At 73.7% G+C, this 165,168-nt stretch carries 139 protein-coding genes, 4 tRNA genes, 7 pseudogenes and 1 riboswitch; of the genes and pseudogenes, 78 read left to right on the top strand and 72 right to left on the bottom strand.

Translation table 11 applies throughout. The features are described from left to right. Positions 1 to 90 precede the first annotated feature (90 nt). Complete coding sequence (locus tag VM95_RS04685) at positions 91 to 1,173, bottom strand: inositol-3-phosphate synthase (protein ID WP_045692711.1); 1,083 nt, start codon at positions 1,171 to 1,173, stop codon at positions 91 to 93. A gap of 129 nt (positions 1,174 to 1,302) precedes the next feature. Continuing rightward, positions 1,303 to 1,989, bottom strand: a complete 687-nt coding sequence (locus VM95_RS04680; protein ID WP_045692710.1) for a PadR family transcriptional regulator — start codon at positions 1,987 to 1,989, stop codon at positions 1,303 to 1,305. A 355-nt stretch (positions 1,990 to 2,344) separates the two neighbouring features. Between VM95_RS04680 and VM95_RS04675 the strand changes: the two genes are divergently transcribed. Both VM95_RS04675 and VM95_RS04670 read left to right on the top strand, forming a co-directional pair. Further along, positions 2,345 to 4,951 carry a transglycosylase domain-containing protein gene (locus VM95_RS04675; protein WP_045692709.1) on the top strand — a complete coding sequence of 869 codons (2,607 nt, stop codon included), beginning with the start codon at positions 2,345 to 2,347 and terminating at the stop codon, positions 4,949 to 4,951. Between the two features lie 157 nt (positions 4,952 to 5,108). Then, a complete protein-coding gene (locus VM95_RS04670) occupies positions 5,109 to 6,692 on the top strand; it encodes a glycosyltransferase family 87 protein (RefSeq protein ID WP_045692708.1) in 1,584 nt (527 codons plus the stop codon). Between the two features lie 11 nt (positions 6,693 to 6,703). Here VM95_RS04670 and VM95_RS04665 read toward each other — a convergent pair whose 3' ends face one another. From VM95_RS04665 to VM95_RS04655, 3 genes are all read right to left on the bottom strand, one after another. Continuing rightward, a complete protein-coding gene (locus tag VM95_RS04665) occupies positions 6,704 to 7,738 on the bottom strand; it encodes an alanine racemase (protein WP_045692707.1) in 1,035 nt (344 codons plus the stop codon). 43 nt (positions 7,739 to 7,781) lie between these two features. Further along, positions 7,782 to 8,900 (bottom strand): lipid II:glycine glycyltransferase FemX, encoded by a 1,119-nt coding sequence (locus VM95_RS04660; protein WP_045692706.1) that lies wholly within the window; start codon positions 8,898 to 8,900, stop codon positions 7,782 to 7,784. Between the two features lie 201 nt (positions 8,901 to 9,101). Next, the gene (locus VM95_RS04655) at positions 9,102 to 9,401 is read right to left on the bottom strand and encodes a membrane protein (RefSeq protein WP_045692705.1); all 300 of its coding nucleotides are present in this window, start codon (positions 9,399 to 9,401) and stop codon (positions 9,102 to 9,104) included. 318 nt (positions 9,402 to 9,719) lie between these two features. Here VM95_RS04655 and rpsF point away from each other — a divergent pair, with 318 nt between their 5' ends. From rpsF to rplI, 4 genes are all read left to right on the top strand, one after another. Further along, on the top strand, positions 9,720 to 10,010 hold the full coding sequence (rpsF, locus tag VM95_RS04650; RefSeq protein WP_030278276.1) for a 30S ribosomal protein S6: 291 nt from the start codon (positions 9,720 to 9,722) through the stop codon (positions 10,008 to 10,010). Between the two features lie 97 nt (positions 10,011 to 10,107). Further along, positions 10,108 to 10,701 (top strand): single-stranded DNA-binding protein, encoded by a 594-nt coding sequence (locus VM95_RS04645; RefSeq protein WP_045692704.1) that lies wholly within the window; start codon positions 10,108 to 10,110, stop codon positions 10,699 to 10,701. Between the two features lie 77 nt (positions 10,702 to 10,778). Beyond that, the gene (gene rpsR, locus VM95_RS04640; protein WP_030059640.1) at positions 10,779 to 11,015 is read left to right on the top strand and encodes a 30S ribosomal protein S18; all 237 of its coding nucleotides are present in this window, start codon (positions 10,779 to 10,781) and stop codon (positions 11,013 to 11,015) included. Between the two features lie 17 nt (positions 11,016 to 11,032). Further along, the gene (gene rplI, locus VM95_RS04635; protein WP_045692703.1) at positions 11,033 to 11,479 is read left to right on the top strand and encodes a 50S ribosomal protein L9; all 447 of its coding nucleotides are present in this window, start codon (positions 11,033 to 11,035) and stop codon (positions 11,477 to 11,479) included. 97 nt (positions 11,480 to 11,576) lie between these two features. Here the strand turns inward: rplI and VM95_RS04630 are convergent, their stop codons facing one another. Beyond that, positions 11,577 to 12,935, bottom strand: a complete 1,359-nt coding sequence (locus VM95_RS04630; RefSeq protein ID WP_045692702.1) for an MATE family efflux transporter — start codon at positions 12,933 to 12,935, stop codon at positions 11,577 to 11,579. Between the two features lie 428 nt (positions 12,936 to 13,363). On the opposite strand from VM95_RS04630, the gene dnaB reads away from it, so the two are divergent. Then, on the top strand, positions 13,364 to 14,947 hold the full coding sequence (gene dnaB, locus VM95_RS04625) for a replicative DNA helicase (RefSeq protein WP_078859601.1): 1,584 nt from the start codon (positions 13,364 to 13,366) through the stop codon (positions 14,945 to 14,947). A gap of 21 nt (positions 14,948 to 14,968) precedes the next feature. On the opposite strand, the gene manA is transcribed toward dnaB, so the two are convergent. Further along, positions 14,969 to 16,159, bottom strand: a complete 1,191-nt coding sequence (gene manA, locus VM95_RS04620; RefSeq protein WP_045692701.1) for a mannose-6-phosphate isomerase, class I — start codon at positions 16,157 to 16,159, stop codon at positions 14,969 to 14,971. A 361-nt stretch (positions 16,160 to 16,520) separates the two neighbouring features. Between manA and VM95_RS04615 the strand changes: the two genes are divergently transcribed. The 11 genes and pseudogenes from VM95_RS04615 to VM95_RS04570 all read left to right on the top strand — a co-directional run bounded on the left by VM95_RS04615 (position 16,521) and on the right by VM95_RS04570 (position 27,903). After that, positions 16,521 to 17,288 carry a polyprenol monophosphomannose synthase gene (locus tag VM95_RS04615; protein ID WP_045692700.1) on the top strand — a complete coding sequence of 256 codons (768 nt, stop codon included), beginning with the start codon at positions 16,521 to 16,523 and terminating at the stop codon, positions 17,286 to 17,288. Positions 17,289 to 17,499: 211 nt separating this feature from the next. Then, a complete protein-coding gene (locus tag VM95_RS04610) occupies positions 17,500 to 18,477 on the top strand; it encodes an MBL fold metallo-hydrolase (RefSeq protein ID WP_052707139.1) in 978 nt (325 codons plus the stop codon). Positions 18,478 to 18,497: 20 nt separating this feature from the next. Then, positions 18,498 to 19,073 (top strand): annotated as a pseudogene (gene mobA, locus VM95_RS39595) (molybdenum cofactor guanylyltransferase); the annotation flags it as partial. Between the two features lie 156 nt (positions 19,074 to 19,229). Continuing rightward, a pseudogene (locus VM95_RS39590) lies at positions 19,230 to 19,481 on the top strand (DUF6457 domain-containing protein); the annotation flags it as partial. 20 nt (positions 19,482 to 19,501) lie between these two features. Further along, positions 19,502 to 20,686 (top strand): molybdopterin molybdotransferase MoeA, encoded by a 1,185-nt coding sequence (locus VM95_RS04600; RefSeq protein WP_045692745.1) that lies wholly within the window; start codon positions 19,502 to 19,504, stop codon positions 20,684 to 20,686. Between the two features lie 22 nt (positions 20,687 to 20,708). Next, complete coding sequence (locus VM95_RS04595; RefSeq protein ID WP_078859599.1) at positions 20,709 to 21,767, top strand: potassium channel family protein; 1,059 nt, start codon at positions 20,709 to 20,711, stop codon at positions 21,765 to 21,767. Positions 21,768 to 21,803: 36 nt separating this feature from the next. Further along, positions 21,804 to 22,784 (top strand): NAD(P)H-quinone oxidoreductase, encoded by a 981-nt coding sequence (locus VM95_RS04590; RefSeq protein ID WP_045692699.1) that lies wholly within the window; start codon positions 21,804 to 21,806, stop codon positions 22,782 to 22,784. A gap of 185 nt (positions 22,785 to 22,969) precedes the next feature. After that, a complete protein-coding gene (locus VM95_RS04585) occupies positions 22,970 to 23,695 on the top strand; it encodes a hypothetical protein (protein ID WP_045692698.1) in 726 nt (241 codons plus the stop codon). Between the two features lie 193 nt (positions 23,696 to 23,888). Beyond that, complete coding sequence (locus VM95_RS04580) at positions 23,889 to 24,500, top strand: bacterial proteasome activator family protein (protein WP_208615401.1); 612 nt, start codon at positions 23,889 to 23,891, stop codon at positions 24,498 to 24,500. A 234-nt stretch (positions 24,501 to 24,734) separates the two neighbouring features. Continuing rightward, complete coding sequence (locus VM95_RS04575) at positions 24,735 to 26,132, top strand: protein kinase domain-containing protein (protein WP_063773451.1); 1,398 nt, start codon at positions 24,735 to 24,737, stop codon at positions 26,130 to 26,132. 112 nt (positions 26,133 to 26,244) lie between these two features. After that, on the top strand, positions 26,245 to 27,903 hold the full coding sequence (locus tag VM95_RS04570; RefSeq protein WP_063773450.1) for a protein kinase domain-containing protein: 1,659 nt from the start codon (positions 26,245 to 26,247) through the stop codon (positions 27,901 to 27,903). A gap of 4 nt (positions 27,904 to 27,907) precedes the next feature. On the opposite strand, the gene VM95_RS04565 is transcribed toward VM95_RS04570, so the two are convergent. Further along, the gene (locus tag VM95_RS04565) at positions 27,908 to 28,966 is read right to left on the bottom strand and encodes a phosphotransferase (RefSeq protein WP_045692696.1); all 1,059 of its coding nucleotides are present in this window, start codon (positions 28,964 to 28,966) and stop codon (positions 27,908 to 27,910) included. 125 nt (positions 28,967 to 29,091) lie between these two features. Then, entirely contained in the window at positions 29,092 to 29,751 is a 660-nt protein-coding gene (locus VM95_RS04560; protein WP_045692695.1) for a response regulator, read from the bottom strand. A 427-nt stretch (positions 29,752 to 30,178) separates the two neighbouring features. Between VM95_RS04560 and pdhA the strand changes: the two genes are divergently transcribed. From pdhA to VM95_RS04545, 3 genes are read left to right on the top strand one after another with little or no spacing between them, the layout of a single operon-like run. Next, positions 30,179 to 31,333: a pyruvate dehydrogenase (acetyl-transferring) E1 component subunit alpha gene (gene pdhA / locus VM95_RS04555; protein ID WP_045692694.1), complete on the top strand. Its 1,155-nt coding sequence runs from the start codon at positions 30,179 to 30,181 to the stop codon at positions 31,331 to 31,333. Further along, positions 31,333 to 32,307 (top strand): alpha-ketoacid dehydrogenase subunit beta, encoded by a 975-nt coding sequence (locus VM95_RS04550; RefSeq protein ID WP_045692693.1) that lies wholly within the window; start codon positions 31,333 to 31,335, stop codon positions 32,305 to 32,307. Before pdhA ends, VM95_RS04550 begins: the two co-directional genes overlap by 1 nt. Positions 32,308 to 32,322: 15 nt before the next feature. After that, positions 32,323 to 33,771, top strand: a complete 1,449-nt coding sequence (locus VM95_RS04545; RefSeq protein ID WP_045692692.1) for a dihydrolipoamide acetyltransferase family protein — start codon at positions 32,323 to 32,325, stop codon at positions 33,769 to 33,771. An 81-nt stretch (positions 33,772 to 33,852) separates the two neighbouring features. Here VM95_RS04545 and VM95_RS04540 read toward each other — a convergent pair whose 3' ends face one another. After that, complete coding sequence (locus VM95_RS04540) at positions 33,853 to 34,761, bottom strand: hypothetical protein (RefSeq protein ID WP_045692691.1); 909 nt, start codon at positions 34,759 to 34,761, stop codon at positions 33,853 to 33,855. Between the two features lie 203 nt (positions 34,762 to 34,964). Here VM95_RS04540 and VM95_RS04535 point away from each other — a divergent pair, with 203 nt between their 5' ends. The 3 genes from VM95_RS04535 (at position 34,965) to VM95_RS04525 (ending at position 38,986) form a co-directional block, all read left to right on the top strand. Next, a complete protein-coding gene (locus tag VM95_RS04535; RefSeq protein ID WP_045692690.1) occupies positions 34,965 to 36,188 on the top strand; it encodes a benzoate/H(+) symporter BenE family transporter in 1,224 nt (407 codons plus the stop codon). 156 nt (positions 36,189 to 36,344) lie between these two features. Continuing rightward, on the top strand, positions 36,345 to 37,577 hold the full coding sequence (locus tag VM95_RS04530; protein ID WP_078859598.1) for a M64 family metallopeptidase: 1,233 nt from the start codon (positions 36,345 to 36,347) through the stop codon (positions 37,575 to 37,577). Positions 37,578 to 37,648: 71 nt separating this feature from the next. Continuing rightward, positions 37,649 to 38,986 carry an MFS transporter gene (locus VM95_RS04525; RefSeq protein WP_045692689.1) on the top strand — a complete coding sequence of 446 codons (1,338 nt, stop codon included), beginning with the start codon at positions 37,649 to 37,651 and terminating at the stop codon, positions 38,984 to 38,986. Positions 38,987 to 39,062: 76 nt separating this feature from the next. Here VM95_RS04525 and VM95_RS41225 read toward each other — a convergent pair whose 3' ends face one another. After that, entirely contained in the window at positions 39,063 to 39,896 is an 834-nt protein-coding gene (locus tag VM95_RS41225; RefSeq protein WP_045692688.1) for a BRO-N domain-containing protein, read from the bottom strand. Between the two features lie 156 nt (positions 39,897 to 40,052). Next, on the bottom strand, positions 40,053 to 40,874 hold the full coding sequence (locus VM95_RS04515; RefSeq protein ID WP_045692687.1) for a maleylpyruvate isomerase family mycothiol-dependent enzyme: 822 nt from the start codon (positions 40,872 to 40,874) through the stop codon (positions 40,053 to 40,055). 187 nt (positions 40,875 to 41,061) lie between these two features. Between VM95_RS04515 and VM95_RS04510 the strand changes: the two genes are divergently transcribed. The 3 genes from VM95_RS04510 (at position 41,062) to VM95_RS04500 (ending at position 43,871) form a co-directional block, all read left to right on the top strand. Then, a complete protein-coding gene (locus VM95_RS04510; RefSeq protein ID WP_045692686.1) occupies positions 41,062 to 41,859 on the top strand; it encodes a carbon-nitrogen family hydrolase in 798 nt (265 codons plus the stop codon). Between the two features lie 215 nt (positions 41,860 to 42,074). Continuing rightward, positions 42,075 to 43,109, top strand: a complete 1,035-nt coding sequence (locus VM95_RS45420; protein ID WP_063773449.1) for a GntR family transcriptional regulator — start codon at positions 42,075 to 42,077, stop codon at positions 43,107 to 43,109. 114 nt (positions 43,110 to 43,223) lie between these two features. Next, a complete protein-coding gene (locus tag VM95_RS04500; RefSeq protein ID WP_045692685.1) occupies positions 43,224 to 43,871 on the top strand; it encodes a hypothetical protein in 648 nt (215 codons plus the stop codon). 58 nt (positions 43,872 to 43,929) lie between these two features. Here the strand turns inward: VM95_RS04500 and VM95_RS04495 are convergent, their stop codons facing one another. Continuing rightward, a complete protein-coding gene (locus VM95_RS04495) occupies positions 43,930 to 44,715 on the bottom strand; it encodes an SLATT domain-containing protein (RefSeq protein ID WP_045692684.1) in 786 nt (261 codons plus the stop codon). 369 nt (positions 44,716 to 45,084) lie between these two features. Between VM95_RS04495 and purD the strand changes: the two genes are divergently transcribed. The 4 genes from purD to VM95_RS04475 all read left to right on the top strand — a co-directional run bounded on the left by purD (position 45,085) and on the right by VM95_RS04475 (position 51,516). Further along, positions 45,085 to 46,332, top strand: coding sequence for a phosphoribosylamine--glycine ligase (gene purD / locus VM95_RS04490; RefSeq protein WP_045692683.1), 1,248 nt, complete (start codon positions 45,085 to 45,087; stop codon positions 46,330 to 46,332). Positions 46,333 to 47,046: 714 nt separating this feature from the next. Further along, complete coding sequence (locus tag VM95_RS04485) at positions 47,047 to 48,609, top strand: M48 family metalloprotease (RefSeq protein WP_045692682.1); 1,563 nt, start codon at positions 47,047 to 47,049, stop codon at positions 48,607 to 48,609. Positions 48,610 to 48,989: 380 nt separating this feature from the next. Further along, positions 48,990 to 50,525: a N,N-dimethylformamidase beta subunit family domain-containing protein gene (locus VM95_RS04480; RefSeq protein ID WP_045692681.1), complete on the top strand. Its 1,536-nt coding sequence runs from the start codon at positions 48,990 to 48,992 to the stop codon at positions 50,523 to 50,525. Positions 50,526 to 50,616: 91 nt separating this feature from the next. Continuing rightward, the gene (locus VM95_RS04475; RefSeq protein ID WP_045692680.1) at positions 50,617 to 51,516 is read left to right on the top strand and encodes a phosphoribosylaminoimidazolesuccinocarboxamide synthase; all 900 of its coding nucleotides are present in this window, start codon (positions 50,617 to 50,619) and stop codon (positions 51,514 to 51,516) included. Between the two features lie 27 nt (positions 51,517 to 51,543). Here VM95_RS04475 and VM95_RS04470 read toward each other — a convergent pair whose 3' ends face one another. From VM95_RS04470 to VM95_RS04445, 7 genes and pseudogenes are all read right to left on the bottom strand, one after another. Next, on the bottom strand, positions 51,544 to 52,167 hold the full coding sequence (locus VM95_RS04470; RefSeq protein ID WP_045692679.1) for a response regulator transcription factor: 624 nt from the start codon (positions 52,165 to 52,167) through the stop codon (positions 51,544 to 51,546). 60 nt (positions 52,168 to 52,227) lie between these two features. Then, positions 52,228 to 53,496: a sensor histidine kinase gene (locus VM95_RS04465; RefSeq protein ID WP_107072850.1), complete on the bottom strand. Its 1,269-nt coding sequence runs from the start codon at positions 53,494 to 53,496 to the stop codon at positions 52,228 to 52,230. Positions 53,497 to 53,554: 58 nt separating this feature from the next. Then, positions 53,555 to 54,316, bottom strand: a pseudogene (locus tag VM95_RS44055) (ABC transporter permease); the annotation flags it as partial. A gap of 18 nt (positions 54,317 to 54,334) precedes the next feature. Continuing rightward, positions 54,335 to 55,330: pseudogene (locus VM95_RS44050) on the bottom strand (ABC transporter ATP-binding protein); the annotation flags it as partial. A gap of 197 nt (positions 55,331 to 55,527) precedes the next feature. Next, positions 55,528 to 55,600: transfer RNA gene (locus tag VM95_RS04455), tRNA-Gly, on the bottom strand. A gap of 39 nt (positions 55,601 to 55,639) precedes the next feature. Then, positions 55,640 to 55,712: transfer RNA gene (locus VM95_RS04450), tRNA-Gly, on the bottom strand. Between the two features lie 145 nt (positions 55,713 to 55,857). Next, entirely contained in the window at positions 55,858 to 56,175 is a 318-nt protein-coding gene (locus VM95_RS04445; RefSeq protein WP_045692677.1) for a histone-like nucleoid-structuring protein Lsr2, read from the bottom strand. Between the two features lie 468 nt (positions 56,176 to 56,643). Between VM95_RS04445 and purS the strand changes: the two genes are divergently transcribed. From purS to VM95_RS04425, 4 genes are all read left to right on the top strand, one after another. Continuing rightward, positions 56,644 to 56,898, top strand: a complete 255-nt coding sequence (gene purS / locus VM95_RS04440) for a phosphoribosylformylglycinamidine synthase subunit PurS (RefSeq protein WP_045692676.1) — start codon at positions 56,644 to 56,646, stop codon at positions 56,896 to 56,898. Continuing rightward, a complete protein-coding gene (gene purQ, locus VM95_RS04435) occupies positions 56,895 to 57,596 on the top strand; it encodes a phosphoribosylformylglycinamidine synthase subunit PurQ (protein ID WP_045692675.1) in 702 nt (233 codons plus the stop codon). The genes purS and purQ overlap by 4 nt, the downstream gene beginning before the upstream one ends. Next, a complete protein-coding gene (purL, locus tag VM95_RS04430; RefSeq protein WP_045692674.1) occupies positions 57,596 to 59,851 on the top strand; it encodes a phosphoribosylformylglycinamidine synthase subunit PurL in 2,256 nt (751 codons plus the stop codon). The genes purQ and purL overlap by 1 nt, the downstream gene beginning before the upstream one ends. 68 nt (positions 59,852 to 59,919) lie before the next feature. Then, the gene (locus tag VM95_RS04425; protein WP_045692673.1) at positions 59,920 to 60,741 is read left to right on the top strand and encodes a maleylpyruvate isomerase family mycothiol-dependent enzyme; all 822 of its coding nucleotides are present in this window, start codon (positions 59,920 to 59,922) and stop codon (positions 60,739 to 60,741) included. Between the two features lie 9 nt (positions 60,742 to 60,750). On the opposite strand, the gene VM95_RS45070 is transcribed toward VM95_RS04425, so the two are convergent. Continuing rightward, entirely contained in the window at positions 60,751 to 61,455 is a 705-nt protein-coding gene (locus VM95_RS45070) for a hypothetical protein (RefSeq protein WP_045692672.1), read from the bottom strand. A gap of 61 nt (positions 61,456 to 61,516) precedes the next feature. Beyond that, positions 61,517 to 62,473, bottom strand: a complete 957-nt coding sequence (locus VM95_RS04415; protein ID WP_244178626.1) for a DUF3152 domain-containing protein — start codon at positions 62,471 to 62,473, stop codon at positions 61,517 to 61,519. Between the two features lie 200 nt (positions 62,474 to 62,673). Between VM95_RS04415 and VM95_RS04410 the strand changes: the two genes are divergently transcribed. Then, positions 62,674 to 63,093 (top strand): DUF3151 domain-containing protein, encoded by a 420-nt coding sequence (locus VM95_RS04410; protein WP_045692671.1) that lies wholly within the window; start codon positions 62,674 to 62,676, stop codon positions 63,091 to 63,093. A gap of 64 nt (positions 63,094 to 63,157) precedes the next feature. Here the strand turns inward: VM95_RS04410 and fbaA are convergent, their stop codons facing one another. Then, a complete protein-coding gene (fbaA, locus tag VM95_RS04405; RefSeq protein ID WP_045692670.1) occupies positions 63,158 to 64,180 on the bottom strand; it encodes a class II fructose-bisphosphate aldolase in 1,023 nt (340 codons plus the stop codon). 309 nt (positions 64,181 to 64,489) lie between these two features. Between fbaA and VM95_RS04400 the strand changes: the two genes are divergently transcribed. Further along, entirely contained in the window at positions 64,490 to 65,209 is a 720-nt protein-coding gene (locus VM95_RS04400; RefSeq protein ID WP_045692669.1) for a DedA family protein, read from the top strand. 96 nt (positions 65,210 to 65,305) lie between these two features. Here the strand turns inward: VM95_RS04400 and pyrE are convergent, their stop codons facing one another. The 5 genes from pyrE to VM95_RS04375 all read right to left on the bottom strand — a co-directional run bounded on the left by pyrE (position 65,306) and on the right by VM95_RS04375 (position 71,027). Next, positions 65,306 to 65,842, bottom strand: coding sequence for an orotate phosphoribosyltransferase (pyrE, locus tag VM95_RS04395; protein ID WP_045692668.1), 537 nt, complete (start codon positions 65,840 to 65,842; stop codon positions 65,306 to 65,308). A 43-nt stretch (positions 65,843 to 65,885) separates the two neighbouring features. After that, entirely contained in the window at positions 65,886 to 66,953 is a 1,068-nt protein-coding gene (locus tag VM95_RS42275; RefSeq protein WP_157881992.1) for an SRPBCC family protein, read from the bottom strand. A gap of 102 nt (positions 66,954 to 67,055) precedes the next feature. Next, entirely contained in the window at positions 67,056 to 68,660 is a 1,605-nt protein-coding gene (locus VM95_RS04385) for a polyamine aminopropyltransferase (protein ID WP_107072849.1), read from the bottom strand. A gap of 193 nt (positions 68,661 to 68,853) precedes the next feature. Then, a complete protein-coding gene (locus VM95_RS04380) occupies positions 68,854 to 69,375 on the bottom strand; it encodes a DUF2617 family protein (RefSeq protein ID WP_045692667.1) in 522 nt (173 codons plus the stop codon). A gap of 491 nt (positions 69,376 to 69,866) precedes the next feature. After that, positions 69,867 to 71,027 (bottom strand): pyridoxal phosphate-dependent aminotransferase, encoded by a 1,161-nt coding sequence (locus VM95_RS04375; protein WP_045692666.1) that lies wholly within the window; start codon positions 71,025 to 71,027, stop codon positions 69,867 to 69,869. A 232-nt stretch (positions 71,028 to 71,259) separates the two neighbouring features. Between VM95_RS04375 and VM95_RS04370 the strand changes: the two genes are divergently transcribed. The 3 genes from VM95_RS04370 to VM95_RS04360 are packed head-to-tail and all read left to right on the top strand — an operon-like array spanning position 71,260 to position 74,850. After that, a complete protein-coding gene (locus VM95_RS04370) occupies positions 71,260 to 71,961 on the top strand; it encodes a hypothetical protein (protein ID WP_045692665.1) in 702 nt (233 codons plus the stop codon). Between the two features lie 4 nt (positions 71,962 to 71,965). Then, complete coding sequence (locus tag VM95_RS04365) at positions 71,966 to 72,994, top strand: 3-oxoacyl-ACP synthase III family protein (protein WP_045692664.1); 1,029 nt, start codon at positions 71,966 to 71,968, stop codon at positions 72,992 to 72,994. Between the two features lie 11 nt (positions 72,995 to 73,005). Next, positions 73,006 to 74,850 (top strand): thiamine pyrophosphate-binding protein, encoded by a 1,845-nt coding sequence (locus VM95_RS04360; RefSeq protein ID WP_045692663.1) that lies wholly within the window; start codon positions 73,006 to 73,008, stop codon positions 74,848 to 74,850. Positions 74,851 to 74,924: 74 nt separating this feature from the next. On the opposite strand, the gene VM95_RS04355 is transcribed toward VM95_RS04360, so the two are convergent. Together VM95_RS04355 and VM95_RS04350 are read right to left on the bottom strand one after the other, a co-directional pair. Next, entirely contained in the window at positions 74,925 to 75,947 is a 1,023-nt protein-coding gene (locus VM95_RS04355; RefSeq protein WP_045692662.1) for an AraC family transcriptional regulator, read from the bottom strand. Between the two features lie 208 nt (positions 75,948 to 76,155). Beyond that, positions 76,156 to 76,719, bottom strand: coding sequence for a type III secretion system chaperone family protein (locus VM95_RS04350; RefSeq protein ID WP_045692661.1), 564 nt, complete (start codon positions 76,717 to 76,719; stop codon positions 76,156 to 76,158). A gap of 448 nt (positions 76,720 to 77,167) precedes the next feature. Here VM95_RS04350 and VM95_RS04345 point away from each other — a divergent pair, with 448 nt between their 5' ends. Further along, complete coding sequence (locus VM95_RS04345) at positions 77,168 to 77,410, top strand: helix-turn-helix transcriptional regulator (protein ID WP_045692660.1); 243 nt, start codon at positions 77,168 to 77,170, stop codon at positions 77,408 to 77,410. Positions 77,411 to 77,509: 99 nt separating this feature from the next. Here the strand turns inward: VM95_RS04345 and clpB are convergent, their stop codons facing one another. Next, on the bottom strand, positions 77,510 to 80,116 hold the full coding sequence (clpB, locus tag VM95_RS04340) for an ATP-dependent chaperone ClpB (protein ID WP_045692659.1): 2,607 nt from the start codon (positions 80,114 to 80,116) through the stop codon (positions 77,510 to 77,512). 85 nt (positions 80,117 to 80,201) lie between these two features. After that, positions 80,202 to 81,122: a LysR family transcriptional regulator gene (locus VM95_RS04335; protein WP_045692658.1), complete on the bottom strand. Its 921-nt coding sequence runs from the start codon at positions 81,120 to 81,122 to the stop codon at positions 80,202 to 80,204. Between the two features lie 70 nt (positions 81,123 to 81,192). Here VM95_RS04335 and VM95_RS04330 point away from each other — a divergent pair, with 70 nt between their 5' ends. The 4 genes from VM95_RS04330 to VM95_RS04315 all read left to right on the top strand — a co-directional run bounded on the left by VM95_RS04330 (position 81,193) and on the right by VM95_RS04315 (position 86,070). Beyond that, entirely contained in the window at positions 81,193 to 82,302 is a 1,110-nt protein-coding gene (locus tag VM95_RS04330; protein ID WP_045692657.1) for a TDT family transporter, read from the top strand. A gap of 649 nt (positions 82,303 to 82,951) precedes the next feature. Continuing rightward, a complete protein-coding gene (locus tag VM95_RS04325; RefSeq protein WP_157881991.1) occupies positions 82,952 to 83,998 on the top strand; it encodes a helix-turn-helix transcriptional regulator in 1,047 nt (348 codons plus the stop codon). Between the two features lie 20 nt (positions 83,999 to 84,018). After that, complete coding sequence (locus tag VM95_RS04320) at positions 84,019 to 84,996, top strand: helix-turn-helix transcriptional regulator (protein ID WP_045692655.1); 978 nt, start codon at positions 84,019 to 84,021, stop codon at positions 84,994 to 84,996. A 114-nt stretch (positions 84,997 to 85,110) separates the two neighbouring features. Beyond that, a complete protein-coding gene (locus VM95_RS04315) occupies positions 85,111 to 86,070 on the top strand; it encodes a LuxR C-terminal-related transcriptional regulator (RefSeq protein WP_045692654.1) in 960 nt (319 codons plus the stop codon). A gap of 148 nt (positions 86,071 to 86,218) precedes the next feature. Here the strand turns inward: VM95_RS04315 and VM95_RS38520 are convergent, their stop codons facing one another. Continuing rightward, positions 86,219 to 86,827, bottom strand: coding sequence for a TIR domain-containing protein (locus tag VM95_RS38520; RefSeq protein WP_052706358.1), 609 nt, complete (start codon positions 86,825 to 86,827; stop codon positions 86,219 to 86,221). Between the two features lie 335 nt (positions 86,828 to 87,162). On the opposite strand from VM95_RS38520, the gene VM95_RS42270 reads away from it, so the two are divergent. After that, positions 87,163 to 87,318: a hypothetical protein gene (locus VM95_RS42270; RefSeq protein ID WP_157881990.1), complete on the top strand. Its 156-nt coding sequence runs from the start codon at positions 87,163 to 87,165 to the stop codon at positions 87,316 to 87,318. A 68-nt stretch (positions 87,319 to 87,386) separates the two neighbouring features. Here the strand turns inward: VM95_RS42270 and VM95_RS04305 are convergent, their stop codons facing one another. The 5 genes from VM95_RS04305 to dnaK form a co-directional block, all read right to left on the bottom strand. Beyond that, a complete protein-coding gene (locus VM95_RS04305; RefSeq protein WP_157881989.1) occupies positions 87,387 to 88,439 on the bottom strand; it encodes a helix-turn-helix domain-containing protein in 1,053 nt (350 codons plus the stop codon). 121 nt (positions 88,440 to 88,560) lie between these two features. Then, the gene (locus tag VM95_RS04300; protein ID WP_279616812.1) at positions 88,561 to 89,079 is read right to left on the bottom strand and encodes a heat shock protein transcriptional repressor HspR; all 519 of its coding nucleotides are present in this window, start codon (positions 89,077 to 89,079) and stop codon (positions 88,561 to 88,563) included. Between the two features lie 7 nt (positions 89,080 to 89,086). Continuing rightward, complete coding sequence (gene dnaJ, locus VM95_RS04295) at positions 89,087 to 90,244, bottom strand: molecular chaperone DnaJ (RefSeq protein WP_045692653.1); 1,158 nt, start codon at positions 90,242 to 90,244, stop codon at positions 89,087 to 89,089. A 146-nt stretch (positions 90,245 to 90,390) separates the two neighbouring features. After that, complete coding sequence (gene grpE, locus VM95_RS04290) at positions 90,391 to 91,011, bottom strand: nucleotide exchange factor GrpE (RefSeq protein ID WP_045692652.1); 621 nt, start codon at positions 91,009 to 91,011, stop codon at positions 90,391 to 90,393. After that, entirely contained in the window at positions 91,008 to 92,852 is a 1,845-nt protein-coding gene (gene dnaK / locus VM95_RS04285; RefSeq protein WP_045692651.1) for a molecular chaperone DnaK, read from the bottom strand. The genes grpE and dnaK overlap by 4 nt, the downstream gene beginning before the upstream one ends. A 300-nt stretch (positions 92,853 to 93,152) precedes the next feature. On the opposite strand from dnaK, the gene VM95_RS04280 reads away from it, so the two are divergent. The 4 genes and pseudogenes from VM95_RS04280 (at position 93,153) to VM95_RS04265 (ending at position 98,951) form a co-directional block, all read left to right on the top strand. Further along, on the top strand, positions 93,153 to 95,384 hold the full coding sequence (locus VM95_RS04280) for a (Fe-S)-binding protein (RefSeq protein WP_045692650.1): 2,232 nt from the start codon (positions 93,153 to 93,155) through the stop codon (positions 95,382 to 95,384). Between the two features lie 345 nt (positions 95,385 to 95,729). Beyond that, a pseudogene (manB, locus tag VM95_RS04275) lies at positions 95,730 to 96,794 on the top strand (mannose-1-phosphate guanylyltransferase); the annotation flags it as partial. Between the two features lie 188 nt (positions 96,795 to 96,982). After that, positions 96,983 to 97,948 carry a Yip1 family protein gene (locus VM95_RS04270; RefSeq protein WP_052707136.1) on the top strand — a complete coding sequence of 322 codons (966 nt, stop codon included), beginning with the start codon at positions 96,983 to 96,985 and terminating at the stop codon, positions 97,946 to 97,948. 112 nt (positions 97,949 to 98,060) lie between these two features. Further along, complete coding sequence (locus tag VM95_RS04265) at positions 98,061 to 98,951, top strand: alanyl-tRNA editing protein (protein WP_045692648.1); 891 nt, start codon at positions 98,061 to 98,063, stop codon at positions 98,949 to 98,951. Positions 98,952 to 99,018: 67 nt separating this feature from the next. Here VM95_RS04265 and dcd read toward each other — a convergent pair whose 3' ends face one another. Together dcd and VM95_RS04255 are read right to left on the bottom strand one after the other, a co-directional pair. Beyond that, entirely contained in the window at positions 99,019 to 99,594 is a 576-nt protein-coding gene (gene dcd / locus VM95_RS04260; protein ID WP_045692647.1) for a dCTP deaminase, read from the bottom strand. 71 nt (positions 99,595 to 99,665) lie between these two features. Further along, the gene (locus VM95_RS04255; RefSeq protein ID WP_078859593.1) at positions 99,666 to 99,887 is read right to left on the bottom strand and encodes a hypothetical protein; all 222 of its coding nucleotides are present in this window, start codon (positions 99,885 to 99,887) and stop codon (positions 99,666 to 99,668) included. A gap of 275 nt (positions 99,888 to 100,162) precedes the next feature. On the opposite strand from VM95_RS04255, the gene VM95_RS04250 reads away from it, so the two are divergent. Next, positions 100,163 to 100,236, top strand: a tRNA-Gly gene (locus tag VM95_RS04250). A 102-nt stretch (positions 100,237 to 100,338) separates the two neighbouring features. On the opposite strand, the gene VM95_RS04245 is transcribed toward VM95_RS04250, so the two are convergent. From VM95_RS04245 to VM95_RS04205, 9 genes are all read right to left on the bottom strand, one after another. Beyond that, the gene (locus VM95_RS04245) at positions 100,339 to 101,400 is read right to left on the bottom strand and encodes an acyltransferase family protein (RefSeq protein WP_045692645.1); all 1,062 of its coding nucleotides are present in this window, start codon (positions 101,398 to 101,400) and stop codon (positions 100,339 to 100,341) included. A gap of 386 nt (positions 101,401 to 101,786) precedes the next feature. After that, on the bottom strand, positions 101,787 to 102,461 hold the full coding sequence (locus VM95_RS04240) for an HAD family hydrolase (protein WP_045692644.1): 675 nt from the start codon (positions 102,459 to 102,461) through the stop codon (positions 101,787 to 101,789). Positions 102,462 to 102,476: 15 nt separating this feature from the next. After that, positions 102,477 to 102,995: a MaoC family dehydratase gene (locus VM95_RS04235; RefSeq protein ID WP_063773447.1), complete on the bottom strand. Its 519-nt coding sequence runs from the start codon at positions 102,993 to 102,995 to the stop codon at positions 102,477 to 102,479. 19 nt (positions 102,996 to 103,014) lie between these two features. Continuing rightward, positions 103,015 to 103,803, bottom strand: coding sequence for an SDR family NAD(P)-dependent oxidoreductase (locus tag VM95_RS04230; RefSeq protein ID WP_244178625.1), 789 nt, complete (start codon positions 103,801 to 103,803; stop codon positions 103,015 to 103,017). After that, positions 103,800 to 104,828 carry a ketoacyl-ACP synthase III family protein gene (locus VM95_RS04225; protein ID WP_045692730.1) on the bottom strand — a complete coding sequence of 343 codons (1,029 nt, stop codon included), beginning with the start codon at positions 104,826 to 104,828 and terminating at the stop codon, positions 103,800 to 103,802. The genes VM95_RS04230 and VM95_RS04225 overlap by 4 nt, the downstream gene beginning before the upstream one ends. Continuing rightward, the gene (locus VM95_RS04220; RefSeq protein ID WP_052706354.1) at positions 104,818 to 105,885 is read right to left on the bottom strand and encodes an AfsA-related hotdog domain-containing protein; all 1,068 of its coding nucleotides are present in this window, start codon (positions 105,883 to 105,885) and stop codon (positions 104,818 to 104,820) included. The genes VM95_RS04225 and VM95_RS04220 overlap by 11 nt, the downstream gene beginning before the upstream one ends. Positions 105,886 to 106,019: 134 nt before the next feature. Beyond that, the gene (dmpI, locus tag VM95_RS04215) at positions 106,020 to 106,271 is read right to left on the bottom strand and encodes a 4-oxalocrotonate tautomerase DmpI (RefSeq protein WP_279616811.1); all 252 of its coding nucleotides are present in this window, start codon (positions 106,269 to 106,271) and stop codon (positions 106,020 to 106,022) included. 272 nt (positions 106,272 to 106,543) lie between these two features. Further along, positions 106,544 to 107,005: a nuclear transport factor 2 family protein gene (locus VM95_RS04210; RefSeq protein ID WP_045692642.1), complete on the bottom strand. Its 462-nt coding sequence runs from the start codon at positions 107,003 to 107,005 to the stop codon at positions 106,544 to 106,546. A gap of 46 nt (positions 107,006 to 107,051) precedes the next feature. After that, positions 107,052 to 108,656, bottom strand: a complete 1,605-nt coding sequence (locus VM95_RS04205; protein ID WP_052707134.1) for an MFS transporter — start codon at positions 108,654 to 108,656, stop codon at positions 107,052 to 107,054. Positions 108,657 to 109,204: 548 nt separating this feature from the next. Between VM95_RS04205 and VM95_RS04200 the strand changes: the two genes are divergently transcribed. Beyond that, positions 109,205 to 110,755, top strand: a complete 1,551-nt coding sequence (locus VM95_RS04200) for an FAD-dependent monooxygenase (protein ID WP_045692641.1) — start codon at positions 109,205 to 109,207, stop codon at positions 110,753 to 110,755. Between the two features lie 63 nt (positions 110,756 to 110,818). Then, positions 110,819 to 111,205: a PPOX class F420-dependent oxidoreductase gene (locus VM95_RS04195; protein WP_045692640.1), complete on the top strand. Its 387-nt coding sequence runs from the start codon at positions 110,819 to 110,821 to the stop codon at positions 111,203 to 111,205. A gap of 89 nt (positions 111,206 to 111,294) precedes the next feature. Here VM95_RS04195 and VM95_RS38515 read toward each other — a convergent pair whose 3' ends face one another. From VM95_RS38515 to VM95_RS04155, 8 genes are all read right to left on the bottom strand, one after another. Further along, complete coding sequence (locus VM95_RS38515; protein ID WP_052707133.1) at positions 111,295 to 112,311, bottom strand: AfsA-related hotdog domain-containing protein; 1,017 nt, start codon at positions 112,309 to 112,311, stop codon at positions 111,295 to 111,297. Positions 112,312 to 112,343: 32 nt separating this feature from the next. Next, a complete protein-coding gene (locus VM95_RS04185) occupies positions 112,344 to 113,051 on the bottom strand; it encodes an HAD family hydrolase (RefSeq protein WP_045692639.1) in 708 nt (235 codons plus the stop codon). 127 nt (positions 113,052 to 113,178) lie between these two features. Further along, positions 113,179 to 114,150 carry a ketoacyl-ACP synthase III gene (locus VM95_RS04180; protein ID WP_244178624.1) on the bottom strand — a complete coding sequence of 324 codons (972 nt, stop codon included), beginning with the start codon at positions 114,148 to 114,150 and terminating at the stop codon, positions 113,179 to 113,181. A 61-nt stretch (positions 114,151 to 114,211) separates the two neighbouring features. Beyond that, positions 114,212 to 116,017, bottom strand: coding sequence for a CoA-transferase (locus VM95_RS04175; RefSeq protein ID WP_045692638.1), 1,806 nt, complete (start codon positions 116,015 to 116,017; stop codon positions 114,212 to 114,214). Continuing rightward, positions 116,014 to 117,258, bottom strand: coding sequence for a beta-ketoacyl-[acyl-carrier-protein] synthase family protein (locus VM95_RS04170; RefSeq protein WP_244178623.1), 1,245 nt, complete (start codon positions 117,256 to 117,258; stop codon positions 116,014 to 116,016). The genes VM95_RS04175 and VM95_RS04170 overlap by 4 nt, the downstream gene beginning before the upstream one ends. Positions 117,259 to 117,545: 287 nt before the next feature. Then, positions 117,546 to 118,766: an acyl-CoA dehydrogenase family protein gene (locus VM95_RS04165; RefSeq protein WP_045692636.1), complete on the bottom strand. Its 1,221-nt coding sequence runs from the start codon at positions 118,764 to 118,766 to the stop codon at positions 117,546 to 117,548. Between the two features lie 53 nt (positions 118,767 to 118,819). Beyond that, entirely contained in the window at positions 118,820 to 119,860 is a 1,041-nt protein-coding gene (locus tag VM95_RS04160) for a phosphotransferase family protein (RefSeq protein ID WP_045692635.1), read from the bottom strand. Then, positions 119,860 to 120,615 carry an SDR family oxidoreductase gene (locus tag VM95_RS04155; RefSeq protein WP_045692634.1) on the bottom strand — a complete coding sequence of 252 codons (756 nt, stop codon included), beginning with the start codon at positions 120,613 to 120,615 and terminating at the stop codon, positions 119,860 to 119,862. The genes VM95_RS04160 and VM95_RS04155 overlap by 1 nt, the downstream gene beginning before the upstream one ends. A gap of 504 nt (positions 120,616 to 121,119) precedes the next feature. Here VM95_RS04155 and VM95_RS04150 point away from each other — a divergent pair. Beyond that, a complete protein-coding gene (locus tag VM95_RS04150) occupies positions 121,120 to 122,241 on the top strand; it encodes an acyl-CoA dehydrogenase family protein (RefSeq protein ID WP_045692633.1) in 1,122 nt (373 codons plus the stop codon). An 81-nt stretch (positions 122,242 to 122,322) separates the two neighbouring features. Here VM95_RS04150 and VM95_RS04145 read toward each other — a convergent pair whose 3' ends face one another. From VM95_RS04145 to VM95_RS38510, 4 genes are all read right to left on the bottom strand, one after another. Next, positions 122,323 to 122,979, bottom strand: a complete 657-nt coding sequence (locus VM95_RS04145; protein WP_045692632.1) for a response regulator — start codon at positions 122,977 to 122,979, stop codon at positions 122,323 to 122,325. Then, positions 122,969 to 124,060 (bottom strand): sensor histidine kinase, encoded by a 1,092-nt coding sequence (locus tag VM95_RS04140; RefSeq protein ID WP_045692631.1) that lies wholly within the window; start codon positions 124,058 to 124,060, stop codon positions 122,969 to 122,971. Before VM95_RS04140 ends, VM95_RS04145 begins: the two co-directional genes overlap by 11 nt. Positions 124,061 to 124,412: 352 nt before the next feature. After that, positions 124,413 to 125,234, bottom strand: a complete 822-nt coding sequence (locus tag VM95_RS04135) for a UbiA family prenyltransferase (RefSeq protein WP_244178622.1) — start codon at positions 125,232 to 125,234, stop codon at positions 124,413 to 124,415. Positions 125,235 to 125,387: 153 nt separating this feature from the next. Then, complete coding sequence (locus VM95_RS38510; RefSeq protein ID WP_052707132.1) at positions 125,388 to 126,206, bottom strand: response regulator; 819 nt, start codon at positions 126,204 to 126,206, stop codon at positions 125,388 to 125,390. A 402-nt stretch (positions 126,207 to 126,608) separates the two neighbouring features. On the opposite strand from VM95_RS38510, the gene VM95_RS04125 reads away from it, so the two are divergent. The 3 genes from VM95_RS04125 (at position 126,609) to VM95_RS04115 (ending at position 129,499) form a co-directional block, all read left to right on the top strand. Further along, entirely contained in the window at positions 126,609 to 127,610 is a 1,002-nt protein-coding gene (locus VM95_RS04125) for a LysR family transcriptional regulator (protein WP_063773446.1), read from the top strand. A 65-nt stretch (positions 127,611 to 127,675) separates the two neighbouring features. Next, positions 127,676 to 128,032 (top strand): ArsR/SmtB family transcription factor, encoded by a 357-nt coding sequence (locus VM95_RS04120; protein WP_045692629.1) that lies wholly within the window; start codon positions 127,676 to 127,678, stop codon positions 128,030 to 128,032. Between the two features lie 117 nt (positions 128,033 to 128,149). Continuing rightward, entirely contained in the window at positions 128,150 to 129,499 is a 1,350-nt protein-coding gene (locus VM95_RS04115) for an MFS transporter (RefSeq protein ID WP_045692628.1), read from the top strand. A 57-nt stretch (positions 129,500 to 129,556) separates the two neighbouring features. Here the strand turns inward: VM95_RS04115 and VM95_RS04110 are convergent, their stop codons facing one another. Next, positions 129,557 to 130,678, bottom strand: coding sequence for a glycosyltransferase (locus VM95_RS04110; RefSeq protein ID WP_045692627.1), 1,122 nt, complete (start codon positions 130,676 to 130,678; stop codon positions 129,557 to 129,559). A gap of 425 nt (positions 130,679 to 131,103) precedes the next feature. On the opposite strand from VM95_RS04110, the gene VM95_RS41210 reads away from it, so the two are divergent. Continuing rightward, positions 131,104 to 131,589, top strand: coding sequence for a hypothetical protein (locus tag VM95_RS41210; RefSeq protein WP_157881988.1), 486 nt, complete (start codon positions 131,104 to 131,106; stop codon positions 131,587 to 131,589). Between the two features lie 494 nt (positions 131,590 to 132,083). Here the strand turns inward: VM95_RS41210 and VM95_RS39935 are convergent. Further along, positions 132,084 to 132,209 (bottom strand): annotated as a pseudogene (locus tag VM95_RS39935) (response regulator transcription factor); the annotation flags it as partial. Here VM95_RS39935 and VM95_RS39930 point away from each other — a divergent pair. The 7 genes and pseudogenes from VM95_RS39930 to VM95_RS04075 all read left to right on the top strand — a co-directional run. Then, positions 132,209 to 132,379, top strand: a pseudogene (locus tag VM95_RS39930) (heme-binding protein); the annotation flags it as partial. The pseudogenes VM95_RS39935 and VM95_RS39930 sit on opposite strands and share 1 nt — an antisense overlap. Before the next feature lie 181 nt (positions 132,380 to 132,560). Next, complete coding sequence (locus VM95_RS04100; protein WP_045692626.1) at positions 132,561 to 132,986, top strand: YunG family protein; 426 nt, start codon at positions 132,561 to 132,563, stop codon at positions 132,984 to 132,986. A gap of 51 nt (positions 132,987 to 133,037) precedes the next feature. After that, positions 133,038 to 134,009, top strand: a complete 972-nt coding sequence (locus tag VM95_RS04095) for an NAD(P)-dependent oxidoreductase (protein WP_279616813.1) — start codon at positions 133,038 to 133,040, stop codon at positions 134,007 to 134,009. 102 nt (positions 134,010 to 134,111) lie between these two features. Further along, the gene (locus VM95_RS04090) at positions 134,112 to 134,687 is read left to right on the top strand and encodes a flavodoxin family protein (RefSeq protein WP_045692624.1); all 576 of its coding nucleotides are present in this window, start codon (positions 134,112 to 134,114) and stop codon (positions 134,685 to 134,687) included. 342 nt (positions 134,688 to 135,029) lie between these two features. Then, positions 135,030 to 136,145, top strand: coding sequence for an LPXTG cell wall anchor domain-containing protein (locus tag VM95_RS04085; RefSeq protein ID WP_045692623.1), 1,116 nt, complete (start codon positions 135,030 to 135,032; stop codon positions 136,143 to 136,145). A gap of 159 nt (positions 136,146 to 136,304) precedes the next feature. Next, entirely contained in the window at positions 136,305 to 137,537 is a 1,233-nt protein-coding gene (locus VM95_RS04080; protein ID WP_425265281.1) for a hypothetical protein, read from the top strand. 80 nt (positions 137,538 to 137,617) lie between these two features. After that, positions 137,618 to 138,391 carry a MerR family transcriptional regulator gene (locus VM95_RS04075; RefSeq protein ID WP_045692622.1) on the top strand — a complete coding sequence of 258 codons (774 nt, stop codon included), beginning with the start codon at positions 137,618 to 137,620 and terminating at the stop codon, positions 138,389 to 138,391. Between the two features lie 7 nt (positions 138,392 to 138,398). Here VM95_RS04075 and VM95_RS04070 read toward each other — a convergent pair whose 3' ends face one another. Continuing rightward, a complete protein-coding gene (locus VM95_RS04070; RefSeq protein ID WP_425265282.1) occupies positions 138,399 to 139,376 on the bottom strand; it encodes a helix-turn-helix domain-containing protein in 978 nt (325 codons plus the stop codon). Positions 139,377 to 139,716: 340 nt separating this feature from the next. On the opposite strand from VM95_RS04070, the gene VM95_RS04065 reads away from it, so the two are divergent. Both VM95_RS04065 and VM95_RS41205 read left to right on the top strand, forming a co-directional pair. Continuing rightward, positions 139,717 to 140,448 carry an RNA polymerase sigma factor gene (locus VM95_RS04065; RefSeq protein ID WP_078859603.1) on the top strand — a complete coding sequence of 244 codons (732 nt, stop codon included), beginning with the start codon at positions 139,717 to 139,719 and terminating at the stop codon, positions 140,446 to 140,448. Beyond that, a complete protein-coding gene (locus VM95_RS41205) occupies positions 140,445 to 141,812 on the top strand; it encodes a hypothetical protein (protein ID WP_052707131.1) in 1,368 nt (455 codons plus the stop codon). Before VM95_RS04065 ends, VM95_RS41205 begins: the two co-directional genes overlap by 4 nt. A gap of 55 nt (positions 141,813 to 141,867) precedes the next feature. On the opposite strand, the gene VM95_RS04055 is transcribed toward VM95_RS41205, so the two are convergent. Both VM95_RS04055 and VM95_RS04050 read right to left on the bottom strand, forming a co-directional pair. Further along, positions 141,868 to 143,367: an aminopeptidase P family protein gene (locus tag VM95_RS04055; protein WP_045692621.1), complete on the bottom strand. Its 1,500-nt coding sequence runs from the start codon at positions 143,365 to 143,367 to the stop codon at positions 141,868 to 141,870. A gap of 147 nt (positions 143,368 to 143,514) precedes the next feature. Then, positions 143,515 to 144,948, bottom strand: coding sequence for a PP2C family protein-serine/threonine phosphatase (locus tag VM95_RS04050; RefSeq protein ID WP_078859589.1), 1,434 nt, complete (start codon positions 144,946 to 144,948; stop codon positions 143,515 to 143,517). A 651-nt stretch (positions 144,949 to 145,599) separates the two neighbouring features. On the opposite strand from VM95_RS04050, the gene VM95_RS04045 reads away from it, so the two are divergent. Continuing rightward, positions 145,600 to 146,235, top strand: a complete 636-nt coding sequence (locus VM95_RS04045; RefSeq protein WP_045692620.1) for a bifunctional DNA primase/polymerase — start codon at positions 145,600 to 145,602, stop codon at positions 146,233 to 146,235. A 232-nt stretch (positions 146,236 to 146,467) separates the two neighbouring features. Here the strand turns inward: VM95_RS04045 and VM95_RS04040 are convergent, their stop codons facing one another. The 4 genes from VM95_RS04040 to VM95_RS04025 all read right to left on the bottom strand — a co-directional run bounded on the left by VM95_RS04040 (position 146,468) and on the right by VM95_RS04025 (position 150,771). Then, a complete protein-coding gene (locus VM95_RS04040) occupies positions 146,468 to 147,451 on the bottom strand; it encodes a DUF5926 family protein (RefSeq protein WP_045692619.1) in 984 nt (327 codons plus the stop codon). A 129-nt stretch (positions 147,452 to 147,580) separates the two neighbouring features. Beyond that, positions 147,581 to 148,192, bottom strand: coding sequence for an ATP-binding protein (locus VM95_RS04035; protein ID WP_045692717.1), 612 nt, complete (start codon positions 148,190 to 148,192; stop codon positions 147,581 to 147,583). A 271-nt stretch (positions 148,193 to 148,463) separates the two neighbouring features. Then, complete coding sequence (locus tag VM95_RS04030) at positions 148,464 to 149,288, bottom strand: glycerophosphodiester phosphodiesterase family protein (RefSeq protein ID WP_244178620.1); 825 nt, start codon at positions 149,286 to 149,288, stop codon at positions 148,464 to 148,466. Positions 149,289 to 149,367: 79 nt separating this feature from the next. Further along, a complete protein-coding gene (locus VM95_RS04025; RefSeq protein WP_078859588.1) occupies positions 149,368 to 150,771 on the bottom strand; it encodes a purine-cytosine permease family protein in 1,404 nt (467 codons plus the stop codon). Next, positions 150,764 to 150,911, bottom strand: a riboswitch (TPP riboswitch). It overlaps the preceding gene by 8 nt. Positions 150,912 to 151,155: 244 nt before the next feature. Here VM95_RS04025 and VM95_RS04015 point away from each other — a divergent pair. The 7 genes from VM95_RS04015 to VM95_RS03985 all read left to right on the top strand — a co-directional run bounded on the left by VM95_RS04015 (position 151,156) and on the right by VM95_RS03985 (position 158,960). Next, entirely contained in the window at positions 151,156 to 153,123 is a 1,968-nt protein-coding gene (locus VM95_RS04015; RefSeq protein WP_341845987.1) for a S1C family serine protease, read from the top strand. Between the two features lie 77 nt (positions 153,124 to 153,200). Next, a tRNA-Ser gene (locus VM95_RS04010) sits at positions 153,201 to 153,288 on the top strand. A 131-nt stretch (positions 153,289 to 153,419) separates the two neighbouring features. Then, on the top strand, positions 153,420 to 154,247 hold the full coding sequence (locus tag VM95_RS04005; protein ID WP_045692617.1) for a MerR family transcriptional regulator: 828 nt from the start codon (positions 153,420 to 153,422) through the stop codon (positions 154,245 to 154,247). A 60-nt stretch (positions 154,248 to 154,307) separates the two neighbouring features. After that, on the top strand, positions 154,308 to 155,543 hold the full coding sequence (locus VM95_RS04000; RefSeq protein WP_045692616.1) for an MFS transporter: 1,236 nt from the start codon (positions 154,308 to 154,310) through the stop codon (positions 155,541 to 155,543). 120 nt (positions 155,544 to 155,663) lie between these two features. After that, entirely contained in the window at positions 155,664 to 157,028 is a 1,365-nt protein-coding gene (locus VM95_RS03995) for an FAD-binding oxidoreductase (RefSeq protein ID WP_045692615.1), read from the top strand. A gap of 443 nt (positions 157,029 to 157,471) precedes the next feature. Further along, positions 157,472 to 157,801, top strand: coding sequence for a hypothetical protein (locus tag VM95_RS41200; RefSeq protein WP_045692614.1), 330 nt, complete (start codon positions 157,472 to 157,474; stop codon positions 157,799 to 157,801). 394 nt (positions 157,802 to 158,195) lie between these two features. After that, a complete protein-coding gene (locus tag VM95_RS03985) occupies positions 158,196 to 158,960 on the top strand; it encodes a pyridoxine/pyridoxamine 5'-phosphate oxidase (protein WP_244178619.1) in 765 nt (254 codons plus the stop codon). 57 nt (positions 158,961 to 159,017) lie between these two features. Here VM95_RS03985 and VM95_RS03980 read toward each other — a convergent pair whose 3' ends face one another. Further along, complete coding sequence (locus VM95_RS03980; protein WP_208615399.1) at positions 159,018 to 160,082, bottom strand: EamA family transporter; 1,065 nt, start codon at positions 160,080 to 160,082, stop codon at positions 159,018 to 159,020. 152 nt (positions 160,083 to 160,234) lie between these two features. Between VM95_RS03980 and VM95_RS03975 the strand changes: the two genes are divergently transcribed. From VM95_RS03975 to VM95_RS03965, 3 genes are all read left to right on the top strand, one after another. Beyond that, positions 160,235 to 161,107, top strand: coding sequence for a DUF1906 domain-containing protein (locus VM95_RS03975; RefSeq protein WP_157881987.1), 873 nt, complete (start codon positions 160,235 to 160,237; stop codon positions 161,105 to 161,107). 66 nt (positions 161,108 to 161,173) lie between these two features. Next, positions 161,174 to 162,382: a hypothetical protein gene (locus tag VM95_RS03970; RefSeq protein ID WP_045692612.1), complete on the top strand. Its 1,209-nt coding sequence runs from the start codon at positions 161,174 to 161,176 to the stop codon at positions 162,380 to 162,382. A 129-nt stretch (positions 162,383 to 162,511) separates the two neighbouring features. Then, positions 162,512 to 164,173, top strand: a complete 1,662-nt coding sequence (locus VM95_RS03965; RefSeq protein WP_045692611.1) for a long-chain fatty acid--CoA ligase — start codon at positions 162,512 to 162,514, stop codon at positions 164,171 to 164,173. A 63-nt stretch (positions 164,174 to 164,236) separates the two neighbouring features. On the opposite strand, the gene VM95_RS03960 is transcribed toward VM95_RS03965, so the two are convergent. After that, a partial coding sequence (locus VM95_RS03960; protein ID WP_045692610.1) for a PleD family two-component system response regulator occupies positions 164,237 to 165,168 on the bottom strand: 932 nt, incomplete at its 5' end.

Below are 165,168 nucleotides of genomic sequence, written 5' to 3'. Positions count from 1 at the left end.
ACCTCGCTGCGCTCAGCGCTCAGCCCTCGACAGTCGCGAACCTCGCTGCGCTCAGCGCTCAGCCCTCGACAGTCGCGAACCTCGCTGCGCTCAGCGCTCGACCTCGCCGCGGATGAACTTCTCGACGTTCTCCTTGGCCTCGTCGTCGAAGTACTGCACCGGCGGGGACTTCATGAAGTACGAGGACGCCGACAGGATCGGGCCACCGATGCCGCGGTCCTTGGCGATCTTCGCGGCGCGCACGGCGTCGATGATGACACCGGCCGAGTTCGGGGAGTCCCAGACCTCGAGCTTGTACTCCAGGTTCAGCGGGACGTCGCCGAAGGCCTTGCCCTCCAGGCGGACGTAGGCCCACTTGCGGTCGTCCAGCCAGGCCACGTAGTCCGAGGGGCCGATGTGGACGTTCTTGGCGCCCAGCTCGCGGTCGCGGATCTGCGAGGTGACGGCCTGGGTCTTGGAGATCTTCTTGGACTCCAGGCGCTCGCGCTCGAGCATGTTCTTGAAGTCCATGTTGCCGCCGACGTTCAGCTGCATGGTGCGCTCGAGGATGACACCGCGGTCCTCGAACAGCTTGGCCATCACGCGGTGCGTGATGGTGGCGCCGACCTGGGACTTGATGTCGTCACCGACGATCGGCACGCCGGCCTCGGTGAACTTGTCCGCCCACTCCTTGGTGCCCGCGATGAACACCGGCAGGGCGTTCACGAAGGCGACCTTGGCGTCGATGGCGCACTGGGCGTAGAACTTGGCCGCGGCCTCGGAGCCGACGGGCAGGTAGCAGACCAGGACGTCGACCTGCTGGTCCTTGAGGACCTGGACGACGTCGACCGGGGCCTCGTCGGACTCCTCGATGGTCTCCAGGTAGTACTTGCCCAGGCCGTCGAGGGTGTGGCCGCGCTGGACGGTGACGCCGGTCGGCGGCACGTCGCAGATCTTGATGGTGTTGTTCTCGCTGTTGCCGATGGCGTCGGCCAGGTCGAAGCCGACCTTCTTGGCGTCGACGTCGAAGGCGGCGACGAACTCCACGTCACGGACGTGGTAGTCACCGAACTGGACGTGCATCAGCCCGGGGACCTTGCCGGCCGGGTCGGCGTCCTTGTAGTACTCGACACCCTGCACCAGCGACGCGGCGCAGTTGCCCACGCCCACGATGGCTACGCGAACCGAACCCATTCCGGTTGCTCCCTCTGATCTCATGAGGACCGCCGGATGTGACGGCACTCGTCCTGCTTCTTCGAATGACTGCTTGTACGGGCGCGCGGGGCGCCCTCTCCTGCCGCGCGGCACGGGGCTGGCGCGGCGTCAGCGCTCCTCGGCGGAGCGCCCCGGGCGGTCGTACGGTGACCCGGGCGGGCCCGGGGGCCCGTCCTCCTGGCCACGGCCGTCCGAAGTCTTGGGGGTCCCGCCGTTGGCGGGGCCGGGCCGACCGGTGCGGTTGGCCCGCTCGGTCTCGATCAGCTCGTTGAGCCAGCGGACCTCGCGCTCCACCGATTCCAGTCCGTGCCGCTGCAGCTCGACGGTGTAGTCGTCGAACCGCTCGCGGGCCCGGGCCAGCGAGTTGCGCATCCGCTCCAGGCGCTCCTCCAGCCGGCTGCGGCGGCCCTCCAGGACGCGCATCCGGACGGCCCGGTCGGTCTGGCCGAAGAACGCGAAGTGGACGCCGAAGTGCTCGTCCTCCCAGGCGTCCGGGCCGGAGTCGGCGAGCAGTTCCTCGAAGCGCTGCTTCCCCTCGGCGGAGAGCCGGTAGACGATCTTGGACCGCTTGCCGTTGAGCGCGGTGGCCGGGACGTACTCGACGTCCGGGTTGTCCTCGACCAGGAAGCCCTGGGCGACCAGGCTCTTCAGGCAGGGGTAGAGCGTTCCGTAGGAGAGCGCGCGGAACGTTCCGAGCAGGATGTTGAGCCGCTTGCGCAGTTCGTAGCCGTGCATCGGGGCGTCGTGGAGCAGGCCGAGAACGGCGAATTCCAACACTCCTGAGCGTCTGCCCACTGGTGTCGTCCTCCTCCCTCTCGACCCTGGTCCGGCCGGCCATCGGAAACAGTATGCCGTTTCGATGTATCGGCTCGATATATCGAGAACAGTAAGCCTGGCCCCCGGAACCGGCAAGGGGGGCACGCGTGAATGTGATCACAAGCCGACGCGCGGGTGGGCTTGGCAACGGGCGTGTAATGATCTGACGCCGTTTTGCGGGTATTGGCGGCTGATGCCCGATTAGTTGTATTTCCAGGCTGCGTACGCTGTCGCGTGTGCACGAGGACCACCTCCGGGATCGGGTCGGTTTGCGGGCATTCGGACGTGAACCTGCCTTCAGGCTGGAATCGCCTGGCGAGGAGTGGCTGGAAAGATGAGCGAACGGCGGCGCAGGACGCCCAACCCGGGCGGCGAGGGTCAGCAGCCCCCGGGGAACAGCGGAGGCCGCCGGGGCGGACCGGGCCGCGACGAGCTGCGCTCGGACGGCATCCGCCCGCGCCCGCCGGGGATGCGGGAGACCGCGCAGCAACCCCGGATGACCAGGGCCGAGATGCGCAAGGCCGCGCAGAAGGGCGGCAAGGGCGGCGGCGGCCGTCGCGGCGCCGCCGCGGCCGAGGCAGCCGCCGGTCCGGGCAAGAAGCGCTTCATCGACTACCCGCGGTTCGGCAAGACCGGCGTCCGGCGCTGGCTGCCGTCCTGGAAGCAGTGGCTCAGCGGGTTCGTGCTGGTCTTCGGGTGCTTCGTGGGCCTGGTCTTCTACCTGTACCAGACCACCCAGATCCCCGACATGAACGCGCTGGTCCAGCAGCAGAACACCATCTACTACTGGGCCGACGGCTCCGAGATGACCCGCAAGGGCGAGCAGAACCGGCAGATCGTCGAGCTCAAGGACATCAGCCCCAACCTGCAGAACGCCGTGATCGCCGCGGAGAACCAGAGCTTCAAGACCGACAGCGGCATCGACCCCAAGGGCATGCTCCGCGCCGTCTACAACATGGCGAAGGGCGGCGAGACCCAGGGCGCCTCGACGATCACCCAGCAGTACGTGAAGAACGCCTACCTGAGCCAGGAACAGACCCTGAGCCGCAAGGTGCGGGAGTTCTTCATCACGCTGAAGATCAACCAGAAGCTCGACAAGGACGAGATCCTCAAGGGCTACCTGAACACCAGCTGGTTCGGCCGCGGCGCGAACGGCGCCCAGGCCGCCGCCCAGGCGTACTACGGGATCGACGCCAAGGACGTCAGCGTGTGCCAGAGCGCGATGCTGGCCGGCCTGCTGAAGGGCGCCGGGCTGTTCGACCCGACCAACCCGAACAACAAGCAGCGGGCGACGGAGCGGTGGAGCTGGATCCTCGACCAGATGGTCAAGACCAAGGCCATCACCCCGGAGGAGCGGGCCAAGTGCACCGCCTTCCCGGACCCGATCCCGCCGAAGCCGAGCTCCAAGATGAACGGTGAGATCAGCTATCTGGTCGACACCGCCAACCGGTACGTGATGGCCACCGACAAGTCGATCACCCAGCAGGTGATCGACAAGGGCGGCCTGAAGATCTACACCACCTTCGAGAAGGACAAGGTCGACGAGCTGAAGAAGGCCGTCGACGACGTCAAGGCCGAGAACCTCGACCCGAAGAAGCGCCCCGACAACGACACCTTCGTCCAGTTCGGCTCCGCCAGCATCCGCCCCGGCGACGGCGCGATCGTCGCCATCTACGGCGGCGACGGCGTGGAGAACGGCCACTTCGACAACAACGCCGAGGCCACCGGCGTGCAGGTCGGCTCGACCTTCAAGCCCTTCGTGCTGGCCGCCGCGATGCAGACCGGCGTGCAGACCGCGAAGGACGACAGCGGCAAGCCGAAGCGGATCAACGCCGACAGCCGCTACCTCTCCGACGACATGGCGGTGATCCGCAAGGCGGACGGCTCGCCGGTGATCGGCGACGACGGCAAGCCGTACCGGCAGAAGAACGAGGACACCGGCAAGCGCGGCTACGTCTCGCTGCGGCAGGCCATGCAGTGGTCGTACAACGTGCCCTTCGTCCAGCTCGGGCAGGACGTCGGCGGCCAGAACGTGGCCGACATCGCGGTGCAGATGGGCGTCAAGAAGGAGAGCCTGGCCGACCCGAACACCGCGACCTTCCCGATCGGCACCTCCACCATCAGCCCGATCCGGATGGCCACCGCCTACGGCACCCTCGCGGCCAGCGGCAAGGAGGCCGAGCCCTACTCGGTCACCAAGGTCGAGGTGGACGGCCGGGAGAAGCCGGGCTTCGGCAAGAAGGACACCAAGGTGGCGCTGGAGCAGGCCGTCGCCGACAACGTCACCGACGTGCTGGTCAACGTGGCCGCGAAGGGTACCGGTACCAAGACCAACGGGCTGGGCCGCCCGGTGGCCGGCAAGACCGGTACCACCGACAAGAACAAGTCGGCCTGGTGGGTGGGCTACACCCCGCAGCTGGTGACCAGCGTCGCGATGTGGCGCGAGGACCCGAGCAAGCACCAGCGGGAGTCGCTCAACGGCACCGGCGGCAAGGAGTCCATCCACGGTGGTGACATCCCGACCGACGTCTTCACCCGGTACATGAAGGCCGCGCTCGCCAACGAGAAGAAGGTGGACTTCCCGACCCCGACGCCGGTCGGCAGCGAGGTGGACTCCTCGGGCGCGCCGTCCACGGCCACCGCGGCGCCGACCGCGACGGCCACCGACACGCCGTCCGCCCCGGCCCAGCCGCAGCCCAACCAGCCGCAGCAGCCGCAGCCGCCGCAGCCCACCCAGGGCGGGGGCTGCGTCCCCGGCGTGGACTGCCAGGGCCCGCAGCCGAGCAAGACGCACACCGCGAGCCCGCCGCCGACCGGTGGCGGCTGCATCCCGCTGGTCAACTGCCCGCCGGCACCGACCGACACCACCACACCGGGCGGTGGCGGGGGCGGTGGCGGCGGCAAGGGCACCGGCAAGCCGACACCCACCACGACTCCCTAGCGGTTCACCGGAACGTGTGACGGCGGTGGCGGTCCTCCTCGGAGGGCCGCCACCGCCGTTTCGGTACGCCGGCCGGGCCGGTCCGCCGCGATCCGGGCCTCGGACGGTTGCGGGGTCCTCCTCGTCCGCGCGCGGCCGGTGCGGCAGGATGTGCGGCATGACGTCGAGCGATCGTGACGAAACCGCCGGCCCGTACGGGCCCGGCGCCGCCGAAGGGCCCACCCCGGCAGCCGTCGCCACGGCCGCGCCGCCGGTCGAGACCGTGGTCGTCCCCGCCGACGAGGACCCGGTGGCGGCGGCCGGCAGCGAGGTGATCGGCGGCCCGCCCGGACGGCGGGCGCTGCTCGGCGTCTCCTGGTGGATCCCGGCCCGCTTCCTGGCGCTGGTGGTCATCGTGGTCTCGGTGCTCGGCATGGCGCAGAAGCTGCCCTGCTACGAGCAGGCCTGGTTCCAGCCGGGCTCGCCGCAGTACATCCACGCCTGCTACAGCGACGTCCCGCACCTGTTCTCCGGGCGCGGCTTCGCGGCCGGGCTGCACCCGTACGTGGTCCGCATCCCGGGCAGCTCGGGGGACCTGCAGTACCTTGAGTACCCGGTGCTGACCGGCCTGTTCATGCAGGTCGCGGCCTGGCTGACGCCCGGCGGCGGGGACCAGCAGAGCCAGGAGCAGTGGTTCTGGGCGATCAACGCCGGAATGCTGATGGCCTGCGCGGTGATCGCCGTGGTCGCGCTCTCCCGCACCCACCGCCGCCGGCCGTGGGACGCCCTGATGTTCGCCATGGCGCCCGTCCTGCTGCTCAACGGCACCGTCAACTGGGACCTGCTCGCCGTCGCGCTGGCCGCCGTGGGGATGGCCTGGTGGTCCGGCTCCCGGCCGGGCTGGGCCGGCGTCTTCATCGGCCTGGCCACCGCGGCCAAGCTCTACCCGCTGCTGCTGATCGGCCCGCTGCTGGTGCTCTGCTGGCGGGCCGGGAAGTGGCGCGAGTTCGGCACGATGCTGGGCGGCGCGGTGGGCGCCTGGCTGGTGGTCAACCTGCCGATCATGCTGGTCAACTGGCAGGGCTGGTCGACCTTCTACGTGTTCAGCAAGCACCGCGGCGAGGACTACGGCTCGATCTGGCTGCTGCTGATGCGCTGGCGCGGCGCCGCGCTGGACGGCCTCGACCTGTACATCGCGGTGCTGATGGTGCTGGGCTGCCTGGCCATAGCGTGGCTCGGCCTCGCGGCGCCCCGCCGGCCGCGCTTCGCGCAGCTGGCCTTCCTGGTGGTCGCGCTGTTCATCCTGACCAACAAGGTGTACTCGCCGCAGTACTCGCTCTGGCTGCTGCCGCTCGCGGTGCTGGCCCGGCCGCGCTGGCGGGACTTCCTGATCTGGCAGGCCTGCGAGGTGCTGTACACCCTGGGCATCTGGTCCCACCTGGGCTTCGTGACCGGGCCCAAGCAGCACGGGATCGGCGAGCCCTGGTACAACTTCGCGCTCGTGCTGCACGTGCTGGGCACGCTCTACCTGGTCGCCCTGGTGGTGCGCGACGCCCTGCGGCCGGAGCGCGACCCGGTCCGCTGGGACGGCAGCGACGACCCCTCCGGCGGGGTGCTCGACCACGCCCCGGACGTGTCCGTCCTCGGCACCGCCCGGTACCTGCGCGAGCAGCAGGACTACGTCGGCGCCGGATACGCGCCGGCCGGCCCCGAGCAGTGGCTGAACGAGCCCGAACTGCCGGAGCCGGCCGAGAAGCCGTAGCCGGTCGAGACCTAGCGGTCCACCACGCGGTCGAAGTGCGTGGTGGTGTGCCGGACCTGGAGGCCGAGCTCCTCGCCGATCGCGGGGGGCGCGGTCTCCCCGTCCAGGAACAGCAGCGAGACCTGCATGTGCGGCGGCTCGGCGAACCACAGCTGCTTGCCGGCCCAGTGGAACGGCGACTTGGTCTTGTTGACCGTCGCCAGGCCGGCCCGGGCGATGCCCTTGGCGCGCGAGGCCATGCTCTGCACGTACTTGGGCGCCTCCAGGCCGATGCCGTGCGCGGTGCCGCCGGCGACCACCAGGATGTGGCCGTCGGACGGCGCCGGGTGCTGGCGGTAGCCGTAGCGGTCGCCCTTCTTCACCGGGGTGACGTCCAGGACGGTGGCCCGGACCTCCAGCGCCGCGTGGTCGCCCAGCCAGAGCCGGGTGCCGATCCGGGCCCGGAAGACGGTGTCCGGGTAGCGCTGGGCCAGCTGCTCCATGCCGGCCGCGCCGAGGTGGCTGACGAACACGGTGTGCACCGGCACGCCGGCCGCCCGGGCGGTGTCCACCCAGTGGGCGACCTCCTCGACCGGGCTGGAGCCGTCCGGCCGGTCCATCGGCAGGTGCAGCGCCAGGCCCTCGAAGGAGACGCCGTCCAGCTCGGCGGCGACGGACTTCAGGTCGGCCGCGCTCACCCCGTGCCGGCGCATGGTGGTCATGCACTCCACCACCACCCGGGCGCCGTGCAGCGCCCGCAGCGCGTCCAGGCCCGCCACCGTCCGGATCACCCGGGCGTGCGGCAGCGGCAGCACCTCCTCGCCGACCCGGTACGGGGTGAGCACCAGCAGCTCGCCGCCGTAGTACTCGGCGGCGTCGGCCGCCTCGTAGGCGGTGCCGACGGCCAGCACACCGGTGCCGAGCAGCGTCGCCTCCTCGGCCAGCCGGTGGTTGCCCAGGCCGTAGCCGTTCCCCTTGGCGACCGGCACCAGGCCGGGGAACTCGGCGAGGACGGAGCGCTGGTGGGCGCGCCAGCGGTCGGTTTCGAGGTAGAGCGACAGCGTCATCGGGTCGGCCTCCTGAGCGGCGGACGGGCAGCGCGGACCGGGGTCAGCGGCGGGACATGTAGAGGTCGAGGGCCTTGTGCAGCAGCTTGTTGAGCGGGAAGTCCCACTCGCCGAGGTACTCGGCCGCCTGGCCGCCGGTGCCGACCTTGAACTGGATCAGGCCGAACAGGTGGTCGTTCTCGTCCAGGGTGTCGCTGATGCCGCGCAGGTCGTACACGCCGCCGCCGAGGGCGTAGGCGTCGCGCATCATCCGCCACTGGATCGCGTTGGAGGGCTTGACCTCGCGCTTGTGGTTGGCCGAGGCGCCGTAGGAGTACCAGACGTGCTCGCCGACCACCAGCATCGTGGTCGAGGCCAGCGGCTCGCCCTCGTGGTAGGCGATGTACAGGCGCATCCGGTTCGGGTCCTCGGAGTTGAGGGCCTTCCACATCCGCTGGAAGTAGGCCAGCGGGCGCGGGGTGAACTTGTCGCGCTCGGCGGTGACCAGGTAGAGCTGGTGGAAGATCGGCAGCTCGTCGTAGCCGCCCTGGACGACCTCGACGCCGCTCTTCTCGGCCTTCTTGATGTTGCGGCGCCAGAGCTGGTTGAAGCCCTTCTGGATGTCGTCCAGCGAGCGGTTGGCCAGCGGCACCTGGTACACGTAGCGCGGCTGGACGTCGCCGAAGCCGGCGCCGCCGTCCTCGCCCTGCAGCCAGCCGCCCTTGCGCAGCCGGTCGGCCACCTCGAAGGCGCGCGCCTCGTACCAGTCGGCCTCGACGTCGCGCAGGCGCTTGGCCTGCTTGGCGGCGATGGCCTCCTTGATGGTCGGCGCGTTCCAGCGGCGGATCACCACCGGCGGGCCCATCTTGACCGAGAACGCGCCCTGCGACTTGAGGTGCGCCAGCATCGGGGAGAGCCAGCGGTCGAGGTCGCGGTCGAACCAGTCGATGACCGGGCCCTCGGGCAGGTAGGCGAGGTAGCGCTTGAGCTTGGGCAGCTGGCGGTAGAGCACCAGGCCGGCGCCGACGAGCTGATTCTGGTCGTCGAACCAGCCGATCGACTCCGAACGCCACTCGGCCTTCACGTCACCCCAGGCCGGCACCTGCATGTGGCTGGCCGAGGCGCGGCTCCTGATGAAGGCGAGGTGCTCCTCGCGGGTGATCGTCCTCAGGCGCAGGCTCATTGCTCGGTGCTCCTCGTCGGTCGGGCTGCGGTGGGCCCCGTGTTTCTCGGGCTGACCCTATCGTCCGGGGCCCGGACGCCCGCCGCTGCGGGCGCGACGGCGCCCCCGTCGCGTACCTGTCTGCTTGCAGATACGCCACGGGGGCGCCGAGGGTTCCTGGACGGGCGGGGCGGGGGCTCCCCAGCCGGGCTCCGGCCCGGCTCAGCCGATCAGACCGCCGCGGGCGATGCCGAGGTAGAAGCCGACCGCGGAGGCGCCGAGCGTGATCATCAGGACGAACCGCTCGGCCGTGGTGACCGAGACGAACATCCCCCAGAACCCCGTGATGATCCCGGCCAGGCCGGTCCACGAGGTGAGCACGTGCAGGTTGTAGAAGAACGAGGTGGTGAAGGCGATCACGCCCATGACGGCGGTGAGCGCCACCAGGGTGTTCTCTCGGGGGTGCGGGTGGCCGTCGGTGTTCAGCGTGAGCGCGGGCATGCGGTGGACGGACTGGGCCATGAGTCCCACCTCCTGGCGTGGAGACGAACGGGCAGGAATCCCGTTCCGTCCAGATTGCGGCGGTTGCGCCGCTCTCACAACCCCTATGCGTTTTGTTCGGCCGTCCGGGTGCAGGTAGGCTGTGCCGTCTGCACTGGTGTAGTTGTGCCCCCCTTGTGCCCTTCCGGGGGCCGGTCCCCTCCGGGGGAGCGGGGCCCGACTGTCCGACCCGGCCGCTACCGTGGGCCGGTGTCGTCACCGCACCGGTGCCGACGCTACGCACAACCCTCCTGCCACGGAGAGACCGTGGCCGCTGAGTCCAAAGGAGGTGGGTTACTCATGCGTCACTACGAGCTGATGGTCATCCTCGACCCCTCGGTCGAGGAGCGCGCTGTCTCCCCCCTGATCGAGTCCTTCCTCGCCGTCGTCCGCAACGGCGGTGGCAAGGTCGAGAAGGTCGACACCTGGGGTCGCCGCCGTCTGGCCTACGAGATCAACAAGCAGTCCGAGGGCATCTACTCGGTCATCGACCTGAAGGCCACGCCTGAGGTCGTCAAGGAGCTCGACCGCCAGCTGGGCCTGAGCGAGTCGGTTCTGCGGACCAAGGTCCTGCGCCCGGACACCCACTGAGCAACCTCTGAGGCCTTCGGGTCTCGGGTAGCTCGCGTCCGCTGTTCCACGTGGAACATGCGGTGAACGGACATCTTCCCGAGAGGTCATCACCACCATGGCAGGCGAGACCGTCATCACCCTCGTCGGCAATCTCGTCGACGACCCGGAGCTGCGCTTCACCCCGTCGGGTGCGGCGGTCGCGAAGTTCCGCATCGCGTCCACCCCCCGCACCTTCGACCGTCAGACGAACGAGTGGAAGGACGGCGAGAGCCTCTTCCTCACGTGCAACGTCTGGCGGCAGCCGGCGGAGAACGTGGCCGAGTCGCTGCAGCGCGGCATGCGCGTCATCGTGCAGGGCCGACTGCGCCAGCGGTCTTACGAGACCAAGGAAGGCGAGAAGCGGACGGTCTTCGAGGTCGAGGTCGACGAGGTGGGCCCGAGCCTGCGCTCGGCGACCGCCAAGGTCACCCGGGCCAACCGGTCCGGCGGCCCCGGCGGCGGCTTCGGCGGCCAGCAGGGTGGTGGCCAGGGCAACTGGGGCGGCGGTGGCGGCCAGCAGGGTGGCGGCAACTGGGGTGGAAACTCCGGTGGCGGCCAGTCCGGCCCCTCCGACGACCCGTGGGCGTCCAGCGCCCCGTCCGGTGGAAACCAGGGCGGCGGCTGGGGTGCCCCGTCCGGTGGCGGCTTCTCGGAAGAGCCCCCGTTCTAGAGCTGACAGATTTCGTGCGGCCCGGCCGCCGGCGCCCCCGGGCGCCCGCCGGGCCGTGAAACCAAATGGAGCACACCATGGCGAAGCCGCCTGCTCGCAAGCCGAAGAAGAAGGTTTGCGTCTTCTGCAAGGACAAGGTCAACTACGTTGACTACAAGGACACGAACCTGCTGCGGAAGTACATCTCCGACCGCGGCAAGATCCGTGCCCGCCGGGTCACCGGCAACTGCACCCAGCACCAGCGTGACGTCGCCACGGCCGTGAAGAACAGCCGTGAGATGGCGCTGCTGCCCTACACCAGCACCGCGCGCTAAGAGAGGGTGACCGAGTAATGAAGATCATCCTCACTCACGAGGTGCCGGGTCTCGGCTCCGCCGGCGAGGTCGTCGAGGTCAAGGACGGCTACGCCCGCAACTACCTGGTCCCGCGTGGCTACGCCATCCGCTGGACCAAGGGTGGCCAGAAGGACGTCGACGCGATCCGTCGCGCCCGCAAGATCCACGCCATCCAGACGCTCGAGGCCGCCACCGAGGTCAAGGGCAAGCTCGAGGGCGTCCAGGTCAAGCTGGCCGTCCGCTCGGGCGACGCCGGCCGTCTGTTCGGCTCGGTGACCCAGGCCGACGTCGTCGAGGCCATCAAGGCCGCCGGCGGCCCGGCCGTGGACAAGCGCGCCGTCGCGATCGCCTCGCCGATCAAGACCGTGGGCACCCACAAGGTCTCGGTCAAGCTGCACTCGGACGTCGTGGCCAACCTCGACGTCGCCGTCGTGGCTGCCTGAGTTCCCTAGCAGTGGCCTGAGGGCCGGGCTCCTCCGGGAGTCCGGCCCTCGGTCGTTCCCGCCGCGCCTCAGGTGCGCACCGGTACCGCCGCGCACCTCAGGTGCGCACCGCTCCGGTGACCAGCCAGCTGCCGCCGCGGGCCCGCCGGACCAGGAACGCGGCGCGCACCAGCATGAACAGGTTCATCGCCCACCAGAGCCCGGCCAGCCCGGTGCCGGACGGCGGCACCGCGAGGGCCGCCGGGACGAACACCGCCAGGGTCGCGAGCGCCGCCCGGGCCAGGTACGGGCCGTCCCCGGCGCCCATCAGCACGCCGTCCAGCACGAAGACCAGGCCGGCCACCGGCTGGGTCAGCGCGAGCAGCAGCAGAGCGGTGCTCAGCTGCTCCTGCACCGCCGGATCGGGCGTGAACAGCGGCACGTACAGCGGGCGGGCGAGCACCACCAGCAGGCCGAGCACCACCCCGGAGCCGACGCCCCACTCGACCATCCGGCGGGCGGCGGCCCTGGCACCCGGGACGTCCGAGGCGCCGAGGTAGCGGCCGATGATGGCCTGCCCGGCGATCGCGATGGCGTCCAGCGCGAAGGCCAGGAAGCTGAACAGCGTCATGGTGACCTGGTGCGCGGCGATCTGGTCGTCGCCGAGCCGGGCGGCCACCGCGGTGGCGATCATCAGCACCGCGCGCAGGCTGACCGTCCGCACCAGCAGCGGGCCGCCGGCCCTGGCGCCGGCCCGGATGCCCGTGGCGTCGGGCCGCAGCGTCGCCCCCTCGCGGCGGGCGCCGCGGACCACCACGACCAGGTAGACGGCGGCCATCCCGGTCTGCGCCAGCACCGTCCCCCAGGCCGAGCCGGCCACCCCGAGCCCGGCGCCGTACACCAGGCCGGCGTTCAGCCCGATGTTGGCGGTGAAGCCCGCAACGGCCACCAGCAGCGGAGTGCGGGTGTCCTGGAGGCCGCGCAGCACGCCGGTGGCGGCGAGCAGCAGCAGCATCGCCGGTATGCCCAGGGCGCTGATCCGCAGGTACGTTTCGGCGTACGGCGCGGCGGTCGGCGAGGCGCCCAGTGCCTCGGCCACCCGGGGGGCGAGCAGCGCGGTGAGCAGCGCCACCGGGACGGACAGGCCGAGCGCGAGCCAGAGGCCGTCGACGCCCTGCTGGACGGCGCCCCGGCGGTCCCCGGCGCCGATCCGGCGGGCCACCGCGGCGGTGGTGGCGTAGGCGAGGAAGACGAACATCCCGGCCGCGGTGGTGAGCGCGGCGGAGGCGACGCCGACCCCGGCGAGTTGGCGGGTGCCGAGGTGGCCGACGATCGCCGAGTCGGCCATCAGGAACAGCGGCTCGGCGACGAGGGCGCCGAAGGCGGGCACGGCGAGGGCGAGGATCTCCCGGTCGTGCCGGCGGCGGGAGGGCCCGGCGGGCGGTCCGGCGGTCGGTTCGGTGGGGACGGCGGTCATGGGCACCAGGGTACTCATCCACAGGTAACGACTGCTAGCCAGTTTCAGGTCTTACTCGAACTCCCGAGTGACGCAGCCGACGTGCTCGGTGCCCACAGCCGTCCGGGTGTGTGTGAAGAATTTCTCATGCACAGGCCCGGGAAGAAGGAATCCCAGGTCAGCCGGTTGACGGTGGATCGATGGTCGGTTTATCCACAGGGGCGTCCACAGGGGTGTCCACAGCTTTGCGGCACTTCTCCACAGCCCTGGGCCGCTCGTCCACACCCCCTGTGGATAACCGCCTTGGCGCTGGGGCTCCCGGCGCCTTAGCGTGGGCCCTCCGCCCGACACTCCCGCCCACCCCGGCGTCCGATTTGTCACTGCCGTGGCGTACAAAGAGGAGCGGCTCCGCTCCAGAACTCGCACTACTCGCTGATCGGGGAACACGCGTGACCGGCCCCCAGTACGACCCCCACGACGCCCCGCCGCCGGAGGAGGACTGGCAGCCCGCCGAGGACCCGTTCCCGGCCGGCGCCTTCGACGACGCACCCTTCCCGGACGGGCCGAGCGACCGGCTGCCGGTCTCCCGCAACCGCGGCGGTCAGGGCGGCGGCCGCGGCGACGGCCAGGGCGGCTTCCGCAAGGGCGGCGACTTCAAGAAGGGCGACCGCCGGGACCGCCGCGAGGACGAGGGCCAGGGCGGCGACGGCTTCGAGCGCGTGCCCCCGCAGGACCTGGCGGCCGAGCAGTCCGTCCTCGGCGGCATGCTGCTCTCCAAGGACGCCATCGCCGACGTCGTCGAGATCCTCAAGCCGGCCGACTACTACCGGCCCGCGCACGAGCTGGTCCACGGCGCGATCCTCGACCTCTACGCCCGCGGCGAGCCGGCCGACCCGATCACCGTCGCCGGCGAGCTGACCAAGCGCGGCGAGCTCCAGCGGGTCGGCGGGGCCGCCTACCTGCACACCCTGGTCAACTCCGTCCCGACCGCCGCCAACGCCGAGTACTACGCCCAGATCGTCCACGAGCGCGCCGTGCTGCGCCGCCTGGTCGAGGCCGGCACCCGGATCGCCGGCATGGGCTACGCGGCCGAGGGCGACGTCGACGAGATCGTCAACGCCGCCCAGGCGGAGATCTACGCCGTCACCGAGCAGCGCACCAACGAGGACTACGCGCCGCTCGCCGACATCATGGAGGGCGCCCTCGACGAGATCGAGGCGATCGGCTCCCGCAACGGCCAGATGTCCGGCGTGCCGACCGGCTTCGCCGACTTCGACCAGCTCACCAACGGCCTGCACCCCGGCCAGATGATCGTCATCGCGGCCCGACCCGCCATGGGCAAGTCCACCCTCGCGCTGGACTTCGCCCGGGCCTGCTCGATCCACCACAAGCTGCCGAGCGTGATCTTCTCGCTCGAAATGGGCCGCAACGAGATCGCCATGCGCCTGCTCTCCGCCGAGGCCCGGGTCGCGCTGCACCACATGCGCTCCGGCAACATGACGGACGACGACTGGACCAGGGTCGCCCGCCGGATGCCCGACGTCAGCGAGGCGCCGCTGTTCATCGACGACTCGCCGAACCTGTCGATGATGGAGATCCGCGCCAAGTGCCGCCGGCTCAAGCAGCGCAACGACATCAAGCTGATCGTCATCGACTACCTCCAGCTGATGCAGTCCGGCGGCTCCCGCCGGGCCGAGAACCGCCAGCAGGAGGTCTCGGACATGTCCCGTAACCTCAAGCTGCTGGCCAAGGAGCTGGAAGTCCCGGTCATCGCGCTCTCACAGCTGAACCGTGGCCCCGAGCAGCGCACCGACAAGCGGCCGATGGTCTCCGACCTGCGTGAATCCGGCTCGATCGAGCAGGACGCCGACATGGTCATCCTGCTGCACCGCGAGGACGCCTACGAGAAGGAGTCCCCGCGCGCGGGCGAGGCCGACCTGATCGTCGCCAAGCACCGAAACGGCCCCACCGCGACGATCACCGTCGCCTTCCAGGGCCACTACTCGCGCTTCGTCGACATGACCCGGGACTGACGGCCGCGGGCCCCGGCCCGGTCAGAGCGTCACCGTGGCGCGGAAGACGGTCGCCGCCGGGCCGGCGAGCCGGGTGGGGGCGCCGGTGGCGGGGAGGAACGCGGACTGGCCGCGGGCGAGGGTCAGGGCGGTGCCGTCCGCGGCGGTGAGGTGGGCGGTGCCCTCGGTGCAGAGCAGGATCTGCGGGGTGCGGCCGTCGATCTCGTACGCGGTGTCGGCCAGGGTGAAGCGGGAGAGCCGGAACTCGTCGATCGGGACGGGGTACAGCTCCTCGCCGGGGACGGCCCCGACCGGGCGCGGGTGCACCAGCTCGGGGGCGCAGGGCTCGAAGACGACGACCTTCAGCAGCTCGGGCACGTCGATGTGCTTGGGCGTGAGGCCCGCCCGCAGCACGTTGTCCGAGTTGGCCTGCAGCTCGACGCAGGCGCCGGACAGGTAGGCGTGCGGCACGCCGGCGCCCAGGTAGAGCGCCTCGCCGCTGTGCAGCCGGAAGTGGTTCAGCAGCATGCCGGCGATCACGCCGCGGTCCTCGGGGAAGTCCTTCGCGATCCGGGTGTACGGCGCGTACTCGCCCTCCGGGTCGGTGCGGCCCAGCGCCTCGACCGTCTCCCGGACGGTCCGCGCGGCGCTCTCCCCGTCCATGGTGAGCACGGCGGCCAGCGCGCCGCGCAGCGCCTCGGACTGGTCCTCGGCGGCCAGCAGCGCGATCACCGGGGCCAGCCCGGGCACCGCGAGGCCGGCCAGCAGACGGGCCGCGTCGGCGGGCCGGCGGAAGCCGCACAGGCCCTCGAACTCGCCCAGCGCGCACACCATTTCGGGCTTGTGGTTGTCGTCCCGGTAGCTGCGCTCGGGGGCGTCCAGCGGGATGCCGAGGGCGTTCTCGGCGGCGAACCCGGCCCGGGCCTGGGAGATCGTCGGGTGGGCCTGGATGGACAGCGGGATCCCCGCCGCGAGGACCTTGAACAGGAACGGCAGGGCCGGGCCGAACTTGGCCACGCTCGCCGCGCCCAGCTCGCCCCGCGGGTCGGCGGCGATCAGCTCGTCCAGCCGGCGCGGGCCGGCGCCGCGGTCGACCCGGGACGGGTCGCCGGGGTGGGCGCCCATCCACAGCTCGGCCTGCGGTTCGCCGGTGGGCTCCACTCCGAGCAGCTCGGGCAGGGCCGTGAGCGACCCCCAGGCGTACGGGCGGACGGTGTTGACGAGCCTGTCCATGCGCGCGGTCCTACTCCTTCGCTGACTGCCTCCGCCGGGCTGGGCGGGCGGGTGCCGGATCGCCGGGGCGGGCCCCGGCGGCGCGGGCGGTACGGGCGGTACGGGCAAGCGCCAGGGCAAGGGCATCGACCCTAGCCGACCGGTGTCCCGGACGGGGAAACGGCGGGTGTCCGGTGGGAGTGCCGAGGACGGACCGGCGGTTCCCGGGGGCGCGGTAGTAGGATGCCAGGACGCGGAAGTCTCCGCCCCGCGCGACAGTTCCCCACCGCGGCGATCGCCGGGGGGTCGGCGGCGGAACCGCGTTCCAGACTGCGGGAGCCGGTGTCCTGGCACTCCCCGCCATCGGCCGAGAGGTTTGTACGTGACCGTGAACCAGCGGAGTTTTGCTGATCTCGGCAGGGTTCTGGTGATCATCCCGACCTACAACGAGGCGGAGAACGTCCAGCGGATCGTCGGCCGGGTCCGCGCCGCCGTGCCCGAAGCCCACGTGCTGGTCGCCGACGACAACAGCCCGGACGGCACCGGCGAGCTGGCCGACAAGCTGGCCGCCGACGACGGCCACGTGCACGTCCTGCACCGCAAGGGCAAGGAGGGCCTGGGCGCCGCCTACCTCGCGGGCTTCCGCTGGGGCATCGACGAGGGCTACGACGTCCTGGTCGAGATGGACGCGGACGGCTCGCACCAGCCCGAGGAACTGGACCGGCTACTCGCCGCACTGCGCGGCGCCGACCTGGTGCTGGGCTCGCGCTGGGTGCCCGGCGGCCGGGTGGTGAACTGGCCGAAGTCCCGGCTGCTGCTCTCGCGCGGCGGCTCGACCTACTCGCGGCTGATGCTGGGCGTGCCGATCCGGGACGTCACCGGCGGCTACCGGGCCTTCCGCAAGGAGACCCTGCTGGGCCTGGGCATGGACGAGGTCGCCTCGGCCGGGTACTGCTTCCAGGTCGACCTGGCCTGGCGCACGGTGAAGGCCGGCTTCAAGGTGGCCGAGGTGCCGATCACCTTCGTCGAGCGCGAGCTGGGCGCCTCCAAGATGAGCCGCAACATCGTGGTCGAGGCGCTGTGGCGGGTGACGTCCTGGGGCGTCGCCGACCGGGTGGCCAAGCTGCGCGGGGGCGCGAAGCAGCGCTGATCCGATCGTGCGCGATCGTGCGAAGGGCCCGTCCACCGGTTTCCGGCGGACGGGCCCTTCCGCGTGCCGCGCCGTGCCGTGCCCGGGTCGAGGCCGCGGCGGTGTGAGCCGACCGTCACGACCCGTCTGGCGCGCCTCGCTCGCGATCGGTCGCCGGTGCTCCCATGCTGTAGGGCGCAGCACGTCCGACCGCGAACAGAGGGAGCAGCCCGTGACGTCGTCCCCGCCCGAGGAGAGCGCCGACGCGGACGGGGTGGACGCCGAGCCCGCCGCGGCCGGCGCCGCCCCGGAGGCCGAGCGGCCCGCCCGGCCGCTGGAGGTCGCCGTCTTCACCGGCCCCGAGTCGGCCTTCTTCGCCACCTCCACGCTGATCCTCGGCGAGCACGCGGCGATCCTGGTGGACGCCCAGCTCACCCGCAGCGCCGGACGGGAACTGGCCGAATGGGTCGCCGGCAAGGGGCGGCGGCTGCTCGCCATCGTCGTCACCCACCAGCACCCCGACCACTACTTCGGCGCCGAGGAGGTGCTGAAGCTCTTCCCCGAGGCCCGGCTGCTGGCCGCGCCGGCGGTGGTCGAGGGCATCCGGCGCACCGCCGCCGCCAAGGTCGCCCAGTGGAAGCCGGTCTACGGCGACGACATCCCGGACCACCCGCTGGTCCCCGCCCCGCTGCTGCCGCAGCCGCTGATGCTCGACCGGCAGGTCATCCCGGTGCTGCTGCTCGGGCAGGGCGACTGCGGGAACTCCACCGTCGTCCACGTACCGAGCGTCCGCACGGTGATCGCCGGGGACTTCGCCTACAACGGCACCCACGTGTGGACGGCCGACACCACCCCCGCGCAGCGCACCACCTGGGGGCACAACCTCGACCGGATCGCCGACCTCGACGTGGACCGGGTGATCGCCGGGCACCGCGCCCCCGAGCAGGGCGACGACGCCGCCCGGGTGCTCGCCTTCACCGGCGAGTACCTGCGGGACTTCGACCGGCTGCTGGCCGAGCACCCGGACGACGCGGAGGCGTTGACCGCCGCGATGAACGAGCGGTACGGGGAGCTGACGCTGCCGACCGTCCTGGAGCTGGGCGCGGCGGCGGCGACCGCCGCCCGGGAGGACCAGGGGGACGAGGAGGGCCGGGAGGACACCGTGGACCCGGAGGACACCGTGGAGATCTCCCCGGAGGACCTCGCGTAGCCGGGCGGGATACTGGCCGCATGACGCCGTACGACGTGATCGTCCCGGCGGGCGGCGCCGCCCGCCGGCTCGGCGGGGCCGACAAGCCCGGCCTGACCGTGGGCGAGCGCAGCCTGCTCGACCGGGTGCTCGCCGCCTGCGCGGGCGCCCGCACCACCGTGGTGGTCGGCCCGGCCCGGCCGACCGGGCGGGCCGACGTCCGCTGGACCAGGGAGCAGCCGCCCGGCGGCGGGCCGGTCGCCGCCGTCGCGGCCGGGCTCGACCTGGTCACCGCCGACACCGTGCTGCTGCTCGCCGCCGACCTGCCCTTCCTGGACCGGCGGACGGTGGACCGGCTCGCCACCGCCCTCGACGAGGCCGGGGAGCACGCGGACGCCGCCGTCCTGGTCGACGCCGGCGGACGCGACCAGCCGCTCGCCGCCGCCTACCGCACCGCCCCGCTGCGCGCCGCCCTGGCCGCCCTCGGCGACCCGGCCGGGCTCCCGCTGCGCCGCCTCACCGGCGGGCTGGCCCGGGTGCTGGTGGCCGACACCGACAACGTCGCGTACGACTGCGACACCTGGGAGGACCTGGAGCAGGCCCGGGAACGGGACCGGCGGCAGGACTGAGACCCGGTCGGGGCCGAGGGGCGGTTCCGAGGGGCGGTTCACGGCCCCGGCGCGGGCGCCGTGAGCGAATCGACGCGCACCGCACACGGGGCGAACACGTCGGGGAAACCGCCGATCGGGCAGCATGGGCGCATGGAGCGCACGCTGGATGACTGGATCGCCGAGGTCAACGCCGACCTGGGCATCGACCTGGACGTGGACGTCCGGGGCCTGCTCGACGTGGCCCGGGTGGTCGCGCACGGGGTGGAGCGGCCCGCCGCGCCGCTGACCGCCTTCCTGATCGGCTACGCCGCCGCCCAGCAGGGCGGCGGGCCGGAGGCCGTCGCCGAGGCGGCCCGGCGGACGGTGGCGCTCGCCGAGCGGTGGACCGCCGCGGCCGGACCGGGCGAGCCGTGAGCACGGTCGGGCAGACCGCGATGGCCGCACCGCACGCGGGCCCCGGGGTGCTCGGCTGGCCGCAGGCCCGCGAGGCCGCGCGGCGGGCCGGGCTGCGCCCGCTGCCCGCGCTCGGTCTGCCGCTGGCCGAGGCGCTGGGCCACACCCTCGCCGAGCCGCTCACCGCGCTGACCGACCTGCCCGCCTTCGACACCTCCGCGATGGACGGCTGGGCGGTCGCGGGGCCCGGCCCCTGGCGGGTGGCCGGGCGGGTGCTGGCCGGCCGCACCGAGGTGGCGCCGCTGGACGACGGGGCCGCCGTGGAGATCGCCACCGGTGCCCAACTGCCGCCCGGCGCCACGGCGGTGCTGCGCCGCGAGCACGGCCGCGTCGACGGCACGCTGCTGCACGCGTGCGGGCCGACGCCGCTGACCACCGGTCAGGACGTCCGGCCGCGCGGTCAGGAGTGCCGCCGGGGCGAGGAGTTGCTGCCGGCCGGCGTGCCGGTCGGCCCGGCCGTGCTCGGCCTCGCCGCCGCCTGCGGCCACGACCGGCTGTCGGTCCACCGCCGTCCGGTGGTCCAGCTGCTCGTCCTCGGCGACGAGTTGCTCGCTTCCGGGGTGCCCCGGCCGGGCCTGGTCCGGGACGCGCTCGGGCCGCTGCTGCCGCCCTGGCTGCGGGCCGCCGGGGCCGAGGTGGCCGAAGTCCGAGGCGTGCGGGACGACTTCGGGCTGCTCCGGGACGCGCTGCGGCACTCCGGGGCCGACGTGGTGGTCACCACCGGGGGCACCGCGGCCGGGCCGGTCGACTTCCTGCACCGGGCCCTGGCCGAGGCCGGCGCCCGGCTGCTGGTGGACGGCGTGGCCGTCCGGCCGGGGCACCCGATGCTGCTGGCCGAACTCCCCGGGGGGCGGCACCTGGTGGGCCTGCCCGGCAACCCGCTGGCCGCCGTGGCCGGCATGGTCACGCTCGCCCTGCCGCTGCTGCGCGCCCGCAGCGGGCGCGGTGCCGAGAGCCCCGCCGCGGCGCCGGCCGCCGTCGCGCTGCCCGGGCACCCGGCGGACACCCGGCTGCTGCCCGTCCGCCGCGGCGCCGAGGGCGTCCGCCCGCTCGCCTTCGACGGCCCGGCGATGCTGCGCGGCCTGGCCCGGGCCGAGGCGCTGGCCGTGGTGCCGCCCGGCGGCGCCGCGGCGGGGGAGACCGTCGAGCTGGTGGAGGCTCCGTGAGTGCGCGAAGCGGGGCGGGAGCATGAGTCGCCTGCGACGAGCGGCCGCCGGGCCGGGGACGGATCCGTGGGCGGACGCCGGGATCGTGCTGCCCGCGCGGCGCGCCGAGCCCGCCGTCCGGCAGGTCGGCTCGCGGCTGCTGCTGGCGCTCGCCGTCCTGGTCGCCACCAGTGTGATCGTCTACCTCGACCGGGCCGGCTACCACGACAACGCGGGCGGCGAACTCAGCTTCCTGGACGCGGCGTACTACGCCACCGTCACGCTCTCCACCACCGGGTACGGCGACATCACGCCGTACAGCGACAGCGCCCGGCTCATCAACATCCTCGTCATCACCCCGCTGCGGGTGCTGTTCCTGATCATCCTGGTCGGCACCACGCTGGAGGTGCTGACCGAACGGACCCGCCTGCAATGGCGGTTGAACCGCTGGAGGTCCACCGTGCGCGAGCACACCGTCGTCATCGGGTACGGGACGAAGGGGCGCAGCGCCGTCGACACCCTGCTCGGGCAGGGGGTGAAGAAGGAGGAGATCGTCGTCGTCGACCCGCAGCGCAAGGCGGTCGAGCAGGCCTCGCAGCACGGCCTGGTCGGCGTGGTCGGCGACGCCACCCGCACCGACACCCTGGTCCGCGCGGCGCTGCCGGTGGCCGCCCGGGTGGTGGTCGCGCCCGAGCGGGACGACACGGCGGTGCTGATCACCCTGACGGCGCGCCAGTTGAACAAGACGGCCACCGTGGTGGCGGCCGTCCGGGAGGACGAGAACGCGCCGCTGCTGCGGCAGAGCGGTGCCGACGTGGTGGTCACCAGCTCCAGCTCGGCCGGGCGGCTGCTCGGCCTGTCGATGCTCAGCCCGCACGCCGGGGCGGTGATGGAGGACCTGCTGACGTACGGGCAGGGGCTGGACGTGGTGGAGCGCCCGGTCACCCGGGCCGAGGCCGGGCACGGCCCGCGCGACTGCGCGGACCTGGTGGTCGCGGTGGTGCGCGGGCGGCGGGTGCTCAACTACAACGAGCCGGAGGCGGCGGTGCTGCAGCTGACCGACCGGGTCATCGTCATCAGGGCGACCGGCGGCGGGGCCTGACGCGGGAACTGCCGTGCCGCGCAGTAGGTTCGGGGCATGCATGCGATGACGATTCCCGTACCCGGCGGTCCCGAGGCGCTCGTCTGGGCCGAGGTGCCCGACCCGGTGCCCGGCGAGGGCGAGGTCCTGGTCGAGGTGGCGGCCACCGCCGTCAACCGTGCCGACCTGCTCCAGCGGCAGGGCTTCTACAACCCGCCGCCCGGCGCCTCGCCGTACCCCGGGCTGGAGTGCGCGGGGCGGATCGTCGCGCTCGGGCCGGGGGTGTCCGGCTGGGCGGTCGGCGACGAGGTGTGCGCGCTGCTGGCCGGCGGCGGGTACGCGGAGCTGGTCCCGGTCCCGACCGGGCAGCTGCTGCCGATGCCGAAGGGTCTGGGCCCCGAGCAGGCCGCGGCGCTGCCGGAGGTGGCGTGCACGGTGTGGTCCAACGTCTTCCTGACCGCCCACCTGCGGCCCGGTGAGACGGTGCTGCTGCACGGTGGCGCCAGCGGGATCGGGACGATGGCGATCCAGCTGGCCAAGGCGGTCGGCGCGCGGGTCGTGGTCACGGCGGGCAGCCCGGAGAAGCTGGCCCGCTGCGTCGAGCTGGGTGCGGACGTCGCGATCGACTACCGCGAGCAGGACTTCGTCGAGGAGGTCCGCAAGGCCACCGGCGGGGCCGGGGCGGACGTCATCCTGGACATCATGGGCGCCAAGTACCTGCAGCGGAACGTCGAGGCGCTGGCGGTCAACGGACGGCTGGTGATCATCGGGCTGCAGGGCGGGGTGAAGGGCGAGCTCGACCTCAACCTGCTGCTGCGCAAGCGCGCCGCGGTGATCGCCACCAACCTGCGCGGGCGGCCGCTGGCGGAGAAGGCGGCGATCGTGGCGGCGGTGCGGGAGCACGTGTGGCCGCTGGTGGAGTCCGGGGTGGTGAAGCCGGTAGTGGACCGGGTGCTGCCGCTGGCCGAGGCCGGGGCCGGGCACCGGGTGCTGGAGGCGGGGGAGCAGGTCGGGAAGGTCGTGCTGCGACGGGCCTGAGGGCTGCGGGCCTGGGGGCTGCTGTCCTGCGGGCCTGAGCGCCCGAGCGCCTGAGGGCCCTCCGGGCGGGGGCCCGGGCCGAGGTCCGACATGCCCTTGTTGTCGGATTGTGTGAGGCTGGTCGCGAGCTGTCCCGCCGCCGACCCGCCCCCGGGCGCGGTCGGCCGTCGGAAGGACCTCCGACCGTGGCCGCACCTTCCCGCGCGTTCCGCGCGCACGCGCTCCTCGGGCCGCTGCCCGTTCCGCCGCACCACCGTCGCAACCGCCGTGGCCGCCGCTCCCGCCCGGACTCCCGTCCGAGCCGGGCGCGGCGGCTCCTCACGGCCACCGTGCTGGGGGTGACGCTGCCGCTGGCCGTCGTCTCGATCGCGGCGGCCGCGCCCTCGCCGGGGGCGGTGTCCGCTCCCGCCCCGGCGCCCTCGGGCGGGCCCCCGTCCGGGGCGGCCGCTCCGACCGCACCGGGGTCGGCACCCGCGCCCGGGCCCGCTCGGACCCCGGCCGCCGCGCCGCCGCAGCACCCCGTGCGTCCGCACCCGGAGGGCGTCGACCCCCGGGTGCTCCGGCACCGGCCCGGCTCGATGCCCGAGCGGGCCGAGGCCGCCGCCGAGCAGGCTCCCGAACAGGTGCCGGAGCTGGCGCCCGAGCAGGCCGCCGACCAGGGCGTCGAGCAGGCGCCGGACCAGGCGGCGGAGGACGACCCGGGCGACCCGGACGCGGCTTCGCCCACCGGCGACCCGGCCTCGGAGAGCGTTCCGGTGGCCTCCGGCCAGACCGTCGCGGCCATTGCCGCGCCCGTCGTGCTGCCGGCCCGCTGGCAGGACGCGTCCACGGTGCAGCTGCCGCTGGGCGTCGGGCTGGGCCTGATCGGCTGCGGCGTGGGCCTGGTCGGGCTGCGGCTGCGGCGCGGCTAGGGCCTGCGGGCGGCGGCGCGGTCCTCCGGCCCGGGGTGTTCGACGGCCGCCGCGGTGCGGCCGCGCGGGATCTGAGTACCCGTACGGATTCCGGTCCGCGCCCGGTGGGCGTACCGTCGTGCGGGGTGGCGCAGGCCGGCGGGACGCACGGGGGCTTCCGCCCGACCAACCCCAGTGAGAGAGAATGTTGTTCATGACGAATCCGATGAACGAGCGCCCGTCCCAGGAGCCCTTCCGGGCCGCCGGCGGGCAGTCGCAGGACGGCCAGAAGGTGCTGATCGTCGGACCGGACGGGCTGCCCGTGGGCCAGGGGTTCGCCGCCGCGGACGACGGGGACGACGAGGGCGACCTGCCCCGCGAGCTCCCGGTGACCGAGATGGTCGAGCAGCCGGCCAAGGTCATGCGCATCGGCAGCATGATCAAGCAGCTGCTGGAGGAGGTCCGGATGGCGCCCCTCGACGAGGCGAGCCGGGCCCGGCTGAAGGACATCCACGCCAGCTCGATCAAGGAGCTGGAGCTCGGGCTGGCCCCCGAGCTGGTCGCCGAGCTGGAGCGGCTGTCGCTGCCGTTCACCGAGGACTCCATCCCGACCGAGGCCGAGCTGCGGATCGCCCAGGCCCAGCTGGTCGGCTGGCTGGAGGGCCTGTTCCACGGCATCCAGACCGCCCTGTTCGCGCAGCAGATGGCGGCCCGGGCGCAGCTGGAGCAGATGCGCCGGGCGCTGCCGCCCGGTCTGCACGGGGGCGAGGCGGACGAGGACGAGTCGGGCCAGGGCCGCGGCATCCGTTCCGGCCCGTACCTGTAGGCGCCACCGCCGCGGCCGCCGACCCGCCACCGGGGGGTGGCGTACGGTCCCGGGCCGGGTGCGGCCCCCGGGGCCGTTCGACGTCGGCGCGAGCCGCTACTCTGACCCCTGTCGCAGGCCGAATCCGCCGCGACAGGGGTCTGCCGGGCCAGCGGGCCGGGCCCATCACGCACGGACGAGAGACCGAACGTCACGGTCGCGGCACCGCGCCGCGCCGAGGGGGAGCAGAGGACCATGAGCGAGCACGGCAACGCGGCGGTCGAGGGCTTCTCCCTGGGCAACGGCCGCTATGTGCTGCAGCGGCTGCTGGGCGAGGGCGGCATGGCCTCCGTGCACCTCGCCTACGACAGCGTGCTGGGCCGGCAGGTCGCGCTGAAGAGCATGCACAGCGACCTGGGCCGGGACGACTCGTTCAAGGAGCGGTTCCGCCGCGAGGCCCAGGCCGTGGCCCGGCTCGAGCACCCGAACATCGTCACGGTGTACGACAGCGGCGAGGACGTCGCCGCGGACGGCTCCAGCACGCCGTACATCGTCATGCAGCTGATCGACGGCAAGGGCCTGCGGGAGTCGATCAACGACGCGGTCGCCCAGCAGGGCGCGATGCCGACCGAGGAGGCCCTGCGGGTCACCGTCGGCGTGCTGAACGCGCTGGAGGCCTCGCACGACATGGGCCTGGTGCACCGCGACATCAAGCCCGGCAACGTCATGTTCGACCGCAAGGGCAACGTCAAGGTCATGGACTTCGGCATCGCCCGGGCGCTGGAGTCCGGCGTCACGTCGATGACGCAGACCGGCATGGTGGTCGGCACCCCGCAGTACCTCTCGCCCGAGCAGGCGCTCGGCAAGCCGGTGGACGCCCGCTCCGACCTGTACTCGGTCGGCGTGATGCTCTTCGAGATGCTCACCGGGCAGCTGGTCTTCGACGGCGACTCGGCCTTCTCGATCGCCTACAAGCACGTCCAGGAGGAGCCGTCCGCGCCCTCCGCGGTCAACCGGGCGGTCACCCCCGAGGTGGACGCCTACGTCGCCAAGGCGCTGCGCAAGGACCCGGCGCACCGGTTCCAGAGCGCGGCGGAGATGCGGGACGAGGCCGAGCGGCTGATCGAGGCCGCCAAGGGCGGCGGCAGCGGGCGCGGGCTGCAGGCCAGCACCCCGCTGGTGATCGGGGAGGGCCCGCGCTCGGCGCACGCCGCGCCGCACGCCCCGCAGACGCCGCAGCCGTTCCCGGGGCAGCAGTACCAGACCCCGCCGCCGGCGTACCAGACCCCGGCCCCGCAGGCGCCGCACACCCCGCAGCCGCAGTACCTGCAGCAGGGCGGGCAGCCGCGGCCGCAGTACCAGACCCCGCCGCCGGCGTACCAGACCCCGCGCCCGCAGTTCCCGCAGCCGGCGCACACCCCGCCGCCGCGGCCGATGCCGCCGTACCAGCAGCCGAAGCCCTCCGGCGGCGGCTGCTCGACGGCCGCGGTGGTGATCGCGATCATCGTCGGCGTGCTGGTGCTGGCCGGGATCATCATCGCGATCGTGGTCAACAAGGCGCAGGAGAAGACCGGCGGCAAGGTCGGGCACGCCGCTCCGCCGGCGGCCGTCCTGGTCCTGGACGCCCCGACTGACCGGAATGCCCTGATCTGACGGTCTCCGCCGGATTCGGGCGTGCTACGCACCCTCTCCGGAAGCGGTAGCGTTCGGGGATACGCAAGCGACAGGGCACCGCGATCCGAGCGAACGCCCGGGGCGAGGAGCGATGGCACAGACGCAGCAGCCGGACGACGGCGGTGCCCGGGCGGACGGTGGGACCGGCGGGACGCCGAGGTTCCCCCAGCCCGGGAGCGGCGGGCCGCAGACCCCGGGCCGCGGCACCTCCGCCCCGATAGGCACGGTCGGTGACGGCCGCTACCGGCTGACCCACCGGCTCGGCCGGGGCGGCATGGCCGAGGTGTTCGCCGCCGAGGACATCCGGCTGGGCCGCACGGTGGCGGTCAAGCTGCTGCGCGGCGACCTGGCCCAGGACGAGGTCGCCCGGCTGCGCTTCACCCGCGAGGCGCACGCCGTCGCGGCGCTCAACCACCACTCGATCGTCTCGGTCTACGACACCGGCGAGGAGTACGTCGGGGACGAGTCCACGCCGTACATCGTGATGGAGCTGGTCGAGGGCCGCACCGTCCGCGAGCTGCTGGTGGACGAGGAGGCGCCGCCGGTCGACCAGGCGCTGATCATCATCGCCGGGGTGCTGGAGGCGCTCGCCTACAGCCACCGGCACGGGATCGTCCACCGCGACATCAAGCCCGCCAACGTGATCATCACCAACACCGGCGCGGTCAAGGTGATGGACTTCGGCATCGCCCGGGCGCTGACCGGCGGGGCCACCACGATGACCCAGACCGGCATGGTCATGGGCACCCCGCAGTACCTCTCGCCCGAGCAGGCGCTCGGCAAGCCGGTCGACCACCGCTCCGACCTGTACGCGGCCGGCTGCATGCTCTACGAGCTGCTCGCGCTGCGCCCGCCGTTCACCGGCGACACCCCGCTCTCGGTGGTCTACCAGCACGTCCAGGACATGCCGGTGCCGCCCTCGCAGGCCAACGGCCGGGTGCCGGCCAACCTCGACCCGCTGGTGCTGCGCTCGCTCGCCAAGAACCCGGACGACCGCTTCCAGGACGCCGACGAGTTCCGCGCGCACGTCCAGCACGCGCTGCGCGAGATGCACGGCGCCGGCCCCGGCTGGGTCGGCGACACCGGTGCCACCCAGGTGCTGCGGCCCGCCGACGAGACCGCGGCCACCGCGGCCTTCGGCGCGCTCGGCGCCGGCGACCGGACCTCGGTGCTGCCCTACTCCACCCCGGGCGGCCCGCACACCCCGGCGACGCCGTACCCGGGGGCCGGCGGCGGCCCGTACGGCGGTGGCGGCGCCGGCGGCGGAGACCACGAGGACGACGGCCGGCGGCGGCGCGGGCCGTGGGCCTGGGTGGCCGGCGCGGCCGCCGTGCTGCTCGCGGCCGGGATCGGCATGGCGGCGGCGTTCGGCGGCGAGGACAAGGGCACGAACACGCCCACGCCCCCCGCCTCGGTGGTCAGCACGACCGAGTCCACCGCGCCGACCCCGACCGGGTCGCAGAGCCAGCAGCCCACCACGCCCGCCACCAAGAAGTCGCAGCCGCCGACCGACAACGGCAGCTACGGCGGGACCGGCAGCGGCAACAACATGTCGCCGTCGCCGCGGCACACCCGGGAGCCGTCGCCGACCGCGACCGCCACCCACACGCCGACCGCCACCTCGTCGGCCACGGCCACGGGCGGGGCGACCTCGGCGCCGTCGACGCCGAGCGGGGGCGGCACGGCCTCCAACCCGCCGCCGCTGCCCACGGCGACGAGCAAGCCGACGCTCCCTGGGACCGGCAACTGACGGGTCAGTTGGCGAAGGCGTCCAGGACCTGCTCGTACTCCTGGCACCACCACGCCAGCTGGCCCGCCGAGGCGGGGTAGAGCGGGTCGGCCCGGTGGTCGGCCCGCTGGTAGCGCCACTGCAGCATCCAGAAGTCGTTCAGCCGCTCCCACCAGACCCGGTGGGCGGCGGCGGCCAGGTGCTCGGCGGTGGCGGCGCCGGTCGCCCGGTACGCCTGCGAGTAGCGGCGGACCCGGACCAGGTCGAGCACGCCGGACGCCCGGTCGTTGAACAGCAGGGTGGCGGCGCGGACGGCCTCCTCGGCGCGCGGCTGCGGGCCGAGCTTGTCCCAGTCCAGCACCGCCGCCACCGGTCCGCCGTCCCCGGCCGCGTCCCCGTCCGGGCCGGGGCCGTACAGCAGGTTGAGCCCGTGGAAGTCGCCGTGGGTCCAGCCGGTGGGCGGGGCGGCCTGCGGGGCCGGGCGGCGGTGGGCGTGTTCGGCGAGCAGTTCCAGCCGTTCCGTCAGGCGGCGGGCGGCCAGTGCGTCCAGGTCGCCGTGCGGGCGGTGCTCGCGGGCGCGGCGGCGCAGGTCGCGGGCGAGGTCGGCGCTGTCGGCCGGGTCGGCGCTGCGGTAGCCGGCGGGCTGGTCGAGCGGGGTGCACACGTCGTCGAGGGCGCCGTGCAGGTGGCCGAGCAGCGTGCCGAGCGCGTCGCACCGCGCCGGGGTCAGCTCGGTGCCGTGCCGGTGCCGGCCGTCGACCCAAGGGAACAGGGCGAACAGCCGGCCGTCCAGGGCGGCCACCGTGGCGGAGCTCCCGGTGCGGCTCAGCGGGGGTGCGACGGGCAGCCCGAGGGCCTGCAGGTCGGCCATCGCCCGGTGGTGGGCGAGGATCTTCGGGCGGGCGGCGGTGGCGGCGTCGACGTAGCACTTGAGGAAGTACGGGCCGGACTCCGCGGTGATCCGGTACCCCCGGTTCAGCAGACCCTCGGCGACCGGCTCGGCGGTCAGCAGGCGACCCACCGGGTAGCGGTCCAGGACCTCGGCGAGTGCGGCGTGCGGGACGGGCGGGCTGAGGGTTCCCATCGGTGGGGCGGAGAGATCGGGACGGGCCGGGGCACAGGCGAGGGTCTGGCTGAAAGTCACAGCCAGAGGTTATGGCCACCCGGTTGGGGTCCTTGACAAACTGTCAGATCTGTGAAGCGGTCCGATCAGTGCTGGTGGTCGGCCTGCCGCCGGGCGACGAAGGCCGCTGCCTGGGTCCGCCGCTCCATGCCCATCTTGGCGAGCAGACTGGAGACGTAGTTCTTCACCGTCTTCTCGGCCAGGTGCAACTCGTTGCCGATCTGACGATTGGTCATCCCCTCGCCGATCAGGTCGAGGATCCGCCGCTCCTGCCGGGTGAGCTGGGCCAGCCGTTGGTCCTCCTTCTCGCCGCCGTCGCGCAGCCGGGCGAGCACCCGGCTGGTGGCGACCGGGTCGAGCAGCGAGCGGCCGGCCGCGACATCCCGGACGGCGGTGATCAGGTCGGTGCCGCGGATCGCCTTCAGGACGTAGCCGGAGGCGCCCGCCATGATCGAGTCGAACAGCGCCTCGTCGTCCGAGAACGAGGTCAGCATGAGGCACTTGAGCTCCGGCATCCGGGACCGCACCTCGCGGCACACCTCGACCCCGTTGCCGTCCGGCAGCCGGACGTCCAGCACCGCGACGTCGGGGTGGACCGCCGGGATCCGGGACAGCGCCTCGGCGGCCGTGCCGGCCTCGCCGACCACCTCGATGTCGTCCTCGACCGAGAGGAGATCGTGTACGCCCCGCCGGACCACCTCGTGGTCGTCGAGCAGGAATACCCTGATATGTCCGTTCTGAGTCACGCCCAAAGCCTCCCATATCACCGTACGGCAGACCTATCGCCCGGTCCCCGGCACCGGCGGGATCCGGCCACACTCGACCGAAACCGATACCGAGAACCCCCTTACGTACGGGCGTCCGCCCGGATAGCGTGCGCTGGTGTCCTGAAGGCGCTCGAAATGAGAGCTGCGTCACGCCGACCGTCACCCCCACCCTTCCGACGGCGAGCCGAACGCGGCACCCTCGGGGTTGTGGACCCCGAACAAGTAGGACGTCCTAGCGCAAAAGCGCCGTGGGCGGACGCTGGGTAACGTTCTCGTGCGGGAGCGCCGTCGGATCAGGATCACCACCTGCCACGCAGTAGGTGCGCACACCCACGCGCGCCCCGCGAGGCGGTGACCGGACCGGTCACCGGCGACCCCGGGCGGCCGGACAGACCGAGGAGTGAACGTGACCGTCAAAAGCACGGCGAGGACCCGCAAGAAGGCGGCCCCCGCTGTCCCTGACACCCTCCGCGCCACGGGTACGGACGCCCAGCCGGAGCTCGTCCAGCTGCTCACGCCGGAAGGCGAGCGGGTCGAGCACCCGGAGTACCCCCTCACCGTGACCCCGGAGGAGCTGCGCTCCCTCTACCGCGACCTGGTGCTGGTGCGCCGGTTCGACGGGGAGGCCACCGCGCTCCAGCGCCAGGGCGAGCTCGGCCTGTGGGCCTCGCTGCTCGGCCAGGAGGCGGCCCAGGTCGGCTCCGGGCGCGCCATGCGCACCGGCGACTACGCGTTCCCCACGTACCGCGAGCACGGCGTGGCCTGGTGCCGCGACGTCGACCCGCTGAACCTGCTCGGCATGTTCCGCGGCGTGAACCACGGCGGCTGGGACCCGAACGAGAAGAACTTCCACCTGTACACCATCGTGATCGGCTCGCAGACCCTGCACGCCACCGGTTACGCGATGGGCATCACCAAGGACGGCGCCGACGACGCGGTGATCGCGTACTTCGGCGACGGTGCCTCCAGCCAGGGCGACGTCAACGAGGCCTTCACCTTCGCCTCGGTCTACAACGCCCCCGTGGTGTTCTTCTGCCAGAACAACCAGTGGGCGATCTCCGAGCCCACCACCACCCAGACCAAGATCCCGCTGTACCGCCGCGCCTCCGGCTTCGGCTTCCCGGGCGTGCGGGTCGACGGCAACGACGTGCTGGCCTGCCTCGCGGTCACCCGCTGGGCGCTCGACCACGCCCGCAGCGGCAACGGCCCGGTGCTGATCGAGGCCTTCACCTACCGGATGGGCGCGCACACCACCTCCGACGACCCCACCCGCTACCGGCTCGCCGAGGAGACCGAGGCCTGGAAGGCCAAGGACCCGATCCTGCGGCTGCGCACCCTCCTGGAGAAGGAGGGCCTGGCGGACGAGGAGTTCTTCGCCGCCGTCGACGCCGAGAGCGAGCAGTTGGGGCTGCGGGTGCGCGAGGGCGTGCGCAGCATGCCGGACCCGGACCCGACGCTGATCTTCGACCACGTGTACAGCGAACCGCACGCGCTGGTCGATGAGGAACGGGCCGAGTACGTCGAGTACGCGGCCTCCTTCGAGGCGGGGGAGAAGCACTGATGGCCGGCCAGCTCAGCATCGCCAAGGCGCTCAACGGGGCGCTGCGCAAGTCGCTGGAGAACGACCCGAAGACCGTCCTGATGGGCGAGGACATCGGCAAGCTCGGCGGCGTCTTCCGGATCACCGACGGCCTGCAGAAGGACTTCGGCGAGGACCGGGTCATCGACAGCCCGCTCGCCGAGTCCGGCATCGTCGGCACCGCGATCGGCCTCGCGCTGCGCGGCTACCGCCCGGTCGTGGAGATCCAGTTCGACGGCTTCGTCTACCCGGCCTTCGACCAGATCGTCTCCCAGCTGGCCAAGATGCACGCCCGTGCGCTGGGCCACGTCAAGATGCCGGTCACCGTCCGCATCCCCTACGCGGGTGGAATCGGCGCGGTCGAGCACCACAGCGAGTCGCACGAGGCGTACTTCGCGCACACCGCCGGCCTGCGGGTGGTCAGCCCGTCCAACGCGCACGACGCGCACTGGATGCTGCGCCAGGCCATCGAGTCCGACGACCCGGTGATCTTCCTGGAGCCCAAGCGCCGCTACTGGGACAAGGGCGAGGTCGGCGACGCCGCCGACCTGGGCCTGCACGACGCCCGGATCGTCCGCGCCGGCACCGACGCGACGCTGATCGCGTACGGCCCGATGGTGAAGACCTGCCTGGAGGCCGCCGCGGCCGCCGAGGAGGACGGCCGCCGCCTGGAGGTCGTCGACCTGCGCTCGCTCTCCCCGGTGGACTTCCGCACCCTGGAGGAGTCGGTCAAGCGCACCGGCCGGGCGATCGTGGTGCACGAGGCGCCGGTCTTCCTGGGCATGGGCGCCGAGCTCGCCGCCCGGCTGACCGAGAAGTGCTTCTACCACCTGGAGGCACCGGTCCTGCGGGTCGGCGGCTACTACGCGCCGTACCCGCCGTCCCGCGTCGAGGAGGCCTTCCTCCCCGACCTTGACCGCGTGCTCGACGCCGTCGACCGCGCGCTCGCGTACTGATCCCGGGGAGCGCAGATGACCACCGCAGTTCGCTCGCTCCGCGAGTTCAAGATGCCCGACGTGGGCGAGGGCCTCACCGAGGCCGAGATCCTCAGCTGGTACGTCAAGCCCGGTGACACCGTCACCGACGGGCAGGTCGTGTGCGAGGTGGAGACCGCCAAGGCGGCGGTCGAGCTGCCGATCCCGTTCAACGGGGTCGTCGAGCAGCTCTTCTTCCCCGAGGGCGCGACGGTCGACGTCGGCACCGTGATCATCTCGGTCGCGGTCGCCGGCGAGGCGGGGGCCGCTCCGGTCGCTGCTCCGGCTGCTCCGGCCGCCGCACCCGCTGCCGCTGCCGCGCCCGCCGCACCGGCCGAGCCGGAGCGCCGGGAGGTGCTGGTCGGGTACGGCCCGCGCACCGGCGGCACCCAGCGCCGGGCCCGCCGCACCACGACGACCACGGTCGCCGCGGCGCCCGCCGCGCCGGTCGTTCCCGCCGCCCCGGCGGCGCCGGTCGCCCCGGTCGCCCCGGTCGTTCCGGTGGCCGAAGTGCCGGTCGGCGAGCGGCCGTTGGCCAAGCCGCCGGTCCGCAAGCTGGCCAAGGACCTCGGCGTCGACCTCCGCGCGGTCACTCCGACCGGCGCGGGCGGCGTGATCACCCGCGAGGACCTGCACGCCTTCGCCGCGGCCCAGGCCGCGCCGGCGGCCGTGCCCGCTCCGGCCGTCGAGGCCGAGGCGGTCGCCGCGGTCGAGGCGCCGGTGGCGCTGCCGGTCTCCGCCGCCGGTGACGTCCGGGTGCCGATCAAGGGCGTCCGCAAGGCGACCGCGCAGGCGATGGTGGCCTCGGCCTTCACCGCCCCGCACGTCACCGAGTTCGTCCAGGTCGACGTGACCCGCACGATGAAGTTCGTCCGCCGGCTCAAGGAGAGCGGCGAGCTGGGCCGGGACGTCCGGGTCAGCCCGCTGCTGCTCGTCGCCAAGGCGCTGCTCACCGCGATCAAGCGGCACCCCGAGATCAACGCGCAGTGGGACGAGGCGGCCCAGGAGATCGTGGTCAAGGGCCAGGTGAACCTCGGCATCGCCGCGGCCACCCCGCGCGGCCTGATCGTCCCGAACATCAAGGACGCCGGGTCCAAGACCCTCGCGGGCCTGGCCGTCTCGCTCGGCGAGCTGGTCGAGACCGCCCGCCAGGGCAAGACCTCGCCGGCCGACATGCAGGGCGGCACCGTCACCATCACCAACGTCGGCGTCTTCGGCGTCGACACCGGCACCCCGATCCTCAACCCGGGCGAGGCCGCGATCCTCGCCTTCGGCGCGGTCCGGGAAATGCCGTGGGTGCACAAGGGCAAGGTCGTCCCGCGCCAGGTGACCACGCTGGCGCTCTCCTTCGACCACCGCCTGGTCGACGGCGAGCTCGGCTCCAAGGTGCTGGCCGACGTGGCCGGCCTGCTGGAGCAGCCGAAGCGGCTGATCACCTGGGGCTGACGGCCCCGGAGGAACGACCGAGGGGGCCCCGGTCCGCACCGCCGTGCGGACCGGGGCCCCTTCGTCGTACCCGGCCGCCGGCTACCGCTGGGGACGGAGCCGGCGGACGGCGATCAGGACGCCGGCGCCCAGGGCGAGCAGCACGGCGGAGGAGACGGCGAGGAAGGTGTTGTTCTCGGCGGCGCCGGTGTGCGCCAGCTCGGGGGTGCCCGCCGGCGCGGTGGTGGCCGGCGCGGCGGTCGGGGTGGCGGCCGGGGCCTTGGCGGGCTCTGCGGCCTTGGCGGCGGGGGCCGGGGTCCTGTCGGCGGCGGGCTCGGCCGGAGCGGGCTTGGCGGGCTTCTTGGTGGCCTCGGGCTTGGCCGGGGCGGCGGGCGCGGTCCTGGGGTGGGTGACCTTCACGGTGCGGAAGTCCCAGGACTCCAGCGTGGCCTTGTCGTTCCGGGCGTCCGTCACCAGGTTCAGCGAGGTCAGGCCCTTCGGGGCGTCGGGGGAGAGGGAGACCCGGAACATGAAGTTGGCGGCCCGGCCGTTGGACAGGGGCTGCGCCAGCGAGTCGGTGTCGACGTCGATCCCGATGCAGTCCACGTCGAGGTCCAGCGACTTCCAGGCGCCGTGCTGCATGACCTGGACACGGAGGTCCTTGGTGCGCAGGGGGACGCCCTGGGTGGCGGACGCCAGGGCGAAGTTCGGCGCGGTCCTGGCGACGTCGGCCCCGGTGAAGTTGGCGATCGACAGGCCGAACTCGGTCCAGCTGCCGTCCGCGGCGACGCTGTTGGAGTCGAAGGTCCGGAAGTCCGCGGACGGGACGGTCGGCTTCTCGACCTTGTGCGGGGTGCCGTACCGGGCGTCGCCGCAGGCCCAGGCGCTGCCGGCGCCGAGGACCTGGACGCCGCCGGCGAGGACGACGGTGGTGGCGAGGGCGGCGAGGCCGCGGCGGGCGGAGCGGGCGCGGTCGTTCTTCGCGAAACGGGTGATAGCGGACGTGCGCATGACGTGACTCCCCAGGGTCATGTGACTGACGGTGTGTGGTGAAGACGACCGGCCCCGCTCCTCCTGAGCGGAAGCGCCCCCCGGCTCTGCCGGTCTCGCTCTCCGTGCCTTCACCCTGATGGACGTCCATCCCCGCCGGGGGTTGCAGGTGGGTTGAAAAGTTTTTTCGGGAGTCTTCGAGCGGGCTTCGGGATACTGCCGGAATGACGGATGAACTGACGATCCGACCGAGGACGACGCCGGTCGGGAACGGGGAACGTCGGTCGCTGCGACGGGACGTGTCGGGGCCGGCCCTGCTGGCCGGGCTGGTGTGCGTCGCGGTGTCCTTCTCGGGGCCGCTGGTGGTGGTGCTCGCGGCGGCGAAGGCCGGGCGGCTGGACGAGGCGCACACCGCGTCCTGGATCTGGGCGGTGGCGATCGGCAGCGGGGTGAGCGGCTTCGCGCTGAGCTGGTGGACCCGGACACCGGTGGTCACCGCCTGGTCGACCCCGGGCGCCGCGCTGCTGGTGACCAGCCTCGGCTCCTACCCGTACCGGGAGGCGGTGGGGGCGTTCCTGGTGAGCGCGGTGGTGGTGACGCTGTTCGGGGTCACCGGCTGGTTCGGCCGGCTGATCGCCGCCGTGCCGGTGGGGATCGTGAACGCGATGCTGGCCGGCATCCTGTTCTCCTTCGGCGCCGGGATCTTCGGCGCCGTGCACAGCGCCCCGGTGCTGGTGGTGGGCGCCTTCGCCGCCTTCCTGCTGGCCAAGCGCCTCGCGCCCCGGTACGCCGTCCCGGTCGCGCTGCTGGCCGGCGGGGTGCTGGCGGCGCTCACCGTCGGGCTCCCGCTGCACCTGGGCTCGGGCGGGCCGACCGTGCCGGTGCTCACGGCGCCGGCGTTCTCCGGCGCGGCCCTGGTCGGGCTGGCGCTGCCGCTCACGATCGTCGTGCTGGCCTCGCAGAACGCGCCGGGCCTCGGGGTGATGCGGGCCTTCGGCTACCGGGCGGACGACCGGCTGCTGATCGGCTCCACCGGCGCGATGTCGCTGCTGATGGCGCCGTTCGGCTCGCCCGGGGTGAACCTGGCGGCGATCACGGCGGCGATCTGCTCGGGCCCGGAGGCCCATCCTGACCCGAGCCGCCGGTATGTCGCGGGGATGTCCTCGGGTGTGGGGTACGTGCTGGTGGGCAGCTTCGGCGGGGTGCTGGTGAGCCTGTTCACCGGGCTGCCGAAGGAACTGGTCGCGGTGATCGCCGGGGTCGCGCTGCTCGCCTCGCTGCAGGGCAGCCTGGCGGCGGCGGTCGCGGAGGAGCGCGGGCGGGACGCGGCGGTGGTGACCTTCCTGGCGAGCGCCTCGGGGATGAGCCTGTTCGGCATCGGCTCGGCGTTCTGGGGGCTGCTCTTCGGGCTGGGGACGCACCTGGTGCTGGACTACCGGAGGAAGTGAGCGGGGGAGAGGTTGGTATGACTGGCAGGATCCGGATCGTTCGGCCAGGTCGGTGACATTTGCGTCGTCCGGTAGGGGCGACACGCCGGGCCGGGTACGTCTCCGCTCCCCCACCCGGGCGACACCGGGTGACCGGAACCCCGAGGACGCACCCGTATGCCGCCTGGCAACCCTGGCCGTCTCGTCCGGAGTCTGGCCGCCCTGGTCCTGGTGTCCACCGCCGTACTCCCGGCCGCGCTGGAGCTGGCCGGCCCGTCGCCGTTCGGGGTGATCGGGCCGGGCGCCCCCGCGGACCGGGCCGCGCCGCCGCACCAGGCGCTGCGCGCCGACCTGCGGGCCCCGGCCGCCGCCCCCACCTTCGACATACGCCGCACCGGGGACCCGGCCAACCGGATCACCCTGGTCCTGCTCGGCGACGGCTACACCGCCGCCGACCAGGAGCTGTTCCGCCAGCAGGCCGACAAGGCCTGGCACGCCCTGATGGACATCGAGCCGTTCCGCACCTACCAGGGCTTCTTCAACATACGGCGGGTCGAAGTGGTCTCCGAGGCCTCCGGGATAGCCGAGACCGAGACCCGCGGGCGCAACCCGTCGACCCCGCTCGGCATGCACTTCTGGTGCGAGGGCACCGCCCGGCTGCTGTGCGCCGACGAGGGCGCCACCGCCCGCTACGCCGGGGACAGCGCCGGGCCGCAGTACCTGATCGCGCTCGCCAACTCCGCCGAGTACGGCGGCGCCGGCGGCACCGGGGTGACCACCCTGGCCGGCGGCAGCCCGGACGCCGGGCGGATCATCCAGCACGAGATCGGGCACACCGTGGGGGACCTGGGGGACGAGTACGACAGCGCCCCCGACGACGCCGACTACCCGAACCTCTCCACCCTCAACGCCGACGACATGCGCAAGAAGCAGACCAAGTGGTGGCGCTGGCTGGGCGCCGAGTCCCCGGACGGCGGCGGGACGATCGGGGCGTACCGCAGCGCCAACGGCCTCTACCGGCCCACCCAGGACTCGGTGATGCGCACCCTGGGCAGCGCCTACAACCTGCCCTCGCGCGAGGCGATCATCGAGGAGCTGTACCGCAAGGTCCGGCCGACCGATCCGCCGGCGCCCGCCCCCGGCGAGGTGGCCGGGCGGCCCCGGCTGGACGTCCGGCCGCTGCCGCTGACCGGCGCGCGGCAGCTCAGGGTGGAGTGGAAGCTGGACGGCGCGCCGGTGCCGCCGCAGGCCGTGGACGGCGGCCGGCTGGACACCGCGCTGCTGGACCTGGAACCGGGCCGGACGGCCACCGTGACCGCGACGGTGCGGGACACCACCGACTGGGTCCGGGACGAGGCCTTCCGGGACAAGTACATGACCCGTTCGGTCTCCTGGACGCTGACCGGTTGACGCCGGTCCGGCGGATCCCGGGCGCCCCCTCGCTGGGCATCCCATCATGGGATGACTAGTCTGGACGGACTATGACCGTGGAGCCAGCCCGTTCAGTCCCGTCCCTGTCCGTCCCCGCTCCCCGATCCACCGCCGAGCCCCCGGCCGTCCCGGCGGCGCCCCCCGGTGGGCGCGCCGCCTGGCTGGCCTGGTCCATCGGCGTCAGCGTCTACGTCCTCGCCGTCATCCACCGCACCAGCCTCGGCGTGGCCGGCCTGGACGCCGCCGACCGCTTCGGCATCGGCGCCTCGGCGCTCTCCACCTTCTCCATCCTCCAGGTGCTGGTCTACGCGGCCATGCAGATACCGGTCGGCCTGCTCGTCGACCGGTACGGGCCCCGCAAGGTGCTGCTGCTCGGCGTCCTGCTGCTCAGCACCGGGCAGCTGGCCTTCGCCTTCAGCTCCTCCTTCGGCCCCGCGCTCGCCTCCCGGGCCGTGCTCGGCTGCGGCGACGCCATGACCTTCATCAGCGTGCTGCGGATCGCCGCCCGGTGGTTCCCGGCGGCGAAGAACCCCTTCGTCGCGCAGCTCACCGGCCTGGTCGGCATGGGCGGCAACCTGATCACCACCGTGGTCCTCGCCCAGGCCCTGCACAGCGAGGGCTGGACGCCCACCTTCACCGCGATCGCGCTGCTCGGCGTCGCGGTGTTCGCGCTGGTCGCGCTCTTCCTGCGGGAGGTGCCTGCGGCGGGGGCGCATCCTGTTGACCGCGTTGTCGAACGGCCGAGGATCGGCCGTCAGGTCCGCGCCTGCTGGCGGGAACCGGGCACCCGGCTGGGCCTGTGGATCCACTTCACCACCCAGTTCCCCGGCAACACCTTCGGCCTGCTCTGGGGCATGCCCTACCTGATCCAGGCCCAGGGCCTCTCCCGGGCCGAGGCTGGCGGGCTGCTCACCCTGCTCGTCCTCGCCAACATGACCGCCGGCTTCGTCTTCGGCCGCATCCTCTCCCGCACCGCCCGCGCCCGGATGCCGATCGTGCTCACCGTCATCGGCGCCACCGCGCTCGGCTGGGCCCTGGCCCTGGCCTGGCCCGGCGGCCACCCGCCGATGTGGCTGCTGGTCGCGATCGTCGTGGTGATGGGCAGCAACGGCCCCGCCTCGCTCGTCGGCCTCGACTACGCCCGCGCCCGCAACCCGGTCGAACGCCTCGGCACCGCCTCCGGCATCGTCAACATGGGCGGGTTCATCGGCACGGTGATCACCCTCCTCGGCGTCGGCGTCCTGCTGGACGCCCTCACGCCGGAAGGCACCGCCGGGTATCCGGCCGATGCCTTCCGATGGGCGTTCTGCTGGCAGTACGTCCCGATGGTGGTGGGGACGCTGATGATCCTCCGGCTGCGCCGGAGGGTTATGGACTCGAAGCCGTAGGCATTCTGACCTGCGGAAACGCGATTAGCCTTCCTTTGAGGAAGGGTATTCCGCTAACCCTCCATCGAGTGGATGGTCAGCGCCTGTACTCCCTGATGAACTCGGCCATCTGCATGGCTGTTCCATAGACGCGGCTGATCTGGCCGACCTTCACTTCCGCGTACATGAGCCCGTGGCTCGGCGTGGGCTCGGGGACGGGCGCGGGCCGGGCCTCGCGCCGCATGCGGATCAGGTCCACCAGCTTCAGCTTCGGGCAGCCCGGGACGATCCGGCTGCCCCGGATGCCGACCCGCTCCCCGCCCGGGCAGGCGAAGTACGCGCCGAAGGGCGGCCCGCTGTCCTCCTCCCGGGTCGGCAGGTGGAGGATCATCTCCCCGTGCCGGCAGTGGACCGTCCCGTCCGAGTGGACGGTCAGGCCGGGCCAGTCCTCGTGGTCGATCTCCGCGACGATCTGCACCTGCTGGCCGATCGCCTCGGCCAGGGTCTCCGCCATCCGCCGCTGCTGGGTGGGGATGTCGGTGTCCCCTCGGCGAACGGAGGGGAGCAGGTCGCGGGCGACCCACTCCTGGAACGGCTTGGCGTTGGACTTCTTCGACCTCATGACGAGGAGGTAGAGCCCCGCCTCGCTGATGAGGTTGAGGAATGGGTTTCCGCGTACGGGGCCATTCCCACCTGCGGAAACGCCGTATGCCTCACTTGAAGTGAGGCATACCGAGCGCATGTCGATGGTGCGCGTGTCCTTGGGATCCACGATCTTGCTGGCCCAGCTCGGGTTGCTCCGGGCCAGGATCGTGCAGACATCCATGGTCGCGAACCACGGCTCCCCGTCGATCATCACGACCCTGATCGGCTGCCCCGTGACCGGGAAGCTCGACCGGACCAACACCATCTCTGCCTGTTCGTCGTCCATGGGGACGTTCCTCCTTCTTCCGAGCGATGGCTGGACTGCCCGGAACAACGAGGTCGAACGGGTGATGTACCCGGTGCCTGATTGACGTATGGATGCACGGGTCGTACCGACCCGGCGTGCGGTCGTGCGTGTACGCCGGGTGGTGCGCGCCCCGGCTCAGATGGTGACGGCGAAGTTGGACAGGATGCGCTCGGCGAGCTCCTTGTCGCCGTCGACGGTGACCGGGCCGGGGCGGCCGCGGCCGCAGGCGAGGCGGAGGTAGGTCTCCCAGTCCATGGTGAGCTGGACGTCCGGGGCCAGGCTGATGGACTCGTCGACGGTGCCGTGCCCGGCGGCGTCGACGCGGACGGTGCGCAGGAACTCGACCGGGCCGGTGACGTCCAGCACCACGGTGGTCCCGGCCGGGGCGCCGGCCTTGTCGGCGACGGCCTTCGGCAGCTGCGGCAGCAGGAAGTCCCGGGTGATCAGGGCGCCGGGGGAGTCGAGGTTGCCCGGGGTGTGGAGGGCGCGGCGCAGGTCCTGCTCGTGCACCCAGACGTCGAAGACCCGGATCCGCAGCAGCTGGTGGTACGGGACGTCTCTGGCGAGCGGGCCGAGCGGCAGCCGGACCAGGTCCTCGGGGCCCTGCTTGGCGTTGCGCAGCGCGCGGGCACGGCGGATGACCGTGTACTCCAGCTCGCTGGTCATCTCCAGCGCGGTGTGGCAGCGGCGCTTGTCCACCGGCAGTTCGACGTAGCGGGCGAAGTCGCTGGTGACGTGGCGCAGGTCGCGGGGCAGCGAGTGGATCGGGCGCGGGTCGCCGAGCAGTTCGGACTCGATGGCGATGATGTGCGCGACGATGTCCCGGACGGACCAGCCGGGGCATTCGGTGGGCCGGTTCCAGGAGCCCTCGGGGAGTGGGGCGACCAGCTCCGATATGGACTCGATGCTGTGCGTCCACGCCTCGATGTAAGCCTGCACGGTCTGGTTGTCCGTCACGGGAATTCTCCGGCCCTCCGTCAGCTTCCTCGCCACCTGCGCCCGGTCCGTACCCCGTCCGTGGGGTCGGCCGGGGATTGGTCCGGCTTCCGGGCGCACGCGCTAACCGCACGTTACGCTGCCGGGAGACAGCAAGGCAGCGCTTTCGGGTGACGATCGTAGGTCTCTTGTCGTGGACGGTGGTACTGTGCGCGCTTCATTGATCCAACTCGCGGTCTCCGCCGCCGAGCCGCCGGCCGAGCGGAGGGCCCGGGCGGCCACCCTGGTCCGGGCCCAGCAGGGCGCCGACCTGGTGGTCCTGCCGGAGCTGTGGCCGCTCGGCGGCTTCGCGTACGACCTCTGGTCGGAGGGGGCCGAGACGCTGGACGGGCCGACCTCGGACGCGATGGCGGCGGCGGCGCGGGCGGCCGGGGTGTGGCTGCACGCGGGTTCGATCGTCGAGCGCGATCCGGACGGGCCGATCTACAACACCTCGCTGGTGTTCGCCCCGGACGGCGAGCTGGTGCACACCTACCGCAAGATCCACCGCTTCGGGTTCGACAGCGGCGAGGCGGTGGTGATGGGCGCCGGGCAGGAGATCGTCACCGCGCCCACCGAGTTCGGCACGCTGGGCCTGGCCACCTGCTACGACCTGCGCTTCCCGGAGCTGTTCCGGGCGCTGCTGGACGCGGGCGCGCAGCTGCTGGTCGTCCCGGCGGCCTGGCCGGCCCGGCGGCGCGAGCACTGGACGCTGCTGGCCCGGGCCCGGGCGGTGGAGGAGCAGTGCTTCGTGCTGGCCTGCAACACGGCCGGGACGCACGGCGGGGTGGAGCAGGCCGGGCACAGCATCGTGGTGGACCCGTGGGGCCGGGTGCTGGCGGAGGCGGGGGCGGGGGAGCAGGTGCTGACCGTCGAGTTCGACCCGGCGGAGGTGGGCAAGGCGCGCGAGGAGTTCCCGGTGCTGCGGGACCGCCTGCTGGGGATCCCGGCGCCGGTCCAGCGGTAGGCGCGGGCCTGCCGGGGCTCGCCGGGGCTCGCCGGGGCCGGATCGGAGCCGGATCGGGGCCGGACTGGAGCCGGACCGGGGGCCGGTTCGGGGGGTTGGTTCGTACCTGCCCGCTCCGGGTTTGAGAAGATGAGCATTCGTCGTGTTCTCCGCCGCTCCACGGCCGGTCCGCCGAGGGTCGGCCCGGTCGGCCCACCCGCGAGGAGGTCGCGCGCATGTCCGTCCACGGCGCAGGCGACACCCGCCCCGTCATCCACCGCAACAGCCTGCGCGAGCAGATCGCCGGCGCCCTGCGCGAGGAGATGATGGCCGGCCGACTGGCGGCCGGCCGCAACTTCACGGTCAAGGAGGTCGCCGAGATGTACGGGGTCTCGGCGACCCCGGCCCGGGAGGCGCTGGTCGACCTCGGCGCCCAGGGCCTGCTGCGGACCGAGCACCACCGCGGGTTCACCGTCCCCGAGCTGTGCTGGGACGACTTCCTGGAGATCTTCGAGTCCCGGGTGCTGATCACCGACAGCTTCCACCGGCAGTTCGCCACCGGCCGGGCGCTGCCCGACCTGTCCCGGCTGGAGCCGCTGCGCCGCCGGGCGGACGCGGCGGTGCGGGCCTCCCGGGCCGGGAACCTGGACGTGATGGTGGGCTGCGACCGCCGGTTCTGGCAGGAGGTCGCCGCCCTGCTCGGCAACCGCCGGATCGGCGAGTACCTGGACTGGCTGCGGGTGCAGTCCTGGATGTTCGCCGCGCGCTACCTGCGGGAGCTGCCGAGCCTGGCCGGGGTCTGCTGGGACGGCCACCCGGACCTGGTCGACGCGATCGAGGCCGGCGACCTCGTCGGCGCGCACCGGATCATCTGCGCCTACAACCTGGCCACCGTCCGGATGCTGGCCGAGCGGGCCGGGCGGCCGCTGGAGTCGGTGACGGTGCTGGGCCTGCTCGTCGAGCAGGTGGACGGCCCGGAGCAGGCGCCGCCGACCGCCCCGCCGGAGTCCGGGCCCGAGCCGCAAGCACCTCAGCCCGAGTTCCAGTCCGAGTCCCAGCCCGGGTCCCCGCCCGAGCCGGGCCGCTCCGGGCGGCGGTCGAGGGCCGGCGACGAGCTCGGCCGGGAGCTGGGCCGCGAGCTGGGCCTGGGCCTCGGCCTGGTCCCGCAGCCGCGCACGGTGCCGTACGGGCGGTTCGGCAGACGGCTGCCGGAGTCACCCCCGGAGGCACCGCGGGGACGGCCCGGTCCGCACCGGACGCCGGGCCGGTAGGGTGGGCGGTCGTCGAACCGGGCGCCGCGCGAGGCGGTCGTCCGGGTACCGACCCGTCCCCGTCGTCGCCCCGCCCCGCGGGCGATCCCGCCGCCCGGAGAGGAACTGCCGGCCATGGCCTGCGACCTCTGGCTCGTCCCGCTGGTGGACGTGCTGAGCCACAGCCCCGACAACCCCTTCCGGGACGATCTCGCGCTCTACAACGCGGCGTTGGCCGCGCACGGGCTGCCCGAGGTGCCGGTCTACCAGTACGTCCCAGGGCTCAGCGGCGCGGTCGAGCCGATAGCCGCGTTCGATTACGACTCGCTGCACTTCCTGCGCCGCGCCTACCTGTTGGGTCTGACCGGCCTGGACATCACCCCGGTCGACTCGCTCGGCGGCGACTACGAGCAGCTGCTGGAGATGTTCGAGAGCACCGCCGAACAGTCGCACCTGGTCTGGCACTTCGACCACGCGGGCGCGTACGTGCCGATCGAGTTCGCGGTGCCGCTGGTGGACGACGCGCTGCTGGCCGGTGGCGGCCCGCTCGGCTCCAGCCACGGGCTGCTGCGCGAACTGCAGGCCGTGGCACCGGCCCTGGGCATAGACCCGGCCAGCCCGCCGGACCCGACCCGGCCGCTCGGCCCGACCGGCCTGGAGCAGCCGTTCGGGCCGCCGATCGACGACGTGCACCCCTTCGCCCGGGAGCGGCACGCCTGGTCAGGCCTGTACGCGGCGGCGATCCGCAGCGTCGCCCAGGGCTCGATGATCGTCTTCGCCTGAGCCCCTAGCTTCGAGCTCCGAGCCCCTAGCCCTGAGCCCCGAGCCCTTTCCGGCACACCTACCGCAGCGGCCCCTCCGGCGGCCGCTGGCGCGGCATGGTGGGCCTGGTCCCCGGCGGCGGCAGCACCCGCACCTGGGCGCCGCCGCCGGTCTCGCTGCGCCCGCCCCAGGTCCCCGGGGCCTGGGTGGGCAGCTGGGTCATCGAGGCGCGGAACTCCAGCATCCACTCCGAGGTCTCGGTGCGGACCATGTCCGACACGTCCTCGCAGAACCGGCGCAGCACCCCGAGGCAGCGCTCGGCGGCCTCGCCCGCGGTGCCCTCGGTCGGGCCGAGCACCTCGCGCACGCACTCCGACGCCCAGTCGAACTGGAAGGCCTCCAGGCGGCGTTGCAGCGCCTGGGCGGTGGAGACGTCCCGCATCCAGCCGGAGGTCAGGCCGAAGCCCCGGTCGGTGCCGTAGCAGGCGGCGGCGAGCGCGAAGCCGACGTAGCCCCAGCTGGTGCCGTGCGCGAGGGTTCCGGTCAGGTCGATCAGCGGGGCGGTCGCCCCGCCGATCGCGAAGCCGGCCGTGCCGAACCGCAGCAGACGGGCCCAGCGGCGCTTCCATACCCGGTCGCGGCGGTACCAGTCGATCGCCTCGACCGCCCGCTCCTCGGACCAGCGGTACAGCTCCTCCAGCCGCTCGGCGGGCTCGCCCCAGTCCCCGAGCGGGAACTGGCGGGTGCTCAGATCGGTCCGGCGTCGGGTGGAGGCCCGGCGGGCGACGGCGGCGGCAGGCTGGTCCTCCTCACCGATCTCCTTGGCCCAGGCACTCTCCTCGGGCTGCATTTCCGGCTGGCTCACCTGTGGGGCTCCCTGTGGCGGGCGGACTGCTGGGGGCTGGCGGCGCACCGGCTGACGTGGCGTCTGCCGGTGGTTGTCCAACAGCACTTCTTACCGCCAAATGGCTGACCGTGGGACGCTTCCCCGGTGATCGTTACCGGATTCCGCCACCGGAACCCGAGGTGAGCGGGTTGCGCGAGTCGGCGGGATTTCACCCGTCCGAGGGAGGCCCCGGTGACCCGCCGTCCTGACCCGGACACCCGCCGCTGACCGGGCCGGCCCCGGCTCGGAGGATCCTCCGACGTCGTGGGCGTACGGACCGCTTCCGACTGGAGGATCGGACGGGACCGGAGGACGGCCTGAACCGGCCACCGACTATTCTTGGCGAGCGTGAAGGTCCTCGTCATCGGCGGCGGCGCCCGCGAACACGCCCTGTGCCGCTCTCTGTCCCAAGATCCCGCCGTGACCGAGCTGCACTGTGCCCCGGGCAACGCCGGGATCGCGCAGGTGGCGACGGTCCACCCGGTCGACCAGCTGGATGGCGCGCAGGTCAGCGCGCTGGCCCGGCGGCTCGGCGCCGAACTGGTCGTGGTCGGCCCGGAGGCCCCGCTGGTGGCCGGCGTCGCCGACGCGGTGCGCGCGGCCGGCATCCCGGTGTTCGGCCCGTCCGCCGCGGCCGCCCAGCTGGAGGGCTCGAAGGCCTTCGCCAAGGACGTGATGGCCGGGGCCGGCGTCCCGACCGCCCGCTCCTACGTCTGCACCACCGCGGAGGAGGCCGCCGCCGCGCTGGACGCGTTCGGCGCGCCGTACGTGGTCAAGGACGACGGCCTGGCGGCCGGCAAGGGCGTCGTGGTCACCTCCGACCGCGCGGAGGCGCTGGCGCACGCCGCCTCCTGCGAGCGCGTGGTCATCGAGGAGTACCTGGACGGCCCCGAGGTCTCGCTGTTCGCGATCACCGACGGCACCACCGTGCTCCCGCTGCAGCCCGCGCAGGACTTCAAGCGCGCGCTGGACGGCGACGAGGGCCCCAACACCGGCGGCATGGGCGCCTACTCGCCGCTGCCCTGGGCCCCGGCGGGGCTGGTCCAGGAGGTCCTGGAGAGCGTCCTGCAGCCGACCGTCGACGAGCTGCGCCGCCGTGGCACCGAGTTCTCCGGCCTGCTGTACGCGGGCCTGGCGCTCACCTCGCGCGGCACCCGGGTGATCGAGTTCAACGCCCGCTTCGGGGACCCGGAGACCCAGGTCGTGCTGGCCCGGCTGCGCACCCCGCTGGCCGGCGTCCTGCTGGCCGCGGCCGAGGGCACCCTGGACCAGCTGGAGCCGCTGCGCTGGGACGAGGGCGCGGCCGTCACCGTGGTCGTCGCCTCCGATGGCTACCCGGCCGCGCCGCGCACCGGCGACCCCATCGAGGGCCTGGCCGAGGCCGAGGCGGACGGCACCGCGTTCGTGCTGCACGCCGGTACCAGGGCGGGCGAGGACGGCCAGGTGCTGAGCGCCGGCGGCCGCGTCCTGTCGGTCACGGCGACCGGCGCGGACCTCGCCGAGGCGCGCGAGCGCGCCTACGCGGCGGTCGGCCGGATCTCCCTGAAGGGCGGGCAGCACCGCACCGACATCGCGCTGAAGGCCGCCACCGCGTAGGCGGCCGCGTCCGTCCGAGGGCGCTGCGTCCGTGGGGTCAACCCCCATGGACGCAGCGCCCTCGGCGTTTCCGGGGCGGGGGCGGCCACGGGCCTGTCTCTTGGACCCTTGCCGGGCGTGCGACGCCGGGGCACGCACCTCGCCGCGTTGTCGTCGGTCGCCAATGCTCCGCAGTGGCTCCCTCCTCCGCCTTGCGATGCACGCACCCCAACGCCGCACGCTGATCCGACAAAATCCAAGAGACAGGCCCACGGCGGGCGGCGCACCGTCCGGCGGCCGGATTCCAGCCCATCGGGTGACAGCGTCCGCATCCGGCTGACGCAACCGGCCGCCCGGCCTTATGGTGCGCCTGATCGCGTTGCGCGGGGTCCGTGCGCTGGGGCGCCGCCGGGTAGCGGCGCGCCCGCGGGGGGATGCTGGACGGCGTCCGGCCGGGTGCTCGCCCGGGTGCTTCGCACCGGACCGGTCGTCGGCTCCCCGGGTGACGGCGGCGGTGTTCGGGCGCCGTCACCGGGACGAGTGGAAACCGGGACCATCCGGAACGCCCGCCCGGGGCGGCGCGTCGAGAATGTCAGTAGCGCCACACAGCTTGTCCTGACGCAGCTCGTACTACCGGGATCGGACTCCTCCGCTCCCGGTCGGAACTGATCGTTTCGAGTCGGCTCGGGCCCCGTCGCCGGGCGCCCGAGGGCTCCGAAGGGGGTGCCGCACCGTATGGCCGCAGTCGACACCGCGCGCGCTCACGCCCAGGTGGTCCTGCGGGTCCGGGGCCTGGCCCTGGCCGCCGCCGCCCTGCCCGCCGCCGTCGCGGCCGTGCTGCTCGCCGGCCGGTTCACCGGCCGGATCGGCGCACCCGGCGCCGCGGACGCCGCCGGGTGGGACGCCGTCCGCTGGGTGGTCTGCGCGGTCGCCGCGCTGGCCCTCCTGGTGGCCGGCCTGACCGCCCGCGCCTACCGCAGGGCCGTCCCGCCGCGCATCCCGGCCGTCCCGCTGGAACGCGTCGAGGCCCCCGAGCTGTACCGGCTGATCGACGAGCTGGCCGACCGGCTGGAGGTGCCCGCCCCCTCGGCCATCGCGCTCACCCCGGACTGCGACAGCTGGCTGGAGGACGTCCCGCCCGCCGGCCGGCAGCACGAGCCGCCCGCGCCGGTGCTGGTGATCGGCTCGCCGTTCCTGTGGTGGATGCGGGCCGGCGAGCTGCGCGCCCTGCTGGCACCGGTGGTGGCCGGCACCGCCGCCTCCGCCGATCCGGAGATCGCCGCCGCCCGCCGCTTCCTGCGCAGCCTGGACGCCAGCCTCGACTCCGGCCGGGGCGGCGCCCCCGGCCTCGGCGGCGCCCCCGCCGTCGAACCCGCCGCTCCCCGGCGCGGCCCCGCCGCCCTCGCCGACCGGCTCACCCGGCCGATCACCCGCCGGCTGCTCGGCGCCTGCCGCGGCCACGCCGCCGAGCTGGAGCGGTCCGTCGCGGCCCGGGCCTCCGAGCAGGCCCGGGCGGTCGACTACGGCCTCCGGATAGCCGCCCAGGAGCAGGTCGGCCTGGCCTACGCCGGCTGGGACCGCCTGCTCACCCGGGTCGCGCTGCCCGCCTGGCGGCTCGGCCGCCACCCCGCGCACCTCAACGCCGGTGTGGCCGCCGCGCTCACCGAGCTGTCCCGCCGCGACCGGCTGGCGGACGGCTACGGCACCCGGCTCGGCGACCGCCCGGCCTGCGACCTGCTGGAGGAGCCCGGCGCCGTCGACCGCGCGGTCTCCCGGCTCGCCGCCGAACTGTTCTTCGGCCGCCCGCCGGCCGGCAGCTGGCACGAGCTGGAGTGGACCGACTACCCGGCCGACGTGGTGGACGCCGGCTGGCGGGCCGGCGCCGCCGCCCTGCAGACCGCCCTGGACCGGCTCGCCCCGCAGTCCCGCCCCGGCGCCCCCACCCTGACCCGGCTGCTGGTCCGGCTCGCCGAGGGCGACGGCGAACGGCTGGCCGCCGCGCTCGCCGCCCAGCTTGCCCGCACCACCGCCCCGGCCCCGCTGCTCGAACCCGACCGCACCGGCCGCGACCTGCTGGTCGACCACGTCACCGCGATGGTCTGCTGCGCCGCCGTGGACACCGCGGGCGGCGCCCCCGGCCTGGACTGGCTGGACGGCCCGGTGCTGCTGCTCGGCGGCGTCCGCCGCACCGACCTGGCCGGCCCGGTCGCCCAGGCCGTCGAACAGGGCCAGGACGGCCCGCTGCGCGCCTGGCTGGACGCCGCCGACGTCCGCCTGGAGAAGCCGGTCCGGCTGTAGTGCCGGCCGGCGGCAGGCACCGGCCCGGGCGGCGCTCGACGGCTCCGTACGCGCCCCCGGGCGGTCCGGCGGGCGGGCGTCCGCGCAGGCCGGAGGCCCTGCCCGGGCGGGCCGCGAGATTCCCCGCACCAATTGCGACCGCGGGGTGACGCGGCGCCGACGCGGTGTGGTGTATTAGACCGCACGCACATCCGGGGGGCACGTGCCAACCGGGCCCCGGGAGCCGAAGCGCGCGCCGGTGTCGAACGCGACGGGCGGCGGGCGAGCGCCGGAGCGTGGGGGTGCCTCCCGGCCGCCGGGGCCGGGGGAGGGCGTCGGCACCGGATCAGGAGCGCCCGGGGGGCGAGCGAGGAATCACGGAAGTGCACCTGGGAGGGCGCGTGGGCTCGGAACTCAATCGCCGCTGGGAGTCCGGAACGCACGCCTACAGCGTCTCCGACCCCTTCGGGCAGGGCCCGCTGCCCTGGCTGCGCAGCCCCGAGGAGTACCTGGACGCCGAGGGCAGCGTGCCCTGGTACGTCTCGGTGGACGCCCCCGGCCAGCAGCCGCTGGCGGCCGGTGGCCGCCCCGTGCCGCCGGTCGGCACCCCGCGCAGCTCCAACGACGTGGACCAGCAGATCAAGGGCTTCGCCTCGGCCGGGGTGATCCGCCCCGGCGGCTCGGTGGACTTCCGGGTCACCGTCAACCCGCCCCGCGAGTTCTCCGTCGACGTCTACCGGATCGGCCACTACGGCGGCGACGGCGCGCGCCACATGACGACAAGTCCGCTGATCTCCGGTCTGGTCCAGCCCGCCCCGCTGGTCGTCGAGCGGACCGTCTCCTGTCACCACTGGTGGCACTCCTGGCGGTTGCAGATCCCGACCCACTGGCAGCCCGGCGCGTACGTCGCGGTGCTGACCACCGCCGACATGCTGCACCGCAGTCACATCCCGTTCACCGTCCGGGACGTCGCCGAGCAGGAGCACGCCGCCGAACTCCTCCTGGTGCTCCCGGACGTGACCTGGCAGGCGTACAACCTGTTCCCCGAGGACGGCCGCAGCGGCGCCAGCCTCTACCACGCCTGGGACGGCCGGGGCGGGCTGGTCGGCGAGGCGGACGCGGCCGTCACGGTCTCCTTCGACCGCCCGCACGCCACCGCCGGGCTGCCGCTGCACGTCGGCCACGCCTACGACTTCATCCGCTGGGCCGAGCGCTACGGCTACGACCTCTCCTACGCCACCGCCACCGACCTGCACGCCGGCCTGGTCGACCCGGCCCGGCACCGGGCGCTGGTCTTCCCCGGCCACGACGAGTACTGGTCCGAGCCGATGCGCCGGGCCGCCGAGCGGGCCCGGGACGGCGGCACCTCGCTGGTGTTCCTGTCCGCCAACACCATGTACTGGCGGGTCGAGCTGACCCCGGCCGCCTCCGGCGAGCCCAACCGGCTGCTCAACTGCCGCAAGCGACAGAAGGCCGGGCCCGGCAGCCCGGCCGCGGGGGCCTCCGGCGCGGCCAGCGCGCTGTGGCGGGACGCCGGGGAGCCCGAGCAGCACCTGCTCGGCGTGCAGTACTCGGGCCGGGTCGCCGCACCCGTCCCGCTGGTCGCCCGGCACACCGCGCACTGGCTCTGGGACGGCACCGGGCTGCAGGAGGGCGACGAACTGCCCGGCCTGGTCGCGGGCGAGGCCGACCGGTACTACCCGAAGGTGGCGCTGCCCGAGTACACCGAACGGGTGCTGCTGGCGCACTCGCCGTACCAGGACCTCGCCGGCCGCACCCGCTTCCAGGAGACCTCGCTGTACCGGGCGCCCAGCGGCGCCTACGTCTTCGCGGCCGGCACCTTCGCCTGGTCGCCCGCGCTGGACCGCCCGGGCCTGACCGACGAGCGGGTCCAGCGGGCCACCGCCAACCTGCTGGACCGGCTCTGCAAGAACTGACCGGCGGCGGGCGTGAAAGACTGCGGGGGCAGTGACCTCCCCTTTCGCGGTGCCCCACGCCCGTGAACGACCCCTGAGGACTGAGAACACCTTGAGCGGTTTTGTCACCAAGCCCGAGCCCGTCCAGGTCCCCGGCCTGGTCCACCTGCACACCGGGAAGGTGCGTGACCTCTACCGCACCGAGTCGGGCGAGCTGGTGATGGTCGCCAGCGACCGGATGTCCGCGCACGACTGGGTGCTGCCGAACGAGATCCCGGACAAGGGCCGCGTCCTCACCCAGCTCTCGCTGTGGTGGTTCGAGCGGATCGCCGACATCGTGCCCAACCACGTGATCTCCACCGAGGTCCCGGTCGGCGCCCCGGCCGACTGGAAGGGCCGCACGCTGATCTGCAAGAGCCTGGACATGATCCCGGTCGAGGCGGTCGCCCGCGGCTACCTGGCCGGCTCCGGCCTGACCGAGTACGAGGAGACCCGTACGGTCTGCGGCATCGCGCTGCCGGAGGGCCTGGTCAACAGCTCCGAGCTGCCCGCCCCGATCTACACCCCGGCGCTCAAGGCCGCGGTCGGCGAGCACGACGAGAACGTCCCCTACGAGGAGACCGCCCGCCGGATCGGCGCCGAGTTGGCCGCCCAGGTGCGCCGCACCACTCTGGACGTCTACGGCCGGGCCCGGGACATCGCCCGCGACCGGGGGATCATCCTGGCCGACACCAAGTTCGAGTACGGCCTGCTGGACGGCGAGCTGATCATCGGCGACGAGGTGCTCACCCCGGACTCCTCCCGCTACTGGCCGGCCGACGAGTACCAGCCGGGCCGCTCGCAGGCCTCCTTCGACAAGCAGCTGATCCGCGACTGGCTGGTCTCCCCGGCCTCCGGCTGGGACCGCTACAGCGAGCAGCCGCCGCCGGAGCTGCCGGCCGAGCTGGTCGAGCGGACCCGGGCCCGGTACATCGAGGTGTACGAGCGGCTGACCGGCACCAGCTGGGTCTGACCCGAACGCCCGCGGGCGCGGCCAGCCCTAGATCCAGCCGTGCTCGCGGGCGATCCGCACCGCCGCGTGGCGGTTCTCGGCGCCCAGCTTCCCCGCCGCCGAGGACAGGTAGTTGCGCACGGTGCCCTGGGAGAGCGAGGCCCGGTCGGCGATCTCCGCGATCGAGGTGCCGTCCGCGGCCAGCTCCAGGACGTCCGTCTCGCGCGGGGTCAGCGGGGTCTCGCCGGCGCTGATCGCGTCCGCCGCCAGCTCCGGGTCGACGTACCGGCCGCCGGAGCGCACGGTGCGGATGATGCCGGCCAGGTCGGCCGCCGAGACGGTCTTCGGCAGGAAGCCGCGCACGCCGACCTCCAGCGCCCGCTTCAGGTAGCCGGGGCGGCCGTGGCCGGTGACGATCATGCAGCGGCAGTCCGGCATCAGCCGGCGCAGCTCGGCGGCGACCTCGATGCCGTCCAGGCCTGGCATCTGGAGGTCCAGCACCGCGACGTCGGGCCGGTGCGCCTGCGCCATGGCCAGCGCCTCCGGGCCGGAGCCGGCCTGCGCGACCACCTCCAGGTCGTCCTCCAGCGACAGCAGCGCGGCCAGCGCGCCGCGGATCAGGTGCTCGTCGTCGGCGAGCAGGACGCGGACGGGCGCGGGGTTCTCGGTCATCGGCGGGCCTTCCTCGGCGGCGGCAGGGGGCGGTCGGAGCGGGACGGTTCAGAGGAAGGTTCAGAGCGGGACGGTGGCGAGCATCCGGAAGGTGCCCGCCTCGGCGGCCGGGACGGTCAGCTCGCCGTCGTGGGCGGCGAGCCGCTCGCGCAGGCCGCGCAGCCCGGTGCCGGCGCCCTGGGACGGGAGCGGGACGGCGGGCACCCCGTCGTTCTCCAGCTCCAGCACCGCCCGTCCGTCCTCCTGCCGCAGCCGGATCAGGCAGCGGGCGGCCTCGCTGTGCCGCAGCACGTTGGTGGTGGCCTCGCGGATCACCCAGCCGAACACGGACTGCACCGGCGGCGGCAGCCGGTCGGCCTCCGCGCCGAGGTCGATCTCGCAGGCGACGTCGGCGGCGCGGAGCACCGCGCGGGCGCCGATCGCCTCGGCGTGCAGGTCGGCGGTGCGGTAGCCGCGCACGACGTCCCGGACCTCGCGCTGCGACTCCTGGGCGATCTTCTGGACCTCGGCCATCTGCTCGGCGGCCTCGGGGCGCCCGCGCCGGGCGAGCTGGACGGCGAGTTCGCTCTTCAGCGCGATGGTGGTGAGGTTGCGGCCCATCACGTCGTGCAGGTCGCGGGAGAAGCGCAGCCGCTCCTCGGCGACGGCCAGCCGGGACTGCGCCTCGCGGGCGGCGTCCAGTTCCCAGACGACGGCGCACAGCCAGGCGAAGCCGCGGCAGCTGGAGCCGATGAAGGCCGTGAAGAGCCCCTGGCCGACCAGGAACCCGGCGGTGGCGCCGACGCCGACCCCGGCCAGCAGCACGGCGGGGGTGACCGCCAGCAGCATGCCCAGCCCGGTGAGGGCGGCCGGTTTCGGGCGCAGCCCCACGCACACCGGTCCGAAGGTGGAGAGCAGCAGGTCCCCGGCGACGTACAGGGTGAACGGGATGTCACTCGGGTTCGCCGGGTCGGCCTTCGGGCCGAGCAGCAGGACCGTCCAGCAGCCGGCCACCGCGAGGCAGACGGAGACGGCGATCCAGCGGGTGTGGCCGGTGGGGCGGCGCAGGTAGTGGTCGATGGCCACCCGGTAGGTCCGCAGCAGGACCAGGGTGAGCGCGAGGGCGAGGAGCAGCGAGACCCGGACCACGGGCATCAGCGCGGGGTCGCCGTCGGCCTGCTTGAGGGCGAGGCCGGAGCTGGTCAGGACGGCGATCAGCAGGAGCAGCGCCATCAGGTAGAGCGACCAGCGCAGGTAGAGCTCGGTGCGCTGCGGCTTGCTCAGGCTCCGCCAGCTGCGCAGCGGTGACCGCATTCTCACTTCGTCCGCCCCCTGTCCGGCCACGATCATGCAGCTGCCTTCCTATCAGAGGCCGGACCAGGGGTTCACCTTCGGATCGCTGATCCGATCAGCGGCGCGGCTCCCAGCGGAAGTAGCGCACCGCGCCCCAGACCGCCAGGCCCAGCCAGACGCCGCCGCTGGCCAGGTGCGGGGCGGCGGTGCCCCAGCTGCCGAGGAAGCCGGTGGCGGCGGCCGAGCCGTCGGTGCCGAACCAGCCGACGCGGATCAGCTGGAAGGCGGGGGTGGTCGGCAGCAGGCGGCAGACGTCGGCCAACTGCGCGGGCATGACCTCCAGCGGGACGAACAGGCCGGAGCCGAACTGCATGACCAGCATCACCGGCAGGGTGGTGATGCCGGCGCTCTCCACGGTCCTGGTGAAGGCGCTGGACAGCGCGGCCAGGGCGATCATGGTGGCCAGGGCCAGCACCAGGCCGATCACCATCAGCAGCGGGTTGACCGGCACGGTCAGGTGCAGCCGGACGCTGCCGCCGATCCCGATCAGGGCGGCCATCAGCAGGCCGAGGGTGAGCGAGGGGACGGCCGTGCCGAGCAGGATCTCCAGGTCCCTGGCCTCGCCGGTGCGCATCCGCTTGAGGACCAGCTCGCCGCGCCGCGCGACGTACGCGGCGGTCAGGTTGTAGTAGACGACGAAGGCCAGGATCATCCCGACCGAGCCGTAGACCAGCAGCGAGTCGATGTCCAGCCCGGGGTTGTCCTCGGCCTGCTTCTTGAGCAGGCCGTGCAGGGAGCTGATCAGCACCACGGGCAGCACCAGCGCGGTGAACAGGGCGGTGCGGTTGCGCATCAGCAGGGTGGCCTCGGCCCGGCCGAGGGCGAGCAGGCGGCGGGCGGCCGTGCTCCGGGGGCCGGTGGCGGGGGCGGCGGGCCCGGGAGGCGGTGGGGCCTGGTCGGCGGCCTCGGAGGCGATGGCGAGGAAGGCCTCCTCCAGTGAGGCGCTGCGGGCGTCCAGGGCGCCGAGCGCGATCCCGTGGTGCCGGGCCCAGCCGAGCAGGTCGGTGAGGGTGTCCTGGAGGGTCGTGGTGTGCACGGTGACCTTGCGGCCGTCGACGACGGTCTCGGCGCCGGTCAGGGCCGGCAGCACGACGCCGTCGTACGCGGGCAGTTCGAAGCCGATCCGGGACGGCCGGCCGGCGATCACCTCGGCGACGGTGCCGCTGGTGACGACCCGGCCGCCGTGCATGATGGCCAGCCGGTCGGCCAGCTCCTCGGCCTCCTCCAGGTAGTGCGTGGTGAGCAGCACCGTGGTGCCCTGGGCGCGCAGTTCGCGCACCAGCCGCCAGACGGCGGCGCGCGCCTCCGGGTCGAGGCCGGTGCTGGGCTCGTCCAGGAACAGCACCTCGGGGCGGCCGAGCAGGGCCATCGCGAGGTCGAGCCGGCGCTTCTCGCCGCCGGACAGCTGCTTGACCCGGACGCCCGACCGGTGGCCGAGCCCGACCAGGTCCAGCGCCTCCGCCACCGGGCGGGCGCCGCTGGTCGTCCCGGCCCAGACGCGGCCGGTCTCGGCGCAGGTGAGGTCGCCGGGGAAGCCGCCCTCCTGGAGCATGATGCCGATCCGCGGGCGGACGGCGGCGCGCTCCCGGTGCGGGTCGTGGCCGAGGACCCGGACGCTGCCGCCGGTGGGGGCGGTCAGGCCCTCGATGACCTCCATGGTGGAGGTCTTGCCGGCGCCGTTGGTGCCGAGCAGGGCGAACAGCTCGCCGCGGCCGACGGTGAGGTCGACGCCGCGGACGGCGTGGTACCCGGTGGTGCCGCCGTAGCGGCGGTGCAGGTCGGTGACCTCGATCACGTGGTCGTCGGGGTGGGAGGGGCGGCTCGTTCGCATGACTCCAGCCTTCCGCCGGCCGGGCCGGGCGGGCAGTGCGCGGTGTCATGGAACGGTGGTGGCGATCCACGGGTCGGCGATGACGAATGTCATCGGTCCCCGCTGTCGCCGGCCTCCCGGGGAAACCCGGGGGCGGAATGCGGGACGGCCGGGGAATGCCGAAGGGCCCCCTCGATCGAGGGGGCCCTTCGTGCCGGAGCGGACGACGAGATTCGAACTCGCGACCCTCACCTTGGCAAGGTGATGCTCTACCAACTGAGCCACGTCCGCAGGTCAAACTATTCTTTTGTGCTGTGCTCGCGCACTGCGAGCGGACGACGAGATTCGAACTCGCGACCCTCACCTTGGCAAGGTGATGCTCTACCAACTGAGCCACGTCCGCACGGTGCCTGGTGGGGCACCGGCCGCCTCTTCGGATCTCTCCGTTGCGGCGACGAGGAATACTCTACAGCATCTTTCGGGGTGGTCGCCCCACCCTTTCGGTCCAGGGTGCGGGCGGGGCGACCAGGGGTGCTGCCCCGGACGGGTCAGTTCGCGTCGGCGAACTGCTCGTACACGTGCTTGGGGATCCGGCCCCGGGCGGGCAGCTCCATGCCGCGGGAGAGGGCCCAGGCGCGCACGGCGGCCGGGTCCGGGGTGAGCGCGGTGCGGCGGAAGGACTTTCCGGTGCGGCTCTGGCGGCGGCCGGCCGCGACGAACGGGGCGAGGGCCTCCCGCAGCTTTTCGGCGTTGTCCACGGACAGGTCGATCTCGTACGACTTCCCGTCGACGCCGAAGTGGACGGTTTCCGCGGCGGCGCCGCCGTCCAGGTCGTCGGAGAGCGTGACAACTACACGCTGAGCCATGGGTGTCAATCCTCTCGGGCAATTCGGCCGCCGGTCCGCGGGATGCGCACGGAGGCCTGTTGTGCACCACTCGCGCAAGCGCGTACGGGCAGGCCCGATGGCCGGCCGGATACGCAGCACTTGCCGCGACAGGTGGCCCTATTCTGCACCCGAAGGGGGTCGAAATCGAAGAGTCCGGCATTCTTTTCCGGATATTCACGAATCTTCGCCGGGCTGTCGGATACCCCTGTGCGGGGACGGGAGGATCTGTCCCCAAGTGCCGTATTCGGGTGTTCTTCGGGCGTTCTCTCTCCCGACTCCGAATCCGTGGAAACCGGCCGTCCCCGGCGGGGGGTCGCGGAGCCGGATCCCTTGCGGCGTAAGGGTCTCGGGTCTACGCGCGTCGCTATCCCCGGCCAGCAATCCTGCCCGAAACCCCCGGTAGTCTGGAGTTCCCCCGCCTCACCGAAGACACCACCGGGAGTGCCAGTGGCACGCGTCGTAGTCGACGTCATGCTCAAGCCGGAGATCCTCGACCCCCAGGGACAGGCGGTGCAGCGTGCACTGCCCCGTCTCGGATTCACCGGGATCGCCGACGTCCGCCAGGGCAAGCGTTTCGAGCTGGAAGTGGAGGGCCCGGTCGACGACGCCGCGCTCGCCCGTATCCGTGAAGCCGCCGAGACGTTTCTCGCCAACACCGTGATCGAGGACTTCACCGTCCGCGTCGAGGAGGCGGCGAAGTGACCACCCGCGTCGGCGTCGTCACTTTCCCCGGCTCCCTCGACGACCGCGACGCCCAGCGTGCGGTCCGCCTGGCCGGCGCCGAGCCGGTCGCCCTGTGGCACCGTGACAAGGATCTCCACCAGGTCGACGCCGTCGTCCTGCCGGGCGGATTCAGTTACGGCGACTATCTGCGCTGCGGCGCGATCTCCCGCTTCTCGCCGGTGATGGAGACCGTCATCGAGCAGGCCAGGCTGGGAATGCCGGTGCTCGGTATCTGCAACGGCTTCCAGGTGCTCTGCGAATCGCACCTGCTGCCGGGTGCGCTCACCCGCAACGACTCGCTGCACTTCATCTGCCGCGACCAGAAGCTGCGCATCGAGAACGCGGAGACCGCCTGGACCCGGGATTACTCGGCCGGCCAGGAAATCGTCGTCCCGCTGAAGAACGGTGAGGGCCGCTTCGTCGCCGACGAGCGCGTCCTGGACGAACTGGAGGCGGAGGGCCGGGTGGTCGCCCGTTACCTCGCCCGCGGCGACGCCGCTGAGGGGTTCGGTAACCCGAACGGTTCGTACCGCGACATCGCCGGCATCACCAACGCCGCCGGCAATGTCGTCGGCCTGATGCCGCACCCGGAGCACGCGGTGGAGCCGCTCACCGGTCCGACCACCGAGGGCCTGGGCTTCTTCACGTCCGTACTGAAGCAGCTGGTGAACGCCTGATGAGCCTCGACACCGTCAAGAACGCCGAGCAGACCCCGGACGCCGCCCAGCCCTGGGCCGAACTCGGCCTCAAGGAGGACGAGTACGCGCGCATCCGGGAGATTCTCGGCCGCCGCCCGACCGGCGCCGAACTCGCGATGTACTCGGTCATGTGGTCCGAGCACTGTTCGTACAAGAGCAGCAAGGTCCACCTGAAGCAGTTCGGCGAGAAGAAGCCCGATTCGGACGCGATGCTCGTCGGCATCGGCGAGAACGCCGGCGTCGTCGACGTCGGCCAGGGCTACGCCGTCACCTTCAAGGTCGAGTCGCACAACCACCCGTCGTACATCGAGCCCTACCAGGGCGCGGCCACCGGCATCGGTGGCATCGTGCGCGACATCCTGGCGATGGGCGCCCGCCCGGTCGCCGTGATGGACCCGCTGCGCTTCGGCGCGGCCGACCACCCGGACACCCGGCGCGTGCTGCCCGGCATCGTCGCGGGCATCGGCGGCTACGGCAACTGCCTGGGCCTGCCGAACATCGGCGGCGAGGTCGTCTTCGACTCCTGCTACCAGGGCAACCCGCTGGTCAACGCGCTGTGCGTGGGCGTCATGAAGCACGAGGACATCCACCTCGCGCAGGCCTCCGGCGCCGGCAACAAGGTCATCCTGTACGGCGCCCGCACCGGCGGCGACGGCATCGGCGGCGTCTCGGTGCTGGCCTCCGAGACCTTCGACGACACCAAGCCGGCCAAGCGCCCGGCCGTCCAGGTCGGCGACCCGTTCCAGGAGAAGCTCCTCATCGAGTGCACCCTGGAGATCTTCCGCGAGAAGCTCGTCAAGGGCATCCAGGACCTCGGCGGCGCCGGCCTGTCCTGCGCCACCAGCGAGCTGGCCTCGGCCGGCTCCGGCGGCATGCGGATCGACCTCGACACCGTGCACCTGCGCGACCACACGCTCTCGCCGGAGGAGATCCTCATGAGCGAGTCGCAGGAGCGCATGTGCGCGATCGTCGAGCCCGACAAGGTCGACCGCTTCCTGGAGATCTGCGAGAAGTGGGACGTCATCGCCAACGTCATCGGTGAGGTGACCGACGGCGAGCGCCTGGAGATCTTCTGGCAGGGCGAGCTCGTGGTGGACGTGCCGCCGCGCACCGTCGCCCACGAGGGCCCGACCTACCAGCGCCCGTACGCCCGCCCGAGCTGGCAGGACGCGCTGCAGGCCGACGCCCCCACCGCCGAGCGGCTGGCCCGCCCGACCACCGGCGAGGGCCTCAAGGCCGACCTGCTGAAGGTCGCGAGCCACCCGAACCAGGCCTCCAAGTCCTGGATCACCGACCAGTACGACCGCTACGTGCTCGGCAACACCGTGCTCTCGCACGGCGAGGACTCGGGCATGATCCGGATCGACGACGAGACCAACCTCGGCGTCTCGGTCGCCACCGACGGCAACGGCCGCTTCGCCAAGCTGGACCCGTACACCGGCGCCCAGCTGGCCCTGGCCGAGGCGTACCGCAACGTCGCGGCCGGCGGCGCCAAGCCGCTCGCCGTCTCCGACTGCCTCAACTTCGGCTCCCCCGAGGACCCGGACGTCATGTGGCAGTTCGCCGAGGCGACCCGCGGCCTGGCCGACGCCTGCCTGGTGCTCGGCACCCCGGTCACCGGCGGCAACGTCTCGCTGTACAACCAGACCGGCGAGGTCGCCATCCACCCGACCCCCGTGATCGCGGTGCTCGGCGTCATCGACGACGTCACCCGCCGCACCCCGGCCGCCTTCGCCGAGGAGGGGCAGCTGCTCTACCTGCTCGGCGACACGGCGGACGAGCTCGGCGGCTCGGCCTGGTCGCAGGCCGTCCACGACCACCTCGGCGGCCTGCCGCCCAAGGTGGACCTGGAGCGCGAGCGGCTGCTCGGCGAGATCCTGATCGCCGCCTCGCGCGACGGCATGATCGACGCCGCGCACGACCTCTCGGACGGCGGCCTCGGCCAGGCGCTCGTGGAGAGCTGCCTCAAGGGCGGCCACGGTGCGCGGATCATCGTGCCCGAGGGCCAGGACCCGTTCGTGTTCCTGTTCTCCGAGTCGGCCGGCCGCGCCGTCGTGGCGGTGCCGCGCAGCGAGGAGCTCCGGTTCAACGACATGTGCACCGCGCGCGGCCTGCCGGCCACCCGGATCGGTGTCGTGGACGGCGAGAGCCTGGACGTCCAGGGGCAGTTCAGCGTCTCGCTGGCCGAGCTGAAGGACGCTCACACCGGCGTCATCGAGGCCCTGCTGGCCTGACGGCTCCGGCTCTCCGGGGGCGGGCGGTTCGTTTCGAACCGTCCGCCCCTCGGCGTATGTTGGGGGCCATGCCACCCAAGTCCCGTACGTACCAGCCGCCGAAGGTCCGCGCCGCGCTGGCCGCCCAGACCGAGGCGCTGCGCGCCGCCGTGCACGGCCTCACCGAGGAGCAGTTGGAGCTGCCCACCCGGCTCGGGACGTGGCGGGTGCGCGAGTTGGTCGCGCACCTGGGCATGGCCCTGGGCGCACTGCCCCAGCAGCTGGACGTGCCGGTTCCGGCCGGAGCCCCGCTGGGGGCGGCCGAGGCGATCGGCCTCACCCGGACGGTCGCCGACGCGGTCGACGAGGGCGCCCGCGCGCTCGCGGCCGCGGCGTACGCCGGCGGGCCGGAGGCGGTGGCCGAGGAGTTCGACCGGCCGGCGCTGGCGGTGCTCAAGGCCCTGGACGGGCCCGACGTCGCCGATCCCGACCGGCGGATCGCCACCCGGCTCGGCCGGCCGATACCGATGACGGACTACCTGCTGACCAGGCTGCTGGAGGCCGTCGTGCACGCCGACGACCTGGCCGACGCCCTCGGGCCGGACGCCCCCGCCTTCCCGCACGACCGGCAGGCCCTCGCCACCGTGACCCGGCTGCTGGCCGACGCCTTCGCCGAACGGGCGCCCGGCGGGGCCGTCGAGCTGCGGATCCCGCCGTACGCCGTGGTGCAGGCCGTCGAGGGGCCCAAGCACACCCGGGGCACCCCGCCGAACGTGGTCGAGACCGACCCGCTGACCTGGATCCGGCTGGCCACCGGCCGGCTCGACTGGGCGGCGGCGCAGGAGAGCGCCGCCCTCACGGCCTCCGGCGAGCGCAGCGACCTGCGGGAGCACCTGCCCGTGATGGGTTGAGCCAGTCGGTCAGCCCAGCTGCTTGACCAGCGCCTCGGCGGCCTTGCGCAGCGGCTCGCCGGCCAGGGCGGGGTTCTGCTCGGGGTCGCCGGAGTCCTGGGAGAGCATCATGATCAGGTCCCCCTCGCCGTTCACCGCGAGCCGGGAGACGGCGGCGGTGCCGGGGCCCGGGGTCAGCCTGGTTTGGCCGATGCCGGGCCGGTCGGCGAAGAAGCGGTTCAGGTCGTCCACGCCGAGTCGCCCGGCCTGCCCGATCCTGGCCAGCATCATGCTGATGCCGTAGTCGTTCTTCGGGACGGCCATCAGCTCCACCTCGACGGTGGCGGAGCCGACCCGGTAGGAGCAGGTGATGTCGGCGTTCTGCGGGACGGCCGGCTGCTCGGGCATGGAGGCCGGGTGGCTGGCGCCGGACGGCCAGGGCTGGGGCGGGACGCCGTCGCCGGCGTTGCCCGAGACGGAGCGGCCGTCGTGCTCGGCCGGGGAGACGGCACCAGTGATCCCGGCGGCGCCGGCGGCCTTCGCCAAGTCGAGGCCGAACGGGCAGGTGTCCGTCCTGTTCTTGACCGCGTCCAGGGCGACGGACCGCACGCGGTCGTAGCTGAGCGCTCCGCCGCCCTGGGCGAGGTCGTCGGCGGAGGAGCAGGCGGCGGCGCCGAGGACGGTCCCGGCTGCGGCGAACGCGGCGGCGAGCCTCCGGAGTTGGGCAGCGGTCATGCCCGCACGATACGGCCCGGTCGTCCCGGCGGGTTGCCGATCGGGTCTCAACTCCGTCCCGCTACGGCACCGATGGCCCGCTCAGGTAGGTGCCGTCCGCGGTGTACGGCCAGGCGTTGGGCGTGCAGCCCTTGAGCCCGTAGATCTGCTGCATCATCGCGGGCGCGGGCTTGCCCGGGCCGGGGCAGGTCTCGTGGCCGTGGCCGATCCGGTGGCCGACCTCGTGGTTGACGATGAGCGCCCGGTACTCCTCTATCGGCCCGCTGAACTGCGGTGAACCGGTGTTCCAGCGCTTGGAGTTGACGAGCACCTGGTTGCCGACGTTGCAGTTGACCTCGCCGTGGGTGTCCAGGCCGGAGGCGCCGCAGATCTTGTCCACGGTGGCCGGGGAGGCGATCTTCACGGTGAAGTCGTAGGAGCCGCCGGCGACCAGCTGGAAGCCGTTCTTGCGGTCGTTGGTCCAGCCGCGGCGGTCGCCGAGGATGCCGTGGATCTGCGCGGCGGCGGAGGGGGCGTCGATGCCGATGCCGTCCTCGACCTCCACCCGGTAGCGGCGGATGTTGCCGCGGCCGACCGGCTTGGCGTCGGCGGGGGCGGTGGTGAAGGTGCCCGCGCCCTTGGTCGGGCCGGGGTCGGGCGCGGTGGCGGTGGGCTCCGGGGTCGGCGTCGCGGCCGGGGCCGGCGCGGGCGGGGCCGACGGGGTGGCGGCCGGGGTCGCCTCGGTGGGCGGGGCGATCCGGGCCTGGGTGGTGGGCGCGGCGGCGGGCGGGTCCGAGGGGCGGTTCAGCATGAAGGCCGCGGTGCCCAGCACCAGGACGGTCGCGACGATCGCCGCGAGCATGCCAGGCCCGATGCCGCGACGCTGCCGGCGGCGGCGACGGCCGCTCTGGGCGTTCCGGCGGGCCGGGGCGGGCCGGTTGCGCTGGGCGTTCTCCCGATCGCCCTGCGTGGTCCGGGCGTTGGGGGCCTTGCGGCTCGTCGGGGTGGCTCGCCTGCGGGCGGATCTGGCTGCGGGCACGAGCGACACCCTGGCATGCGAACGGGTGAATGTCTACATACCGGGTATGTGGGAGAACGCCGTCCGGCGGCCCGGAGGCCCAAGCGGCGGACCGGGCCGAGGAGTTCGCTCCGTCGCCGTCCCGTGCGCGAGCGGAACGGAACGGGGAGATCGCAAGGAGGGCGGTTGACCCCTGCGGCTCGGGTGGCAGACTTCAGGGCATGGCGATCCACAGGAATCTTCTCGACGGCCCCGACCCGACCCTCCTGCCGGAGGACGAGCAGCCCTACCGCATGCTGGCGGAGGAGTCGGCCTCGCCGACCCAGGTGGCCGCCGACTTCCCGTCCTTCTGCCTGGCCTGGGCCATGCTCGCCGACGACGCGTACGCGGCCGGCCGGTACGTCGAGTCGTACGCCTACGCCCGCACCGGCTACCACCGCGGCCTGGACGCGCTGCGCCGCAGCGGCTGGAAGGGCCACGGTCCGGTGCCGTGGGAGCACCGCGGCAACCGCGGCTTCCTGCGCTGCCTGGCCGCGCTCGCCCGGGCGGCCGGCGCGATCAAGGAGACCGAGGAGGAGGCCCGCTGCTGGCAGTTCCTGAAGGACAGCAGCGCGGAGGCGTACGCGGAGCTCAAGCAGTAGGACCCGTCCGGACGTGCGGGTGCCCCCGGCGGAGGACCGCCGGGGGCACCGTCGTGCCGGGCGCCTACTTCAGGCGCTTGCCGGCCGAGCGCAGCTGCTCGGCGGCCTCGACCACGCGGGCGGCCATGCCGGCCTCGGCCAGCTTGCCCCAGGTGCGCGGGTCGTAGGTGTTCTTCTTGCCGACCTCGCCGTCGACCTTCAGCACGCCGTCGTAGTTGGCGAACATGTGGCCGGCCACCGGGCGGGTGAAGGCGTACTGGGTGTCGGTGTCCAGGTTCATCTTCACGACGCCGTTCTCCAGCGCGGTGGCGATCTCCTCGGCGGTGGAGCCCGAGCCGCCGTGGAAGACGAAGTCGAACGGGTCGCTCTTGCCGTACTGCTTGCCGATCGCGTCCTGCAGCTCGCGCAGCAGCTCCGGCTTCAGCACGACGTTGCCCGGCTTGTACACGCCGTGCACGTTGCCGAACGAGGCGGCCAGCAGGTAGCGGCCCTTCTCGCCCAGGCCCAGCGCCTCGGCGGTGCGCACGGCGTCGTTGACGGTGGTGTACAGCTCGTCGTTGATCTCGTGGGTGACGCCGTCCTCCTCGCCACCGGTCGGGGTGATCTCGACCTCGAGGATGATCCTGGCGGCCGCGGCCTGGGCCAGCAGCTCCTGGGCGATGGCCAGGTTGTCCGACAGGGTCTCGGCCGAGCCGTCCCACATGTGCGACTGGAACAGCGGGTTCTGGCCCTTGGCCACGCGCTCGGCGGAGACCGCCAGCAGCGGGCGGACGTAGCCGTCCAGCTTGTCCTTCGGGCAGTGGTCGGTGTGCAGGGCGACGGTGATGTCGTACTTCGCGGCGACGATGTGCGCGAACTCGGCCAGGGCCACGGCGCCGGTCACCATGTCCTTGTTGTGCTGGCCGCCCAGGAACTCCGCACCACCGGTCGAGATCTGGATGATGCCGTCGCTCTCGGCCTCGGCGAAACCGCGCAGGGCGGCGTGCAGGGTCTGCGAGGAGGTGACGTTGATGGCCGGGTAGGCGAACTTGCCCGCCTTGGCCCGGTCGAGCATCTCGTTGTAGACCTCGGGAGTTGCGATGGGCATGCGATCCGCTCCTGTCGGGTTGCGGCGTACGGACGGGTGCTGTCCGACGCTGGGTACGCCTTCGTGACGACTCCGTGCCGGCCCGCCGACGCGCGGCGCTGCGGTGTGGCTCTCCGGCACCAAGGTTCGAGGCGGCCACCGCGGAACGGCCATGAGGGTGGAGACCGCCGCGGACCGGACGCCGGTGCCATCTTCCCAGACTCGTGCCCGCAGGTCAGCAGGAGCCCGCCTGTCGGGACACCGGTGCGGTGGTGCGGCGGGGCCACCGGCCGGAGGTCCTCGGCAAGGTACGCCCGCTATCCTGCGCCCGTGGACTACAACCAGCTGGCCGTCAATCTGCTCGACGCCAAATCCCTGATCTCGTCCCTCGGCGCCATCGGGCTGATCGCGATCATCTTCGCGGAGACCGGCCTGCTGGTCGGCTTCTTCTTCCCGGGCGATTCGCTGCTGATCCTCGCGGGCGTCGCCGCCTCGAACGCCGCCTCCTCGGTGCTCGGCGACGGCGCCAAGCTGCCGATCGCCGTCCTGCTGGTCGGCTGCCCGATCGCGGCGGTCGCCGGTGCCCAGCTGGGGCACCTGATCGGGGTCAAGGTCGGGCCGAGGCTCTTCGACAAGCCCGACTCGAAGATCTTCCGCCGTGAGTACGTGGTGAAGGCGGAGGAGTACTTCAACAAGTTCGGCTCGGGCAAGGCCGTGGTGCTGGCCCGCTTCATGCCGATCATCCGGACGTTCCTCAACCCGGTCGCCGGCACCCTGGAGATGCCCGCTCGGACGTTCTTCGTGTGGAACGTGGTCGGCGGCGTGCTCTGGACCGAGTCCATGCTGCTGATCGGCTACTTCTTCGGCGACGCGCTCGCCCCGGTGATCGACAAGTACCTGATCCCGGCGGTGCTGCTGATCGTGCTGCTGTCGATCTCGCCGATCCTGGTCGAGGTCTTCCGGGAGCGCAAGAAGAAGAAGGCCGGCGCGGTCGACGCCGTCGACGGCGAGTCGGTGCAGAGCGGCAGCGGGCGGCACCGTCGCGGCTGAGCCGGCGGCGGGCGCGGGTACGCGAAGGGGCCGGGCGTTGTTCCACGTGGAACAACGCCCGGCCCCTTCCTCGCGTCGTGCGCGGACGTCCCGGGGTCAGAGGCCCAGGTCGGCCGCGGTGTAGGCGGTCACGTACGGCAGGCCCTGCGCCTCGACGGCGGCCTGGCCGCCGCGCTCCACGATCACCGCGACGCCGACCACCTCGGCGCCCGCCTCGCGCAGCGCCTCGACGGCCGTCAGCACCGAACCGCCGGTGGTCGAGGTGTCCTCGACCGCCAGCACCCGGCGGCCCTTGACGTCCGGGCCCTCGATCCGGCGCTGCAGGCCGTGCGCCTTGCCCGCCTTGCGGACCACGAAGGCGTCCAGCTCGCGGCCGCGGGCGGCGGCGGCGTGCAGCATGGCGGCGGCCACCGGGTCGGCGCCCAGGGTCAGGCCGCCGACGGCGTCGTACTCCAGGTGCGAGGTCGCGTCCAGCATCACCCGGCCGACCAGCGGGGCGGCCTGGCCGTCCAGCGTGATCCGGCGCAGGTCGACGTAGTAGTCGGCCTCCTTGCCGGAGGAAAGGGTGACCTTGCCGTGCACGACGGCCTTGTCCTTGATCTGTGCCAGCAGGGCGTCGCGGTCGTTGCTCATGAGCGTTCAGTCTAGGGCCTGCCGCCGTTCCCGGCGCCTGCGGTCAGCGCCGGCGCAGCGCCCTGGCCAGCACCACGGCGCCGCCCAGCAGGGCCACCGAGCCGCCGATCACCCACGGCAGCGGGCTGCGGCCGCCGGTCCCCGGCACCACGATCCCGCCGACCTCGCCGCCCCACCGGGACGCCGCCCGGGCCCGCGCGCTGCGGGCCGGCAGCGCCGGGGCGTAGCGGCCGCGCGGCGGGGCGTGGTCGACCTCCTCGGCCGAACGGCCCACGATGCTGCGGCGCACCGGGCCGCTGAGCACAGGCTCCTCCTCGTACGCGAACAGCGCCTCGGTGGACAGGCCCTCGGTGACCCCGGAGGGCTCGTCGACGTCGTCCGCCTCGGTGTCGTCGGCCTCCTGCGACTCCTCGGTGCCGTCCGTGCGGTCCGTGCCATCCGCGTCGTCCGTGTCGTCGTCGGTGGAACCGGTGACCAGACCGAACCGTTCGGCGTCGGCGTCGGAGAAGGCGATCAGGTCGGAGAGGTCGTCGTCGAGGTCGTCGCCGGGCTGGTCCTGGCGCTCCTCGATGTAGACCACGCCCGCGCCGGCCGTCGTCCCGCCGGCCTCCCCGGCCTCGGTGTCGTCCTCCTCGGCGCCCGCCTCGGTGTCGTCCTCCGCTGCGCCGTCCGGGGCGACCAGGGCGGCGGCGAACCGGTCCAGCAGGCGGTGGCCCGCCGCGTCCAGGGTCTCGTCGTCGAACTCGGCCAGCCGGCCGGTGGCGCTGAGGTCGCCGGTGAAGCGGATCACGGCCGTGCCGTCCTCGGCGCCGTCCGTGACGCTCACCCGGACGGTCGCCGTCGCCTCGCCGCTGCCCCGGGCCTCCTCGCCCTCGGCGAGCACGGTCAGCACGCCCTCCCGGCCCTCGATCAGCGACAGCACGCCCTTGTACGTGATCGTGGAGCCGCCGATCCGCAGCTTGAGCCGCCCGCCGATCTCCTCGGCCGGCCCGCTGCCGACCGCGGCCGGCTCGGTGCTCAGCCCCGGCACGCTCCGGGCCAGCCGCGCCGGCTCCTGCAGGGCCTGCCGCACCAACCCGGCGGCCATCGGGACGACAACCTCATGCTCCATGCCACGGAGCCTACCGACCCGAGCCCGCCCGGTCCCCACCCACCACCGCCCGGATTTCCGGTCCGGGCGGCGCGCGCCCGGCAAGGACCCGCGGGACAGCCGTCAGCGCGGCCCGAGGAGGGTGAGCGGGGGCGGGGGGTGGAGCGGGCGGAGGGCGGTGAGGCGGGCGGCGGAGGCGCGCAGGGTGTCCGGGGTGAGGGCGCGCGGGGGCGGGGCGTCGGGGGCGAGGGTGAGGGCGGGCCGGTCGGCGGCGGCGAGCAGGTAGTCCTGCGCGGTGTCCGGCGGCCCGGGGCGGCAGGCGGCGGTGGCGTCGCCCGGCACCGCGTACGGGGCGGTGCGCAGTCCGGCGGCGCGCAGGCCGGACTCGATCTGCCAGAGCCCGCCCTCGTCGCCGCCGGCCCGGACGGCGATCCTCCCGCCGGGGGCGAGCAGCCGGGCGGCGAGGCCGTAGAACTCCTGGGAGTGGAAGGCGACCGGCCCGCCGTCCGCCGGTGCGGGCAGGTCGGCGAGGACCACGTCGTACCCGTCGCCGGGCCCGTCCTCGGGGGCGCGGCGGAGCCAGGCCAGCGGGTCGGCGGCGGTGACGGTGACCCGGGGGTCGTCCAGCGAGTGGTCGCCGAGCGCGGACAGCGCGGGGTCGGTGCGGGCCAGCCGGGGCAGGGCCGGGTCGGTGTCGACCAGCCGGACGGTGCGCACGCCCCGGTGCCGCAGCACCTCCCGCAGGGCGAGGCCGTCCCCGCCGCCGAGCAGCAGCACCCGGGTGTCGGGGCCGGCGGCCATCGCGGGGTGGACCAGCGCCTCGTTGCCCCGGTACTCGTCGGGCCCGCAGGCCGCGAGCCGTCCGCCCAGGTAGAGCCGCAGCGGGCCCTCGGCGGGGCCGGTGAGCACGATCTCCTGGTAGCGGCTGCGGGTCGCGTAGCGGACGTCGCCGCCGTAGAGGGCGTGTCGGGCGGCGCGTTCGATGAGGTCCGAGCCGGCGGCGGCGGCCGCGAGCAGGCCGAGCACGAGCGCGCAGCCGGTCCAGAGCAGCCGTCGTATCCGGGGGGCGGGCTCCTCCCGGAACAGCCAGAGGACCACGGCGGCTCCGGCGACGGCGTTGACGGCGCCGGTGAGGAGCGCGCCGTCGCCGGGGCCGAGGGCGGGCAGGATGAGGAACGGGAAGGCGAGGCCGCCGATCAGCGCGCCCACGTAGTCGGCGGCGAAGAGGTCGGCGACGGCGCGCCCGGCGTCCTCGCGCCGGATCCGCTGGATGAGGGTCATCAGCAGGGGGATCTCGGCGCCGATGAGGATGCCGATCAGGCAGGTGAGGACGACCATCGCGGCCTGGTAGCGGCCGATCCAGGCCCAGCAGGAGTACAGGGCGAGGACGGAGAGGCCGCCGGTGAGCGCGAGGGCGCACTCGACCAGGGCGAAGGCGGTGGCGGGCCGCCGGGTGAGGCGCTTGGCCAGCAGGGAGCCGAGGCCCATCGCGAACACCATGACGGAGAGCACGACGGAGGTCTGGGTGACGGTGTCCCCGAGCAGGTAGTCGCCGAGCGCCACGAGTTCGAGCTCGTAGACCAGTCCGCAGGCCGCGCAGACGAACGCGGCCAGCAGGACGGTCAGGCGGGCGAGCCGGGGGTTCGATCGCAGCCGGGATCGACGGCGGGCGGGCAGGGGGACGAGCCCGCGCCCGGGCCGGGGAGGGGTGCCGTCGTCGAGGTCCACTCGTGACCGGGTGGGTGGACCGGCCGGATGGTTGATCACGAACAAACGCTAGGGGACGTGCGGGACGGATAGCTGCGCCCATTCGGCGGACAGTGCGAGCCGCTGGGTTGACGAATCGTTCCTGCGTGCGAGTGGCTGGCTGGTGCGGGGTGACTGGGGGCCGGGCCGGGGGCCGAGTACCGGCGCTCGCCGGTCATGCCGCCGCGATCACGAGCGAGGAGCGGGTGCAGACCAGCTGCCCCTCCTGGGGGTAGGCGTGCCAGGTGCGCCACAGCACCCGGCCCGCGTCACCCTGGGTGACCAGCGCGGTGAAGGCGCTCGGATCCCCCGGGAAGACCCCGGCGAGCCCGCGCGGATGCCCCTCGACCAGGGCCAGCAACTCCTGGGCGCGGGCCGCGAAGTCGTGCGGCGGCAGCGCCTCGATCCGGGCCGCGAACTCGTACTCCCAGCCGCCGATCTGCTTGGCGACCCGGGCCGGCAGCGGGGTGCGGCGGCCGGGCAGGCAGGCGACCGTCTCCAGGCACCGGCCGGGGCCGGCGTCGACGACCACCTGGTGCGAGGCGCCGAGCAGCCGCAGCTGGAGCGTTCCGGGCCGGCCGTCGCCGGCGAGTCTCAGGTCGCGCACCGCGAGAGCGGGCAGCGGTTCGCCGCCGAGGCACCAGGCCAGGTCACCGGCGCGGGTGTCCGTATAGGTGGTCTGCAGTGTGGTGAGCATGCTCGGCTCCGCGTTTCAGCTCCGTGCGCGCCCACCGAGCAGCAGCGAGTTGGCCTAGGCGATGGCGAGGCTGTTCGTGGCTGTTGCGGCCCTGGGCGCGGCCGGCCGTGGAAGGAAGGATTCCGGCTGGAGATTCAGCAGCAGAGAAGCACGAATACGCCGGGTCCGTCGGTGATTTACCCAACTTTGTCAAGCATTCACCGTTTCGAGCACATCCGCTTCCCCGCTCTGATCGACCCGGTGTGCGACTCTGCACAGCGCGCGCCCCTGCGACCCGCTCGTGCGCCGTGTGAGCGTGGTGCGCGCCGTCCATGTGCTTCATGCGCCGCCGCCCTCCACGCACGGGGCGTGAAGGGCGGACGGATCGGCCGGAGCGGTCGGCGAATATGCCCCCAGGGCATTGAATCGGCAGATTCACCAAGGGAGTTGACTGTAGATCAGAACGCGTGTCGGGCCGCGCTCGTTCCCGTTCGAGGGGGCGCGCGGCACCCTCAGACGCGCTGCAGCCGCGCTACGGCCTCCTGAAGCACCTCGTCCTTTTTGCAGAACGTGAAGCGAACGAGTGTGCGACCGGCGTCCTGGTCGTCGTAGAAGACGGCGTTCGGGATGGCGACCACGCCGCAGCGCTCGGGCAGCGAGCGGCAGAACTCGACGCCGTCCTTCTCGCCGAGCGGGGTGATGTCGGTGGTGATGAAGTACGTGCCCTCGGGGGTGAAGGTGCGGAAGCCGGCGGCGGTGAGGCCGGCCCCGAGGAGGTCGCGCTTGCGGAGCAGGTCGGCGCGCAGGGTGTGGAAGTACGCGTCGGGCAGGCGCAGCGCCTCGGCGACGGCGTACTGGAACGGCCCGGCGCTGACGTAGGTGAGGTACTGCTTCGCGGTGCGGACGGCCGCGACCAGCGGCGGGGCGGCGGTCACCCAGCCGACCTTCCAGCCGGTGAAGGAGAAGGTCTTGCCGGCCGAGGAGATGGTGACGGTGCGTTCGCGCATGCCGGGCAGGGCCGCGAGGGGGTGGTGGACGGCGCCGAAGACGAGGTGCTCGTAGACCTCGTCGGTGACCACCAGGAGGTCGTGCTCGATGGCGAGTTCGGCGATGGCGGCCAGCTCGTCGGCGGTGAGCACGGTGCCGGTGGGGTTGTGCGGGGTGTTGATCAGCAGCAGGCGGGTGCGCGGGGTGATCAGCGCCCGGAGCTCGTCCAGGTCGGGGCGGAAGCCCGGGGCCCGGAGCGTGAGCGGGACGCGGACGGCGCCGGCCATCGCGATGCAGGCGGCGTAGGAGTCGTAGAACGGTTCGAGGGCGATCACCTCGTCGCCGGGTTCGAGCAGGGCGAGCAGCGCGGCGGCGATGGCCTCGGTGGCGCCGGCGGTGACCAGCACCTCGGTGTCCGGGTCGTAGGACAGGCCGTGGAAGCGCTGCTGGTGCTCGGCGATCGCGGTGCGCAGCTCGGGGATGCCGGGGCCGGGCGGGTACTGGTTGCCGCGGCCCTCGCGCAGCGCCCGGACGGCCGCCTCGCGGATCTCCTCGGGCCCGTCGGTGTCCGGGAAGCCCTGGCCGAGGTTGATCGAGCCGGTGGCGGTGGCCAGGGCGGACATCTCGGCGAAGATCGTCGTTCCCATGCCGGCCAGTCGGCGGTTCAGCAGCGGCCTGGTACCCATCTCGGCTCCTCACGTGTCGTCGGTGGCGCCCATCCTCCGGATGCGCATCGGCAACGACAAGTCCGCCGATCCGGACGATTGCTAAGCGATCCCGTCCGGATCCTCATCGACCCGTCCCGGCCGTTCGACCAGGATCTGACGGGCCGTTGCTGAGAACCGGACGGGGAGGCCCGCCAGGAGCGCAGGCCTGCCCGGCCCACGACGACGAGGGATTCCTCAAGGAGGTCCACGCATGACCGGGAGCATCAACCCGCGCCGGGCGGACGACTCGGGCGACCTGAAGAACTACCTGCTGGACAGCACGGATCTGGAGAAGATACCGGGCCTGGTCCGCAGCGAGTCGGTCAGCCAGGAGGAGTGCTACCGCCTGATGGTGGAGGGCACCAAGGAGACCTACTCGCACGAGGAGGTCTTCGGGCAGTTCTGCTCGCTCGGCGAGTACATCGACGTCCCGTACGACGTCGTGTTCGAGTACGCCGCCAACGTCCACTCGATGGAGGAGTGGACGTTCAGCGTCCGCGACCTGCGCCACGTCGGCGGCGGGCTCTACCGGGGCACCGAGGCCATCCAGCCGAACACCGAGATCTTCATCCGCGCCGACGTGCTGAAGGGCCCCGAGCACGGCATCGTGTTCTACCCGTGCGCCTGGGACCAGGGCAAGGAGCTCTGGATGCGCTACTACTTCACCTTCATCGACGCCTCCAAGACGCTGCGCAAGCCCGGCACCGTCGTGCTGTGGACCAACTGCAAGCACCCGTACTACGACCGGAACGTCACCGACGTCCCGGACTACATCGCCGAGGGCCGGGCCCGCACCGACCGCTACTGGGTCGGCGACATCTGGCCCAACTTCGACGCCATCCACCGCATCGAGACGGCCAACCTGAAGCGCATCCTGGAGGCCCGCTTCGGCAGCGCCTCGGCGAACGGCTGACGCGATGGCCCTGGAACCGAACGGCCGCACCGGCCCGCAGGCGCAGCTGATCGACGTGGTGAGCTTCCTCCCGGAGCGCGTGGTCTCCAACGCGGCCCCGGAGGGCGCCGGCGACGAGCTCGGCGACCACGCGTTCTTCCGCGGCGTCGCCGAGCGCAGGTTCGCCTCGCCGGACCACACCTCGGCCGAACTGGGCGCCGCGGCCTGCGCCAAGCTGCTCGACCGCACCGGCCTGGCCGCCGACGAGGTCGACCTCATCATCTACAACTGCATCTTCAACGACACCTTCTGGCCGGGCATCGGCTCGGCGGTGCAGGAGGCGATCGGGGCCTCCCGCGCCACCATCATGCAGCTGGACACGAGTTGCTGCTCCTGGCTGTCGGGGCTGCGCACGGCGAAGGCGTTCGTGGAGTCCGGCATCCACCGCAACATCATCGTGCTGACGGTGACCAACTTCGTCTCCCGTCTGCCGGAGTTCCAACGCTCCAACCGTTCGCGGGTGTTGGGGGACGGCGCGACCGCCACGCTGGTGGCGCCCGGCCGGCCGAGCATCCTGTCCGCGTACGAGCGCTCGCACGGCGAGAACTACGGCCTGCTGCGCTTCGAACCGGAGCTGGTCGACGGCGCGTTCCGCAACTACTGGGAGCGCGGCTGCGGGCCGATCACGGTGAACTTCACCAAGGAGCGCCTGGAGGCCATCCGGGAGAACTCCATGAACCTGGTGCCCGAGGCGGTCGCCGCCAGCCTCGCCGAGGCCGGGCTGACCTCCGACGACGTCTCGCTGCTGATCACGCACCAGCCGAACGAGGACTTCCTCGCCGAGTGGCGCAAGCGGTGCGGCATCGAGGAGGCGCGGACGCACGACACGCTGGCGAAGTACGGCAACCTCTTCGCCGGCTCGATCCCGGTGACCGTCGCCGACGCGCTGGACCACGGCCTGGTCCGGGACGGCGACGTGCTGGCGTTCGGCACCTTCGCCAACGGCGGCGACCTGGTGAGCGCGATGACCGTCCGCTGGCACGCGGGCCGATGACGGGAGGACGAGTGGAACGGGGGACGACGATGGGGACGGCGGCACCGGCCGCGGCCGGCGCGGCCACCCTGACGGTGGCCGACGCGCTGGTCACCGCGCTGCGCGACTGGGGCGTGCGGTACGTGTTCGGCGTGAGCGGCGCGAACATCGAGCACCTGCACGACGCGATCCACCGGCTCGGCCGCGGGCGGCTGGCCTCGGTGCTGGCCCGCCGCGAGGACGGCGCCGGCTTCATGGCGGACGGGCACGCCCGGGTGCACCGCACGCTCGGCGTGTGCTGCTCGACCTCGGGCGGCGCGCTGGTCAACCTGGCGGTCGGCCTGGCCGAGTCCTACGCGGAGTCCGTCCCGGTGCTCGCGCTGGTCGGGCAGCCGCCGCGGCCGCTGGCGGGCGCCGGCTCCTTCCAGGACGGCTCCGGCATCGGTCGGACGGTCGACGCCGAGCGGCTGCTCTCGACCGTCACCAAGCGCACCGTGACGCTGACCGACCCGGCCCGGCTCTGGGAGGAGCTGGCGGAGGCGGCCCGCACCGCGCTGTCCGGGCGGCCCGGACCGGTGGCGCTGCTGGTGCCCCGGGACGTCTTCGAGCTGACCGTGCCCGAGCGCCCGGCCGACTGGCCGGACGCACTGGCCGGCCTGGTCCCGCCGCCCGAGGTGGACCCGGGCGAGCTGCGCGCGCTGTTCGACGCGCTGCGGGGGGCGCGCCGGCCGGTGGCGCTGCTGGGGCACGGGGTGCGCCGCAGCGCCGACCGCGAGGCGGTGCTGGAGTTCGTCCGCGCGGCGCGGATCCCGGTCGCGACCACGATGTCGGCGCGGGCCGAGTTCCCCAACTCCGACCCGCTGTACCTCGGTGTGGCCGGTGTGGTGGGCCACCCCTCGGTGCACGAGGTGCTGCGCGAGTCCGACCTGGTGGTCGCGTTCGGTGCCGGTCTCAACATGATGACCCGGGGCCCGCTCGGCGACCTGCGGGGCGACCGGGTCGCGGTGGTGAACATCGATCCGGGCGAGGCCGTCCGCGCGGTGGCCCCCGGCCTGGTGGTCCGGGCGGACGCCGGCGCGACCGCCCGCGGCCTGCTCGGCCTGCTGCGCCAGGAGCCGTTCCGGAGCCCGGAGTTGGCCGACTACCGGCGCACCCGGTTCCGGCCCCGGCTGGCGCCCGGGCTCGACCCGGAGCCGGCCGGCGGCGAGCTGCGGCAGAGCGAGGCGATCACCGCGCTGGCCGAGTGGCTGCCGACCGGGGGCCACCTGGTGCTGGACGCGGGCAACTGCGCGTCCGCGGCGATCCACCTGAGCGACGTGCCGGCCGGGGCCAGCTCCACCATCGCGCTCGGCGCGGGCGGCATGGGCTACAGCCTCGGCGCGGCGGTCGGGGCCCAGGTGGGCTCGCCCGAGGGCGCCCGCACCGTGGTGATCTGCGGGGACGGCGCGTTCCTGATGAACGGCCTGGAGGTGCACACCGCAGTCGACCTGCGGCTGCCGATCCTGTACGTGATCTTCAACAACGCCATGCACGGCATGTGCGTGACCAGGCAGCAGACGTTCTTCGACGCCCGGATCGAGTCCGTGCGCTACGCGCCGGTGGACATCGGCACGGTGGCCCGCGGCCTGGGCGGCCCGGACCGGCTCTGGGTGGCGGACGTCGACAGCCGCGAGCAGCTGGACAAGGCCCTCGCCGACTACACCGCCCGGGCCGCCGAGGCCCCGGCCGGGACCGGCCTGCCGGGGGTGCTGGAGCTGCGCCTCTCCCGCGAGGAGGTGCCGCCGTTCACCCCCTTCCTGCCGCTGGACGAGCCGACCGAGGTCGTCCGGGCAGGGGTGCCGGCCGCACGCGCGGAGGCGGTGCTGGGGCGGCGCTGAGCCGCGCGGCCCGGGGCCGGCCGACCGGCCCCGGGCGGCCGGCGGTCGGCCGGCCTGCGGTCGGCTGGCCGGCCTCAGTCGAACAGGACCGGGGCGACCGCCCTCGGGCCGCCGCGGGACGGGCTCCCGCGGCGGCCGGGGTGGGCGTCCCGGTACTCGCCCGGCGTCGTCCCGGTCCACTTGCGGAACGCCAGGTGGAACCCGACCGAACTGCGGTAGCCGACCGCCGCCGGGATGAGGGACAGCGCCAGGTCGGTCTCGCTGAGCAGCCTGGCCGCCTCCCGCATCCGGCGGGCGGTCAGGTGGCGGCCGGGGCTCTCGCCGACCAGCTGGCGGAAGACGGTGGTGAAGCCGGTCCGGGACATCAGGGCCTCGCGGGCCAGCAGGTCGACCGTCCACTGCTCGCTGTACCGGGCGTAGACGGCGGTGAGGGCGCGGCTGATGCCGGGGTGGCGCATGGCCCGCAGCGAGGGGTAGTCGTCGGTGAGCCGCTCGGCGGCCTCGCCGCGCAGGGCCAGCCGCAGGGCCAGCACCAGAGCGGTCTCGAAGCCGCGCAGCAGTTCGCCCTCCACCGGGTCGCCGGGGTGTTCGGCGGACAGCGCGGCCAGCGTGTGGTGGAGCAGCGGGTGCCGCCGGACGACCTCCCGGTGCAGCACCAGCATCGGCGGCAGCGCCCGGTACAGCGCGGACTCGCCCACCGAGTTGTAGGACAGGCCGGCGCACAGGATCGTGCTCTCCGGGCCGGGGCCGGGCAGTCGCACCGGCACCGTCGGCTGCCCGGGGGTGCGGTCGGGCAGGACCGCCGCCAGGGGTAAGGCCTCGCGCCCGGGGCGGTCGGCGAGCGTGTGCGGCGCGCCCCAGGGGAAGACCACCAGGTCGCCCGGGCGTAACCGGGCCTGGCGCAGGTGGCGCGCCGTGTCGGGCAGCCGGACCTCGTCGGTCAGCGTCGCCCAGCAGCCCCCGGCGACGACGTAGTGCAGCACCGCGCAGTTCTCGGCCGGTCCCTGGATGGCCCAGGGCGCCCGCACCCGCATGGTGCTCTGGAGAACGCCCCTCACCCGGAGTGCGGCGAGGAGCTCGCCGAGCACGTCATCCATGTGTCATCCCCCCTGGTCAGACTACGCTCCCGGGATTTCGCCCCGGCGTCCTTCCGGGGGAGAAGGGTCGACCGGGGACGAACGAGGTGCAGGTGACGGGTGTGGCGCACCGGGGCGGGGGCCGGGAGCCCGGGAACGCGAACGGTCCGGCCGCCCGGATGTCGGGCGGCCGGACCGTTCGGCGCGTGCGGTGCGTTCGGCGGCGGGATCAGGCCTCGTCGGTGCCCTCGGGGGCGTCGCCCTCGCCGTCCTCGCCCTCGATCTCGTCCTGCAGGCCGAGGCGCTCGACCATCCACTGCTCGAAGCCGACCGAGGCCTGGGTCCAGTTGGCGGTGGTGGTGACGAAGTAGTCCAGGTTGACGCCGGTGCCGACGATCATCTGGACCTCGCCGATCAGGCGGACCACGCCGTCCTCGTGGGTGTGGGTGTAGACCTTGGGCCACAGGGTCTCGCGGTTCCACTCGTCGATCAGGTCGAGGATCTCGCCCTTCTTCTCCAGCGGGTACGCGCGGTCGTAGAAGGCGCGGACGGCGAAGAGCTCCTTGTTGTCGCCGCGGAACATGTAGTAGACCCGGAAGCCCTCCCAGGGGGCGGTGAGGTCGCCCTCCTCGTCCACGACGTGCTTGAGCTGCATCTGGTCGAGCAGCTGGGCGACCAGGTTCTGGTCCGGGACGACGATCGGCGGCGGGCCGGCCGGCCGCCCGCCCTGTCCACCGGGCTGGCCGCCCTGGGGCAGGCCGAAGGAGGGGATGGACGACGGGTCGATGCTCATGGGGGTCCTCTTCCTCAGTGCACGTGGTGGCCGGCAATGAGAGGCCGCCCTTTCCACCTCCCATCCTGCCTCATTCGGGGCCTGCCTCACAGGGGCACCCGGAGGTGCGTCGATCTTCGCGGAGGCGTGGGAACGGGCGCGTTCCGGGCGGATCCGGTCACCCGGGGTGGCGGCCGGTCGACCCTCGGGGGCGGGGTCCGGCGGTGCTCGGCGGGTGCCCGGGGAGGCGCCCGGGAGGCCCGCGGGGGTGCGTGAGCCACGTCACGTCCTCGGCTCTTCGGGTTCGGGCTGCCGGGCCCGCCGGATGCGGTTAGCGTGCGACGGAACTCGTCGCAAGTAACGCCCGTTTCGTTGGCGCGAGTTGATGGACAGTGAGACTCAAGGGGGAGATGAGATGGACAGTGCCCTGAGTAATGGGCCGATGCACGAAGGGTCATCACTGGGGGTGATGCTGCGCAGCATCCGGTTGGCCCGGGGGATGACGCAGGAACAGCTGGGCGAGGCCTCGGGGTTGAGCGTGCGCTCGATCCGCGACCTGGAGCGGGGAGTGTCCTGCCCGCGGGTCTCCACCCTGCGGCTGCTCGCGCAGACCTGGAACCTGCCGGAGTCACAGGGCGCCGAGCTGCACCGGCTGGCGCGCAGCTGGCGCGACAGCGTGCGGCGGCGCGAGCCGGACGGCCTGGCCAGCTGAACACGGCCGGCTGAACACGCGGGTCGAACACGGCGGGCCGGGCCGCCGCGCACGGGGCGCGGCGGCCCGGCTCGTACCCCTGGCCGTGACCGGTCGGGGCTACTTCTCCAGCTTCCCCCGGCCGCGGACGGTGAGGCGGTCGCCCTCCTCGTCCCGCTCGACCAGCACGGTGTCGCCGTCGTGCACCTGCCCGGAGAGGATCGCCCGGGCCAGCTGGTCGCCGATCGCGGACTGCACCAGCCGGCGCAGCGGCCGGGCGCCGTACGCCGGGTCGTACCCGGTGAGGGCCAGCCAGTCGCGGGCGGCGGCGGAGACCTCCAGGGTGAGCCGGCGCTCGCGCAGCCGCTCGCCGAGGCGGGCCACCTGCAGGTCGACGATCCGGCTCAGCTCGGCGGTGCCCAGCGGGTCGAAGACCACGATGTCGTCCAGCCGGTTGAGGAACTCCGGCTTGAACGCGGCCCGGACGGAGTCCAGCACCAGGGCCTTCTTCTTCTCCTCCGGGGTGGCCGGGTCGACCAGGTACTGACTGCCCAGGTTGGAGGTGAGGATCAGGATCGCGTTGCGGAAGTCCACCGTGCGGCCCTGGCCGTCGGTGAGCCGGCCGTCGTCGAGCACCTGGAGCAGCACGTCGAAGACCTCCGGGTGGGCCTTCTCGACCTCGTCCAGCAGCACCACGCTGTACGGGCGGCGGCGGACGGCCTCGGTGAGCTGGCCGCCCTCCTCGTAGCCGACGTACCCGGGCGGGGCGCCGACCAGGCGGGAGACGGAGTGCTTCTCGCCGTACTCGCTCATGTCGATCCGGACCATCGCCCGCTCGTCGTCGAACAGGAAGTCGGCCAGCGCCTTGGCGAGTTCGGTCTTGCCGACGCCGGTCGGGCCGAGGAAGAGGAAGGAGCCGGTCGGGCGGTCCGGGTCGGCGATGCCGGAGCGGGTGCGGCGCACCGCGTCCGAGACGGCCCGTACGGCCTCGGCCTGGCCGATCAGGCGCCGGCCGAGCTCCTCCTCCATGCGCAGCAGCTTGGCGCTCTCGCCCTCCAGCAGCCGGCCGGCCGGGATGCCCGTCCAGGAGGCGACCACGTCGGCCACGTCGTCCGGGCCGACCTCCTCCTTGACCATCGAGGTGGAGGTGTCCTCGCCGGCCGCCCGCTCCTGGGCGTCGGCGAGCTCCTTCTCGGCGGCCGGGATCTCGGCGTACATCAGCTTGGACGCCCGCTCGAAGTCCCCGTCGCGCTGCGCCCGTTCGAGCGCACCGTGCAGGTCGTCGAGCCGGCCCTTCAGCTCGCCGACCCGGTTGAGGCTCTTCTTCTCCTGCTCCCAGCGTGCCGTGAGCGCGCTCAACTGCTCGTTCTTGTCGGCGAGATCGCGGCGCAGCCGGGCCAGCCGGTCGACCGAGGCCGGGTCCGACTCCTTCTCCAGGGCCAGCTCCTCCATCCGCAACCGGTCGACGGCGCGCTGGAGTTCGTCGATCTCGACGGGGGAGGAGTCGATCTCCATCCGCAGCCGGGAGGCCGCCTCGTCGACCAGGTCGATCGCCTTGTCGGGCAGGAAGCGGGCGGTGATGTAGCGGTTGGACAGGGTGGCGGCGGCGACCAGGGCGGCGTCCGCGATCTGCACCTTGTGGTGCGCCTCGTAGCGGCCCTTGAGGCCGCGCAGGATGGCGATCGAGTCCTCGACGCTCGGCTCGCCGACCAGCACCTGCTGGAAGCGGCGCTCCAGGGCCGGGTCCTTCTCGATCCGCTCGCGGTACTCGTCCAGCGTGGTGGCGCCGACCATCCGCAGCTCGCCGCGGGCCAGCATCGGCTTGAGCATGTTGCCCGCGTCCATCGCGGAGTCGCCGCCGGCGCCCGCGCCGACCATGGTGTGCAGCTCGTCGATGAAGGTGACGACCTGGCCGTCCGAGGCCTTGATGTCGTTCAGGACGGCCTTCAGCCGCTCCTCGAACTCGCCGCGGTACTTGGCGCCCGCGACCATCGCGCCGAGGTCCAGCGCGACCAGCCGCTTGCCGCGCAGCGACTCCGGCACGTCGCCGGCCACGATGCGCTGGGCCAGGCCCTCGACCACGGCGGTCTTGCCGACGCCGGGCTCGCCGATCAGCACCGGGTTGTTCTTGGTGCGGCGGGACAGCACCTGGACCACCCGGCGGATCTCGTGGTCGCGGCCGATCACCGGGTCGAGCTTGCCGTCCCGGGCGGCCTGGGTGAGGTCGGTGCCGTACTTCTCCAATGCCTTGTAGGTGCCCTCAGGGTCCGGCGAGGTGACCCGGCCGCTGCCGCGCACGTCCTTGAAGGCGGCCAGCAGGGCCTTGGGCGTGGCGCCCTGCCGCACCAGCAGCTCGGCGACCGGCCCGCCCTCGGCGGCCAGGCCGACGGTCAGGTGCTCGGTGGAGACGTACTGGTCGTCCAGGTCGCTCGCGCGCCGGCCGGCCTCGGTGAGCACCGCGAGGGTGTCCCGGGCGAGCTGCGGGGCGGCGACGGTGGAGCCCATCGCGCTGGGCAGGGCGGCCAGCTGGCGGCGGGCCTCGGCGTCGACCCCGGCGACGTCCGCCCCGACCGCCTCCAGCAGCGGCCTGGTGACGCCCTCGGGCTGCTCCAACAGGGCGATCAGGATGTGCACCGGCCTGACGTCCGGGTTGCCGTTCGCGCCGGCCTGCCGGATCGCGGCGGACAGGGCGTCCTGCGTCTTGGTGGTGAACTTGCTGGCGTCCACTGCTGGGGGTTCCTCCCTCGTCGTCCTTCACTGCTGCTACGTACAGCATGCACTATGTTGAGTCTATTCCACTCAACTTTCCGCCTCACGGGTTCCGGTCGGCCGTCCGCCGGGTCAGCCCCAGCAGCTCCCGGGCCGGGCCGCCCGGCCGCTGCCCGGCCGGCCACACCGCCCGCAGCGGGCGCCGCAGGTCCAGCTCCCCGGCCAGCGGCACCGCGACCAGCCGGCGGGTCGCCAGCTCCTCCCGCACCGCCAGCTCGCTCAGGCACACCGGCCCCGCCCCGGTCATCGCCGCCGCCTTCAGCGCGGTCGACGAGGCCAGCTCCAGCTGCGGCCGCACCGTGCCGCCGTACGGCTCCAGCGCCGCCTCCAGCACCTCCCGGGTGCCCGAGCCGGGCTCGCGCAGCACCAGCGGGGTGGCGGCCAGCTCCTGCCCGGTGAGCGGGGTGCGGCGGCGCGCCCACGGGTGGCCGGGCGCCACCACGACCACCAGCCGGTCCGCCGCCACCACCGCGCCGGCCAGGCCCGGCGGGGTGGACGGACCCTCGACGAAGCCGAGGTCGGCGTCGCCGGCCAGCACGTGTCCGGCGACCTCCGCCGAGTTCGCCGTCCGCAGCGTCACCGCCGTCCCCGGGCTCACCTCCGCCAGCGCCAGCAGCCAGCCCGGCATCAGGTACTCGGCCACGGTCAGGCTGGCCACCACCCGCAGCTTGGCGTCCCGCCGCTCGCGCAGCGCGTCGATCCCGGCGTCCAGCGCCTGCGCCGCCTCCACCACCTGCCGGGCCCACTCGACCACCAGCCGGCCCGCCTCGGTCGGCTTCGAGCCGCGCGGGGAGCGCTCCAGCAGCGGCACGCCGATCTGCCGCTCCATGCCCTTGATCCGGGCGCTGGCGGTCGGCTGGCTGACGCCGAGCTCGGCCGCCGCCCGCCCGACGCTGCCCAGCCGGGCCACCGCGAGCAGCAGTTCCAGGGCGCCCAGTTCGGGGACGCGTGGAGAGAGGGTCATAGGTCCAGGCTATGTCCCCATAGAACGCGCGGCGCTACCGCGGGCGGGGCCCGGCGGCGACCGTGGAGGCATGTCCACCTTGGCCGATGTCCGCCCGCTCGCCCGTACCGCCCCCCGACCCTCGCTGGACCTCGCCCAGCTGAGCCCCAACTGGTACGCGGCGGTGATGGGCACCGCGATCCTGGCCAACGGCGCGGCCGTCCTGCCCGTCCGGCTGCCCGGACTGATCGGCTTCGGCGAGGCGGTGTGGGCGCTCTCGCTGGCCGCCCTGCTGGTGCTCGGCGCCGGCCGGCTGCGCCACCTCACCCGGCACCGCGCCGCCGCCCGCCGCCACCTGCTGGACGAACCCGCCACCGCCGTCTTCTACGGCTGCCCGCCGATGGCGATGCTCGCGGTCGGCCTCGGCACCCTGCTGCTCGGCTCCCGGGTGATCGGCACCGGCCCGGCCGTCGCCCTCGACGCCGTGCTGTGGAGCCTCGGCACGCTGTACGCGCTGGCCGTGGCCGGCGGCATCCCGTACCTGATGATCACCCGGCACCAGGTCTCCGCCCTGACCGCCAACCCGACCTGGCTGCTGCCCGTCGTCGCCCCGCTGGTCGCCTCCGCCTGCGGCCCCGCGCTCGTCCCGCACCTGCCCGCCGGCCTGCCGCAGCAGGCCATGCTGTACGGCTGCTGGGCGCTGTTCGGGATCGGGCTGCTGGCCACCCTGGTGCTGCTGCCGGTGGTGTTCACCGGGCTGCTCCACAGCAAGCTGCCCGCCCTCGTCCTGACCCCCACGCTGTTCCTGGTGCTCGGGCCGCTCGGCCAGTCCGTCACCGCCGTCCACCAGCTCGCCGACGCCGCCCGCCCGGTGCTGCCCGAACTGGCCCCCGCCATGCGGTCGCTGGCCGAGCTGTACGGCGTCGCGGTGATCGGCGTCGCGATGCTCTGGCTGGCGGTCGCGCTCACCGCCAACCTGCGCGCCCGCCGGGCCGGGATGCCGTTCGCGATGACCTGGTGGGCCTTCACCTTCCCGGTCGGCACCTGCGTCACCGGCGCCTCCGCGCTCGCCCGGCACACCGGCTTCGGCGGCTTCACCGCGCTCGCCGCCGGGCTCTACCTGCTGCTGGCCACCGCCTGGCTGCTCGCCGCCGGGGGCACGGCCGCCGGACTGGCCCGCGGCCGGCTGCTCGCCCGCTGAACCCCGGCCGTCGCCGGGCCCGCGCCGCCCCTGCAGGAACCCGCAGGTGCGGGAAGCCCGCAGCCGGGCGGCCGGCGGCACCCGCCCCGGGCGCCCGACACCCCGCGCCGACCTCGGACTTCACCGGAATCCGACCCGCCGCCCGGCTCCCGCACTCGCCCCGCCGTGCAGGTAGCTGCAATTGCGCGAACATGCACTCGGGCGGCACTTGTTCACCGGGCGTCACGCCTGTGAAGGTGGAGACACGCCAAGTCCTCCGGGCAACCGCAGCCCGATGGTGGCGCTCGCTCTTCGATACTGACCGCCGGCACATCGTCCCGTGCCGGTGGAACGGGGGGGAAGAGCACCGGCCGGGAGCCATGTGTGGTGATGGCCCCCGGGACCGGACCCGTCGAGGCGTTGCTGCTCCGCCTCGACGGGAGCGCCCGCGGCCTGGCGTGGTGAAGGCGGCCCCCGGGGCGCCCGGTGTGCGACGGCACCCGGGCCCGGGGGTCCGCCGATCGCCCGGTACCGTGATCGAACCCGGCGGGACCGGCCCGGACGCGGCTGCGGCCGCCTCCGTGAACACCCCCCGCCGGCGGCATCGCCGCACCGAGGGGGACCGGGGCGGCAACGGGGGGAGAAGCTTGTCCGGCAGGGAGTGTGCGACGTGACGGCGGAACCGGCGGTCGCGCCGCAGCACCGGCCGGCGGCCGCCGGGGGTACGGGCCCGGCCCGGCCCGCGGGGCCCACGGGGACCGTCGGCGACGAACCCGACGAGGCCGCCCAGCGGCTCTACCTCGCCGTCGTCTCGGACGGCGGCCGCCTCGCCTTCGCCGCCGCCGAGGACACCGACCAGGCCGCGCTCCGGCAACTGCTCGACCTCGGCCTGCTCACACCCAACCCGCTGGGCCACTGCTACACCGCCGTCAGCCCGCGCGCGGTCAGCGACCGCCTCGGCGCCGAACTGCGCAGCGAGGCAACCCGGTTGCTCGTCCGCGCGGAGAGCCTGCCGGACGCCCTCGACGGCCTCACCCGCGCCTACGACACCCTGTCCCGGGCGTCCGCCCGCACCGTCGGCGAGGCCGTCTACGTCGAGGGCCACGTCCACATCCGCCGGCGGATCGCCCAACTCGTCACCGACTGCCGCAGCGAGGTGCTCACCGCCCAACCCGGCCGCCGACCCGCCGAGAGCCTGCGGATCGCCCTCGCCCAGGACGTCCGGCTGCTCCAGAGCGGCCGCACGCTGCGCACCGTCTACCAACCCGCCGCCCTCGCCGACCCGGCCGCCCTCGCCTACGCCGAGGAGGTCATCCGGCACGGCTCGCAGATCCGGGTGCTCGACGAGCCCTTCCCCCGGCTGATCGTCGTCGACCGCGCCGTCGCCGTCATCCCCGCCGGCGACGACGACAACACCGCCGCCTTCATCACCGACCCGGCCGCGCTCTGCTTCCTGGTCGGCGCCTTCGAACGGGACTGGGCCCGCGCCGACTCCACCGAGGCCGCCGCCGTCCTCGGCCTCGGCCCCGCCCGGACCGTCCCCGAACGCGTCGGCCGACTGCTCGCCCGCGGCCTCACCCAACGGGCGATCGGCACCCGGCTCGGCCTCAGCGAACGCACCGTCGCCGCCCACATCTCCCGACTGCGCGACCGCCACGGCGCCCGGACCCTCTTCCAGCTCGGCTGGCTGATGCGCGGCAGCCGCGATGACCGGTGAACCGAGGAGGGACGCCCCCGATGGCCGATGAACCCGGCCCCGCCGAACGCGACCTCTACCTCACCGCCGTCCGCCTCGGCGGACGCCTGCGCCCCGACGACCTCGCCCCCGAGGACCGGCCCGCCCTGGCCGCCCTCGTCGCCCGCGGCCTGATCACGCCCACCGCCACCGGCTGGGCCGCCGCCAACCCGCGCTCCCTCGGCGACCGGCTCGGCGTCGAACTCCGCAGCCGCGCCGTCCGCCTGCTCCGGCACGCCGAACAGCTCCCCGACCGGCTCGCCCCGCTCGCCCGCGCCTACGACACCGTCCGCAGCCCGGTCGGCCGGCTCGGCCCCGGCCGCCCCGGCGACTCCGACCGCCCGGTCGGCCGGCTCCGCGACACCGTGTCCTGCGCCGGTGGCGTCGCCGTCCGCCGGCGCATCGCCGAACTCCTCGCCGACTGCCGGGAGGAGTTCCTCAGCGCGCAGACCGGCCCGCGCCCGCTGGACGGGCTCCGGGCGGCCCTCCCCGAGGACCTCGCCGTGCTGCGCCGCGGCTGCGCCGTCCGCGCCCTCTACCAGCCGGTCGCCCTCGCGGATCGCCCGGTGCTGCGGCAGATCGAACTGCGCGTCCGGGGCGGCGCCCGGGCCCGGGTGCTCACCGAACCGTACGAGCGGCTGCTGGTCTTCGACCGGACGACCGCCGTCATCCCGGCCGTCGAGGAACGCGCCGGCGCCGTGTTCCTCGACGACCCGGCCACCGTCCGCTACCTGGTCGCCCGGTTCGAGCGCGACTGGGCCCGGGCCACCCCGCTCGACCGCCACCTCGGCCCCCCGCACCCCACCACCGCCCGGGTCGGCCGGCTGCTCGCCCAGGGCCTCACCCAACGGGCGATCGGCGCCCGCCTGGACCTCAGCGAACGCACCGTCGCCGCCCACATCGCCCGGCTCCGCGAGCGCCACGGCGCCCGGACGCTCTTCCACCTCGGCTGGCGGATGCGGGACGCCGACGATGCCTGAAGCCCCGACCGCCCAGCGCCCCAGCCACCGGGCGGACCACACCGCCCGGGCGCGCGAACAGTACGACGCCGAGCCGCACCCACGACCCGGCCGGCAGATGCGAGGTGAGCAGACATGACCGCCCCCGGCTTCAACCTGCCCGACGCCACCGCCCGGGACCTCTACCGGGAGATCCTGAGCGCCGGCGGCCGGATCCGGATCACGGACATCCGGCCCGAGGACACCGAGACCGTCCAGACGCTGCTCGACCTCGGGCTGCTCAAGCCGTACGTCATGGACGGCTCGCTCAGCGCCGTCAACCCGCGCTCCGTCACCGCCCGGATCGGCGCCGACCTGCGGGCGGCGGGCACCCGCCTGCTCCGCCAGGCCGACGAACTCCCCGACCTGCTCGGCGATCTGGCCGCCGCCTACGACGCCGCGCCCCGGCAGCACGACCGCACCGGCACCATCCGGATCGTCGAGGGCGACGAGAACGTCCGGCACCGGGTCTCCCAGCTGTCCGAGGAACTGCTCCACGAGGCGCTGTCCCTCCACCCGGGCGGCGCCCGCCCGGCCGACGCGGCCGGCGACATCCTCAACCACGCCCGGCGCTTCCTGGGCCTCGGCGGCGCGATCCGCACCGTCTACGAGACCGGCGCCCGCCTGGACGCGCCGACCGTCCGACTCGCCGCCCAGCTGACCGAACTCGGCTGCCACATCAGGGTCGCCCAGTTCGCGCTGCCCAAGATGATGATCTTCGACCGCACGGTGGCCGTCATCCCCGCCGGCGTCGGCGCCGCGGCCTTCGTCGAGGACCTGGCGACGGTCGCCTTCCTCGCCGAGGTCTTCGAGAACTACTGGCGCCTCGCCGAAGGCGTCAACTGGTCAGCCCTGGCCGCCGGTTCAGCCGATCCCGCCCCCCACGAACAGGTCGGCCGGCTGCTCGCCCAGGGCCTCACCCAGCGCGCCATCGCCTCCCGCCTGGGCCTGAGCGAACGCACGGTGGCGGGCCACATCGCCCGGCTGCGGGAGCTGTACGACGCCGAGACTCTCTTCCAACTCGGCTGGCAGATGCGGGGCAACCGCGACGCCTGATGGTGCGGGAGCCGCAGTCCGCCCGGAGAAATGGGGGCGGCGTCGTACGCGGGGGGTCGTACGACGCCGGGACGGTGGGCCGGTCGGGCCGGCGGGTGCGGGGCAGGTGCGGGAGTCCGGACCACGGGGGAGTCCGGGTGAGTGCCGCTCAGCCGGTGGCGGCGCTGGTCGGCCAGTAGCCGGGGTGCTGCCGGGGGACGGAGAACTGCTCACCGGGGGCCGTCCAGAAGCCCTCGCGCAGCGAGAGCGCCATGCCGGCCCAGTCCAGGGCGGTCTCCACGGTGTGGTGGAGGGCCTCCTGGGACCAGGTGTCGTCGAAGACCAGCGGCAGGACGGGGGCGACCTGCTCGATGGTGGCGATCAGCGGGTTGTGGGTGATGGCCTCGTCGACGAGCAGGACGATCGGCTTCCGCAGGGCGGACGCCCACCCCAGCTCCAGGCTCACCCCGGCCGAGAGCGGTGCGCCGACGTAGGCGAACACGAGGTCGGCGGACTGCAGGGCGCGGAAGTCGGACGGGACGCGGGGCTCCGGGGCCTGCCCGGAGACCGTCCAGGCGTCGCTGTGGTGCGCGCTGTACACGGCGGCACCGCTGCGCAGGAGAGTGGTGCGGAGCGTCGTCAGTCGCGTCCGGCTGGCGAGCGTCACCACACTGTCCGCCGGCCCGGTCAGCCGCATCAGCGGCGCGGCCAGGAACACACGTGCACGCCGGCCTTCGGTGGCCTGGCTGTCGCGGTGACGCAGGTAGGGCTCGGTCATGTCGACTCCGGGAGATTGCCGACCAAGGGGGGTGAGCGTCGGCGCAGTGTTGGATATGGGCTGCTCAGGTTGGTGATCCCGGTGGTGAACTGTCGCGTATTTGACGGTACATTGGCAGAGTGTGGCTCTCTGTTGGACCATCGGGAGCGAACTGATCGTCCATCGCGGGGGCGCGCCGCGTCCAGGGTTAGCCTGTGTCATCTGGATGACTGGCAGAGAGATGACGCACGCCCGTGCGGCCGGCGCAGGTGACAGCAACGAATCCGTGCGGCACTATGTGAGCCGAAGTTCTGTGGCGCCTAAGGTGGCGAAATCCCGAGGGAAGGAGTGGGAGCATGTCTTGCATGCGCCGTTTTGTCCGCAAGGTCATGCTTTCGCTGGCTATTGCCGCCGTGCTTGGTACGGGTTACCTCGCGGAGGTTCACGAATCCGACCGGGCGGCGACCACGGCGGCCCGCGCGGCCGTCGCCGATGACTTCAACTGGAACTGATCGGCCGTTGATCGGATGCCGGGCCCCGGGCTACCGGCCCGGTCCGCCGTTGCGGGGTCAGCGGTTCGTCACTCCGGAACTTCCCGGGACTTCCGGCCGAGTACGTAGCCGAGCTGGAACAGTGAGTCGACTCTGTATTCCTCGCGCATTTCGGCGATGTGCCGCGCGAGCGTGCGCTCGCTGATTCCCAGCCGGCGCGCGATGACGCGGTGGTTCGTCCCCTCCAGCATCTGTTCGATGATCGTCTGGCGCAGGCGGGACACCACCTGCTGCGGGATCGTCCGATCGCCTTCGAATTCGAGGGCACGGCTCCAGTACCGCTCGAATATCTCCTCCGCGAGGTAACCGATCACGCCGGGATCGTGGATGAACGCGGCGAGGTTCATTTCCGCGTCGATCGGGATCACGGCCACGCGCCGGTCGATGACGATGAGCCGCGTATAGGGCTCGTCGAGAGTCCGGTACTGGCCGCCCTCGTGGGCGAGGGCCGCGACGTAGTCTCTGGTCGGCTGGTGGTAACGCGTGCTGGCGTGGTAAATCGTCCGCATCTTGGTGCCGCTGCGGAGGGTGTCCAGGTCGCGTTCGAGCGTTCCGGCGAGGACTTCGGCCGGCCGGGGGCCGCCGGGTTGGAGGGCCAGCCCCTCTTCCATGCCGGAGGCTATGCACTGCTGTACTCGCTGGTGAATCAGCGCCTTTCCCCGGACGTATTCGATTGCCCCGCCGGCCTGCTTCGGAGCGTGGAACTCCTGGGCCAGCTCCTGGAGCTCCGAAGGGAGTGAAACGGCGCGCGACAGGAATTCCAGCGCTTGGCGCTGCCAGGAGTGGCTGAGGCTTTCCGAGAGTTGGGCGGGATCCGTCGCGAGGAACGTACCGGGATCTTCCGTGTCGGGAATCAGCAGGCCGATTCTGACCAACTCGTCCAGGGCCGCATCGGGAGGTTCGGGACTGGAACCCAGCGGAAGCTGGCCGTCCCCGCGAACGACGTCCAGATACAGCTTCCGAGCCTCCGCCGAGAGGACGGAAAGGCTGATGAGCTGCTCTCGTTCACTCACCTTCGGCTCCTTGCCGTTACCGTGACGCTTGCGTCCCATCAGCGCCGACGCTGAATCACGTTTCAGCATGCCAGACCGGCTGAGCCCGATGGAAAGGCCCAGTCTGACTGCACTCTCTCACCACACACCAGCCGCCGGCACCCCCCGAACAGGAGGGAACCGGCGGCTGGTGGTGCGGTCCGGGCCCCGGTCAGCGGCGGGGGCGCCAGACGACGAGGGCGCTGGACTGCGGGGTGGGCGGCTGGTACGGGACGAGGTCGCGGCGGTACGAGGCGTGGACGGCGGCCTCGCGCTGCTGGAGGGTGGCGGCGGCGCCCTCCAGGGAGTCGACGAGCTCGGTGACCCGCGCCTGCAGGGCGGCGACCTGGTTCTCCAGCTCGATGATCCGCTTGATGCCGGCCAGGTTGATGCCCTCGTCCTGGGACAGCCGCTGGACCTCGCGCAGCTGCTGGATGTCGCGCGCGGAGTAGCGCCGGCCGCGGCCCGCGGTGCGGTCGGGGCAGACCAGCCCGAGGCGGTCGTACTGGCGCAGCGTCTGCGGGTGCAGGCCGGACAGTTCGGCGGCGACGGAGATGACGTACACCGGGGTTTCCTCGGTGAGCACGTACTGCGGCGGGGCGGCGGTCCGCCGGGTGCGGCGCGGGGCGTCGCCGGGCAGGCCTTCGCCGAGGCCGGGGCCGATCGGGCTGTCGGGGGTCATCGGGGACATCTGGTGGTCACGCTCCCTTCGCCGCCCGGAAGATGGCGGCTCGCGGGTCGTCGGAGGCGGTGGCCTCGCGGTACTGCTCCAGGGCGTCCAGCGCGTCGCCGGTGACGTGCTGCGGCACCACGACCTCCACGGTGACGAGGAGGTCGCCGCGGGTGCCGTCCTTGCGGGTGGCGCCCTTGCCGCGGGCGCGCATGGTGAGGCCGTTGGCGCTGCCCGGGGGCAGCTTGAGCTTCACGGCGGGGCCGCCGAGCGTCGGCACCTCGATGGTGGCGCCGAGGGCCGCCTCGGGGAAGGTGACCGGGACGGTGACGGTCAGGTTGTCGCCCTTGCGCCCGAAGACGGGGTGCGGGTCGACGTGCACCGTGACGTAGAGGTCGCCGGGCTGGCCGCCGCGCTCGCCCTGGGCGCCCTTGCCCTTGAGCCGGATCCGCTGGTCGGCCTGGACGCCGGCCGGGATGCGGACCTGCATGGTGCGGGCGGAGCTGGCCCGGCCGCTGCCGTGGCAGTCGGGGCACGGGTCGTCGACGATCATGCCCCGGCCGCGGCAGTCCTTGCACGGCTCGGAGAGCGCGAAGGCGCCCTGGCCGCGGCTGACGGTGCCGGCGCCGACGCAGGTCGGGCAGACCCGCGGGGTGGTGCCGGACTTGGCGCCGGTGCCGTTGCACAGGCGGCAGGGGGCCTGGCTGGTCATCCGCAGCGGGACGGTCGCGCCGTCGACGGCCTCCTCGAAGGAGAGCGTCACCTCGGTCTCGACGTCGGCGCCGCGGCGGGGCTGGGCCTGCCGGCCGCCGGTGCGGTTGAACAGGCCGCCGAAGACGTCGCCGATGCCGCCGCCACCGCCGCCGCCCTGGCTGCCGCTGAAGAGGTCGCCGAAGTCGAAGCTGTAGCTGCCCGTGCCGGGGCCGCCGCCGGACCGGAAGCCGCCGTTGGCGAAGAGGCTGCGGGCCTCGTCGTACTCCTTGCGGCGCTTCTCGTCGGAGAGGACGTCGTACGCCTCGGAGATGTCCTTGAAGCGCTCTTCGGCCTTGGTGTCGCCCTTGTTGGCGTCGGGGTGGAACTCGCGCGCCAGCTTGCGGTAGGTCTTCTTGATCTCGGTGGCGGTGGCGTCCTTGGGCACGCCGAGGACCTTGTAGTAGTCCTTCTCGACAAAGTCCTTGCCGCTCATGGCTTCCGCCACCTCCCGAGTTCCATCGTCACTGTGCTGTCAACAGCGCTCAGTGGCAAGGCTGTTGACAGCGCGCTGCGGAGCCGGCCGCCAGACTGGCCGGCGTACGACTCCGCAGCGCACTGGTTGTCAGCTGTCACAGGTGGTCAGCTGTCCGAGCCACCGTCGGCCTTGTCCGCGTCGGCGGACTTCGCCTCGGCGTCCGGGCCGGACGCCGTCTGGGTGCCCGGCTGGGGCTCCGCCACGGCGACCATCGCGGGGCGGATGATCCGCTCACCGATCCGGTAGCCGGGCTGGAGGATCTGCACGCAGGTGTCCTCGGTGACGTCCGAGGAGTAGCTGTGCATCAGCGCCTCGTGCATGGTCGGGTCGAAGGGCTCGCCCTCCTTGCCGAACTGCTGCAGGCCCAGCTTGGCGACGACCGTCTCCAGCGACTCGGCGACGGACTTGAAGCCGCCCGTGACCTCGCCGTGCTCGCGGGCGCGGCCGATGTCGTCCAGCACCGGGATCAGGGACTCCAGGATGTTGGAGACCGCGATCTCGCGGACGGTCAGCCGGTCGCGCTCGACCCGCTTGCGGTAGTTCTGGTACTCGGCCTGGAGGCGCTGGAGGTCGGCGGTCCGCTCGGTGGCCTCGCGCTTGGCGGCGGCCAGCTCGTCGGCACCGGCCTCGGAACCGCCCGCGGCGGCTTCCTCGGCGGCCTTGATCACGGCCTCCTCGGCGGCGGAGTCGTCGCCGGGCTTACCACCCTGCGGCTTGTCCGTCATGCCGACGCACCGCCCTTGGGCTTCTCGTCGTCCACGATCTCGGCGTCGACGACGTCGTCCTCCTTGGCCTGGGCGGAGTCGCCGGCCGCGGCGGCACCGGCGGGGGCGTCGGCGTTGGCGTAGAGCGCCTGGCCGAGCTTCTGCGCGGTGGTGGAGACCTTCTCGGAGGCCTCGCGGATCTTCGCGATGTCCTCGCCCTTGAGGGCTTCCTTGAGCTCGCCGATGGCGGTCTCGACCTCGGTCTTGACGTCGGCCGGGAGCTTGTCGGTGTTGTCCGCGATGAACTTCTCGGTCGAGTAGACGAGCTGCTCGGCGGAGTTGCGGGTCTCGACGGCCTCGCGGCGCTTGTGGTCGTCCTCGGCGTACTGCTCGGCCTCGCGGCGCATCCGGTCGACCTCGTCCTTCGGCAGCGAGGAGCCGCCGGTGACGGTCATCTTCTGCTCCTTGCCGGTGCCGAGGTCCTTCGCGCCGACGTGCATGATGCCGTTGGCGTCGATGTCGAAGGTGACCTCGATCTGCGGCAGGCCGCGCGGCGCCGGCGGCAGGCCGGTCAGCTCGAACATGCCGAGCTTCTTGTTGTAGGCCGCGATCTCGCGCTCGCCCTGGTAGACCTGGATCTGCACGGACGGCTGGTTGTCCTCGGCCGTGGTGAAGATCTCGGAGCGCTTGGTCGGGATCGTGGTGTTGCGCTCGATGAGCTTGGTCATGATGCCGCCCTTGGTCTCGATGCCGAGGGACAGCGGGGTGACGTCCAGCAGGAGGACGTCCTTGACCTCGCCCTTCAGGACACCGGCCTGGAGCGCGGCGCCGATGGCGACGACCTCGTCCGGGTTGACGCCCTTGTTGGCGTCCTGGCCGCCGGTCAGCTCCTTGACGAGCTCGGCGACGGCCGGCATGCGGGTCGAGCCACCGACCAGGACGACGTGGTCGATCTCGGAGAGCGAGATGCCGGCGTCCTTGATCACGTTGTGGAACGGGACCTTGCAGCGCTCCAGCAGGTCCGCGGTCAGCTGCTGGAACTGGGCCCGGGTGAGCTTCTCGTCCAGGTGCAGCGGGCCCTCGGCGGAGGCGGTGATGTACGGCAGGTTGATCGAGGTCTCGGAGGACGAGGACAGCTCGATCTTGGCCTTCTCGGCGGCCTCGCGCAGACGCTGCAGGGCCATCTTGTCCTTGGACAGGTCGACGCCGTGGCCGGACTGGAAGACCTTCACCAGGTGGTCGACGACGCGCTGGTCCCAGTCGTCGCCGCCGAGGTGGTTGTCACCGTTGGTGGCCTTCACCTCGACGACCCCGTCGCCGATCTCCAGCAGGGAGACGTCGAAGGTGCCGCCGCCGAGGTCGAAGACCAGGATGGTCTGGTCGTCCTTGTCGAGGCCGTACGCGAGGGCGGCCGCGGTCGGCTCGTTGACGATGCGCAGGACGTTGAGGCCCGCGATCTCACCGGCCTCCTTGGTGGCCTGGCGCTCGGAGTCGTTGAAGTACGCCGGGACGGTGATGACGGCGTCGGTGACGGTCTCGCCCAGGTACGCCTCGGCGTCGCGCTTCAGCTTCTGCAGCACGAAGGCCGAGATCTGCTGGGGGTTGAAGTCCTTGCCGTCGATGTTGATCTTCCAGCCGGTGCCCATGTGGCGCTTGACCGACCGGATGGTGCGGTCGACGTTGGTGACCGCCTGGCGCTTGGCCACCTCGCCGACGAGGACCTCGCCGTTCTTGGCGAAGGCGACGACGGACGGCGTGGTCCGCGCACCCTCGGCGTTCGTGATGACGGTGGGCTCGCCACCCTCCAGAACGCTGACGACCGAGTTCGTCGTACCGAGGTCGATGCCGACCGCGCGTGCCATCGTAGATACCTCCACGGAAGAGTTGAGCTTTACGGACTCAAGGATGCACGAGGAGCACGAACGAGTCAACAGCCATGAGCCGGAGCGGCTCAACTTTGCTGCGGCCGGGTGCCGCCCCTTCCGTCGGGTCCGGTTGCCCCGAACGGGCGATGGTGGCCCCACGTGACTGCCGCCATACCTTGAGCATCTTCTGGCTCGGTGCTAAGGGGCGATAGTGTCCGGCCGGTGGGAGATTAAGTTACCCACGAGTACACTTGACCGACCTTTATCCTCACCGCCGCTGGAGTACGGAGAAGCCGGATGCAGCTAGCAGCGATCCTCATCTCACTGGGCACAACCCTGGTCGGCGTGGCGCTGTTCGCTCGTGCCGTCGCGCAGATCTACAAGTTCGTCCGGCTCGGCCAGCCCGTCCCGAAGGGCGCCCGGATCAACAATCCGGTGGCCCGCACGGTGACCCTGATCCGGGAGTTCCTCGGCCACACCCGGATGAACAAGTGGGGCATCGTCGGCGTCGCCCACTGGGCCGTCGCGGTCGGCTTCTACGCGCTCATCCTCACCCTGGTCGGCGCGTTCGGCCAGCTCTTCGATCCGGACTACGAGGTCCCGATCATCGGTGACTGGACGCCGTACCTGCTGTTCCAGGAGCTCCTCGGCCTGGTGACCTTCCTCGGCATCGCGGCGCTGATCGTGATCCGGCAGCTGAGCCTGCCGAACCGGGCGGGCCGCAAGTCCCGCTTCGCCGGCTCCAACATGGGCTTCGCGTACTTCGTCGAGGCCGTCATCTTCATCATCGGCGCGGCCATCCTGACCCTGCGCGGCCTGGAGGGCGCGCAGCTGGGCGCCGACCACTACTCGCTCGACTACGTGGTCTCGTACCCGCTGGTGAAGCTGTTCTCCGGGCTGAGCGCCGGCACCCTGCACAACCTGCTCTGGGTGGTCGCGACGATCAAGATCTCGGTCTCCTTCATCTGGATGATCACGGTCTCGCTGAACACCAACATGGGTGTGGCCTGGCACCGCTTCCTGGGCTTCCCGAACATCTGGTTCAAGCGCAACGCGGACGGCGCCACGGCGCTCGGCGCGCTGCTGCCGATGACCTCCGGCGGCCAGCCGATCGACTTCGAGGACCCGGCCGACGACGCCGTCTTCGGCGTCTCCCAGGTCGAGCAGTTCTCCTGGAAGGGCATCCTCGACTTCTCCACCTGCACCGAGTGCGGCCGCTGCCAGTCGCAGTGCCCGGCCTGGAACACCGGCAAGCCGCTCTCGCCCAAGCTGCTGATCATGAGCCTGCGGGACCACGCCTACAACAAGGCGCCGTACCTGCTGGCCGGTGGCGGCAAGGACATGGAGGGCACCGAGCAGGCCACCGCCGAGCAGCTGCAGGGCGTTCCCGCCGCCGCGCTGGCCGAGGCCGAGCGCCCGCTGATCGGCACCGCCGAGGAGAACGGCGTCATCGACCCGGACGTCCTGTGGTCCTGCACCACCTGCGGCGCCTGCGTCGAGCAGTGCCCGGTGGACATCGAGCACATCGACCACATCGTCGACATGCGCCGCTACCAGGTCATGATCGAGAGCAACTTCCCGACCGAGGCCGGGACGATGCTCAAGAACCTGGAGAACAAGGGCAACCCGTGGGGCATGGCCACCAAGGCCCGCCTCGACTGGGTCAAGGAGCTCAAGAAGGAGACCGGCATCGAGGTGCCGGTGATCGGCGAGGACATCGAGCCCGCCGAGGTCGAGTACCTCTACTGGGTCGGCTGCGCCGGCGCCCTGGAGGACCGCGCCAAGAAGACCACCAAGGCCTTCGCCGAGCTGCTGCACACCGCGGGCGTCAAGTTCGCGATCCTCGGCAAGGAGGAGACCTGCACCGGTGACTCCCCGCGCCGCCTCGGCAACGAGTTCCTGTTCCAGATGCTCGGCGCGCAGAACGTCGAGACCCTGAACGCCGCGCTGGAGGACGCCCCGACCAAGCGGATCGTGGCCACCTGCCCGCACTGCTTCAACACCATCGCCAACGAGTACCCGCAGCTCGGCGGGCACTTCGAGGTGATCCACCACACCCAGCTGCTGCAGCACCTGATCGACGAGGGCAAGCTCGTCCCGGTCAACCCGGTCGAGGGCCTGATCACGTACCACGACCCGTGCTACCTGGGCCGCCACAACAAGGTCTACAGCCCGCCGCGCGAGATCATGGACAAGGTCCCCGGCCTGCGCCAGCAGGAGATGCACCGCCACAAGGAGCGCGGCTTCTGCTGCGGCGCCGGCGGCGCCCGGATGTGGATGGAGGAGCGCATCGGCAAGCGGATCAACACCGAGCGCGTGGACGAGGCGCTGTCGCTCAACCCCGACATCGTCTCCACCGCCTGCCCGTTCTGCCTGGTGATGCTCTCCGACTCGGTCAACGGCAAGAAGAACGAGGGCGCGGCCAAGGAGCACCTGAAGGTGGTCGACGTCGCCCAGCTGCTGCTCGAGTCGGTGAAGGCGACCCCGCCGGCCGAGACCGAGGAGCAGCCCGCGACGGTGGACGCGTAACGGTCCGCTGTTCGACGGTTCTGCAACAACTGCCCGGCCCGGTGGACGCCGCCAACGCGCCCGCCGGGCCGGGCTTTTCGGTGCCCCGGGGCGGCTCCGGGAGGCTCCGGGAGGTACGGCGGGGGTACGGGGAGTGACGTCTATCGCACAGCCGCCGGACGGGCATTCGGTTGGAAGCAAATACAGTAGGCGCCGGACCGGCTGCGAGCCGGTCGCCGCGTTCCGGACGGACGACCGTCCGGGCGCCCACCCGGACCGGGTGCACACCGGCCGGGCGCAAAACACGACGGAGGTACCGGCCCGCCGGGCCGGGCCGCGGAGAGCACAAGGGGAACAGCGCAGACCATGACCGAGGCGATCATGCTGGTCGGTGGTAAGGGCACGCGACTGCGCCCGCTGACCACCCACACCCCCAAGCCCATGCTGCCCGTCGCGGGCGTCCCGTTCATCGCGCACCAGCTGGCCCGCGCGGCCGCCGCCGGGGTCACCCGGGTCGTGCTGGCCACCTCGTACCTGGCCGAGGTGTTCGAGGACCACTTCCAGGACGGCACCCCGTACGGCATCGAGCTGGTCTACCTGACCGAGCGCGAGCCGCTGGGCACCGGCGGGGCGATCCGCAACGCCGCCTCCGGGCTGACCTGCGGCCCGGACGAGCCCGTCCTGGTCTTCAACGGCGACATCCTCTCCGGCGTCGACATCGCCGCCCTGCGCGACGGCCACGTGGCCGCCGGGGCCGACGTCACCCTGCACCTCACCCGGGTCGAGGACCCGCGCGCCTTCGGCCTCGTCCCGACCGACGAGGACGGGCGGGTGCTGGAGTTCCTGGAGAAGCCGGAGACGCCGGAGCAGATCGTCACCGACCAGATCAACGCCGGCTGCTACGTCTTCACCCGGTCCGTCATCGACCGCATCCCGGCCGGCCGCGAGGTGTCCGTCGAGCGCGAGACCTTCCCCGAGCTGCTGGCCACCGGCGCGCTGCTGCGCGGCGTCGTCGACACCTCGTACTGGCTGGACCTCGGCACCCCGGCCGCGTTCGTCCGCGGCTCCGCCGACCTGGTCCTCGGCAAGGTCGACTCCCCGGCCGTCCCCGGCCCGACCGGCGACGCCCTGCTGCTGCCCGGCGCCACCGTCCACCCCGGCGCCGTGCTCAGCGGCGGCACCGTGGTCTCCGCGGACGCGGTGGTCGAGGCCGGCGCGATCGTCGAGGGCAGCGTGATCCTGCCCGGTGCGGTGATCGGCCCGGACACCCTGGTGAAGGACTCCATCGTGGGCGCCTTCGCCGCCGTCGGCGAGCGCTCGGCGCTGGACGGCGCCGTCATCGGCGACGGCGCGATCGTCGAGTCCGACAACGAGCTGCCGAACGGCATCCGGATCGCCTGCGGCACCCTGCTGCCGGTCGGTGCCGTCCGCACCACCGCCGGCCCGGGCGGCTGCCCGGCCGGCACCACCGCGGCCGCGGCCGTGCACGGGCCGTCCGTCACCGCGCAGCGGTAGCGCTCCGGGGGGCCGCACCGCCCGTTCGTCCCAGACTCGCTGCAAACCGGCCCCGGCTCCGTCCGGGGCCCACGCGCACTGGGCCGGACGGGTACCTTCGGACCGTGGCTGGTAATCGATACGACAGCGGTCAGGGCGCCGACCCGAACGGCGGGTGGGCGCCCCCTCCGCCGCCGGCGGGGGGCCCCGGGGGGCAGGGGCGGCCGGAGGGGCCGGAGTACTTCACGGCGCCGCACCCGGGCGCGGGCGGCGGGTACGACCCGTACGGGGCCGACCGGCCCGGCAGCACCCGGGCGTTCCCGGCGGGCGACCCGTACGGCGGGCAGCCGTACCCGGGGGGCTATCCGGGGCAGGCCGGCTACCCGGGGCAGCCGGAGCCGGGCTACGGGCAGTACGGCGAGTACGGCCAGTACGGGCAGGAGCCGGGCCACCACGACGACGGCTACGGGCAGCAGCAGCCGCCGTACGGCCAGGACAACGTCACCGTCTACCGCGCCGGCGGCCAGTCCACCCCGCACGTCACCGGCCCCCGGCCGCGGTGGCGCGAGCTGCTCGTCGGCATCGTCCGCACCCCGAGCGCGATCTTCGACCGCACCCGCGACCACCAGGTCTGGCTGCCCGCCCTCACCGTCTCGCTGCTGTACGGCGCGCTCGCGGTGCTCGGCATCGGCCTGACCCACGACGACATCGTCAACTCGACCTTCAGCGTGGCGCTGACCGGCATCGCCGCCGCCGCGATCGGCTTCACGATCGCCGGCGCCGTCTTCGGCGGCGTCACCTACGCGCTGGCCCGCCAGCTCGGCGGCGACGGCCCGTGGCGCTCGACGGTCGGCCTGGCCGCGCTGATCGGCTGGCTGACCGACGCCCCCCGGCTGCTGCTGGACCTGGTGCTGCCCTCCGGCAGCGCCGTCGTCCAGGTCGTCGGCTGGGCCACCTGGATGTTCTGCGCCTACCTGCTGACCAGCATGGTCCGGCGGGTGCACGACCTGCCCTGGGGCAAGGCGGCGGCCGCCGCGGCCGTCCAGCTGCTCGCGCTGCTGGTGCTGATCAAGCTGCCGACCCTGGGCTGAGCACCCCGCGGCCGCTGCGGCCCCCGGGCGGCCTGCGGGCAGAATGGGGGCGGGCCCCGGGCACGAGCCGGGCCCGCCACCCCTCGCAGGCCGACACCCACCGGAGCCAGCCATGACCCTGCCCACCACCCACGTCAGCTTCCCGGCCGGGGCGGTGACCGGCGAGTCCCCGGTGCTCGCGGTGAGCCCGCTGGCGGACGGCCGGTACGCCGTCGTCACCGCGGCGACCCCGTTCCACCCGCTCGACCACACCTGGCCCGACCAGCCGGCCGACCACGGCACCCTCACCGTGGACGGCACCGAGCTGGCCGTCGTCGACTGCCTCACCGGCGCGGTCGGCCCGGACGGCGGCGAGCTGCTGGTCGGCGCCGACATCCCGGTGCGGCGCGGCGACGAGGAGTGGTCCTGGCTGGTCCTGCACGTCCTGGACACCGACCCCGGCGAGATCGTCGGCCGCACCGCCGCCCTGGCCGTCGACGCCGAGCGCCGGGCCGCCCTCAGCGCCTCGCACAGCGGCTGCCACCTGCTCGCCCTCGCCCTCAACGCCGCGCTGGCCCCGCGCTGGCGCAAGGACCCGGGCCGCTCGGACGCCTTCGGCAACCCCGACTTCGACAGCCTGGCCATGGCGAGCTCGGTGATGGACACCGCGGCCAGCACCGACACCTACCGGCTCGGCAAGTCGCTCAAGAAGAAGGGCTTCACCGCGGACGCCACCGAGGACCTCCCCGCCCTCGCCGACGCCCTGCCCGCCCTCACCGAGGCCGTCAACGCGCGCCTCGCCGCCTGGGTCGCCGCCGACGCCCCGGTCCGTATCGACGTCCCCGGCCCCGAGCTCACCGCCCGCCGCCAGTGGCACTGCGAGCTGCCCGAGGGCGGCGCGCAGATCTTCTGCGGCGGCACCCACCTGCACCACCTCGGCCAGCTCGCCGAGCTGCGCACCGAGCTGCGGCTCTCCGAGGACGGCACCGAGCTGGTCGCCGTCACCAGCCCGAAGCGGGCCTGAGAACGCCGCGGGCGGTCGCCCCTTCGGTGGAAGGGACGACCGCCCGCCGTGCGTGCTCCGTGGGTCGTCAGACCTGGCTGCGGTGGAAGTTCAGGTACGAGCGGGACGGCGTCGGGCCGCGCTGGCCCTGGTAGCGCGAGCCGTAGCGCTCCGAGCCGTACGGGTGCTCCGAGGGCGAGGACAGCCGGAACAGGCACAGCTGCCCGATCTTCATCCCCGGGTACAGCTTGATCGGCAGCGTCGCGACGTTCGACAGCTCCAGCGTCACGTGACCGCTGAAGCCCGGGTCGATGAAGCCCGCGGTGGAGTGCGTCAGCAGGCCCAGCCGGCCCAGGCTCGACTTGCCCTCCAGCCGGGAGGCCACGTCCTCGGGCAGCGTGATGACCTCGTACGTCGAGGCCAGCACGAACTCGCCCGGGTGCAGGATGAACGCCTCGTCGCCCTCCGGCTCCACCAGCCGGGTCAGGTCCGGCTGCTCCTCGGAGGGGTCGATGTGCGGGTACTTGTGGTTCTCGAACACGCGGAAGAAGCGGTCGAGGCGCACGTCGATACTCGACGGCTGGATCATCGACGGGTCGAACGGGTCGATGACGACCCGACCCAGGTCGATTTCGGTCCGGATGTCCTTGTCAGAGAGCAGCACACTTCGAGGTTACGTGCACGGCAGGGCCCCGGACGAATCCGTCCGGGGCCCGTTCCGCTCTCCGTCCGCCCTCAGGCCAGGAACTCCGCGGCCTCCAGCCGCATCGCCCGGGCCAGTTGCGCCCCCGACAGCTCCCGCACGTCGGCCAGCACCGAACTCCGCAGCCGTCCGCACTGCGGGCAGCGGATCAGCCGCCCGGGCCCGAGCCGCCCGGGCCCGAGGTTCTGCATCGGAAACGTGGTGGTGCTGAACAGGTGCCCCTCGGCACAACGAACGACGGCGCGCTGCTCCATCGATCCCCTTCCCATCCCTAACCCAGTACTCACCCGTACTCGTGCGCCCCGGCGACCGGCCCCGGGACAGCGTCACATTAGGGGATGTTCCGGACATTCCACACCGTGGCTCGCCGCCCCGAACCCCACCCGCCGGAGCACTCGCACGCGGCCCACACAGTACGCCCCGCACCCGCTCCCGACCGGCTCCGCCACGTCCCCGAACCACCCGTGCGACCACAGTCGCGGATGGGGTAAGGTGGCACCAGATCGAGGCGTCTCTGACGGCTCGTCAGGCGGGCGTAGTTTAATGGTAGAACATGAGCTTCCCAAGCTTAGAGCGCGAGTTCGATTCTCGTCGCCCGCTCCATACCGAAAGCCGCAGGTCATCTGACCTGCGGCTTTCGTGTTGTCCGGGGCCGGGCGGGCCCGGCCGGTCGGCGGTCGGGCGGGCCCGGGGCGGTGCGGGTGGTTATGCCGGTGGGGTGCTCCGGTGGCGGGCGAGGGCCTGGTCGAGGTGGCGGCGGAGGGCGCGGCCGAGGGGCTTCTCGACCACGCGGTGGATCAGCCAGGCCAGCAGGAGCATCGAGACGGTGGTGAGGGCGAGCCGGCCCCAGGGGCCGAGCCAGTGGGCGTGGGCGGTGAGTTCGGTGGCCATGGGCAGGCCGAGGCTCTGGTGGACCAGGTAGAAGGGGTAGGTGAGTGCACCGGCCGTCATGAGCCAGCGCCAGCGGATGCGGGCGAGGGGGCCGATGGTGGCCAGGAGCAGGAGGGCCAGGAAGGCGGTCAGCAGGGCGCCGGCGACGGTCCAGGAGCAGAGCGCCTTGGACCCCCAGTCCCGGTAGTGGCCGGCCAGCCGTCCGGGGAGCACGGCCAGTTCGTAGCACCAGGCGAAGCCGAGGAGGATCCAGAGCATGAGGTTCTGGCCGAAGCGGTACATGAGGTAGACCGCGATGCCGGCGACGAACAGGCCGGCGTACTGGGTGAGGACGAAGTCGTCCAGGAACGTGCTCTTCGTCTCCGAGGTGATGATCCCGGCGGCGAGCCAGATGACGCAGAAGCCCATGACCCGGTGGTAGGTGGTGCCGAAGGCCAGGAGGACGGCCATCAGGAGGTAGAAGTGGGCCTCGACGGCGAGGGTCCAGGCGACGCCGTCCAGGAGGCTCGCGTGCAGGGCATCCGGGAACATGGTCAGGTTGGCCAGGACGACCCGGGGGTGGATCACCGCGCCGACGTCGTGGGTCTGCAGGGGGATCAGCGCGAACCTGGCCACGATCAGGACGATCGCGCACCAGTAGGCCGGGTAGAGCCGGGATATTCGCGAGACGGCGAACTGTCCTGCCGTGCGTCCCCAACAGCTCATGCAGATGACGAATCCGCTGATGAGGAAGAAGGCCTCGACACCGAGCCAGCCGTACATCGACGCGTGGTGCAGCGGGCCGGCGAACTCCTTGGCGGACGGCCCCCACAGGTCGGGCGGGATCGCGGCCAGGTAGTGGAATCCCGTGACGGCGAGCGCGGCGAGCAGACGCATGCCGTCGACGACGGCCAGCCGGGGCCCGGCCTCGCTCCGGCCGCGGCCTTCGGCCGGGGCTTTCGCCCGTGCGAGACCGTTCCAGGCCTGTCTGCTGGAGGGCGGGGACGTGGGCGCGTGGAGCACTGGCTGGAGTCCGATCGGGTCGGCACGCCCGCTCTCGCCCGGGACCGCGGACGAAGGTCATAGGCGTGGGGGAACGGTGATGCCTCTCAGCCGTGGCGCGGGGGCGCACCACCCGCAGACTGATCAACCGAGCGATTATCTTATGTGCAGCCCATTCGAGTGAACGCGGGGCGCGAGTTCGATTCCCGTCGCCCGCTCCGCACCGGCAGCCGCAGGTCAGGTGACCTGCGGCTGTCGTGTTCTCCGGGGGCGGGCGGGGGTCAGGGGGTGACGCCGGCGAGGTGGCGGCCGCCGGGGCGGGCGGCCTCGGCGAGGAGGGCGGGGTCGTCGCCGACCGCGACCGGGTGCCCGACCGCGCGCAGGAGCGGGAGGTCGGTGGCGTGGTCGCCGTAGGCGGTGCAGCGGGTGGGGTCGAGGCCGTGGGTGTGGGCCCAGCCGCGGGCCGCGACGGCCTTGGCGGGGCCGATCATCGGGTGGGTGACCTCGCCGGTGAGCCGTCCGGCGACGATCAGCTGCGGGGTGCCGAGGGCTTCGTGGGCGCCCAGGTGGCGGGCGATCGGGTCGAGGCAGGGGAAGAACGAGCCGGAGACGAGGACGACCCGGTCGCCGGCCGCGAGGTGGCGCTCCAGGGCGCGCAGGACGGGGAGGTGGAAGAAGCCGCCGCCCGCCAGCTGCTGCCGGAACCACTCCTCGCCCTGTCGGGTCAGGTCGGCCGCCTCGGCGCCCGCGTAGTGGCGGTAGTAGGCGCGGTTGACCTCCTCGCGGGAGAGCCCGTGGTCGGAGAGCAGGCGCAGTCCGGTGCGGGCCCGGTGGTAGACGGCCGGGGGGCGGCCGGTGGCGGCGAAGTGGAACTCCAGGAAGCTGAACATGGTCTTGGCGGTCACCAGCGTCTCGTCGACGTCGAAGAACGCGGCCGCGCCGGGCACCTCGGGCATGGCGGAGGGCTCCTGTCAGGACGAGGGGACGGACGAGGGGACGGACGAGGGGACGGGCGATGGGACGGGCGGGGGGAGGGACGGCGGGAGGAACAGGGCGATGGACTCGGCGACGCAGGCCGGCCGGTCCCGGCCCTCGACCTCGACGGTGACCCGGACCCGGGCCCGGAGGCCCTGCGGGGTGTCGACGGCCTCGACCAGTTCGGCGGTGCCGCGGATCCGGGAGCCGACCGGCACGGCGGCGGGGAAGCGGACCTTGTCCAGGCCGTAGTTCACCCCGGCCGCCGCGCCGTCGATCCGGTAGATCTCGGCGCAGAGCGCCGGGAGCAGCGAGAGCGTGAGGTGGCCGTGGGCGACGGTGGTGCCGAACGGCCCCTCGGCGGCCCGGGCCGGGTCGGTGTGGATCCACTGGCGGTCGTCGGTGGCGTCCGCGAAGGCGTCGACCCGCTGCTGGGTGACGGTCCGCCACCCGCTGCTGCCGAGGACGGACCCGCGGGCGGCGGCGAAGGCCTCCAGGGTGGGAAAGACGCGCATGTCGGTCTCCTCGGACGACTCAGATGGACGTGTAGCCGCCGTCGACCGGGACGGCGGTGCCGGTGACGTACGAGCTGGCGCGGCTCGCCAGGTAGAGCAGGGCGCCGTCCAGCTCGTCGAGGGTGCCCTCGCGGCCCATCGGGGTCCGCTGGGTGATCCACCGCCGGCCGGATTCGGTGTCGAGCATGTCCGCGGTCAGTTCCGAGCGGAACCAGCCGGGGCAGATCGCGTTGACCCGTACGCCGCGACGGGCCCACTGGGCGGCCAGTTCGCGGGTCAGGCTGACCACGCCGCCCTTGCTCGCGGCGTACGCGGCCTGCGGCAGCGTCCCGCTGGCGACCAGCCCGTAGATCGAGGCGATGTTGACGATCGTCCCGGAGCCCTGCGCGAGCATCCGCTCGCCGACCAGGCGGCTCAGCGCGAACACCGAGGTCAGGTTGACGTCGACGAGGCCCGCGAAGGCCTCCGGCCGCTCCTGCTCGGCGGGGACGACGCGGGACGAGCCGGCGTTGTTGACCAGGACGTCGATCCGGCCGAAGTGCTCGGCCACGGTGGCCACCAGCCGTTCCCGGTCCTCCGGCAGGGTGACGTCGCAGGGGACCGCGAGGCTGTCGGGGCAGTGCGCGGCGACCTCCTTCAGCTGCCCCTCCCGGCGGGCCGTCAGCGCGACCCGGGCGCCGGCCGCCGCGAGCACCCGGGCGAAGCGGGCGCCCAGCCCGCTGGACGCGCCGGTGACCAGGGCGACCTGGCCGTCCAGCCGGAAGAGCGCGGCCGGGTCGCCGACCGGCGGCGGCACGGGGGTGCTCACCGGGCCACCTCCACCACGGCGGAGGTCCAGGTGAAGCCGGCGCCGGCGCTGAGCAGGACGACCAGGTCCCCGGGGCCGAGGGTGCCGGCGGCCAGCAGGTCGGTCAGGTTGGCCATCGGGTCGCCGGCGCCCAAGTGGCCGGTGGCGCCGCCGAGTTCGACCACCGGTGCGGCGCAGACCTCGGCGAAGGCGGGCTGGTACGAGCCGGTCAGCACGTGGCCGGCGAGCCGGGGCAGTGCGGCGGCCCGCAGCCGGGGGTCGTCGCCGCGCAGGCCGGCGTCCTCCAGCGAGCGGCTGACCACGGTGGTGACGGCGGAGTGCGCGGTCTCGCCGAAGTCGACGCTCGGCCGCCCGGTCATGAACTCCTTCTTCGCCAGGCGCGGTTGAAGGGTCTTCAGGCCGCTCAGCGGGGCCGGGGTGAACGGGGCGTCGCCGCGGTGCATCGCCTCCAGCTCGGAGGCGGCGACGCTGGCGGTGGCCAGCAGCCGGACGGAGGGCCCCTGCGGCGCCCGGGTGAGCAGCACCGAGGTGGCGCCGTCGCCGTAGGCGATGCCGAGGTCTCCGCCCCAGCGGTCGAAGCCGGGCGGCGGGTAGCAGTCGGCGGTGGTGACCAGGGCGCTGTCGATCTTCGGGTCGACGATCATGTCCCGGGCGGCCTGGTCGATCGCCGACATCCCGCCGTTGCACATCTGCTGGACGCCGACCGGCAGGGCCTTGAAGGCGCCCAGGCGGTCCGCGAGGTAGTGCGCGGGGCACCAGAACTCGTGGCCCTGGTGGAAGGTCCAGGCGTGCAGCACCCGGCCGAGCTGCTCGCCGGCCACGCCGGCCGCCGCCAGCGTCCGCGCGGCCGAGCGCTCGGCGAGCTCCACCGGGGGCAACTCGCTGACGCTCAGGCCGGAGTAGCGGTAGCGCTCGGCGTTGTACTCGCTGATCAGGCCCTCCGCGACGGCTTCGGCGGCGGTTTGCAGGCGCTCGCCGAGGACGGTGGCCGGGGCGCTCAGGTAGAGCGGCAGATCAAAGCGCATCGCCGGCTCCACGGGTGTCCTGCGGCCAGCCGACGGTGAGGCCGAGGCGGACCTGGATGCGGGCGACGGTGTGGTTGGACTGCAGGAACGAGACGGCGATCAGCCGGCCGCCGTCCGCCGCGGTGGCTGCCGCGGTGTCCGCCGTGCCGTCCGCCGCGCCGTCGTCCGGGACCAGGCAGGCCTGGACGAGCAGGTCGGAGTCCAGCTCGGCGAAGCGCAGGTAGGTGGCGGTGATCTGCTGCAGGAAGAGCTTCGCGGGGGCCTGCCCCAGCCGCTCGCCCAGCAGGAACACGGCGGCCTGGCGGGCGGCCTCCATCATCACCGGGCCGGGCACGTGGTCCTGCGGGTGGTCGAACATGCTGCGGTGGGCGACCGGCACGTGCAGCCGGGCGACCACGGTGTCCTCGGTGTCGCGGACGTCGCGCAGCACCACGTTCTCGGCGTGCTCGCGGCCCACCAGGTGCGGGCGCACGGGGGCGGCGGGGCCGTCGGCGGGGAGGGTGTCGGAGTACGGCGGCGGCGTGGTGCGGTGGCTCATGCGCAGCTCCTGGTAGACGTCGTCGGGGCGCAGCGCCGTGTCGACGGAGACGGTGCCGACGCTGCGGCCGCCGACCAGGACCTCGACGTCGTGCACGACCCGGGCGGTCACCCCGGCGAACATCTTCTCCAGCGAGACCTTGCCGAGCAGGGTCAGCTCGGGCACCCCGCCGTCGGCGAGCAGCGGGGCCGGGTCGGTGATCTCCATCCGGCACTCGGCGGTGATGGACTTGGTGTCCTGCGAGGCGCCGTGCTGCAGGTGCATCGCGCAGAGCAGCATCTGCCGGACGCTCTCGAACACCGCGAGCGGGTCGTGCAGTTCGGGCCGGCCGGTGTGGTCGCCGTAGTAGGAGTGCGCGGGGGGCAGCTGGGCCGCGGCCTCGAAGGTGGTCGAGTCGATCGTGCGGAAGTCGGTGAGGAAGACCTCGGCGATCGCGGCCCGGTGGACCAGGTGCCGGTCGATGGTGCGGCGGGTGGTGAGGTCGGCGGTCGGATCCGTACGGACGTCGAGCGTGGTCATCACTGCTCCAGGGGGTCGGGGGCGGCCGGCGAGGGCCTCGGTCCGGGGGGTGGGTGGGGCCACCCCGGCGGGGGCGGCCCCGGGACCCGTGAGGGGGTCCCGGGGCCGCGGGGCGGGGCTGGGCGGTCGGCGGCTCAGCTGTCGGCGATGAGCTTGCCGGCGGCGCTCCAGCTCTCCGCCGGGGTCTCCTGGATCCAGACCTGGACGGTCTCGGCCGGCAGCTCGTAGGCCTGCACGAAGGCGTCGGTGATGCGGGCGACCAGGTCGCGCTTCTTCTCGACGTCGCGCGGGCCCTGCAGAACGGTGACGACGGGCATGGCATTCTCCTTGGAAAAGAATTCCGGACGGGTTTTCGCTCGCCCGCCTTTTCGGGGCCGGCGGCGCAAGAACGACGTTATTCGCCCGGCCCGGCCCCGTTCAAGGGAAATGCTTCCTACGGGTGCGGTGATGTCTCTGAAGTGGCAGGGCGGGGTGGGGGAGAAAAGCCCGGCGACCCCGACACCTCAAGGGATGTCGGGGTCGCCGGGCGGTCTTCCGGTGAATCTCCGGATTTCTGTCAATGCCTGTCGACGCCTGTCGATTCCGGTCGTGAATGGCGGACGGGCGCCGGTGCGGGAATTCCTGGACGGTGGGGCGAAAAGCGGTGGAAAGGCGGGTTTCAGGCGGCGTTGCGGGTGCCGTCCGGGTCGAGCGGCGACCACCAGAGCGCGGAGGTGGCCGGGCCGTCGCCCAGGATCACGCCGCGGCCCTCGACGATCCGGCCGTCCCGCCAGCGCAGCACGTGCAGGGCCGTGACGTCGAGCAGGTGGTACGGGGAGGTGCTGTCCTCGGGGGCGCCGGCGCGCAGCGCCCGGTTCTTGTTGACGTCCACGGAGTAGCCGTCCTCGGCGTTGACCAGGACGGTGATGTTCTCCGCGAGGTACGTGCCGCCGGAGAGTTCGCCGACGGTCTTCAGGAACGCGAGGAAGCCGTCCAGCCCCTCGTGCCAGCCCGCGTGGGCGTGGTTGCCGGGGATCTCGAACCGCAGGTCCTCGTCCCAGTACTCGAGCATCTTCTGGCGGTCGCCGGTGCCGAGGGCGGCGAACGCGGCGCGGACCCGGTCGGGCGTCAGCTCTCTCATGGGGTCTCTGTCCTTTGCTGGCAGGGGAGTTGGGGGTGCGTCGCACTCAGACGGTGGCGGGCTCGTGCTCGGCGGCCGGCGCGGTGTCGACGGCCTCGGCCTCGGCGGGGGCCGCGGCGCCGGCCCGGGAGCGGGCGCCGACCACGGCCACCAGGACGGTGGCGGCGGCGCAGAACACGGCGGCGATCCAGAGCGCGGTGTGCAGGCCGCCGGTGTAGGCGGAGGTCGCGGTGTGGTGGAACGCGGCGCGCGCGGCCTCCGGCACCGTGCCCTCCGGGTCGGCCAGTTGACCCTGGTTCAGCGAGTCGGCCAGTGCGCCGGGGTTGTGCCCGTACGGGCCGCTGTAGGCGTCGAGCTGGTCGCCGAGCTCGCTGCGGGTGAAGCTGACCAGCAGCGATCCGACGACGGCGATGCCGATGGCCTCGCCCGCCAGCCGCATGGTGTTGAACATGCCCGCCGCCATGCCGGCCCGGGACGGGTCGACGCTGGAGACGGCGGCGCCGTCCATCACGCCGAAGGAGACGCCGATGCCGATGCCGATGACGGCGTACGGGCCGAGCGCGGCCCAGTTGCCGATGCCGGGGTGCAGCACCGTCAGCCAGCCGACGCCGATCGCGGTGAGGCCGACCGACGCGGTCACCATGTGCCTGATCGGGACCCAGCGCAGCAGGTAGCCGGCGATCAGCGGGAAGAACACGGTGGGCACGGTCAGCATCAGCATGTCGACGCCGGCGTGCAGCGTGGTCTCGCCGTTGACGGCGGTCAGGTAGCTCGGCAGGTACACCAGCAGCGGGGTGAAGGCGAGGACCAGCGCCACGACGCCCACGGACAGCGAGACGAACTGGGGCTGGCGGAACAGGCTCAGGTCGAACATCGGCCGGTCCTGCCGCTGCTCGACCACGATGAAGGCGGCGAGCAGCACCGCGCACGCCAGGTAGGCGGCGAGGTTGAACGGCGAGGTCCAGCCGATCTGCGCGCCCTCGATCAGGGCGGCGATGAGCGCGGCGAGCGCCCCGCTGAAGGTGACGGTGCCGGCCCAGTCCGTCCGGGTCGCCTGCGGGTCGCGGGACTCGGGCAGGACCACGGAGAGCGCGAGCACCACGGCGCCGGTGATCGCCGGCACCAGGAACACCGAGCGCCAGCCGAAGGTCGTGGACAGCGCGCCGGCGACGAACGGCCCGAAGGCCATGCCGGCGCCCACGGCGGTGCCGAAGACGCCGAACGCCTTGGCCCGGGCCTGGCCCTCGAAGGCGTGCGCCAGCATCGCGCTGCCGGAGGTCAGCATGGCCGCCGCGCCCACGCCGGCGACGGCGCGGGCGAGGTCGAGCAGCACGACGCCGTTCGACAGCGCGGACACCAGCGAGCAGATCGAGAACGCCAGGGTGCCGGTGATGAACACCCGGCGCCGGCCGAAGCGGTCGGCGAAGGAGCCGCTGGCCAGCATGAAGCTGGCGAAGGTGAGGTCGTAGCCGTTCACGATCCACTGCCCGGCGGCCAGGCTGTTGTGGAAGTCGGCGGCGACGCCCGGCATCGCGACCGAGGAGCCGGTCAGCGAGATCGGGAGCAGCAGCGACGCGAGCACCACGGTGACGAGCGTCGCCGTCGGATGCCGGGAGGTGGTCTGGGTCGGGTCCTTCGTGGTGGTGGTCATGGCCGTCCTTCTCCTTGGCTCCTTGGCACGGGGTCGGTGGCGGAGGCGAGGTGTTCCGCGGCGGACGAACGGTGCTCATCGGGCCCGGTTCGTCCCGCTCTTCCGGTCGGGGCTGATCCGCAGTCGCTTCCGCATTCCACGCTACGGGTGCGCAGGGATTCGCAGAATTCCGCTTCGGGGTCACCCGGGATGTTTCTTTCGAGGCACGGCGGGTGTTTCCGATGGATTCGGGAGGGCCGCCCGAGGTGCGGCAGACCGGGCGGCCACGGGCCCGGCCGCGTTCGCAACATCCTTCGCCCGCAGCCTGGTTGAGAGGGGAGTGCGGCGCTGGTCCGGTCGTTCCGGGCGTGCGGCGGACGGAATTCCCGGCCGGTGCGGACGGTGCTCGGAATTCGCCTCTCCGCAGTCTCCGAAACGAATCCGGTGCCCGAAGGTGCGGTTCTCGATTCCCCTTCCGGAGCGCCGTTCGAATCTTTGGGGGAATACGGCTGCCGCCGGCCGCGGCGCGGATCTAGCGTCGGTCCCAACCTTCGGAGAGGACGGAAACCATGGACAGTCCCGTCGTCGTGGTGGGCGCGGGCCCGATCGGCCTGGTACTCGCCTGCGAACTGCTCGGCCAGGGCGTGCCGGTGCGGGTGGTCGACGCGGAGCGCGAGCACTCGGCGCACTCGCGGGCCACCACGATCTGGCCCCGGCCGCTGGAGCTGCTCCGGCGGATCGGCGTGGCCGACCGCATCGTCGAGGAGGGCCACCGGATCCAGGGCGTCACCTACTACTCCGACCACCGCCCGCTGGCGACCGCCTGGTTGAACCGGCTCGGCGCGACGCCCTACCCGTTCGCGGTCGGCCTGCCCCAGGACCGCACCGAGGCGCTGCTGGTGGAGCGGCTGGAGGAGCTGGGCGGCAAGGTCGAGCGGGGCGTGCGGCTGGCCTCGCTGGACGCGGGCGGCCCGCGGGCCAGGCTGCGGCTGGCCCTGCCCGGCGGCGGGACCGAGGAGGTGGAGGCGCCCTGGGTGATCGGCGCGGACGGCGCCCACAGCACCGTGCGCAAGGAGCTCGGCATCGGCTTCGCCGGCGCCCAACTGAAGATCAACTTCGCCATCACGGACGCCGAGCTCTCCGGTGACATCCCGTCCGACCTGGTCAGCTACTGCTACACCGCGCAGGGCGGCCTCGGCCTCGCGCCGATCTCGCCCACCGTGCACCGGGTGGCCGTCAGCGTCCCGCCCGAGCTGGCCGAGCGCACGCCGGACCGCGAGTTCTTCCAGCGCATCGTCGAGGAACGCGGCCCCGGGCGGGTGCGGCTGGGCGAGCTGCGCTTCAGCACCGTCTTCCGCGTCCACGTGCGCACCGCCGACCGCTTCCGCTCCGGCCGGGCCCTGCTGGTCGGCGACGCCGCCCACCTGATGAGCCCGGCCGGCGGCCAGGGCATGAACACCGGCCTCCAGGACGCCGCCAACCTGGGCTGGAAGCTGGCCGGCGTGCTGCGCGGCACGTTCGACGAGTCGCTGCTGGACAGCTACGACGACGAGCGCCGCCGGGCCGTCCACGCGGTGACCCGCTCCACCTCGATGCAGACCCGCTGGGGCGCGCTCACCAAGCCCTCCCAGCTGGCGCTGCGCGACACGCTCGTCCGCGCGGCGGGGCGCAGCGGCGTCCTGCAGTGGCGCCTCGCGCCCAAGATCGGCCAGCTCGACGCCACCTACCGGGACGGGGGCGCGCCGGCCGTCCGCCCGTGGGGGACCGCCGCCCCCGGCGACCGGCTGCCGGTGCTGCTCGGCGAGGGCGCGGCCCCGGCCGGTCCGTCCTGGGCCGGCATATCCGGCCGGGACCACGCGGTGATCCTGCACGCCGGGCGGACCCGCCCGGCCGACTGGCAGGGCGTCTGCGCGCGGATCCGGGCGGCGGTGGGCGAGCGGGCCGAGGTCCTGGACGCGCCGAGCGGCCCGCACGGCCCGCTGGCCGTCGCGCTGGGCCGCCGGCCCGCCGCCGCCGTGGTCCGCCCGGACGGGCACCTCTTCGAGCTGCTGACCGACCCCGCGCCCGGGGCCGTCCTCGCCGCCCTGTCCCGCGCCCGCCGCGAGGCGCTGCCGCGCTGAGCGTTCCGGCGTCGCCGTACCACCCGTCACCGCCATCCACCCGCCGCCACTGAGGAGACGACCATGTCCGTGATCCCCGCCAGCCACCTGGACCTGCTGGAGCGCCCGCTCTTCGGCCACCTCGCCACCCTGCGCCCGGACGGCACCCCGCAGGTCAACCCGGTCTGGTACCGCTGGGACGGCGAACTGCTCTGGTTCACCACCACGACCACCCGGTTCAAGTACCGCAACCTCAAGGGGAACCCGAACGCCGCGCTGTCGGTGAACGACCCGGAGCGGCCCTACCGCTACCTGGAGGTCCGCGGCACGGTCGAGCGGATCGAGGAGGACCACGACGCCGTGGGGTTCCTCGCGCTCGCCCACCGCTACGACCCGGAGTTCCCGCCGCCCGGGGACGCGCCGGACCGCATGGTGGTCGGCATCCGCCCGCACCACACCAGCTGCCAGTAGTGCGACCAGAACTGACGCGGCGTCACGTCCGGTGCCCGTACCGCGCGGCGAGTCCGCCGCGGTACGGGCACCGGTCGCTGGCCGCGAACTCACCGACGGCCGCGCTCGGTGCCCGCGAGCCGCAGCCGGGCCTCGGCCAGCAGCGTCCCGCGCCGGCGGAACTCCACCCGGACGGGCAGGCCGTCCGCGGCCCCGGGCGGCTGCGCGAGGCGGGCCCGCACGGTGGTCTCCTCGTCCAGTTCGACGAACCGCCGGTGGTCCAGCTCGACGGCCAGCAGCACGGTGCGGGCCGGCGAGCGGCCGAACTCCTCGCCGACCAGCAGCAGTCCGGCCTGCCGGGCGGCCTCCAGCAGCACCGCGCCGGGCACGTGGTCGGGCCGCTGGTCGAAGAGGCTGCTGTGCCCCAGCGGAACCCGCAGCCCGGCCGCCAACTCCCCGGCGGCGAAGCGGGGTTCCAGCAGGACGACGTTCTCCGGCCGCTGCCGGCCGAGCAGGTAGGGCGGGACGGCGCCCGGGTGCTCCCGGACGGGCAGCTCGTCCGAGCGGGGCGGCAGGTCGGCGCGTTCGCGCAGCCGCAGCCGGCGGTAGGCCGCGGGCGGGCGCAGCGCGGTGTCGGTGGTGGCCGTGCCGAGCTGCCGGCCGTCGAGGACGAGGTCCACCCGGTGCACCACCCGGGTCAGCGCGCCCTTGCGGCACCAGGTCCGCGACTCGTGGCCGCGCAGCTCCAGTTCGTCCAGGTCGGGGCCCGCGGCCAGGGCGTCCGGGGCGGTGATCCGCAGCCGCCGGCCGAGGGTGAACGCGACGGCCTCCGGCGGCGCGTCCGGGTGCGTCCCGGTCGCGCAGCGCACGGCCTGGCGCACGCTCTCCAGGAGCACCAGCGGGTCGTGCAGCCGGGGGGCGTGGAGGTGGTCGTTGTAGTACGGGTGGGCGTGCGGCAGCCGGGCGCCGGCCAGGAAGCTGCGGTCGAACCTGGCCCTGAAGTCGGTGAGGAAGACCTCCTGGAGGCCGTCCCGCTGGACGAGCCGGCGGCTGATGGTCCGGTCGAAGCTGAGCCGGTCTCCGGCCGTTGCGAGGTGGGGGTCGGTGGAGCTGTCGAGCATGGTCATGGTCCGTCTCCTGGGGTGTTCCGCCGGGTCGGTCAGGCCGGGACGGCGATGGCCTCGGTGTCGATGGCCTCGGTGTCGATGTGCTCGGAGCCGATGTCCTCGGCGCCGATGTCCTCGGTGTCGAGCAGCCGGCCGACCTCGGCGAGGGCCGAGGCGGTGTCGCGGAACGCGATCGTGCGCCAGCCCGCCGCGCGCGCCCGGGCACCCCGGACCTCCGACGCGTCGACCAGCACGCACCGGGCGGCGGACCGCCCCGCCGCGGCCTGCGCCGCGCGCAGTGGCAGCCCGGCGCCCGCCGCCGACGACCGGCGGACCACGGCGTCGAAGAGCAGCGGCGCGAGCAGCCGCAGCCAGCCGGGCTCCCGGCCGTCCGGCAGGTCGGTGAGCAGGCCGACGAAGACGCCCTCGGTCCGCAGCTGGGCCAGCCGGTCGATCCAGGCCCGGTTGGGGCGGCACAGGTCCAGCCAGATCTCCTGCGCCCGGGACAGGTCGCAGACCACGCCGTACTCGTGCTCCAGCACGGCCTCGACCGCCGCCGACCAGGCGGCGCCGGCGTCCGGCGGCAGCGTGCCGCCGTGCTCGCCGGAGACCTGCGCCATCGCCTCGCGCAGCGCGTGTCCGGGCGCGCCGACCCGGTCGGCGAAGGCCCGCAGGAGCTCGGCGGCGGACTGGGTGAGCACTCCGGTGCAGTCCGTCCAGAGCGCGAACGGGGTGGGGCCGGAGTTCCGGTCGTCGGTCATCGGGTGACGTCCTTCCTGACGTGCTGAGCGGTGAGGGCGGTGAGGGTGTCGGGGCCCGCCGCGGCCTCCGGTGTGCGGACGGCCGCGGCGGGGCGGTGCTGGCTGTACGGCTGCGCAGGGCCGGGCGTCAGAGCTCGAACAGGAGCCCGCCGAAGTACCAGCCGGAGCCGACCGCGGTGGAGAGGATCCGGTCGCCCGGCTTCACCAGGCCCTGCTCCGCGAACTCGGAGAGCGCGATCGGGATGGAGGCGCAGCCGGTGTTGCCGCGCACGTCGAAGTTGGTGCGGAACTTCTCCGGCGGCAGTTCGAGGCCGGCCTTGACGCCCGCGTGGATGGCGTTGTTGCCCGGGTGCGGGATCAGCCAGTCGAGGTCGCCGACGCCGATGCCGGCCCGCCCCAGGAGCGTGTCGGCGACCTTCAGGCTGGAGCCGACGGCCAGCTCGATGAGCTCCGGGCGGGGCCGCAGCCAGCCGTCCCGGGCCGCGACGGCGTCCGCCCGCGCGGCGTCGCAGCTGAGCGTCGAGTACCGCAGCCCGGTGCCGTCCTCGGCACCCTTCTCCAGCACCACCGCGCCGGCCGCGTCGCCGAAGATCAGCTGGCCGCGGGTGCCCGGTCGGGCCCGGCGGGAGAAGCGGTCCGCGGCGACCACCACGGCCCGCTGCCAGCCCGGCTGCGCGGCGAGCATCGAGGCCGCCGTCTGCACGCCGTGCACGAAGCCGGTGCAGGCCCCGCAGACGTCGAAGGCGAGGGCCCGCTCGGCGCCGAGCCGGGCGGCCACCTGCGGGCCGATCTCGGGGATCCACTGCCGGTCGGTCCAGTTGGCGAGCACCACGACGTCCACCTCGTCGGGCTCGCGGCCGGCCCGGGCGAGCGCGGCCCGGGCGGCCTGCTCGGCCATGTACTCGACGGTCTCGTCCTCCGCGGCCTCGTGCCGGCTGCGCACGCCCAACTCCGCGGCCTCCTCGGGGGCGTAGGTCCGGCCGCCGATGGTGATGCCGTGCTCGTTGCTGACCAGCGTGCGGGGGTAGTAGTGGCCGAGACCGGTGAAGCGCAGTCCGGAGCCGGTCCAGGTCATCGTGTTCGGGTTCTCGACGGGCATGGTGGGGCAGGCCTTTCGGGCGTGGGAACGGGGAGTCGGGAGTGAGGTGCGGCGGGCCCGCTCAGCGGTAGCGGCCCTCGGGGTCGAGCGTGCGGAGCAGCCGGAGCTCCTCCGCCGTGACGGGCTTCTCGGCGCTGAGGCCGGCGACCGGTGCCGACCAGGCGGTGTACGCGGCGACGGCCTCGGCGGCCTCGCGTTCCAGCGCGCCCGGCCGGTCGGGTGCGAACTCCCGTACGGCGTCGGCGGGTTCGGCCCGCGGGCCGCCCTCGTCCGGTCCGAGCCAGGTGGCCAGCCGGAAGCCGGGGCCGTCCTCGCGGCGCCGGAACCGGCCGAACTGGCTGACCACCTCGCGCACCCGGTCGCCGCGGCTGGTCCGGTAGGAGACCTCGGGCACGTACCGCCGCCGGGAGGCGGTGGCGATCACCACGCAGTCCGCCGAGGCCGCGATGTCGTTGGCGCCGCCGGAGCCGGTGAGCCAGCGGCCGTCCGCGGTCATGCTGGTGTTGATGGTGCCGCTCTCGTCGATCTCGGCGGCGGCGAGCACACCGAGCGCGCGGGGGTTGGCCGCGACCATCCCGCCGAGGATCTCCGGGATGCCGCTCAGCTGTTCGGCCGTGCCCGCGTGGCGCAGGCTGAACAGGAAGACGTCGCCCTGCTGCGGGGTGAAGCCGTAGAGGCCGAGCTCGGCCACCACCCGGACGGCGTGGCCGCCCCGGCGCAGCTGCTCGGCGGCCAGCCAGGCCGCGAGGTGGGAGGAGCCGATGCCGGCCAGCAGGGTGTCGTAGCCGCCCTCGCGGACCCGCTCGACCACCGCCCGGGCGCCGAGCACGATCAGCCGCTCCATCCGGCTGGGCGGCGTCTCCTCGGCCGTCTCCTCCGCCGTCTCCGTCACCGGGGCAGCGGCGGCGGTGACGGCAGCGGCGGCGGTCGCCCGGCCGGCCTGCCAGGACGGCTCGCCCTCCTGCAGCCGCCGCCGGCGCTCCTCGCCCAGCCGGGCCAGGTACCCCGCGTGCGAGCCGGGTTCGAGCACCCACTCCCGGTACCAGTCGCTGCCCCGCTCCTCGGCGCGGCAGCGGTCGGCGATCTCCTCCAGGAAGGCGTAGTCGTCGAGGTAGCCGGGCACCCCGGCCAGCCCGGCGGTGCGCAGGGCCTGCGGGTGGGCGCCGAGCGGCGCCTCGCAGAGGCCGAGCACCCGTTGCCCCGGGATGACCACCCGGTCGGGGATCGCCCGCAGCTCCTCGGCGGAGACGATCCGCTCGACCGAGGCGAGCACGCCCCGCTTCGCGGCGTACGCGGCCCAGGCGCCCTCGCCGAGCGGCGGGACCATCGCGATGTTGCCGTCCTCGTCCGCGCAGACGCCGTGCACCAGGGTGAGGTCGGGGTGCATCGCCCGGACCAGGGTGAGCTGTTCGCCCGGCCGGTCGGGGTCGGGCACCAGCAGGACGTCGTCGCCCTTGCCGGTGAGCAGGTCGGTGCCGGACAGCGAACCGGTCGACGCGTACGGGGCGCCGGTCGCGGCGGCGATCAGCCGCTGGTTGTAGCTCAGCAGCGACCAGGGCTCGAAGGCGAACGGCACGCCCTCGGCCACCCGCTCGTACAGCGGGTTGGGGCGGGGCGAGGGGTAGGTGTCGCCGAGGAAGCCGGCCACCACCTTGGCGACGCCGCCGGCCAGGGTCAGCGCGTGGGCGCTGGAGTGGTAGCCGGTGGTGCTGACGGTGAACCGCGCGCGGTCGCCGAAGACCCGGCAGAGCGCGTAGCCGAGGGCGTTGGGCCGGGAGTGGGTGGCCGCCAGGTGCAGGTGGTCGTCGGGCCGGACGAACCGGCGGACCAGGTCGTCGACGTCCGCGGCGATCACCGGCCCGCTCACGAGGAGGCTCCGAGCGCGACCACGGCGGTCTGGCTGCCGAAGGCGAAGGAGAGCGACACGGCGAGGTCGAACGCGGTGTCCCGGGCGCCCTCGAAGACGTGGTCGTGGTCGCACTCCGGGTCCCGGCCGGACAGGTTGATGGTGGGGGCCAGGCGCTGGTGGTGGAGCATCAGGCTGGTGGCGGCGACGTTGATGATCCCGGCGATGCCGAAGGTGTGGCCGTAGATCGGCTTGTTGGAGCTGATCGGCGGCAGCTGGCCGAGGGTCCGCTCGGGGTAGAGGGCCTGCAGCGCCCGGCTCTCCGCGAGGTCGTTGTAGCGGGTGGCGGTGCCGTGGGCGCAGAAGTAGCCGACCTCGTCGGCGGTCCGGCCGGCGTCCGCCAGCAGGTCCTGGACGAAGGAGGCGGTGACCTTGCCGGTGAGGTCCATGCTGGTGGCGTGCGCGGCCTCGTTGAAGGTCCGGGCCTCCAGCACCTCGGCGTAGATCCGCGCGCCGCGCGCCCGGGCCACCGACTCGCGCTCCAGGCAGACCACCACCGAGCCCTCGCCGAGCGCGAAGCCCTCGCGGTCCGCGCTGTACGGGCGCACCGCGCGGCGCGGGTCGTCCCGCTCGGTGGACATCACGCCGCTGCCCATCGCCGCGTAGCACTTGGCGACCTCGGGCACGATCGGGAACTCGTGGCCGCCGACCAGCATCGCGTCGGCGGTGCCGGAGCGCAGTTCGCGCAGCGCCAGCCCGATCGCCTGGTGGCCGCCGACGCAGGCGTTGCTCACGGTGCTGACCAGGCCCTGGGCGGAGGTGTAGATCGCCGCCAGCGAGGCGGGGCAGCCGGGCAGGCCGCGGAACATCGCGCCCTTGTCGCCGAACGCGCCCGGCTCCTCGTCGGCCAGCACCCGCTGCCACCAGGCGAACGGGCCGCGCGAGGAGGACATCAGCACGCCGATCCGGCGCGGGTCGTGGTAGCCGATCTCCAGGCCGGCGTCCTGCCGGGCCCGCTCGACCGCCGACATCGCGATCAGGATCTCGCGGGTGTACTTGGCGGCGTGGTTGTCGAGGAGTTCGGGCAGGAACGGCCGGTGGTCGAACGAGCTGATCTCGGCGGCCGCGTGGACCGGCAGGCCGTGTTCCGCGCCGTCGAAACGGGTGAGTCTGCCGACCTGGGAATGGCCGCCGGATATGTTTTCCCAGAACTGTTCCACGGTGGTCGTGTTCGGCAGCATGACACCGATGCCGGTGACCACGACCGCTTCCTTCGAACGGGGTTCTTCCCTGTGCATGGAGCGTCCTCCCGAGAGTGGATTTCGCGGATGCGCTTCGCAGCCGGCTATGCCAATCTATCGGCGTAGCAAGGGAGTTCACGAGGACGTGGGGTACTCGTTCGGCGGTGGGGGGAGTACTTCGGGTACCGGGCCGGCGGCATTCCCGGACATGCCGGAATCCCCGGTGGAACGGCGGTTTCCTCCGCCGTTCCACCGGGGATTCCCGGGCCTGCCAGTGCGTGTTTCCGTGTGATTCTCCGGACGCCGGGTCAGTGCGCCGCGCGGTAGGGCTTCAGCTCCCGCCGGACCAGCGAGCGCTTGTGCACCTCGTCCGGGCCGTCCGCGAGCCGCAGGGTCCGCGCGTGCGCCCAGAGCGCGGCCAGCGGGAAGTCCTGCGAGACGCCGCCGCCGCCGTGCGCCTGGATCGCCTTGTCGAGCACCCACTCGGCCAGCGCCGGCGTGACGACCTTGATGGCCTGGATCTCGGTGTGCGCGCCCTTGTTGCCCACCGTGTCCATCAGCCACGCGGTCTTCAGCACCAGCAGCCTGGCCTGCTCGATCCGCATCCGGGCCTCGGCGATCCAGTCCTGCACCACGCCCTGGTCCGCGATCGGGCCGCCGAAGGCGTGCCGGGCCGTCACCCGGGCGCAGAGCAGCTCGAAGGCCCGCTCGGCCATGCCGATCAGCCGCATCGCGTGGTGGATCCGCCCGGGGCCGAGCCGCGCCTGGGCGATCGCGAAGCCGTCCCCGGGCTCGCCGATCAGGTTCGCGGCGGGCACCCGCACCCGGTCGAAGACGATCTCGGCGTGGCCGCCGTGCGGGCCGTGGTCGTAGCCGAACAGCTCCATGCCGCGGACGAGCCGCACGCCCGGGGTGTCCTTGGGGACCAGGACCATGCTCTGCTGCCGGTGCCGGTCGGCGCCCGGATCGGTCTTGCCCATCACCACCAGGACCTTGCAGTGCGGGCTGAGCGCGCCGCTCGCCCACCACTTGCGGCCGGTGATCACGTACTCGTCGCCGTCCCGCTCGATCCGGGTGCAGATGTTCCCGGCGTCGGAGGAGGCCACCTCGGGCTCGGTCATGCAGAACGCCGAGCGGATGGTGCCGTCCAGCAGCGGTTCCAGCCACTCCTTGCGCTGCGCCTCGGTGCCGAACATGTCCAGCACCTCCATGTTCCCGGTGTCCGGCGCCGAGCAGTTGAGCGCCTCGGGGGCCAGGAAGGGGCTGCGGCCGGTGATCTCGGCGAGCGGGGCGTACTGCAGGTTGCTGAGGCCGGCGCCGGCCGCGGAGTGCGGCAGGAAGAGGTTCCACAGGCCCTGGGCGCGGGCCTTCGCCTTCAGCTCGTCGAGCACCGGCGGGCGGTCCCAGCGGCCGGCCGCGGCGGCCGTCTGCTCCTCCGCGACCCGCTCGGCGGGGTAGACGTGCTCGGCCATGAACTCCAGTAGCCGGGACCGCAGTTCCTCGGTCCTGGTGTCGTAAGCGAACTCCATCGCGGTACTCCTCCAGACAGGTCGACAGGGCTAAAGGCGGGGGCTGGGGCGTTTCACGGGCGGGTGAGCGCCCGCAGGCCGCGCCGCACCAGTTCGGGGACGGCCGCGGAGATCCCGTCGAAGCCGTCGCCGAGGGTCAGGCCGCGGGAGTGGCGGTAGTGGACGCCTTCGAGGATCACCGCGATCTTGAAGAAGCCGAACGCGACGTACCAGTCCAGGGTCTCCACCGGGACCCCGCTGGCCCGGGCGTACCGCTCGACCAGCTCGTCCCGGCCCGGCCAGCCCGGCAGGGCTCCGGGCGTCGGCGGGACGGCCTCGCCGAGGCCGGCCAGTCCGTCCCAGTAGACGCAGAAGACGCCCAGGTCGCAGAGCGGGTCGCCGAGCGCGGCCAGTTCCCAGTCCAGGACGGCGGCGATCCGGCCGGGCTCGGCGCGGTCGAAGACCACGTTGTCCAGGCGGTAGTCGCCGTGCACCAGGGCCGGGCGCGGGGACGCCGGGCGGGTCCGCGCGAGGCGCGCCGCCAGCTCCTCCACGCCGGGCAGCTCCCTGGTCCGGGAAGCAGCCAACTGCTTGGTCCAGCGGGCGAGTTGGCGTTCCATGAAGCCCTCGGGGCGGCCGAAGTCCGCCAGCCCGACCGCGGCCGGCGGCACCGAGTGCAGTGCCGCGAGGACGTCGACCAGCGCGTGGCCGAGCTCCCGGCCGGTCGCCGGGTCGAGCTCCGCCAGGTCGGCCGCCCGCCGGTGGATCGCGCCGTCCACCTTCTCCATCAGGTAGAACGGCGCGCCCAGCACCTCGGCGTCCGCGCAGTGCGCGACCGTCCGGGGCACCGGGACGGGCGTCGGCGCCAGGGCGCTCATCACCCGGTACTCGCGGCCCATGTCGTGCGCGGTGGCCAGCAGGTGGCCGAGCGGCGGCCGGCGCAGCACCAACGGCACCTCGCCGCCGTCGAGTTGGTAGGTGAGGTTGGAGCGTCCGCCGGCGATCAGGGTGAGCTCCGGCGCCTCGATCCGCAGCTCGGGCCGGGCCGCCGCGAGCCAGCCGCGCAGGGCCTCGCGGTCCACGCCCGCGACCTCCGCCGTCATCTGATCGGTCATCAGATGCCGCCGCCGGCCAGGATGATGCCGCCGTCCACCGCGATCGTCTGACCGGTGATCCAGGCGGCGTCGTCGGAGGCCAGGAAGGCGACGGCGGCCGCGACGTCCTCCGGGGTGCCGAGCCGGCCCAGCGCGTAGCCGGCGGCCAGTTCCGCCTCCCGGCCCTCGTACAGCTTCGCGGCGAAGCGCGTCCGCACCACGGCGGGCGCCACGGAGTTGACCCTGATCCGCGGGCCGATCTCCTGCGCGAGCTGCTCGGTGAGGTGGATCAGCGCGGCCTTGCTGGCCCCGTACACCCCGATGCCGTACGCCGGGCGCAGGCCCGCGACCGCGCTGATGTTCACCACGGCGCCGCCGTGCTCGCCCTGCCAGGCCTGCCGGACCTCGCGCAGCCAGCCCAGCGGGGCGTTCACGTTGACGTCGAAGACCTTCCGTACGGCACCGGGCTCCAGGTCGAGCACCGGGCCGAACACCGGGTTGATGCCGGTGTTGTTGACCAGCACGTCGATCCGGCCGAAGGCCGCCATGGTGCGGGCGACGGCCTCGGCCCGGTGCTCGGGGTCGTCGGCGCGGCCGGCCACCGCGATGGCGTGCTCCGGACCGCCGAGCTCCTTGACCGCGAGCTCCAGCGACTCCTCGCCGCGGGCCGTCAGGCAGACCCGGGCGCCCTCCGCGACCAGCCGGGCCGCGCTCGCCAGGCCTATCCCGCGGCTGGCGCCGGTGACGAGCGCGACCCGGCCGTTGAACCTGTTCATCTGCACTCCTTGTCTGGGGGTGGTCCGCTCCGGCTGTGAGGGCGCGGTCGGTGCCGACGGTCCGGGCGCGGTCGGCGTCCGGATCCGCGGTCGGCTCGTCACCCACGCTAGGAATCCCGGCGGCCGCCCGGTTAGGACGTGCGGTACTCGGCCGCCCCCGCCCCCGGTACCGCCGGTACCGCCGAGGTGTCCTCCGGTCTCGCCGGCGCCGCCGACCTGTCGCGAATTCCCTTGGGGGAAAAGCCTTTCGCGCGCATCCGCTCCGCGGACGAATCTCCCGCTCCCGCGCCGAATCCCCAGATGGAGACATCGGCCGACACCTCCAAAGAGACATTCGGAAGCAGTCCCTGGGGGCATCAAAGCGCTCGGGCCGCTGGGCTAGCCTCGAAGCCACGTCCCTCCCCGGCGGCCCGCTCGACACCCTCCTCCGTACCGCCCGCCGGCGACGGCGCGGTGCCATCCCTCACCGGGTGCCGCGCCTCCAGCAAGAGACCGAGGTCTGTGATGCACTTCAGCTACGACCCGCTGACCAAGGAACTTCGTTGGCGTCTCCTGGTCCTGATGGACCAGCACCTGTTCCCGGCCGAGGCCGAGTTCGCCGGCCGGGGCGGGTCGGGCGCCGAGCCGTGGGCCCGGCCGGACGGTCTTGGCAAGCTCCGGGAGCTGGCCCGCGAGCGCGGGCTGTGGAACCTCTTCCTCCCGCACCCGGCCTTCGGCCCGGGGCTGACCAACCTCCAGTACGCCCCGCTGGCGGAGATCTCCGGCCGCAGCCCCTTCGTGGCGCCCGACGCGATCAACGGCGCCGCCCCGGACACCGGGGTGATGAACGTGCTGGCCGAGTTCGGCACCCGCGCCCAGCAGGACCGCTGGCTGCGCCCCCTGCTCGCCGGTGACCTCCGGTCCGCCGTCTGCCTGCCCGCCCCCGGCGCCGTCGACCCGGGCGACCTGCGGATCGAGCCCCGAGGCAGCGGCTACGTGCTCGACGGCCACGGCGGCCTGTTCATGGCGGCCGCGGTGCCGGAGTGCGCCCTCCTGCTGGTCATGGCGCGCTCGGCCGGACGGTCGGCGGGCGACCGGTCGCCGGGCGCCCAGCGGTCGATCGCCCTGGTGCCGGTCGGCAGCCCGGGCGTCTCCCTCGGCTCCGGCCCCTGGAGCTCCGGCTACGACGACGGCGTGTACGGCGGCCGGACCACCGTCCGCTTCACCGGGGTGCGGCTGCCGGCCCACAGCATCGTCGGCGGCGAGGGCGACGGCGCGGTGATCGCGCACAGCCTGCTCGACCCGAACCGCCTGCACCACTGCATGCGCCTGATCGGGATGGCCGAACGCGGGCTCGACCTGATGTCCGGGGCGGCGGGGACGGCCGAGACCCGCGGGTGGGCCCGCCAGGCCCGGCTGCGGATCGAGCAGGCCCGGCTGCTGGCCCTGCGGACGGCCTGGCTGATGGACACCGAGGGCGGCCCGGCCGCCTGGGGCGGCATCGAGGACGTCAAGGCCGTCGTCCCGGGGATGACCGAGTGGGTGCTCGACCGGGCGATCCGGGCGCGCGGCGACGAGGAGTCGCCGGACGGGTTCCCGCTTGCGCGGCTGCGGGAGCACGCCCGCGTGCTCAAGTCAGCCGGCTGAGCCGGGAGTTCGGGGCCGGTCGCGGGGCGCGGCCGGCCTTCGCGCGTCCCCGTCCCCGGCCGCGCCCGAGGACGGTGCCGGTCAGCCCCGCCCGGCGATGTGGTGCGAGCCGATCAGCGAGGCGGCGACCGCCTTGTTGACGGCGTCGATCCGGGAGACCGCGCCCAGCTTGGTGAAGATGTTCCGCATGTGCCGCTTGACGGTGCCTTCGGTGATACTCAGCCGGACGGCGATCTGACGGTTGCTCAGCGCGGCGGCCACCTGGGTCAGCACCTCCAACTCGCGGGCCGACAGCAGCTTTCCGTCGTCGCCGGAGGCCGCGAGGCTGTGCGAGGAGACCGAGATGGTCACCGTGCGGCGGTTGGCCTGCCGCAGGTTGCGGATCGCCGAGGCCAGCGACTCCCGGGTCACGCTCTTGTGCAGGTAGCCCCGGATGCCGAGCGCCAGCAACTCCTGGACGAGGTGCGGGTCGTCGTACATGCTGAGCACCACGACGTTGACCGCCGGATCCTGCTGCAGCAGGTCGCGGACGGTGTTCTGCGGGCGGTGGTTCGGCATCTCGATGTCGAGCAGCACCACGTGCGGGTGGTGCGCCGCGGCCAGCCGGACCGCGGACGGGCCGTCCTCGGCCCGGGCCACGACCTCGAAGTCGGGCTCGTTGTCCAGCATTTCGCAGAGCGCGTCGCGCAGGACGAGGTGGTCGTCGGCCACCAGGATGCGGATCCGGTCACTGTCCATGCGTCGTCGCGCCCTCTCGGATGGGTACCCAGCATCTCACCGTCGTGCCCTTCCCGGGCGCGGAGGAGAACGCGACGGTGCCGTCCAGGAGGGCCACCCGCTCCCTGATCCCGGTCAGGCCGTTGATGGTCTTGGGGCCGGGCCGCGCGCTCAGGTCGAAGCCGCGGCCGTTGTCGCCCACGAGTGCGTGGATCTCGTGCGGCGTGATGTCCACGTGGACCACGATCCGGGTGGCCCGCGCATGGGTGAACGAGTTGCGCAGGCACTCGCGGAGCAGCACGTACAGTTCGTCGAGCGTCTCCGAAGGGGCCCAGTTCTCGGAGCCGTTCACGTGGATCTGCGCCGTGGTCTCGGCGATGTCCATGGACTCGACGAAGTTGCGCAGGGCGGTCCTCAGCGGGGCGTCCCGGGCGTTGCGGCGCAGCCCGCTGACCATGTCGCGCGCCATCAGCAGCGAGTCGTGGACGGCCTGCCGGGTGGCCGCCAGGCGGGCGGCGACGCTCTCGTCGACCTCGCCCAACGCCATTTCGAACAGGTCGAGCTGACGCAGGGCCAGGCTCAGGCTGTTGCCCATCTGGTCGTGGATGTCCCGGGCGAGACCGAGGTAGCCGCGCCGGTTGACCTCGTTGACGGCGTTCAGGAGGAAGGAGTCGTACGCGGCGGAGCCGACCTGGAGCCGCGTCCCGATCTCGCGCTGCACGGTGCCGATGGCCCGTTCCAGCAGGCGCACCGCGCCGGGCTCGTCGGTGAGTTCGCGCACCAGGACGTCCATGATGACCTCGAACAGGACGACTCCGGCCTCGGCCGAGTCGGAGATGCGCCGGCCCTGCTGCACGCGGTCGGCGGCGAGGTCCATCATCGAGGACAGCAGGGGGGCGGGTGACGGCGCGCTGCCCGCGCGCAGGCTTTCCACGCCGGCCGCCAGAATCCGCTGGGCCTGGAGCCGGCAGCCGTCCCAGACGTCCTCGTCGGCCGCGATGGGATTGTGCCGCTGCCGGAGCCCGGCCCGGTACCGGGTGAGGATCTCCTCCTCGCTCGCCGCGATCCGCGCCGCGGCCGCCGCCGCATCTCCCCCCGCCATGGTCACCGAACTCCCCCAAGTAGTGATGGCGCTTCAGGCGCAACCCACGGCGGAGAGTATCAACTACCCCCACGGACAGGAAGACACAAGCTTCGATCGTATCGGGCGGGCAATCCCGGGGGAAATTGCCGGCCCCGGCGAATTCAGGCCGGTATTCGATAGCCGGACGGCCGCGCTGCCGAATGCTAGTCCGTCTCATTTCGACGGGCCGGGCGGACGGGACCGCTCTCCCGGCCGGCGGCCGGTGGCGTGACGGGGGAGCGGAGCGCGCGTCCTCCGCTCGCGCGCTCCGCTCCCGGTCCGGCGGTCGGCTGCTCGGTGTTCAGCTGCTCGGTGGTCGGCTGCCCGGTGGTCAGCGCACCCCGGCGACCACGATGCCGAGCAGCGCCAGGTGGGCGGCGTACTGGGTGACCATGAAGGCCTGGTACGGCAGCCGGCTGCGGCCGCGCCGCTCGTCGGAGCGGGTGGTGAGGGAGAAGTGGGCGACCGCGAGGCCCCCGGCCAGGACGACCACGGCCGGCAGGGTGAGCACCGGCGCCAGGGTGCGGGCCGCCGCCAGGAACCCGACGCCGACCAGGACGGGATTGACCGCGCAGACCGTCCGGGCCAGCCGCTCGCCCCGGACGACCACGAAGGTGCGGCGGCCGGCGGCCTGGTCGCCCCGGACGTCCGACAGGTCCTTGACCAGGGCCCCGACCAGGCCCATCCACAGCGACATCGCGACGGCGAACACCACGACCGGCACCGCGCCGCGGTGCCCGCCGGCGGCCGCGCAGCCTGCCGCGTAGGTGAGCCCGCCGAGCAGCAGGACCGTCGCCACCGTGCTGTGGCTGTGCCGCGTCATGCGGAACGGCGGCGCCGAGTAGGCGAACCCGCAGAACAGGTAGGCCAGCAGCAGGCCGAGCACCGGCGGCGAGTCCAGGCTGAACAGGACGGCCAGGCCCGCGCACAGCCAGGCCGCCCGCAGCGCCGTCCCGGGCGTGAGCGCGCCCCGGGCGACCGGGCGGCCGGAGCCGTTCAAGCGGTCCTCGGCCACGTCCATGGCGCCGTTGAGCACATAGGCGAAAAGCGTTCCGAAGGCCCAGGCGACACCGTCCGAGAGCAGGTGCCCGGTTTTGACCCGGGAATTCCCGGTGGCCAGGAGGAAGGCTGTCGCGAAACGTATCGAGAACATGATCTGCACGGATATCCGGGCCTCTTCGAGACAGAGGGCCGCAGTGCGCAGAACATTCGCCCCGATGACACTTGTGGAAGGTATTTTTCCCGCAGTTGCCGTTGGACTCCCCATGGCGAAGAATGCTAGCCAGCCGGTGCCGGGTGAACATCCCTAGTGGGAGGCAGGTGACTGCCTCTTTGGAAACACCGCGACGTGCCCTCCGAGAGGCATCCCGCCCCGCCCCGCCCCCACCTTCGGCCGTACTGACCTGCACCGATCGGCCGCCCCCGGCTCGGAGGGCCGGCGGCCGAGGTCGGGGCCGCGCGCCGGGACCAGGGAGTGGAGCTCCCGGCGGGAGGACATCTCCAGCTTCTGCAGCACGCTGCTCACGTAGTTCTTGACGGTCTGTCGGGCCAGGCACAGCTCGCCCGCGATCTCGTCGTTGGAGTACCGGCGCAGTAGCAGCCCGAGCACCTCCTGCTCCCGGCCGGTCATGGCCCGCAGCAGCGCGCCGTCCACCGGGTCGGCCCCGGCCGGAGCCGGCCGGTCCTGCTCCCCGACGAACCACACCGGCCGGCCCTCGGCCAGTCCGCGCACGGCGGAGACCAGCTGTTCCGGCTCCGCCGAGCGGTGCACGAAGCCGTCCGCCGCGCCGCCGAGGCACTCCACGACGACCGAGGGGTCGGTGCTCCCCGAGTAGACCAGGACCCGGGGCGGGCTCGCCGACGCCTTGAGCCGGCGGCCGAGGAGCAGGCCCTCGCCGGGGGCCAGCAGGTCCGCGTCGGTGACCACCAGGTCGGGTCCGAGGGCGCGGCACAGCTCCCAGGCCTGCGCGCTGCCGCGGGCCGTCTCGACCGTCCGGGCGGCCCCGGTGTCCAGCAGCAGGGCCGCCACCGCGTCGCGGAGCAGCGGCCACGGGTCGACGACCACGGCGCGCCGGGCCGAACGGATCGCCACGCTCCGGTCGGTACGTTCGTCGGTACGTTCCATGAATTGCCCGATCCTCTCGAATCGCGGGTCGTCCGGCCCGGCTTTCGGGCCGGCGGACAACGAGCGGGAACCGGATTCCGGCGGCCCTTCACCGCAATGACCGGTGGGGCGGCCGACGTTAGTCAGCCGCCCGAGGTTCGGACAAATACCGGACGGGGTGCGGCTATGCGCACCGTCGATGGATGGCGCCCGAACGGGCGTGCGGTCATTCCTCGGAGGCACCCGGCCGGATCCGCCGCCACACGGGAGTGCCTCCTTCGAGGCAGCGGCCGGGACACCTTGGAGGACAGGGGCTTCAGTGCGCACCGGACGCCCGCCTAGGGTCGGCCGGGACGCCGGAACCGGCCGGCGCCGACCGGGACGACGGGCTGGGACCACCACAGGGGAAATCAGGGGGCCATCATGAACGAGTCGGTGTCATCCTCCGGCGCTCGTCCCGACGCGCCGGAGCGGCGGGACGTCGCGATCCGGCACCTGCGGGCCTTCCTCGCGGTCGCCGACACCCTGAACTTCACGCAGGCCGCCGAGTTGACCGGAACCACCCAGCCGAGCCTGACCCGGACCATCCGCCGGCTGGAGGAGGCGCTCGGCACCCGCCTGCTCCACCGGACCACCCGAACCGTCGCGCTCAGCCCGGCCGGTGACCGGCTGCGCGCCGAACTCCTCCACCTGCTGCCCCGGTTGGAGGACGCCCTGGCCGCCCGCCCGGCCGAGACCCGGCTGCGGCTGGGCTTCACCTGGATGCTGCCGGACGGCTGGATGCAGGACGCGCTCTCCTCCTTCGAGGAGCAGACCGGGGCCGGGGTCGAACTCGTGCGCCGGGACGAGCCGTTCGCGGGCGTCGACCGCGGCGTGGTCGACCTCGCGCTGCTGCGCGGCGACGCCCCCGCGAGCGGGATGCACACCGTCCTGCTCTGCACCGAGGCCCAGGTGGCCGCCGCCGCGCGCGGGACGGCGCTGGCCCGGCAGCAGTCGGTGCGCTGGATCGAACTCGCCGACCACCCGCTGGTGCGGAACGTGGTCAGCGGGACGGTCCGCCCCGAGCTCTGGCCCGCCGCCCGCCGCCCGCGCACCGCCGTCGCCTGCGGCAACTTCGACGAATGGCTGGAGGCGGTGGCGGCCGGCCGCGGCGTCGGCATCGTCCCCGAGTCGGCGGCCCGGCGCGGCCTGCACCCGAGCGTGCGCTTCCTGCGGATCCCGGACGCGCCGTCCGTCCCCATGCTGCTGGCCTATCCGACGCAGGGCGCGCACCCGCTGGCCGCCCGCTTCGCGGCCCTGGTCCAGGACTCGTTCGCGGCGACGGTCACCCGTACCGTCACCCGCCCGGTCGCCGGCCCGGCCACCCGTACCGTCGCCGACGCCGCGCGGCTCCACCGCCGGCCCGGCGCCCTGCCGGTCCGCTGAACCGGGACCACCGGGACCGCCGCGGGCGCGCAGCCGGGCGCCGGGGACGGGCCTACGATGAGGCGATGGACACCCGCACGCAGCTCGCAGATGCCTCCCATGCGCATCAGCCCGCAGACGGCGAGCGGCTGGACGCCGCCGCCTCGATCCTGGCGCTGCTCGCGGACCGGACCAGGCTGGCCCTGATGGAGCGGCTCGGCCGGGGCGAGGCGGACGTGACCACCCTGGTCGAGGCGACCGGCGCGGCCCGGCCCTCGGTCAGCCAGCACCTGGCCAAGCTGCGCCTGGCCGGGCTGGTCGCCACCCGCAAGGACGGCCGCCGGGTCGTGTACTCGCTGCGCCACGGCCACCTGCGTCGCCTCGTCGACGAGGCGCTGAACGTCGCCGACCACCAGGTCGGCTCGCTCCCGCCGCACGACTGACCGCTCCGGCGGGGGCCGTCCGAACTGCCGCGGAGCCGTCTCGCAAACATGTGCATCCATGCGCACTCATTGATTACGATGGACGGGCAACGCCACTCCGATCCGGGGAGCGCGCCCATGCTGACCGTGCTGCGCAACCGCACCTACCGCCGCCTCTTCACCGCCCAGGTCGTCGCCCTGGTCGGCACCGGCCTCGCGACGGTGGCCCTGGCCCTGCTCGCGTACGACATCGCCGGAGCGAACGCGAGCGTCGTCCTGGGCACCGCCCTCGCGATCAAGATGGTCGCGTACGTGGCCGTCGCCCCGATCGCGGGCGCGCTCGCCGGGCGGATCCCCCGGCGGGCGCTGCTGGTGGCGACGGACCTCACCCGGGCCGGCGTCGCGCTCGCGCTCCCGTTCGTGGACCAGGTCTGGCAGATCTACCTGATGGTCCTCCTGCTGCAGGCCGCCTCCGCGGCGTTCACCCCGACCTTCCAGGCGACCATCCCGCACGTGCTGCCCGCCGAGCGCGACTACACCAACGCGCTGTCCATGTCCCGGCTCGCCTACGACCTGGAGTCCCTGTTCAGCCCCGCCCTCGCGGCCGTGCTGCTCACGCTGGTCTCCTACAACTGGCTGTTCGCCGGCACGAGCCTCGGCTTCCTCGCCTCCGCCGCCCTGGTGCTCTCCGCCGTCCTGCCCAAGGCCCCGGCCGCCGAACGCGCCGGCGGGGTCTACGCGAAGGCGCTCTCCGGCACCCGGATGTTCTGGGCCACCCCGCGGCTGCGGGCGCTGCTGGCGCTGGACCTCGCGGTCGCCGCCGCCGGGGCGATCGTCTTCGTCAACACCGTCGTGGTGGTCCGCGAGCACTTCCAGCGGCCCGCCGGAGCCGTCTCCCTCGCCCTCGGCGCGTACGGCGCCGGGTCCATGCTGACCGCACTGCTGCTGCCCCGGCTGCTCGCCCGGGTCAGCGACCGGGCCGTGATGCTGCCCGCCGCCCTCGCCCTGCCCGCCGTCCTCGGCGCCACCGCGGTGATCACCGCCGCGCCGCCCGGGACGGCGGCCTGGCTCGCGCTGCTGGCCGCCTGGGCGCTGATCGGCGCCGCGAGCTCCGCCGTCCTCACCCCCGGCGGGCGGGTGGTGCGCCGCTCCGCCGCGGACGCCGAACTGCCTGCCGCGTTCGCCGCCCAGTTCTCCCTCTCGCACGCGTGCTGGCTGCTCACCTACCCCCTGGCCGGCTGGCTCGCCGCGGGTGCCGGCCTGCCCGTCACCGCCCTCGTCCTCGGGGCCGTCGCCCTCACCGCGGCGCTCGGCGCCGTCCGGCTCTGGCCCCGGCGCGACCCCGACGCCCTCGACCACGTCCACACCGACCTGCCGGCCGACCACCCCCATCTCGCCGGGGCCCGCCCCGCCCCGGCCGGCGCCTGGAGCCACGGCCACCGCTACGTGATCGACCGGAACCACCGAAGCCGGCCCCGCCACGCCTGACGCCTGACGCCTGACGCTCGACGGCCCCGCCCACGGGACGGGGCCGTCGCCGCCGGGTCAGCGGCGGGCGGCGATGTCCTCGAGGGCGGGGACGAGCTCGGCGGGGGAGGGGAGCGCGGTGTTGGTCGCCCGGACGTCCTCGGCGGCGGCCCGTACGGCCGGGTCGTTGAGGAGCCGGTCGAGGACCGCGGCGTCGACCTCGGCGGAGCTGGAGCGCAGCCCGATGCCGGCCTCGACGAGGGCGTCGGCGACCATGAAGTTGTCGGCGCCCTGGGGGAGGACGAGCTGGGGCAGCCCGGCGTCCAGCGTGGTGAGGGTGGTGCCCGCGCCGCCGTGGTGGACCACGGCGTCGGAGTGCCGCACGAGCGCGGCGAGCGGGATCCACGGCACCGGGCGGACGTTGGCGGGCAGGGCGCCGAGCGCGGTGAGGTCGGCGTCGCCGACCGCGAGCAGGAACTCGGCGTCGACCTGGTCGGCGGCCTCGATCAGCCGGGAGACGCCGCCGACGCCGTTGATGCCGACGACCACCGAGCCGAGGGTGACCAGGACGCGCCGCCGCTCGGCCGGGCGCAGGAACTCGGCGGGGATCGACCCGGTGCCGTTGTACGGGATGTAGCGGGCGCGCAGCCCCTCCGGGTCGCCGCCGAGCGGGCCGAGGTTGAGCACGGTGGACTCGACGGGGCCGGCCACGCCGTGCTGCTCGTAGAGGTCGGCGAGCTTGGGGAGGAAGCGGGCGTTGGTGTCGCGCCCGGACGGGATGCCGTAGTTCTGCATCACCAGCGGGATCTTGAGCTTGGCCGCCACCAGCGGGGCGACGGCCTGGAAGGCGGCGTGCACCAGGAGGTCGGCGCCCCAGTCGGCGGCGGTGGCGAGCAGCCCGTCGAAGGAGGGACGGGCGGCGTGCGCGAAGGCGCCGGCGGCCATGTCCATCCGTTCGTCGTGGGTCATGGCGTCGCTGCCGTAGGTCATCGGCTGCCCGCCGCGGAAGTCGACGAACAGCTCGCGCATGTCCCGGCCGTCGCCGATCTCGACGGTCGGGAAGCCGGAGGTCAGCAGCGGGTCCATCGGGCGCTGCCCGGCGAACAGGACGTCGTGGCCGGCGGCGCGGAGCGCCTGGGCGAAGGGCACCAACGGGAACAGGTGGCCGGGCGAGGCCGGGCCGGTGAAGAGGATGCGCATGGTGGTGTTCTCCCTGCCGCGCCGGGGCGCGGGCTGCGTGGAGTGGTCAGGTCGTCGGATCGTCAGTGATCAGGGCAGTCTCACTTTCGAAAGTGATGCCAGGTCAATTCGATTCCGATCGGGATGGACGTGAATCGGCCATTCTGCGACGGTACTTGTCACCGGCAGTGGGCTCTGCTCCGCGGCCGGAGGTGAGGGGACGGTGTGGGGTGGAACTGCCTGTTCGCCCCCGCCGTCCAAGCAGTGACGGAATCCCTGCCCGGAGCGAACTCCGGGAGGAGACGGAGGGCCCTGTGCAGTCAGGTGGTGCCGAGCTGAACCTCGGGTTCCCGGGCGGTTGTTGCGGAAACGGGGCCGGCGGCGCGCCCGGCGGAGCGCTCGGGGGGGCGACGGGCCGGGCGTCCTGCGGCGCGTCGCCCGGGGCGGTGCCGGCGCCCTCCGGCGAGCCCTCGCCGGTGGCGGTGGTGACGGCCCAACTGGCCGCCGCCGAGCGGTGCGAGGCCTTGCTGGAGGACACCCTGGACGCCATCGAGCCCGCACCGGCCTGGCGGTCGAGCGCGCCCGTGGCGGGCGTGCGGCTGCCGCGGCCCGGGCGCGAGTCGGGGGCGTGCTGGTACGTCGGCCGCGGGCGGGACCTGCTCACCGTGGTCTCGCTGCACCGGCGGGCGGAGCTGGTGGGCGTGGTGGAGCGGTACTGGCGGCGGCGCGGCTGGACGGTCACCTGGCGCAGCGCCGACCAGGACGCTCCCGGGGTCGCCGCGGCCACCCGGGACGGCTACCAACTGGCGTTCCGCTTCGGCGAGGTGGGGCAGGCGCGGTTGGCGGCCGGATCGGCGGGCGCGGCCTGCGCGGAGCGCGGCCCCGCGGTGCTGCCGGAGGCGCGCTGCTCGTACTGGAGCTCACTGGGCTGATCGGAGCGCCGGGCCGAACGGGCCCGCGCGGCGGTGAACCGGGGGAGGCGTGGAACGGACCCCCCGGTCCCGTTCCACGCCGCCTCGATGCGCGGCTTCGGCGCTGCCGCTCCCCCCGACCCCCCGGCAGCTGCGCCGATCCCCCCTGGCTTTTCACTCTCCGGCGAGAGTCGTCCGCACAGGCCTCGGCGAGCCCCTACCCCCCAGGGCGTCGTTGGTATCACGCTAACAAACCGCGTGGTTGGTTTGTCAATAGTGATGTCCACGAAACTTCCACAACTGGGAAGCCCCGCCCCGGCCGCCCCACCGGGCTTCGGAGCAGGTGGGCGCGGGTGTCCCGGGCCCGGCCCGGATCGGCCGCGGCTCCCGCCCCCGTGCCCGCGTCCCGCCCGCGCCGCCACGGAATCCGACACTCCGAGCATCATCGCAGCACGCAGTGACACCGCGCGAGTGCTTAACGCGAGCGACCGCCCCCGGCGGGCGTGACCTTCGGCTCACCGCACCGGCCGGCGCTCCTTGGCCACCGCCACCGCGCCCGCCCGGGTGTCCACGCCCAACTTGTCGTAGATCCGCCCCAGGTACGTCTTCACCGTGGCCTCGCTGATGAACAGCGCCCGCGCTGGCCCAGGCCCCGAATCTGAAGGACATCCCGGGCACGCTGTTCCTGGCCGGCGGCGCCCCGGTGCAGTCGAAGGGCGCCCCGGTCGCGGGCATCGGCGTCGCGGGCGCGCCGAGCGGCGACCTGGACGAGCAGTTCGCGCAGGCCGGCGTCGCCGCCCTGGCCAAGTGACGTACGGCCGGCCCGCTCCCCGTCCCCGGGGCGGGCCGGCCGGCGCCCGGTGGCGGACCGTCCGGCCCGCGGCCGCCGGACCCACTCGTTCGGGTGAACGCCGGAAGGGTCGCCGCAGAACAGCGGGTGACCCTTCGAAAAGCCGCTCCCGCTGTCAGTGCCGCGTGGCAGGCTTCCCGGTATGACGGCGTGGACCCTCAACGACATCGAACGTGCGATCCGCTCCTCCTGGGGCGTCGACACCTGTGCGCCCGAGGACCTGGCCCACTGGCGTCCCGACAATCCCGCCCGTGGCCAGTGCGGCGTGACGGCCATGGTCGTGCACGACCTGCTCGGCGGCGAGCTGATGATGGGCGAGGTGCACGTCGGTGGGGTCCGGACGGACCTCCACTGGTGGAACCGCTTCGCCACCGGCGTCGAGATCGACCTCACCCGCGAGCAGTTCGGGCCGGACGAGCTGGTCGGCCCCGGCCGTCCGGTCGCCCGCCCGGCCCGCCCCGGCCGGCTCCAGGCCCAGTACGAGCTGCTGCGCCACCGGGTGGTCACCGAGCTGGAGCGCGGCGCCGCCGCCGACCGCTCCTGGGCCCAGGCCCGCGCCTGCGCCTGACCCCGCCTCGGGCCCGGTGCCCGCGCCCGACGCCCGGGCCGCCGACCGCACCTGACGTACAGTCGTCCACCAACGGACGGCTGCGGCGACCGTCCGGGCCGCGGGCCCGGCCGGCCGCGAGGACGGGAGGGTGCGCGGATGACCGGGACGACGATCGGATTCGTGGGGCTGGGCGGGATGGGGCGCGGCATGGCCGGCAGCCTGCTGCGGGCCGGCCACGCCGTCCGGGTGTGGAACCGCTCGCCCGAGCCGGTGGCCGCCCTGGTGGCCGAGGGCGCCGAGCCGGCCGAGTCGCTCGCCGAGGTGTTCGCCGCCGACACGGTCGTCTCCATGCTCGCCGACGACACGGCGGTCGAGCGGCTGCTGCTCGACCCGGCCCTGCTGGCCGGTGCCCGGGCGAGCCTGCACGTCAACATGGCCACCGTCTCGCTCGCCCTCGCCGAGCGCGCCGAGGAGCTGCACGCCGAGCACGGCATCGGCTACGTCGCCGCGCCCGTCCTGGGCCGGCCCCCGGTCGCGGCCGCCGGGCAGCTGAACATCCTGGCCGCCGGCGACGGCGCCCTGCTGGCCCGCGCCGAGCCGCTGTTCGCGGCGATGGGGCAGCGCACCTGGCACTTCGGCGACCGGCCGAGCCAGGCCAACACCACCAAGATCAGCGTCAACTTCCTGCTGGCCTGCGCGATCGAGTCGATGGCCGAGGCGTGCGCCCTGGCGGAGGCCAACGGTGTCCGGCCGACCGACCTGATCGACCTGCTCACCGGCACCCTCTTCCCCGGGCCGGTGTACTCCGGCTACGGCGCGATGGTCGCCGAACGGCGCTACGAGCCGGCCGGGTTCCGGCTGCCGCTCGGCCTCAAGGACGTCGGCCTCGCCCTCGACGCCGGGGCCGTCGCCACCGTCCCGCTGCCGTTCGGCAGCGTGCTGCGCGACGCCTTCCTGGACGCGCTGGCGCACGGCGACGGGGAGAAGGACTGGGCCGCCGTCGCATCCGTCGCCCGCCGCCGGGCCGGGCTGCCCGAGTAGCGGCCCCGGACAGCGGCCCCGCGTGGGGCGCAGGCGCGGAATAACCGGCGCGCGGCGGGTGCTCGCACCTCCGTTCGTCTCAGCACACCCGGGGGAAGCACGATGACCGACCAGCCGCACGCCACCGAGCCCGCCCGCTCCTTCCTGTTCCTGGAGGCGAGTTCGCGCGGTGAGGGCAACACCGTGCAGCTCGCCCGGCTGGCCGCCGGGGCGAGCCTGCCCGCCGGGGCCGAGCAGCGCTGGCTGCGGCTGGACGACCACCCGCTGCCGCCCTACCGGGACCTGCGGCACGCGGACGCCGAGCAGCCCGAGCCCGCCGGCCACCTGCGGACGCTGCTGGACGCCACCCTGGCCGCCACCGACCTGGTGTTCGTCGCGCCGCTGTACTGGTACACACTGCCGACCAGCGCGAAGCTCTACCTCGACCACTGGACGGGCTGGCTGAAGGCCCCCGGGGTGGACTTCCGCGCCCGGATGAACGGCCGCACCCTGTGGGGCGTCACCGTCCTGGCCGACGGGCCGGAGAAGGCCGAACCGATGATCGGCACCCTCCGGCTGACCGCCGACTACATGGGGATGCGCTGGGGCGGCGTGCTGCTCGGCAACGGCAGCCGCCCGGGGGACGTGCTGCGCGACGAGCGGGCCCTGATCGAGGCCAAGTCGTTCTTCGCGGGCTGAGCGACCGGGCTGCGCGACCGGGCTGAGCGACCGGGCCGCGCGACCGGGTCGATCGGGCGGACCGATCACTTCCGGCCACCGCCGGCCGTGCGGTACCGTCCTCCGGACGTGTACCCGTCACGTCCGGTGACATTCCGGTGAAGGGCAAAAGCCTTACGGAAGGACGGAGTTGGACGTATCGGGCACCCCTGCTCCCGGAGCGTACCTCCACCGGCCCCCCGGCTTCCGAAGTGGCCGGATCGTTGGGTAATCTCCGTCGCACTTCAAGCTTCGCGGGGGGCGCAGCGCCCGTGGCCACCCTCCCGCGCCCGGGCCTCGCCCGGAATACTCCGTGAGGTCTCCTTGTCCATACGTCGCAGTCTCGCCCTGGCCGGCGCCTCCGTGCTCGCCTCCTCGCTCGTACTGGCCGGCGCCCAGGGCGCCATGGCGGTCGGCGCCACCAGCAGCCCGACCACCGCCGCGCCCCAGCCCGACAAGGCGTCGAACGCGAAGCTGGACCTCTCCGTGGACGGCGTTCCCGGCAGCTTCATCGCCGGTGGCGGCGGCCGCATGTTCACCTACGAGGCGCAGAACAACACCAAGCACGACTTCGTGCTCCTCCCGCTGCTGAAGTTCAAGAGCCGGGCGGGCGAGCTCCTGCCGAAGGACATCAAGGTCCAGTACCAGCTGCCCGACGAGGACTGGCGCACCGCGGTCGTCGCCCCCGACCAGAGCGGGGTGAAGAAGGACTCCGTCCTCATCCTGCTCGGCGCCCTCGGCACCGACGGCAACCCCGTCGCCGACGACCTGCTGGCCGTGAACAGCGGCCGGACCCTGAAGATCGACGTCAAGGTCTCCTTCGGCGACGACGCCCCGCTCGGCAAGGCCGGCGTCGTCCCGGTCGCCTACTCGGCCCAGCTCGCCGACGACACCCACCTGCCCGTCGACACCGGCCACCTGAGCTGCGAGGGCGGCTCGCGGTTCGTGATCAAGGCCGAGGGCGGCGGCGGCAAGCCGACCCCGACCCCCACCCGCACCGGCAAGCCCACCCCGACCCCGACCACGACCGGCACGCCGACCCAGACCCCGACCGCCACCGCGACGCCGACCCCGACCGCGACCGCGACGGCCACGCCGACCCAGACCCCGACCCAGACCCCGACCGCCACCGCGACGCCGACCACCTCGGCCACGCCCACCACCCCGGCGACCACCCCGGCCCCGGTCACCAGCACCAGCGGCGACGCCGGCGGCCCGATCGACTTCCCGGTCGAGACCCCGGTGATCACCCCGCCGAAGCTGCCGGCCGACGCCGTCGCCAAGGCCAAGACCAAGGCCGACAGCAGGGACAAGGCCCTGGCCCAGACCGGTGGCGGAGACCACACCACCGCGATCGCCGCGACCGGCGCCGCCGTCCTGGTCGCCGGTGCCGGCACCCTCGTGGTGCTGCGCCGCCGCAAGGCCGGCCAGCAGGCCTGATCCCGGAGCCCCTCGGCAGCCCGCCGCACCGGCCGTGAACGCACGGTCCGCCCGCCCGCCCGTCCTCCGGGACGGGTGAGGCGGGCGGCACGGACCGTATTCCTCGGTCACATAGGATGTCCGGCCGGAGGGGGGCGGAACCGGCGGGGAGAGGTACAGGTGCGGGGAGCACGCACGCAACGGGCTACCACCGACTACGAGGCGGCGACCGGTCGCATCGCCGGACTGCCGCTCCGCAGACACCACGTGCTGCTGGTCGCGTGGACGGTGCTCTGGTTCTTCCTGGTCGAGCCCAGCGGCGGGTTCTCCTGGCACTACCTGCGCCAGGGCGAGCAGCTGCTCTTCTCCGGCCAGCCGGACGGCGGCCTCGCGCTCTACGCCCACCACCCGGAGCTGCAGATCGGCCCGGTGAGCCTGGCCGCGGCCCGCCTCACCGCCCCGTTCTCGCCGCACACCGGCCAGCTGCTGGCCGAGGCGGCCAGCGCCGCGCTCGGCCTGGTGATGCTGGTGCTGATCGGCCGCACCGCCGCCCTGTACTACCTGGGCACCGGCACCAACCACCGCCGGCTGCAGCAGCGCCTGCTGATAGCGGGGCTGGCGTTCATCCCGATGTGGGTCGAGGTCTCGGTCCGCTTCGCGCACCTGGACGACGTCCTGGCGCTGTTCTTCACCACCCTCGCCGCGCACGCCCTGGCCCGCGGCAAGCCCGTCCAGGTCGCGCTGTTCCTCGCCCTGGCGGTGGACTCCAAGCCCTGGGCGATCGCCTTCGCCCCGCTGATGCTCGCGCTGCCCCGGCGCACCTGGCTGCGCGCCGGGTTCTGGTTCTGCGTGCTGGTGGCGGTGGCCTGGCTGCCGTTCTACCTGGGCGATCTGGACACCATGGCGGCCGCCAAGTTCACCATCCCCAACCAGCCCGCCTCCGCGCTGCGCTGGTTCGGGGTGACCGACCCGGCCACCCCCTGGTGGGACCGCCCGACCCAGTTCGCGCTCGGCATCGGCCTGGGCTGCGTCGCCGTGTGGCGCGGCCGCTGGCCGGCCGTGGTGCTGCTCGGCGCGGACGCCCGCATCCTGCTCGACCCGAGCGTCTACACGTACTACACGGCCTCGATCCTGCTCGGCACGCTGCTCTGGGACGCGGTCGGGCAGAAGCGGCTCGTCCCGTGGTGGAGCTGGATCGCGCTGGCCGCGCTGTACGGTGGCACGCTGTTCCTGCCCTCCGACGCGGCCCGCGGCTTCGTCCGGCTCGCCTTCGTCGTGGTCTCCGCCGGCTACGTGCTGTTCTGGCCCACCCAGCGCACCCGCGGCCCGCGGCGCCCGCGGCGGGCGGACGGCACCGGGACGCGCCGGGGCGCCCGGCGGCGCGAGCGCGAGCTGGTGGGAGCGGGCGCCTGACGGCCTCCGCGGGAAGCGGCTTGACCCTCACGCGACGTGAGAGCGGAGAGTCGTGGTCAGCACCAGGGAGGAGTCGAGGGATGGATGAGGACGGCTACTCGGTCGGCGCCGTGGCGAAGATCGCCAAGGTGACCGTCCGCACCCTGCACCACTACGACGAGATCGGGCTGCTGTCCCCCGCGGGCCGCACCCGGGCCGGCTACCGCCGGTACGTGGACGCCGATCTCGACCGGCTGCAACAGGTCCTCTTCTACCGCGAACTCGGCTTCCCGCTGGAGGAGATCGCGGCGATCCTGGACGACGGATCGGTCAGCCCGACCGAGCACCTGCGCCGGCAGCACGAGCTGCTGACCGGCCGGATCCGGCACCTCCAGGACCTCGCCGCAGCCGTCGAACACGCCATGGAGGCACGCAGGATGGGCATTCAGCTGACCCCGGAGGAGAAGTTCGAGATCTTCGGCGAGGGCTACCGGGAGGAGTGGGAGCAGGAGGCCGAGCAGCGCTGGGGCGACACCGAGGCCTGGGCCGAGTCGCAGCGCCGCACCGGCGGCTACACCAAGGCCGACTGGCAGCGGATCCAGGCCGAGACGACCGCGCTCAACACCCGCCTGGCCGAGGCCCTGGCGGCCGGCGAGCCGGCCGACGGCACGGTCGCCACCGACCTCGCCGAGGAGCACCGGCAGCACATCTGCCGGAACTTCTACGACTGCACGTACACCATCCACCGCGGCCTGGCCGGCCTGTACGTCTCGGACCCGCGGTGGACCACGTCCTACGAGGACATCGCCCCCGGCCTGGCGCAGTGGCTGCACGACGCCATGGTCGCCAACGCCGACCGGCGCGAGAAGGCGTGAGCGGCGCTCACGCCACCCCGCGCCCGAAGGAGCGCCGGTAGGCGGTCGGGGAGGTGCGCATCACCCGGCCGAAGTGGTGGCGGAACGTCGCGGCGCTCTCGAAGCCGACCGCCGCGGCGATCTCCTCCACCGTCCCGTCCGGGGCCTCCAGCAGCGGCAGGCTGGCCGCGATGCGCTGGGTGACCACCCAGCGCATCGGGCTGGTGCCGTTGCGGGCGGTGAAGTGCCGCAGGTACGAACGGTCCGACATGCGGGCGGCACGGGCCAGCTGCGAGATGGTCAGCGGGGACGCCAGGTGGTCCAGCGCCCACTGCATGCTGCGGGCGACCCCGTCGTCCTCCGGCTCGACGGCGGGCACGGCCGCCTCGATGAACTGGGCCTGCCCGCCGTCCCGGTGCGGCGGCACCACGAACCGCCGGGCCACCGTGTTGGCCACCTTGGCGCCGTGGTCCCGCCGCACCAGGTGCAGGCACAGATCGATCCCGGCGGCGCTGCCCGCGCTGGTCAGCACGTCGCCGTTGTCCACGTACAGCACGTCCGGGTTGACCCGCACCTTCGGGTGGCGCTGCTGGAGCAGGTCGGCGTACCGCCAGTGGGTGGTCGCGTCCTTGCCGTCCAGCAGCCCGGCGGCGGCCAGCGCGAAGGCGCCCGAGCAGATCGAGACGATCCGGGCGCCGCGCTCGTGCGCCGTCCGCAGTGCCGCGACCAGCCCGGGGGAGACCTCGCCGCCGAAGGCGTTGGGCACCCCGGGGACCACCACGGTGTCGGCCGCCGCGAGTTCGTCCAGCCCGTGCCGGGCGGTCAGCGCGAAGCCGCCCACCGCGTCCAGCGCCGTCCCGGGCCGGTCGGCGCACACCTTCAGCCCGTACCAGGGCGCCGCCAGCAGCCCGCTCAGCTCGGGCCGGGCCAGCCCGAACACCTCGACCACCACGCCGAGTTCGAACGGGGCCATGCCGTCGAAGGCGTACACCGCCACGTCGTGCACCGGCTCCGGCCGGCGCCCGATCCGCACGGCCACCGGTCGCGGCCCGGCGGCGCGGCCCCCGTCGACCGCTCCGGCGGTCGGTGCCTCGATCTGCTCGGCCATGCGAACCCCCTGGTCACGGTGCCGGATTGCCGGTGAGTGTAGCCGCCCGGGCCGCCCCGGAACTTCTCCCGAATCCCCCTGCAACCTCCGCGCCCCCCGCACGTCCATTGGTACGGGGGCGGAGGGAGCTCGGCGGAGCGCAGCTGCGAGCATCCCTCCGATCGCGATCTTGATCAGGTGACTGACGGTCCGGCGCCAGCCGTCACCGTCCCGGGGGAAAGCAGAAGCGCACATGTCCATGGCCATCGGGCCGATCGCCGCGCCAACGGGGTGGCGCGGCATCTCCGTCCGCGGAGTCCGCGGAGTTCGCAGCGCCCGCAGCGTCCGCGGCGCGGTCGCCGCGCTGTTCGGCGCGCAGGAGGCCGGCGAGCCGACCGTCGCCGTCGCCGCCGACCACGCCGCCGACCACGCCACCGAGCAGCAGGCGGCGCAGCGCCGCTCCGGCTTCCGGCTGCTGCGCGGCGGGCGCAAGCCCGTGGAGGACCGGCCCACCCTGACCGACCTGTACCACGCCCACCGGCTCGGCCTGGTCCGGATGGCCGTGCTGCTGGTCGACCACCAGGACCTCGCCGAGGACGTCGTGCAGGAGGCCTTCACCCAGCTCTACCAGCGCCACGGCGAGCAGCTGGACGACCTCGACAACGCGCTCGGCTACCTGCGGACCTCGGTGGTCAACGGCGCCCGCTCGATGCTGCGCCGCCGCAAGACCGCCCGCGAGTACGTGCCCCCGCACGAGGCCGACGCCCCCTCCGCCGAGGACCACGCGGTGCTCAACGACGAGCACCGGCGGGTGCTCGTCGCCCTGCAGGAGTTGACCCCCCGCCAGCGCGAGGTGCTGGTGCTGCGCTACTGGTCCGACCTGTCGGAGGCGCAGATGGCCGAGACCCTGGGCCTGTCCCGGGGCGCCGTGAAGTCCACCGCCAGCAGGGCCCTGGACGCCCTGGAGAAGCACCTGGAGAAGGTTCGATGACCGACAAGTCCGCTCCCCGGACGGGCGGTGACGACGGTTCGGCCGGGACCCCGACCGAACGGCTGCTGCGCGAGGCGATGAACGCCAGAACGTCCCTGATCACCGCCCACGACCTGCGCCCGGCCGCACCCCCGAGGAGCCGGATCCGCCGGCTGCGCCCGGTGTACGCCGTCACCGTGCCGCTGCTCGGCCTGGCCGCCGCCGCGGCGATCGGCGTGGTCACCCTGCACGGCAGCCCGGTCGCCGACCGCGAGACCCCGCCGCCCCCGGCCGCCACCCTGACGGCCTCGCCCAGCCCGACCGCCACGCCCACGGCCACCCCGACCCCGACCGCCACCGGGACGCCGACCGCCACCGAGACCCCGGCCGGGGAGCCCGAGACCGACACCCCGTCTGCCGACGTCACCCCGACCTCACCGGCGAAGTCGTACACCTTCCGGGGCGTCAAGCTGCGCATCCCGGCCGGCTGGCGGGTCGACGCCGCCAACCCGGCGAGCGACCACCTCTGCATCCTGAGCCCGGGGGCTCCGCAGGGCGCCACCGCCGACGACTGCCAGCCGTACGGGGTGGATCTGGCCGTCTTCGACATGGAGTCGCAGATCTGGCCGACACTGGGCGACCTCGACGACAAGGGCGGCTGGGGCCACCAGCCCTACTGCCCGATCTGGGGCAACCCGCATCAAGCCGGCGGTGAGCAGATCACCTACTCCGCCCCGGTGAAGACCACGCCCACCGTCTCCGGCCGCCCGGCCCGCAAGTCGACGTGGCAGTCGGCCTGCGGCAAGTCGCCCTTCAAGGCACAGATCTGGGCCCTGCCGGAGGACCAGGTGTTCGTCTCGGCGATCGGCCTCAAGGCCGACTACCAGGACGACCTGCAGTCGATCGTCGACAGCCTGGACGTCAGCGGCCACCCCGCGCCGACGATCGTCAACGCCACCGTCTCCGTGTCGGGCATCAAGTCCGGCCAGCAGCTGCTGAACGACGGGTCGTCGACGGCGGAGTTCTCGGTCACCTTCAAGAACAACGGCAGCAAGAAGCTGACCGGGTCGAAGGCCGTGGTCTACGGCACCAACTACCCTGGCGCGCCGGCCGGGAAGCCGGTGGCCGGCATGCTGGCGTACCACCTCCCGGACAACTTTCTCTGGAGGCCGCTGGACCCCAACCGCATCGACACCCTCTCGGACCCGGCGACCGGCGTGCCGGTCGATCTGGACCCGGGCCAGAGCGTCACGGTGAGCTACCAGTTGAGGCTGACGCCGCAGGACGGCCCGGGCTTCATGCCGTTGACCGTGGGCCTGTCCGTTCCCGGCAACCTACCCGGCCCCGACCTCACCGTGGTCAACCTCTCGGTGGTCTCCAAGTAGCACGCGCGAAGGCCCGGCCCCCACGCGGGGAGCCGGGCCTTCGGCACGCGGAGGGTCAGGCCAGCGAGGCCATCCACGCCTCGACCTCGTCGGAGCGGCGCGGCAGCCCGGCCGAGAGGTTCTCGTTGCCGTCCGCCGTCACCAGGATGTCGTCCTCGATCCGGACGCCGATGCCGCGGTACTCCTCCGGCACGGTCAGGTCGTCCTGCTGGAAGTACAGGCCGGGCTCGACGGTGAGCACCATGCCGGGCACCAGCAGCGCGTCGACGTGCTCCTCGCGGCGCGAGTGGGCGCAGTCGTGGACGTCCAGGCCGAGCATGTGGCCGGTGCCGTGCAGGGTCCAGCGGCGCTGCAGGCCGAGCTCCAGGACCTTCTCGACGTCGTACGCCGAGGCGTCCAGCAGGCCCCAGGCGAGCAGCCGCTCGGCCAACACGCGCTGCGAGGCCTCGTGGAAGTCGCGGAAGCGGGCGCCCGGCTTCACGGCGGCGATGCCGGCTTCCTGGGCGTCGTACACCGCGTCGTAGATCTTGCGCTGCAGCTCGTTGAAGCGGCCGTCGATCGGCAGGGTGCGGGTGACGTCGGCGGTGTAGAGGGTGTGGGTCTCCACGCCGGCGTCCAGCAGCAGCAGCTCGCCGGGGCGGACGTCGCCGTCGTTGCGGACCCAGTGCAGGGTGGTGGCGTGCGGGCCGGCCGCGGCGATGGTGCCGTAGCCGACGTCGTTGCCCTCGACGCGGGCGCGGCGCCAGAAGGTGCCCTCGATCCAGCGCTCGGAGGTGGCGACGGCCTGGCCGAGCTCGCGCACGACGTCGGTGAAGCCCTTGACGGTGGCGTCGCAGGCGGCGCGCAGCTCGCCGATCTCCCACGCGTCCTTGACCAGGCGCAGGCCGCTCAGGAACTCCTTGAGCTCGGCGTCCTTGTCGGCGTCCAGCACCCCGGCCAGCGCGGCCTCCAGGCCGGCGTCGTAGCCGCGGACGATCCGGGTCGGCACGGCGGAGTCCTGGGCCTTCGCGGCCAGCTCCTCGGCGGCCTTGCGGACGTCGCGGGCGGCCAGGCCGAGCAGCTGCTCCTGCTCGGTGAGGCTGTGCCGGCGGCCGACCCACAGCTCGCCGTAGCCGTCGAGCCAGAACTCGCCGTTCTCGCGGTTCGAGCGGGGCAGCAGGTAGAGGGTGAACGCGTGGCCGGCGTCGCCGGTCGGCTCGGCGACGAGCACCGCGTCCTCGGTCTGGTCACCGGTGAGGTGCACGTACTCGCTGGCGGCGCGGAAGCTGTAGTCGGTGTCGTTCGCGCGCACCCGCAGGTTGCCGGCCGGGACGACCAGGCGCTCGCCGGGGTAGGCGGCGGACAGCGCGGCGCGGCGCTCGGCGGCGTACGGGGCCTGCGCGACCGGGGCGAGGCCGTGCAGCTCGGTGTCGGCCCAGCCGGACGCCATCGAGGCGGACAGCGCGTCGGAGATCTCGCCGTAGAGCCCGTTCTTGCGGCCCTTGAACTCCTGCGGCTCCTCGCCGCCCTCGGCCTCGGGGTTCTCGGCCACCGCGGGGGTGCGGTCCTCGGTCACGTGCAACGCCTCCTTGGGGGTGGTACCGCCGCCCTCGGGGGAGGTGTCGGGTCGCGACACGCGCGGGCGGCCGTTCGTCCATGGTACGGACGCCCGGCCGCCCACCGGTTCGGGGCTCGTACGGCTGCTCGGGCCGAGGGGCGGGCCCTACTCGAACCGGGCCGCCAGCAGCAGCAGGTCGTCGGTGGCCGGCGCGGTGTCCGGGCCGGGGCAGACGGCCAGCAGGTGGGCGCAGAGCCGGCCCGGGTCGATCCGCACGTCGCGCGGGGCGTCGGCGGCGGCCCGGCGCAGGTTGGCCTGCCCGGCGTGCAGGGTGGGGCCGCAGCGGCGGGCCAGGCCCTCGGTGTACAGCAGCAGGGTGTCGCCGCGCTCGGCGGTGAACTCGACCCCGGGCGCCTCCCAGCAGGCGAGCATCCCGAGCGGCGCGGAGAGCGAGGTCTCGACGAACTCGGCGCCGTGCCGCCCGACCAGGACCGGCGGGCAGTGCCCGGCGCCGGCCAGGGTGATCCGGCGCTCCTCGGGCTCGACCCAGGCGTAGACGGCGGTGGCGGTGCGGGTCGGCTCGGTGGTCTTGAGCAGCAGTTCCAGGTCGCCGAGGACGGAGACCGGGTCCTCGCCCTCCAGCACCGCGTACGCCCGCAGCGCGGCCCGGACCCGGCCCATCGCGGCGGCCGCGCCGGGGGCGGAGGCGGGGCCCGCGCCGGGGCCGTCGCCGGAGACCGAGCCCACGGTGAGGCCCATGGTGCCGTCCGGCAGCGGGATCGCGTCGTACCAGTCGCTGCCGCTGGAGCGCTCCAGGCCGGCCGGGACGAGCCGGGCGGCCAGCCGCAGGCCGGCGGTCTGCGGGAGGTGGTCGGGCAGCAGGCCGCGGCGCAGCGCCTCGGTGGTGCGCCGGGTGCGGTCGGCCTCCAGCTGCTTGGCGAGCAGCGGGGCGGCGATCTCGCAGTAGTGGCGGGCGAGTTCGCGCCGGCACTCGGTGGGCTCGGCGGGCTCGTCCCAGAACCAGACGACGGCGGCGAGCGGGCCGTCCTCCTCGGTGGCCAGCGGCAGGCCGTAGCAGCCGCCGAGACCGAAGTGGCCGGCGAGTTCGCGCAGCCGCTCGCCGATGGCCGGGTCCGCGGTGAGGTCGGTGGAGTGCAGCCGGGCGGGCCGGTCCCGGTCGCGCAGCAGCCGGGCGAGCAGGCTCTGCTCGGGCGGCACGGTCTCCAGGGCGCCGAGGCTGGCCCGGTCGAGGCCGAGGCCGACCGGCTGGCCGGTGCCGCCGCCGGGCAGCCGGGTGACCAGGACGCCGCGGCGGGCGCCGAGCAGGGCGGCGCCGGAGGCGAGGACGGCGTCGAGGGTGGCGGCGAGGCCGCGGGCACGGGCGAGCCGTTCGGTGTGCTCGTGCAGGCTGGTGATATCGGACAGGCGTCCGGCCAAACGGTCCTGCAGCGCGGCGGAGTGCGCGGTGCGGTCGTCCGGCGCGCCCTCCGGCGTGTCGGCGGGGCCGGGGAGGCCGGGCGGGTCGAGGACGGTGAGCCCGCCGGCGCAGCCGGGTTCAGCGGGCTCGGAGGGTGTCGTCGACGGGTGGGACTCGGTCATGCCGCCACTCCTGACGCGGTGCTACGTGCCATGCGAAACCCCCAGATACGGCCCGATGTGGAGCGAGCACGGCCTTAGGGCGCGTTTCGCCTCGATTCGCTACTACTCGTCATTGATCGACAGCAATGCCACCACTTCTACACAGGCCATTCGGGGCATGTCCAGATCCAGGACGACGCGGTGGCCGTTCCGGATCGGCCGCGGCGTCGTTCGCGCCCAGCTCCGGGGGCGTGCGCGGAACGCGGGCGCGCCGGTCGGGCCGCGGGGCACCGGAGGCATGGAGCGGGCCGGGAACGGGCAGAACGGGGAGGACGGACCGGGCGGCCGTCCGGATCGTATGTCCGCGCCGCCCGCGCACCGGGTCGGCCGGAACTCTCTCACTCGTACGGTGGAACCAATCGCGCCCGGGCGGCGTCCATCCGGTCGCATACGGGATTCTCGTTCCAAGGGCTGTGCTGGTCCGCGGCCCTTCTCAAGTCGTGCCCCACCCGCGCCCCATCCCGTGCTCCACGTCGTGGCCGAGCCCCTCCGCAGTGCCGCCCGCCCCCGCAGTTCCGCGTCCGGGGCCGTGCCGCCCGCAGGTCCGCGTGGTGAGTTCCGAGGGGCCGTCCCGGTGGGCGAACCGAGCGGTCAGGGAAAGGAACGAGCGCCATGCGTGAGAATCCGAAGGCCCGGTCGGACGAGGACTCCGCCCGGCTGGCCGCGGCCCTGACGGCCGCCGTCGACCACCGCTGGCCCGTGGTGCCGGGCGCCGTGCTGTGCGGCGGCCGCTGCTCCTGCGGGGACCCGGACTGCACCGTCCCCGGCGCGCACCCGCACGACCCGTCCCTGCTGGCCGCCACCACGGACGCCCGGATGGTGCGCTGGTGGTGGGAGCGGCAGAGCCCGGCGGCGCCGGTGCTGGCGGCGACCGGCACCGCGGTCTCGGCGGTCAGCCTGCCGGCGGCGGCCGGCGCCCGGGCGCTGGTCTACCTGGGCGCGCTGCGGCTGCCGCTCGGCCCGGTGCTGGCCATGCCGGGCCGCTACGCGCTGTTGGTGGCCCCCTATTCGCTGGACTCGCTGGGCGAGATGCTCGCTCAACTCCCTTGGGTGCCGGGCTCGTTGCGCTACCACGGGCCGGGCGGCTTCCTGCCGCTGCCGCCCGGCGGCGGGGCCGGCCGGGTGCGCTGGGTGCTGGCGCCCCGCCCGGCGGCGGACGGCGGGGTCCGGCTGCCCCAGGTCGGGCCGCTGCTGGGCGAGTTGGTGGAGGCGACGGTCCGATTGGACAGCGGGCGCTCGGCGTACTGAGGGGTGCGCGGTCGCGCGCGGAGGTCCGGGGGCGTGCGGGGCGGCGTGCGCGAGGGCCCGATCCGGAAAACAAAAAGATCCGACCGCTGGCGACGGGGGATGCACCAGCGGCCGGACGCTTTAGACAGTAACAAGGATCGGCGCCCGCGCCAATTTCCAAGACGCCCTGTACGCCGGGAAATTGCGCTTCCCGGCGACAATGTGACGCGTATCACCCCGATCCTGCGAGGCTTTAGTTCAAGGTGACCTGACGGTTCACCAGGTTCGCGCGGGCGCGCCGCTCCTCGGCGGTGAGCGGGGTTCCGTCGGCGAGCGTGGCGGCGAGTCGCTCGGCGAACTCGGCGGCGGGCTTCTCGCAGTCGGCGGCGGTCATCGCGAGCGGCAGGTCCCACACCGGGACGGTCAGGCCGTGCGCGCGGAACGAGCCGACCAGCCGGGTGTCCGCGCCGAGCGAGGCCTCGCCGGCGGCGTTCAGCCGGGCCAGCGCGTCCAGCAGCTGCTCCTCGGGGACGGTCATCACCCAGCGCAGGTGGTTCTTGTCCGGGGTGCCGCACCAGTAGGCGGCGTCGACGCTGCCCAGCTTCTCGGTCGGGATGGCCGAGGCGTTGGCGCGCTCCAGCGAGGCGGCGACCTCGCCGGTGGCGGTCTCGGCGTCCTCCAGCCAGAACTCGAAGCCGGAGTGCACGGTGGGCGCGAACGCGGCGGAGGCGTCCAGCAGGTCCTGCAGGCGGCGCCCGCCCGGGACGGTCCGGCGCGCGGGGACGGGGCTGCCCGGCTCGGTGGCCAGGGCCAGCTCCAGGGCGTCCGCGAGGTCGCGGCTGAGGTCGCCGGAGGAGGACTGGGTCTGCAGGCCGAGCAGGATCGAGCCGTCCTGGCGGCGCAGCGCCGGCCAGGCCAGCGGCAGCACGGTGGCCAGCGTCACCGACGGGACGTCACCGGTGGCGCCCTCGGCCACCCCGGCGGCCAGCGTCAGCGGCACCGTGGCGGCGGGCACCAGCTCGCGCAGCGCGACCCAGTCGGCCTCGCCCGGCAGGCCCTCGAACGGGCGGTGCACCAGCTCCTGGACGGCGTGCGAGGCCTCCCGGCCGTGGCAGGCCTTGTAGCGGCGGCCCGAGCCGCAGGGGCAGGCCTCGCGGGCCCCCACCACGGGGACCTCGCCCGTGACGGCGGTGGTGGACTGGCGCTGCGGCGCCTTCTTGGCGGCCTTCTTGCCCATGGTGCGGCTCTCCCGGGGACGGTGGTCCTGTTGCTCCGGAGAGCCTACTGACGTTCCCCGGGCGGGCGGGAACGCGCCCGGGCGGGCCCGGCGCGTCCCGCCCCCGGCAAGGAGCCGGGAGCCGGGCCCTCAGGCCGTACGGGCGTCGCCGCCGGTGCGCCGGGCGTGCCGGGCGCGGGCGGGCAGCGCCGCCCAGACCGTCACCTCGCCGGGCGCGTCGCGCACGCCCCAGTCGCTGGCCAGCTGGTCGACGATGCTCAGGCCGCGGCCGCCGCGCGAGGTCAGCGAGGGGCTGGCGGGCAGCGGCCGGGTGGCCGCACCACCGTCGGTGACCTCCAGGGTCAGCACGCCGTCCGCGTGCATCTGCCAGCGGACGAGCACGCCGCCGTCCGGCTCGTCCCGGTCCTCCTCGCGGCCGTCGGGTCTGCTCCCGGCCCGGCCGTCCTCGTGCTCGGCGCCGCCCGGCGCGGGGTGCTTCCCCGAGGGGACGCCGACCAGCACCTGGTCGACCACCTCGGCCCGGGCGCCGCGGCCGAGGGCCGTCAGCGGGCCGAGCGGGCGGGCGTACCGGCAGGCGTTGCTCAACAGTTCGGAAAGGATCAGTACGGCATCATCGATGACCGGTTCGGGTACCTGCCGGTCACCCAGATCTCGACGCAGTCGGCGCCGTGCGACCCCGACACTCGCTGGGCCGTGCGGCACTGCCATGGTCGATGAAGTCGGCACTTCGCGCGCCACCATCAACGCCACCCCCGGACCTCCTTCAGCGTATGCCGAGGGAGAGATGCCCCTTGGTAATGCGTCGGAAACGACCGTCCGCCGATCCCGGCGACCCATTTCCGGCAGCACGACGGACAGTGGACGAGAGGTCATTCACCGCTCACCCTCCGTCGCGCGATCGCAAGAATTCCGGCAATAACGTGCCCGGAAGGTTTGCTTGCCGACCGAAACGTTCAGGCCGACCCGAGGGCGTCGTTCCCGACCCGGCGGATCCGCGCCCGCGCGGCCCGGCTCAGCGGCCGAGCTGCTTCAGCACCTCGGCCGGCTTGTTGGTGATGATCGCGGCCACCCCCAGCTCCAGGCACAGCTCGACGTCGGCCGGCTCGTCCACCGTCCACACGTGCACCTCGTGCCCCAGCTCGCGCAGCCGCGGCACCAGGTCCGGCTTGGCCCGGATCAGGTCGATGCCCGGCCCGGCGATCCGCGCCCCGCCCGGCAGCGGGCCGCCCTCGCGCAGCCGGCCCAGCAGCGGCAGCATCCGCTCGATCAGGAAGACCCGGCGGTAGTCCGGCGCGGCCGCGGCCACCCGGTTCAGCGCGATCGAGGAGAAACTCATGATCCGGGCGGATGGGCGGTCGCCCTCCCGCTCCGGGCCGATCTTGAACCGCTCCAGCATCGCCAGCAGCTCGGCCTCCACCCGGCCGCGGAAGCGCACCGGGTGCTTGGTCTCGATCGCCAGGTCCACCGGGCGGCCGCAGTCCACCACCAGCTCCAGCAGGCGCTCCAGCCGCAGCACGCCGCGCAGCTCCGGGTCGGTGCTGGGGCGGCCGGTCTTCCAGGCGCCGAAGTCGTACGCCTCCAGCTCGGCGAGGGTCATCGCGGAGACGGTGCCGCGGCCGTTGGAGACCCGGCCGATCCGGCGGTCGTGCACGCAGACCAGGTGGCCGTCCGCGGTGACCCGGACGTCGCACTCGACCGCGTCCGCGCCCTCGTCCAGGGCGCGCCGGTAGGCCGCCAGGGTGTGCTCGGGCAGGGCGTGGGAGGAACCGCGGTGGGCGATCACCTGGACGGGCGGCGCGGTGCGCGCCGCCGCCGGGGGCAGGTTGTTGCTGGTCACAGCGCCAACGATAGGCGGCGCAGGTGAAGCGGAGGCGAAGACGGTCCCAACCTGCGGGGCCGTCTTCGCTCCCACCGACTCAGTTCCGTGCGGCGCGGCGGGTGAGCGGGGTGAGCGCCCAGGTGGCCAGCGCGGGCACCAGGAAGGCGAACAGCGAGGCCGAGGTCCACTCCTGCGGAGTGAAGTGCAGCTTCTCCTGGGCCGAGGTCCAGAAGCCCGTCCACCAGTCCGCGACCTCGGTCGGCGCGAGGAACTGGTAGACCGCGAAGCCCAGCGCCCACGGCAGCAGCATCAGCCAGCGGGACGGCGCGTCGGCCGAGAGGTTCCAGCCGGACCGGCCCGCGCCGAAGAAGTAGTCCACCGCCAGCACGGCCAGCAGCGGCACGAAGACCGAGCCGATCAGGCCGAGGAAGTTGCTGTAGGTGTCGGTGAACCGGTCGATCCGCAGCGCCAGCACGGTGGTCAGCACGCCGATCGCGCCGCTGAGCACCCGGCGGTCCACCCGCGGCAGCAGGTTCTGCACCGACATCGCCGTCGAGTACACGTTGGCGAAGGACTGGTCGGTCTCGCGCAGCACCAGCACCAGCAGGAACAGCCAGCCGAACGACACCCCGAGGAAGGAGTCGAAGATCTTGTTCGGGTCGCCGTCCGACTGCAGCAGCGCCACCAGGCCGAGCACGTAGCACCAGACCTGGGCGACCGTGTAGCCGGAGAAGCTGCCCCAGAAGGCCGAACGCCCGGTGCGCGAGTGCCGGGTGTAGTCGGCGGCCAGCGGGACGAAGGAGATCGACACCGCGATCATCGTGTCGGTCGCGTGCAGGAAGCCCGTCCAGTTCCCGGCGCCCGGGTCCGGCACGCCCTGGCGGCCCAGCTGGACGGTGAAGTACACCATCGCCACGGCCACCGCCCCGGCCACGAAGCGGCGCAGCACCGCGATCGAGCCCAGCGGCCAGATGGTCAGCGCGGTGGTCAGCGCCCCCGCGAGCAGCACGAACAGCCAGCGGTAGCCGGTGGTGTGCGCGACGGTCTGCGCGCCGGCCGAGATGGTCAGCAGCTCGAAGACGCCCCAGCCGACGCACTGGACGATGTTCAGCACGGTCGGCAGGTACGACAGCCGGGTGCCGAACAGTCCGCGCAGGTTCGCCATCGCGGGGGCGCCGGTGCGGGCGCCGATCAGCGCGGCCACGGCGAGCATCGCGGTGCCGACCGCCGTCCCGGCCACGATCGCGGTCACCGCGGCGGCCAGCGACAGCTCGCCGCCCTTGTCGCCGAGCACGGTGGCGGCGGTGGAGAAGCCGATCAGGCTGACGCCGAGGTTCATCCAGAGCGCGAAGTGGTCCCGGAAGCGCAGCGTGCGCGGCGGCTCGGTGTCCAGGACGAGCGGCGCCTCGGCGCGCTCGGGGCGGGCCGGCCCGGCGGCCGGACCGGCGAGGTCCTGGGGCGCGGGCGCGCCCGCGGAAGAGGATGGCGAAGCAGGCGGCATGGCCGATACTCCCTACGCCGGCATTACCCGGACAGGTTCCGGCGGTCAGCGCCCCCTCGACGGTTCGCCGTCAGTCCTGTGGCGTACCGTCGACATGCGCACTCTCAGCCTGGTGGGTCCAAGCTCCCGCGTGTCAGTTTGGAGCGACAGGCTAACCGGCACCGGGGGGTGAACACCAAGGCCAGGGGGTGCGCGTTCCGCATCGCGGGACGTTCGGCGGGGTGGGGGAGCAGCCGGTCGTCAGCCGGTCGTCCGATGTCAGCGGGCCCGAACGTCGGTGGCGGCTAAGGATTCTTATGAGTTCTTCAGAGGGGTCCTTACGGCGATCGAATCGGCGGTGCGAAAAACTATGGTTCTTGGTTCTGTCAGCTATGGAGGTCGTCCGTGAGCACCGAGCGCGAGGTTGGGCCCACCGGGCCGCAGGGGGAGCAGCCCACGGGCGCCCAGGGAGCGGACGTTCCCGCTGCCGACGCCCCTGCTCAGGGCGGCGGGCACAAGCCGACCATGGCGTTCAGCCGGGTTCCGGACCCGGCGGCGAAGACCGAGCCGGAGCCTGCGGCCGAGGCGGCCGAGCCGGCCGAGGCCCCTTCGGCCGAGGCCGGGGCGGCTCCCGCTGACGGCGGGCACCAGCCGACCATGGCGTTCAGCCGGGTCCCCGACCCGGCGGCGAAGGCCGAGCCGGAGCCGGCCGAGGGCGGGCACAAGCCGACCGTCGCCTTCACCAAGGTCACCGCGCCGGAGGCCCCGGCGGCGCCCGCCGCCGAGCCCGTCGAGTCGACCGGGCCCGCCGAGCCCGTCGAGCCGACCGCGTCGGCCGAGCCCGCCGTCGACCCCGTCACCGGCTACCTCGACGCGCCGCCGCCGGTCCTGCCGCCCGCGCAGCCCGCCGCCGCGCCGGCCGCCCCCGTCCCGGCCGCGCTGCCGCAGGGCGGCAACCCGTACGCCACCCCGACCCACGGCGTCCCGGCCGCCGGCGGCCACGACCCGTACGGCGCCGCGCCCGCCCCCGCCGCGGACCCGTTCGGCGCCGCGCCCGCCCCCGGTGCGCCGATGACCGGCGGTCCCGCCGCGCACGCCCACCACCCCTTCGGCGCCGGCCAGCCGCTCGGCGGATGGGGCGCCCACGACGCCACCGCCGGCGGCCCCGGCCACCCCAACGGCCCGGCCGGCCCGCTCGGCTACCCGGCCGAGTACCCCGGCGGCCCGCAGGGCCCGTCCGGCCCGCGCAAGAAGCGCGGCGGCCTGGTCGCCCTGATCGCCGCCGTCGCGCTGGTCGCCGGGGTGGCCGGCGGCGCGATCGGCGTGACCGTCGCGAAGGACGGCGACAGCAACAGCTCCGCGAACGACCACCGCAGCACCACCGTCCAGGCCAGCAACACCCAGAAGACCGAGCCCGCCCCCGGCTCGATCGCCGGCATCGCCCAGAAGGCGCTGCCCAGCGTCGTCACCATCAAGGCGCAGGGCAACGGCGAGTCCGGCACCGGCACCGGCTTCGTCTTCGACACCGAGGGCCACATCCTCACCAACAACCACGTGGTCGCGCCGACCCTCGGCGCCGGCGGCGGCAAGCTCACCGTCAAGTTCGCCGACGGCACCTCCTACAACGCCTCGGTGCTGGGCAACGCGTCCGGCTACGACGTCGCCGTGGTCAAGATCGAGAACCCGCCGAAGGACAAGCTGACGCCGCTCCCGCTGGCCGACTCCGACAAGGTCAACGTCGGCGACACCACCATCGCGATCGGTGCGCCGTACGGCCTGGAGTCCACCGTCACCAGCGGCATCGTCAGCGCCAAGGACCGCCCGGTCGCCTCCGGCGACGAGACCGGCTCGCAGGCCTCGTACATGAACGCCCTGCAGACCGACGCCTCGATCAACCCCGGCAACTCCGGCGGCCCGCTGCTCGACGCCAGCGGCGCGGTGATGGGCATCAACTCGGCGATCCAGTCCAACGCCTCCGCCAACGGCCGGGCCGGCAGCATCGGCCTGGGCTTCGCCATCCCGATCAACCAGGCGAAGTGGGTGGCCGACACCCTGATCAAGACCGGCAAGCCCGTCTACGCCAAGCTCGACGTGCTGCGCAACGACGACTACAAGGGCGACGGCGCGCAGATCCAGACCCGCGACATCCAGGGCCAGCCGCCCGTCACCCCCGGCGGCGCCGCCGACAAGGCCGGCCTCAAGCCGGGCGACGTCATCACCAAGCTCGGCGGCGCGCCGATCGAGAACGGCCCCGCCCTGGTCAGCCGGATCTGGACGCACAAGCCCGGCGAGACCGTCGACGTCGAGTACACCCGCAACGGCCAGTCCTTCTCCACCAAGGTCACCCTCGGCTCGCGCGAGGGCGACCAGTGACCTCGGACCGCCGACCCGACCGCCGGTGAAACCGTGTGCACCGAACCCCCGCGAACCCGTTAGGCTGACCTCCGCCTGGAGAGCTGCCCGAGCGGCCTAAGGGAACAGTCTTGAAAACTGTCGTGGCGTGACCCGTCACCGTGGGTTCGAATCCCACGCTCTCCGCCGGTAGGAGAACAACCTGCTCAGGGCGGGTGCCGAGACCTCTCGGCACCCGCCCTTCGCGTTCGGCCGACAGCTCGGCCGCGGGCGGGAGTTGACCCTGACACCGTGGCAGGCGGTGGAGTGGAGGCACCATGTTGACCATCGGAGACTTCGCCAGCCACGGCCGGGTATCGGTCCGGATGCTGCGCCACTACGACGCGATCGGACTGCTGCGGCCCGCCCGGGTGGACCCGGCCAGCGGCTACCGCTCGTACGAGGCGGCCCAACTCGCCCGGCTGAACCGGGTGATCGCGCTCAAGGAACTCGGCTTCACGCTGCAGCAGGTGAAGGCCGTGCTCGACGAGGAGGTGGGCGCCGCCGAACTGCGCGGGATGCTGCGGATGCGGCGGGCCCAGCTCGCCGAGGCGATCGCGGCGGACGAGCAGCGGCTGACCCGGGTGGAGGCGAGGCTCCGGACGATCGAGAGCGAGGGACAGATGTCCGAGCACGATGTCGTGGTGAAGCCGGTGCCGTCCGTCCGGGTGGCCCAACTGACCGCCGTGGTGCGGAGTTACCAGCCGGAGGACATCGGGCCGGTGATCGGCCCGCTGTTCGCCGAGCTGTGCCGCCGGGTCGCCGAGGCCGGGATCGAGGAGACCGGCCCGGCCGTCGCCTGCTACCAGAACGGGCCGGACTACGACGGCTCGATCCTGGTCCGGGCCGCCGTACCGGTCGCGTCCTCGGTGCGGGCCGGCCGCGGCGACTTCGAGGTCGTCGACCTGCCGCCGATCGAGGCGGCGGCGTCCGTCGTGCACCGCGGCTCGATGGACGACGCGGTGGGCAGCTTCCAGGCGCTCGCCCGCTTCATCGAGGAGAACGGCTACCAGTCGGCCGGCTACGCCCGGGAGCTCTACCTGGAGTGCCCCGAGGACCCGGCGCGGTGGGTGGTCGAGCTGCAGGAGCCGGTGGTCCGCCGGTAGGGGGCAGCCGCCGGGCGGGGCTTGCCCTCGACCTGGTCGAGGGCCCTAGCGTCGCCCGGCGTGACCACCGCGACCGCTCCCGCCGGAGCCCCACCGCGCGCCGCGCTGCCCCGGTCGTACCTGCTCTGGCTGGTCGGCACCCAGGCCGGGCTGCTCGGCGACGCCGCGCTGTACTTCGCCCTCGGCTGGGCCGCCTCCGCGCACGGCGGCGGCGCGGCCGGGCTGGTGCTGACGGCGATCACCGTGCCGCGCACCGCGCTCGTCCTGCTGGGCGGTGCGGTCGCGGACCGGTTCGGCGCCCGGCGGGTGATGCTCGCCGGGGGCGCGGTGATGCTGGCCGCGACCGTCGCCCTGGCGGTCGCGGCCGGCGGCCGGGGCGGCGTGCCGCTGGGGCTGCTGGTCGCGGCGGCGGCCGTGACCGGGACGGTCGACGCGTTCCACCTCCCGGCGAGCGGGTCGATGCCGCGCCGGCTGGTGCCCGCCGAGCAGTTGCCCCGGGCGCTCGCGCTGCGGCAGGCCGGCGGGCAGAGCGCCGTGCTGCTCGGGGCGCCGCTGGGTGGCCTGCTGGTCGCGGCCGGCGGGCTGTCCGGCGCGGCGGCCGCGGACGCGGTCGGCTTCGGCGTCCTCCTGCTGGTCCTGCTGCGGATCCGGCCCCCGGCGCGCGCGGCGGGTACGGAACCGTCCGCCGGGCGCACCGGCGGCCTGCTGCGCGAGGCGGCCTCCGCCGTCCGGCTGGCCCGGCGCGACCCGCTGCTGCGGGCCGCGCTGCTGCTCACCGGCGCCGCCGCCGGGGCCGTCCTGCCGGTCCTGTCGCTGCTCGGGCCGCTGCTCGCCCGGTCGCACGGCTGGGCGGCGGGGACGGCCGGACTGGTGACCGGCGGACAGGCGGCCGGGGTGCTCGCGGTCGCGGGCCTGGTCGCCCGGCGCGGCACGCTGCCCCGCACGGGGGTCGGGGCGGCGGCCGGGCTCTGCGCGGCGTCGGCGGGCATCGCGCTGCTGGCACTGGCCCCCGCCCCGGCCGTCGCGGTGGTGGGCGGCGCGGTGGCCGGCGCGGGCTCCGGGCTGTTCGCGAACCACCTCGGGCCGCTGGTGCTGGGCGGCGCCCCGTCGTCCCATCTCTCGCGCGTGCAGGCACTGTTGACACTGGTGCAGAGCCTCGCGCTGGTGCTCGCCAACGGCCTGCTCGGCCTGCTCGCCGACCGCGCGGGCGCCACCCTGCCCGTCCTCCTGTGCGCCCTCGCCACCGCCACCGCCGGCCTCACCGCCCTCGCCACCCCCACCCTCCGCCGCGCCTGAACCCGCGGTCACGGGCACCCGATATCCCCCGGCCCGCCGCCGGGCGAGGCCCACTTGCCCGCCTCCGCCCCTCCGGGCAGAGTGCAGAGGCGGGGCGGCGCACGGTGAGCGGAGGCGGCGATGAGTGACCTGACGGACCGACTGGCGCAGGGGCTCCCGGCGGAGGCCGTGGTGGTGGATCCGGACGTGACCGCCGCGTACCGGCACGACATGGCGGGCTTCTGCGCCGCCGGCACGCCCGCCGTCGTCGTCTTCCCCGAGTCCGTCGAGCAGGTGCAGCACGTGCTGCGCACCGCCACCGAACTGCGCGTCCCGGTGGTGCCGCAGGGTGCCCGGACGGGGCTGTCCGGGGCCGCGAACGCCGTCGACGGCTGCATCGTGCTGTCCACGGTGAAGCTGGACCGGATCCTGGAGCTGGACCCGGTGAACCGGATCGCGGTGGTCGAGCCGGGCGTGGTGAACGCCGAACTGTCGCGCGCGGCCGCCGAGTTCGGCCTGGCCTACCCGCCGGACCCGTCCAGTTGGGAGTCCTGCACGATCGGCGGCAACATCGGCACCGGCGCGGGCGGGCTCTGCTGCGTGAAGTACGGCGTGACCAGCGAGTACGTCCTCGGCCTGGACGTGGTGCTGGCGGACGGGCGGCTGCTGTCCACCGGGCGCCGGACGGCCAAGGGCGTCGCCGGGTACGACCTGACCCGGCTGCTGGTGGGCTCGGAGGGGACGCTGGGCGTGGTGGTCCGGGCGGTGCTGGCGCTGCGTCCCGCGCCGGAGCCGCAGTTGGCGTTGGCCGCGGAGTTCCCGAGCGCGGACGCGGCCGGGGAGGCGGTCTGCGCGGTGATGGCGAGCGGCCTGACGCCGTCGTTGATGGAGCTGATGGACGCGGTCTCGGTGCGGGCCGTCAACGAGCTGGCGCGGATGGGCCTGCCGGAGTCGACGCAGGCGCTGCTGCTGGTGGCCTTCGACGGGCCGGACCGCGTCGCGGAGTCGGCCCGGGTCGCGGAGCTGTGCCGGGCGGCCGGGGCGACGGAGGTGGTGCCGGCCGAGGACCAGGCGGAGTCGGACCTGCTGCTGGAGGCCCGGCGGCTGGCGCTGCCCGCGATGGACCGGCTGGGCACGACGATGATCGACGACGTGGCGGTGCCGCGTTCCCGACTGGCCGAGATGCTGAACGGGGTCGCGTCGATCGCCGAGCGGCACGCACTGACCATCGGGGTGGTCAGCCACGCCGGGGACGGCAACACCCACCCGATCGTGATCTTCGACGCCTCGGACGAGGACCAGGCGGTACGGGCGCAGCGTTCCTTCGACGAGATCATGGCGCTCGGCCTGGAACTGGGCGGCACGATCACCGGGGAGCACGGGGTGGGGCTGCTGAAGCGGGAGTGGTTGGCGCGCGAGCTGGGGCCGGTGGCGCTGGGCCTGCAGCGGCAGCTGAAGGCGGTTTTCGACCCGCTGGGAATCCTCAACCCGGGCAAGATGGTCTGATGTTCAACGCCGCTCGACGCCTTTGTCGCACCCTCCTCCCGGTGTGACTTTCTGATCGTACAGAAATGGCCGGAAATATCGACATGGAAGGGTGATCGAACTTTTCGGGGGCGCATGCGCGGGCCGAGCGCGCCGGGGTGGTGCGCTCGGCGGCTCGTGCGACGGCGGCGCGCTGGTCGGCGAGCGTCCCCCACGGTCCACCGTCCGGGCGAAATCCCAGCTCGGTGGTGGTGTGTCGGCGCGCTGTCCGTTCCCGTGGTCGTTATTCACCGCCCCGGTGGATATCACGCGAACGGGCGAAAATCGTTCCGGGAACTCGCGCTTTGTCGATTTGTTGCGGAAGCCTGTCCCTCGGCGTCGCAGCCATGGGCGTTCGTCTGGCCGGCGAACTCCCACGCACCCTGCTCGACCATTGCATGATGAACAGCTTCTTGGAGGCTTTGATGGCTCGCATCCACACCCGCCGGGTGGCCGGATTCCTGCTCGCCGCCCCGCTCGCGGCGGGGCTGCTGCTGGCGGGCGCCGGTGCCGCCGCCGCCGACAACGGCGCGGGCGCCGCGGCCGGCTCCAACGCCGGCGTGGTGTCCAACGTCGGCACCGGCAACGTCTTCGGCGGGGTCGACGGCAACTACGTGTCCACCCAGCAGACCGCGACCGGCTCGGGCGCCTCGAACCAGAACAACACCCTCGCGGTGAAGGACAACGCGGGGAACGTCATGGGCGGCCAGGGCAACAAGAACATCAACGTCATCTTCGCCCCGGTCTTCCCCTGACGACGCCGGGCACCACCGAGGGCGGGGGCGCCCGAGGTGGCCGGCCGCGGGTGAGCTGAGCATCCGCGGCGGGGCCCGAAGCGGTCGCGCACGCGACGGAGGACGACAGCGAACGACAGCGAACGACGAAGAGACGACAAGCGCATGTCCGGCCGGCGGAAAGGGTCTCCGCGAACCGGTCCCGTGGGCGGTGCCGACACCGGCACCGCCCACACGCGCGTTCCGGTCCGCCCCACCCGCCCCCGCCTGCCCGGACGCGCCCAGCGAGGGCCCGGGCCCGGCGTCGTCGGCCCTCGGCGGTACCGTTGCGCTCCGACAGCGCACCACGCGCCCGGGCCCGCAGGACGGCCCGGCCGGGGTGGCGACCGCGGCGACCGGAGGGAAGGGGCACGCGATGGCTGAGGAGGAGGGCCTGACCGGCCCGCGCGCGGACCGGTCCGCACCGGAGCCGTACGCGCGACCGCTGCAGCCCGAGCGCACGCCCGGCCCGGGTTCCGTCCCCGAGCTGCTGCTCGGCCGCCCGCCGATGGCCCGCCCGCTGCCGAACTTCGACCACGAGGCCGCCCCCGCCGAGCCCGGCCCGCTGTTCGTGGAGTGGCTCGCCACCGCGCTGGACGCCGGGGTGCTCGACCCGCAGGCCTTCACCCTCTCCACCGTCGACGCGGACGGCATGCCCGACGCCCGGGTGCTGGTGCTGCGCGACGTCGACGCGGCCGGCACCGGCTGGAACTTCTCGGCCACCGCGGACAGCCCCAAGGGCCGCCAGCTCGCCGACCACCCGGCCGCCGCGCTGACCGTCTACTGGCCGCAGCTGGGCCGTCAGGTGCGCGTGCGCGGCACCGTCGAGCGGGCCGCCGACCTGGTCGCCGCCGCCGAGTTCGCCACCCGCTCGCCCGCCGCCCGGGCCGCCGCGATGGTCGGGCGGCAGAGCGAGCAGCTGGGCACGCTCGCCGAGTACGACGAGGCGATGGAGGTCGCCCAGCGCCGCCTGGAGGCCGCCCCGGACCTGGTCGCGCCGGGCCACGCGGTCTACACCCTGTGGGCGCACGAGGTGGAGTTCTGGCAGGGCGACGCCCGGCGCCGGCACGTCCGGCTGCGCTACACCCGTACCGGCCCGGTCCGCACCCCGGAGTGGTCCCGCGCCCTGCTCTGGCCGTAGCGCCCGTAACGCCCGTGACGCCCGTGGCGCTCGTGGCGCCCGGGTGAAGACCGGCTGCTACCGCCGCCCGGTCAGCGTGGCGCCCACGCTGGCCGCGACCACGCAGCCGATCCCGGCCAGCTGCGGCACGCCCAGCAGCTGGCCGAGCACCACCAGCCCGACCAGCGCGCTGACCGCCGGCTCCAGGCTGACCAGCACGCTGAACACCCGCTGCGGCATCCGGCGCAGCGCCGTCATCTCCAGCGTGTAGGGGAGCACCGGCAGCAGCACCGCGACCCCGGCCACCGCGGCGAGCAGCAGCAGCGGCGAGGCGCCCGGGGCGGTCAGCCCGTCCCAGGCCTCGCCGAACCCGAACGGCGCCAGGGCGAGCGCGCCGACCGTCATCGACACCGCGAGCCCCTGGAAGCCCTCGAACACGGCGCCGACCCGGTCGGTGAACAGGATGTACGCCGAGTAGCAGGCGGCCGCCCCGAAGGCGTAGAGCAGGCCGACCGGGTCCAGCGAGCCGCCGTCGCCGCCCTCGCCGAGCAGGGTCAGCAGGACGACCCCGGCCGCCGCGAGCAGTGCCCAGAGCAGGTGGCTGGCCCGCCGCGCGAAGAACAGGGCGACGGCCAGCGGGCCGAGGAACTCGATCGTCGCGGCGGTGCCCATCGGCAGCCGGTCGATCGCCCCGGCGAACAGGTAGGTCATCCCCGCCGAGGCCACGCCGAGCAGCGCGGCCGCCGCGAGGTCGCGCGGCCGCTTGCCGCGCAGCCTGGGCCGGGTGACGGCGAGCAGGATGACGGCGGCGAAGCCGAGCCGCAGGAAGGTCGTGCCGCTGACCCCGAGCGGGCCGAACAGCGGCTTGGACAGCGCGATGCCGGTCTGCACCAGGAACATCGCGGCCAGACACAGCAGCGGCGCCGGGATCCTCTCCGGGCGCCGCAGGATCGTGCCGATCCGGCCGGTCGACCGGCCGGGGGCCACCCCGGGTGGTGCCGCGGAGCCGGGCTCCCCGGCTCGTCGCCAGCTGCCCCGCTCGCCGGCGGGCTCGCCCTTGGGGGCGGGCGGCATGGCCAGGGCCTCGGCGACGGCGGCGGCCGACGTCGGGGCAGCGGTTTCGCTGGGACGGGAGGTGGGCATGCTGACGAGTTTGCCGTAAGGAGTGAGGAGCGAGCAAGCTCGTTACAAAAATCGGGACGGAAGCGGACGGGTGCCCCCGAAAGGGTGGACTCGCGCGGGCACTGCGGCGTGGTTGCGGCGTTCGTCCGATGGTCCGTCAGTATCAAGGCCGGGTGCGCTATCTCCGCCCCGCGGCCCTGCTCGCCGCCTCCCTCGTGCTCCTGCTGGCCGCCGGCGGGACGGGCGGGAGCGCCGAGGCCACCGCCCCGGCCGCCGCCGCCGTCCCGCGCATCCGGGCCGTCACCCTGCCCGACCGGATCGGCCCGCCCAAGGTCCGCGACACCTGGTCCGGCCCCGCCTTCGACGCCTGCTCCGCCCCCGCGCTCGACACCCTGCGGGCCTGGCGCGGCGCCTCCCCGTACGGGGCGCTCGGCATCTACGTCAGCGGCGGCCAGCGCGGCTGCGCCCAGCCCCGGCTCACCGCCGACTGGGTCCGCCAGGCGCGGGCGATGGGCTGGCACTTCCTGCCGGTGCACGTCGGCCTGCAGGCGCCCTGCGCCGACCCGACCCACAAGCCCAAGCGGATCGACCCGGCGAACGCCGCCCGCCAGGGCCGGGAGGAGGCGGACGAGGCCGCGCACGCGCTCCGCTCGCTCGGCTTCGGCCGGGGCGCCCCGGTCTACCTGGACATCGAGTCCTACCCGATGCGCGACCCGGCCTGCGGCCAGGCCGTCGTCGAGTTCACCCTCGGCTGGACCGAGGCCCTGCACGCGGCCGGCTACCGCTCAGGCTTCTACTCCAGCCTGGACTCCGGCGTCGCCGACCTGGCCGCCGCCGCCCGGGCCGGCAGCTCCCCGCTGCCCGACGCGCTCTGGTACGCCCGCTGGGACGACCAGGCCGACACCGGCGGCTCCGGCCGGCTCGCCCCCGACCTCTGGGCCCCGCACCAGCGCGTCCACCAGTACCGGGGCAACGTCGAGGAGAGCTACGGCGGCGCCGCCCTCACCGTCGACCGCGACCAGGTGGACGGTCCGACCGCCGACTGACTCCCCGGCCGGCCCGCCCCCGGATAGGGTTGCTCCCCACTCAGCGCAGACCGAAGGGGGACGGGCATGCCGAACGGCCAGCAGCCGGGCGGAGCCGAGGGGTACGGCGCCGCACCGCGGCACGACCCGTACGGGCAGCCGGTGCCGCCGCAGCCGGTGCCGAACAACCCGTACGCGCAGCCGTACGGCCAACAGCCGTACGTCCCGCCGCAGTTCGCCGCACCGCAGTTCGCCGCACCGCCGGGCGCCGCCCAACCGCGGCCCCCGCACCCCGGCGGCCCGTCCGGCCCGGCCGGCCCGCTGCCACGCCGCAACCGCGCGCTCGTGCTGCTCCAGTTCGTCCTGCAGTGGATCTACGCCCCGCTCTGGATCCTCGGCCTGGTCCTGGTCTTCCTCCTCGTGATCGTCGCGGCCCTCGGCAACGCCAACATCGACGGCCCCAGTTCGGACGGCTGGCTCCGGGTCAACCGGAGCTTCATCCCGCCGCGGCGCCTGCGCGCCGAGCTCAGCGGCCGTCCGGAGGTCTGGGAGCGGTACGTCACGCCGATCCTGGCGCGCCGGATCGCCGCCGCCGAGGCGAAGTACGCGGCCGGCGACGGCACGGTGCTGCCCGACCACGGCCGGGAGGTGCGGATCGAGCTGGCGGCCCGGCTGTACCGGGGCCTCGGCGCGGTCGGCGTGATCCGGCTCGCCGAGCGGTACGGCTGGCGCGGCGCCGACTCCGGGGCCGACCGGGAGCACGTCCGGCTCGCCCGCGCCTTCCCCGCCCCGGCGGCGGTCCCCGCGCCCTCCCCGCAGGACCCGCCGGCCGCCCCCGGCACCCCGTGGGGCCCGCAGCCGGTCCGCTTCGCGCCGCTGCTGCCGCTGATCGCGGTGGCGCAGCTCGTCTACGTCCCGGTGTTCGGCCTGCTGACCTGCTGGGTGAGCCACCCCGAGCCGGACTGGTGGGACCGCTGGGGCGCCCGCTGGACGGTCGGCCCGCGCGCCTTCCGGGCCGAGTTCACCAACAGCCCGGCCGCCTGGGAGCGCCACGTCCGCCGCATCCTCAAGCGCTACGCCAAGGCGCCGGCCCCGGCCGCCGGCACCGTCCCGAACCCGGGCACCCTGCAGCGGATCCGGCTCAACCGGGCCACCTACCGGGGCATCGGCGCCCAGCAGGCCCTGCGCATCGCCGCCGAACAGGGCTGGGCGGTCGACCCGGCCTACCTCCCCGACCCGGCCCACAGCCTTCGCCTCGCCCGCCCGCTGCCGGGCCAAAACGGGGCGAATCCGTGATGCTCGCAACCAGGCCGGAGGGCTGACAGCGTGCGGCCGGAGCGGCACAATCGGGCACGTCCGCGCGCATTACCGCCCAGTAGGTGCCCGCAGGCGCAGCCGCCAGAGCCGCCCGGTCAAGGAGGACCCGTGTTCAGCACGATGCAGGACGTCCCGCTCACCGTCGCCAGGATCCTGGAGCACGGGTCCACGATCCACGCCCGGTCGACCGTCACCACCTGGGACGGCACCGGCCCGGTCGTCCGGACGTACGCCGAGGTCGGCGCCCGCGCCGCCCAGCTCGCGTACGCGCTGCGCGACGAGCTCGGGGTGAGCGCCGACGACCGGGTCGCCACCCTGATGTGGAACAACGCCGAGCACCTGGAGGCGTACCTGGCCGTCCCCTCGATGGGGGCGGTGCTGCACACCCTCAACCTGCGACTGCCCGGCCAGCAGCTGTCGTTCATCGTCAACCACGCCGCCGACCACGCGATCATCGTCAACGGCAGCGTCCTGCCGCTGCTCGCCGCCGTCCTGCCGGAGCTGGCGCCGACGCTCAAGCACATCGTGGTCAGCGGCCCCGGCGACCGCTCCCTGCTCGCGGGCTTCGCCGGCACCGTGCACGACTACGAGGAACTGATCGCGGGCCGGCCCACCAGCTACCCGTGGCGCACCGACATCGACGAGCGGCAGGCCGCCGCGCTCTGCTACACCTCCGGCACCACCGGGGACCCGAAGGGCGTGCTGTACAGCCACCGCTCGATCTACCTGCACTGCATGCAGGTCAACACCGGCGACAACTTCGCCTTCACCGCGCAGGACACCGCGCTGCCGGTGGTGCCGATGTTCCACGTGAACGCCTGGGGCATCCCGCACGCCGCCTTCATGTCCGGCGCCAACCTGCTGATGCCGGACCGCTTCCTGCAGCCCAAGCCGATGGCCGAGATGATCGCCGCCGTCCGACCCACCGTCAGCGCCGCCGTCCCCACCATCTGGAGCGGCCTGCTGGACGAGCTGGACGCGGGCGACTACGACACCTCCAGCCTGCGCATGGTGGTCATCGGCGGCAGCGCCTGCCCGCCCTCGCTGATGAAGGCCTTCGACGAGCGCCACGGCATCCGGGTGCTGCACGCCTGGGGCATGACCGAGACCTCCCCGCTGGGCTCCTTCGCCCAGCCGCCCGGCGGCCTCACCCCCGAGCAGGAGTGGCCGTACCGGATCACCCAGGGCCTCTTCCCGGCCTCCGTCGAGGCCCGGCTGATCGGCCCGGGCGGTGAGCGGATGCCGCACGACGGCGTCGCGGCCGGCGAGCTGGAGGTGCGCGGCCCGTGGATCGCGGCGGCGTACTACGGCGGCGCCGGGCAGGACCCGGTCCGCCCGGACGACAAGTTCTCCGAGGACGGCTGGCTGCGCACCGGCGACGTCGGCACCATCACCGCGGACGGCTACCTGACCCTCACCGACCGGGCCAAGGACGTGATCAAGTCGGGCGGGGAGTGGATCTCCTCGGTCGAGCTGGAGAACGCCCTGATGGCCCACCCCGAGGTGGCCGAGGCCGCCGTGGTCGCCGTTCCGGACGAGAAGTGGGGCGAGCGCCCGCTGGCCACCGTGGTGCTGCGCCCGGGCGCGACGGCCGGGCTGAAGGAGCTGCGGGCCTTCCTCGCCGAGCGGATCGCCTCCTGGCAGCTGCCGGAGCGCTGGGCGATCGTCGAGTCGGTGCCGAAGACCTCGGTCGGCAAGTTCGACAAGAAGGTGATCCGGGCCGGCTACGCGGCGGGCGAGCTGGACGTCACGGTCCTCGGCAAGGAGTAGGCGCCGACGGACGGAGGCCGGTTCCACGTGGAACCGGCCTCCTCGCGTTCCCGAGCACCGGGGCTAACCCGCGGCGGCGACGCCCGCCTCGCCCATCGTGCCGATCCGCCCGAGCAGGTCGACGATCCGGGACTGCACGTCCGCGCCGGTCGAGCGCTCGGCGAGGAACAGCACCGTCTCGCCGGTGCGCAGCCGGGGCAGCTCGCGCGGGTCGAGGTCCACCGAGGTGTAGACCACCAGCGGGGTGCGGTGCAGCCGGTCGTTGGCGCGCAGCCAGTCCAGCAGGCCGACCCGGCGGCGGCGGATCTGCAGCAGGTCCATCACCACCAGGTTGGGCTGCACGCTGCTGGCCCGGGACACCGCGTCGTTCTCGTCCGCCGCGTGCTCGACGTGCATGCCGCGCCGCTCCAGGCTGCTGATCATGGCGGCGGCGATGTCCGGGTCGCTCTCGACCAGCAGCACCCGCGGGGCGTGGTGCTCGCCGTCGCGCGGGGCGAGGGCGCGCAGCAGCACGGCCGGGTCGGCGCCGTACGCGGCGTCCCGGGTGGCCTGGCCGAGGCCGGCGGTGACCAGCACCGGGATCCGCCGGTTGAGCGCGGCGGTGCGCAGCGACTGCAGCGCGGTGCGGGTGATCGGGCCGGTCAGCGGGTCGACGAAGAGCGCGGCCGGGTCGGCCGCGACCTGGGCGTCCACCTCCTCGCGGGAGCGGACGATCACCGGGTGGTAGCCGCGGGCCTGCAGCGCCTGCTGGGTGGCCGGGTCGGGCTCGGGCCAGACCAGCAGTCGGCGGACGTCGGCCGACTCCCCGGGCGCGGCGGCCGGCGGCCGCCCCTCGGCGGCGCGGTCCTGGGCGGGCGGCAGTTCGGCCATCGGACGCGCGGCGGCACGGGCCTCGGCCGGGACCGGCTGCTGCGCGGGCAGGGCCGGCAGCGCCGCGGGGCCGAGCGGGCGCGGCGGGGCGAGCTCGGCCAGGCCGGTGCCGACCGGGCGCGGGG

The organism is Streptomyces rubellomurinus (assembly GCF_000961885.1).
GTDB lineage: Bacteria > Actinomycetota > Actinomycetes > Streptomycetales > Streptomycetaceae > Kitasatospora > Kitasatospora rubellomurina.
Note: the sequence above shows the minus strand (reverse complement) of the source record. Positions and strands in the feature narration are given on the sequence as shown.

Bases quoted from the DNA above. Each gene is read 5' to 3' on its own strand.
- VM95_RS04685 (WP_045692711.1), bottom strand. From the start codon at position 1,173: ATGGGTTCGGTTCGCGTAGCCATCGTGGGCGTGGGCAACTGCGCCGCG.
- VM95_RS04675 (WP_045692709.1), top strand. From the start codon at position 2,345: ATGAGCGAACGGCGGCGCAGGACGCCCAACCCGGGCGGCGAGGGTCAG.
- VM95_RS04670 (WP_045692708.1), top strand. From the start codon at position 5,109: ATGACGTCGAGCGATCGTGACGAAACCGCCGGCCCGTACGGGCCCGGC.
- VM95_RS04665 (WP_045692707.1), bottom strand. From the start codon at position 7,738: ATGACGCTGTCGCTCTACCTCGAAACCGACCGCTGGCGCGCCCACCAG.
- VM95_RS04660 (WP_045692706.1), bottom strand. From the start codon at position 8,900: ATGAGCCTGCGCCTGAGGACGATCACCCGCGAGGAGCACCTCGCCTTC.
- VM95_RS04655 (WP_045692705.1), bottom strand. From the start codon at position 9,401: ATGGCCCAGTCCGTCCACCGCATGCCCGCGCTCACGCTGAACACCGAC.
- rpsF (WP_030278276.1), top strand. From the start codon at position 9,720: ATGCGTCACTACGAGCTGATGGTCATCCTCGACCCCTCGGTCGAGGAG.
- VM95_RS04645 (WP_045692704.1), top strand. From the start codon at position 10,108: ATGGCAGGCGAGACCGTCATCACCCTCGTCGGCAATCTCGTCGACGAC.
- rpsR (WP_030059640.1), top strand. From the start codon at position 10,779: ATGGCGAAGCCGCCTGCTCGCAAGCCGAAGAAGAAGGTTTGCGTCTTC.
- rplI (WP_045692703.1), top strand. From the start codon at position 11,033: ATGAAGATCATCCTCACTCACGAGGTGCCGGGTCTCGGCTCCGCCGGC.
- VM95_RS04630 (WP_045692702.1), bottom strand. From the start codon at position 12,935: ATGACCGCCGTCCCCACCGAACCGACCGCCGGACCGCCCGCCGGGCCC.
- manA (WP_045692701.1), bottom strand. From the start codon at position 16,159: ATGGACAGGCTCGTCAACACCGTCCGCCCGTACGCCTGGGGGTCGCTC.
- VM95_RS04600 (WP_045692745.1), top strand. From the start codon at position 19,502: ATGGCCGCACCGCACGCGGGCCCCGGGGTGCTCGGCTGGCCGCAGGCC.
- VM95_RS04595 (WP_078859599.1), top strand. From the start codon at position 20,709: ATGAGTCGCCTGCGACGAGCGGCCGCCGGGCCGGGGACGGATCCGTGG.
- VM95_RS04590 (WP_045692699.1), top strand. From the start codon at position 21,804: ATGCATGCGATGACGATTCCCGTACCCGGCGGTCCCGAGGCGCTCGTC.
- VM95_RS04580 (WP_208615401.1), top strand. From the start codon at position 23,889: ATGACGAATCCGATGAACGAGCGCCCGTCCCAGGAGCCCTTCCGGGCC.
- VM95_RS04575 (WP_063773451.1), top strand. From the start codon at position 24,735: ATGAGCGAGCACGGCAACGCGGCGGTCGAGGGCTTCTCCCTGGGCAAC.
- VM95_RS04570 (WP_063773450.1), top strand. From the start codon at position 26,245: ATGGCACAGACGCAGCAGCCGGACGACGGCGGTGCCCGGGCGGACGGT.
- VM95_RS04565 (WP_045692696.1), bottom strand. From the start codon at position 28,966: ATGGGAACCCTCAGCCCGCCCGTCCCGCACGCCGCACTCGCCGAGGTC.
- VM95_RS04550 (WP_045692693.1), top strand. From the start codon at position 31,333: ATGGCCGGCCAGCTCAGCATCGCCAAGGCGCTCAACGGGGCGCTGCGC.
- VM95_RS04545 (WP_045692692.1), top strand. From the start codon at position 32,323: ATGACCACCGCAGTTCGCTCGCTCCGCGAGTTCAAGATGCCCGACGTG.
- VM95_RS04540 (WP_045692691.1), bottom strand. From the start codon at position 34,761: ATGCGCACGTCCGCTATCACCCGTTTCGCGAAGAACGACCGCGCCCGC.
- VM95_RS04535 (WP_045692690.1), top strand. From the start codon at position 34,965: ATGACGGATGAACTGACGATCCGACCGAGGACGACGCCGGTCGGGAAC.
- VM95_RS04530 (WP_078859598.1), top strand. From the start codon at position 36,345: ATGCCGCCTGGCAACCCTGGCCGTCTCGTCCGGAGTCTGGCCGCCCTG.
- VM95_RS04525 (WP_045692689.1), top strand. From the start codon at position 37,649: ATGACCGTGGAGCCAGCCCGTTCAGTCCCGTCCCTGTCCGTCCCCGCT.
- VM95_RS41225 (WP_045692688.1), bottom strand. From the start codon at position 39,896: ATGGACGACGAACAGGCAGAGATGGTGTTGGTCCGGTCGAGCTTCCCG.
- VM95_RS45420 (WP_063773449.1), top strand. From the start codon at position 42,075: ATGTCCGTCCACGGCGCAGGCGACACCCGCCCCGTCATCCACCGCAAC.
- VM95_RS04500 (WP_045692685.1), top strand. From the start codon at position 43,224: ATGGCCTGCGACCTCTGGCTCGTCCCGCTGGTGGACGTGCTGAGCCAC.
- VM95_RS04485 (WP_045692682.1), top strand. From the start codon at position 47,047: ATGGCCGCAGTCGACACCGCGCGCGCTCACGCCCAGGTGGTCCTGCGG.
- VM95_RS04470 (WP_045692679.1), bottom strand. From the start codon at position 52,167: ATGACCGAGAACCCCGCGCCCGTCCGCGTCCTGCTCGCCGACGACGAG.
- VM95_RS04465 (WP_107072850.1), bottom strand. From the start codon at position 53,496: ATGATCGTGGCCGGACAGGGGGCGGACGAAGTGAGAATGCGGTCACCG.
- VM95_RS04445 (WP_045692677.1), bottom strand. From the start codon at position 56,175: ATGGCTCAGCGTGTAGTTGTCACGCTCTCCGACGACCTGGACGGCGGC.
- purL (WP_045692674.1), top strand. From the start codon at position 57,596: ATGAGCCTCGACACCGTCAAGAACGCCGAGCAGACCCCGGACGCCGCC.
- VM95_RS04425 (WP_045692673.1), top strand. From the start codon at position 59,920: ATGCCACCCAAGTCCCGTACGTACCAGCCGCCGAAGGTCCGCGCCGCG.
- VM95_RS45070 (WP_045692672.1), bottom strand. From the start codon at position 61,455: ATGACCGCTGCCCAACTCCGGAGGCTCGCCGCCGCGTTCGCCGCAGCC.
- VM95_RS04410 (WP_045692671.1), top strand. From the start codon at position 62,674: ATGGCGATCCACAGGAATCTTCTCGACGGCCCCGACCCGACCCTCCTG.
- fbaA (WP_045692670.1), bottom strand. From the start codon at position 64,180: ATGCCCATCGCAACTCCCGAGGTCTACAACGAGATGCTCGACCGGGCC.
- pyrE (WP_045692668.1), bottom strand. From the start codon at position 65,842: ATGAGCAACGACCGCGACGCCCTGCTGGCACAGATCAAGGACAAGGCC.
- VM95_RS42275 (WP_157881992.1), bottom strand. From the start codon at position 66,953: ATGGAGCATGAGGTTGTCGTCCCGATGGCCGCCGGGTTGGTGCGGCAG.
- VM95_RS04380 (WP_045692667.1), bottom strand. From the start codon at position 69,375: ATGCTCACCACACTGCAGACCACCTATACGGACACCCGCGCCGGTGAC.
- VM95_RS04375 (WP_045692666.1), bottom strand. From the start codon at position 71,027: ATGGGTACCAGGCCGCTGCTGAACCGCCGACTGGCCGGCATGGGAACG.
- VM95_RS04370 (WP_045692665.1), top strand. From the start codon at position 71,260: ATGACCGGGAGCATCAACCCGCGCCGGGCGGACGACTCGGGCGACCTG.
- VM95_RS04365 (WP_045692664.1), top strand. From the start codon at position 71,966: ATGGCCCTGGAACCGAACGGCCGCACCGGCCCGCAGGCGCAGCTGATC.
- VM95_RS04355 (WP_045692662.1), bottom strand. From the start codon at position 75,947: ATGGATGACGTGCTCGGCGAGCTCCTCGCCGCACTCCGGGTGAGGGGC.
- VM95_RS04350 (WP_045692661.1), bottom strand. From the start codon at position 76,719: ATGAGCATCGACCCGTCGTCCATCCCCTCCTTCGGCCTGCCCCAGGGC.
- VM95_RS04345 (WP_045692660.1), top strand. From the start codon at position 77,168: ATGCTGCGCAGCATCCGGTTGGCCCGGGGGATGACGCAGGAACAGCTG.
- VM95_RS04335 (WP_045692658.1), bottom strand. From the start codon at position 81,122: ATGACCCTCTCTCCACGCGTCCCCGAACTGGGCGCCCTGGAACTGCTG.
- VM95_RS04330 (WP_045692657.1), top strand. From the start codon at position 81,193: ATGTCCACCTTGGCCGATGTCCGCCCGCTCGCCCGTACCGCCCCCCGA.
- VM95_RS04320 (WP_045692655.1), top strand. From the start codon at position 84,019: ATGGCCGATGAACCCGGCCCCGCCGAACGCGACCTCTACCTCACCGCC.
- VM95_RS04315 (WP_045692654.1), top strand. From the start codon at position 85,111: ATGACCGCCCCCGGCTTCAACCTGCCCGACGCCACCGCCCGGGACCTC.
- VM95_RS38520 (WP_052706358.1), bottom strand. From the start codon at position 86,827: ATGACCGAGCCCTACCTGCGTCACCGCGACAGCCAGGCCACCGAAGGC.
- VM95_RS42270 (WP_157881990.1), top strand. From the start codon at position 87,163: ATGTCTTGCATGCGCCGTTTTGTCCGCAAGGTCATGCTTTCGCTGGCT.
- VM95_RS04305 (WP_157881989.1), bottom strand. From the start codon at position 88,439: ATGCTGAAACGTGATTCAGCGTCGGCGCTGATGGGACGCAAGCGTCAC.
- VM95_RS04300 (WP_279616812.1), bottom strand. From the start codon at position 89,079: ATGTCCCCGATGACCCCCGACAGCCCGATCGGCCCCGGCCTCGGCGAA.
- dnaJ (WP_045692653.1), bottom strand. From the start codon at position 90,244: ATGAGCGGCAAGGACTTTGTCGAGAAGGACTACTACAAGGTCCTCGGC.
- grpE (WP_045692652.1), bottom strand. From the start codon at position 91,011: ATGACGGACAAGCCGCAGGGTGGTAAGCCCGGCGACGACTCCGCCGCC.
- dnaK (WP_045692651.1), bottom strand. From the start codon at position 92,852: ATGGCACGCGCGGTCGGCATCGACCTCGGTACGACGAACTCGGTCGTC.
- VM95_RS04280 (WP_045692650.1), top strand. From the start codon at position 93,153: ATGCAGCTAGCAGCGATCCTCATCTCACTGGGCACAACCCTGGTCGGC.
- VM95_RS04265 (WP_045692648.1), top strand. From the start codon at position 98,061: ATGACCCTGCCCACCACCCACGTCAGCTTCCCGGCCGGGGCGGTGACC.
- VM95_RS04255 (WP_078859593.1), bottom strand. From the start codon at position 99,887: ATGGAGCAGCGCGCCGTCGTTCGTTGTGCCGAGGGGCACCTGTTCAGC.
- VM95_RS04245 (WP_045692645.1), bottom strand. From the start codon at position 101,400: ATGCGTCTGCTCGCCGCGCTCGCCGTCACGGGATTCCACTACCTGGCC.
- VM95_RS04240 (WP_045692644.1), bottom strand. From the start codon at position 102,461: ATGCCCGAGGTGCCCGGCGCGGCCGCGTTCTTCGACGTCGACGAGACG.
- VM95_RS04235 (WP_063773447.1), bottom strand. From the start codon at position 102,995: ATGCGCGTCTTTCCCACCCTGGAGGCCTTCGCCGCCGCCCGCGGGTCC.
- VM95_RS04225 (WP_045692730.1), bottom strand. From the start codon at position 104,828: ATGCGCTTTGATCTGCCGCTCTACCTGAGCGCCCCGGCCACCGTCCTC.
- VM95_RS04220 (WP_052706354.1), bottom strand. From the start codon at position 105,885: ATGACCACGCTCGACGTCCGTACGGATCCGACCGCCGACCTCACCACC.
- VM95_RS04210 (WP_045692642.1), bottom strand. From the start codon at position 107,005: ATGAGAGAGCTGACGCCCGACCGGGTCCGCGCCGCGTTCGCCGCCCTC.
- VM95_RS04205 (WP_052707134.1), bottom strand. From the start codon at position 108,656: ATGACCACCACCACGAAGGACCCGACCCAGACCACCTCCCGGCATCCG.
- VM95_RS04200 (WP_045692641.1), top strand. From the start codon at position 109,205: ATGGACAGTCCCGTCGTCGTGGTGGGCGCGGGCCCGATCGGCCTGGTA.
- VM95_RS04195 (WP_045692640.1), top strand. From the start codon at position 110,819: ATGTCCGTGATCCCCGCCAGCCACCTGGACCTGCTGGAGCGCCCGCTC.
- VM95_RS38515 (WP_052707133.1), bottom strand. From the start codon at position 112,311: ATGACCATGCTCGACAGCTCCACCGACCCCCACCTCGCAACGGCCGGA.
- VM95_RS04185 (WP_045692639.1), bottom strand. From the start codon at position 113,051: ATGACCGACGACCGGAACTCCGGCCCCACCCCGTTCGCGCTCTGGACG.
- VM95_RS04180 (WP_244178624.1), bottom strand. From the start codon at position 114,150: ATGCCCGTCGAGAACCCGAACACGATGACCTGGACCGGCTCCGGACTG.
- VM95_RS04165 (WP_045692636.1), bottom strand. From the start codon at position 118,766: ATGGAGTTCGCTTACGACACCAGGACCGAGGAACTGCGGTCCCGGCTA.
- VM95_RS04160 (WP_045692635.1), bottom strand. From the start codon at position 119,860: ATGACCGATCAGATGACGGCGGAGGTCGCGGGCGTGGACCGCGAGGCC.
- VM95_RS04155 (WP_045692634.1), bottom strand. From the start codon at position 120,615: ATGAACAGGTTCAACGGCCGGGTCGCGCTCGTCACCGGCGCCAGCCGC.
- VM95_RS04150 (WP_045692633.1), top strand. From the start codon at position 121,120: ATGCACTTCAGCTACGACCCGCTGACCAAGGAACTTCGTTGGCGTCTC.
- VM95_RS04145 (WP_045692632.1), bottom strand. From the start codon at position 122,979: ATGGACAGTGACCGGATCCGCATCCTGGTGGCCGACGACCACCTCGTC.
- VM95_RS04140 (WP_045692631.1), bottom strand. From the start codon at position 124,060: ATGGCGGGGGGAGATGCGGCGGCGGCCGCGGCGCGGATCGCGGCGAGC.
- VM95_RS04135 (WP_244178622.1), bottom strand. From the start codon at position 125,234: ATGTTCTCGATACGTTTCGCGACAGCCTTCCTCCTGGCCACCGGGAAT.
- VM95_RS38510 (WP_052707132.1), bottom strand. From the start codon at position 126,206: ATGGAACGTACCGACGAACGTACCGACCGGAGCGTGGCGATCCGTTCG.
- VM95_RS04125 (WP_063773446.1), top strand. From the start codon at position 126,609: ATGAACGAGTCGGTGTCATCCTCCGGCGCTCGTCCCGACGCGCCGGAG.
- VM95_RS04120 (WP_045692629.1), top strand. From the start codon at position 127,676: ATGGACACCCGCACGCAGCTCGCAGATGCCTCCCATGCGCATCAGCCC.
- VM95_RS04115 (WP_045692628.1), top strand. From the start codon at position 128,150: ATGCTGACCGTGCTGCGCAACCGCACCTACCGCCGCCTCTTCACCGCC.
- VM95_RS04110 (WP_045692627.1), bottom strand. From the start codon at position 130,678: ATGCGCATCCTCTTCACCGGCCCGGCCTCGCCCGGCCACCTGTTCCCG.
- VM95_RS04100 (WP_045692626.1), top strand. From the start codon at position 132,561: ATGACGGCGTGGACCCTCAACGACATCGAACGTGCGATCCGCTCCTCC.
- VM95_RS04090 (WP_045692624.1), top strand. From the start codon at position 134,112: ATGACCGACCAGCCGCACGCCACCGAGCCCGCCCGCTCCTTCCTGTTC.
- VM95_RS04075 (WP_045692622.1), top strand. From the start codon at position 137,618: ATGGATGAGGACGGCTACTCGGTCGGCGCCGTGGCGAAGATCGCCAAG.
- VM95_RS04065 (WP_078859603.1), top strand. From the start codon at position 139,717: ATGGCCATCGGGCCGATCGCCGCGCCAACGGGGTGGCGCGGCATCTCC.
- VM95_RS41205 (WP_052707131.1), top strand. From the start codon at position 140,445: ATGACCGACAAGTCCGCTCCCCGGACGGGCGGTGACGACGGTTCGGCC.
- VM95_RS04050 (WP_078859589.1), bottom strand. From the start codon at position 144,948: ATGACCGAGTCCCACCCGTCGACGACACCCTCCGAGCCCGCTGAACCC.
- VM95_RS04045 (WP_045692620.1), top strand. From the start codon at position 145,600: ATGCGTGAGAATCCGAAGGCCCGGTCGGACGAGGACTCCGCCCGGCTG.
- VM95_RS04040 (WP_045692619.1), bottom strand. From the start codon at position 147,451: ATGGGCAAGAAGGCCGCCAAGAAGGCGCCGCAGCGCCAGTCCACCACC.
- VM95_RS04035 (WP_045692717.1), bottom strand. From the start codon at position 148,192: ATGGTGGCGCGCGAAGTGCCGACTTCATCGACCATGGCAGTGCCGCAC.
- VM95_RS04025 (WP_078859588.1), bottom strand. From the start codon at position 150,771: ATGCCGCCTGCTTCGCCATCCTCTTCCGCGGGCGCGCCCGCGCCCCAG.
- VM95_RS04005 (WP_045692617.1), top strand. From the start codon at position 153,420: ATGTTGACCATCGGAGACTTCGCCAGCCACGGCCGGGTATCGGTCCGG.
- VM95_RS03995 (WP_045692615.1), top strand. From the start codon at position 155,664: ATGAGTGACCTGACGGACCGACTGGCGCAGGGGCTCCCGGCGGAGGCC.
- VM95_RS41200 (WP_045692614.1), top strand. From the start codon at position 157,472: ATGGCTCGCATCCACACCCGCCGGGTGGCCGGATTCCTGCTCGCCGCC.
- VM95_RS03985 (WP_244178619.1), top strand. From the start codon at position 158,196: ATGGCTGAGGAGGAGGGCCTGACCGGCCCGCGCGCGGACCGGTCCGCA.
- VM95_RS03980 (WP_208615399.1), bottom strand. From the start codon at position 160,082: ATGCCCACCTCCCGTCCCAGCGAAACCGCTGCCCCGACGTCGGCCGCC.
- VM95_RS03970 (WP_045692612.1), top strand. From the start codon at position 161,174: ATGCCGAACGGCCAGCAGCCGGGCGGAGCCGAGGGGTACGGCGCCGCA.